General features: G+C 67.7%; 159 protein-coding genes, 3 tRNA genes and 6 pseudogenes. 88 read left to right on the top strand and 80 right to left on the bottom strand.

Features of this window, described 5'->3' with window-relative positions:
* Positions 1-78 precede the first annotated feature (78 nt).
* The 10 genes and pseudogenes from ACFFJB_RS15000 to ACFFJB_RS14935 all read left to right on the top strand — a co-directional run.
* Positions 79-464: pseudogene (locus ACFFJB_RS15000) on the top strand (portal protein); the annotation flags it as partial.
* Between the two features lie 106 nt (positions 465-570).
* On the top strand, positions 571-1,125 hold the full coding sequence (locus ACFFJB_RS14975) for a hypothetical protein (protein ID WP_446680585.1): 555 nt from the start codon (positions 571-573) through the stop codon (positions 1,123-1,125).
* An 81-nt stretch (positions 1,126-1,206) separates the two neighbouring features.
* Positions 1,207-2,037 (top strand): hypothetical protein, encoded by an 831-nt coding sequence (locus tag ACFFJB_RS14970; protein ID WP_376829204.1) that lies wholly within the window; start codon positions 1,207-1,209, stop codon positions 2,035-2,037.
* A 17-nt stretch (positions 2,038-2,054) separates the two neighbouring features.
* Positions 2,055-3,317 carry a P22 phage major capsid protein family protein gene (locus ACFFJB_RS14965; protein ID WP_376829152.1) on the top strand — a complete coding sequence of 421 codons (1,263 nt, stop codon included), beginning with the start codon at positions 2,055-2,057 and terminating at the stop codon, positions 3,315-3,317.
* 69 nt (positions 3,318-3,386) lie between these two features.
* A complete protein-coding gene (locus tag ACFFJB_RS14960) occupies positions 3,387-3,761 on the top strand; it encodes a hypothetical protein (RefSeq protein WP_376829150.1) in 375 nt (124 codons plus the stop codon).
* Positions 3,761-5,140 carry a packaged DNA stabilization protein gene (locus ACFFJB_RS14955; protein WP_376829202.1) on the top strand — a complete coding sequence of 460 codons (1,380 nt, stop codon included), beginning with the start codon at positions 3,761-3,763 and terminating at the stop codon, positions 5,138-5,140. The genes ACFFJB_RS14960 and ACFFJB_RS14955 overlap by 1 nt, the downstream gene beginning before the upstream one ends.
* Entirely contained in the window at positions 5,140-6,237 is a 1,098-nt protein-coding gene (locus tag ACFFJB_RS14950; RefSeq protein ID WP_376832483.1) for a hypothetical protein, read from the top strand. The genes ACFFJB_RS14955 and ACFFJB_RS14950 overlap by 1 nt, the downstream gene beginning before the upstream one ends.
* 9 nt (positions 6,238-6,246) lie before the next feature.
* A complete protein-coding gene (locus ACFFJB_RS14945; protein ID WP_376832481.1) occupies positions 6,247-7,089 on the top strand; it encodes a hypothetical protein in 843 nt (280 codons plus the stop codon).
* Complete coding sequence (locus ACFFJB_RS14940; RefSeq protein ID WP_376832479.1) at positions 7,089-8,897, top strand: phage tail tip lysozyme; 1,809 nt, start codon at positions 7,089-7,091, stop codon at positions 8,895-8,897. The genes ACFFJB_RS14945 and ACFFJB_RS14940 overlap by 1 nt, the downstream gene beginning before the upstream one ends.
* A 12-nt stretch (positions 8,898-8,909) precedes the next feature.
* The gene (locus ACFFJB_RS14935; RefSeq protein ID WP_376832477.1) at positions 8,910-11,108 is read left to right on the top strand and encodes a hypothetical protein; all 2,199 of its coding nucleotides are present in this window, start codon (positions 8,910-8,912) and stop codon (positions 11,106-11,108) included.
* Here the strand turns inward: ACFFJB_RS14935 and ACFFJB_RS14930 are convergent.
* The 4 genes from ACFFJB_RS14930 to ACFFJB_RS14915 form a co-directional block, all read right to left on the bottom strand.
* Positions 11,094-11,300 (bottom strand): hypothetical protein, encoded by a 207-nt coding sequence (locus ACFFJB_RS14930; protein WP_376832475.1) that lies wholly within the window; start codon positions 11,298-11,300, stop codon positions 11,094-11,096. The two genes, ACFFJB_RS14935 and ACFFJB_RS14930, sit on opposite strands and share 15 nt — an antisense overlap.
* Positions 11,297-11,509 carry a hypothetical protein gene (locus ACFFJB_RS14925; protein ID WP_376832473.1) on the bottom strand — a complete coding sequence of 71 codons (213 nt, stop codon included), beginning with the start codon at positions 11,507-11,509 and terminating at the stop codon, positions 11,297-11,299. Before ACFFJB_RS14925 ends, ACFFJB_RS14930 begins: the two co-directional genes overlap by 4 nt.
* Positions 11,510-11,646: 137 nt before the next feature.
* Positions 11,647-11,856: a hypothetical protein gene (locus ACFFJB_RS14920; RefSeq protein ID WP_376829137.1), complete on the bottom strand. Its 210-nt coding sequence runs from the start codon at positions 11,854-11,856 to the stop codon at positions 11,647-11,649.
* A gap of 58 nt (positions 11,857-11,914) precedes the next feature.
* Positions 11,915-12,193 (bottom strand): hypothetical protein, encoded by a 279-nt coding sequence (locus ACFFJB_RS14915; RefSeq protein ID WP_376829135.1) that lies wholly within the window; start codon positions 12,191-12,193, stop codon positions 11,915-11,917.
* 273 nt (positions 12,194-12,466) lie between these two features.
* Between ACFFJB_RS14915 and ACFFJB_RS14910 the strand changes: the two genes are divergently transcribed.
* The 7 genes from ACFFJB_RS14910 (at position 12,467) to ACFFJB_RS14880 (ending at position 16,639) form a co-directional block, all read left to right on the top strand.
* On the top strand, positions 12,467-12,808 hold the full coding sequence (locus ACFFJB_RS14910) for a hypothetical protein (protein ID WP_376829133.1): 342 nt from the start codon (positions 12,467-12,469) through the stop codon (positions 12,806-12,808).
* Between the two features lie 473 nt (positions 12,809-13,281).
* Positions 13,282-14,049, top strand: a complete 768-nt coding sequence (locus tag ACFFJB_RS14905; protein ID WP_376832472.1) for a hypothetical protein — start codon at positions 13,282-13,284, stop codon at positions 14,047-14,049.
* A complete protein-coding gene (locus ACFFJB_RS14900) occupies positions 14,046-14,462 on the top strand; it encodes a hypothetical protein (protein WP_376832470.1) in 417 nt (138 codons plus the stop codon). The genes ACFFJB_RS14905 and ACFFJB_RS14900 overlap by 4 nt, the downstream gene beginning before the upstream one ends.
* A gap of 177 nt (positions 14,463-14,639) precedes the next feature.
* Positions 14,640-15,152, top strand: coding sequence for a hypothetical protein (locus ACFFJB_RS14895; RefSeq protein WP_376832468.1), 513 nt, complete (start codon positions 14,640-14,642; stop codon positions 15,150-15,152).
* A 34-nt stretch (positions 15,153-15,186) separates the two neighbouring features.
* Positions 15,187-16,032, top strand: coding sequence for a glycoside hydrolase family 108 protein (locus ACFFJB_RS14890; RefSeq protein WP_376832466.1), 846 nt, complete (start codon positions 15,187-15,189; stop codon positions 16,030-16,032).
* Entirely contained in the window at positions 16,029-16,274 is a 246-nt protein-coding gene (locus tag ACFFJB_RS14885) for a hypothetical protein (protein ID WP_376832465.1), read from the top strand. The genes ACFFJB_RS14890 and ACFFJB_RS14885 overlap by 4 nt, the downstream gene beginning before the upstream one ends.
* A 119-nt stretch (positions 16,275-16,393) precedes the next feature.
* Complete coding sequence (locus tag ACFFJB_RS14880; RefSeq protein ID WP_376832463.1) at positions 16,394-16,639, top strand: hypothetical protein; 246 nt, start codon at positions 16,394-16,396, stop codon at positions 16,637-16,639.
* Positions 16,640-16,885: 246 nt separating this feature from the next.
* Here ACFFJB_RS14880 and ACFFJB_RS14875 read toward each other — a convergent pair whose 3' ends face one another.
* The 13 genes and pseudogenes from ACFFJB_RS14875 to ACFFJB_RS14815 form a co-directional block, all read right to left on the bottom strand.
* The gene (locus tag ACFFJB_RS14875; protein WP_376828572.1) at positions 16,886-17,878 is read right to left on the bottom strand and encodes a tyrosine-type recombinase/integrase; all 993 of its coding nucleotides are present in this window, start codon (positions 17,876-17,878) and stop codon (positions 16,886-16,888) included.
* 14 nt (positions 17,879-17,892) lie between these two features.
* Positions 17,893-18,048 (bottom strand): annotated as a pseudogene (locus tag ACFFJB_RS14870) (helix-turn-helix domain-containing protein); the annotation flags it as partial.
* Entirely contained in the window at positions 18,045-18,503 is a 459-nt protein-coding gene (locus tag ACFFJB_RS14865) for a dCTP deaminase (protein ID WP_376828571.1), read from the bottom strand. The pseudogene ACFFJB_RS14870 and the gene ACFFJB_RS14865, both read right to left, overlap by 4 nt.
* Positions 18,500-19,186: an FAD-dependent thymidylate synthase gene (thyX, locus tag ACFFJB_RS14860; RefSeq protein WP_376829190.1), complete on the bottom strand. Its 687-nt coding sequence runs from the start codon at positions 19,184-19,186 to the stop codon at positions 18,500-18,502. Before thyX ends, ACFFJB_RS14865 begins: the two co-directional genes overlap by 4 nt.
* Positions 19,183-19,740, bottom strand: a complete 558-nt coding sequence (locus tag ACFFJB_RS14855) for a hypothetical protein (protein ID WP_376828565.1) — start codon at positions 19,738-19,740, stop codon at positions 19,183-19,185. The genes thyX and ACFFJB_RS14855 overlap by 4 nt, the downstream gene beginning before the upstream one ends.
* Positions 19,721-19,942, bottom strand: coding sequence for a hypothetical protein (locus ACFFJB_RS14850; protein WP_376828563.1), 222 nt, complete (start codon positions 19,940-19,942; stop codon positions 19,721-19,723). The genes ACFFJB_RS14855 and ACFFJB_RS14850 overlap by 20 nt, the downstream gene beginning before the upstream one ends.
* On the bottom strand, positions 19,935-20,216 hold the full coding sequence (locus ACFFJB_RS14845; protein WP_376828561.1) for a hypothetical protein: 282 nt from the start codon (positions 20,214-20,216) through the stop codon (positions 19,935-19,937). The genes ACFFJB_RS14850 and ACFFJB_RS14845 overlap by 8 nt, the downstream gene beginning before the upstream one ends.
* Complete coding sequence (locus tag ACFFJB_RS14840; protein ID WP_376828560.1) at positions 20,209-20,535, bottom strand: hypothetical protein; 327 nt, start codon at positions 20,533-20,535, stop codon at positions 20,209-20,211. The genes ACFFJB_RS14845 and ACFFJB_RS14840 overlap by 8 nt, the downstream gene beginning before the upstream one ends.
* A gap of 228 nt (positions 20,536-20,763) precedes the next feature.
* The gene (locus ACFFJB_RS14835; RefSeq protein WP_376828558.1) at positions 20,764-21,081 is read right to left on the bottom strand and encodes a thioredoxin family protein; all 318 of its coding nucleotides are present in this window, start codon (positions 21,079-21,081) and stop codon (positions 20,764-20,766) included.
* Complete coding sequence (locus ACFFJB_RS14830; RefSeq protein WP_376829189.1) at positions 21,078-21,575, bottom strand: hypothetical protein; 498 nt, start codon at positions 21,573-21,575, stop codon at positions 21,078-21,080. Before ACFFJB_RS14830 ends, ACFFJB_RS14835 begins: the two co-directional genes overlap by 4 nt.
* Before the next feature lie 96 nt (positions 21,576-21,671).
* Entirely contained in the window at positions 21,672-21,953 is a 282-nt protein-coding gene (locus ACFFJB_RS14825) for a hypothetical protein (RefSeq protein ID WP_376829187.1), read from the bottom strand.
* A gap of 5 nt (positions 21,954-21,958) precedes the next feature.
* Complete coding sequence (locus tag ACFFJB_RS14820) at positions 21,959-22,321, bottom strand: hypothetical protein (protein WP_376829185.1); 363 nt, start codon at positions 22,319-22,321, stop codon at positions 21,959-21,961.
* A gap of 175 nt (positions 22,322-22,496) precedes the next feature.
* A complete protein-coding gene (locus tag ACFFJB_RS14815; protein WP_376829198.1) occupies positions 22,497-23,378 on the bottom strand; it encodes a LexA family transcriptional regulator in 882 nt (293 codons plus the stop codon).
* Positions 23,379-23,678: 300 nt separating this feature from the next.
* Here ACFFJB_RS14815 and ACFFJB_RS14810 point away from each other — a divergent pair, with 300 nt between their 5' ends.
* The 25 genes from ACFFJB_RS14810 to ACFFJB_RS14690 all read left to right on the top strand — a co-directional run bounded on the left by ACFFJB_RS14810 (position 23,679) and on the right by ACFFJB_RS14690 (position 44,761).
* Positions 23,679-24,101 carry a hypothetical protein gene (locus ACFFJB_RS14810; RefSeq protein WP_376829183.1) on the top strand — a complete coding sequence of 141 codons (423 nt, stop codon included), beginning with the start codon at positions 23,679-23,681 and terminating at the stop codon, positions 24,099-24,101.
* The gene (locus tag ACFFJB_RS14805; RefSeq protein ID WP_376829181.1) at positions 24,094-24,345 is read left to right on the top strand and encodes a DUF2312 domain-containing protein; all 252 of its coding nucleotides are present in this window, start codon (positions 24,094-24,096) and stop codon (positions 24,343-24,345) included. Before ACFFJB_RS14810 ends, ACFFJB_RS14805 begins: the two co-directional genes overlap by 8 nt.
* A 36-nt stretch (positions 24,346-24,381) precedes the next feature.
* On the top strand, positions 24,382-24,561 hold the full coding sequence (locus tag ACFFJB_RS14800) for a hypothetical protein (RefSeq protein WP_376829179.1): 180 nt from the start codon (positions 24,382-24,384) through the stop codon (positions 24,559-24,561).
* Positions 24,533-25,159: a lambda exonuclease family protein gene (locus tag ACFFJB_RS14795; protein ID WP_376829177.1), complete on the top strand. Its 627-nt coding sequence runs from the start codon at positions 24,533-24,535 to the stop codon at positions 25,157-25,159. The genes ACFFJB_RS14800 and ACFFJB_RS14795 overlap by 29 nt, the downstream gene beginning before the upstream one ends.
* Complete coding sequence (locus ACFFJB_RS14790) at positions 25,159-25,809, top strand: ERF family protein (RefSeq protein WP_376829175.1); 651 nt, start codon at positions 25,159-25,161, stop codon at positions 25,807-25,809. The genes ACFFJB_RS14795 and ACFFJB_RS14790 overlap by 1 nt, the downstream gene beginning before the upstream one ends.
* A gap of 2 nt (positions 25,810-25,811) precedes the next feature.
* The gene (locus ACFFJB_RS14785) at positions 25,812-26,183 is read left to right on the top strand and encodes a single-stranded DNA-binding protein (protein WP_376829173.1); all 372 of its coding nucleotides are present in this window, start codon (positions 25,812-25,814) and stop codon (positions 26,181-26,183) included.
* A gap of 10 nt (positions 26,184-26,193) precedes the next feature.
* The gene (locus tag ACFFJB_RS14780) at positions 26,194-26,583 is read left to right on the top strand and encodes a recombination protein NinB (protein WP_376829172.1); all 390 of its coding nucleotides are present in this window, start codon (positions 26,194-26,196) and stop codon (positions 26,581-26,583) included.
* Complete coding sequence (locus ACFFJB_RS14775) at positions 26,580-26,975, top strand: VRR-NUC domain-containing protein (RefSeq protein ID WP_376829170.1); 396 nt, start codon at positions 26,580-26,582, stop codon at positions 26,973-26,975. The genes ACFFJB_RS14780 and ACFFJB_RS14775 overlap by 4 nt, the downstream gene beginning before the upstream one ends.
* On the top strand, positions 26,972-27,322 hold the full coding sequence (locus tag ACFFJB_RS14770) for an HNH endonuclease (protein WP_376829168.1): 351 nt from the start codon (positions 26,972-26,974) through the stop codon (positions 27,320-27,322). Before ACFFJB_RS14775 ends, ACFFJB_RS14770 begins: the two co-directional genes overlap by 4 nt.
* Positions 27,319-28,092, top strand: coding sequence for a helix-turn-helix domain-containing protein (locus tag ACFFJB_RS14765; protein ID WP_376829166.1), 774 nt, complete (start codon positions 27,319-27,321; stop codon positions 28,090-28,092). Before ACFFJB_RS14770 ends, ACFFJB_RS14765 begins: the two co-directional genes overlap by 4 nt.
* On the top strand, positions 28,089-28,937 hold the full coding sequence (locus ACFFJB_RS14760; RefSeq protein ID WP_376829208.1) for a hypothetical protein: 849 nt from the start codon (positions 28,089-28,091) through the stop codon (positions 28,935-28,937). Before ACFFJB_RS14765 ends, ACFFJB_RS14760 begins: the two co-directional genes overlap by 4 nt.
* Positions 28,938-28,986: 49 nt before the next feature.
* Positions 28,987-29,313: a hypothetical protein gene (locus tag ACFFJB_RS14755; protein WP_376829206.1), complete on the top strand. Its 327-nt coding sequence runs from the start codon at positions 28,987-28,989 to the stop codon at positions 29,311-29,313.
* Positions 29,310-29,627, top strand: coding sequence for a DUF6378 domain-containing protein (locus ACFFJB_RS14750; RefSeq protein ID WP_376829161.1), 318 nt, complete (start codon positions 29,310-29,312; stop codon positions 29,625-29,627). Before ACFFJB_RS14755 ends, ACFFJB_RS14750 begins: the two co-directional genes overlap by 4 nt.
* 42 nt (positions 29,628-29,669) lie before the next feature.
* Positions 29,670-30,266 carry a hypothetical protein gene (locus ACFFJB_RS14745; protein WP_376829159.1) on the top strand — a complete coding sequence of 199 codons (597 nt, stop codon included), beginning with the start codon at positions 29,670-29,672 and terminating at the stop codon, positions 30,264-30,266.
* A gap of 573 nt (positions 30,267-30,839) precedes the next feature.
* Positions 30,840-31,253 (top strand): hypothetical protein, encoded by a 414-nt coding sequence (locus tag ACFFJB_RS14740; protein ID WP_376829158.1) that lies wholly within the window; start codon positions 30,840-30,842, stop codon positions 31,251-31,253.
* 13 nt (positions 31,254-31,266) lie between these two features.
* On the top strand, positions 31,267-32,538 hold the full coding sequence (locus ACFFJB_RS14735) for a phage terminase large subunit (RefSeq protein WP_376829156.1): 1,272 nt from the start codon (positions 31,267-31,269) through the stop codon (positions 32,536-32,538).
* Complete coding sequence (locus ACFFJB_RS14730; RefSeq protein ID WP_376829154.1) at positions 32,535-34,778, top strand: portal protein; 2,244 nt, start codon at positions 32,535-32,537, stop codon at positions 34,776-34,778. The genes ACFFJB_RS14735 and ACFFJB_RS14730 overlap by 4 nt, the downstream gene beginning before the upstream one ends.
* 81 nt (positions 34,779-34,859) lie before the next feature.
* Entirely contained in the window at positions 34,860-35,690 is an 831-nt protein-coding gene (locus ACFFJB_RS14725) for a hypothetical protein (protein WP_376829204.1), read from the top strand.
* 17 nt (positions 35,691-35,707) lie between these two features.
* Positions 35,708-36,970: a P22 phage major capsid protein family protein gene (locus ACFFJB_RS14720; protein ID WP_376829152.1), complete on the top strand. Its 1,263-nt coding sequence runs from the start codon at positions 35,708-35,710 to the stop codon at positions 36,968-36,970.
* Between the two features lie 69 nt (positions 36,971-37,039).
* Positions 37,040-37,414: a hypothetical protein gene (locus tag ACFFJB_RS14715; RefSeq protein ID WP_376829150.1), complete on the top strand. Its 375-nt coding sequence runs from the start codon at positions 37,040-37,042 to the stop codon at positions 37,412-37,414.
* The gene (locus ACFFJB_RS14710; protein ID WP_376829202.1) at positions 37,414-38,793 is read left to right on the top strand and encodes a packaged DNA stabilization protein; all 1,380 of its coding nucleotides are present in this window, start codon (positions 37,414-37,416) and stop codon (positions 38,791-38,793) included. Before ACFFJB_RS14715 ends, ACFFJB_RS14710 begins: the two co-directional genes overlap by 1 nt.
* Complete coding sequence (locus ACFFJB_RS14705; protein WP_376832483.1) at positions 38,793-39,890, top strand: hypothetical protein; 1,098 nt, start codon at positions 38,793-38,795, stop codon at positions 39,888-39,890. Before ACFFJB_RS14710 ends, ACFFJB_RS14705 begins: the two co-directional genes overlap by 1 nt.
* A gap of 9 nt (positions 39,891-39,899) precedes the next feature.
* The gene (locus ACFFJB_RS14700; protein ID WP_376832481.1) at positions 39,900-40,742 is read left to right on the top strand and encodes a hypothetical protein; all 843 of its coding nucleotides are present in this window, start codon (positions 39,900-39,902) and stop codon (positions 40,740-40,742) included.
* The gene (locus tag ACFFJB_RS14695; protein ID WP_376832479.1) at positions 40,742-42,550 is read left to right on the top strand and encodes a phage tail tip lysozyme; all 1,809 of its coding nucleotides are present in this window, start codon (positions 40,742-40,744) and stop codon (positions 42,548-42,550) included. The genes ACFFJB_RS14700 and ACFFJB_RS14695 overlap by 1 nt, the downstream gene beginning before the upstream one ends.
* 12 nt (positions 42,551-42,562) lie before the next feature.
* Entirely contained in the window at positions 42,563-44,761 is a 2,199-nt protein-coding gene (locus ACFFJB_RS14690) for a hypothetical protein (RefSeq protein ID WP_376832477.1), read from the top strand.
* Here ACFFJB_RS14690 and ACFFJB_RS14685 read toward each other — a convergent pair.
* The 4 genes from ACFFJB_RS14685 to ACFFJB_RS14670 form a co-directional block, all read right to left on the bottom strand.
* Positions 44,747-44,953 (bottom strand): hypothetical protein, encoded by a 207-nt coding sequence (locus ACFFJB_RS14685; RefSeq protein ID WP_376832475.1) that lies wholly within the window; start codon positions 44,951-44,953, stop codon positions 44,747-44,749. The genes ACFFJB_RS14690 and ACFFJB_RS14685 overlap by 15 nt on opposite strands.
* Positions 44,950-45,162, bottom strand: a complete 213-nt coding sequence (locus ACFFJB_RS14680) for a hypothetical protein (protein ID WP_376832473.1) — start codon at positions 45,160-45,162, stop codon at positions 44,950-44,952. The genes ACFFJB_RS14685 and ACFFJB_RS14680 overlap by 4 nt, the downstream gene beginning before the upstream one ends.
* 137 nt (positions 45,163-45,299) lie before the next feature.
* Entirely contained in the window at positions 45,300-45,509 is a 210-nt protein-coding gene (locus ACFFJB_RS14675) for a hypothetical protein (RefSeq protein WP_376829137.1), read from the bottom strand.
* 58 nt (positions 45,510-45,567) lie between these two features.
* Positions 45,568-45,846 (bottom strand): hypothetical protein, encoded by a 279-nt coding sequence (locus ACFFJB_RS14670; protein WP_376829135.1) that lies wholly within the window; start codon positions 45,844-45,846, stop codon positions 45,568-45,570.
* Positions 45,847-46,119: 273 nt separating this feature from the next.
* On the opposite strand from ACFFJB_RS14670, the gene ACFFJB_RS14665 reads away from it, so the two are divergent.
* The 7 genes from ACFFJB_RS14665 to ACFFJB_RS14635 all read left to right on the top strand — a co-directional run bounded on the left by ACFFJB_RS14665 (position 46,120) and on the right by ACFFJB_RS14635 (position 50,292).
* The gene (locus ACFFJB_RS14665) at positions 46,120-46,461 is read left to right on the top strand and encodes a hypothetical protein (protein WP_376829133.1); all 342 of its coding nucleotides are present in this window, start codon (positions 46,120-46,122) and stop codon (positions 46,459-46,461) included.
* 473 nt (positions 46,462-46,934) lie between these two features.
* Positions 46,935-47,702 (top strand): hypothetical protein, encoded by a 768-nt coding sequence (locus ACFFJB_RS14660; protein ID WP_376832472.1) that lies wholly within the window; start codon positions 46,935-46,937, stop codon positions 47,700-47,702.
* Positions 47,699-48,115 (top strand): hypothetical protein, encoded by a 417-nt coding sequence (locus tag ACFFJB_RS14655; RefSeq protein WP_376832470.1) that lies wholly within the window; start codon positions 47,699-47,701, stop codon positions 48,113-48,115. Before ACFFJB_RS14660 ends, ACFFJB_RS14655 begins: the two co-directional genes overlap by 4 nt.
* Before the next feature lie 177 nt (positions 48,116-48,292).
* Positions 48,293-48,805 (top strand): hypothetical protein, encoded by a 513-nt coding sequence (locus ACFFJB_RS14650; RefSeq protein WP_376832468.1) that lies wholly within the window; start codon positions 48,293-48,295, stop codon positions 48,803-48,805.
* Positions 48,806-48,839: 34 nt separating this feature from the next.
* A complete protein-coding gene (locus ACFFJB_RS14645; RefSeq protein WP_376832466.1) occupies positions 48,840-49,685 on the top strand; it encodes a glycoside hydrolase family 108 protein in 846 nt (281 codons plus the stop codon).
* Positions 49,682-49,927: a hypothetical protein gene (locus tag ACFFJB_RS14640; RefSeq protein ID WP_376832465.1), complete on the top strand. Its 246-nt coding sequence runs from the start codon at positions 49,682-49,684 to the stop codon at positions 49,925-49,927. The genes ACFFJB_RS14645 and ACFFJB_RS14640 overlap by 4 nt, the downstream gene beginning before the upstream one ends.
* 119 nt (positions 49,928-50,046) lie before the next feature.
* On the top strand, positions 50,047-50,292 hold the full coding sequence (locus tag ACFFJB_RS14635; RefSeq protein ID WP_376832463.1) for a hypothetical protein: 246 nt from the start codon (positions 50,047-50,049) through the stop codon (positions 50,290-50,292).
* A gap of 62 nt (positions 50,293-50,354) precedes the next feature.
* Here the strand turns inward: ACFFJB_RS14635 and ACFFJB_RS14630 are convergent.
* Positions 50,355-50,430 (bottom strand) — tRNA-Ile (locus tag ACFFJB_RS14630).
* A 268-nt stretch (positions 50,431-50,698) separates the two neighbouring features.
* Positions 50,699-51,919: an MFS transporter gene (locus tag ACFFJB_RS14625; protein ID WP_376832461.1), complete on the bottom strand. Its 1,221-nt coding sequence runs from the start codon at positions 51,917-51,919 to the stop codon at positions 50,699-50,701.
* Positions 51,920-52,131: 212 nt separating this feature from the next.
* On the opposite strand from ACFFJB_RS14625, the gene ACFFJB_RS14620 reads away from it, so the two are divergent.
* The 6 genes from ACFFJB_RS14620 (at position 52,132) to ACFFJB_RS14595 (ending at position 57,174) form a co-directional block, all read left to right on the top strand.
* Positions 52,132-52,380 carry a hypothetical protein gene (locus ACFFJB_RS14620; RefSeq protein WP_376832459.1) on the top strand — a complete coding sequence of 83 codons (249 nt, stop codon included), beginning with the start codon at positions 52,132-52,134 and terminating at the stop codon, positions 52,378-52,380.
* A 95-nt stretch (positions 52,381-52,475) separates the two neighbouring features.
* Complete coding sequence (gene budC, locus ACFFJB_RS14615; protein ID WP_376832457.1) at positions 52,476-53,333, top strand: meso-2,3-butanediol dehydrogenase; 858 nt, start codon at positions 52,476-52,478, stop codon at positions 53,331-53,333.
* Positions 53,330-53,653 (top strand): XRE family transcriptional regulator, encoded by a 324-nt coding sequence (locus tag ACFFJB_RS14610; protein WP_376832455.1) that lies wholly within the window; start codon positions 53,330-53,332, stop codon positions 53,651-53,653. Before budC ends, ACFFJB_RS14610 begins: the two co-directional genes overlap by 4 nt.
* 230 nt (positions 53,654-53,883) lie before the next feature.
* Positions 53,884-54,600, top strand: a complete 717-nt coding sequence (locus ACFFJB_RS14605; protein WP_376832453.1) for a hypothetical protein — start codon at positions 53,884-53,886, stop codon at positions 54,598-54,600.
* A gap of 673 nt (positions 54,601-55,273) precedes the next feature.
* On the top strand, positions 55,274-55,915 hold the full coding sequence (gene msrA, locus ACFFJB_RS14600; RefSeq protein ID WP_376832451.1) for a peptide-methionine (S)-S-oxide reductase MsrA: 642 nt from the start codon (positions 55,274-55,276) through the stop codon (positions 55,913-55,915).
* 419 nt (positions 55,916-56,334) lie between these two features.
* Entirely contained in the window at positions 56,335-57,174 is an 840-nt protein-coding gene (locus ACFFJB_RS14595) for an outer membrane protein (protein ID WP_376832449.1), read from the top strand.
* Positions 57,175-57,326: 152 nt separating this feature from the next.
* On the opposite strand, the gene ACFFJB_RS14590 is transcribed toward ACFFJB_RS14595, so the two are convergent.
* The 3 genes from ACFFJB_RS14590 to ACFFJB_RS14580 form a co-directional block, all read right to left on the bottom strand.
* Complete coding sequence (locus tag ACFFJB_RS14590) at positions 57,327-58,259, bottom strand: metal ABC transporter substrate-binding protein (RefSeq protein ID WP_376832724.1); 933 nt, start codon at positions 58,257-58,259, stop codon at positions 57,327-57,329.
* Positions 58,260-58,444: 185 nt separating this feature from the next.
* Complete coding sequence (locus ACFFJB_RS14585) at positions 58,445-59,746, bottom strand: carbohydrate porin (protein WP_376832447.1); 1,302 nt, start codon at positions 59,744-59,746, stop codon at positions 58,445-58,447.
* 1,056 nt (positions 59,747-60,802) lie between these two features.
* Positions 60,803-61,006, bottom strand: a complete 204-nt coding sequence (locus ACFFJB_RS14580) for a hypothetical protein (protein WP_376832445.1) — start codon at positions 61,004-61,006, stop codon at positions 60,803-60,805.
* A gap of 162 nt (positions 61,007-61,168) precedes the next feature.
* Between ACFFJB_RS14580 and ACFFJB_RS14575 the strand changes: the two genes are divergently transcribed.
* Positions 61,169-61,795, top strand: a complete 627-nt coding sequence (locus tag ACFFJB_RS14575) for a TIGR02466 family protein (protein ID WP_376832443.1) — start codon at positions 61,169-61,171, stop codon at positions 61,793-61,795.
* A gap of 71 nt (positions 61,796-61,866) precedes the next feature.
* On the opposite strand, the gene ACFFJB_RS14570 is transcribed toward ACFFJB_RS14575, so the two are convergent.
* From ACFFJB_RS14570 to ACFFJB_RS14555, 4 genes are all read right to left on the bottom strand, one after another.
* The gene (locus ACFFJB_RS14570) at positions 61,867-62,784 is read right to left on the bottom strand and encodes an aldose 1-epimerase family protein (protein WP_376832441.1); all 918 of its coding nucleotides are present in this window, start codon (positions 62,782-62,784) and stop codon (positions 61,867-61,869) included.
* 217 nt (positions 62,785-63,001) lie between these two features.
* Positions 63,002-64,954 (bottom strand): RNA polymerase sigma factor RpoD, encoded by a 1,953-nt coding sequence (gene rpoD / locus ACFFJB_RS14565; RefSeq protein ID WP_376832440.1) that lies wholly within the window; start codon positions 64,952-64,954, stop codon positions 63,002-63,004.
* 919 nt (positions 64,955-65,873) lie between these two features.
* Complete coding sequence (gene dnaG / locus ACFFJB_RS14560) at positions 65,874-67,784, bottom strand: DNA primase (protein WP_376832430.1); 1,911 nt, start codon at positions 67,782-67,784, stop codon at positions 65,874-65,876.
* A 145-nt stretch (positions 67,785-67,929) separates the two neighbouring features.
* Positions 67,930-68,385, bottom strand: coding sequence for a GatB/YqeY domain-containing protein (locus ACFFJB_RS14555; RefSeq protein ID WP_376832427.1), 456 nt, complete (start codon positions 68,383-68,385; stop codon positions 67,930-67,932).
* Positions 68,386-68,566: 181 nt separating this feature from the next.
* Here ACFFJB_RS14555 and carA point away from each other — a divergent pair, with 181 nt between their 5' ends.
* The gene (gene carA / locus ACFFJB_RS14550; RefSeq protein ID WP_376832425.1) at positions 68,567-69,772 is read left to right on the top strand and encodes a glutamine-hydrolyzing carbamoyl-phosphate synthase small subunit; all 1,206 of its coding nucleotides are present in this window, start codon (positions 68,567-68,569) and stop codon (positions 69,770-69,772) included.
* A 99-nt stretch (positions 69,773-69,871) separates the two neighbouring features.
* Here the strand turns inward: carA and ACFFJB_RS14545 are convergent, their stop codons facing one another.
* On the bottom strand, positions 69,872-70,453 hold the full coding sequence (locus ACFFJB_RS14545) for an HdeD family acid-resistance protein (RefSeq protein WP_376832423.1): 582 nt from the start codon (positions 70,451-70,453) through the stop codon (positions 69,872-69,874).
* 489 nt (positions 70,454-70,942) lie between these two features.
* Between ACFFJB_RS14545 and carB the strand changes: the two genes are divergently transcribed.
* The 6 genes from carB to ACFFJB_RS14515 all read left to right on the top strand — a co-directional run bounded on the left by carB (position 70,943) and on the right by ACFFJB_RS14515 (position 79,371).
* Positions 70,943-74,266 carry a carbamoyl-phosphate synthase large subunit gene (carB, locus tag ACFFJB_RS14540; protein ID WP_376832421.1) on the top strand — a complete coding sequence of 1,108 codons (3,324 nt, stop codon included), beginning with the start codon at positions 70,943-70,945 and terminating at the stop codon, positions 74,264-74,266.
* 458 nt (positions 74,267-74,724) lie between these two features.
* Complete coding sequence (gene greA / locus ACFFJB_RS14535) at positions 74,725-75,198, top strand: transcription elongation factor GreA (RefSeq protein WP_376832419.1); 474 nt, start codon at positions 74,725-74,727, stop codon at positions 75,196-75,198.
* 239 nt (positions 75,199-75,437) lie between these two features.
* Positions 75,438-75,998 carry a hypothetical protein gene (locus tag ACFFJB_RS14530; RefSeq protein WP_376832418.1) on the top strand — a complete coding sequence of 187 codons (561 nt, stop codon included), beginning with the start codon at positions 75,438-75,440 and terminating at the stop codon, positions 75,996-75,998.
* A 150-nt stretch (positions 75,999-76,148) separates the two neighbouring features.
* Positions 76,149-77,114 (top strand): mitochondrial fission ELM1 family protein, encoded by a 966-nt coding sequence (locus ACFFJB_RS14525; protein WP_376832416.1) that lies wholly within the window; start codon positions 76,149-76,151, stop codon positions 77,112-77,114.
* A gap of 196 nt (positions 77,115-77,310) precedes the next feature.
* Positions 77,311-78,288, top strand: a complete 978-nt coding sequence (gene trxB / locus ACFFJB_RS14520; RefSeq protein ID WP_376832414.1) for a thioredoxin-disulfide reductase — start codon at positions 77,311-77,313, stop codon at positions 78,286-78,288.
* Positions 78,289-78,480: 192 nt separating this feature from the next.
* Positions 78,481-79,371 carry a LysR substrate-binding domain-containing protein gene (locus tag ACFFJB_RS14515; protein ID WP_376832412.1) on the top strand — a complete coding sequence of 297 codons (891 nt, stop codon included), beginning with the start codon at positions 78,481-78,483 and terminating at the stop codon, positions 79,369-79,371.
* A 723-nt stretch (positions 79,372-80,094) separates the two neighbouring features.
* Here the strand turns inward: ACFFJB_RS14515 and ACFFJB_RS14510 are convergent.
* On the bottom strand, positions 80,095-81,783 hold the full coding sequence (locus tag ACFFJB_RS14510; protein WP_376832410.1) for an AMP-binding protein: 1,689 nt from the start codon (positions 81,781-81,783) through the stop codon (positions 80,095-80,097).
* 269 nt (positions 81,784-82,052) lie between these two features.
* On the bottom strand, positions 82,053-83,255 hold the full coding sequence (locus tag ACFFJB_RS14505) for a pyridoxal phosphate-dependent aminotransferase (protein ID WP_376832408.1): 1,203 nt from the start codon (positions 83,253-83,255) through the stop codon (positions 82,053-82,055).
* 365 nt (positions 83,256-83,620) lie between these two features.
* On the opposite strand from ACFFJB_RS14505, the gene ACFFJB_RS14500 reads away from it, so the two are divergent.
* Positions 83,621-83,860: a hypothetical protein gene (locus tag ACFFJB_RS14500; RefSeq protein ID WP_376832406.1), complete on the top strand. Its 240-nt coding sequence runs from the start codon at positions 83,621-83,623 to the stop codon at positions 83,858-83,860.
* A gap of 173 nt (positions 83,861-84,033) precedes the next feature.
* Here ACFFJB_RS14500 and ACFFJB_RS14495 read toward each other — a convergent pair whose 3' ends face one another.
* Positions 84,034-84,741: a methyltransferase domain-containing protein gene (locus ACFFJB_RS14495; protein ID WP_376832404.1), complete on the bottom strand. Its 708-nt coding sequence runs from the start codon at positions 84,739-84,741 to the stop codon at positions 84,034-84,036.
* 276 nt (positions 84,742-85,017) lie between these two features.
* Here ACFFJB_RS14495 and ACFFJB_RS14490 point away from each other — a divergent pair, with 276 nt between their 5' ends.
* Both ACFFJB_RS14490 and uvrB read left to right on the top strand, forming a co-directional pair.
* Positions 85,018-85,659, top strand: a complete 642-nt coding sequence (locus tag ACFFJB_RS14490) for a type ISP restriction/modification enzyme C-terminal domain-containing protein (RefSeq protein WP_376832402.1) — start codon at positions 85,018-85,020, stop codon at positions 85,657-85,659.
* Between the two features lie 83 nt (positions 85,660-85,742).
* Positions 85,743-88,517: an excinuclease ABC subunit UvrB gene (uvrB, locus tag ACFFJB_RS14485; RefSeq protein WP_376832400.1), complete on the top strand. Its 2,775-nt coding sequence runs from the start codon at positions 85,743-85,745 to the stop codon at positions 88,515-88,517.
* Positions 88,518-88,645: 128 nt separating this feature from the next.
* Here uvrB and ACFFJB_RS14480 read toward each other — a convergent pair whose 3' ends face one another.
* The 7 genes from ACFFJB_RS14480 to ACFFJB_RS14450 form a co-directional block, all read right to left on the bottom strand.
* The gene (locus tag ACFFJB_RS14480; RefSeq protein ID WP_376832398.1) at positions 88,646-89,308 is read right to left on the bottom strand and encodes an outer membrane protein; all 663 of its coding nucleotides are present in this window, start codon (positions 89,306-89,308) and stop codon (positions 88,646-88,648) included.
* Between the two features lie 300 nt (positions 89,309-89,608).
* Complete coding sequence (locus ACFFJB_RS14475) at positions 89,609-90,460, bottom strand: outer membrane protein (protein WP_376832396.1); 852 nt, start codon at positions 90,458-90,460, stop codon at positions 89,609-89,611.
* Between the two features lie 209 nt (positions 90,461-90,669).
* Complete coding sequence (locus tag ACFFJB_RS14470) at positions 90,670-91,425, bottom strand: enoyl-CoA hydratase/isomerase family protein (RefSeq protein WP_376832394.1); 756 nt, start codon at positions 91,423-91,425, stop codon at positions 90,670-90,672.
* A 206-nt stretch (positions 91,426-91,631) separates the two neighbouring features.
* The gene (locus tag ACFFJB_RS14465; protein WP_376832392.1) at positions 91,632-92,603 is read right to left on the bottom strand and encodes an NAD(P)H-dependent flavin oxidoreductase; all 972 of its coding nucleotides are present in this window, start codon (positions 92,601-92,603) and stop codon (positions 91,632-91,634) included.
* A gap of 84 nt (positions 92,604-92,687) precedes the next feature.
* A complete protein-coding gene (locus ACFFJB_RS14460; RefSeq protein WP_376832390.1) occupies positions 92,688-93,929 on the bottom strand; it encodes an acyl-CoA dehydrogenase family protein in 1,242 nt (413 codons plus the stop codon).
* A gap of 111 nt (positions 93,930-94,040) precedes the next feature.
* Positions 94,041-95,279 (bottom strand): acyl-CoA dehydrogenase, encoded by a 1,239-nt coding sequence (locus ACFFJB_RS14455; RefSeq protein WP_376832389.1) that lies wholly within the window; start codon positions 95,277-95,279, stop codon positions 94,041-94,043.
* Positions 95,280-95,458: 179 nt separating this feature from the next.
* Complete coding sequence (locus tag ACFFJB_RS14450; RefSeq protein ID WP_376832386.1) at positions 95,459-96,580, bottom strand: acyl-CoA dehydrogenase family protein; 1,122 nt, start codon at positions 96,578-96,580, stop codon at positions 95,459-95,461.
* Between the two features lie 289 nt (positions 96,581-96,869).
* On the opposite strand from ACFFJB_RS14450, the gene ACFFJB_RS14445 reads away from it, so the two are divergent.
* On the top strand, positions 96,870-97,667 hold the full coding sequence (locus ACFFJB_RS14445; RefSeq protein WP_376832384.1) for an enoyl-CoA hydratase/isomerase family protein: 798 nt from the start codon (positions 96,870-96,872) through the stop codon (positions 97,665-97,667).
* A gap of 193 nt (positions 97,668-97,860) precedes the next feature.
* Here the strand turns inward: ACFFJB_RS14445 and ACFFJB_RS14440 are convergent, their stop codons facing one another.
* The 4 genes from ACFFJB_RS14440 to ACFFJB_RS14425 form a co-directional block, all read right to left on the bottom strand.
* Positions 97,861-99,447 (bottom strand): fatty acid--CoA ligase, encoded by a 1,587-nt coding sequence (locus ACFFJB_RS14440; RefSeq protein WP_376832382.1) that lies wholly within the window; start codon positions 99,445-99,447, stop codon positions 97,861-97,863.
* Between the two features lie 424 nt (positions 99,448-99,871).
* Entirely contained in the window at positions 99,872-100,108 is a 237-nt protein-coding gene (locus ACFFJB_RS14435; protein ID WP_376832380.1) for a hypothetical protein, read from the bottom strand.
* A 142-nt stretch (positions 100,109-100,250) separates the two neighbouring features.
* Positions 100,251-100,748, bottom strand: a complete 498-nt coding sequence (locus ACFFJB_RS14430; protein ID WP_376832378.1) for a GNAT family N-acetyltransferase — start codon at positions 100,746-100,748, stop codon at positions 100,251-100,253.
* Between the two features lie 83 nt (positions 100,749-100,831).
* Positions 100,832-101,299: an NUDIX domain-containing protein gene (locus ACFFJB_RS14425; protein ID WP_376832376.1), complete on the bottom strand. Its 468-nt coding sequence runs from the start codon at positions 101,297-101,299 to the stop codon at positions 100,832-100,834.
* Between the two features lie 153 nt (positions 101,300-101,452).
* Between ACFFJB_RS14425 and ACFFJB_RS14420 the strand changes: the two genes are divergently transcribed.
* The gene (locus ACFFJB_RS14420) at positions 101,453-102,355 is read left to right on the top strand and encodes a metallophosphoesterase family protein (RefSeq protein ID WP_376832374.1); all 903 of its coding nucleotides are present in this window, start codon (positions 101,453-101,455) and stop codon (positions 102,353-102,355) included.
* A 132-nt stretch (positions 102,356-102,487) separates the two neighbouring features.
* A complete protein-coding gene (locus ACFFJB_RS14415) occupies positions 102,488-102,934 on the top strand; it encodes a PaaI family thioesterase (protein WP_376832372.1) in 447 nt (148 codons plus the stop codon).
* Positions 102,935-103,051: 117 nt separating this feature from the next.
* On the opposite strand, the gene ACFFJB_RS14410 is transcribed toward ACFFJB_RS14415, so the two are convergent.
* Positions 103,052-104,062 carry a Tim44 domain-containing protein gene (locus tag ACFFJB_RS14410; protein ID WP_376832371.1) on the bottom strand — a complete coding sequence of 337 codons (1,011 nt, stop codon included), beginning with the start codon at positions 104,060-104,062 and terminating at the stop codon, positions 103,052-103,054.
* 528 nt (positions 104,063-104,590) lie between these two features.
* Between ACFFJB_RS14410 and ACFFJB_RS14405 the strand changes: the two genes are divergently transcribed.
* Both ACFFJB_RS14405 and ACFFJB_RS14400 read left to right on the top strand, forming a co-directional pair.
* A tRNA-Arg gene (locus ACFFJB_RS14405) sits at positions 104,591-104,667 on the top strand.
* A gap of 565 nt (positions 104,668-105,232) precedes the next feature.
* Positions 105,233-105,466 (top strand): annotated as a pseudogene (locus tag ACFFJB_RS14400) (transposase); the annotation flags it as partial.
* 21 nt (positions 105,467-105,487) lie between these two features.
* On the opposite strand, the pseudogene ACFFJB_RS14395 reads toward ACFFJB_RS14400, so the two are convergent.
* Positions 105,488-105,663: pseudogene (locus ACFFJB_RS14395) on the bottom strand (IS3 family transposase); the annotation flags it as partial.
* A 63-nt stretch (positions 105,664-105,726) separates the two neighbouring features.
* Here ACFFJB_RS14395 and ACFFJB_RS14390 point away from each other — a divergent pair.
* A protein-coding gene (locus ACFFJB_RS14390; RefSeq protein ID WP_376828900.1) for an IS3 family transposase occupies positions 105,727-106,916 on the top strand; the annotation gives its coding sequence in 2 pieces (ribosomal slippage) (positions 105,727-105,976 and positions 105,976-106,916; 1,191 coding nt in all).
* Between the two features lie 314 nt (positions 106,917-107,230).
* Here ACFFJB_RS14390 and ACFFJB_RS14385 read toward each other — a convergent pair.
* The 5 genes and pseudogenes from ACFFJB_RS14385 to ACFFJB_RS14365 form a co-directional block, all read right to left on the bottom strand.
* Positions 107,231-108,331 (bottom strand): acyltransferase family protein, encoded by a 1,101-nt coding sequence (locus ACFFJB_RS14385; RefSeq protein WP_376832369.1) that lies wholly within the window; start codon positions 108,329-108,331, stop codon positions 107,231-107,233.
* 15 nt (positions 108,332-108,346) lie between these two features.
* The gene (locus tag ACFFJB_RS14380) at positions 108,347-110,221 is read right to left on the bottom strand and encodes a methyltransferase domain-containing protein (protein ID WP_376832367.1); all 1,875 of its coding nucleotides are present in this window, start codon (positions 110,219-110,221) and stop codon (positions 108,347-108,349) included.
* Complete coding sequence (locus ACFFJB_RS14375; protein ID WP_376832365.1) at positions 110,221-111,144, bottom strand: glycosyltransferase; 924 nt, start codon at positions 111,142-111,144, stop codon at positions 110,221-110,223. The genes ACFFJB_RS14380 and ACFFJB_RS14375 overlap by 1 nt, the downstream gene beginning before the upstream one ends.
* Before the next feature lie 72 nt (positions 111,145-111,216).
* Positions 111,217-112,287: an NAD-dependent epimerase/dehydratase family protein gene (locus ACFFJB_RS14370; protein WP_376832364.1), complete on the bottom strand. Its 1,071-nt coding sequence runs from the start codon at positions 112,285-112,287 to the stop codon at positions 111,217-111,219.
* 277 nt (positions 112,288-112,564) lie between these two features.
* Positions 112,565-113,318 (bottom strand): annotated as a pseudogene (locus ACFFJB_RS14365) (IS5 family transposase).
* Between the two features lie 605 nt (positions 113,319-113,923).
* On the opposite strand from ACFFJB_RS14365, the gene ACFFJB_RS14360 reads away from it, so the two are divergent.
* A complete protein-coding gene (locus tag ACFFJB_RS14360; RefSeq protein WP_376832362.1) occupies positions 113,924-114,457 on the top strand; it encodes a hypothetical protein in 534 nt (177 codons plus the stop codon).
* Between the two features lie 993 nt (positions 114,458-115,450).
* Here the strand turns inward: ACFFJB_RS14360 and glsA are convergent.
* The 8 genes from glsA to ACFFJB_RS14320 all read right to left on the bottom strand — a co-directional run bounded on the left by glsA (position 115,451) and on the right by ACFFJB_RS14320 (position 124,677).
* Positions 115,451-116,380, bottom strand: a complete 930-nt coding sequence (gene glsA / locus ACFFJB_RS14355) for a glutaminase A (RefSeq protein ID WP_376832360.1) — start codon at positions 116,378-116,380, stop codon at positions 115,451-115,453.
* Positions 116,381-116,459: 79 nt separating this feature from the next.
* Positions 116,460-118,007 carry a glutamate/gamma-aminobutyrate antiporter gene (gene gadC, locus ACFFJB_RS14350; protein ID WP_376832358.1) on the bottom strand — a complete coding sequence of 516 codons (1,548 nt, stop codon included), beginning with the start codon at positions 118,005-118,007 and terminating at the stop codon, positions 116,460-116,462.
* A 63-nt stretch (positions 118,008-118,070) separates the two neighbouring features.
* Complete coding sequence (gene gad, locus ACFFJB_RS14345) at positions 118,071-119,474, bottom strand: glutamate decarboxylase (RefSeq protein WP_376832356.1); 1,404 nt, start codon at positions 119,472-119,474, stop codon at positions 118,071-118,073.
* Positions 119,475-119,518: 44 nt separating this feature from the next.
* Positions 119,519-120,805 carry a porin gene (locus ACFFJB_RS14340; protein WP_376832354.1) on the bottom strand — a complete coding sequence of 429 codons (1,287 nt, stop codon included), beginning with the start codon at positions 120,803-120,805 and terminating at the stop codon, positions 119,519-119,521.
* Positions 120,806-121,801: 996 nt separating this feature from the next.
* On the bottom strand, positions 121,802-122,125 hold the full coding sequence (locus ACFFJB_RS14335; protein WP_376832353.1) for a GCG_CRPN prefix-to-repeats domain-containing protein: 324 nt from the start codon (positions 122,123-122,125) through the stop codon (positions 121,802-121,804).
* Positions 122,126-122,291: 166 nt separating this feature from the next.
* Positions 122,292-122,534, bottom strand: a complete 243-nt coding sequence (locus ACFFJB_RS14330; protein ID WP_376832352.1) for a hypothetical protein — start codon at positions 122,532-122,534, stop codon at positions 122,292-122,294.
* Positions 122,535-122,805: 271 nt separating this feature from the next.
* Positions 122,806-124,002, bottom strand: coding sequence for an IS256 family transposase (locus tag ACFFJB_RS14325; RefSeq protein ID WP_376828581.1), 1,197 nt, complete (start codon positions 124,000-124,002; stop codon positions 122,806-122,808).
* Between the two features lie 195 nt (positions 124,003-124,197).
* Entirely contained in the window at positions 124,198-124,677 is a 480-nt protein-coding gene (locus ACFFJB_RS14320) for a DUF6998 domain-containing protein (protein ID WP_376832350.1), read from the bottom strand.
* A 142-nt stretch (positions 124,678-124,819) separates the two neighbouring features.
* On the opposite strand from ACFFJB_RS14320, the pseudogene ACFFJB_RS14315 reads away from it, so the two are divergent.
* Positions 124,820-125,993 (top strand): annotated as a pseudogene (locus tag ACFFJB_RS14315) (IS3 family transposase).
* Between the two features lie 26 nt (positions 125,994-126,019).
* Here ACFFJB_RS14315 and ACFFJB_RS14310 read toward each other — a convergent pair.
* Together ACFFJB_RS14310 and ACFFJB_RS14305 are read right to left on the bottom strand one after the other, a co-directional pair.
* Positions 126,020-127,318 carry a site-specific integrase gene (locus ACFFJB_RS14310; protein WP_376832348.1) on the bottom strand — a complete coding sequence of 433 codons (1,299 nt, stop codon included), beginning with the start codon at positions 127,316-127,318 and terminating at the stop codon, positions 126,020-126,022.
* Positions 127,319-127,392: 74 nt separating this feature from the next.
* Positions 127,393-127,468, bottom strand: a tRNA-Glu gene (locus ACFFJB_RS14305).
* A 346-nt stretch (positions 127,469-127,814) separates the two neighbouring features.
* Here ACFFJB_RS14305 and ACFFJB_RS14300 point away from each other — a divergent pair.
* Together ACFFJB_RS14300 and rpoH are read left to right on the top strand one after the other, a co-directional pair.
* Positions 127,815-129,053, top strand: coding sequence for an RluA family pseudouridine synthase (locus tag ACFFJB_RS14300; protein WP_376832346.1), 1,239 nt, complete (start codon positions 127,815-127,817; stop codon positions 129,051-129,053).
* Between the two features lie 502 nt (positions 129,054-129,555).
* Entirely contained in the window at positions 129,556-130,464 is a 909-nt protein-coding gene (gene rpoH, locus ACFFJB_RS14295; RefSeq protein ID WP_376832344.1) for an RNA polymerase sigma factor RpoH, read from the top strand.
* A 222-nt stretch (positions 130,465-130,686) separates the two neighbouring features.
* Here rpoH and ACFFJB_RS14290 read toward each other — a convergent pair whose 3' ends face one another.
* Positions 130,687-132,042 carry a hypothetical protein gene (locus ACFFJB_RS14290; RefSeq protein ID WP_376832342.1) on the bottom strand — a complete coding sequence of 452 codons (1,356 nt, stop codon included), beginning with the start codon at positions 132,040-132,042 and terminating at the stop codon, positions 130,687-130,689.
* Between the two features lie 32 nt (positions 132,043-132,074).
* On the bottom strand, positions 132,075-133,367 hold the full coding sequence (locus ACFFJB_RS14285) for an adenylosuccinate synthase (protein WP_376832340.1): 1,293 nt from the start codon (positions 133,365-133,367) through the stop codon (positions 132,075-132,077).
* A 286-nt stretch (positions 133,368-133,653) separates the two neighbouring features.
* Between ACFFJB_RS14285 and ACFFJB_RS14280 the strand changes: the two genes are divergently transcribed.
* A complete protein-coding gene (locus ACFFJB_RS14280) occupies positions 133,654-134,580 on the top strand; it encodes a DMT family transporter (protein WP_376832338.1) in 927 nt (308 codons plus the stop codon).
* Positions 134,581-134,670: 90 nt separating this feature from the next.
* Here ACFFJB_RS14280 and ACFFJB_RS14275 read toward each other — a convergent pair whose 3' ends face one another.
* From ACFFJB_RS14275 to ACFFJB_RS14265, 3 genes are all read right to left on the bottom strand, one after another.
* Positions 134,671-135,165 (bottom strand): PaaI family thioesterase, encoded by a 495-nt coding sequence (locus ACFFJB_RS14275; RefSeq protein WP_376832336.1) that lies wholly within the window; start codon positions 135,163-135,165, stop codon positions 134,671-134,673.
* A 146-nt stretch (positions 135,166-135,311) separates the two neighbouring features.
* Entirely contained in the window at positions 135,312-136,040 is a 729-nt protein-coding gene (locus ACFFJB_RS14270) for a L,D-transpeptidase (protein WP_376832334.1), read from the bottom strand.
* A gap of 467 nt (positions 136,041-136,507) precedes the next feature.
* Complete coding sequence (locus tag ACFFJB_RS14265) at positions 136,508-138,502, bottom strand: S8 family peptidase (RefSeq protein ID WP_376832332.1); 1,995 nt, start codon at positions 138,500-138,502, stop codon at positions 136,508-136,510.
* 276 nt (positions 138,503-138,778) lie between these two features.
* Here ACFFJB_RS14265 and ACFFJB_RS14260 point away from each other — a divergent pair, with 276 nt between their 5' ends.
* The 4 genes from ACFFJB_RS14260 to ACFFJB_RS14245 all read left to right on the top strand — a co-directional run bounded on the left by ACFFJB_RS14260 (position 138,779) and on the right by ACFFJB_RS14245 (position 141,509).
* Complete coding sequence (locus ACFFJB_RS14260) at positions 138,779-139,105, top strand: hypothetical protein (RefSeq protein ID WP_376832330.1); 327 nt, start codon at positions 138,779-138,781, stop codon at positions 139,103-139,105.
* 262 nt (positions 139,106-139,367) lie between these two features.
* The gene (locus ACFFJB_RS14255) at positions 139,368-139,928 is read left to right on the top strand and encodes a sigma-70 family RNA polymerase sigma factor (RefSeq protein WP_376832328.1); all 561 of its coding nucleotides are present in this window, start codon (positions 139,368-139,370) and stop codon (positions 139,926-139,928) included.
* Positions 139,925-140,659 carry a hypothetical protein gene (locus tag ACFFJB_RS14250; RefSeq protein WP_376832326.1) on the top strand — a complete coding sequence of 245 codons (735 nt, stop codon included), beginning with the start codon at positions 139,925-139,927 and terminating at the stop codon, positions 140,657-140,659. Before ACFFJB_RS14255 ends, ACFFJB_RS14250 begins: the two co-directional genes overlap by 4 nt.
* Before the next feature lie 133 nt (positions 140,660-140,792).
* Complete coding sequence (locus ACFFJB_RS14245; protein ID WP_376832324.1) at positions 140,793-141,509, top strand: MgtC/SapB family protein; 717 nt, start codon at positions 140,793-140,795, stop codon at positions 141,507-141,509.
* 36 nt (positions 141,510-141,545) lie between these two features.
* Here ACFFJB_RS14245 and ACFFJB_RS14240 read toward each other — a convergent pair whose 3' ends face one another.
* Positions 141,546-142,127 carry a PaaI family thioesterase gene (locus ACFFJB_RS14240; protein ID WP_376832322.1) on the bottom strand — a complete coding sequence of 194 codons (582 nt, stop codon included), beginning with the start codon at positions 142,125-142,127 and terminating at the stop codon, positions 141,546-141,548.
* Positions 142,128-142,383: 256 nt separating this feature from the next.
* On the opposite strand from ACFFJB_RS14240, the gene ACFFJB_RS14235 reads away from it, so the two are divergent.
* From ACFFJB_RS14235 to ACFFJB_RS14225, 3 genes are all read left to right on the top strand, one after another.
* The gene (locus ACFFJB_RS14235; protein WP_376832320.1) at positions 142,384-143,439 is read left to right on the top strand and encodes an acyl-CoA dehydrogenase family protein; all 1,056 of its coding nucleotides are present in this window, start codon (positions 142,384-142,386) and stop codon (positions 143,437-143,439) included.
* Positions 143,440-143,469: 30 nt separating this feature from the next.
* Complete coding sequence (locus ACFFJB_RS14230) at positions 143,470-144,621, top strand: acyl-CoA dehydrogenase family protein (protein ID WP_376832318.1); 1,152 nt, start codon at positions 143,470-143,472, stop codon at positions 144,619-144,621.
* A 133-nt stretch (positions 144,622-144,754) separates the two neighbouring features.
* Positions 144,755-145,555 carry a crotonase/enoyl-CoA hydratase family protein gene (locus ACFFJB_RS14225; RefSeq protein ID WP_376832316.1) on the top strand — a complete coding sequence of 267 codons (801 nt, stop codon included), beginning with the start codon at positions 144,755-144,757 and terminating at the stop codon, positions 145,553-145,555.
* A gap of 96 nt (positions 145,556-145,651) precedes the next feature.
* On the opposite strand, the gene ACFFJB_RS14220 is transcribed toward ACFFJB_RS14225, so the two are convergent.
* Positions 145,652-147,217, bottom strand: a complete 1,566-nt coding sequence (locus ACFFJB_RS14220; RefSeq protein WP_376832314.1) for an acyl-CoA carboxylase subunit beta — start codon at positions 147,215-147,217, stop codon at positions 145,652-145,654.
* A gap of 394 nt (positions 147,218-147,611) precedes the next feature.
* Between ACFFJB_RS14220 and ACFFJB_RS14215 the strand changes: the two genes are divergently transcribed.
* From ACFFJB_RS14215 to ACFFJB_RS14205, 3 genes are all read left to right on the top strand, one after another.
* Positions 147,612-150,086 (top strand): CaiB/BaiF CoA transferase family protein, encoded by a 2,475-nt coding sequence (locus tag ACFFJB_RS14215; protein WP_376832312.1) that lies wholly within the window; start codon positions 147,612-147,614, stop codon positions 150,084-150,086.
* Between the two features lie 118 nt (positions 150,087-150,204).
* Positions 150,205-151,233, top strand: a complete 1,029-nt coding sequence (locus tag ACFFJB_RS14210) for an NADP-dependent oxidoreductase (protein ID WP_376832310.1) — start codon at positions 150,205-150,207, stop codon at positions 151,231-151,233.
* Positions 151,234-151,389: 156 nt separating this feature from the next.
* Entirely contained in the window at positions 151,390-152,163 is a 774-nt protein-coding gene (locus ACFFJB_RS14205) for an SDR family NAD(P)-dependent oxidoreductase (RefSeq protein WP_376832308.1), read from the top strand.
* A 234-nt stretch (positions 152,164-152,397) separates the two neighbouring features.
* Here ACFFJB_RS14205 and ACFFJB_RS14200 read toward each other — a convergent pair whose 3' ends face one another.
* The 10 genes from ACFFJB_RS14200 to ACFFJB_RS14155 all read right to left on the bottom strand — a co-directional run bounded on the left by ACFFJB_RS14200 (position 152,398) and on the right by ACFFJB_RS14155 (position 163,824).
* On the bottom strand, positions 152,398-153,222 hold the full coding sequence (locus ACFFJB_RS14200) for an SDR family NAD(P)-dependent oxidoreductase (protein WP_376832306.1): 825 nt from the start codon (positions 153,220-153,222) through the stop codon (positions 152,398-152,400).
* A gap of 131 nt (positions 153,223-153,353) precedes the next feature.
* Positions 153,354-154,568: an ABC transporter substrate-binding protein gene (locus tag ACFFJB_RS14195; protein ID WP_376832304.1), complete on the bottom strand. Its 1,215-nt coding sequence runs from the start codon at positions 154,566-154,568 to the stop codon at positions 153,354-153,356.
* A gap of 81 nt (positions 154,569-154,649) precedes the next feature.
* Entirely contained in the window at positions 154,650-155,864 is a 1,215-nt protein-coding gene (locus ACFFJB_RS14190; RefSeq protein ID WP_376832302.1) for an ABC transporter substrate-binding protein, read from the bottom strand.
* Between the two features lie 80 nt (positions 155,865-155,944).
* Positions 155,945-157,147: an ABC transporter substrate-binding protein gene (locus tag ACFFJB_RS14185; protein ID WP_376832300.1), complete on the bottom strand. Its 1,203-nt coding sequence runs from the start codon at positions 157,145-157,147 to the stop codon at positions 155,945-155,947.
* A 339-nt stretch (positions 157,148-157,486) separates the two neighbouring features.
* A complete protein-coding gene (locus ACFFJB_RS14180; protein ID WP_376832298.1) occupies positions 157,487-157,858 on the bottom strand; it encodes a DUF6285 domain-containing protein in 372 nt (123 codons plus the stop codon).
* 15 nt (positions 157,859-157,873) lie between these two features.
* A complete protein-coding gene (locus tag ACFFJB_RS14175; RefSeq protein ID WP_376832722.1) occupies positions 157,874-158,803 on the bottom strand; it encodes a phosphotransferase family protein in 930 nt (309 codons plus the stop codon).
* A gap of 119 nt (positions 158,804-158,922) precedes the next feature.
* Positions 158,923-159,804, bottom strand: coding sequence for an enoyl-CoA hydratase-related protein (locus ACFFJB_RS14170; protein WP_376832296.1), 882 nt, complete (start codon positions 159,802-159,804; stop codon positions 158,923-158,925).
* A 257-nt stretch (positions 159,805-160,061) separates the two neighbouring features.
* Positions 160,062-161,642, bottom strand: a complete 1,581-nt coding sequence (locus tag ACFFJB_RS14165; RefSeq protein ID WP_376832294.1) for an acyl-CoA synthetase — start codon at positions 161,640-161,642, stop codon at positions 160,062-160,064.
* A gap of 53 nt (positions 161,643-161,695) precedes the next feature.
* On the bottom strand, positions 161,696-162,514 hold the full coding sequence (locus ACFFJB_RS14160) for an enoyl-CoA hydratase/isomerase family protein (RefSeq protein WP_376832292.1): 819 nt from the start codon (positions 162,512-162,514) through the stop codon (positions 161,696-161,698).
* 65 nt (positions 162,515-162,579) lie between these two features.
* Positions 162,580-163,824, bottom strand: a complete 1,245-nt coding sequence (locus tag ACFFJB_RS14155; RefSeq protein ID WP_376832290.1) for an ABC transporter substrate-binding protein — start codon at positions 163,822-163,824, stop codon at positions 162,580-162,582.
* A 266-nt stretch (positions 163,825-164,090) separates the two neighbouring features.
* On the opposite strand from ACFFJB_RS14155, the gene ACFFJB_RS14150 reads away from it, so the two are divergent.
* A complete protein-coding gene (locus tag ACFFJB_RS14150; RefSeq protein WP_376832288.1) occupies positions 164,091-164,900 on the top strand; it encodes a TetR/AcrR family transcriptional regulator in 810 nt (269 codons plus the stop codon).
* A gap of 64 nt (positions 164,901-164,964) precedes the next feature.
* On the opposite strand, the gene ACFFJB_RS14145 is transcribed toward ACFFJB_RS14150, so the two are convergent.
* Positions 164,965-165,786: an enoyl-CoA hydratase gene (locus tag ACFFJB_RS14145; RefSeq protein ID WP_376832286.1), complete on the bottom strand. Its 822-nt coding sequence runs from the start codon at positions 165,784-165,786 to the stop codon at positions 164,965-164,967.
* Positions 165,787-165,864 lie beyond the last annotated feature (78 nt).

Genomic DNA, 165,864 nt, shown 5'->3' with positions numbered 1-165,864 from the left:
GCAGATCGCCAACAGCGCGAGCCTGCCATATCTGCGCTACACGCCTGACCCGGCAATGGTGGTTCAGCGCCCGTCGCTGTGAGCAGCCGCCTGTCCCGTCGCCTGCGCTTTTGCAGGAGATCAGCCTTGCCGCAGAAGACATTAAGCGCGACCATCGGCATTTACGATGCTTCGCTCGGCGCTCAGTCTAACGAAACGTCTGGCAAGGCCATTCTCGCTCGCCAGCGTGAGGCGACGTAGGCGCGTTTGTGTACGTGGATCATTTCACCTATGCGATCCAGCGCACGGGCGAGATTCTCGTTGACCTGATCCCGCGCATTTACGACACGGCGCGCACGCTGCGCATTGCCGGCGAAGACGGGACCATTGAAGAACTGGCGATCAACCAGCCGAACGGCATCGCTGTTGAAGGCGCTGCGCCGATCCTGAATGACCTGACCGTTGGCAGCTATGACGTAACGCTGTCTATGGGTCCGAGCTACACCACGCGGCGCGAGGAAGCCCGCGAGGGTATGCGGGAAACTGGTTCAGTCGGCTCCGCAACTGTTCCCGGCTATTGGCGATCTGTACGTGCAGGCGCAGGACTGGCCGATGGCCGACAAGATGGCCGAACGCCTGAAGGCGATTGCCCCGCCGCAAATCCAGCAACTGATTGCGCAGGACAGCAAAGAGCAGCCAGCCCCGCCGCCTGAGCCATCGCCGGCTGAACAGCAGGCCATGCAGATGGAGATGGCCGCCAAGGACGCTGAGACGCGCCAGAAACTGGCTCTGGCTGCGAAAGCAGAGGCTGACGCGCAGAAGGCGCAGATTGAACTGGAGCGGCTTGCAATGGAGGCGCAGCTTGCCGCGAGCATGCCGGCAGAGCCAGTCGCGCCGCAGCCAGCCGCTGATCCTCGCGTGGACGAAATCGCCGGGGCTGTTCAGGAATTGCAGGCTGTCGTGGGCGACCTGTTCGCCATGCTGCAACAGCCGCCAGAGCCGCCGCAGGACATGCCACAGGAATTGCCGCCCGATACGATGGGCGCGCCGCCTGAGATGGCGATTGATCCAGAGATGATGCCGACAGAGCCGCCGCAGGGCGGCTCTTTGGTTGGCCCTGACGATCCCGGCCAAGCGCCGGTCTGACCTTCACGCAGGCAGGCGCATGACGCGCCAGTCGCGATGACGGGCGCCGCCCTTTGAGGCGGCTTTTTTGTGAGCACAGCAATGCAGGATGACGACCAGGTAGACGTGCCAGTGGCCGATGAGCCGCAGGCCGAAGCCGAACAGTCTGAGGTCACGACCGAAACGACGGACGAGGCCAAAACAGGACAGGAGGCTGAAGCAGACGCCGAAGGCGCAGACGCCGCAGGCGATGATGGCGACGAGCAAGAGGATGGCGAGAAGCGCAAGAGGCGGTCAGGCGTTGACCGGCTCAAGCGCAAAATCGCTGAGTTGACTGCTGAACTGGAATTGCAGCGCAGTCGCGGGCCTGTTCCCGCTGACAGTGAGGCGATCAGGCGAGCGGTTGAAGCGGAAGTGGGCGAGCCGCCAAAGATCGAGGATTTCGAGGATTATTTCGCGTATGAGCGCGCGATGACGGCCTACGAAATTGATCGACGGCTGGCAGAAAAGGAAGCGAAGCGCAACGCAGCCGCGCGTCAGGCGCAGATGACGGCTGCACAGCAGATCGCTTTGGAAGACTTCCGCGAGCGCGAGGCTGAGGTGGCGAAGGCCATCCCGGACTACGTGCAGACGATGGCGCAGGCTGGCGCAATGCCCGCATCTGATGCCGTTACCCGGCTTGTTATCGAGTCCGATAAGGGGCCACTGCTCAAGTACCATCTCGCGAAAAATCCGGCGGACCTCCAACGGCTTAACGCCATGGACCCGCTGTCTGCCGCGCGCGCTATCGGGCGACTGGAGGCCAAGCTGAGCCTGCCCACCGCAAACCGCACTTCTAAAGCCCCTCCGCCGACCGCCCCGATCAAGGGCGGCGCTGGCCCTGCATCCGATGAAGCAAAGTTGGAAGCGTGGCTGAAAGCGAAATACGGCTGACGGGCGGAGACTGACCAATGGCAAACCGCACTCTCCAGACTTCCCTCATCGCCAAGGCTGCCGTTCGCATCCTTGAAAACGAACTCGGCGCGGCCAAGGCCGTCTATCGCGGATACGAGGATGAATTTTCCAAGTCCGTGAATGGCTATGAGGTTGGCGACACCATCACCATTCGCCGCCCGGCCGACTTCACCGTTCGCGATGGCGCTGTGGCGTCCAATCAGGACGTGAGCGAGGGCAAGACCTCGCTTGTGATCGACAAGCAGAAGGGTATCGACTTCAGTTTCACGTCGAAGGAACTGACGCTCGACATCACCGAGCTGTCGGAGCGCGTCATTCGCCCGGCGATGATCCAGCTTGCCAACCAGGTGGACAAAGACCTGCTCAGCCTCGCCACGTCCGTTCCGAATTGGGTCGGCACTCCCGGCGAGAGCATCAAGGGCTTCAAGGATTTCGCCGCCGCCGTCGAGCGCCTGGACGAGCTCGGCGTCCCGAAGGGCGACCGCTCTGCCTTCCTTGCCCCGTCTGACTTCTGGGGCCTGCTCGGCTCGCAGACGAACCTTTACGTGCAGGACGCCGCTCGCGGTGCCTACCGTGAAGGCGCGCTTGGCAACATTGCTGGCGTGAACACCTTCATGAGCCAGAACGTCGCCACGTTCACCACTGGTTCGCGCTCTGGCTCGTCCATTGCGGTCAACGGCTCGATCACCGCAGCCACTGTGACGTGGGAAGCGGTGCGTGACACCAACGTCCAGACCATCAGCATTGACGGCCTTGGCGGTGCCACGCAGACGCTGGCGGCTGGTGACGTATTCACCATTGCCGACGTGTATGACGTCAACCCGGTGACGAAGCAGCCGCTGCCTTTCCTGAAGCAGTTCACCGTCGTTGAAGGTGCAACTGGCTCCGGCAGCGCCATCGCCTCGCTGAAGATCACGCCTGCGATGATCTGGAGCGGCGCGCACCAGACTGTCGCCGTGAAGGCTGGCGTAACCGATCTGGACAACAAGGCCATCACGCTCGTTGGCGCGGCCTCCACCGGCTACCGCCAGTCGATGATCTTCCACAAGAACGCCTTCGCTCTTGTGATGGCTCCGCTGGTCGCGCCGCCCGGCGCTGTCGATGTGGCCCGCGAGTCCTACAAGGGCATCTCGGCCCGTCTGGTCCCGTACTATGACGGCTCCAACGACGTGTCGCGGTACCGCCTGGACATTCTCTACGGCATCAAGGCCGTCGATCCGCGCCTTGCGATCCGCGTCAGCGGCAGCGCTGCGTCCTGACGCCTTCCGATACCATCACGACAAAAGGAGCGGCCTACGGGCCGCCCTATCCATTTCTGAGGGCATCACATGGCAAGCAAGGCCGAACTGATTGACGCGGTGCTGCAAGACCTTGGCGTGCTCTATGCCGGCCAGACTGCCGGTGCTTCTGACGCGGCGCTTGTTGAGCGGCGGCTAGAGAGCGTGCTGGCCGATCTGGCCCAGCGCAATGTCATCTATGTGCCGCCGGCTGACGATATTGACGATCAGGTTTTCCAGCTGCTGACAGACATTCTGGTTGAAACCTGCGCGCCGGCGTTTGGCCGTGGTCGCGAATATCAGGTGATCGAGCGGGCTGAATCCCGGTTGCGCACCATCGCCCGCATCGGCAAGGGCGTGCCTGGCGCTCGCCTCAAGGTTGATCGCTCGTTGCTCGGCGCGTCACGTCGGCAGGGTCGCCTCTGATGGTGGCAGTTCCCTTCCCCAAAAATTCCACGCCTGGATCGCGCCCCGGTGAGGGCGACGGTCGGCGGATCAACGCATGGGTTGACAAGGACGGCGACCGTGACGTGGTGCGCCGTTCGCCCGGCCTCGTGCATGTACTGTCCACCGGCAAGAGCGGCGTTCGCGGCGCGCTCAAGGTCAATGACGAGTGGGTGATTGTCTATGATGGCGCGGTGGTTCGCATCAGCGGGTCGACCGTAACCACGCTGACAGGCTCAATTCCCGGCACCGACGGCGTGACGCTGGCGCGCAACAACCGCACGACTGATGGTGTGTCCACGCCCGACATTGTGGCTGTGCGGGCGTCTGGCGGGGCTTACGTCATCGGGTCAAGCGCCGTCTCGGCCTACCCAGACGCTGATCTGCCGGCGACGGTCAACAGCGTCGAGTTTCTGGGTGGGTATTTTCACTTCACCGTGCCGGATGGCCGGCTGTTTGCCAGCGAGCTGAACAGCACGGACGTTAACGCGCTCAGCTTCACCACGGCAGAGAGCCGGGCCGATGGCCTGCGACGTGTGATTGCCGCCGGGTCGCTGCTGTACGCCATGGGCGAGTCCACGATTGAGCCGTACCAGAACGCGGGCACGATGCCCTACCCGATGCAGCGCGCTGCGACGGTGCTACCTGTAGGCGTCATCGCTCCGATGGCCGCAATCGGCAATGACGAGGCGTGGAATAACCCCATCTTTTTCGTGGGGTCCGACTTCACCGTGCGCGCTCTGAGCGGCTACGAAACGGCGCGGATTTCCACCCCGGACGTGGAGCGCTTCATCCAGGCGTCTGACCGGGCGTCAATCCGCATGTCGGCCTATGTCTGGCGCGGCGTGGGATTCGTCATCATCACGTCGGATCAGGGGTCGTGGGAATATGACACGACGGGCCGCGTGTGGAATGAGCGCACCAGCACTGGCGCAACCGGCTGGCGTGGTGGCCCGACGTGGTTCGACACTGACCGCTGGCTGGTCGCGGATCGCCTCACAGGCGACATTCTGACGTTCTCTGGATCCGTCTTTACCGAGAACGGCGCGGCCATGCCGGTGCATCTGGAGTCCGGCCCGGTGAAGGAATACCCGGCGCGCGTATCCATCCCGTCGCTGTTCATGGATTTCACCGAGACAGACGCCGACGTGGCTGTGTCGTGGTCGCATGACGGCGGAAAAACATGGTCCACGCCCGTTACTCGCTCACTGAAAGATGCTGAGACGTGGCCGGTGCGCGTCAATCGCCTTGGCATGAGCACGCATCACGGGCTTCGCGTGCGGATCACAACCGACACGGCGAAGGATTTCGCTTTTCTTGGCGCTAGCATCCCTGACCCTGACGCGAGGCCATCAGGCTAATGGCTGACGATCCAGACTATACAACCGGAACTGTTCCGCTTGAGGTCGATCCGCTCACCGCGCCTTACGTCATGCCACGCGAGGTGCGGCGGATTGATGGCGGTGGATTCCCGACTACAGCAATGCTGGATTGGGAACAGGCGTCGCGCAGTTGGATGGTCAAAACGACCGTGGACCTGCAACGCAAGGTGACGACAGTTGAGCAGGAGACTGCTGACGCATTCGCCCGCGTTCAGGATGACATGAGTGCTGTCGTCGGCGCTGGCGAGGCTCTGGCGTCGCGTGTGACTGCTGTTGAGGCTGGTGTTGGCGCAAACGCAGCGGCCATCATCAGTGAACAGACTGCGCGCGCGAACGGTGACAGTGCGCTGGCAAGTAGCATCAGCAGCTTGACGGCGACTGTCAGCAGTAACACCGCCGCGATAACAGCGGAGCAGACTGCGCGCGCGAACGGCGATAGTGCTCTGGCGAGTTCGATCAGCAGTCTATCCACGACGGTCGGCGGTCACACCGCGTCCATTTCCAGCCTGATGACGTCCGTGAATGGCCTTGGCGTCCAGTATGCGGTGCAGGGCTACGTCGGGGGATCATATGGCGGCTTTGTCTTCACCGGCGTGAAGCGTGCTGATGGTGCTGGCGCAACCTATCTCCTGGAAATCACGTCAAACGTCGTAATCAATGGCGATCTGCTAGTCACGGGCACGGTCTTCAACGATAAGCTAAGCGACAGCGCCGTCTCCCGTGCCTGGGCCGCCGAAGGAGGGACCTCGGCATCAATTACCCCGACATTCAGGGGTACCGGATTTCTCGAAATTTACGCCCAATTCAAGGGCGATGCGAACGCTTACGCAGCCATTGACCAGTTCGTTCTGCGTGTCCGCGAGGATGGAAACATCATCTCCGACACCCCGATTAACCACGCCCAAAACGGCACGGGGTCTAGTGCGGCGAGCCGCTACGGTGCGACCAGCATAATTCACGTCCGCACACCATCCGCCGGATCCCACACGTACAGCGTCGAACTCGTCAAGACTGTCGCCGCGACCGGGATCCATATCAGCGGCTGCCTGATCATCGCCAAAGAGTTCTCGAAATAGGATAGCGCCATGGCACTTTTCTCTGGATCATCCCAACGCCGCTTGGCGATGTGGCAGATTGGCGAGGCTCAGAAGGAACGTGAGCGCAATGATGCTCTGATCGCTGAAGCTCGTGGGCAGGCGCTTAACGAGATCGGTTCTGGCGTCGATCAGGCGGTGCCCTATTACACGGGCGCAATCGACCGCTTCCAGCCGTGGGTGCAGTCTGGGCTGGATGCTGTCGGCCAGTACAACACCACGCTAGGCGATATCGGCGCAGCCAATGACCAGTATCGCGCGCGGCAGGATGACATTTACGGCTATGGCGGCGCAGAAGGCACTGCGCGCGCCCGCGCAGCATTCAATTCATCGCCGGGCTATGAATACCAGCGTGACCAGGCCATTGACGCTGTGGCCCGCAAACAGTCAGCAATGGGCATGCTTGGCAGCGGCAACACCGCCACGGCCATTCAGGACCGTGCGACGCAGCTTGCCAATCAGGACTACTGGAATTGGGTGAACGGCCAGAACACCAGCCAGAATACCTGGCTGCAAGGCGCTCAGACGCGACTGGCTGGCTATGGCAACCTTGCGCAGCTCGGCGCTAACGCCACCAGTCAGCAGGCTCAGCTTGAGCGCGGCATCGGTGATCTGTACGCGGGCGCAGGCGCTCAGAAGGGCAACGTCTGGATGCAGGGCGCTGGCCTGAACGTCGGCAGCAACAACAACTACCTGAACAGCATTTCGCAGTCTGCGCAGACGGCTGGCCGGGCGGGACAGGATGCGCTCGCCAGCAACCTCAACTTCGGCATCAACGCGCTGGGCACCGTTCTTGGCGGCGCGTCGTCGCTCAAAAAGGCGGGGTTCTTCTGATGGCAGCGTATTCCTTCGATGGCGCGTTCAGGAACCTCAACAGCGCGGTCACGGGCTTTGGCGACGCTTACGAGGAAGAGCGGAAGCGCAACGCCTTGGCTGGGCTGGGCCAGCGTCTAGCTGCGGGGGATTACGCCGGAGCGGCCCAAGGCCTGATGGCTGCCGGTGACGTCACCAATGGCCTGAAGGCGCTTGAACTCGGGCGCACGCTGGAGCAGCAGAAGGCGGCGAGCGCAGCCGTGGCTGGCGCTCTTGGCGGTGGCATGACCGACCTGAACGCGCCCGGTGGCGGCATTGCCGTCGGCGGGGCTCCTGCGCCTGCGGTCAACCTCGGCACACCGAACCAGATCGAAACGCGCTTCATGTCGGCCCTGCGAGAGTCCGGGCTGAACAATCCGTTCGGCCTCGCGACCGTCGCGGCTTATGGCAAGCGTGAATCTGGCTGGTCGCCACAGAACGCCAATCGCACGTGGTCTGATCCGTCGCAGAGCGGCAAAGCTGGCACGTCTGGCGGTCTGTTCTCATGGCGCAATGAACGGCTGCGGAACCTTTACAAATTCGCCCAGCAGCGAGGCGAGAAAATCGGGGCTATCAGCCCTGAGACGCAGGCGGCTTTCCTTGCCAGCGAAGACCCGACATTGATTCCGCGCCTGAACGCGGCCAAGTCGGTCGATGAGGCCAATCGCATCATGGCCAACGCCTGGCGGTTTGCTGGGTATCAGGGGAATTCGCCTGAGTACAATGCCCGGCTCAAGACAGCGATGGCCTACCTGCCTCGTTTCCAAGGGCAGCCAAACACCATTCAAGCTGCAACTGGACAGCAGCAGACGCAGGTGGCGCAGGCTGACGCTCCAGCCGAAGGAGCGCGGCCAGCGCAGGGCTTCGCGGTGCCGGGGCAGGGTCAGTCATCTGTCCGCGCGCCCATGACGCCACAGCAGGCGCAGGCCGGCATGCGTCGTATCCAACAGGTCATCGCCGCTACGCCGGGGCTTAACCCCGCTCAGATCAAGGTGCTGGAGCAGCGTTACAACGAACTGGCCAAGTGGGCTGATCCGACGACCGCGCAGACGATGGCGCTCAACGATCTGAAGATCCGACAGGCAGAACAGGGTCTGTCTGGGGACAAGATGCAGCGTGAGGCCGCAGATCGAGCAGTGGTCGCGGAACAACTCGGCCTTACCCCAGGATCGCCGGCGTATCAGTCATATGTGCTTACCGGCAAAATGCCCCGCGAGGATCAGCAACCGCTTACCGCCACGGACAAGAAGGCCATCCTCGAAGCAGACGAGATGGTTGAGGCCAATCAGGGCGCGATCAACAGCCTGAAAACCGCGCTCAAACTGAGCGACAAGGCGCTCGAAGGCTTTGGAGCCAGTGGCCGGGCATGGGTGGCCAATAACCTGCCTGACTGGATGGTCCCTGATGGCGTCGCCTCAAAGGAACAGGGGCAGGCGACGGCTGAACTCGAAAATGTTGTTGTCGGCAATGCGCTCAACTCGCTCAAGACGATCTTTGGCGGCAATCCGACGGAAGGTGAACGCGCGATCCTGTTACAGATGCAGGGATCTGCAAGCCAGCCAAAGGCTGTTCGCGAACAGATTTACAAGCGCGCCATCGCGGCTGCTGAACGGCGGCTGAAGTTCAACGAGCGTCGGGCGCAGGAGATGCGCGGCGGGACATATTTCAAAGCAGGCAACAGCCCGCAATCTGGAAACATCCCTGTCGTGTCGTCACCGCAGGAGCTGGAGGCGCTGCCATCGGGCACGACGTTCCAAGCCCCCAATGGCGCAATCAAAATCAAGCCCTGAGTGGGGGTGCGAATGGCTAACTGGTGGGATTCCTATCCTGACGCGCCGTCACCAGGCGGCAACGTGAGTGCACCGGCAACTGGCGGCAACTGGTGGGATGCGTACCCTGACGCGCCATCGCAGCAAAGCGCATCGCCGGCACCCGCGCAGCAGTTCGACACGGGGCGCTTTGACCTCGGCAGCGTGAAGAATGACCCGTCGCTGGCCGCCGGCCTCAACGCGAAGAAAGCCGGGATCGAGGCGCAGGCTGCAACGCCCGACCCGGCAATGGAGGCGTGGCAGGCGGCGCAGCGGGCCAGTCTGGTCACCAAAAGCGGACCGAACGTTAGCCGCCATACCATTCCGAAGTACTCATCGGCGGCGGACCGCGTGGGCGTAGCCGCCGGCGGGTTTGTCGAAGGTATCCCGATTGTCGGGCCGATCCTGACTGGTGCGGCTGAACGTGCGGCTGTGCTTGTCGGTCAGCCATTCGTCAGCGAAAGCTACAGCAACCGGCTTGCTGCGTTGCAGGCGGATCGCGAGCGAGCAAAGGAAGCGCATCCATACATCAACGCCGGCACTCAGTTGGCTGGCGGGCTTGTGTCTACGGGTGCTGTCGCCAACACGCCGATGGGCGCGAAGCTGCTGGGCGATGTGGGGGGCAACATTGGCCGAAGGATGGCCGCCGGCGGCATTTCTGGCGGCGCAATTGGCGGGCTGGACGCGCTGACACGCAGCGGGGGCGATTTGGAAAGCGCCGCACGAGGCGCGGCCCTCGGTGGCGGGATCGGGTTCGTTGCTCCTGCCGTGATTTCTGGCGTGAGCAAGGTCGCAGACGCAGCGGCGAAGAAGGCCAGCGCTGGCTATCGGGTCAAAGAAGCCCTATCCCGCGATGCTGCTGCTGGGAACCAGATGCTGACCCGGCAGGAGCTTGCGGCGTTGCAAGCCGAAGGCGTTCCAGTTGTCGTGGCCGACATGGGCGGCGAGACGACACGCGCTCTTGCCCGTAGCGCGGCTAACACGTCACCCGAGGCGCGCGACGCGCTCAACAAGGTGGTGTCGGAACGCTTCGCCACGCAGTCTACCCGGATTGCCGATGACGTAGCTGGCCTGTCTCCGCTCGGAGCCAATGCCACTGAATCGCTCGACAAGCTGCGGGCGGCTGCTCGCGCAGCAAACCGTCCACGCTATGCTGCGGCGTATGCCAAGGGCGCAACTGGAGTATGGGATGATGAACTGGCCGCCCTGACCCGCGCGCCAGACGTTGCAGACGCTATCCGTAAGGCTACGCGCACCGGCAACAACAAGGCTGTGGCTGACGGTTTCAAGCCAGTCACCAATCCGTTTGTTGTTACGGATGCCGGCGACGTTGTGTTGCGGCAGGCGGCAGATGGCTCAACCGCCATCCCGTCGCTTCAGTTCTGGGATTACGTCAAGCGGAACCTGGACGATACCATTGAAGCCGCAAAACGAGCCGGCAACAGGAACGCCGCTGCCGACGCAACGGCGCTAAAGCAGAAACTTGTCGCCAAACTCGATGCAATTGTGCCGGAGTATGCTGCGGCCAGGTCCGGTGCAGCGGCGTTTTTCGGTGCGGAGGATGCGCTGGAGGCCGGCCAGAAGTTCCTGACGGCCAAGGGGCAAAACGAAGCATACAGGAAAGCGTGGGGGCAGTTCTCTGCGCCAGAGAAAGCCCTGTTCAGAGAAGGCTATGCGTCTGCTCTGGCATCGAAGCTGCGCGAGACGCCTGACCGCCTGAATGCCGTCAATCAGTTGATGCGCAGCCCTGCCGAGCGTGAGCGCATCCGCATGGTGTTCGGGCCGCAGGGCGCTGCCAAGCTGGAAGCTCGCCTGCGCGTTGAGAACATCATGGATGGCCTGCGCACAGCCGTTCAGGGCAACAGCACGACGACGCGGCAACTTATGGAGATGGGCATGGCCGGCGGTGTCGGTAGTGCCATCACCGGCTGGCAGAGCGGTATGGACCCTAGTTCAATGAGCATCGGGTTTGTACTTGGTGCTGCTGCGCGTTACGGCGGCGGCAAAATTGACGCCCGAGTGGCGCAACAGGTCGGGAAACTGCTTTCCAGCAGCGACCCCGCCATGATTGATCGCGCCTTCCAGATGGCAGCGGCAAGGCCGGCAATCATGCGGCTTCTGGAAAATGCAGAGCGGATTCTCGTTTCTGGCAGCGGAGCTATCGGTGGTCAGTCGGCATCACCGCGCCGTTAGCACAGCGTGAAGTCCTGCGATCAGCAGAACAAGCGGGAGCAGGATGCTGCCATAGACGACATGCCAAGGCGTGTCGTCTTCCCCTTTCTCCCGCTTGGAATGCAGGTAGAGGCCGTAGACCAGCGCCACCGTCAGCATATTAGCCATCATGACGGCGGCGAACACGGACCAGAATTCGGTAGGGAACTTCAAAGCTGGCCTCGCTGGCGTTCGACGTTGTCCAATCGGTCTTTCAGCTTCCGGATCTCATCTTCCTGTTCGTTCACAGCTAGCTGCGCGTTGTACACGAACGTCACTGTGAACATAGTCAGTAGCATTACAGCCCCCGGCGCAGACTGATCCGCGACCCACCAGAGAACCAAGCCGGCAGCAAGCCCGTACATGGCATACCGGAATTTCATTCGGCGTCCTTTGGGTTGGCAGTGATGAGTCGTTTTGGGCGGATGGCTCGCACCAGCCCCCAGAGTGATCCCGCGACGCTAGCACGGCCAGTTCAAACGGAAAACGTAACGCTGGCGTGGCGGGCGGCCAGGCAGGCTCACTTGGGCGTTGAAATGAGTAACAGCCCAATCACCAAAAAGGCCCCAGGCATAATGATGCTGCCATAGATGACATGCCACGGCGTGTCATCCTCGCCCTTCTCACGCTTCGAGTGCAGGTAAACGCCGTATAGGAAGCCGACCGTAAGCAGGTTAGCGGCAATAACTGCCGAGAACGTGAGCCAGAAGTCGAGCGGGAGGATCTTCATACTCAGCCTTTACCATCGTTAGCGGGAACGTCTCCATAACGCTCCCGCCGCCATCGCCTTATCGTGTCGCCTTTCGGAACTCGATTCCGCATTTTTTCATGCGGGACGCCTGCTCAATGGCTTCCATCTCGCCTTTGAGGCGCGCTACCTCAGCACTGGTCGCACCATCGCCCTTGATAAAGAACAGGGCGGGCCAGAACAGGACAATGCCGACGCCTGTAGCAACAGCGTCATTGGTCGATTTCTGATCTTGAACGCCAATAGCTTGCGCTGCCCTTTGCGACAGACGTTGCGCCTCATAGGAGATTTCGTCGCAAGTGAAGTCTTTGTAGATCATGGGCGAGACATATGCCGCGCCGATGTTCTCCGATTTAGACGCACACGCTGCCAGCACCAGACACGCTAGCCCAACAATCCCAAGTCTCATGCTTAGCCCCCATAGCGATTCCGCGACGCTAGCACGGCCAGTTCAAACGGAAAACGTAACGCAGCGTCAGCCACCCTACCCGCTCATCAAGCGCCATCTCATCCAGCGGCGGTGGATAGATCAACCATCGCCCCCCCCTGTTCAGCAAGCCGCCTCCGGGCGGCGTTTTCTATGGAGCCGCCAATGGCCGGTGCTGGCTATTCCGTCGACTTGTCATTCACCGACGATGAGGCGTTTGAATTCGCCGTCGCGCTGTCGTCTGCCACCGATGAGCCTATTGAGTGGGACGATTACCGTGCCGAGTATTCAGTCCGGCGCGAGGATCAGCAGCTGGCGCTCCTGACCAGTGACAACGGCATCGACGCTGACGTGATCGATGGCGAGTTTTTGTTGACCATTTCATCGCCGTCGCTGGCGCTGGAGCCGGGTTGCTATCGCCACGGCCTGCGGCTTGTCGAAATCGAGACGGGCAAAGCGGCGCAGCTGTTCGACGGCATCATCACCATCACCGAAGGGAATTTCTGATGAGCGTTGCTCTTCTTAACCGGCAGCGCGTGCGCCTGCGCGTGCTGCCCGGCCTCGTTGGCCCTCAGGGTCCCAAGGGTGATCCGGGGCCTCAGGGCGAGCCCGGCCCCCCCGGAGAGACTGGTCCGCAGGGTCCGACTGGGCCTAAGGGAGACCAGGGTGTGCCTGGTCCCCAGGGCTCGGTAGGTCCTATGGGGCCTCAGGGACCTAAGGGAGACAAAGGCGATCAAGGCGCCAGCTTTACTGTTAACGCTACAGGGCCACTAGCAGACAGAAGCCTTTACGACAGCGAGCCTGTTGGGTTTTCGTTCCTGTCTACGGATGAAGGGCTGCTGTATATTCGTGAGGGAGCCTCGGGGTGGTCTCCCGGTATTCCGTTCGGTAAGGGCGACACCGGTCCTGGCGTTGCGCCTGGGGGCTCCTCCGGGCAGGTGTTATCCAAGACGTCTTCAACCGATTATGACACAGGGTGGGTGACGCTGACCAAGGCCGACGTTGGCCTCGGCAACGTTGACAACACGTCTGACCTCGCCAAGCCGGTCAGCAGCGCCACGCAGGCCGCGCTGAATGGCAAGGCTAACGCCAGCGTCACCATCTCTGCCGGAACGGGTCTGACAGGCGGCGGCGACCTCACTTCCAACAGGACGATTTCGCTCGACGCCGCATCTGTCGCTAGTTTGGCGATGGCCGACGCCGCTGTTCGCTACGACACCGACTCTCAGGGCCTGAACAGTACGCAACGCACCAACGCCCTGACGAACCTTGGCGTTACGAGTACCGGCAGGAGTGTGCTCACAGCAGCAAGCCAGTCAGGTGCGCGCACAGCCATTGAGGCACAGCAGTCGCATGCAAACCTGACGGCGCTGTCCGGCGTATCGGCTGCCGCAGACCGTTTGCCGTATTTCAACGGCGCGTCGTCAATGACGTATACGACGCTGTCGGCATTCGCCCGCACGCTTCTGGACGATGCGGATGCTGCGGCGGCCCGCACGACACTCGGAGCCGCTCCGCTCCCGAAATCCACGATCGGCACTGGCATCTGGCTCCCATTCCAGTCCAGTGCGCCGGGACAGCCCGCAATCCTTCCGGCAGGCGGCACATACGCATATTTTTTGATCACCTATAATGCGTCTGGTGTGATCTCGGGCCCGGTTAGCGCAGGCATAGCGGCAGGGGGGGCGACGGTTGGCGTCCCCATGTCGAACATCTACCACAGCGGTCTCGCATGGAGCATCGCATGACGATCCTACTCATCTATCGGCGACCGGACGGAACCTTTGTGGCCGACCTGAACGGGCTTCCGTACCACGTCATCCCATCTGATCCCTATTGGGATGAAGCCGTGGCTGAAGCGGCCCGTCTCGGCGACGCGCTGCCCTTTGAGCCTGAGCCAGAGCCACAGCCGCAAGCCATCCCGCCACTGACGCGCCGCCAGCTGCGCCTCGGACTGCTGTATGCTGGCATCTCCACGTCGCAGGTGGAGGACGCGATTGCGGCGATCCCGGACCCGACAGATCGGGAGGTCGCTTTGATCGAGTGGCAGGACGCCACGATCTACGAGCGCAGCCACCCGCTGATTGACCAGATCGGGTCGGCGCTCGGCCTGACGCCGGAGCAGATCGACGCGATGTGGGCAGACGCCGCAGCGCTGTGACCAGCAGCACACCCCGGACAACAGCCCGCCTTCTGGCGGGCTTTTTTTGTCGGAGGATACTATGTGGCTCCGAATGACGATGGCGGCCCTTGCGCTGGCCGCCCTGACCGCGTGCGCGGGCCGGGATAGTGCTTCCCGCCTGCACGACGTGGTGCGCTACCACTATGAGGGCGGGCGATGACGGCGGTGCTGGTCGTCCTGCTGTGCGCAGTCCTGAACCGGATGCGTGGTGACGACCGCTGGCGGCCCCGCTGGCTCCCTGGGCGGGCGCTCTGGTACGTAACGCCGCTGGTTGCCGGTGCTGCCGTCATGCAGACTGGATCGGCGCTGCTCGGCGCTATCTGGGCGCTTGGCTATCTGCTCTGGGCCACCCCGTCATGGGGCCATCTGATCGGCATGGGGCGATTCATGCCGGATCGCTCGCCGGGCTGGTTCGAGGCGATGTTGCTGGACTGGTCGCGCGGGCGCATCCCGCTGGCCTTCTGGGCGCGAAATTTGCTCGCCTTGCCTGCGTTCGCCGGCATCGCTCTTGTCTATGGCAGCGCGTGGCCTGCCCTGCTCGCCTTTCCGTTCGCGGCGTTGATTGTGGTCGCATACGAGGCAGCATGGCGGCTCCGACCGCACAACCCGATATGGCTCGCAGAGGCGCTAACCGGCGCGCTCTGGGGGCTCGCAATCCTGACCATCTGACCCGCTTCGGCGGGCTTTTTTATGGGTGCTCCACATGGCTGCATCAACGTACAAAGAGGCTCTTTCCGCCGTGCTGAAGCACGAAGGCGGCTACGTGAACCATCCGGCAGACCCTGGCGGCGCTACCAACCGTGGCGTCACCCAGCGGGTCTATGATGCCGAGCGCAAGCGGCGTGGTCTGCCTACTCGGTCCGTCCGGCAGATCACTGACGCCGAATTGCAGGCGATCTATCGTCAGCAGTATTGGGAGAAAATCCGCGGAGACGACCTGCCGCCTGGTGTGGATTACGTCGTCTTTGACGGCGCGGTGAATAGCGGCGTCGCTCAGTCGGCAAAGTGGCTTCAGCGAGCGCTGGGTGTCCGCGTGGACGGCATCATCGGCAATGCGACCATCGCCGCGTGCTGGGACGTGAAAGACCATGACGCGCTGATTGCCGACATTTGCGCGCGTCGCATGGCTTTCCTTCAGGCACTCAAAACCTGGCCGACGTTCGGAAAGGGCTGGTCGCGGCGCGTCTCTGACGTGCTCAGAACGGGCCAGCAGTGGGCGCGTGGCAAGGTAGGTCCGGCTGTCACCGTCGTCGAGCCAGGCATGTCCGCCAAAGCGAATGTCGAGGATGCACGCCCGTTGCCATCCAGCGGCATGGCTGACGCGGCTATCGGCGGCGGGTCTGTGCTCGGCGTGATCGGCGGGGCGCTTGAAGGTGCTCGTGATGCGCTGACGCCTCTTGCCGGCGGGTCTGCCACTGTCAATGGCATCGTCGCCGTGCTGGTTGTCGCTGGCGTGGCGCTTGCTGTCGGCGGCGCTATCTGGCGGGCGCAGCAGCAGCGCAAGGCGGCGCAGGTGGCTGACGCGCTAGGCTATGCGGTGGCGGCATGATTGCATTCATTCTCACTCACTGGCGCACTGTGGCCGCGATTGGCGCTGTCGCGGTGCTCGCGCTGCTCGCGTGGCGCATCAATGATCTGGCCTATGAGCGCGGCAAGGCCGACGCCACCGCCCGGCAAATCCACATTGAAAGAGGGCTTACCGATGAAGCGAATCGCGCTGATGCTGACGCTCGCCGCTGTGCTGCCGATCCTGACTGCCTGCGCCGCGACGACGGGTGGCGTAGGGACTGAAGCGACGTGCGCTCAATGGCGCGCGATTAGCTGGAGCCAGCACGACACTGCCGAGACGATTGGCGAAGTGAAAGCATCGAATGCACGCCGCAAGGCCTGGTGCGAGTGAGGTGGCACGCATGGAGCTAGCAGCTTGGCAGGAGATTGCCGCCGTCGTCGCCATTATGTCTGTGCTCAGCGGAGTTGTGTGGAAGCTTCAATCCCAGATCAACCAGCAGTCGCGTGAGTTGGACGCGTTCAGGGTCGAGGTTGCCCAAACCTACGTCACCGCAAAGGCCATGCGCGAGATGGAGGATCGCATCAGCCAGGCGATTGGCCGGCTGGCTGACAGGCTCGACAGGCTGTTTGAGATAGGGCCGAGATGACGGGCGTTAGGTTCAATGAACCTGCGAGCACTCCGCAATTTTAGCCTAAGTCATTGATTTTATGGTGGGCCCGGCAGGACTCGAACCTGCAACCAGACCGTTATGAGCAGGCGGCGGATCGTTGAATCTCTTGCGTTCTGGCGAAAAGAGCAGACTTTACAATGCGCTTTTCCGAACCTGATTCAGCCATTCGCCGCCTGTCCAGGTTCAATGAACCTGCGAGCACTCCGTAAAATATGGCTAGCGTCATGCAATACGCTTGATGCTCGTGAAATCCAGTATTTCAGCCTCATCACGCAGATGGTCTGGCGAAAAGCGCGCATAGACCCGTTCTGTTACTGCCGTGCTGCTGTGGCCCAGGTACTGACTAATGCGCGCCATCGGCACTCCTGCCGCCGCCAGATGAACGGCGGCTGTATGGCGCAGGACGTGGGGCGTCACGTTTTCAAGTCCAGCGGCAGCAACGGCGGCGTTAAACCCCGTCTTGATGCTTTTGACCGGCCGGCCCGCCCATTCGATGACATGATCCGTCAGCGCACCAGATCGGGCATGTTCTAGCGCAGCGCGAAGCCCGGCGTTCATCGGGACAATTGCCCGGCCCTTGCGCGGCCCTGTCGCATCCGTGCGCAAGTTTATCTGGCCGCGTTCCATGTCCACGCGATCCCACGTCAATTCGAGCACAGCGCCGACGCGCCCGGCGGTGGACAGCATGAGCAGGATCGACAACCTGATGTGATGCGCCATCGGCGCGTCAAGCAGCCGCGCGATTTCAGCCGTCGTAAGGTATCGCTCTTTTGGGGCTGGCTTCGCAGGCCGGTCAATGCGTGGGGCTTTGTCCCGGCCAAGCGCCCACACCAGCGCCGTGCGCAGGTGGCCTAATTCAGTCCATATCGTGCCATCATGCTTGCCTGCCTTGCGCCGGGCTGCTGTGTAATCCCGGCACTTGGCCGTCGTGACCTGCTCTGGGCGAAGGTGGCCGAAGAAAGGCCCTATGGCCTTCCATTCATGGCGCATGGCCTCTGCCACACGCCGTCCTTCCTTTTCTGCACGGTAGGCATCCCATATATCGGCAATGGTTCCCGTGTCGGGATTGCCAGCATCCCTGCGGATCGTGTCTAGCGCCTCGCGCTCCGCGTCCTTCGCGTTGAGTGCTTTAAGACGATAACGCTTTCGCTTCCCGTCAATCCACCATGAGACGACGTATCGCCCGTTGAGGCGTCCGATGCTGTAATCTGGCATGCCTGATACTCTGCGATGGCGTCAGCCGGGATTCTAATCAGTTTGGAGCCTAACCGGAAAGCGCGGAGTTCGCCGCGCTTTATCAGGTTGCGGACGTGGTTGCCCGTGCAGCCCCATATTTCTGCAACCTGCTCAGGCGTGAAAACGCGCGCGACTTTTGCTGTGGTCATTCCGCGCTCCTTTCAAGGATGGCCTCAACGGGTCGGTCAGGCTGTGATTGATATTTACCGGCGTATGGAACCGTCGGCATGTCGAGCCGCTGGAACACAACCTGCGCAATCGGATCGCCTGCCGCGATCCTGATGTGGTTGGTGTGGTGCTGGTTTTTCAGCTCAAGGGTCAGCCAGCCGTGCCATCCTGGCTCGATCACCGTATTAAACACAGACAACCCCTGCCGTGCCCATGTGCTCTTGTCGTGGACGATAGCCAGCACGTCGTCGGGCATCTCGAAGTGCTCGACGGTTGACGCCAGCGAGAACTCGCCGGCGCGCAGGAAAACGTCCTGTTTGATGCGCACGTCATAGCCTGCGTGCGATAGGCCGTAGGAGCGGCCATTGTGAATGGTGTGCTCGCAGAACGGGCGGACCGGCTGGATGGCGCGGATGGTGGCGGCAGAAAGGATCATGCCTCGCCTCCCGTGAGCGCCCCCCAAGCCACAGGAAACAGCGGCCTGATGATCGCATCCCATTGTTTCGCAAGGTCCTGGATTTCGCGCTGTGCGGTTTCATGGGTGCGTAGGGTGTACGCGCGAGCGAAGGCTGCCAGGGAGCCGGTCACATAATAACTCGTCAACATACTCTGAGGCAGGACCATGCGGGCTTGTTCAGGAGCAGTACCAAGGCGCAGCAATTCATTATAAAGCGTCACGGCTTCCTTGGCGTAGCAGGCCACAGCCTCACGGGTCCTATGGCCCATCTCCACAGGCTCATCGCTACTCCCCTGCTTCACGTGGTCCGCGCGTTTCCGCCAGACTTCCGGCTCATAGAACTCCGGCTCGTCGTCTACGTAGCGGCGGCTCACCTCGTTGTATGAGAAACCTACTACGTGTTTGAAACGCTGCCGGGCCACAAAGATCGGTACGGTTTCACGCATGGTAATCATGCAGTGCGTGAAGGGCGTGAAGTGGTTGTGACGGGCCAGGTAGGCGATAAGCTTGGCGTCGCGGGCGGACAGCCGCTCTAGGTACACATCATCCTCGCCGGAGAAGTGCTCCTTGTCCCACTCACTCTCCTTGTCGAATGAAACCCTGGCCGCATTGGCCACCACCAGGTCACTACCCATGTGCTGGATGTATTCTGCTGTAATCATTCGCTCCCCCTTGCCCTGATGGCGGCTTCCATCAGCGCGGCGACAGCTGCCTCGCGAGTTGCGAAGACACGACCGTCCTGGAGACGCCTTTGATCCGTGGCCCGGCCGTCCCACTCGCTCCACCAGAGATCGTCGAAGTCATCACTCACGCACCAATATGCGGTCCCCTTTTCCGGCGGCTCTTTCAGCGGCTCCGGCACGGGCAGCATGACAAAAAAATTGGTGGCCGATTTCGCAACGGGGCGCAGGCATGACAGCAGAACGGTGCTGTGCGATCCGTCGCGCTCGCGCACCCATGCCACATCTCCGTTGCGAGCCAGCACCGTCACTTGCCGCGCTGGATTATCCCCATCGACGGTGGCTTGCGCCGGCAGCGGGCACGTCGCCAGATCGACCGGGGCTGGGCGGAGCACTTTGAGCCTCGACGTATCTACCGATGCACCGCAAATCCTGCCGTCGTGCGCCTCATAGGTGATGATGGCCGATCCCTTCAGGTCATCGACAGACATCACCTCCACTTCCAGCGCGCACACATCACCTTTGCTCATGTTCATCAGACATACCTCCGGCGTTCGCGCTCTCTGCGCGCAGCGCGTCCCACTCTGCCCGCAGCGCCTCGATCTCGGCCTGTAGCGTGGCGGTGTGGTGCAGGACGTTGGCGCGGGCGTAGGCTTGCATCTGGTCGTAGCTCCACGCTTGATACATCCCAACGGCCTCGCCCTTCGGCATCGGCAGCAGCTTGATGTCGTCAGTCATTGCTCGCCTCCCGCGCCTGGAGCATGGCGTCTGCCAAGCGGTACGCGATGGTCGCAACACGTTCTGCAACGGTTGGGCCACCAGCATCTCGCTGGTAGTCGATGTTGGGGTAGTCGCTATCCGCGCTCGTCGCAGTCATCATTGCGGCGGCGATGTGCCCGGCGAACCAGTCGCGGAGCGACATGCCGGGATTGCCGTGGTAATGCGATCCATCGCTGTGCTTCTCATTCCAGGGAAATGCCGGCCCGCCGTCGTTGATTTTCTGGTCAGTCATTGTCGCCTCCGCCATCCAGATCCTTGTTCACGATCTTGCCCACTAGGCACGCGCGGACGCGGCGCTCGAAGTCGGCCTGGGCGGCGGCTTTGGCAGCCTCCAAGGAAGGGTATGTCCGGTTGTGATCCATGCCCTTCATGAAGTGCACACGGCGCGCAATCCGTGTGTCGATGATGTATGCCTCGCCGATCCCGCCGGCGCTCGCGACCAGCCCGGCGGGATGCTCCTCCCACACCAGCGGCTTGACCTTCACCTGCGGGCTGGCGGCTGGAGGCCAGTAATCCAAATCAACGTCTAATTGCGTCCCGTCGTCGCTCATCCGAACCGCGCTTACCGGAACGGATTGAAAGCCTTGGATGCACCCGGAGGACGTAACAAATCGGGCTGTTACATCGGGCGTCACCGGCTCCTGCGCAGGCGCGGCAGGGGCGGCGGCGAGCATATCGCGGGCATCCTCTAGCCCTGCCTTGATCTTCTGAAACGCTTTCTCTGTCATCAGACAAACTCCAGGCATTCGCGCTCCTGCGCAGGCACGTCGCGCGGCGCGTCAGTCATGGCTGGCCTCCCGCTTCGTCAGCGCGATCAGGGCCTCTGCGTGGGCGCGGGCGGCGGCTGCCTCCTTCAGAGCAGCCGGAAGGCGGATGCGGATCTGCGCGGCAGTAATCAGGTCAACCTGCTTGTCCGCGTCATCGACAATCGAGATTGCCGGGATTCCGCGAACGCCGTGCGCGTCAGCAACGTCGGGCTGTTCGCCCATGTCGATGTATTCCAGCGTAACGCCATGGTTGGTCGTCTCGCGCTCGACAAATGGCTTCAGCTGCTGGCATGCCTGACACCAGGGGCCGGTGAAGTACAAAACCTTCATGCTGCGATCCTTTTGGCGAAGTGCTCACGGTAGAAGCCGTGCTGGTCGCGGAGCATATCGAGCAGCTTTCGCGCGGACTTTTGCGCGGCGGCGTCCAGCTTTTCCTTGGCGAAGTGCTCCTGAACGCCGGTCAGCAGAACTTCCAGCGCGTCTCCGAACGCGGAGCCTGCGCACAGTTCAATCGTTCCTGACGACAGCAGTTCTTCAATCAGGTAGTAATGCGTCATGCCGATGCGAGCGCCGGGCCGGTTGTTCAATTCGACGGCGATCTGCCGGCAGACACGCATTGCTCGGTTCAGAAGTTTTTCGGCCCGCTTGTGGTCAAGATGCTCAATCAGTTCCCACACGGCGAAATAGCAGCCATTGAGTACGCCGCGCGTGTAGTGGCGTTCTTCATCGGTGCGCTGGATCGGGTACTGCGACTGCGCGAAGTCATAGACCATGATCGGCAGTATCAGCAGTTCGCAGCAGAGCCTGTCGTTGTGCCAGTTCATGCTGACCTCACAGCCAGACAGAGCAGGCGTAGTCAGCCACGCCGCCGATGATGCAAGAGGCTGCGAACAGCCAGAGGAATTCGGTGGCGGTCATGGTCACTCCGCAGGCTTGGCGGTGGCAGGCCAATCGATGGGCGACAGGCCAGCGGCCTCGCGCAGTTCATCAATGGCGGCCTTGGCGCTTTCGATGTGCCGGCGAGCATCCAGCCCGCACGACGCTGCGATTTCGTGGCAGATCATGTGCCCGGTCAGCGCCCCGATGGCGCTGGCGACCGCTATAGACGGCAGAGAAGCCATGCCGTTGAGGTAAATGCCGCGCATATCAACGACGCTACCGGAAGCAGTTGCAGGCTCATGATTGATTCCGATGTGCTTCATGGCGCTCACTCCGCAGCCATGCGCATGTCGTTGCGATAGTCGGCGTAGCCATCCGAACGCCTGGACTGGTAGTGGCCGTAGTAAGCGAGGCCGTAGCTGTCGATCAGATCGACGGCAGCGAAGCTGGGGGTCTCGGAGTCGCGGTAGCTGTTCAACGCCAGCTCTGTCGCAACGTCTTCTGTCACGTCGCGCATCTGTCCGTCGGAGTGCGAATACTCCCAGACGCGGAATATCGTCTCGACGTCCGCTCCATTGATCTGGCGAGCCAGTTCGGCCAGCGACTGCGCGTCGTCAAACTCAATGGTGGGATCAAGCCCGTCGCATGATCCGTGGATCAGGAAATAGCGGGGCGGAATCTCGTTGCCCATGTCGGTCTCCATGCCGTGTGGCGATGGAGTGATGATTGCAAAACGCAGACCTCATGTCAATTGCGAAATGCAGAATAAATTGCGTGACGCAATCAGGCGCACTTGCCGGGTGCATAACAGGCAATAAAAAACCCCGCTCGAAGGCGGGGCTAGGAAGCGCAGCGAGTGTCTGTGGCTACTTGGTTCGCCACTGTCCCGAGCGGATGACGGTGTGAACCTCTGCCGCCCACTCTACGACCACATCCTCAATGAGTGGCGCATTGACGCTTTCGAGGTTGAACAGACCCTGGGCGCGTCCTCTCCGCAGCCGTTTCACGAAGTAGCGCCCGTCTGCCAGCTTCACGATGCACTCTTTGCCGATCAGGTCCAATGGGTCGCGCCCATCCCGGAAATACCCGATCACGTCACCGTCATCGTACCTGGGGTACATAGAATCCCCCCGGACAATGACGCCGATTGTTCCGTCTGCCACAGGGAGGGCTGTATCAAAGACCTCCATAGGCTCCCCTGGCGCATGATCATCAATTCCGTACACTTCGGCTCCTGCCCCCACATGACCGTACACCTCTAGCCTAAAGCTAGGCGGTAGCTCATGTGGATCGCCCTCGCCGAATGCCAGCCATGCAGCTGAGACACGGAATGCGTCGGCATATGCCTTCAGTTCCTCCATGCGAATGCCGCGTGTTCCGGCCTCATGGCCAGAGTATGTGCCATAGGGGACGCCCAGCCGCTCAGCGGCAGCCCTGGCTGTTTTGATGCCGCGCGCGATGCGCGCCTGCTTGAGTCTGTCATGCACTTCCATGTCGGCAGTATGCAGAGCCGCTGATTGCAAATCTGATAATTCAGGCTTGACGTGGATGATTGCGTAATGCAGATTAGTTTGCGTCATGCAGAATTTTTCATCCGTTATCGATGCCCTTGGCGGTTCGGTCCAGTTCGCAAAAGCGATCGGATGCAGCGTGGGCACAACCAGTGCATGGAAAAGCCGCGACTCCATCCCGCCCCGGCACTGGCGGCGGGTGGTCGAGGTTGCACGCCGCAAGCGGGTGCGAGGCATCACGTTTGAGGTCCTCGCCGACCTCGCAGCCCAAAAAGAACGGAGGGCGTCATGAACGCCCCCCGCCTGTCTCACCGGATCCGGGCGCGCTCACGTGCGCCCGCACGAGGCCCCCACGGGGCGCGTCCTCCCTGAAACTGGCCGGGGGCTTTGACGGCTCCCGGCACCTTTTCAGACGCGACGAGACGCTGCCGCTCCAGCCTGCCAAGGATTAAAGCGGCAACGTCTCCTACAGATCGCCAGTTTTCCGTCTCTTTCGCCAAGTCGCCTCCTTTCTGAACACCAGTGGAGCACAGGCGAATGGGACGGGGCATCCAGCAACAGCGGATAAATCATCCGCAAACGGGGGCGCGAATGACAGACGCCGCCATCACTGATCTTGACCGGCTGCGCGACATGGAACGCGCCGCTGTTCGCCGGGAGCAAATGCGCTCCGGCGGATCAATAGACGACGCTCGCAGGCGAGTTGCTTCGCGGGCCGGGATCGCTCCTGGCACGCTCTACAACATCGCCCGCGACCGCCTGAAACGCCTTGATGCGCGCGTGCGCGATGCGCTCACCGCCTACGCCATCAAGGACATGGAGCGCGAAATGCGGGGGCTAGCGCATGAACTGGAAGTGGCTCGCCAAGTGGGCGGCTCTGCGCGTTCGGTGGATCTGGACCAAGTGGAAGCTCTGCTGGCGGAAGCCAAGGCGCTATTAGCGGAGGCTATACGTGAATGATGTAGCGAGCACCGGCATAGCAGCCGATGAACTGCGACAGATTGTGGAGCGCATTGAGCGCTTCGACGCAGAGATTGCGGACCTGAACGCAGGCAAGAAGGACGTTTACGCCGAAGCCCGTGGCCGTGGCTTCGAAGTGAAGATCATCAAGCAGGTCATCGCTTTGCGCCGCAAGGATGCTGCCGAGCGCCAGGAGCACGAAGCCGTCCTGGAATTGTACCTGCAAGCACTCGGCATGGCGTGACGCCCTCACGTGTAGGCGCACGCGTAGGAGGCAGCAATGCAACGCCTCAACGAAATCTACGTAGCCAGCCAGAAGGCCGAAAAGACCCGGCGGCTGGTGATCGAACAGCAAGCCAAGGCCAACGGTCTGCGCGTCATCGGATGGCGCAACGGCAAGCCGGTGGTCAGGAAATATCAGGGAGCAGGACATGCAACAGGGGAGCGTCGAATGGCTTAACGCCCGCGTCGGCAAGGTGACTGCCTCGCGCGTCGCTGACGTGATCGCCCGCACGAAATCCGGGTATTCCGCCAGCCGTGACGCCTACATGTCGCAATTGCTGGTCGAGCGACTGACCGGGATTCCGGCGCAGCAATACACCAGCCCTGCGATGCAATGGGGCACCGATACGGAGCCGCAGGCGCGTGACGCATACAGCTTCCTGCACAACGTCCGCGTCGAGCAGGTCGGCTTGATCGAGCATCCAGTGATCGGCATGTCGGCTGCTTCGCCCGACGGCCTGGTGGGCGCAGATGGCCTGGTCGAAATCAAGTGCCCGAATACCCACACGCACATTGATACGCTTCTGTCGGAGCGCATCCCGGCTCAATACGAGGCGCAGATGCTCTGGCAGATGGCCTGCACCGGCCGCGACTGGTGCGATTTCGTCAGCTTCGATCCGCGTGTGCCGGCAGAGTTGCAGATTTTCGTGAAGCGGTTCCACCGCGACGCCGAACGCATCGCCAGCATTGAGGCCGAAGTCATCAAGTTTCTTGCAGAACTGGACGACAAGCTGTCCGCTCTGCGCGCCCGCTATTACCGGCAGGAGGCCGCGTGATGACCGATCAGATCATCTCCGAAGTGATGGAAATGTCCGCCGACATTTCAGCATGGGCGCCAGCTTTCGTGGAAGCACAGAAGGCTATGGGCGACGTGATCAAGACCAAGCGCAATGACCACTTCAAGTCGAAGTATGCCGAACTGGCCGACGTGATTGACGCGGTGCAGGGCGCTCTGAACGCCAACGGGTTCAGCATCATTCAGCCCGTCTCGACGGAGGCGGGAGGGTCGGTTGTCCGCATCACGACCATGCTGATGCACAAGAGCGGCCAGTGGGTGCGATCCACGCTCTCTCTGCGCCCGGTGAAGCCTGATCCGCAGGGTGTTGGCTCTGCCATCACCTATGGTCGCCGCTATGGCCTGATGGCGATGACAGGCGTTGCTCCCGAGGATGACGACGGCAACGCCGCCAGTGGCCGCGATGGCCGCTCGCAGCCCATGCAGACGCCGCCCGCTCCGAACGCCGCCGCGACAGCCGCTGAAATCGAGCGCGAGATTGACCAGGCTGAGACTGAGGCAGCGCTGAAAGAAGTGCTCGCCCGCAATAGCCAGCGCCTCGCCGCTCTGCCTGACGCCACCAAAGAGCACCTGCGCAAGGTCTACGCGCTCAAGCAAGCCGCGATCCGTGAATTCAGCAAGGCAGCCTGACCATGAAAAACATCACCATTGCCGGCAACATTGGCCGTGACGCAGTAACCCGCACGACTGGCAGCGGCGACAAGGTGACGGGCTGGCCCGTTGCTGTCGAGGAACGTGGACCTGATGGCAAGCGCACGCTCTGGTTTGACGTGGCGCTGTGGGGTAAGCGCGGCGAAAGCCTGTCGCAATACCTGACCAAGGGGTCGCGCGTCGCTGTGTCCGGTGATCTGTCCACCCGCGAGCATGATGGGAAGACCTATCTCACCGTTCGCGCGGATCAGGTCACGCTTTTGGGCGGTGGATCCGATCGGGCAATCGCACCGGGCAATGACAACGCTGGCGGCAACTATGCCGACCAACTGTCAGACGACATCCCATTCTGATGGGCGATCCATGGCGCAGACAGTGATCCTACGCGGCGCATCGCAACGGGCCTTCGCAAAGACCCTGATTGATCGCGCACCAGTTGACGCCGTGGTGACTGTAAAAGCCGCCACGCGCACCAACGAGCAGAACGCGCTTCTCTGGTCACTTCTCAGCGAAATCAGTCGCGCAAAGCCGGAAGGCCGGCACTGGACGCCTGAGACCTGGAAATGCGCGTTCATGCACGCGCTAGGCCACCAGGTGCAGTTCGCAGATGGGCTGGATGGATCGGGGCCGTTCCCACTCGGCTTCCGGTCTTCCCGCCTCACGGTCCGGCAAATGTCTGACCTGATCGAAGCAATTCACGAATACGGCGCCCGGCACGGCGTCCGATTCCACGACTCTACGGAGGCCGTATGATTATCGCAAAGCCTCAGAGGCGCAAGAGGGTTCAGCGGGAGCTTGGCCCGCACAAGGCCATCGCCGCCTTTCTCGACTGCGCATTGCCGGAGGAATACCGCTACACGCACGTTCCGAACGGCGGCGCGCGCGATGCCCGCACTGGTGCGATGCTCAAGGCAATGGGCGTCAAGGCTGGCGTGCCGGACATGGTGGTGTTCGGTCCCGGCTCCTGGTGTGGCCTGTTGGAAATCAAGCCAGCCAATGGCGGCGCGTTGTCGCCAAGCCAGAAGGCATGGGCGGAATGGGCTGGCCAGAATAGCGTCTGCTACGCCGTTGTGCGGTCTGTCGGAGACGTTCAGGTCGCGCTGAATGACTGGCGCATCCCTCTGCGAGCGGAGGTGGCGGCATGAAGCGCAAGAGCCTCACCGCTGCCCAGCGTGTCCGCGTGTTCGATGCGGCTGGTGGCGTCTGCCATATTTGCTCACTGCGCATACAGGTGGGCGAGCCGTGGGACGTTGAGCATTGCAAGCCTCTCTGGCTCGGCGGTGCTGACGAGCCGTCCAACATGCGGCCAGCGCATATCCGTTGCCATGCGGTCAAGACGGCTGGCGAGGCGAAGACCCGCGCCAAAACCGACCGCGTGCGCGCCATTCACCTCGGCATCAAACCGAAATCCCGCAATCCGATCCCAGGCAGCAAGGCGTCCGGCTGGAAGCGCCGCATGGATGGGACAGTCGTTCGGAGGGATGCGCGATGAACGCCCCGATCCGGTTCTACACAACAGCGGAATTGATGCAGCTCTATGGGCTTGTGCCGACGTCTGTCAGGGCTGATTCCGCCCGCGCGTCAGACCGGGCCTATAAGGCACGCAAGAAGGCAGAGCGCAAGGCGGCGGAAGAGCGCAAGGAGCGCAAGCGCGCGTCAGACCGGGCCTATAAGGCGCGCAAGAAGGCAGAGCGCGAGGCGGCTCTAGCCGCAGAGGCCCAACGCAAGGCGGCGGAAGAGCGCGCCGTGCGTATGGCCGAAGAGCGCGCCCAACGCGAAGCCCACCGCAAAGCCAGAGAGCGCGAGCGAAGGCGTATCAAGCGAGCGCAGGCGCTGGCGGAACGCCAGCGCCGCGAGATGGCTGAAAAGCTTGCCCGCACCAACGCCATGCTCTCTGACCTGCGTGCGAGGGGAGAGCGTGACATCCTCCTGGTCGGCAGCGCCAAGTGGTCGCTGCTCGATGTTGAGAAGGCTGTGTGTGAGCACGCAGGAGCCACAAGGGCCAGCCTTCAGGCAGTCGCCGGGCGATCTCCCCCCTTGGTTAACGCCCGGCACGCTATCTGGTTCGTCGCCCGTCATGGGCTGCTGATGAGTCTGACAGGCATCGGCATGCGGATGAACCGCGATCATTCGAGCATCTTGTACGGCATCCGCCGCGCGGCCAAGGCTGTCGAGCGCTCCGGCATCTCCCTGACGCAACACGCACCGAACGACGCGATCCGCGTCTATGAGGCGCTGCAATCACAGGATGGCAGGCCATGAGCAAGCCGTGGCTCAAATTTTACCCGGCTGACTGGCAGTCGGAAGTCACGCTCAAGCGCGTTTCTCGCGCCGCTCGCTCGCTCTGGATCGACATTATTTGCCTGATCCATCAGGGCGGTGACGGTCGCCTGCACTTCAACGGTCAAAACCCGACTGAGCGCGACCTTGCGGCTGTGCTCGGAGATGATCCGCGCACCATCCGCAGGCTGATGCGCGAGCTGGAAGACGCAGGCGTGTTTACGAGGAACGACGAAAACTTCGTCACATCTCGACGCATACTTCGCGATAACTTTAAGGCCGAACGAGACAAGAATAACGGCAAACTTGGCGGCAACCCCGCCTTAAAAAACAATGGGTTAGCGGAAAAGGGGGTTAACCCCCGGGTTAAAGCCCAGAAGCCAGAAGCCAGAAGCCAGAGGCTAGAAGAAGAAAATAGGAGGGATGCGCGCACTGCTTCGCAGCCCGCGCCACGCGCCGCCAATTCGCGCGGCTCTACCATCCCTGACGACTGGTCGCCCAAGGCATCCCACTACGACCTCGCCCGCCAGTACGGACTGGACGCAGCGTGGGTGGATCGCCGGGCAGACGCCATGCGGGATTGGGCCATTGGCAACCGCAATCGTGCCGTCGCCCGAAAAGCAGACTGGGACCGGACATTCACCGGCTGGCTTCGCCGTGATGCAGAGCAGGCCGCCAGCCGCAAAACCCAGATCATCCCCTTCGCCAAGCATCAGGAGCGCCGCAATGGCCACGCAATCTCTGACGCACTCGCAGAACTCCATGCCATCGCAGAGGCCGCAGAGCACGGTGGGTTTCCGCCGACCGGACGCGGTTTCGGTCACTGAGGCAACCAGCTACGCCCGCATGCTGATGGGATGTTTCCCGCAGAAGGACGTGGGCGACGTGAAGTTGTTCGCCGCCGCCATGGTTCAGCTCATGAGCGACTACCCGGCCTACGTGCTGGCCGATGTGGTTAGCCCGCGATCCGGCCTGCCTGTCCAGTGCAAATGGATGCCGTCCATGGCCGAAGTGAAAGCCGCCTGCGAGGAATCCGCCGCCAGGCACGCGATGGCCCGGCGTGAGGCGGAACAGCGCCGACAGGCAGCGTCTGATCGCTGCGCCAGGCCCTGCGATCCAGAGCGCGCCGCAGCGATCCTGCGCGCAGTGTCCGACGAGTTGCGCCGCAAGGCCGCTGAGGCTGGCTTGGGAGACGCAGAATGACGCATCCAGTCCGTTCTATCCTCGACCACTGCGCCGCCATCGTTGACCAGCGCGGCCAGCCCTACGGCGGCATCGAAGACAGCTTCGCCAGAGCCGCCACGATTGCCGGCGCACTGATCGGCAAGGCGCTGGACCCCGCCGACGTGGCTCTGGTGCTTCACGCGGTCAAGCTGGCCCGCCTCGCTGGCAATCCCGGCCACGCCGACAGCTACGACGACGGGATCAACTACCTGGCTTTCGCCCGCCACCTGCGCGGCGTCCCCGCGCCGACTGTCAAAACGTATGACCCGATCAGGACACCCATCCCGATCTGAAGCCAGCCGACGCCAAGCCCATCACTGCCCAAGGACGCCCGAATGTCGAAGCTCAAGCTCAAGCTCAAGCGCAAGTCTGGTCGCAAGCCCGTGGCGGGTGTGATCCGCTCCGCATCGGGTCGCATCGCAAAAGCCCACAGGAAGCCCGTGGAGACGCAAGAACAGATTCTGGCTGTCGCCATAGCCCAGCCCCATCGAAGGGGCTTCAGCGACCCTAAGAATCCATTTTTGGGCTATTCTGTAGGCCGACTGTTCGCCGCAGGGCAGATCAGCCAGATCCAGCACGACGCAGCAGAGTGGTACGGCAAGCTCTGGCTGTCCTATCACCGGCACATCACCGGCATCACGCCGCCTCGCGTGAGCGCGCACCTGAGCGAGTTCGTCGCCGCCAGCAATTTCCGCCTTCCCCACGGCAACGACAACGAGAACTGGCACGCGATTGACCTGCTGCGCGCCCGCATGGATGGATTGCAGGAGGCTTTCGCTGAGCGCGGCCAGCACTTCACCGCAAACAAGCTACTGCCTGCGGTATGCGTGTTCGACATACCCCCAGCGGCTTGTGACGTGGTGGCGCTGCGCGAGACGCTGAACACTGTGTGGCGTTTTATGCAGAGGGGCTTGACAACCGCGCGCGCGTGACGCATTATCGGGGCCGAAATTTCTGGTGGGAGTCCGCCATTGAGCCGGGTCAAGCGCCCCGCTTGTTGATTCTGAGATTGCGACCGCCTTGGCAGAGCGCAGCGGGGATCAGGTGAGCCCAGCGGGTTCTGCCCCAGCGCACGTTCACAGACCACGGCGGCGCAAGCTAATCCACCCCAGCCGAGACGCATAGTCTGGCTTCGCTTGAGTACAAGCGTGCATCGTACCACTAGCCGCGATGTGGGGTGTAGTAATTGCGCGGTCGGTCTCTCTCTGCCCTCCCCCCTGGTGGCTATGATTGATCGCGCAAACCGTGTCTGCGCCTAGCGCTCCCCGTAACCGGGAGCACTGACGACCTGGGCATGTCGCAGAACTGCCCATACACTCCCTCGCTGGCGACGGCGACGTTCGGATCCGGAAATAACCGCCACTTGCATGAACCTGCGCTCTTAACTGCGTCCTTATGAGCACAGCTTCAGCACAAGGCACTGTCACGACAAGGCGGCCTTCGCCGGAGGCTTACGTCTCACTCAGCATCGAGTGGCTTCTCCAGATAACAGCACAGGTCGCGCAATGAGTGACAAGCCGAAAGGCGGACGGCCTACAGAATACCGCCCTGAGTATTGCGAGCGCGTAATCCAGCTTGGCCGCGAGGGAGCAAGCAAGGCGGAAATGGCGCATGCACTTGGTGTGAGCCGCAACACCCTCGACAATTGGGCAGAAGCAAACCCCGAGTTTTTGAGCGCCGTAAAGGAGGCTGTCTCGCTAGCTCAGGGCTGGTGGGAAAGTGAAGGACGCAAGGCGACGTTCGGGCTTGTTCCTGGCTTCAACGCAACAGCCTTCATCTTCAACATGAAGAACCGTTTCCCCGACGACTGGCGCGAGAAAACGCAGCAGGAAATCAGCGGACCAAACGGCGGCGCTATTCCGATTACAGCGGTGGAGAGAGTCGTTGTCAGGCCGAAGGATACAGATTCCAACGGCTGAGGTTTTCCTGCCATTGCTGGAGCCTGCGCGAGACAAGGGGGCGTTCGGCGGTCGCGGCTCAGGAAAGAGCCATTTCTTCGCTGGCCTGATGATCGAGGATTGCCTGGCTGCCCCCGGTGAGATTGGCGAGGGGATGCGAGCGCTCTGCATCCGTGAGGTGCAGAAGGATCTGACGCAATCAGCAAAGGCGCTCATTGAGGCGAAGCTGGTGGCGTTCGGGCTTGGCGAGGCGGATGGCTTCAAAGTGTTCCGCGACGTGATCCAGACGCCAGGCGACGGCATCATCATCTTCAAGGGCATGAACGATTACAGCGCCGACAGCGTGAAGTCGCTGGAAGGCTTCCGTCGCGCATGGTGGGAAGAGGCTCACACGGCCACGGCTCGCTCAATCAGCCTGCTGCGCCCGACGATGCGCGCGGCTGGAGCGCAGATGTGGTGGTCATGGAATCCGAAGCGGCGCGTTGATCCGGTTGATGTGATGCTGCGCGGGCCAGAGCGGCCCACTGGAGCCGTCGTGGTGCAGGCCAACTGGCGCGACAATCCATGGTTCACGCCGGAACTGGAGCAGGAACGGCAGGACTGTCTGCGCATGTCGCCTGACCAGTACGACCACATCTGGGAGGGCGATTACGCTACGGTGAGCGTCGGCGCTTACTACGCCGCCAGTCTGACGCAGGCGAGGAGCGAGGGCCGCATCTGCCGCGTGGTCGCTGATCCGCTGATGCAGGTTCGCGCCGTCTGGGACATTGGCGGCACCGGCGCAAAGGCCGACGCCTGCTCGATCTGGATATGCCAGTTTGTCGGGCGCGAAATCCGCGTGCTCGACTACTACGAGGCGCAGGGGCAGCCGCTCGCCACGCACGTCAACTGGCTTCGCGACAATGGCTATGGCAAGGCGCTGTGCATCCTGCCGCATGACGGCGCGACGCAGGATCGCGTTTTCGACGTGTCATATGAGAGCGCGCTGCGGCAGGCAGGCTTTGAGGTCGTCGTTGTACCGAACCAAGGGCGCGGCGCTGCAATGGCTCGCATTGAAGCTGCCCGGCGCATGTTCCCCGCCATCTGGTTCGATGAAGCGAAGACGGAAGCCGGTCGCGAGGCGCTGGGCGCTTATCACGCGCGCCGGGATGAGGCACGCGGCATCGACCTTGGGCCTGAACACGACTGGTCATCGCACGCGGCCGATGCCTTTGGCCTGATGTGCGTGGCCTACGAAGAGCCCAAGGTTAAGCGCGAAAAGAAACGTCCCGCTGGTTATGCGCGCGGCGGCTGGATGGGTGCATGAGCATGGCGGAAAGCGACAAGAAGCCAGAGAGCACGACCGCTGACGACGGTGAGTTCCTGCGTCTTGCGCATGAGCGTTACAACTCCGGCTATGAGCGCGAGCGCGAGAATATCCGCGAGGCGTATTATGACCTGGAATTCCACGCTGGCCTGAACCAGTGGGAAGATGAGGCGAGGCGTGTCCGCGAGGGCCGTCCATGCGTGACCATCAATGCCCTGCCGACGTACACGCGCCAGATCACGGGCGACATGCGCCAGATGCGTCCGGCCATCAAATGCGTCGGCGTTGACGACAACGCTGACCCGGAGACTGCCGAAGCGCTGTCGGCTGTGATCCGCTACATCGAAAACCGCAGCAAGGCGCAGTCTGCTGTCTATTCGATGGCCGCTGATAGCCAGGTTGTCTGTGGCATCGCTCACTGGCGCGTCATGACGGAATACGCCTCCGACACGACGTTTGACCAGGATATTCGGCTGGCGCTGATTGACGACGGCGTGTCCGTGATCTGGGACCCGGACAGCACGGACCTCGCCCGCTCTGACGCCCGCTGGTGCTTCGTGCCGGTTGATATGAGCCATGCGGCTTTCAAGGACCGCTACCCAGGCAAGACAGTTCAGGACTGGACGACGAATTATGCCATAGACGGTGGCTTGTGGGCGTCTGACGACCACATTCGCGTGGCTGAGTACTGGTATAAGAAGACCGTCAAGCACCGCCTCGTGCTGCTCAAGAATGGCAGCGTCTATGACCTGGACGACCCGAACGAGCGCCGCGCTGAGCAGAACGCTGAGATTGTCGAGGCGGCCCGCGCTGCCGATATGGTCGCTCGTGAAGACGCTCGCACGGTCGATGAAGTCTGGCGCGCTGTTATCTCATGCGGTGAAGTGCTTGAGGCGCCCACGCGCCACGTCGGGCGTCATATCCCGATTGTGCCGGTGATCGGCAATGAGCAGACAATCGGTCGCCGGCGCATCCGATATGGTGCGATCCGCTTCGCCCGTGATCCGCAGCGGCTGTACAATTACGGGCGTTCAGCGCAGATTGAGTTGACCGCGCTCCAGCCGAAAGTGCCGTACGTTGGCACTGAGAAGAATTTCGAGGAATACGAGGATGAATGGCAGATCGCCAACAGCGCGAGCCTGCCATATCTGCGCTACACGCCTGACCCGGCCAATGGTGGTCAGCGCCCGTCGCGTGAGCAGCCGCCTGTCCCGTCGCCTGCGCTTTTGCAGGAGATCAGCCTTGCCGCAGAAGACATTAAGCGGACCATCGGCATTTACGATGCTTCGCTCGGCGCTCAGTCTAACGAAACGTCTGGCAAGGCCATTCTCGCTCGCCAGCGTGAGGGCGACGTAGGCGCGTTTGTGTACGTGGATCATTTCACCTATGCGATCCAGCGCACGGGCGAGATTCTCGTTGACCTGATCCCGCGCATTTACGACACGGCGCGCACGCTGCGCATTGCCGGCGAAGACGGGACCATTGAAGAACTGGCGATCAACCAGCCGAACGGCATCGCTGTTGAAGGCGCTGCGCCGATCCTGAATGACCTGACCGTTGGCAGCTATGACGTAACGCTGTCTATGGGTCCGAGCTACACCACGCGGCGCGAGGAAGCCCGCGAGGGTATGCGGGAACTGGTTCAGTCGGCTCCGCAACTGTTCCCGGCTATTGGCGATCTGTACGTGCAGGCGCAGGACTGGCCGATGGCCGACAAGATGGCCGAACGCCTGAAGGCGATTGCCCCGCCGCAAATCCAGCAACTGATTGCGCAGGACAGCAAAGAGCAGCCTGCCCCGCCGCCTGAGCCATCGCCGGCTGAACAGCAGGCCATGCAGATGGAGATGGCCGCCAAGGACGCTGAGACGCGCCAGAAACTGGCTCTGGCTGCGAAAGCAGAGGCTGACGCGCAGAAGGCGCAGATTGAACTGGAGCGGCTTGCAATGGAGGCGCAGCTTGCCGCGAGCATGCCGGCAGAGCCAGTCGCGCCGCAGCCAGCCGCTGATCCTCGCGTGGACGAAATCGCCGGGGCTGTTCAGGAATTGCAGGCTGTCGTGGGCGACCTGTTCGCCATGCTGCAACAGCCGCCAGAGCCGCCGCAGGACATGCCACAGGAATTGCCGCCCGATACGATGGGCGCGCCGCCTGAGATGGCGATTGATCCAGAGATGATGCCGACAGAGCCGCCGCAGGGCGGCTCTTTGGTTGGCCCTGACGATCCCGGCCAAGCGCCGGTCTGACCTTCACGCAGGCAGGCGCATGACGCGCCAGTCGCGATGACGGGCGCCGCCCTTTGAGGCGGCTTTTTTGTGAGCACAGCAATGCAGGATGACGACCAGGTAGACGTGCCAGTGGCCGATGAGCCGCAGGCCGAAGCCGAACAGTCTGAGGTCACGACCGAAACGACGGACGAGGCCAAAACAGGACAGGAGGCTGAAGCAGACGCCGAAGGCGCAGACGCCGCAGGCGATGATGGCGACGAGCAAGAGGATGGCGAGAAGCGCAAGAGGCGGTCAGGCGTTGACCGGCTCAAGCGCAAAATCGCTGAGTTGACTGCTGAACTGGAATTGCAGCGCAGTCGCGGGCCTGTTCCCGCTGACAGTGAGGCGATCAGGCGAGCGGTTGAAGCGGAAGTGGGCGAGCCGCCAAAGATCGAGGATTTCGAGGATTATTTCGCGTATGAGCGCGCGATGACGGCCTACGAAATTGATCGACGGCTGGCAGAAAAGGAAGCGAAGCGCAACGCAGCCGCGCGTCAGGCGCAGATGACGGCTGCACAGCAGATCGCTTTGGAAGACTTCCGCGAGCGCGAGGCTGAGGTGGCGAAGGCCATCCCGGACTACGTGCAGACGATGGCGCAGGCTGGCGCAATGCCCGCATCTGATGCCGTTACCCGGCTTGTTATCGAGTCCGATAAGGGGCCACTGCTCAAGTACCATCTCGCGAAAAATCCGGCGGACCTCCAACGGCTTAACGCCATGGACCCGCTGTCTGCCGCGCGCGCTATCGGGCGACTGGAGGCCAAGCTGAGCCTGCCCACCGCAAACCGCACTTCTAAAGCCCCTCCGCCGACCGCCCCGATCAAGGGCGGCGCTGGCCCTGCATCCGATGAAGCAAAGTTGGAAGCGTGGCTGAAAGCGAAATACGGCTGACGGGCGGAGACTGACCAATGGCAAACCGCACTCTCCAGACTTCCCTCATCGCCAAGGCTGCCGTTCGCATCCTTGAAAACGAACTCGGCGCGGCCAAGGCCGTCTATCGCGGATACGAGGATGAATTTTCCAAGTCCGTGAATGGCTATGAGGTTGGCGACACCATCACCATTCGCCGCCCGGCCGACTTCACCGTTCGCGATGGCGCTGTGGCGTCCAATCAGGACGTGAGCGAGGGCAAGACCTCGCTTGTGATCGACAAGCAGAAGGGTATCGACTTCAGTTTCACGTCGAAGGAACTGACGCTCGACATCACCGAGCTGTCGGAGCGCGTCATTCGCCCGGCGATGATCCAGCTTGCCAACCAGGTGGACAAAGACCTGCTCAGCCTCGCCACGTCCGTTCCGAATTGGGTCGGCACTCCCGGCGAGAGCATCAAGGGCTTCAAGGATTTCGCCGCCGCCGTCGAGCGCCTGGACGAGCTCGGCGTCCCGAAGGGCGACCGCTCTGCCTTCCTTGCCCCGTCTGACTTCTGGGGCCTGCTCGGCTCGCAGACGAACCTTTACGTGCAGGACGCCGCTCGCGGTGCCTACCGTGAAGGCGCGCTTGGCAACATTGCTGGCGTGAACACCTTCATGAGCCAGAACGTCGCCACGTTCACCACTGGTTCGCGCTCTGGCTCGTCCATTGCGGTCAACGGCTCGATCACCGCAGCCACTGTGACGTGGGAAGCGGTGCGTGACACCAACGTCCAGACCATCAGCATTGACGGCCTTGGCGGTGCCACGCAGACGCTGGCGGCTGGTGACGTATTCACCATTGCCGACGTGTATGACGTCAACCCGGTGACGAAGCAGCCGCTGCCTTTCCTGAAGCAGTTCACCGTCGTTGAAGGTGCAACTGGCTCCGGCAGCGCCATCGCCTCGCTGAAGATCACGCCTGCGATGATCTGGAGCGGCGCGCACCAGACTGTCGCCGTGAAGGCTGGCGTAACCGATCTGGACAACAAGGCCATCACGCTCGTTGGCGCGGCCTCCACCGGCTACCGCCAGTCGATGATCTTCCACAAGAACGCCTTCGCTCTTGTGATGGCTCCGCTGGTCGCGCCGCCCGGCGCTGTCGATGTGGCCCGCGAGTCCTACAAGGGCATCTCGGCCCGTCTGGTCCCGTACTATGACGGCTCCAACGACGTGTCGCGGTACCGCCTGGACATTCTCTACGGCATCAAGGCCGTCGATCCGCGCCTTGCGATCCGCGTCAGCGGCAGCGCTGCGTCCTGACGCCTTCCGATACCATCACGACAAAAGGAGCGGCCTACGGGCCGCCCTATCCATTTCTGAGGGCATCACATGGCAAGCAAGGCCGAACTGATTGACGCGGTGCTGCAAGACCTTGGCGTGCTCTATGCCGGCCAGACTGCCGGTGCTTCTGACGCGGCGCTTGTTGAGCGGCGGCTAGAGAGCGTGCTGGCCGATCTGGCCCAGCGCAATGTCATCTATGTGCCGCCGGCTGACGATATTGACGATCAGGTTTTCCAGCTGCTGACAGACATTCTGGTTGAAACCTGCGCGCCGGCGTTTGGCCGTGGTCGCGAATATCAGGTGATCGAGCGGGCTGAATCCCGGTTGCGCACCATCGCCCGCATCGGCAAGGGCGTGCCTGGCGCTCGCCTCAAGGTTGATCGCTCGTTGCTCGGCGCGTCACGTCGGCAGGGTCGCCTCTGATGGTGGCAGTTCCCTTCCCCAAAAATTCCACGCCTGGATCGCGCCCCGGTGAGGGCGACGGTCGGCGGATCAACGCATGGGTTGACAAGGACGGCGACCGTGACGTGGTGCGCCGTTCGCCCGGCCTCGTGCATGTACTGTCCACCGGCAAGAGCGGCGTTCGCGGCGCGCTCAAGGTCAATGACGAGTGGGTGATTGTCTATGATGGCGCGGTGGTTCGCATCAGCGGGTCGACCGTAACCACGCTGACAGGCTCAATTCCCGGCACCGACGGCGTGACGCTGGCGCGCAACAACCGCACGACTGATGGTGTGTCCACGCCCGACATTGTGGCTGTGCGGGCGTCTGGCGGGGCTTACGTCATCGGGTCAAGCGCCGTCTCGGCCTACCCAGACGCTGATCTGCCGGCGACGGTCAACAGCGTCGAGTTTCTGGGTGGGTATTTTCACTTCACCGTGCCGGATGGCCGGCTGTTTGCCAGCGAGCTGAACAGCACGGACGTTAACGCGCTCAGCTTCACCACGGCAGAGAGCCGGGCCGATGGCCTGCGACGTGTGATTGCCGCCGGGTCGCTGCTGTACGCCATGGGCGAGTCCACGATTGAGCCGTACCAGAACGCGGGCACGATGCCCTACCCGATGCAGCGCGCTGCGACGGTGCTACCTGTAGGCGTCATCGCTCCGATGGCCGCAATCGGCAATGACGAGGCGTGGAATAACCCCATCTTTTTCGTGGGGTCCGACTTCACCGTGCGCGCTCTGAGCGGCTACGAAACGGCGCGGATTTCCACCCCGGACGTGGAGCGCTTCATCCAGGCGTCTGACCGGGCGTCAATCCGCATGTCGGCCTATGTCTGGCGCGGCGTGGGATTCGTCATCATCACGTCGGATCAGGGGTCGTGGGAATATGACACGACGGGCCGCGTGTGGAATGAGCGCACCAGCACTGGCGCAACCGGCTGGCGTGGTGGCCCGACGTGGTTCGACACTGACCGCTGGCTGGTCGCGGATCGCCTCACAGGCGACATTCTGACGTTCTCTGGATCCGTCTTTACCGAGAACGGCGCGGCCATGCCGGTGCATCTGGAGTCCGGCCCGGTGAAGGAATACCCGGCGCGCGTATCCATCCCGTCGCTGTTCATGGATTTCACCGAGACAGACGCCGACGTGGCTGTGTCGTGGTCGCATGACGGCGGAAAAACATGGTCCACGCCCGTTACTCGCTCACTGAAAGATGCTGAGACGTGGCCGGTGCGCGTCAATCGCCTTGGCATGAGCACGCATCACGGGCTTCGCGTGCGGATCACAACCGACACGGCGAAGGATTTCGCTTTTCTTGGCGCTAGCATCCCTGACCCTGACGCGAGGCCATCAGGCTAATGGCTGACGATCCAGACTATACAACCGGAACTGTTCCGCTTGAGGTCGATCCGCTCACCGCGCCTTACGTCATGCCACGCGAGGTGCGGCGGATTGATGGCGGTGGATTCCCGACTACAGCAATGCTGGATTGGGAACAGGCGTCGCGCAGTTGGATGGTCAAAACGACCGTGGACCTGCAACGCAAGGTGACGACAGTTGAGCAGGAGACTGCTGACGCATTCGCCCGCGTTCAGGATGACATGAGTGCTGTCGTCGGCGCTGGCGAGGCTCTGGCGTCGCGTGTGACTGCTGTTGAGGCTGGTGTTGGCGCAAACGCAGCGGCCATCATCAGTGAACAGACTGCGCGCGCGAACGGTGACAGTGCGCTGGCAAGTAGCATCAGCAGCTTGACGGCGACTGTCAGCAGTAACACCGCCGCGATAACAGCGGAGCAGACTGCGCGCGCGAACGGCGATAGTGCTCTGGCGAGTTCGATCAGCAGTCTATCCACGACGGTCGGCGGTCACACCGCGTCCATTTCCAGCCTGATGACGTCCGTGAATGGCCTTGGCGTCCAGTATGCGGTGCAGGGCTACGTCGGGGGATCATATGGCGGCTTTGTCTTCACCGGCGTGAAGCGTGCTGATGGTGCTGGCGCAACCTATCTCCTGGAAATCACGTCAAACGTCGTAATCAATGGCGATCTGCTAGTCACGGGCACGGTCTTCAACGATAAGCTAAGCGACAGCGCCGTCTCCCGTGCCTGGGCCGCCGAAGGAGGGACCTCGGCATCAATTACCCCGACATTCAGGGGTACCGGATTTCTCGAAATTTACGCCCAATTCAAGGGCGATGCGAACGCTTACGCAGCCATTGACCAGTTCGTTCTGCGTGTCCGCGAGGATGGAAACATCATCTCCGACACCCCGATTAACCACGCCCAAAACGGCACGGGGTCTAGTGCGGCGAGCCGCTACGGTGCGACCAGCATAATTCACGTCCGCACACCATCCGCCGGATCCCACACGTACAGCGTCGAACTCGTCAAGACTGTCGCCGCGACCGGGATCCATATCAGCGGCTGCCTGATCATCGCCAAAGAGTTCTCGAAATAGGATAGCGCCATGGCACTTTTCTCTGGATCATCCCAACGCCGCTTGGCGATGTGGCAGATTGGCGAGGCTCAGAAGGAACGTGAGCGCAATGATGCTCTGATCGCTGAAGCTCGTGGGCAGGCGCTTAACGAGATCGGTTCTGGCGTCGATCAGGCGGTGCCCTATTACACGGGCGCAATCGACCGCTTCCAGCCGTGGGTGCAGTCTGGGCTGGATGCTGTCGGCCAGTACAACACCACGCTAGGCGATATCGGCGCAGCCAATGACCAGTATCGCGCGCGGCAGGATGACATTTACGGCTATGGCGGCGCAGAAGGCACTGCGCGCGCCCGCGCAGCATTCAATTCATCGCCGGGCTATGAATACCAGCGTGACCAGGCCATTGACGCTGTGGCCCGCAAACAGTCAGCAATGGGCATGCTTGGCAGCGGCAACACCGCCACGGCCATTCAGGACCGTGCGACGCAGCTTGCCAATCAGGACTACTGGAATTGGGTGAACGGCCAGAACACCAGCCAGAATACCTGGCTGCAAGGCGCTCAGACGCGACTGGCTGGCTATGGCAACCTTGCGCAGCTCGGCGCTAACGCCACCAGTCAGCAGGCTCAGCTTGAGCGCGGCATCGGTGATCTGTACGCGGGCGCAGGCGCTCAGAAGGGCAACGTCTGGATGCAGGGCGCTGGCCTGAACGTCGGCAGCAACAACAACTACCTGAACAGCATTTCGCAGTCTGCGCAGACGGCTGGCCGGGCGGGACAGGATGCGCTCGCCAGCAACCTCAACTTCGGCATCAACGCGCTGGGCACCGTTCTTGGCGGCGCGTCGTCGCTCAAAAAGGCGGGGTTCTTCTGATGGCAGCGTATTCCTTCGATGGCGCGTTCAGGAACCTCAACAGCGCGGTCACGGGCTTTGGCGACGCTTACGAGGAAGAGCGGAAGCGCAACGCCTTGGCTGGGCTGGGCCAGCGTCTAGCTGCGGGGGATTACGCCGGAGCGGCCCAAGGCCTGATGGCTGCCGGTGACGTCACCAATGGCCTGAAGGCGCTTGAACTCGGGCGCACGCTGGAGCAGCAGAAGGCGGCGAGCGCAGCCGTGGCTGGCGCTCTTGGCGGTGGCATGACCGACCTGAACGCGCCCGGTGGCGGCATTGCCGTCGGCGGGGCTCCTGCGCCTGCGGTCAACCTCGGCACACCGAACCAGATCGAAACGCGCTTCATGTCGGCCCTGCGAGAGTCCGGGCTGAACAATCCGTTCGGCCTCGCGACCGTCGCGGCTTATGGCAAGCGTGAATCTGGCTGGTCGCCACAGAACGCCAATCGCACGTGGTCTGATCCGTCGCAGAGCGGCAAAGCTGGCACGTCTGGCGGTCTGTTCTCATGGCGCAATGAACGGCTGCGGAACCTTTACAAATTCGCCCAGCAGCGAGGCGAGAAAATCGGGGCTATCAGCCCTGAGACGCAGGCGGCTTTCCTTGCCAGCGAAGACCCGACATTGATTCCGCGCCTGAACGCGGCCAAGTCGGTCGATGAGGCCAATCGCATCATGGCCAACGCCTGGCGGTTTGCTGGGTATCAGGGGAATTCGCCTGAGTACAATGCCCGGCTCAAGACAGCGATGGCCTACCTGCCTCGTTTCCAAGGGCAGCCAAACACCATTCAAGCTGCAACTGGACAGCAGCAGACGCAGGTGGCGCAGGCTGACGCTCCAGCCGAAGGAGCGCGGCCAGCGCAGGGCTTCGCGGTGCCGGGGCAGGGTCAGTCATCTGTCCGCGCGCCCATGACGCCACAGCAGGCGCAGGCCGGCATGCGTCGTATCCAACAGGTCATCGCCGCTACGCCGGGGCTTAACCCCGCTCAGATCAAGGTGCTGGAGCAGCGTTACAACGAACTGGCCAAGTGGGCTGATCCGACGACCGCGCAGACGATGGCGCTCAACGATCTGAAGATCCGACAGGCAGAACAGGGTCTGTCTGGGGACAAGATGCAGCGTGAGGCCGCAGATCGAGCAGTGGTCGCGGAACAACTCGGCCTTACCCCAGGATCGCCGGCGTATCAGTCATATGTGCTTACCGGCAAAATGCCCCGCGAGGATCAGCAACCGCTTACCGCCACGGACAAGAAGGCCATCCTCGAAGCAGACGAGATGGTTGAGGCCAATCAGGGCGCGATCAACAGCCTGAAAACCGCGCTCAAACTGAGCGACAAGGCGCTCGAAGGCTTTGGAGCCAGTGGCCGGGCATGGGTGGCCAATAACCTGCCTGACTGGATGGTCCCTGATGGCGTCGCCTCAAAGGAACAGGGGCAGGCGACGGCTGAACTCGAAAATGTTGTTGTCGGCAATGCGCTCAACTCGCTCAAGACGATCTTTGGCGGCAATCCGACGGAAGGTGAACGCGCGATCCTGTTACAGATGCAGGGATCTGCAAGCCAGCCAAAGGCTGTTCGCGAACAGATTTACAAGCGCGCCATCGCGGCTGCTGAACGGCGGCTGAAGTTCAACGAGCGTCGGGCGCAGGAGATGCGCGGCGGGACATATTTCAAAGCAGGCAACAGCCCGCAATCTGGAAACATCCCTGTCGTGTCGTCACCGCAGGAGCTGGAGGCGCTGCCATCGGGCACGACGTTCCAAGCCCCCAATGGCGCAATCAAAATCAAGCCCTGAGTGGGGGTGCGAATGGCTAACTGGTGGGATTCCTATCCTGACGCGCCGTCACCAGGCGGCAACGTGAGTGCACCGGCAACTGGCGGCAACTGGTGGGATGCGTACCCTGACGCGCCATCGCAGCAAAGCGCATCGCCGGCACCCGCGCAGCAGTTCGACACGGGGCGCTTTGACCTCGGCAGCGTGAAGAATGACCCGTCGCTGGCCGCCGGCCTCAACGCGAAGAAAGCCGGGATCGAGGCGCAGGCTGCAACGCCCGACCCGGCAATGGAGGCGTGGCAGGCGGCGCAGCGGGCCAGTCTGGTCACCAAAAGCGGACCGAACGTTAGCCGCCATACCATTCCGAAGTACTCATCGGCGGCGGACCGCGTGGGCGTAGCCGCCGGCGGGTTTGTCGAAGGTATCCCGATTGTCGGGCCGATCCTGACTGGTGCGGCTGAACGTGCGGCTGTGCTTGTCGGTCAGCCATTCGTCAGCGAAAGCTACAGCAACCGGCTTGCTGCGTTGCAGGCGGATCGCGAGCGAGCAAAGGAAGCGCATCCATACATCAACGCCGGCACTCAGTTGGCTGGCGGGCTTGTGTCTACGGGTGCTGTCGCCAACACGCCGATGGGCGCGAAGCTGCTGGGCGATGTGGGGGGCAACATTGGCCGAAGGATGGCCGCCGGCGGCATTTCTGGCGGCGCAATTGGCGGGCTGGACGCGCTGACACGCAGCGGGGGCGATTTGGAAAGCGCCGCACGAGGCGCGGCCCTCGGTGGCGGGATCGGGTTCGTTGCTCCTGCCGTGATTTCTGGCGTGAGCAAGGTCGCAGACGCAGCGGCGAAGAAGGCCAGCGCTGGCTATCGGGTCAAAGAAGCCCTATCCCGCGATGCTGCTGCTGGGAACCAGATGCTGACCCGGCAGGAGCTTGCGGCGTTGCAAGCCGAAGGCGTTCCAGTTGTCGTGGCCGACATGGGCGGCGAGACGACACGCGCTCTTGCCCGTAGCGCGGCTAACACGTCACCCGAGGCGCGCGACGCGCTCAACAAGGTGGTGTCGGAACGCTTCGCCACGCAGTCTACCCGGATTGCCGATGACGTAGCTGGCCTGTCTCCGCTCGGAGCCAATGCCACTGAATCGCTCGACAAGCTGCGGGCGGCTGCTCGCGCAGCAAACCGTCCACGCTATGCTGCGGCGTATGCCAAGGGCGCAACTGGAGTATGGGATGATGAACTGGCCGCCCTGACCCGCGCGCCAGACGTTGCAGACGCTATCCGTAAGGCTACGCGCACCGGCAACAACAAGGCTGTGGCTGACGGTTTCAAGCCAGTCACCAATCCGTTTGTTGTTACGGATGCCGGCGACGTTGTGTTGCGGCAGGCGGCAGATGGCTCAACCGCCATCCCGTCGCTTCAGTTCTGGGATTACGTCAAGCGGAACCTGGACGATACCATTGAAGCCGCAAAACGAGCCGGCAACAGGAACGCCGCTGCCGACGCAACGGCGCTAAAGCAGAAACTTGTCGCCAAACTCGATGCAATTGTGCCGGAGTATGCTGCGGCCAGGTCCGGTGCAGCGGCGTTTTTCGGTGCGGAGGATGCGCTGGAGGCCGGCCAGAAGTTCCTGACGGCCAAGGGGCAAAACGAAGCATACAGGAAAGCGTGGGGGCAGTTCTCTGCGCCAGAGAAAGCCCTGTTCAGAGAAGGCTATGCGTCTGCTCTGGCATCGAAGCTGCGCGAGACGCCTGACCGCCTGAATGCCGTCAATCAGTTGATGCGCAGCCCTGCCGAGCGTGAGCGCATCCGCATGGTGTTCGGGCCGCAGGGCGCTGCCAAGCTGGAAGCTCGCCTGCGCGTTGAGAACATCATGGATGGCCTGCGCACAGCCGTTCAGGGCAACAGCACGACGACGCGGCAACTTATGGAGATGGGCATGGCCGGCGGTGTCGGTAGTGCCATCACCGGCTGGCAGAGCGGTATGGACCCTAGTTCAATGAGCATCGGGTTTGTACTTGGTGCTGCTGCGCGTTACGGCGGCGGCAAAATTGACGCCCGAGTGGCGCAACAGGTCGGGAAACTGCTTTCCAGCAGCGACCCCGCCATGATTGATCGCGCCTTCCAGATGGCAGCGGCAAGGCCGGCAATCATGCGGCTTCTGGAAAATGCAGAGCGGATTCTCGTTTCTGGCAGCGGAGCTATCGGTGGTCAGTCGGCATCACCGCGCCGTTAGCACAGCGTGAAGTCCTGCGATCAGCAGAACAAGCGGGAGCAGGATGCTGCCATAGACGACATGCCAAGGCGTGTCGTCTTCCCCTTTCTCCCGCTTGGAATGCAGGTAGAGGCCGTAGACCAGCGCCACCGTCAGCATATTAGCCATCATGACGGCGGCGAACACGGACCAGAATTCGGTAGGGAACTTCAAAGCTGGCCTCGCTGGCGTTCGACGTTGTCCAATCGGTCTTTCAGCTTCCGGATCTCATCTTCCTGTTCGTTCACAGCTAGCTGCGCGTTGTACACGAACGTCACTGTGAACATAGTCAGTAGCATTACAGCCCCCGGCGCAGACTGATCCGCGACCCACCAGAGAACCAAGCCGGCAGCAAGCCCGTACATGGCATACCGGAATTTCATTCGGCGTCCTTTGGGTTGGCAGTGATGAGTCGTTTTGGGCGGATGGCTCGCACCAGCCCCCAGAGTGATCCCGCGACGCTAGCACGGCCAGTTCAAACGGAAAACGTAACGCTGGCGTGGCGGGCGGCCAGGCAGGCTCACTTGGGCGTTGAAATGAGTAACAGCCCAATCACCAAAAAGGCCCCAGGCATAATGATGCTGCCATAGATGACATGCCACGGCGTGTCATCCTCGCCCTTCTCACGCTTCGAGTGCAGGTAAACGCCGTATAGGAAGCCGACCGTAAGCAGGTTAGCGGCAATAACTGCCGAGAACGTGAGCCAGAAGTCGAGCGGGAGGATCTTCATACTCAGCCTTTACCATCGTTAGCGGGAACGTCTCCATAACGCTCCCGCCGCCATCGCCTTATCGTGTCGCCTTTCGGAACTCGATTCCGCATTTTTTCATGCGGGACGCCTGCTCAATGGCTTCCATCTCGCCTTTGAGGCGCGCTACCTCAGCACTGGTCGCACCATCGCCCTTGATAAAGAACAGGGCGGGCCAGAACAGGACAATGCCGACGCCTGTAGCAACAGCGTCATTGGTCGATTTCTGATCTTGAACGCCAATAGCTTGCGCTGCCCTTTGCGACAGACGTTGCGCCTCATAGGAGATTTCGTCGCAAGTGAAGTCTTTGTAGATCATGGGCGAGACATATGCCGCGCCGATGTTCTCCGATTTAGACGCACACGCTGCCAGCACCAGACACGCTAGCCCAACAATCCCAAGTCTCATGCTTAGCCCCCATAGCGATTCCGCGACGCTAGCACGGCCAGTTCAAACGGAAAACGTAACGCAGCGTCAGCCACCCTACCCGCTCATCAAGCGCCATCTCATCCAGCGGCGGTGGATAGATCAACCATCGCCCCCCCCTGTTCAGCAAGCCGCCTCCGGGCGGCGTTTTCTATGGAGCCGCCAATGGCCGGTGCTGGCTATTCCGTCGACTTGTCATTCACCGACGATGAGGCGTTTGAATTCGCCGTCGCGCTGTCGTCTGCCACCGATGAGCCTATTGAGTGGGACGATTACCGTGCCGAGTATTCAGTCCGGCGCGAGGATCAGCAGCTGGCGCTCCTGACCAGTGACAACGGCATCGACGCTGACGTGATCGATGGCGAGTTTTTGTTGACCATTTCATCGCCGTCGCTGGCGCTGGAGCCGGGTTGCTATCGCCACGGCCTGCGGCTTGTCGAAATCGAGACGGGCAAAGCGGCGCAGCTGTTCGACGGCATCATCACCATCACCGAAGGGAATTTCTGATGAGCGTTGCTCTTCTTAACCGGCAGCGCGTGCGCCTGCGCGTGCTGCCCGGCCTCGTTGGCCCTCAGGGTCCCAAGGGTGATCCGGGGCCTCAGGGCGAGCCCGGCCCCCCCGGAGAGACTGGTCCGCAGGGTCCGACTGGGCCTAAGGGAGACCAGGGTGTGCCTGGTCCCCAGGGCTCGGTAGGTCCTATGGGGCCTCAGGGACCTAAGGGAGACAAAGGCGATCAAGGCGCCAGCTTTACTGTTAACGCTACAGGGCCACTAGCAGACAGAAGCCTTTACGACAGCGAGCCTGTTGGGTTTTCGTTCCTGTCTACGGATGAAGGGCTGCTGTATATTCGTGAGGGAGCCTCGGGGTGGTCTCCCGGTATTCCGTTCGGTAAGGGCGACACCGGTCCTGGCGTTGCGCCTGGGGGCTCCTCCGGGCAGGTGTTATCCAAGACGTCTTCAACCGATTATGACACAGGGTGGGTGACGCTGACCAAGGCCGACGTTGGCCTCGGCAACGTTGACAACACGTCTGACCTCGCCAAGCCGGTCAGCAGCGCCACGCAGGCCGCGCTGAATGGCAAGGCTAACGCCAGCGTCACCATCTCTGCCGGAACGGGTCTGACAGGCGGCGGCGACCTCACTTCCAACAGGACGATTTCGCTCGACGCCGCATCTGTCGCTAGTTTGGCGATGGCCGACGCCGCTGTTCGCTACGACACCGACTCTCAGGGCCTGAACAGTACGCAACGCACCAACGCCCTGACGAACCTTGGCGTTACGAGTACCGGCAGGAGTGTGCTCACAGCAGCAAGCCAGTCAGGTGCGCGCACAGCCATTGAGGCACAGCAGTCGCATGCAAACCTGACGGCGCTGTCCGGCGTATCGGCTGCCGCAGACCGTTTGCCGTATTTCAACGGCGCGTCGTCAATGACGTATACGACGCTGTCGGCATTCGCCCGCACGCTTCTGGACGATGCGGATGCTGCGGCGGCCCGCACGACACTCGGAGCCGCTCCGCTCCCGAAATCCACGATCGGCACTGGCATCTGGCTCCCATTCCAGTCCAGTGCGCCGGGACAGCCCGCAATCCTTCCGGCAGGCGGCACATACGCATATTTTTTGATCACCTATAATGCGTCTGGTGTGATCTCGGGCCCGGTTAGCGCAGGCATAGCGGCAGGGGGGGCGACGGTTGGCGTCCCCATGTCGAACATCTACCACAGCGGTCTCGCATGGAGCATCGCATGACGATCCTACTCATCTATCGGCGACCGGACGGAACCTTTGTGGCCGACCTGAACGGGCTTCCGTACCACGTCATCCCATCTGATCCCTATTGGGATGAAGCCGTGGCTGAAGCGGCCCGTCTCGGCGACGCGCTGCCCTTTGAGCCTGAGCCAGAGCCACAGCCGCAAGCCATCCCGCCACTGACGCGCCGCCAGCTGCGCCTCGGACTGCTGTATGCTGGCATCTCCACGTCGCAGGTGGAGGACGCGATTGCGGCGATCCCGGACCCGACAGATCGGGAGGTCGCTTTGATCGAGTGGCAGGACGCCACGATCTACGAGCGCAGCCACCCGCTGATTGACCAGATCGGGTCGGCGCTCGGCCTGACGCCGGAGCAGATCGACGCGATGTGGGCAGACGCCGCAGCGCTGTGACCAGCAGCACACCCCGGACAACAGCCCGCCTTCTGGCGGGCTTTTTTTGTCGGAGGATACTATGTGGCTCCGAATGACGATGGCGGCCCTTGCGCTGGCCGCCCTGACCGCGTGCGCGGGCCGGGATAGTGCTTCCCGCCTGCACGACGTGGTGCGCTACCACTATGAGGGCGGGCGATGACGGCGGTGCTGGTCGTCCTGCTGTGCGCAGTCCTGAACCGGATGCGTGGTGACGACCGCTGGCGGCCCCGCTGGCTCCCTGGGCGGGCGCTCTGGTACGTAACGCCGCTGGTTGCCGGTGCTGCCGTCATGCAGACTGGATCGGCGCTGCTCGGCGCTATCTGGGCGCTTGGCTATCTGCTCTGGGCCACCCCGTCATGGGGCCATCTGATCGGCATGGGGCGATTCATGCCGGATCGCTCGCCGGGCTGGTTCGAGGCGATGTTGCTGGACTGGTCGCGCGGGCGCATCCCGCTGGCCTTCTGGGCGCGAAATTTGCTCGCCTTGCCTGCGTTCGCCGGCATCGCTCTTGTCTATGGCAGCGCGTGGCCTGCCCTGCTCGCCTTTCCGTTCGCGGCGTTGATTGTGGTCGCATACGAGGCAGCATGGCGGCTCCGACCGCACAACCCGATATGGCTCGCAGAGGCGCTAACCGGCGCGCTCTGGGGGCTCGCAATCCTGACCATCTGACCCGCTTCGGCGGGCTTTTTTATGGGTGCTCCACATGGCTGCATCAACGTACAAAGAGGCTCTTTCCGCCGTGCTGAAGCACGAAGGCGGCTACGTGAACCATCCGGCAGACCCTGGCGGCGCTACCAACCGTGGCGTCACCCAGCGGGTCTATGATGCCGAGCGCAAGCGGCGTGGTCTGCCTACTCGGTCCGTCCGGCAGATCACTGACGCCGAATTGCAGGCGATCTATCGTCAGCAGTATTGGGAGAAAATCCGCGGAGACGACCTGCCGCCTGGTGTGGATTACGTCGTCTTTGACGGCGCGGTGAATAGCGGCGTCGCTCAGTCGGCAAAGTGGCTTCAGCGAGCGCTGGGTGTCCGCGTGGACGGCATCATCGGCAATGCGACCATCGCCGCGTGCTGGGACGTGAAAGACCATGACGCGCTGATTGCCGACATTTGCGCGCGTCGCATGGCTTTCCTTCAGGCACTCAAAACCTGGCCGACGTTCGGAAAGGGCTGGTCGCGGCGCGTCTCTGACGTGCTCAGAACGGGCCAGCAGTGGGCGCGTGGCAAGGTAGGTCCGGCTGTCACCGTCGTCGAGCCAGGCATGTCCGCCAAAGCGAATGTCGAGGATGCACGCCCGTTGCCATCCAGCGGCATGGCTGACGCGGCTATCGGCGGCGGGTCTGTGCTCGGCGTGATCGGCGGGGCGCTTGAAGGTGCTCGTGATGCGCTGACGCCTCTTGCCGGCGGGTCTGCCACTGTCAATGGCATCGTCGCCGTGCTGGTTGTCGCTGGCGTGGCGCTTGCTGTCGGCGGCGCTATCTGGCGGGCGCAGCAGCAGCGCAAGGCGGCGCAGGTGGCTGACGCGCTAGGCTATGCGGTGGCGGCATGATTGCATTCATTCTCACTCACTGGCGCACTGTGGCCGCGATTGGCGCTGTCGCGGTGCTCGCGCTGCTCGCGTGGCGCATCAATGATCTGGCCTATGAGCGCGGCAAGGCCGACGCCACCGCCCGGCAAATCCACATTGAAAGAGGGCTTACCGATGAAGCGAATCGCGCTGATGCTGACGCTCGCCGCTGTGCTGCCGATCCTGACTGCCTGCGCCGCGACGACGGGTGGCGTAGGGACTGAAGCGACGTGCGCTCAATGGCGCGCGATTAGCTGGAGCCAGCACGACACTGCCGAGACGATTGGCGAAGTGAAAGCATCGAATGCACGCCGCAAGGCCTGGTGCGAGTGAGGTGGCACGCATGGAGCTAGCAGCTTGGCAGGAGATTGCCGCCGTCGTCGCCATTATGTCTGTGCTCAGCGGAGTTGTGTGGAAGCTTCAATCCCAGATCAACCAGCAGTCGCGTGAGTTGGACGCGTTCAGGGTCGAGGTTGCCCAAACCTACGTCACCGCAAAGGCCATGCGCGAGATGGAGGATCGCATCAGCCAGGCGATTGGCCGGCTGGCTGACAGGCTCGACAGGCTGTTTGAGATAGGGCCGAGATGACGGGCGTTAGGTTCAATGAACCTGCGAGCACTCCGCAATTTTAGCCTAAGTCATTGATTTTATGGTGGGCCCGGCAGGACTCGAACCTGCAACCAGACCGTTATGAGCGGCCGGCTCTAACCATTGAGCTACAGGCCCGTCGCTTCCCGGCGGCGCTCCCGCGCCTTCTCCGCGCGCCGCGACGCCGCGCGCCCGACGCTGCGAACCTCGGCCGGAAAGGCCGGAGACAGTCACCGTCCCTAAATGCCATGGCGACGCCGGCGCAGCAAGGCCGCCGGCGCGCGGCGGGCGCGTCAGCCACAGCCCGCCGTGCGACGCACGACCTGGACCCTGCATGAACCCCGCATGAAGCCGGCCCTGGCCCGGGCCCGAACCGGCTCCGGCGCGCCCGCGCGCGGGCCGCCGCTCACGCGGCCGCCATCGCCGGCCGGTGCAGCCCCCGCTGGCGCAGCAGCAGGAACAGCACGACGCCGCCGTTCATCAGGTTGAACATCAGCCCGTTGAGGAACGCGGCCTGGTAGGAGCCGGTGACGTCAAAGATCAGCCCCGACATCCAGCCGCCCAGCGCCATGCCGATCACGGTGGCGAACACCAGCACGCCGACGCGGCCGCCTGCCTCGCCAGCCGGGAAATATTCGCGCACGATGATGGCGTAGCTGGGCACCAGACCGCCCTGGAACAGGCCGAACAGCGCCGAGATCACGTAAAGCGACGGCAGGCTGTCGAACATCAGGTAGAGCGCAAGCGCCACGCCCTGGGCCACGGAGCTGAGAAACAGCGCCCCCAGACCGCCGATGCGGTCGGCGATGAAGCCGCAGCCGATGCGGCTGATGATGCCGCAGGCAAGCATCAGCGACAGCATCTCCGCGCCGCGCGCCGCGCCATAGCCCAAGTCGCCGCAATAGGAGACGATGTGCGCCTGCGGCATGGCCATGGCGACGCAGCAGGCCACCCCCGCCAGCGCCAGCAGCGTCTGCAGCCGCGCCGGGCTGATGCGCAGCGCCCGGACCGGATCGGCGAACGCCTGCACGGCTCCCGCCGCCCCGGAGGGAACCGCCGGCGCGCGCCGGCGCAGCAGCAGCGCCAGCGGAATCATCGTCGCCACGCAAAACAGCGCCACGCCCACATGCGTCGCGCGCCAGCCCCACAGCGCCACCGAGCGCTCGACCACCGGCGGCCAGAACGCGCCGGCGAGGTAATTGCCGGAGGCGCAGATCGCCACCGCAAGGCCGCGACGTTTCAGGAACCAGCAGGAGATGTCCGCCACCAGCGGCCCGAAACAGGCCGATGAACCGGCGCCGATGAAGAAAAACAGCAGCGCGAAGGCAGGAATGCCCGGCGCCGCGGCGCTGGCGGCGTAGCCGGCCGCCATCAGCAGCGTTCCCAGCGCCATGGGCGCGGCCACGCCCGTGCGGTCGGCCAGCCGGCCGAAGGCCACGCCGCCGACGCCAAAGCCCAGCATCACCATGGTGAAGGGGAGCGAGGTGGCGGCGCGGTCCACGCCGAACTCCGCCTGCACCGCAGGCATCACCACCACCACCGACCACATGCCGACGCCGCCGATGGTGCTCAGCAGCACGGCCGCCACCAGGCGCCGCCACGCGACGCCGCCGTCAATCTCACCCATTCGCCCTGCTCCCCTGGCCGCCTGCGCGGCGGCGACGTTTCCTCCGGTTCTGTGAAAAAATATCCTGCGCCAGCCAGAAAGCACGCATGTTTTGTTTCACGCCGTCCGGCCGCGCGGGCCCTGCAGCCGCCCGCCCCGGCGGCGGTGATTGCGCAGGCGGGCGCAAGGGCGCATCTGACAGGGGCGCGAACCCGCGCGAACGGGGTGGCGACATGCTGCGACTGTGGGGAATCTGGGTGATCGCCAGCGTCATCGCCGGCCTTGTTCTGGGCTGGCACGGGCGCGCCGGCGCGGCGACCGCCGCGGGCCTCGCCTGCGGCGCCTGCGCCTTCGGGCTCAATGTCGGCATGGGCGACGCCGCTGGCTCCGCCCTGTGGTCGATGGCGGCTGGGGGAAGCGGCTTCATCGCCGGCGGCCTCGCCGGCCAGGGCCTCGCCGCCCTGTGGCGCCGGCGGCGCTGACGGCGCCCCGAGGGGCGCCTTGACCCGGATCGCCGCCGGGGCCGATCATGCCCTCCTGACAGCGGGAAAACCCGCGCACGCACGGGGAGGAGGGCATGCAGGACGGTCCCAGGGTCGTGGTGATAACCGGCGCGGGCTCCGGCATCGGCGCCGCGACGGCGGCGCGCTTTCTGGCGGCTGGCGACCGGGCGGCGCTGGTTGACCGCGACGCGCAGGCGCTGGCGCGCCAGCTGGCGGCGCTGCCGCCTTCCCATGCGGCGCGCGCCCTCGCCCTCACCGCCGACGTGGCGTCGCCGCAGGAGGTGGACGCGGCCGTCGCCGAGGCGGCCGCCTGGGGCGGCGGCGTCGACGTGCTGGTCAACAACGCCGGCATCGGCGGTTTCGGCCATGTGGACCGGCTGCGTGACGAAAAATGGCGGCAGGTGTTCGCGGTGAACGTGGACGGCGTGTTTTACGCCAGCCGCGCGGCGTTGCCGCACCTCATCCGCCGGCGCGGCAATATCGTGAACGTGGCCTCCATTTCCGGGCTTGGCGGCGATCACGGCTTCGCCGCCTACAACGCCTCCAAGGCGGCGGTGATCAATCTCACCCGCGCCATGGCGCTGGATCATGGCGGGGAGGGGGTGCGGGTCAACGCCGTCTGCCCCGGGCTGGTGGAGACGGCGCTTTCGGCGCAGCTGCGCGAGACGCCGGAAATCGCGCGGCGCTACGGGGAGGCCATCGCCCTCGGGCGGCCGGCGCAGCCGCACGAAATCGCCGAAGTGATTTTCTTCCTGGCATCGCCGGCGGCATCCTACGTGACGGGCGCGGCCATCGTCGTCGACGGCGGGCTGACGGCGGCGACCGGGCAGCCCAATTTCACCCGCTTCCTCACCGGCGAGACGCGCACGGGCGCGCCGCCACAGGCGCCCCGCAGCGCGGCCTCCCATGCAGGCGAAGGAGCGACGACATGACCCAGCCCATCACCGGAGCCCAGTGCGCGGCCGCGCGGGCCCTCACCGGCGTTTCCGTCGCGACGCTGGCGCAGCGCAGCGGCGTGAACGCGGCGCTCATCGAAACGTTCGAAGCAGGCGCCGACCTGCCGGACGCGCGGCAGGCGCAGGCCATCCGCGCCGCGCTGGAGTCATTCGGCGCGGTGTTCATCGCAGAGGACCGCAAGGGCGGCGACATGGGCGCAGGCGTGCGCCTGCGCTTCACCGCCGCCACCGCGCGCCACGTCAACGCTTGGGAGAACGAAGGCGGCGCCGCCGGCGACGACGACGTGCCGGCGTGAGGCGAAAGGGGGCGCGCCGCGCCCTTTCGCGGCGCCCGGACGACACGCGCGCCGGACGAAGACGCCGGCCGCCCCCGCTCCCCCTCCGGCGCGGCGGCGCGCGTCCGCGGGCGTTGACAGCGCCGCCAAACGAACAAATAGTGAACATACATGCGCGCGTCCGGGCCCGGGCTGAGGCCCGGCGCATACGCAAACCGTTGCGCGGTCTGTCATTAGCGGAGAATCGGCGGGTGGTTCCGACAGGCGAGGCCTCCAGCGCGCAGGCGCGGATCCGCCCCCGGCTGTTCGGGGTGGCGGAGCTGGACAATGTGCTGGCCGACGGCGGCGTGGCGCCCGGCCAGACGCATGTGATCGAGCCCGCCGCGCGCGAGGGCGCCGCCGGCGCGGACGCCGCGGCGGTGCGGCGGGACGGGCTGGCGGCGGAGGCCTTCGCGCTGGGGTTCTGCCTGCGCTCGGGCCGGCCGGCCGCCTGGCTGGCGCCGCCGGCGGACCTGCTGGCGCCAAGCCTGTGGGACACGCAGGCGCCGGCCGTGGCTGCGGCGACGCTGGTGCGGCGCATCGAAACGGCGTGGACGGGGCGCGCGCCTGTGGCCCCGCAGGCGCTCGCCGGAGCCGGCTGCCTTGTGGCGGTGCTCGACATGCGCCGGGCGGCGCGGCTGGAGCCGGCGCTGCGGCTGGCGCGCGCCCTGGCCCGGCGCGGCATGACCGCGGCGCTGCTGGCGGCGGACGCCGAGGCCACGGCGGCGCGCCTGCGCCTCGCCGCCGCGGTCTGGCGGGTGGGCGCGGCGGATGAGCCGGGGGAGACCTGGCTGGTGGAGCTGGCGCGGGAAGACCGGGTGCGACGGGTGTGCGTCCGCGCCTGCGACGCCTCCGGCCGTCTGGCTCCTGCGCCGCGACTGCAGGCGCCGGTGGCGAAGGAGCTGACCCGCCGTCTGGCGCGCCGTTGAAGCCGGGCTCCCGCCGGGGCCGGCCAGCCGGCGCACGGGCGGCCGCAAGCCGGGCCTCCGGCGCCGCGCGTCCGGAGGCGGGAGCGGAGCAGGCGACGCTGCGGCCGGACGCCCGGGGCCCGGCGCGGGGCGGGGGCGATGTCGGCGGCGGCGTCCCGTGGAACGCCGCGGCCGCCATGCGCCCGGCGGACGCCCAACCGCATCGGGACGCGACGCGCGGGCGCAGGGCGCCAGAAGCGGACGCGCAGGCGGCGGCCGGGCGCCCTGGGCCTGAGCCCCTGGACGGCGAACGCTGACAGGCGCCCCGGCGGAACAGCCGCGGAGAACCGGCGCCGGGGCGTCGACGCGGCGACGGAGCGGCGGAGCGGCGGAGGCGCGGACTGACGCCGGCGCCGCCAGGACCGGGGCGTCGACGGACTGGGGCGTCGACGGACCGGAAGCGGTCCGGCGGGCGACCGCCGCCTGACGCGCGCCGGTTCGCCTGCAACGGCAGGGCTGGCGCAGGGCCGCCGGGCGGCCCATATTGTGACGTGCGGCGTGCAGGCGCGCGGCTTTCCCCCGGGCGACGCCCGGCGAACCGGGGGCTGGCGTTTCCTGGCGCGCGGCGGGACGCCCCCAGACGCGCCGCGCCGTCACGACGGGCGGCGGCAGGGCGCCGTGAAGGGAGGACGTCATGTTCCTGATGCGCAAGAAGCTGGAGCTGCCGACGCCGGAGGAGGCGCTGCCGGGGCGCGCGGAGCCCATCCCCACCGCCAGCCGGCACTTCGTCACCGGCGCGCCGCTGCATGGCCCCTGGCCCGGCCTGGCCGCCATCCAGCTCGGCATGGGGTGTTTCTGGGGCGCGGAGCGGCTGATGTGGAATCTGCCGGGCGTGGCGGTGACCGCCGTGGGCTACGCCGGCGGTCTCACGCCCAATCCTACTTATGAAGAAGTTTGTTCCGGCCTCACCGGCCACGCGGAGGTGGTGCTGGTGGTCCATGACCCTGCGCGCCTGCCGCTGGAGGAGCTGCTGGCCGTGTTCTTCGAGAACCACGACCCGACCCAGGGCATGCGCCAGGGCAATGACGTCGGCACGCAGTACCGCTCGGTGATTTACGCTCCGGAAGAGCAGCTCGCCACGGCGCGCAAGATGCGCGACGCTTACCAGCAGCAGCTGCGCGCCGCCGGTTACGGCGCCATCACCACGGAAATCGCGCCGGCGCCGCCGTTCTATTACGCCGAGGAATACCACCAGCAGTATCTGGCCAAAAATCCCGGCGGCTACTGCGGCCTCGGCGGCGTCGGCGTCGCCTGCCAGCGCGGCCTGAACGTCTGACCCCCCTGCAGCGGCGCTTGGCCGCGGTCACGGCCGCTGGCCATCCCCTCTCCCGCCCGGCCGCGCCTGTTCCCGCCCTCTTTCGGCCGCTGCCCGCGCGGGCGCGGAAAGATCCGCCGCGATCACGGCTGTCACGCCATCCGCCTCATAAACCCGCCTGGCGGCTGACGCTCCGGGCCCGGCGCCCAGATTCACCAGATACCTTGATGGATAATAGATATACTTTCCTTGTTTATTTAAACACCCCTCCCAAATTTCAGATTGCTTCAAGTAAAAGTCAAGAATGTTCTCCAGAACATCGCGGAGTGACCGTGCGCCCAATACGCCGGAAGCGTCCAGACAATACTGACGCATGACTGGCCGCGCCAGTCATGGAAGCTGCAGCGCACGTACTACTCCAGAAACAGAGGGGACAATTCATGAACAACAGACTCGTCTGCGCCGCATCCATTCTCGCGATGTCGGCGTCCGCCGCGTTCGCCGCCGATTTGCCAGCGTCGTATCATTCGCCGGCGCCGGTCGCGCCGGCCGCCGCGCCCCGGGGCCCGAACTGGACTGGTTTCCATATCGGCGTAACCGCCGGAGCCGCCACCCTGTACGGAGATCCGCGTGGCAGCATCCCGGACGCCAGGTATTTTCGCAGGGGCGGTGAGACCATCCCGCTCAGCCCAATCGGCAACAAAACCGCGGTCTTCACCACCGGGATCAACGCTGGTTACTCGTTGCAGGCGGGCCCGCTGGTGCTGGGCGTCACCGGCGAATACAACCTGCTCCTGAGCGGGCAGCACACCACCCTGAGCGGCGCCTTCACCCCTGGTGACCAGCCGGACTTAGATACCAGGCAGACCTACATCGCAAGCGGCAGGGCCGATACACGCCTGGCGGCGTTTGGCGCCGTGCGCGGACGCGTCGGCGTTCTCGCCTCGCCCGACCTGCTCCTGTACGCGACCGGCGGCGCCGCCTACGGCAAGCTCAGACAGTCCTTGAGCCGGTCCGGCAAACTGACCGTTCCTCGCGCGACCTGGAGGACGGATACGTTTGACTCCGCAAGCGTACAACGCAACGCGTGGGGATGGACTGCGGGCGCTGGCGTGGAATACGCCGTCAGCCGCAACTGGTCGGTGAACGCGGAGTATCTTTATCTCAGCTTCCGTCCAACCATCATGCAGCTGACCGCAGACGACGGGGTCACCGTAGCGCGCGTCAGGCAGCCGGGCGCCTTCCATATCGTCCGCGCCGGGCTGAATTACCGGTTCTGATCTGGCGTGATCCTTCCGCAACTGCGATTTGCCCGGCCTTTGCGCCGGGCTTTTCGCATCGGGGGGAGCCGCGGTCATCCCGCCCCCCGGGACCACCCTTCCGGAACGCCGGGCGCCGGTAACCGGCCGCCGCCGGCGCCGGCTTCAGCGCGTCATTTGCCCGTCTCCCCTTTCAGGCCCCTGGCGATCGTGGCGGCGGTGACGCGCAGCAGGTCGAGATAGGTCGGCGCCGGACCGTCCGGGCCGGTGAGCGAATCCACATACAGCACGCCGCCGTAGCGGGCGCCGGTTTCGCGCGCCACCTGCTTCGCCGGCCGGTCGGAGACGGTGCTCTCCGAGAAAATCACCGGCGCATGGATGGCGCGCATCGCGTCGATCACCTTGCGCACCTGCTGCGGCGTGCCCTGCTGGTCGGCGTTGATCGGCCACAGATACAGTTCCTTCAGCCCGAAATCCCGGGCCAGATAGGAGAACGCCCCTTCGCTGGTCACCAGCCAGCGGGCGCTCTCGGGCACGGACTCAATTTCGGCGCGGACCGGCGCCACGACGGCGCGGATCTGCTCCTTGTAACGCTCGGCGTTGCGGCGGTAGGTCTCCGCATTGGCCGGGTCGTGCTTCGCCAGCGCGTCGCGGATGTTGTCGACGTAGATGAGCGCCGCCGAGGGCGACAGCCAGGCGTGCGGATTCGGCTTGCCGCTGTACGGCCCCTCGCCGATGCCGATGGGCGCGACGCCGGCCGAGACCACCGCCTCCGGCACGTCGCCAAGCTTGCGCAGGAACTTCTCGAACCACAGCTCAAGCCCAAGGCCGTTGCGCAGGATGAGCCCGGCCCCCAGGGCCCGCTCGATGTCGCCGGGCGTGGGCTGGTAGTTATGGATCTCCGCTCCCGGCCGGGTGATCGACTCCACCACCGCCGCATCGCCGGCCACGTTGCGGGCCATGTCGGCGATCACGGTGAATGTGGTCACCACCTTGAACTTTTTCTCCGGCGCGGACTGCGCCGCGGCCGGCGCGCCCGCAAACAGCGCCGCCAGCGCCAGCAGGGCGAGGGCGACGAGCGCCCCGCGCCGCCCCCCGCCCGCCATCGCCGCGGCGCGGGCGCGCCGCGTCGTCATGGCGGCGCCTTCCGTCGCCCCGTTCCGCATTTCCCTCATTGCTTCACCGTCCCTTTCACGCGACGTCGCCGCACTCTGGCGCTCGCCGCCCTGATGTGCAAGTGAAAACCAGTTGCAAACATGCGGCGCGCGGCCGCCTGCCTGTCCCGCCCCGTTCATTGCGCAGGCAGCTCGGTCGAGGTCCGCAGGCCCACCACCACCGCATCGGGCGTACGCCGCCATGGCCGCAGCGCGTCGGGCCCGCCCCCGCCGGGGCGGCGCACGTACTGCACGAAAGGCTGGAGCGACAGCCCGCCGGTCACGGCGGCGCGCCACGACGCCTCAAGCGTCAGTTCCGGAACCGGAAGCCGCTCCCTCTCCAGGTCCGCGCAGGCGGAGCGGACGGGGCGGGCGTAAACGGCGCCGACGGCGAGCACGTCGTCCGGCCGCGCCGCGAGCAGGCCGGTGACGGTGACGCCGGCGTCAATGGCGAGATCCACCGGCGCGCGCCGGGCGAGCGGCGTCCATGACAGGCGCCCGAACGCCGTGACCTCGCCGCCGCCGGCGCCGCGCCACAGCGTCTGCTCCACCGCCACGTGGAAGCCGTGCAGGCCATGGCCGCGCTGCGCGGGCGGGGCGGCGTCCGGCGCGGGGAACCGCTGCGTGGCCCGCCAGGCGCCGAACTTCAGCGCGCCGGGAAGGTCGCCAGGCCCCGCGCCCTCGCCCGCCAGCTCGGCGATCATGAAGGCGCCATGGCGCCACGCCCGGCCAGGACCGCGACGGTTCCAGCGCCCGCTCCGCCACGGCGCGCCGGCGTAAACGCCGGCCCGGAAGGTCCAGGCCGGCGCGAGCCGCGCCTGCGCCTCGACGCCGGGAGCGGCCGCCGGCCATGCCGGCCCCCCGCCGGGCAGCGCCGCGGCGGCGGGCAGAGGCCAGCCAAAGCCGGCGTTGACGAACGCACCGGCGGCCGTGAGCGCGGCGAAGGCGGAATCGGCGAGCAGATGGCCGGCGCGCAGCGTGAGCGCGCCCCCGGCAAGGCTCTGGCGCAGCCAGATCCCGGCCGGCCGCAACGTCGGCGCGGTCTCGGCGCCGGAGGGCGGCGCAAAGGCGCCGGTCACGACCGCGAGCCCCCGGCCGCCTGCCAGCTGGATACCGGCGTGCAGGCTGGCGCCGCGCCAGCCGGCGAGCGCCTCGAGGTCGGCGTCCACATGGGGCCGGGCCGCGAGCGCGGCCCCGCCGGCGCGGCGCCGGCCGCCGCGCGCGTTCGCCATCAGGTCGGCGGAGGCCTCCATCCCCCATGAAAGGCCCGCCAGGGCGTCCCCGGCCGGCGCCTCCGCTTCAGGCGGCCGTCGCCGGCGCGCCCCCTCCTGTTCCGCGGCGCCAGCCGCTGCGTCCGCGCCCGCCAGCGCCAGCAGGGCGAGGCCGCCGGCGCGGGCCAGCGCCGCGCCCCTGTTCCGGATCGTGACTGTCCGGCTCATCTCTCCTCCACCGATTCGCTTATGCAAAGCAGTTGCAATAAATGCCGGCCGCAGCCATCTTTGCAATTGCAAACTGTTTGCATGTTTTGAGGGGCGACGGATCGCGGCGGATCGGGCGGGCGGCGCAGACCACGGCGGCGGCGTCCCTGACCGGGGAATGGCGTGCGGTGTCATGAGGGTCGGGCCGTGGCCCCGCCTCCGGCGGTTCCAATGCGAAACGTCGGGCGCCCGCCGGCGCGCGGCGTCACCGTCAGCGTCAGCGTCAGCGGCAGCGGCAGCCGTGGGGGCGAATGGGGAATGCGGGCCGCCTGCCCGGCCGCCGCCGTTGCTCCGTCCGCCCGCAAAACGCGCCTGCGGCCGCCGGCGCCCTCCCCCATGGCGACCCCGCCTCCGGGGACCGTCAGGGCGGCGCAGCCGCCGCGCGTCGGGCGCGGCGGAAACGCTGGCGAACCGCGAGCGGGAGCCGCAGCATTGCGCCGTAACCGGCGCGCGCTCCCTGCGCGGACCGTGCCAATACGCGCCAGAAACAGGAGCCAGAATGCAATATATCAGACCGTGAAGATAATATTGCCGGATTTTCCAAAGACAACGCCAAATCAGCGCATGTATACTATTTTCATATACTTATAAATCTTTCATGGGAACGAGACAATGACCCCATGCGCCCACGGGCGTCGTGGGCGCATGGGGTCACGGAGGCTGGAGTTCAGGGATGGCGTAACTGCCGGATACGGCCAGACCCGCCGGGGTCGGAGCGGCGCAAGCCGCAGGCAGGAGCGCGGCCGCCAGGCCCCCCTGCCGGGCCAGCCTCACCCCAACCGACGCCGCAAAGGACGCCGGCGCGGCGCGCGGCGAAACCCGCCGCCGGGAAGCCGGCGACCAGGCGGCGCCCGCCCGCAGGACGGCGGGGGCGGGCCTGCGCCGGACAGGCGCGCCAAGGCAGCGACAGGCGGATCACGCCGCCTGTCTCACCTCCTCCGCCGGGACCTGTCGCGCGCCCTCGCCGGCGACGCCCGGCTTCGCCCTGGGGGAGCCTGGCGCGCGGAAGTCACCGGCTCAGTTCGGGCGCGCCGCGTTCTGGCGGGACGCCTCCGCGTCCTCCCCGTCCTGGCGGCGCAGCGGCAGGTGCTCGAGCGGCGGCTGCGCGCCGCTGGCGAGATAGGCCTGGGCCCGCACCCGGCGCAGCTCCTCGCCCGCGACCACCTGAACCCAGCCGTCGCCAGTCTTGTAAAGGCCACGTTCCATCACGTTCGAAGTCATTGGCTTTCCTCCTGAAATCGGGGTCGCCCTGGACGTGAGGATGGGCGCCGGGGCCGGCGATTGCAACCCTCAGGCGCGGTTTTTCCGCCGCGGGGCGGCCGCGCCGCCCCCTGCGGTGACACGGCGCTTTGACCTCGCCGCGCCGGCGCGCAATACAGGGGCATGAGCAGCGACGATCATTCCATTTCCCTGCATTTCGCCACCCCCATCTACCGCGCCCGCATCGCCGCCGGCGCGGACGATCCGCTGGTGCGCGAGCTGGACGGCGCCTGCCGCAGCCTCGCCGAAGACGACGAGGCCGGCCTCGCCTGGTGCGAGGCCAACGGCTATCCGGGCTACACCTCCTACGCCTCGCTGGACGACCTGCCGTGGCGTTTCCCCGTCTTCGGCCAGCTGCAGAAAGAGCTGGACCGGCACGTGGAGCGCTTCGCCGCCGCCCTGGACTTCGACCTGAAAGGCGGCCGGCTTGAATGCGATTCGCTGTGGGTGAACGTGCTGCCGCCGGGCGGCATGCACTCCTCGCACCTGCACCCGCATTCGGTGATCAGCGGCACCTTCTACGTGGCGCTGCCGCCGGGCTCTGCGGCCATCCGCTTCGAAGACCCGCGCCTCGCCTTCATGATGGCGGCGCCGCTGCGCCGCGGCGAGACCGGCCGGCCGTTCGTCCGCCTCACGCCCGAGCCCGGCGAAGTCCTGCTGTGGGAGAGCTGGCTGCGCCACGAGGTGCCGATGAATGAATCGGAGGAGGAGGCGCGCATCTCCGTCAGCTTCAACTACGCCTGGAAGTGAGGGCGGGGCGGCGGCTTCGCCCGTCGCGCGCCCGCCGCCCGAGGCGCGGCTCCGCCGCGGAGCCCTGGCCTTCACCCCTCCACCAGCGCGATGCGCATGGCGAAGGCGCGCGAAGCGCCTGGCGGCAGCTCGACCATGCCCGGCTTCTCGTAGAGATCGCCCGGCCGGGCCGGATCGCCCGGCAGCGGCGCGGCGTCGGCGTAGCCGTGCCATGGCTCGATGCACACGAACGGCGCCTGCGCCCGCGGCTTGCTCCACACGCCGAGGTCCGGCATCTCCGGAAACGTCACGGCGATGTGCGGCCGGCCCGGCGCGCCATAGAGCACCCGGCGGCTGCGCGCCGCGCAGAACACCAGCGCGCCCTCGTCGAACAGGCTGTCGGAAAGCGGCAGGCGCCCGTCCGGCCCCACCGGGCTGCGGCGCAGCGGCGGCAGCAGCAGGCCGCTGGCGTCCGGCCGGCGCAGCGGACCGGGCTCCGGAAACTCGAAGACGAGCGCGTGCTCCTCGCGCGCGCCGCCATAGGGCAGCGGCCAGCGGAAGGCCGGGTGGAAACCGAACGCCGCCGGCATCGGCCGCCGGCCGCGATTGGTCACGAGCGCCTCCACCTCCAGCGCGTCGCCGGCGACGCGGTAGACGACGTCCAGCTGGAAGGGAAAGGGATACATCTCGCGCGAGAGGGCGTTCTCGCGCAGGCGCAGCCCGACGCTGTCCGCCTCGCGGAAAGTGACGGAGAAGCGGCAGCGCCGGGCGAAACCGTGCTGCGGCATGCGCCATTCCTGCCGGCCCAGCCGGTAGGCGCCGCCCGCCAGCGCGCCGACGACAGGAAACAGCAGCGGCGCCCGGCCGGTCCAGTAACGCGGGTCGCCGTCATAAAGCAGGTCGCGGCCGTCACGGTCGCGCAGGATGGCGAGCTCGGCCCCGAACGGCTCGATCTCCGCCACCATGCCGCCGGCGCTGATGCGCACCCGGTCGTCGTTGGCTGCCTGCATCCTCTTCCCGCCTGTCGCTCTCCGTCGCGGAGCGCCCGGCCGCCGCCGCGCCTCCCTGTCGCGGAGGATTTCACCACCATGACGCAAGCACAAGCGTCGCGCCAAATGTGGCCGCAGGCCGCCACAGGAAAAAGCGCCAGTTGGGAGAAAAAGCGCGCCGGGGCCGGCGCGGCTGGCGCCGGCCCCGGCGCGCGGGGCGGACAGTGCGGACGCAGGCTCAGTTGTCGAGGAAGCTGCGCAGCTTGCGCGAGCGGCTCGGGTGCTTGAGCTTGCGCAGCGCCTTGGCCTCGATCTGGCGGATGCGCTCGCGGGTCACCGAGAACTGCTGGCCGACCTCCTCCAGGGTGTGGTCGGTGTTCATGCCGATGCCGAAGCGCATGCGCAGCACGCGCTCCTCGCGCGGCGTCAGCGAGGCCAGCACCCGCGTGGTGGTTTCGCGCAGGTTGGACTGGATGGCCGCGTCGATCGGCAGGATGGCGTTCTTGTCCTCGATGAAGTCGCCGAGGTGGCTGTCCTCCTCGTCGCCGATCGGCGTCTCGAGGGAGATCGGCTCCTTGGCGATCTTTAGCACCTTGCGCACCTTTTCCAGCGGCATGGCCAGCTTTTCGGCCAGCTCCTCCGGAGTCGGCTCGCGGCCGATCTCGTGCAGCATCTGGCGCGAGGTGCGGACGATCTTGTTGATCGTCTCGATCATGTGCACCGGGATGCGGATGGTGCGGGCCTGGTCGGCGATCGAACGGGTGATCGCCTGCCGGATCCACCAGGTGGCGTAGGTGGAGAACTTGTAGCCGCGGCGGTACTCGAACTTGTCGACCGCCTTCATCAGGCCGATGTTGCCCTCCTGGATCAGGTCGAGGAACTGCAGGCCGCGATTGGTGTATTTCTTGGCGATGGAGATCACGAGGCGCAGGTTGGCCTCGATCATCTCCTTCTTCGCCTGGCGTGCCTCGCGCTCGCCCTTCTGCACCATCATCACGATCTTGCGGAACTCGGAGATCTCCAGCCCGGTCTCCGCCGCGAGATTCTGGATCTCCTGGCGGATGGCGCGGATCTGCTCCTTCTCCGCCGCCACGAAGTTCTTCCAGCCCCTGGTGCCCAGCTTGGAGACGCGCAGGATCCACTTGGGATCAAGCTCCGCCCCCTGGTACTGCTTCAGGAAGTCCTCGCGCGACACGCCATGGCTCTCGGCCAGGCGCATCAGGCGGCTCTCCATGCCGATCAGGCGCTTGTTGATGTCGTAGAGCTGCTCGACCAGCGCCTCGATGCGGTTGGGGTTGAGCGAGAGGGACTTCACGTCAGCGACGATCTCGTCCTTCAGCTTGCGGTACTTGCGCTCCTGGGCCGGGGTCAGGCGCAGGCTCTGCAGGCGGTTCTCGATGTCCTGGTCCTGCAGGCGGCGCAGGCGCTTGTAATTGTCGGCGATGCGGTCGAAGGTCTCGAGCACCTTCGGCTTGATCTCGGCCTCCATGGCGGACAGGGAGAGGTTGTTCTCCATGTCGTCGTCATCGTCGCCGGGCTCGGCGGCCTCGTCGTCGGACGCCTCGCCCACGGCGGCGCCGCGGCCGCCGTCGGGACCGGCGTAGGTGGCCTCAAGATCAATGATGTCGCGCAGGAGAACCTTGCCCTCCACCAGCTCGTCGCGCCAGATGATGATGGCCTGGAAGGTGAGCGGGCTCTCGCACAGGCCTGCGATCATCGCCTCGCGGCCGGCCTCGATGCGCTTGGCGATGGCGATTTCGCCCTCGCGCGACAGCAGCTCCACCGAGCCCATCTCGCGCAGGTACATGCGCACCGGATCGTCGGTGCGCTCGCCCGGCTCGCGCGTGGAGGCGGAGCTCACCGCCACGGCGCGCGGCGCCGCCTCGGCCAGCTCGCCGCCCTCCGCCTCCTCGTCATCGGCCTCGGCCTCGGCGGCCTCGTCGGTCTCCTCGGAGTCGATGACGTTGATGCCCATTTCGGAGAGCTGCGAGAGTACGTCCTCGATCTGCTCGGAGCTGAACTCCTCGGACGGCAGCACCTCGTTGAGCTCTTCATAGGTGACGTAGCCGCGCTTCCTGGCGAGCTTGATCATCCGGCGCACGCCGGCGTCCGTCAGGTCGAGGAGAGGGCCGTCGGTCTGGGTTTCGGCCGCGTCCGGGGCGTCTTCCCGTTCCGTCGCTTTTGTCGCCATTCGCTCAAGCTCCACTGTGATCCGTCCGGCGCGCGGCGCCAGACGCAGCTCCGGCGCTCCCGGGAGGCGGGAACGCCGGACATTTCCCTGACGGGACGGCGGCGACGCCGTCCCCCGGCCGGGCCCGACGGGCCGGCCGCCGTCATTCGCTCCACGGGAGGCCCGCCGCGGCGGCGCCTCCGTCCGGTTCCGGAACGGCCCGACGCACGTTCCGGCGGCTCGTCTTCCACAGGCGCGGCGTCGCCCTGCCCGCAGGGCGCCCGCCGCCATCCTCCCGCGCCGCCGGGCCGTACGCGCCATGCCGCACGGCAGGACAACAGCGGACGGCGCCGGCCGCCGCCCCCCCTTTCCGCCATTCTTGCGATCACGCCCCGTTCGGGACACAATCGCGAGCGATTCATGCTTCGCCCGCAGCGCCGCCCGAAGGTCCGGCCGCGCGCCGCTTCGCCGGAGCCGGCAGCCGGTCTCCTGGAGCCGGCCGCAGGTCCTGCCCCGGACAGCCCCGCCCCCCGGACAGCGAAAAAATCCGCGCCGGCCCGACCGTCGCGAACCAGCCCGCTTTCCCCGCTCCCCGCCAGTCCTTCCGCCCGCGCGACGCGCGACGCCACCCGCGTTCCGCAACGGACGACGGACGTTCATGCGCCGGCCGGCGGCAAATGTCGAATCAGGCGCTGGCTGCTATCCGGCAATTTTACCAGATGGCGACGTATGACGCACAATCGCCAGCGGCGGACCACGCCCGCGCGCGGCGCCCGCAGCATGGCGCGAACGCCTTCCCGGATGGTTAATCCGGCCCGGGATGGTTAATCCGGCGCGCCCGCGCGTCGCGCGGCTCCTGCTGCCTGGGCCGCCTTGCGCCCGGGGGGGGCGGCGCCCGCATGGGGCGCGCGGTCCGCCGTCGCCAGGGCGCCGTCATGGCTCAGTTCCGGTCCCAGTCGTCGGACCGGGCTTCGGCTCCCTCCAGACTGTCCAGCCTCATTTTCACGTCGCACAGCCAGCTGAAGTTCGCTTCGGTCTGCTCTTCGGCGAAGGCCTGCTGCGCGGCGGCCAGCTCGTTATGTAGGGCGCCGGCGCGGCTTTGCAAGGTCATGGCCTGGCGCAGCATTTCGGTTACGGCGGGCATGGCGGCGTCCTCCGCCAGCGCCCATGCGGCGCCCGCCGCCATGCGCCGGCTGAGGGCGGGCAGACGCTCCGCCAGGCCGGCGGCGCGCACCGCCGCGCGCAGCGCCGCCGGATCGGCCGGGTCGACGTCCGGCCGCGCCAGGCAGTCGAGCAGCGCCCGGGCGGCGCGGCGCGCCTCCGGGCCGCGGAACTCCACGCCGGCGAGCTGCTCGCCGAAATCCGCCAGCAGGGCCGGATGGGCGACGAGCAGCGCCACGATCAGCATCTCGCGCGGATATTCGGCTGCGCCGGCCAGGGCGGCGCCGGCGGGCAGCGCCGCGCCGGGCGCCGCGGCCCCGCGCCCGCCGGCGCGCGACGGCCCGCCCCGTCCCGCTCCGCGCCCGGCCTGCGCCGGCCAGCCCTCGCGTCGGCCGCCACGGGGGGCGGAGGGCGTCAGCGCCGCCACCCGCGCCCCGATCTCGGCGCGATAGTGCCGGCGCAGGGTTTCGTCGCGGATGCGCGCCGCCGCCTCGCGCAGGCGGTGCTCCAGCGTGGCGCGGCCCTCGGGGGTGTCGAGGGCCAGCCCCGCGGTCTCGCGCGCCCACAGCATGTCGATCATCGGCATGGCGGCGCCGAGGGCGGTCCGCACCGCCTCCGGCCCGCCATGGCGCAGCAGGTCGTCCGGGTCCTGCCCTTCCGGCAGCAGCACGAAGCTGACGCTCTTGCCCGGAACCAGCAGCGGCAGGGCCACGTCGAGGGCGCGGAAGGCGGCGCGCCGCCCGGCGCCGTCGCCGTCAAAGCACAGCGACACCGTGTCGGCCGAGCGCCACAGCAGGGCCAGCTGGTCGGCGGTGAGCGCCGTGCCCAGCGGGGCCACCGCCTGGGGCAGGCCGGCCATGTCGAGGGCGATGACGTCGACATAACCCTCCACCACGTAAATGGCGGCGGGGCCCCGGGCGGCGGCGCCGTGCAGCGCCTTGCGGGCGTGATGCAGGTTGTAGAGCAGCGCGCCCTTGTGAAACAGCGGCGTCTCGGGCGAGTTCAGATATTTGGGCTGCACGTCCGGCGCCATGGCCCGCCCGCCGAACGCCACCGGCCGGCCGCGCGGGTCGCAGATGGGAAAGATCACCCGGTCGCGGAAACGGTCGTAGGGCGCGGGGATGTCGGCGCCGGCGACCAGCAGCCCGGCCTCGACCATCAGCTCGACGGAGACGCCCTTCGCGGCGAGGGCGTTCTGCAGCTCGTGGCGGCCGGCGGGGGCGTAGCCGATGCGGAAGCGGCGGCGCGCCTCCGGCCCCACGCCGCGCCCGTCCAGATAGGCGCGCGCCCGGGCGCCGCGCGGCGAAGCCAGCTCCTCCTCGAACCAGCGGGCGGCCAGCTCCACCACCTCATGCAGGCCCTGGCGGCGGCGCTCGCGGCGCGCCTCCCCGGGCGTTTCGCGCGGCAGCGTCACCCCGGCCTCGGCGGCGAGGCGCTCCACCGCCTCGGCGAAGGTGAGGCCCTCCGTCTCCATGACGAAGGTGAAGATGTCGCCGTTGCGCCCGGAGGAGAAATCGAAATAGCGCTGCTTGTCGTCGTTGACGAAGAAGGACGGGGTCTTTTCGGCGTTGAAGGGCGACAGCCCCTTCCATTCGCGCCCGGCCCGCGTGAGGCGCACGCGCCGGCCCACCACCGCCGAGACCGGCAGGCGCGCCCTGATTTCATCCAGAACGGACGGTGGAAAACGCATCGGCCTGTCGCGAAAGCAGCGTCCGCGCCATGGCGGCGCGGACTCGGTCGTTCCCGTCGCATTATAGGCGCCGCCCGCGCCCACGCCACGGGCCGGGTCCGGGCGGCCGCCGGCGACGCGGGCCAGGCCCGCGCGCCGGCGCTGCTCAGCCGCCGAGGGCGGCCTTCACCACGGCGCTGGCCTCGGCGAAGTTCATCTGGCCGGCGTATCGGGCCTTCAGGGCGGCCACCACCTTGCCCATGTCCTTCATGGAGGCGGCGCCGACCTCGGCGATGGCGGCCTTCACCGCCTGCTCGATGGCGGCGGCGTCCATCTGCGCCGGCATGAAGCTCTCCAGCACGGCGATTTCGGCGCGCTCGGCGGCGGCCAGATCGTCGCGGCCGGCCTTCGCGTAGATGTCGGCGGATTCGCGCCGCTGCTTCACCATCTTTTGCAGCAGGGCGAGAATCTCCTGGTCCTGGAGCTGGTCGCGCCCCTCGCCGCGCGCGGCGATGTCCTGGTCCTTCACCGCTGCGATAATGAGGCGCACGGCCGCCAGCCTGGCCTTGTCGCCGGCGCGCATGGCCTCTTTCTGGGCGGTGGCGAAAGCCTCGCGCAACATGTTCGTCTCTCCGCTGGTTGAGCCGTGATCGTTGACGGCCGCGGACGCTCACCCTAAGTGTCCGCGTAATGTGATGACGCCGCCGGCGCGCCCCGGGCCGCGCCGGGCCCGCCACGGCCGGCGGCGACGGATGCGGCCGGCGCGCGCCGCAGGAAACCCCGGACTTAGGACAATGGCGACCATGCTTCAAGACAGCACGCAGCAGCCGGCAGGCTGGAGCGAACCCACGGCCACCGCGCTGCTGGTTCTCGCGGACGGAACCGTCATCGAAGGTTCTGGCATCGGCGCCGAAGGCAAGCGCGCGGGCGAGGTCTGCTTCAACACCGCCATGACCGGTTATGAGGAGATCATCACCGATCCTTCCTACGCCGGCCAGATCATCACCTTCACATTTCCGCACATCGGCAATGTCGGCGTCAACGACGAGGACATCGAGGCGCTGAACGCCGCCTCGGGCGCCGGCGCGGTGGGCGTGGTGGTGCACGCCGACATCACCGGGCCGGCCAACTGGCGCGCCTCGCGCCACCTCAACGACTGGCTGAAGGCGCGCGGCGTGGTGGGCATCGCCGGCGTGGACACCCGCGCCCTCGCCGCCATGACGCGCGAGCGCGGCATGCAGAACGCCATCCTCGTCCACGCGCCGGACGGCCGGTTCGACGTGGAGGCGCTGAAGCGCGAGGCCGCGGCCCTGCCCTCCATGGCCGGCCTTGACCTCACCGGCGAGGTCAGCGCCGCCCAGCGCATGGAATGGACCGAGGGCGTGTGGACCCTCGGCTCCGGCTACGGCCGGCCCGAACAGCACAAATATCACATCGTCGCCATGGACTTCGGCGTGAAGCGCAACATCCTGCGCCTGTTCGCCGACCGCGGCTGCAAGGTGACGGTGGTTCCGGGCCGCGCCTCGCTGGAGGAGATCCTCGCCCTGAAGCCCGACGGCGTGTTCATCTCCAACGGCCCGGGCGACCCGGCCGCCACCTGCGAGTGGGCGGCGCCGGTCATCGCCGGCCTCGTCGAGCGGCGCGTGCCCACCTTCGGCATCTGCCTCGGCCACCAGATGCTGGCCATCGCCCTCGGCGGCAGGACGGTGAAGATGACCCAGGGTCATCACGGCGCCAACCATCCGGTGCAGGATCTGGAGACGAAGAAGGTCGAGATCGTCTCCATGAACCACGGCTTCGCCGTCGATCCGGCCTCGCTGCCGCCGAACGTAAAGGAAACCCACCGCTCGCTGTTCGACGGCTCCAACTGCGGCATCGCCGTCACCGACCGGCCGGCCTTCTCGGTGCAGCACCATCCGGAGGCGTCGCCCGGCCCGCAGGACAGCCACTACCTGTTCGACCGCTTCCTCGCCATGATCGACGGCGAGCGCGCCCGCAGGCAGGGGTGAGGCGCCGGCCGCGACGGGCAGCGAACGCTACGCAACAGAACGCCGCCGGCGCGGGGCCCGCGCCGGCGGCGTCGTTTTGGGGATGACGGCCAGGCGCCGTCAGGCCTTGCGGGCGGCCAGCGCCAGGGCGATGAAGGCCACCCCCTGCGACACCAGCTCGATGGCCACGAACAGGCCCAGCACCCACACGCCCGAGGCCGGCCACTCGGCGAAGATCATCACGCCGAGGATGATAGACAGCACGCCGGACACCGCCGCCAGCGCCCAGCCGGGCGCCGGCCGCGCCTGGAAGCCCATGATGATGCGCAGCACGCCCACCGCCACCAGCGCCGCGGCGATGACCAGCGTGATCGACAGCGCCCCCAGCGCCGGATTGATGACCAGCACGCCGCCGGCGATGATGTAGAGCACGGCGATGAGCAGGTGCAGGGCGAAGGAGCCCCAGGTCTTTTCGCTGAACGCGTCGACGATCTGGGCGCCGCCGCCGATCATCAGCAGCGCGCCGAACCACCACACCGTCACCAGGGTGAGGCCCGGCAGCATCACGAAGCCGATCACGCCCAGCACGGTGAGCAGAATTCCCAGGGCCAGCAGCCAGCCCCACCTGTCGCGCAGCCGCCTGCGCAGCCCGTCAAAATCCGGAACGCCCGCTCCGCCCGCCGGCTTCTGTGTTTCGGTCATGCTCTCCGCCCTCCACGTGAGACGCGCCCGCCGCCCCGGCGGCCCCACGCTGCGACATGGTGAAGCCGCCGCGTCGCAAAGGCGCGTCATCCAGGCACTTTTCGCAGCAATTTCGGCGGATGCAACCGTATGCGCCTGAAAAATTTCAGAGGAAACGTCGCGCAGGGCCGCACGGCCCGGCGAAAGGGCGCCGCGCGGGCGGCGCGTCGGGCCTTCCCTACCACGCGGATATCGTTTAAACGAACTCGATCCCGGGCCCGGCGCTTGCAGCAGCCGCCATCCAGCCCTGCGGCGCACCAGCAAGGACGCATCACACGGCGGCTGTCGACGTAGCGGCCTTTTTTTGTGCGCGAGGCCAGGGATCAGACGCACGACCGCCACGCCGCGCGCGCCGGTTTCCCCGGCCGGCGCGCACGCAGGCGGTCGCCTCCACGTATGGCGACGCGGCGCCGTCCGGCGGCCGCCCGCCAGGCTGACAAAGCGGACCCGATGCCCAAACGCACTGACATCTCCACGATCCTGATCATCGGCGCCGGCCCCATCGTCATCGGGCAGGCCTGCGAGTTCGACTATTCGGGAACGCAGGCATGCAAGGCGCTGAAGGAAGAGGGCTACCGCATCGTTCTGGTGAACTCCAATCCGGCGACCATCATGACGGACCCGGATCTGGCGCACGCCACCTACATCGAGCCGATCACGCCCGAGGTCGTGGCGAAGATCATCGAGAAGGAGCGCCACGTGGTTCCGGGCGGCTTCGCCCTGCTGCCCACCATGGGCGGCCAGACGGCGCTGAACTGCGCCCTCTCGCTGCAGCGCATGGGCGTGCTGGAGAAGTTCGACGTGGAGATGATCGGCGCCACCGCCGACGCCATCGACAAGGCCGAGGACCGCGAGCGCTTCCGCGAGGCGATGAAGAAAATCGGCCTCGAGACGCCCAAGTCCCACCACGTCAAGTCGCTGGCCGCGGCGCTGGAGGCGCTGGAGGACATCGGCCTGCCGGCCATCATCCGCCCCTCCTTCACCCTGGGCGGCACCGGAGGCGGCATCGCCTACAACAAGGCCGAGTTCATCGACATCGTGGAGCGCGGCCTCGACGCCTCGCCCACCAGCGAGGTGCTGGTGGAGGAGAGCGTGCTCGGCTGGAAGGAGTACGAGATGGAGGTGGTCCGCGACCGTGCGGACAACTGCATCATCGTCTGCTCCATCGAGAACATCGACCCGATGGGCGTGCACACCGGCGATTCGATCACCGTCGCCCCGGCGCTGACGCTCACCGACAAGGAATACCAGATCATGCGCGACGCCTCGATCGCGGTGCTGCGCGAGATCGGCGTCGAGACCGGCGGCTCCAACGTGCAGTTCGCCGTGAACCCGGCCAACGGCCGCATGATCGTCATCGAGATGAACCCGCGCGTGTCGCGCTCCTCGGCGCTGGCGTCGAAGGCCACCGGCTTCCCCATCGCCAAGGTCGCCGCGCGCCTGGCCGTGGGCTACACCCTCGACGAGATCGCCAACGACATCACCGGCGGCGCAACCCCGGCCTCGTTCGAGCCGGCCATCGACTACGTGGTCACCAAGATCCCGCGTTTCGCCTTCGAGAAGTTCCCGGGCGCCGACAACACCCTCACCACCGCCATGAAGTCGGTGGGCGAGGCCATGGCCATCGGCCGCACCTTCCAGGAAAGCCTGCAGAAAGCGCTGCGCTCGCTGGAGACGGGCCTCAGCGGCCTCAACGAGATCCAGATCCCCGGCCTTGGCGAAGGCGACGACAAGAACGCGGTGCGCGCCGCCCTCGGCACGCCGACGCCGGACCGCCTGCTGGTGGTGGCCCAGGCGCTGCGCCTCGGCTTCGACGAGAAGACCATCCACGACGCCTGCAAGATCGATCCGTGGTTCATCGCCCAGATCAGGGGCATCGTCGACATGGAGGCGCGGGTGCGCGCCCACGGCCTGCCCGCCACGCCGGGTGCCTTCCGCAAGCTCAAGGCCATGGGCTTCTCCGACGCCCGCCTCGCCATCCTCGCCGGCCTCACCGAGGCCGAGGTGACGAAGCGGCGCCGCGAGCTGGGCGTGCGGCCGGTGTACAAGCGCATCGACACCTGCGCCGCCGAGTTCGCCTCTCCCACCGCCTACATGTACTCCACCTACGCCGCCCCGTTCGGCGGCGCGCCGGTGTGCGAGGCCGCCCCGAGCGACCGCAGGAAGGTGGCGATTCTGGGCGGCGGCCCCAACCGAATCGGCCAGGGCATCGAGTTCGACTACTGCTGCTGCCACGCCGCCTTCGCGCTGGAGGAGGCCGGGTACGAGACCATCATGGTCAACTGCAACCCGGAGACCGTCTCCACCGACTATGACACCTCGGACCGCCTCTATTTCGAGCCGCTGACCGCCGAGGACGTGACCGAGATCCTCGAGCTGGAGCGCAGCAGGGGCGCGCTGCACGGCGTCATCGTGCAGTTCGGCGGCCAGACGCCGCTGAAGCTGGCCAACGCCCTGGAGCAGGCCGGCGTCCCGATCCTCGGCACCTCGCCGGACATGATCGACCTCGCCGAGGACCGCGACCGCTTCAAGCGCCTGCTCGACAGGCTCGGCCTGAAGCAGCCGGACAACGGCATCGCCTATTCGGTGGAGCAGGCGCGGCTGGTGGCCTCCGAGCTCGGCTTCCCGCTGGTGGTGCGCCCCTCCTACGTGCTGGGCGGCCGCGCCATGGCCATCCTGCGCGACGAGTCGCAGCTGGACGACTACCTGTTCGGCACCCTGCCCGAGCTGGTGCCGCAGGAGATCCGCGCCCGCTACCCCAACGACAAGACCGGCCAGATCAACACCCTGCTCGGCAAGAACGCCCTGCTGTTCGACAGCTACCTCTCCGACGCGGTGGAGGTGGACGTCGACGCCCTCGCCGACGGCGAGGACGTGTTCGTGTGCGGCATCATGGAGCACATCGAGGAGGCGGGCATCCACTCCGGCGACAGCGCCTGCTCGCTGCCGCCGCGCTCGCTGTCGCCGGCGACCATCGCCGAGCTGGAGCGCCAGACGGCGCTGCTGGCGAAGAACCTCCATGTCGGCGGACTCATGAACGTGCAGTTCGCCATCAAGGACGGCGTGATCTACCTGCTCGAGGTCAACCCGCGCGCCTCGCGCACGGTGCCGTTCGTGGCCAAGGTGATCGGCACGCCGATCGCCAAGATCGCGGCGCGGGTGATGGCCGGCGAGAAGCTCGCCGACTTCGGCCTGAAGAAGCGCGAGCTGAAGCACATCGGCGTGAAGGAGTCGGTGTTCCCCTTCGCCCGCTTCCCGGGCGTGGACATCGTGCTCGGTCCGGAGATGCGCTCCACCGGCGAGGTGATGGGCCTCGACACCGACTTCGGCGTTGCCTTCGCCAAGAGCCAGCTCGGCGGCGGCACCTCGGTGCCCACCTCCGGCACGGTGTTCGTCTCGGTGCGCGACGACGACAAGGAGCGCATCCTGCCCACCATGCGCCTGCTGGTGGAGATGGGCTTCAAGGTCACCGCCACCTCCGGCACCCAGCGGTTCCTCGCCGCCCACGGCGTGCCGTGCTCCCGCATCAACAAGGTGCTGGAGGGGCGCCCGCACGTGGTGGACGCCATCAAGAACGGCGAGATCCAGCTGGTGTTCAACACCACGGAAGGCGCCCAGGCGCTGCGCGACTCGCGCTCGCTGCGCCGCGCCGCCCTGCTGGCCAAGGTGCCCTATTACACCACCCTCGCCGGCGCCATCGCCTCGGCGGAGGGCATCAAGGCCTACCGCAGCGGCGACCTGAAGGTGCGCTCGCTGCAGGAGTACTTCAGCTGAAGCTCCGCCGCGGCTGACGGGCCGGGCAGGCCGCCGCCGGCGCGCTCCGGCGGCGCCCCTCCCTGGGGAAAGCGGGGAAGCCCCGGCGCCCCGCGCCTGCGACCTGCTGACGCCCTCGCCGGCGTTTGGGCCGGCTCCGCCTGCGTCCGGACAGCGGCGGCGCTGCGGCGAAGCCGGCCGTCCGGACCAGGGGCTTGAAGCGCGGGCCGGTCCGGGGCACTCTGTCCGCAGGATTCCTGAGCAATGGTTCTGCGCCCCGCCCGGCATGGTCGGGGCGTATGCTTGTCGCCTGCCCCCGGCGCTCCTCCGTCGCCCGGGGCGGGGGCTGGCGCTGACGCCCAGGCCAGCAGCGGCGTCACACGGCGCCAGGACAGTCACGATTCATGGCCGCGGCGCCCGCCGGGCCACGCAAAGGGCCCGCCGCGTCGCGGGCCCGACCGCTACCAACGGGTGGATTGATGGAAAAGGTTCCAATCACGACCAGAGGCTATGCCGCGCTCGAACAGGAGCTGAAGCATCGCCAGCAGGTGGAACGCCAGCGGATCATCACGGCGATCGCCGAGGCGCGCGCGCTCGGCGACCTGTCGGAGAACGCCGAATACCACGCCGCCAAGGAAGCGCAGAGCCTCAACGAGGGCCGCATCCTCGAACTCGAGGGCCTGATCTCGCGCGCGGAGGTGATCGACCCGTCCCGGATGAGCGGCGACCGGGTGAAGTTCGGCGCCACGGTGACGCTGGTCGACGAGGAGACCGAGGAGGAGAAGACCTACCAGATCGTCGGCGAGCCCGAGGCGGACGTCTCCCAGGGCCGGGTGTCGATCAAGTCGCCCATCGCCCGGGCGCTGATCGGCAAGGGCGTCGGCGACACCATCGAGGTCAACGCCCCCGGCGGCGGCCGCACCTACGAGATCGTCGAGATCGTCTACCGCTGACGGCGCCGCCCGCCGCGCTCCGCGACACGGCCCGCCCGGCGCCGCCCGGGCGGGCTTTTGTTTGCAGGCGCAGGTCGCGCCGCACATGCCGTCACGGCGGCGCGTCCCCGGCCGCCTGTCCCCTCCCGCCGCCGGCGCGCCTGACGTGCGCTGGCGCACGCGACGGCCGCCGGCCGCTACCTATCTCCGGGGCAGATGGTGCGCCGCCCGACGCGGGCGCAGATTTCCCAGGGAACACCATGTCCATTCCGCCAGCCTTCCGTCTGCGGACGTCCGCGCTCGCCGGCGTCGCAGGCGCTCTCGCCATTGGCGCGCTGACCTCCGGCGCGCTGCTTCCCGCCTCCCGGGCGCAGGACGCGTCCGCAGCCGGCGCGGACGGCGCGCCGCGCTTCGCCGCCATCCGCGTCGACACCTCCCCCCTCGGCCCCGAGCTCTATCCGCCCACGGGCGAGCGCCTGCGCGCGATCGTCGCCGGCGAACTGGCCAGACGGGTGACGGTGACCCCGGACGCCCCTGGCGCGCCGGCGCTGGTGGTGCGCGTCACCCGGGTGAACATCTCCCCGGAGGCGCCGCGCGACGCCGCGCCCACCGCCACCACCGGCGTGCTGGAAGACCATATGGACGGCGAGACCCTGGTGGTCGCGCCGGATGGCGCCGTGCGCCAGCGCTTTCCGGTGACGGTGTCGGTTCCGGCGCAGCCCTACCAGGGCGAGCCGGGGGTGGAGGCGGATTTCGCGCGTCTCACCCGGCTGGCGGAATCCTACGCCGCCTGGAGCGCCCGCTTTCTCGGGGGGAAGTGACCCGGCGGCGTCCGGATCCGCGCCCGCCGGCGGCCGTGGCGGCCGGTTGACACCCCCCGGCGCCGCCTGTACCCCCGGGCAGGCGCGACAACAGGCATGGGCGACGGCATGGGCGTTGCGAATGCGGCTGGCCTCCGCTCGGCATGGGCGTTGAGCGACGGCAAGGCCGGAGACGAGCTGCAGTGCGTCGCGGTGATCGAGGCCCTTGGCCTGACGCCGGAGATCCGCCGCGTCAGCCCCCGGCCGCCGTTCGTGTGGTTCATGCCGTGGGGGCCCATCAGCCCGGCCGAGGCGCCGGGGCGGCCCGGCAGCCCCATCGCCGGCCCGTTTCCTGATCTCGTGGTGGCCTCCGGCCGGCGGTCCGTGGCCTATCTGCGCGCCATCCGCCGCCATTCCGGCGGGCGCGTCTTCACGGTGTTCCTGAAGGATCCGCGCACCGGCCCAGGCGCGGCCGACTTCATCTGGGCGCCCGAACATGACCGCCTGCGCGGCCCCAACGTGCTGGTCACGCTGACGCCGCCGCACCGGCTCTCGGCGGAGCGCCTCGCCGCGGCGCGGGCCATGCCGCCGCCGGAGCTCGCCGCGCTGCCGGCGCCGCGCGTGGCGGTGCTGCTCGGCGGCGACAGCCGCCGCCACCATTTCCCGCCGGAGGCGATCGCGACGCTGGCGGCGCGGCTGGATCGGCTCGCCGCGGAGGGCGCCGCGCTGATGATCACCCCCTCGCGCCGCACGCCGCCGGCGCTGGCCGGGGCGGCGCGGGACATCGTCCGCCGGCGCGGCGGCTATTTCTGGGACGGCGCCGGCGAAAATCCCTACGTGGCCATGATGGCGCTGGCCGACGCGGTGGTGGTGACCACCGATTCCATGAACATGACCGGCGAGGCGGCGGCGACCGGCCGGCCGGTGCTGACCTTCTCCCCCTCGCCGGACGACGCCCGCACCCGCCATCTGCTGGACGGGCTGAAAGCGCTGGGGATAGCGCACGAATTCACCGGAACGCTTGCAGGGAGCGCATACCCCCCCCTAAACTCGACGCCGCTGATCGCTGACGCAATCATGCAGGCGATTCTGCAGCGGCGTCGCGCGCGCGGCGACGGCCCTGGCGACCCGCAGTGACGTCGCGTCGCGGCGCGGCGCCGGTCCGGCGGAGCCTCGCGGGCGCGGCCGCCGGCGGTTTCACCGGTTATCCCGGCGGTCATCTTGCGCGCGGCGGCGTTCGCCGCCAGAACACCTGAGCGGCGGCCGCGCCGCAGCGCCGCCCTGCGGCCTGCGGCAAGGGCCCGGCGGACATGAGGACACGTCAGACGCAGCCATGGCGACACGACACACCAGACTTCTGATCATCGGCTCGGGACCGGCGGGCTACACCACGGCCATCTACGCCGCCCGCGCCATGATGAAGCCTGTGCTGATCACCGGCTACCAGCAGGGCGGCCAGCTCACCATCACCACCGACGTGGAGAACTACCCCGGCTTCGCCGAACCGGTGCAGGGGCCGTGGCTGATGGAGCAGATGCGCTCCCAGGCGGAGCACGTGGGCGCCGCGCTGGTCTCCGATTACGTCACCGCCGTGGACCTGTCGCGGCGGCCGTTCACGGTGACCTGCGACAGCGGCGACGTCTACTCCTGCGACGCGCTGGTGATCGCCACCGGCGCCCAGGCGCAGTGGCTGGGCCTGCCTTCGGAGCAGGCCTTCCAGGGCTTTGGCGTCTCCGCCTGCGCCACCTGCGACGGCTTCTTCTTCCGCGACCGCAAGGTGATCGTGGTGGGCGGCGGCAACACCGCGGTCGAGGAGGCGCTGTATCTGGCGGGCATCGCCGCCCATGTGACGCTGGCGCACCGCCGCGACAGCCTGCGCGCCGAGCGCATCCTGCAGGAGCGGCTGTTCGCCCATCCGAAGATCAGCGTGATGTGGGACACGGTGGTGGAGGAGATCTGCGGCGGCCAGAACCCGCCGGCCGTCACCCATGTGAGGCTGCGCAACGTCCGCACGGGCGCGGTCAGCGAGGAGCCGGCGGACGGCGTGTTCATCGCCATCGGCCACAAGCCGGCGAGCGGGCTGTTTGAGGGCCAGCTGCGGATGAAGCCCGGCGGCTATATCTGGACCGCGCCGGATTCCACCGCCACCAGCGTGCCCGGCGTGTTCGCGGCCGGCGACGTCGCCGACGACGTGTTCCGCCAGGCGGTGACGGCCGCGGGCATGGGCTGCATGGCCGCGCTGGAGGCGGAGCGCTGGCTGGCCGCGCAGGAGGCCGCCGGGACGACCCCGGCCCCGGCCGCGGCGCCGTGAACGCCCCCGCGGCGCGCTCGCGCGCGGCGGGACCCTGGCGCGACGCAGGACGCGCCATCACATTCATGCGCAGCGTTTCGCGTCGCGCATGGCCATGTCGCGCCGCGGCGCGCCATGCAGGCCGGAACGCGCAGCCGCCTCGGCGGACATAATGACGGCGCGCCGGCGTCTTGAGGGAACGGGAACGCCATCATGGACTGGGACAAGATCAGGATCTTCTATACCGTGGCCGAAGCCGGCAGCTTCACCCGCGCCGGCGACGAGCTGGGGCTGAGCCAGTCGGCGGTGAGCCGCCAGGTCAGCGCCCTGGAGCGGGAGCTGAAGGCACCGCTGTTTCACCGCCACGCGCGCGGCCTCATCCTCACCGAGCAGGGCGAGCTGCTGTTCCGCACCGCGCGCGAGATGACCATGCGCCTCGACGCCACGCGGGCGCGGCTCACCGACTCGCGCGAGCGCCCCTCCGGCGAGCTCAAGGTCACGACCACCCTCGGTCTCGGCTCCGCCTGGCTGACGCCGCGGCTCGGCGAGTTCCTCGACCTCTATCCGGACATCCGCATCGAGCTCATCCTCACCGACGAGGAGCTCGACCTCTCCATGCGCGAGGCGGACATCGCCCTGCGCCTGCGCCAGCCGGTGCAGGCCGACCTGATCCAGCGCCGGCTGTTCACCGTGCACTTCCACATTTACGCCTCGCAGGAATACGCCAAGCGGCACGGCCTGCCCGAGACCGTGGAGGACATTGACCGCCACCGCATCCTCTGTTACGGCGGCTCGGTGCCGCCCTTCCTCGTCTCGGCCCACTATCTGGCCACCGCCGGGCGCGACCCCAAGGACCCGCGCCCCTATCACATGGTGATCAACAACATCACCGCCCTGAAGCGCGCCGTTGACATGGGCATCGGCATCGCCGTGCTGCCGGACTATCTGGTGGAGCCAACTTCGGGCCTCGTGCAGGTGCTGCCCGCCAACGAGCTGCCTGCCCTCGACTCCTATCTGGTCTATCCGGAGGAGATGAAGTCGGTGGCGCGCGTGCAGGTGTTCCGCGACTTCCTCATCAGCAAGGCGCAGCGCTGGGCCTACTGAAGCGGCCCGGCGCGGCCCGCGCCCCGCCGGCGCCCCGCCGGCCGCGGCCGCTCACGCCGCTGCGGGATTACATGCGCGCCTCGCATGTCCTGCGCACGCAACTGGCCGCGCCATGAATGTAATTCCTGGACTAAACGGACGTTTTTCTGCAGGGACGCTCGCGATTCCGTGATTACATGCCAGTCACGCATGGCAGACATGACGCCCGCCGCCCTTGCCAAATGCGGGCCAGGCGCCAGAATGGCATGTGGATGAAAGCAGTGCTCCGCACCGCCTCCCGGCGTTGAGCACAGTTTTCACCGTTCCCCTCTGGAAGTGTTCCGCCGCTAGCGGAACAACTCTTGGTCGGGTTTCCAGGTGAAACCCGACCTTTTTTGTGCGTCGCGCCGTTCCGTTACGGCGTTAAGGCGGCGCCGCCTCCGGAGGATCGGCCTGATACGGGACATGATACGGGAAATGTCGCAGGAATCGCCGCCGCTCCGCCGGCACCGGGCGCGCCGGCCGCAGCGCGTGCGCCTGAAGTATTAAACGCGGACAGGACCGTTCCTGACGGCAAAAATACTTTCGCGCCTCCCCGCAAGGCAGCGTCGCGGGCGGACGCGCGGCGCGGACCGCAGGTTCCGAGGACCCGGGGCGACGGACAGGCCGGCGAACAAAGGGCGGCGCGGTCGCCCGCTCCGCCCCCCTGCTCCCCCCGCGCCGGCCCCGGGCGGCGCGCACGCGTCAGCCGCCCTCGCGCAGGGCGCGGCGCAGCACCTTGCCGACGTTGGTCTTGGGCAGCTCGTCGCGGAACACGATCTGCTTCGGCGCCTTGTAGGCGGTGAGGTTCTCGCGGGCGAAGGCCTTCAGCGCCTCTTCGGTCAGGGAGGGATCGCGGCGCACCACATGGGCCACCACCCGCTCGCCCGTGACCGGATCCGGCGCGCCGATCACCGCCGCCTCCAGCACGCCGGGGTGCGAGGCCAGCACGTCCTCGATTTCGTTGGGATAGACGTTGAAGCCGGAGACCAGGATCATGTCCTTGGCCCTGTCGACGATGCGGAACTGGCCGTCGGGCAGCATCACGGCGATGTCGCCGGTGCGGAAATAGCCGTCGGGCGTCATCACCTTCGCCGTCTCGTCCGGGCGCTTCCAGTAACCCTGCATCACCTGCGGGCCCTTCACGCACAGCTCGCCGGGCTCGCCAGGCGGCAGCTCCTGGTTGTTGGCGTCGCGGATCGAGACCCAGGTGGACGGCGCCGGAAATCCGATGGAGCCGGAGAATTCGGCGAGCGTCGGCGGATTGGCGGTGACGATGGGCGAGGTTTCGGACAGGCCGTAGCCTTCCAGGATGGGCGAGCCGGTGATCTCCTTCCAGCGCTTCGCCACCGCGGCCTGGGTGGCCATGCCGCCGGAGACCGAATAGGCGAGGCGCGAGAAGTCCACCTCGCGGATGGCCGGGTGGTTGACCAGGGCGTTGTACAGCGTGTTGACGCCGGACATGCGTGTGAAGCGCGCGCCCTTGAGAATTTTCACGAAGCCGTCGATATCGCGCGGATTTGTGACCAGCAGGGCGCAGCCGCCGGTCCTGAGCATGAACAGGCAGCACACCGTGAGCGCGAAGATGTGGTAGAGCGGCAGCGCCGTCACCATCACCGGATCGGGCTCCGGCGGGCCGCCGGAGTTGAACCAGGCCTCGGCCTGGACGACGTTGCAGGCGACGTTGTGGTGGCTGAGCATGGCGCCCTTGGAGACGCCGGTCGTGCCGCCGGTGTATTGCAGGAAGGCGAGATCGCCGGGGCTCACCGCCACCGGCGCCGGCGGGCGGGCCCGGCCCTTCGCCAGGGCCGCGGCGAAACGGACGGCGCCGGGGATGCTCCACGCCGGAACCGCCTTGCGCAGGTGGCGCGAGACGAGGTTCACCACCACGCCCTTCAGCCCCATAAGGTCGCCGGGACTGGCCACCACGACGTGGTCCAGCTGGATCCGCGGCAGGGCCTGCTGCACGGTGGCGGCGAAATTCTCCAGCACCACCAGCACGCGCGCGCCGGAGTCGTTCAGCTGGTGCTCCAGCTCGCGCGGCGTGTACAGCGGATTGACGTTGACCACCACGGCGCCGGCCAGCAGCGCGCCGAACATGGCCGGCGGATAGGCGAGCACGTTGGGCAGCATCAGGGCGACGCGGTCGCCCTTGCGCACGCCGGCCTGCTGCAGCCAGCTGGCGAAGGCTTCAGCCTCGCGCTTCAGGTCCGCGAAGGTGATGCGGCTGCCGAAGCACTCATAGGCGGGGCGTTGCGCGAAGGTCGCGACGCTGTCGTGGAACAGGTCGACGAGCGTGCCGACAGCGGCCGCGTCGATGTCCGCCGGCGCCCCGGGCGGATAGTGAGCCAGCCATGGACGCTCCCGCAATGAAGCAACCGTCGCCTCCGCCATCTCCGCCCTCTCCCGATGTCACGCCGCCGTCCGCAGTTCTGTTCTGGCGCCGGAGCGGCCCCCTCGGGGCGTCGCGCCGGCCATTCCGGAGAAGCAGCCTAGCTCCGGGCGCCGGCAGGGTCGATCAGACCAAAGCATAACGGCGGCCCCGCCTCCGGGGGGCGGCGCGGGAAAACGGCGACAAGAAAAAAGGCCGCCCCGGAGGGGGCGGCCTCTGGCATGGACAGGCGACGGCCGGGCGGGCGACGGCGCGCCGCCGCCGCGGGGCCTCAGCGCAGCGAGGCGCAGAATCGCTGGATGCGCGTGCAGGCCTCCTCCAGCACCGCGCTGGAAGCTGCGTAGGAGACGCGGAAGTTGGGGCCGAGACCGAAGGCCGAGCCATGCACCACAGCCACGCCTTCCGCCTCGAGCAGGGCGGTGACGAAGTCCTCGTCGGTGTTGATCACCTTGCCGTCCGGCGTCTTGCGGCCAATGGCGCCGGCGCAGGACGGATAGACGTAGAACGCGCCCTCCGGCGTCGGGCACTGCAGGTGCGGCGCCTGGTTGAGCATCGACACCACGAGGTCGCGCCGCTCCTGGAACGCCTTGCGGAAAGTGGCCAGATGGTCCTGAGGACCGTCCAGCGCCTCGACGGCCGCCCACTGGGCGATGGTGCACGCGCCCGAGGTCTGCTGGCCCTGCAGCGTGTCCATGGCCTTGATGAGCTTCTCCGGGCCGGCGGCGTAGCCAATGCGCCAGCCGGTCATGGCGTAGGCCTTGGAGACGCCGTTCACCGTGAGGGTGCGGTCGTAGAGCTGCGGCTCCACCTGGGCCGGAGTGACGAACCGGAAGTCGCCGTAGACCAGGTGCTCGTACATGTCGTCGGTCATCACCCAGACATGCGGATGGCGAAGCAGCACGTCGGTGAGCTTCTTCATCTCGTCATGGCTGTAGGCGGCGCCCGACGGGTTGGACGGCGAGTTCAGGATCACCCACTTGGTCTTCGGGGTGATGGCGCGCTCCAGCTCCTCCGGCTGCAGCTTGAAGCTGTTCTCCAGGGTCGTCTCGGCGAACACCGGCGCGCCGCCGCACAGCGCCACCATCTCCGGATAGGACACCCAGTACGGGGTGGGGATGATCACCTCGTCGCCAGGGTTGATGGTGGCCATCAGCGCGTTGAACAGGATCTGCTTGCCGCCGGTGCCGACGATGGTCTGGGACACCTTGTACTCAAGGCCGTTCTCGCGGCGGAACTTGCGCACGATCGCCTCGCGCAGCGGCATGATGCCCGGCACCGGCGGATAACGGGTCTCGTTGCGCCCGATGGCGGCGACGGCGGCGCGCTTGATGTGCTCGGGCGTGTCGAAGTCCGGCTCGCCCACCGACAGCGAGATCACGTCGCGACCCTGCGCTTTCAGGTCGCGCGCTTTTTGCGTCACCACGATCGTGGCGGAAGGCTTCATGCGGCCGAGAGCGTCGGAAAGGAAAGCCACGACTGATCTCCTTAAACAGTCAGCTGGAACGGCGCCCGCGAAGGGCGGGAGCAGGCGGCCTGATCTACGCCCGCTGACCGCCGCATGCAAGCGCCGCCCGCGTCCACGGGCCCTGCGCCCGGCGCAGGCGCGGAACAACTTCGCCGCCCCCGCCGTTTACCCTGCGAACGACATCACCCGCGGCGCCGGCACGGCGCCGCACGGGCGAGGCGCCCCGCCGGAAAAAATCGCCGCACGGCGTGAACCGGATCGCGCCCCCAGACCACTCATGTGCGCAACCGCACCGATTCTCCGCCCGGCCCCGGCAAGATGGCCAGTACGCGGGAACGGAACGATGCATCCGCGCCGCAACCGGAGTCATCGCCATGAACGCCAGTGACCCCATCCGTATCGAGGAATTTCGCGCCGCCCGCGACGCCGGCGGCTTCAGCGTCAGCGAAGTGAGCCGCGCCGAGGCGCGCCGCCAGTTCCGCTTTTCGCTGGCGCTGGTGACCACCCTGGTCGCCGCCACCGTTCTGGCCGCGGCCGTCGCCCCTTACGGGGTGGCCACCAAGGGGCCGCAGGTGGCCCGCAACGACGGCGCCGCCGTCACCGTGGTGCGCTGAGCGCGCGTGCGCCCGCGCGACCGCAAACGCCGGAGCGGCGCGCACGGGGCGGGGGACGCGCGCCCGGCGACTGCGCCGCGTTCATTGCGCCGCGTTCATGAGGGCGGCGGACCAGCAGGCGGCGCGCCCGACGGGCCGTCTCCGCCCGTTACCCCCTCCTTACACCCCCCTCTTCACACCCGCGCGTCGGCCTTGCGCACCGCGAACACCGTGGCGCCGGTGATCTTGCGCCAGTGATGCGGCCGGATGGCCGCCTCCACCAGCTTCTCCTCCGGCACATGACGGGTCAGGTCGTAGCGCTCCGGCAGGCGGAACAGCATGCCGAGAGTCTCGGCGATGAAGGCGCGGCCGAAATTGCGGTAGTGACGGAAGGCGCCGAAGCGGGCGGCCTTCTCCTCCAGCGTGCCCAGGGCGATGGCGTCGCGGAACTCCTCCCCCTCCACCGGCACGGAGAACAGCATCACCCCGTCATCGGTGAGCGAACGGGCCAGCCGCAACAGCACCGCCGAATAATTGCATTCAATATGCTCAAGCACGTGATTGAGCACGATCACGTCATAGGCGGATTCCGGCAGGTCAAAGACGTCGCGGCACAGGTCGAATTTCTCGACGCCAAGGCCCGGATAGTTCTCCGGGGCGATGTCGACGGCGCGATAGGCGCCGGAAATCCGTCGCAGGAGCTGCGACAGTCCCCGCTCCGGGGCGAAATGCAGCACGCTGGCCCCGGGCCGCGGCTTCAGGTCGCCCTGCAGGCGCAGGGCGCACACGCGCGTGCGCTCCAGCGAGCCGCAGCCGGCGCAGCGCACCTTCGGCCGCCCCGGCATGTCGGTGAACTCCTCGCCGCCGCAGATGTTGCAGCGCAGCCGGGTGGCCTGCTCCATGTGCTGTCGTCCCGTGTTTGCGGCGCGCCGCGGCGGCGTTTCCACCGCGGCGGGGGGTCCGCGCGGCCGCGCCCGCTTCGCCCGCCGCGCCAGGCGCCTTATGGTGCCACAGGCGTAACGGACATCCGCCGCCGGGCGCAAGGGCCGCGTCCGTCCGCGTGGCGGCCGGCCCGGCGCCGTCCGGGACCCGGGCGGAGCCGCCGGTCCGCCGCGACAGCCTCCGGCAGGGCTCCCGGAGCAAGGAACCAGAAGGCAGGCAGCCCAGGGGAAGGACCCATGAGCGCGAGCGTCGCAGATCCCGCCACTCCGCCAGCCGGCGCCGCCGCCCCCGCGGCGCTGGCCCGCGCCGCCCTCACCGCCTTCGCGGCCCGCGGCCTCGCGCCGCAGCAGCGGCCTGACGTCATCCGCCGCGCCCTGGCGGCGACCTCGCCGCTGGCTGCGGAGGATCCGGCCGGCGTCTATGGCGCGCTGCACGCGCTGGCCGGCGCGCTGGACGCCCTGCGCGACATGGAGGACCTGCACGCCGCCATCGCCAGCCGGGCGGAGCGCCTGCGCGACGCCGGCGCGCGGCTGCTGGCGCTGCATGGCGGCGAGCCCAGGCCATGGCCGGTGGTGCGCGTTGACATGGATCCGGCCGTCGCCGGGCTGCGGGGCGCGCCGCGGCTGCTGCTGCGGCCGCAGCGCGACTACGGCGTCATCCGCCTCGACGCGGTGGTCACCCTGTGCAACGTGCCGCCGGCGGCGTGGCGGCATGCGGTGGGCGGGACGGCGCTGCTGGACATGGAGTTCGCCGGCTGGAAGGCCGAAGCCGCCGCGGCCGGCTCCGACGCCGCCGTGGACCGGCGGGAGGTGACCCGCCGCATCGCCTGGCTGTGCCGCGTCGGCGTGGAGACCGTGCGCATTCTCGACGGGCGCTGAACGCCGGCGCGGCGGCGCCCCAGGCAGGCGGTTCGGCGGCGGCGCGGTTTGGCGGCGGCGCGGTTTCGCCCCATATTGTGGTCATGCCGAGAAAGCCCCCCAAGCCGCCCGGAGATCACGGGCCCGAACAGGCCGCGCCCGCCGGCGGACGCCGCGCGCCGCGCGCGCCCCGTTCACGCGCGGCGCGGCCCGAGCTGCTGCCGCTGGACGAACATCTGGCCGAGCTGCTGAACCCGGCGCTCAACCGCGGCCGGGCCGGCCCCGGCCCGGCGGCCAGCGACCGCGCCGGCCTGAAGCAGGCGCGCGCCGCGAAGGAGCGCGGCGCGGCGGCGGACGGCGGCTTCGGCGAGGCGCCGCAGGCGCCGTTTGACGCTGCGGGCGCCGCGCCGGCGAAGGGACGGCGCGCCCGCAAATGGGGCGAGGCCGACGGCGCCCTCACCCGCGACGAGATCCTGGGCGCCGCCCCGCGCCGCGTGCGCCAGGGCAATGTCGCCGCCGATCCTGACGACAGCGCCGGCGAGGCGGCCACCCCCGGCGCGTCGGCGACGCGCCAGGCGCTGGAAGACCTGCTGGCCCATGGCGATCCGCACCTGGGCGACCGGCCGTGGACGCCGCACCGGCCGCCGCGGCCGGAAAAGTCGGAAGGCGGCGTGCCCTTCCGCCTGCAGTCGCAGTTCGAGCCCGCCGGCGACCAGCCGGAGGCCATCGAGGCGCTGGTGGAGGGCCTCAGCCGCGGCGAGCGCGACCAGGTGCTGCTGGGCGTCACCGGCTCGGGCAAGACCTTCACCATGGCCCAGGTGATCCAGCGCACCCAGCGCCCGGCGCTGATCCTGGCCCACAACAAGACCCTGGCGGCGCAGCTTTACGGGGAGTTCAAGGCGTTCTTTCCCGACAACGCGGTCGAATATTTCGTATCGTACTACGATTATTACCAGCCTGAAGCCTATGTGCCGCGCTCCGACACCTATATCGAAAAAGAAAGCTCGGTGAACGAGCAGATCGACCGGATGCGCCACGCCGCCACCCGCGCCCTGCTGGAGCGCGACGACGTGATCATCGTCGCCTCGGTGTCGTGCATCTACGGCATTGGCTCGGTTGAGACCTACACCGCCATGACCTTCTCGCTGAAGGTGGGCGAGCGTATCGAGCAGCGCCAGCTGCTGGCCGATCTGGTGGCGCTGCAGTACCGGCGGGTGCAGGCGGATTTCGTGCGCGGCGCGTTCCGGGTGCGCGGCGACGTCATCGAGCTGTTCCCGGCCCACATGGAGGACCGCGCCTGGCGCATCAGCCTGTTCGGCGACGAGATCGACTCCATCTCCGAATTCGATCCGCTCACCGGCGCGAAGACCGCCGACCTCTCCTTCGTGAAGGTCTACGCCAATTCGCACTATGTGACGCCGAAGCCGACGCTCAGCCAGGCCATCAAGGGCATCCGGGAGGAGCTGAAGCAGCGCCTCGACCAGCTGAACCGCGCCGGGCGCTATCTGGAGGCGCAGCGGCTGGAGCAGCGCACCATGTTTGACATGGAGATGCTGGAGGCCACCGGCTCCTGCGCCGGCATCGAGAACTATTCGCGTTACCTGACCGGGCGCAGGCCAGGCGAGCCGCCGCCGACGCTCTTTGAATATTTGCCGGATAACGCCATCGTTTTCGTCGACGAAAGTCACGTCACCATCCCGCAGATCGGCGCCATGTACCGGGGCGACTTCCGCCGCAAGGCGACGCTTGCCGAATATGGTTTCCGCCTGCCGTCCTGCCTCGACAACCGGCCGCTGCGCTTTGAGGAATGGGACGCCATGCGGCCGCAGACCATCCATGTTTCGGCCACGCCCGGCGCCTGGGAGCTTGAGCGGAGCGGCGGCGTCTTCGTGGAGCAGGTGATCCGGCCCACCGGCCTGGTCGACCCGCCGGTGGAGGTGCGCCCGGCCCGCGCCCAGGTGGACGACGTGCTCGGCGAGATCCGCGCCACGGCGGCGCAGGGCCACCGCACGCTGCTCACCGTGCTCACCAAGCGCATGGCGGAGGACCTCACCGAATACCTGCACGAGAACGGCGTGCGCGTGCGCTACATGCACTCGGACATCGACACGCTGGAGCGCATCGAGATCATCCGCGACCTGCGTCTCGGCGCCTTTGACGCGCTGGTGGGCATCAACCTGCTGCGCGAAGGCCTCGACATTCCCGAATGCGGCCTCGTGGCCATTCTCGACGCCGACAAGGAGGGCTTCCTGCGCTCGGAAACCTCGCTGATCCAGACCATCGGCCGCGCCGCCCGCAATGTGGACGGGCGGGTGATCCTCTACGCCGACCAGATCACCGGCTCCATGCAGCGGGCGCTCGACGAGACGCGCCGCCGCCGCGAGAAGCAGCTGGCGTGGAACGCCGCCAACGGCATCACGCCGCAGAGCGTGCGCCGGAACATCGCCGACATTCTGGAGAGCGTTTACGAACGCGACCGGGTGACGGTGGACGCCGGCCTGACGCAGGAGGCGGCGCAGGTGGGCCACAACCTGCAGGCTGTGATCGCCGATCTGGAGAAGCGCATGCGCGCCGCGGCCGCCGACCTCGACTTCGAAACCGCCGCGCGCCTGCGCGACGAGATCCGCCGGCTGCAGGCGACGGAGCTGGCGGTCGCCGGCGATCCGCTCGCGCGCCAGGCCGACATCGCGGCGGAGGCGGGATCCTTTGCCGGCGAAGGACGTTACGGTCCGGCGGCGAACCTGCCGCCCGGCCGGGCGCGCAAGCCCACCCTGGACGAGATGGGCCCCCACAACCGCGAGCTGCCGCTGGGCGCGGAGACGTTCACGCCCCCGCCGCGGCCGCAGCCACGCCCGCGCGGCAGGCCGCGACGCCGATGACGGCGCCGTCGGGCGTCGTCACGGCCCGGGCGGCGGAAAAGGCAGGGGGCGGGATGATCGCTCATCCCGCCCCCGTTCCGTGCGGAGACCGGCGCGGCGCAGCCACGCCTCCGGCCCCGGCGCGAGAGTCAGAACCTGTAGTTCAGGCCGACGCGGAAGGTGTGAAGGTTGTCGCGGTCCGACCACGCCTTCCTGGACGTCAGCTTGCCGAAGCCGTCGGTGCGGTTGAACGACACCAGGTCGTATTCGCCGCGCAGCGTGACGTTGTCGGCGATGGCGTACTCAAGGCCGGCGCCGAGCACCACGCCCGAGCGGATCTTGCCCCTGGCGTACCACGAGTCGTTGCGGCCGGAGCTCACCTCGCCCCAGGCCAGACCGGCGGTGCCGTAGACCAGGGCGCGCTCGCCAAGCGCCAGACCGACGCGCGGACGCACCGTGCCGAACCAGCTCAGCTGGCGGGCGTGCAGCGGCTGGCGATGGATCACCGCCCGGGTGTAGTTGATGTCGGCTTCGAGGCCGAGCACGACGGAGCCGATCTGGTAGTTGTAACCGGCCTGGACGCCGCCGATGAAGGAGCCCCTGTCACGCTTGCCCTGCCCGCCGGCCTTGCCGGCGCCCCGCAGCCCCCAGCCGCCGTTCACGCCGGCGTAGAAGCCGGTGAAGGTAAACGGCTGCACGGTCTGGGTCATCACCGGCGCGACCGGAGCGGCGTGACGGGCCGGCAGGTCAGCGGCCGCGGCGCCCGACGCGGAAAGAACGGCGGCGATCGACAGGAGAAAAAAGCGCTTCATCAAAATAACCTCTCGAGTACGATTTGGCGTGGCGGATGGATACTTGAGATCACCAAACTCAAATAACCACAAATTGGGACACTTTCGCGTGAACGGCCAGGCTGTTACATAAAAACAACATAACGCTCCAGCACAACTCCTGCATCATTACCCGCGATCTCTGAAAAATACCTGATCCCCCAACGCCCCCGGTGAACCGCCGGCGGTCATCGCCCGGGGGGACTCCCGCCCGGCGCCCCCCCGGAACGCGACAGGGTCGCCCTGCCGGCGGCCGGGCGACCCTCAGGAAAGGCGCAGGAATCAGAACCTGTAGTTCAGGCCGGCGCGGAAGACCTGGAACGCCGGCCGGCTCCTGACGGCGAGGCGCCCGTCATTGCCGTCGCTGCGGATGGTCCGGACCGCCGGCGACAGGACGAGATAGTTGTATTCCGCCTTCACGGACAGCGAATCGGTGAGCGCGTATTCAGCGCCCGCCCCGACGACCCAGCCCGTTGAATAGCCGCTGGCCGACGCGCCGCCGATGCGCTCGACGCTGGAGCCGTCCGTGGCCGAGACATAGGAGGCGCTGGTCGTGACCTTGCCGAAGGCGAAGCCGCCCGTGCCGTAGACGAGCAGGCGCTCCGCCGGCGTGAAACCGATGCGCGCGCGCGCCGTGCCGTACCAGTCGAGCGTGGAGCGGGCCGAAGCCTCACGCTCCTGGAACCGCCGGGTGTGGACCGTCGGCCACGGCAGGAAGCCCACGAGCCGCTGCCTCTCCGACATCCACCACTGCTGTCCGCCGTCGGCGCGCGATTGCAGTCCCGCATAGGTCAGATCGCCCTCAACGCCCAGCACCAGCGCGCCGATCTGGTAGTTGTAGCCGGCCTGGGCGCCGCCAACGAGGCCGCCCTTGCCCTCGCGACGCCAGGTATCAAGCGCGCTGTCCAGCGGAACCGGCGTCCGGGAGCCGTCCGGCGTCAGCGAAAACGCCTCAATCTGCGGCGGCCGCGTCGCGTAGCCGCCGTGCACGCCGGCATAAAAGCCTGTCCAGCTGAACAGGGGCGCCACAGGCGCCGGAGCGACGGGCGCCTCCTTCCGGGACGGCAGGTCGGCCGCAAGGGCGGCGTTGACGGCAAGACCAAAAGTCGCAACCGAAAACAGAAAATGTTTCATACAAATCACTCCAGACAACGCAAAATGCGCGCTGTGTGATAGTAAAAATAAGTTCCAGCAAATAATCCCGTTCAGGGACACGCCGCGCCGGCGTCATGTACGGGACGGCGGAAAACAGTGAACAAGCAACTCACGACAAATTCATGCAATCATCGGCCGCCGCTACGGGCGCCTGCGCCCGCAACGACGGCCGCATGCGCAGACGGCGGTCAGGAAACCTTCGCCGTCTTGTTCTGGAAGGCCGCGATGCGCGCCGCCATGTCCGGGCCGACGCCGCGCGAGCGGGCGATCTCGTAGCTGAGCCCCGCCGCCAGCGGCAGGCCGTCGGTCTCGTTGAGCAGCGCCTTGTTGGCCCGGTGGCTGAACCAGGAATTGGCCAGAATGGTCCGCGCCAGGGCCTCCAGCTCGCGGTCAAAGTCCGCGTCCGGCCAGCAGATGTTGGCGAGGCCCATGGCCTCGGCCTCGCGGCCGCCATAGGTGCGGGCGGTGAACATCATCTCCCGCGCCTTCGGCAGGCCGACGCGCCGCGGCAGGCGCTGGCTCATGCCCCACACCGGGGTCAGCGCCCAGCGGGCGTGGGTGTCGGCGAACCGGGCGCCCTCGGCGCACACGATCAGGTCGCCGGCCAGCGCCAGCTCCAGCGCGCCGGTGTAGCAGTGGCCGTGAACGGCGGTGATCACCGGCGGCGGCAGGCTGGCCAGCTTTTCGATGACGCTGGCCTGGAAATGCGGCCGCGGCGGTTTCTCGCCGGCGGCGATGTCGTTCAGGTCGTGGCCGGCCGAGAAGCAGCGGCCGGCGCCGCGCACGATGACCAGGCCCACCTCCCCGGTCTGGCCGGCGATGGCGTCCACATGCCGCTCGAGCGCCTCGAACAGCTCCACGTTGAGCGCATTCAGCTTGTCAGGACGGTTGAGCGTCAGCGTGGCGCAGCCATCCCTGTCTTCCCTCAGCACGAGCGCGGTCATGGCGTATCTCCCTGAATCAGTGTCGTGGAAGGCGGACCGGCTTTCCGCCGTGGCGATGCGGCGGGCCGCCCTGCCGGGCGGCCCGCCGGAACGGGGCCCTGCAGGAGCGCCCCTGCCGGAAAGCGCGGACGAAAAAAGCCGGCCGGGGTCCGGCCGGCCGCGCCGCGCGGCGGCGCGCGGCGCCGCCGCTGGCCGCAAGGGGCGGCTTACTGCACCAGCTGCGCCAGACGGCCGCGGATGATCTCCTCGGCCTCGGCGACAATGCGCGAGATCAGCTCCTGGCAGGTGGGGATGTCCCTGATCAGGCCCTGCACCATGCCGGCGGTCCAGATGCCGTAGTCCGGATCGCCGGTCTCGTAGACCATCTTGCCGCGGGCGCCGGCCACGAGATGGCGGATGTCCTCGAACTTCGCGCCTTCCTTCTCCTTCGCCACCACCTCGTCGGAGACGGCGTTCTTGGCCACGCGGGCGGTGTTGCGCATGGTGCGGAAGATCAGCTGGGTGGCGCGCTCGTCGCGGGCCACGAGCTGCTCCTTGATCTTCTCGTGAATGGGCGCCTCCTTCGTGGCCATGAAGCGGGTGCCCATGTTGATGCCGTCGGCGCCCAGCGCCAGCGCGGCGGCGAGGCCGCGGCCGTCGGCGAAGCCGCCGGAGGCGATCATCGGCACGGTGATCTTCTCGGCCGCGGCCGGAATCAGCACCAGGCCCGGAATGTCGTCCTCGCCCGGATGGCCGGCGCACTCAAAACCGTCGATCGAGATGGCGTCGGCGCCCATGCGCTGGGCCGACACGGCGTGACGGACGGCGGTGCACTTGTGAATGACCTTCACGCCATGCTTCTTGAAGTCGTTGATGTGCTCCTCCGGCTTGTAACCGGCGGTCTCGACGGCCTTCACGCCCGACTCGATGATGGCGGCGCGGTATTCGGCGTAGGGCGGCGGCTTGATCGCCGGCAGGATGGTGAGGTTCACGCCGAACGGCCTGTCGGTCATCTCGCGGGTGCGCCTGATCTCCTTGTAAAGATCTTCAGGCGTCGGCTGGGTCAGGGCGGTGATGAAGCCCAGGCCGCCGGCGTTGGCCACGGCCGCCACCAGCTCGGCCCGGCCTACCCACTGCATGCCGCCCTGCGCGACCGGATGCTCGACGCCGAACAGCTCGGTGAAACGTGTCTTGATCATGCTGGATTCCCCAAAAATCTCCCTGTCGCCGCGGCGCGGCGCGTGCAAAAGGGGCGGCGGACCGCCGCCCCTGCGGATCGCCGCTTACTTGCGGCCGCTGGTGGGAATGGCGTTGAACGGCACGTCCTTGTCGACGCGCACGTCCGCCGGCAGACCCAGCACGCGCTCGGCGATGATGTTGCGCAGGATCTCGTCCGAGCCCCCCTCGATGCGGGTGGCCGGCGAGCGCAGCGCCATGGCCTGGAAACGGGCGTGCCCGGCGGCCACGTCAGGATCGGTGATGAGGCCCGCCTGGCCCTGCAGGTCCATGGCGTAACGGGCGATGTCCTGCATCATGGAGCCGGCCACCAGCTTGCCGATGGAATTCTCCGGGCCGGGGGTCTCGCCCTTCGACAGGGCGGAGATGGCGCGGAAGGCGGTGTACCTGAGGCCCGACGCCTTCACCGCCCAGTCGGCGAGCTTCGCGCACACGGCGGGGTTGTCCACGTCGCCGGTGGCGATGGCGTATTCAAGCAGCTCCGGGAAACCGGTGGGCATGCCGGCGCCGATCGACAGGCGCTCGTTCATCAGCGTGGTGAGCGAGACGTTCCAGCCGCCGCCGACCGGGCCGAGGCGCTGGCTGTCCGGAATGCGCACGTTGGTGAAGAACACCTCGTTGAACGTGCGCTGGTCGTTCATCTGCCGGATCGGCACCACCTCGACGCCGGGCGAGCGCATGTCCAGGTAGAACATGGTCAGGCCCTTGTGCTTCGGCACGGTCGGGTCGGTGCGGGCGAGCAGCAGGCCCCACTGGGAGTGCTGGGCGCCGGAGGTCCAGATCTTCTGGCCGTTGATGATCCAGTCGCCGGAGCCGTCGCTGGCGCGCTCGGCGCGTGTGCGCAGGCCGGCGAGGTCGGAGCCGGCCGCCGGCTCGGAGAACAGCTGGCACCAGATCTCCTCGCCCGACGCCAGCTTCGGCAGGCGCTCGCGCTTCGCCTCCTCCGAACCCCAGGCCATCACCGTGGGGCCGCACATGCCGTGGCCGATGGAGAACGGGGCGGAGAGCTTGGCGTAGACGCCCTCCTCCTGGGTCCAGATCACGCGCTCGATCGGCGAGGTGCCGCGGCCGCCGTATTCCTTCGGCCAGTGCAGGCAGGCCCAGCCGGCGTCATATTTTTTCTTCTGCCAGGCCTTGGCGGCGACCATGGGGTCTTCGCTCTTCAGGTACAGGCCGCCGAAGCCGGAGAGGCGCAGCTCCTCCTCCAGGTGTTTCGGCGCATTGGCCTGGATCCAGGCGCGCGCCTCCGCACGGAATGCGGCTTCTTCTGGGGTGTCGTCGAAGTTCATGGGTCAGTCCCCCCGGGGGTTCCCGGTCATTCTTGCCGTTATGGCGCGCCGCAGCGCGGACGCGCCCTGTTTCCCTTGGGGACGGCGCGGCGCGCCGCCCCCGTGACCGTTTCAGCGCAGCTGGCTGAACGGCGCGTCCTTGTCGACGCGCACGTCGCCAGGCAGGCCGAGCACGCGCTCGGCGATGATGTTGCGCAGGATCTCGTCGGTGCCGCCGGCGATGCGCATGCCGGGCGAGCGCAGCGCCAGGTTCTGGAACAGCGCCGCCGCCTCCGCCACGTCAGGATCGGTGATGATCCCGCCCTGGTCCTGCAGCTCCATGGCGTAGCGGGCGATGTCCTGGGTCATGACGCCGGCCACCAGCTTGCCGATGGAGTTCTCCGGCCCCGGCCGCTCGCCCTTCGACAGGCTGGAGATGGCGCGGAACGCCGTGTACTTGAGGCCCGACGCCTTCACCGCCCAGTCCGCCAGCTTCGCGCGCACCGCCGGATTGTCGATGGCGGGGCCGTCCGGCAGCATGAAGCCTTGGACAAAGGCGAACAGCTCGGGGAAGCCGGTGGCCAGCCGCGAGCCGATCGACATGCGCTCGTTCATCAGCGTGGTGAGCGCCACGTTCCAGCCGTCGTTGACCGCGCCAAGGCGGTGGCTGTCGTGGATGCGCACGTTCTCGAAGAACACTTCGTTGAACTCGCGCCCGCCGCTCATCTGGTGGATCGGCCGCACCTCGACGCCCGGGGCCTTCATGTCCACGATGAACATGGTGAGGCCCCTGTGCTTGGGCACGGAGGGATCGGTGCGGGTGAGCAGGATGCCGTAGTCCGAGAACTGGGCGCCCGAGGTCCAGATTTTCTGGCCGTTGATCACCCACTCGTCGGTCCCCTCCGCCTTCTCGGCGCGGGTGCGCAGGGCGGCCACGTCCGAGCCGCCCGCCGGCTCCGAGAACAGCTGGCACCAGATCTCCTCGCCCGAGGCCAGCTTCGGCAGGTATTTGCGCTTCAGCTCCTCGGAGGCGTAGGCCATCACGGTGGGGCCGCACATGCCCTGGCCGATGGCGAAGGGCTGGGCCAGCTGGCCGTAAATACCCTCCTCCTGCTGCCAGATCACGCGCTGGATCGGCGTGGCGTCGCGGCCGCCGTATTCCTTCGGCCAGTGCAGGCAGGCCCAGCCGGCGTCGGCCTTTTTCTTCTGCCAGGCCTTCGCCTCCGCCAGCACGTCGCGGCCGGGCAGGCGCAGGCCGCCGAGACCGGATTTCTTCAGGTCCTCATCCAGGCAGTGCGGCGCGTTGGCGTCGATCCAGGCGCGCACCTCCGCGCGGAACGCGGCTTCTTCCGGAGTATCGTCAAAATTCATCGCCCTGTTCCTCCTGTTGGCGGAGACCGTCCCGCGCGGGACGGCGCCCCGTCGCCTCATGCTGCGGCCGCCCCGCCCCGGCGCGCGGATGCGGGAAGGCCGCGGAACAGGCTGCGCGAGTGTCTGCGCAACCGGAGCCGGCCGGAGCCGGCGGGGCCAGGCAAGCGGGCGGGCCGCCGTCAGGCGGCGTCACGCACGGCGTTGCGCTCGCGCAGGCGGGCGACCAGACGGTTCTCCCAGACGTTCAGGCCGCCCAGGGTGAGCGCCAGAAGGTTGGAGCGCTTGTAGTAGAGGTGGCAGTCGAACTGCCAGGTGAAGCCCATGCCGCCATGCACCTGGATGTTGTTGGCGGAGCAGTGCTGGTAGGCCTTGGTGGCGCTCACGCGGCAGGTGGCGGCGGCCTCCGGCAGCTCGGCCGAGCCGGTGGAGAGCGCGTAGGCGCCCCAGTAGCAGTTGGAGCGGGCCAGGGTGGCCGAAACATACATGTCGGCCAGCATGTGCTTGATGGCCTGGAACGAGCCGATCGGCCGGCCGAAGGCGATGCGCTCGAGAGCGTAGTCGCGGGCCATCTCCAGGGCGCGGTCAGCGCCGCCCACCTGCTCGAAGGCGATGAGCACGGCGGCGCGGTCGTACACCGCGTCGATCACCGCCTGGGCGTCGGCGGCGGCGAGCGGCTCGGCCGGGGCGCCGTCAAAGGCGACGCGGGCGTGCTTGCGGGACGGGTCGATGGTGGCCACCACCTCGCGCGAGACGCCGGGGCCGGCCAGCTCCACCAGATACAGGCCGAGGCCGGAGCCGGAGCGGGCCGAAACGATGGCGAAGTCCGCAACGGCGCCGTCGGCGACCGGAATCTTCACGCCGGAGAGACGGCCGTCCTTCACCTCGGCGCGGATGCGCTCCGCCGTCACCTCGCCGGGGACCTCGGCGTGGGCGAACGTGCCGATGGCCTCGCCGGCGGCGATCTTCGGCAGCCACTTCTGCTTCTGCGCGTCCGTGCCGGCGGCGAGCAGGAACTCGGCGGCGAGATAGACCGTGGAGGAGAACGGCGCCGGAGCCAGCGAGCGGCCCAGCTCCTCGGCGATCACGCACAGCTCGAGATAGCCGAGGCCGGCGCCGCCGAACTCCTCCGGAATCGCCGCGCCGGTGAAGCCCATTTCGGCGAGACCCTTCCACAGCCCGACGTCATAGCCCTCGTCGCCCTCGAGAACGCGGCGAACCACGGAGACCGGGCTCTGCTTCTCCAGGAACTTGCGCGCCGAATCACGCAGCTGCTTCTGTTCGTCAGAGAAATCGAAATTCATCTGTCCCTCCCACGGGAACGGCCGGCGTTCCCCGCGCCTCGTTTGCGACGATCATCGCCAGTCGCCGCCGCTTCGCGCATTCTTCCGCGTCTGGCGGCTTGCATGATGCAGTTGCACCACCTAACGATCGTTTGGTCAAACAAAATAGAGCCGCGTCCGCGACGACTCAAGCGCCCTGTGCGCGGCGGAAGGAGCGGGCGCGCCGGATCAGCGCCGGCCCGCCGGCGCCCTGCGGGCGCCGGACGCGGGCCACTGTCGGGACAGCCCAGGGCAAGACACGAGGAAACCCATGGAATACCAGCATCTTCTGATCGAGCAGAACGGCCCGGTGATCCGCGCCACCATGAACCGGCCGGACCGGCTGAACGCCCTTAACCGCCAGCTTGTCGAGGAGCTGCGCCACTTTTTCACCGACCTTTACTGGCGCGACGACGTGCGGGTGGTGGTGCTGACCGGCGCCGGCCGCGGCTTCTGCGCCGGCCTCGACCTCAAGGACCGCAGCAACGAGAACGCCGAGACCACCACCTGGCAGTCGCTGCGCTTCCAGCGCCGCATCGCCGACATCGTGGTGGCCATGCGCCGCTGCCCGCAGCCGATCGTGGCGCTGGTGAACGGCCCGGCCTCGGGCGGCGGCTTCGCCCTGGCGCTGGCCTCGGACATCCGCATCGTCACGCCGGAAGTGAAGATGAACGCCGCCTTCATCCGCATCGGCCTCTCGGCCTGCGACATCGGCGTCAGCTATTTCCTGCCGCGCCTGACCAACGCCTCGGTGGCGTCGCAGTACATGCTGACCGGCCGCTTCATCGACGCGGAGACGGCGCTGCGCCTCGGCCTCGCCGCGGAAATCGCCACCCGCGAGAACCTGGACGCGGTGGGCCAGAGCTATGTGGACGACCTGCTGCACGCCACCCCGCTTGGCCTGCGCCTGACCAAGGAGGCGCTCAATCACGCCATCGACGCCGGCGGCCTCGAGGCGGTGATCGCCATGGAGGACCGCAACCAGATCCTGTCGTCGCGCTCGAAGGACTTCCGCGAGGGCGTGGCCGCCTTCCTCGAGAAGCGCAAGCCGGTCTACAGCGACGCCTGAGCGCGCGCCGGGGCGCGCCGGCCGCCGGCGCGCCCGCTCCTGCTTCCGCCCCCGGCCCGCGCCGGGGGCTTTTTCCTGCCGGCAATGCCCCGCCGGCGGGCGCGCCAGCGAAGCCCGCAAGACAAGGCGCCGCAAGACAGGGCGGGCGGAAGTGGCCTTCCGCCCGCCCGGAGCCTGCGGCGCGCGCCGCAGGTCAGTTCACGTTGCGGGTATAGCCGGCCCAGTAAGGCTCGCGCAGGGTGCGGCGCAGGATCTTGCCGGAGGCGTTGCGCGGCAGCATGTCGATGAAGTCGATCGACTTGGGCGCCTTGAACGCGGCGATGCGCGTGCGCACGAAGGCGATCAGCTCCTCCTCCGTCACGTTCTGGCCAGGACGCAGCGCCACGACGCCCTTCACCTCCTCGCCCCATTTCTCCGACGGAACGCCGATCACCGCCGCCTCCGCCACCGCCGGGTGACTGCACAGCGCGTTCTCAACCTCCGCCGGATACACGTTCTCGCCGCCGGAGATGATCATGTCCTTCATGCGGTCATGGACGTAGACGTAGCCGTCCTCATCCATGTAGCCGACGTCGCCGGAGCGGAACCAGCCGTCGGAGGTGAAGGCCGCGGCCGTCGCCTCGGGCAGGTTGTAGTAACCGATCATGTTGGACGGCGACCTGATGGCGATCTCGCCGATTTCGCCCGGCGGCAGGCGGGCGCCCTGCTCGTCGAGGATGGCGATCTCCACGCCCGGCAGCGGCTTGCCGGCGGAGCGCATGCGCGGCGTCTCCTCCACGGTGTGGTCTTCCGGCGGCAGCGCCACCACCGTGCCGGTGGTCTCGGTGAGGCCGTACATCTGCACGAAGCCGCACCTGAACACCTCCATGCACTCCCTGAGCAGGGCGTGCGGGATGGGGCTGGCGCCGTAGGAGATGGTGCGCAGGCGGCTGTAGTCCACCTCGCGGGCGCGCGGCTGGCGCACCACGAACTGCAGCGCCGCCGGCACCATGAAGAACTTGTTGACGCCCTCGTGCTCGATCAGGTCGAGCACCTGCATGGGATCGAACTCGCGGGTGATCACCGACTTCACGCCATAGTACATGGACCAGACGCCGAAACCGGTGCCGCCGATGTGGCCGTTGGGCATGGCCACGAGGGCGACGTCGTCATCGTACCAGTGCAGCCATTCGAGGTCGGAGCCGTCCTGCAGGCGGCGCATGGACAGGAAGTTGTCGTGGGTGAGCATCGCGCCCTTCGGGCGGCCCGTGGTGCCGGAGGTGTAGAGCTGCAGCCAGCACTCGTTGGGCTTGCACTCGAGGCGCGGGTCGATGTCCGGCTGCGCGTCGCGCCAGGAGACGAAGTCCGGCCACTCCGGATTGCCGCCCTCCATGGCGATCACCTGCTTCAGGCCGGGGCACTGCGCCTGCACCTGCCGGCCGAGATCGATGAACTCGGGGCCGATGAACAGCAGCTTCGCGCCGGAATCCTGCACGATGTAGGACACTTCCGGCGGCGCCAGGCGCCACACCACCGGCACGATGATGACGCCCGCCTTCATGCAGGCGAACAGCAGCTCGAAGTAATAGTCGGTGTTCTTGCCGACATGGGCCACGCGGTCGCCCGGCTTCACGCCGGCGGCGAGAATGGCGTTGGCGATCTGGTTGGTGTGCCGGTTGAATTCCGCGTGGGTGGTGATGCGGTCTTCAAATTTGTTGTTGATGCGGTCGCCCCTGGTGGCCGCGTGAATGCGCGGCACTTCGGCGAGCGTGGCGATGTTGGCGTCAAGGCTTAACTTCATGGACGTCCATTCCCCTGGGGCGTGTTCCTCTGACGGCTGCGTCGCGCAGCTCTTGTGGCGACGGAACAGGCCCGTCCGTGCTGCAATGCCCGGTTGCGGAAGCCCGCCGGACCGCGGCCGCGGTCCGCCGGAGCCTTCCTGCTCCCGGCGCCGGCCCTGCGGCCGGCCGGTCATGCGCGTGAAAGCCGCCAGGCAGGCGGCGGACAAACGCCGGGAGCCTGGCCGGCCGGGGCCGGCCCCATGCTGGCCGCGGCGCGAGGGGAGCCGTCGCTCCCCGCGCCCGCCAGCGCTCCCGCAGTCCGGCCGTCGTTCTGTTGTTGTGCCGTCCCGGCGCGCGTGACTTCGGCGGCAGCCTAACAGGGCGGGCGCAGAGAATGTCAAGGGGTGGACGAAAAGCCGGCGGGGACGACGCCGGCCGCGCCGGTCAGCGCGCGGGAACGGAGAGGCCGCCGCTGCGGGACTGCGGCTGCTGGTAGACCGGCGGTTCGGCCAGTTCGCCCTGTTTCGGGCGGATGCCGAGATTGCGCTCCTCCGGCGGCGGCGGCACCGCCTCGCGCGGCAGAACGCCCTGCGGCCGCACCCTGGCGTTGCAGGCCGCCAGGCTTGCGGCGGTCACGGCCGCGAGCACGGCGAGCATCACGGTACGGAATTGAGCTCTCATCGCCTGATCCTGTTCTCAATGAGCCCGCCGGCGCATGGACGGCGGCCGCGCGGGCCCGGGGCAATGCCATACGGCGCCGGCCGGGCGCCGGCGTCGCCGTGAGGTAACGGAGCCGCCCGCGCCCCGGGCGCGCAGGCGGCCTTCAGAGCGGTCTCACCTCGCCCTTCGCCCGCTCGAACGCCCCCTCGGCGAGCTCCACATACAGGATGCGCGCCGGATCAACCGGCCCCGGAAACACGAACGAGCCAGGCGGCGCCGGCCGGAAGCCGAAGCGCGTATAGTATGACGGATCGCCCACCAGCATCACAAGCTGTTCGCCGGCGGCGCGGCAGGCGGCCAGCGCCTCCTGGATCAGCGCGCCGGCGATGCCGCGCCGCTCGAACGCCGGCTCCACCGCCAGCGGCCCCAGCATCACCACGTCGATGGAGCCCGAGCGCACGCTGCTGAGCCGCACCGAGCCCACCAGCAGCGTGCCCACCAGCGTGGTGAACGACAGGTCCTGACGGTGCGGCCGCCCCTCGCGCAGGCGGTAGGCGGTGCGGGCGTAACGGCCGGGGCCAAAGGCGCGGTCATGCAGACGCTCGATCTGGGCGGCGTCTTCGGGGCGTTCGGGACGCGTCGTCAGTTCCAGCTCGGCCATCGGCTACTCCGCAACGGACGCGCCGCAGTCGCGGCGCGCAGCCGGCCTTATCACGGCGCCGGCGGCCTCGTCCACGGCGCGGCTCACCACAGCGGCGACACGGGCGCGCCGCGCAGGATCTCGTCGAGCCGGGCGCGGGTGGCCGGCGTCGTCGCCGCCGGCAGGTCGTCGGGGGCGAAAAAGCCGGTTTCGGCGATCTCCCGGTCCGGGCCGCGCGGCGCGCCCTGGCGAAAGGCGCGCGCCACGTACAGGAGCACGTGGTCGCGCGGCGACGCCGTGCGGTTCCAGTAGACGCCGTGCAGGACGGGCGGCGCGGTGAGCTCGATGTTGCCCTCCTCCGCCAGTTCGCGCGCCAGCGCCGTCAGCGCGTCCTCGCCGGCCTCCACGCCGCCGCCCGGCAGGTACCAGCCGCGCACATAGGTGTGTCGCACCAGGAACACGCGCCCTTCGCGGTCGAACACCGCCGCGCGCACCCCAAGGGTGAGACCGCGGGAGACGCGGAAATACGCGTGCAGCGCCCGGCGCAGCAACCGTTCGGAGAGTGTGGCCATGTCCGCTCCCGTGGGCCCGGCCGGGCGGGCCGGCCCGGCATTTCACGAATCCCGCCGCAGGACGTATGACATGCGTCCGCCGACGTTATGCGACGCGCCGGCGACCGTCCACGGGGCGGCCGCCGTCTCCCTCCCGTCAACCCGGTCGCCGCCATGCTGCTCGCCCATCTCTCGGACGCCCATATCGGTCCCCTGCCCGCCCCGCGCCTGCGTGAGCTGCTGGGCAAACGCGTCACCGGCTGGGTGAACTGGCGCCGCGGCCGCCGGCTGGCGCACGACATGGACGCGCTGGCGGCGGTGTGCGCCGACATCGACGCCCACGCCCCGGACCATGTCGCCTTCACCGGCGACGTGGTCAACATCGGCCTGCCGGCAGAATTTCCCGCCGCCCGCGCCTTTCTGGAGCGCCTTGGCCCGCCTGAGCGCGTCAGCTTCACGCCCGGCAATCACGACGTCTATGTGCGCAGTTCGCTGCGGCCGCTGTTCGACAGCCTGGCCCCGTGGATGACCGGCGACGACGGCGTCGCGCCGGCCCCTGGGCGCGGCTTTCCCTATGTGCGCCGCCGCAGCGCCGTGGCGCTGGTGGGGCTGTGCTCCGGCGCGCCCACCATGCCGTTTCTGGCCAGCGGCCGGCTCGGGCGGGCGCAGATCGCCGCCACGCGGCGGTTGCTGGCGCAGCTGCGCGAGGAGGGCCTGACGCGGGTGATCATGATCCACCATCCGCCCCATCCGGGCGGGGCGCGCCCGGGCCGGGGCCTCACCGACGCCGCCGCCTTCGCCCGGATGATCGCCGGCGTGGGGGCCGAGCTGGTACTGCACGGGCACAATCACGTGGCGTCGCTGGCGCGGCTGCCGGGTCCGGACGGGCCGGTGCCGGTGCTCGGCGCGCCATCCGCCTCGGCCCGGCCGGGCTCCGGCGGGCCCCGGGCCGGCTATCACCTCATCCGCATCGCGCCTGCGGGCGGCGGGCGGCCGCGCATCACCGTGGAGACGCGCGGCTTCGGCCCGCAGGACGAAGGCGTGACCACCCTTGCGCGGCTGACGCCCGCGGAATGACCGCCGCCCCCTTGCCGGCGCCGGCGCAATCATCGAAGACGTGCGGGACGACGGCGCGCCGCGGCGCGTCCGCACGGAAGAAAGCGGCCGCCGGACGGCCGGCCACAGGGAAACGACAGGCAGGACACCAGAATGACCGACAATATCCCGGAAGGATTCCGCTTGCTGCGCGACGCCGGCGGCCAGTTCATCGCCGTCAACGGCCCCCTTTACTTCAAAAAGACCCCTGAGGGCCTGCTGGTGGGCATGCGAATCGAGGAGCGGCACTGCAACCCCACGGGCGTGTGCCACGGCGGCATGCTGATGACCTTCTGCGACATGGCCATGCCCATGGCTGCCAATTACGCCCACCGTCTGGGCCAGTTCCTGCCCACCATCTCCATGACCACCGACTTCGTCGGCCCGGCGAAGCTGGGCGCCTGGCTGCAGGCGCGCACCGACGTGCTGAAGGTGACCCGCAACCTGGTGTTCACCCAGGGGCTGATCACCGCCGACGGCGAGCCGGTGGTGCGCGCCAGCGGCGTGTTCAAGCGCGGGCAGGACATCCGCCAGATGGCCGCGGCCCGGGAAAAGGCCTGACCTGCCGCACCGGCCGGCCGCGCCCGCCGGAATGACGGCTCCTGACGCAAAAAGGCCCGCGTGACCGCGGGCCTTCTCCGTCCGTACGCCGCGACGCGACGGCGCGCCCAGAGCCGGTCAGTTCACGTCCTGGATGGCCGAGAGCAGCCACGGGCCGCGGCTGTCGCGACGGAAGGTCCACACTTCGGTCACCTCCACCGGACGCTGCGGATCGCCCTCGACGATGCGGCCGCTGGCGCGCTCGCGCGTCACGTCGATCATGGCGTAGCGCATCGCGACGGTGGCGTAGTCGGTCGCGCCCTCGCGCCAGGCCTCGGCGAGATCGCCCTGCAGCAGGCGCACGTCCGAGGCGGTGTTGACGACGCCGCGCCGTTCATTGTCCGCCAGCTCGCCCTCCAGATACGCCGCAACCTCCGGCGTGCAGACCTGGCGCAGGGCGCCCACGTCGCCGCGGCTGAACGCCGCCTGCACCTCGGCGAGGCGCTGCTCGAACGCGTCATAATCCTGCTGCGTCAGGCCGACGCCGTCGCTGCCGGCCGGCGCGGCGGGCGGCGCGTAACGGGGCTGGGCCGGCGACGGGCGGGCCATGCCGGCGGCGCCAGCCATGGGACCGGGGCGCGGACCGGCGCCCGGGCCCGGCTGCGGCGCGCCGGTGAACAGCGACGCCCCCTCCCGGCCCGCCGGCGCCGGCTGCTGGCGCGAACGGAAGAACCGCACCGCCAGCCACACCAGGGCGCCGACCAGCGCCAGCTGCAGCAGCAGGCCGATGAAGCCGCCGAGCCCGGCGAGACCGCCGAAGAAGCCCGAGCCCATCAGCATGCCGATGAGACCGGCGCCGAGCAGGCCGCCGAGCAGACCCGCGCCGAAGCCGCCGAACCGCCGCTGCGGCGCCGTCCGGGGCGTCTGCATGCCCGGGGCGCGCTGCTGCATGCCCGGCTGGGTGACGCTGCGCTGCAGCGGCGCGGCGGTGGACGGAGCCGTGCTGGTGGACGGAGGCGCGGACCAGGTGCGCGAGCCGCGGCTGCCGAATCCGCCGCCTTTGCGGGCTTCCGCGTCGCCCAGCCCCATGCCGAGCGCCGCGACCAGCGCAAGCGCAAGAATTCCGCTACGGCGCAAGACCTGTTTCATTCATCTCCCCCTGAGGCAAATCATTCGCGCCCAATGTGGCGACGATGGCCGCGGTTTTGAAGCGTCAGCCAGGACATTTTTCGCAAAATTCCGGTCATTTTCGCGCCCTAGAGCCGTCTGCCCCGGCCGCGCGGCCGGTCATGCCCGCTTTCAGCGCATCCGCCCGCACAAAATCACTGCATGCCGGCGAATTCTGCATGGCTGGCGCCCCGCGGGCCGCCAGGATCCGCCTGTGCGCCGCCCCTGGGACGCTTTCCCCAGCGACGACGTCGGGTAATCCACAAGCGTCGCGCGAACCGGGGCCGCCGCGCGGGCGGAGCATTGTCGTTAGATTTCAGCGCCATGCCGGGCGCCTCCGGGGGAAGCGGCCGGCGCCGCCTGCTGTCCGGCCGCCGCGACCACGCCCGGTTACCCACCGCCGGAGACGGTTTTTTGCGTTTTCCGGACGGGGGTCACTTGCCAAGCCGGAAGCGTCCGGCTAAATCAGCGCCATCGAACGCGAGCGGCGCACTGGAAGCCGCGGCGTCGGCGCCCGTAGCTCAGCTGGATAGAGCACCAGACTACGAATCTGGGGGTCAGAGGTTCGAATCCTTTCGGGCGCGCCACTCTCCTTCCCCTAAGTCATTGAAATACCTCACATCGCGATGCTCAAAATGGGCACCGTTTTGCAGACTGAGCAAAACTGTGCCACGAATTGTGCCACAAACTGTGCACGGCGGGGGGTCATGACAGGCAGGCGGCGGGGGACACACGACCCTGACAGGTTTCTGAAGCTGAGAGGTGGGCGGTACCACTACCACCGCCGCGTTCCGGCCGAGCTGGCGGCTCTCGACAGCCGGTGACGCGCCAACTGTGATACAGATTGAGCTACAAACCGTGCTACAAACTGCGCCACAATCACGGCCCCGGCGCCTGAAATTTTCCTTATAAATCAACGATCGGACGCCCTGATTCGACGCATTTCGGGCCGCCAATTGTTTCAATAGACTGGCGGCGCAGTTTAGCGTCATAGTTTCCCGAGATTCCGGTTTGGGAAGCGCATGGGAAGCAGCGCCGCCTGTGTGGAGGAGCAACCTCCACGTCCAGCCTTCCGCCAGTCTGGACCCGGACCTGCAGGAACGATCTCCCCACAGCCTTTCCTGATTCAAGGTTCCCGACGGGAGCCACTGGATGCGCAGTCACGTTTTCTGGCTGGCGGACGGGCAGTTCGCGCGGCCTGAGCGTCATCTCCCGGCAGATACCCGTGGCAAGCCCCCCGCGGACGACCCGCGAGTGACCGGCGGGATTGTGCATGTCCTGAAATCCGGTCGCCGCTGGGTGGATGCTCCATCGATCTGCGACCCGCGCAAGACGCCCTACAACAGGTCTCCCCGCCGGGCGGACAAGGACGTCTGGCAGGACATCCCCTGACCGGCCAAGGGTCTTTCATCCAGCCGCGACCGGAGCCCGGTTTGTGTTTACGCCGGTCGGAGCGGGGTGAGCAATCGCCCGACGCGCGGAGTTTTTCATCTCGCGCAGCGGGGCGGAGCGATTGCGGTGGTCAGGGACCGCGCATAGTCAGCAGGGGTCGGGGAGTCCAGGGCCGAGCGCGCGCGTTCGGTGACGTTGCCCCCTGCGCCTATTCCGGTTTGAAGTTTGATCTGGCCCCGCTGAGAGGACCAGACATGAAGCGCACGCGGTTTTCAGAAGAACAGATCATCGCCATCCTGAAGGAACACGAGGCGGGCATTCCGGTGGCGGAGCTCTGCCGGAAGCACGGCGTCAGTGACGCCAGCATCTACAAGTGGAAGGCGCGGTTTGGCGGCATGGAAGTGTCCGAGGCCAAACGGCTGCGGGCCCTTGAGGACGAGAACAGTCGCCTGAAGCGCATGCTGGCCGACGCAATGCTCGACAATGCGGCGCTGAAGGATCTTTTGGGAAAGAAGTGGTGACGCCCGCCACGAGGCGACAGGCCGTTCGCCATCTCATGCAGCAGCACGGGATGAGCGAACGTCGGGCGTGTAAAGCCACCGGCTTCAGCCGCATGAGCATGCGTTACCAGGCGCAGCGCCGGGACGATGGCGTCCTGCGCACACGGATGAAGGAACTGGCCCATGAACGCCGGCGCTTTGGCTACCGGCGTTTGCATGTGCTGCTGCGTCGTGAAGGCTTTGAGGTCAACCACAAGCGGCTCTTCCGGATATACAGGGAAGAGCGGCTCGGGGTGCGCCGTCGGGGCGGTCGCAAGCGGGCCATCGGAACACGGGCGCCAATTGAGCCGCCGCTGTCGCCAAACGAACGGTGGTCGCTGGACTTCGTGTCCGACCAACTGACGGATGGCAGGCGGTTCCGCGTGCTGACAGTCGTGGACGACTGTACCCGCGAGTGCCTCGCGCTTGTAGCGGATACGTCCCTCTCGGGGGCGAGGGTCGCGCGTGAACTGGATGCCCTGATTGTCGCCCGGGGCAAGCCAGCCATGATTGTCAGCGACAATGGCAGCGAATTCACGTCGAACGCCATTTTGACGTGGGCAGACAGGTCCAGGGTGCGCTGGCACTATATCGCGCCTGGCAAGCCCATGCAGAATGCGTTCATCGAGAGCTTCAATGGACGTCTGAGAGACGAGTTCCTGAATGAGACGCTCTTCTCCACGCTGACCCAGACGCGCTCCCAACTGGCCAGATGGCGAGCCGATTATAACGGCTCTCGCCCACATTCTGCACTGGCGTGGCAGACGCCAGCCGCCTTTTCGGCAACGTTTGCGCAGCGGCGGGATCTGCCGTTGCGCCAGGTCGCGGGCTCCACGACAGATCCCGCTTCAACCACCCGTTCCAAGGCAACCCAAAACCGTCAGGTCGAACTCAGGGCTGGATAGAACTTGGGGGCAACGTCAGGAGAAAAATCCCGTGGCAGGTCATTGGGCAGAAGCGGCGCAATGATGAACCACCCCCGGCCTGTGAGTTCGTATCGGCGACGCGTCATCATCGGTGGCCTTGAATCACGTCGCGGGAGGGGAACGCCAACAGATTTATGAGTGCGCGGCGTAAATGTATCATGGGCGCTACCGCCGGGGCTGCCGCCCGCGCGGGAGCCAAATTCCGGCGACAAGTTCAGATGGTTGCAGGGGCCCTGCCCTCGCCCCGACCAAACGGGCGGCCTGTCCGGCCCCGCCCGCAGGACGCCGTGTCCTCACGGAGCGCGGGTGCCCGTGACCACTCTGGCCGGGGCCGCCATGCCTCCAGTGGGACGTGACGGCTTGCGCCGCGGTTTCAGCCGAAGCGCAGGCTCCTCCACCAGCTTCCATGACAGCATCCCCAGCACCAGTGCGGGGACAAGCGAAAAAATAAAATTGAGCATCGGCGCGTCACGCATTGGCGAAAGCGCCGCAACCACCTGCTGACACAAAAAACCGTAAAGGTAGGTTCCATAAGACGGGTCACCCAGTCGCTCGACCCATGAAAATGCCGGCGGCTGCGCGTAGCCAAAAGCAAGCGTCAGGTATGGCACCAGGAGCAGCGATGTGAATTCAACTCCGACTGCGCCTTTGGCGAACGGAACCAACACGACCATCGCCAGGAAACCGGCTTGCAGATTCAGCGCCTCCCTGGGCGCCCACGCACGATAAACCGCGCCCCAAAAGAAGTACGGAGCCATTTCCAGCGCATGCACCAGACTTGTGCCCCAGAAGACAGGTGAGGTCTGCAGAGGAAAAGCCCGTCCAAACCAGAGGGATCCCGCCGACAGCACAATCGCCGAGACCAATAGCATGTACTTCCGCGCCGGCATAAGCATGACTAACGGAAGCAGCAGGTACATGGCGAATTCAACCGGCAGCGTCCACAGAGATCCGTTTACCGCGTTGGGATATACATTGGCTGCAAACACCCCGGGCAATGCATAGACCGGGTTGAGCAGAACGTTATTAAAATACCTCCATGTATTGACATTCAGGAAATATTCTGACAGCGAAAGAGTGGTAAAGACCGGGCCGACCACCAGCACCGTCAACAGGCACAGCGCCGCCAAGCCTGGAAAAATGCGTAGCGCGCGTCGCGCAAGGTACCGGCCCAGATTTGAATCCTGCAACCAGCTGCCTGCTATCAGGTAGCCGCTGATTACAAAAAACACTTTCACCGCTACCGTTGAAACCGGGCTGCCGAGATAGCCTGGGCCGGAAGCTCCGGTAAGCGGAAAAGCATGGCCGAAAATCACCATTACGGCCGCCACCAGGCGTATCGCGGCAAAATTGTCCCGGTGATCCCGCATGTGCGCTGTCTGCGAACCCGGCATCCACGCGTGCTCCCCTCACGTCCCACTGTCGCGGTGAATAAACCGCGTGATTTTCCAGGACGCCGAACGCCGCAATTCGCGCAGAACGGCTTCCAGCTGGTCTGCGTTCATGCCGTCAAGATCGTGAATAGCAATGGGGGCGGGACGCCCCAGGCGCCGCGACGCCCAACGCAGAGGCGCCGTCGTCTTCCAGCAGGTTGACGCAAGAATGCTCAAGCACTGGCGGTAGAGCGCGTCACGCCGCGGATCCTTCGCTTCTGCAACAGGAACGGGAGCGTACGGCGCGGGTGGCGGCGGCGATTCGAGCAGCCGCCTTATCTGGCTGGCGGAGCCGGGCGGAAGAATGATCGGCAACTGGTTGAATTTGCCTAGAATAGCCTCATGATTCCGACGCCACTCTGCTTCATCATGATCGGTCCGGGACGATTGATGATTGCCTTCCCACCATCTGTAGACCGCGGTTATTTCGTCACAGCTCACCACGCCAACGACAAAGGCGGCGCGCATCAGAAAATCCCAATCCTCAGTCGTGGTCAGCGTCTCGTCAAACCGGAGTTTGAGATCGTGAAATACGCCGCGGGGAAAGGCCAGCGTCGTATTAGGCGAATTGTTGCTGACAATGTGGGCCAGCATGTCAAAACGTGATGGATATGGCGAAAACGCGCTGACGGCCCTCACCCCTTTTGCGCCACAAATTTCCACGCCGACTGCAGACTGCCGCGCCGTGACCGCCCGCAAGATCGCGCCGGGAGCCTTCTCCGCCAGCTGGCGGAACGTTTCCACCCAGTGAGCAAACGGCAAATCATCATCGTCAAGGATCACGATGTATTCGCCCCGGGCTTCTGCAAAACCGCGGTTAAGGGGGACCGTCCGGTTACCTTCGTATTCCCGGACGAAACGAATGGCGCTTCTCAGCCATTCAGGGCAATCCTCAATGACGCGCTCGACCGCCTTCTGGCGTTCCAGCGAAAGTTTGTGACCGACAATGATGACCTCGAAGTCCCGGTCGGTCTGGCTTGCCAGAGCGGTAAGCACCTCCACCAGGCAATAGAGCCTTAGCCCCTGTGTTCGCGTGACGACCGAAAGAAACGGCCTTTTTGTGTCCAGCTCGTCGTCTTCAAGATACGGCTTGAGCCCGGATGCGGGTCCGGCAAGCACCATCACCACAAACTGGTTCACGTCGGCCGTATCATCGACGCCATTTCGAAGCTGGCCAAGCAGTCTGTGCAGCGTCGTTCCTGCTGCGAGCGACGGCAGCGTGTCTGGAAAATGCTGGTCGCTGCGAGACAGGCGCACGTCATTGCTGTCAATGACATGAAGGCCAGCGGCGTTCAAAGTCCGGACGAAGGACTTTCGCGTAAACAGCCGCGTATGCGTGTGGTCAAGCAGGCCGGCGCGCGTATAATCCCACTGTCCCAGAGCAAGCCGGAACCCGATGTCGCGGTGCGCCACGTTGGGCACGCTTATAATTGCAGGCGCATTATCGCGAGATATGATTTCCCGGATGACTTGCAGGACCGTATCGCCTTCCGGCAAATGCTCCAGCGTGTCCAGCATGGTCAGAGACCTGACCTGCCGACCCGCCAGGATGCGGTCTAACTCTTCAAGCGTTCGTTCTTTGTCGCCGAATAACAGCTGGTGCGCCTCCAAACCGCGGGCACGCAGCGCATCGACGCTTTTCGCATCGCCGTCGATGCCAATGTAGTGAACGCCCAGCGCAGCTGTCAGATGCTCGGCGATCCTGCCGTAGCCGCATCCAAGATCGATGTGAACGGCCGCTCGGTCGTGCTCAGCGGCCCGTCCGATATGACGGACCAGCAACTCAAGCGTATGGCCGTAAACGTTATCGATCTCGAAACTGTTATCGTAGTCAGCGTCCGGATTCAGCATCAGAGCGGGTACCTGTGGCGGGTGTACATGCCATCGACGAACTCACCGATCTTGTGATCGGGGTCGCGTGGTTCGGGCAATTCGCCGGCCTTGCGCCGTTCTTCGAATTTTCGCAGAGCCTTGCGTTGGTCTTCCGAACCGTCACGGAAATAGCAGGTGAGCAGCTCGACGAGATCCGGCCGCGACCACTTGTGCGCCATGAACAGCGCCGCTTCGGCGGAATAATATCTCTCCGCGCCTGTCGAAAGCCAATTGCCGGTGACAGAAAGGCGCTTGTCATGAAATACGACCGCCGCAGGCATGAAGATGACTTTATATCCGGCCTCGCGCACGCGCCAAGAATAGTCAACGTCGTCACAATAAAGAAAGAACGAATCCGCGTCGAAGCCGTCCAGTTCATGAAACAGTGTGGCCGGCGTCAGCGCGCACGCGGTCGTCGCCCAACCGGTTTCGCCCGTCAGAGGATTGTAGTCTTTCGGATGCTCTACCGGGATTTGCTTGGCCTCGACCATGCCAACGCCAGGCTGGTCAAATGGCGACAGCATGTGACCAAGCAGCCGCGGGGAGACCACGACATCAGGATTAAGGATCAGCAGATAGTCCGCCGTGGCGTTTTCGGCCAGCCGGTTATGGCCCCGCGCCGACCCCAGATTCGCATTGAAGAACTGATAGTCGATGTCCAACGCCGGAAAACGCTGACGCAGCTCCTCCAGCTGCGCCTCGTCCAGACATGGCGACGCGGACGTATCCCCATAACTGACGTGGACACTGGCGCATTCCCCTTCATAGATGGCCAGTTCAGCTGCACGCGCAAGACTTTCCAGCGATCGTTCAATGGATGCGGGATTCATATGAAAGAGGATCGACTGCACCTGAACCGATACATGCCGCCTCGTTTTGCCCGTTTTTGCGTCGTCTTTCATCTGATCCGCCGCTTCATCTGTTCGCCGGACGCGCGCCCTGTCTCGAACAGGGGCGCAAAACGGAGGTCATGACTAGATATAACCGCGTTCCTGCAGCCATGCTCCCACGCGCGCTGCGCCCTCGTCAAAACTGACGGTAGCGCTTACGCCAGAGAGGGTCTGCATTGCAGCGACATTGGCGACTGCGGCGCGCACGTCGCCTTCCCGGAATTTTCCGCACACTACAGGTTCGGGCGCATGGTGCAAGCGGGCGATAACCCGCGCCGCCTCATGAATGGTGACCGGAATCCCGGAGCCCACGTCGAATTTGTGATTTGTCATGTCCGTCCTGGCCAGGATACGCGACATCACCTCCACAACATCGCTCACATGTATAAAGTCCCGGATGATGCGCCCGTCCTCATAAACCGGAATTGCTTCTCCGGCTTTCGCCAGGCGATGAAATATGTTGATGATCCCGGTATAGGAATTATATGGAGATTGCCCTTCGCCGTAGACATTCTGCAGGCGCAATATGCTGAGCGGCACCCCGAACGCTGCGCACCAGGCGGCGAGCACGTGCTCCTGAGCCAGTTTCGTCGCGCCATAAATGTTTGTCGGTTGCGGCGCGACTGTCGCGGCGTCATGCGGAAGCGGAAACGCCTCTCCTCCAGGCGCACGGGGAGACCACTGTCCGGCGGACAACATGGCGTGAGTGCGCGGTCCGGGATAGAACGCGTTGCCCACTTCATCACGCCACATGCCCTCGCCATAAACGGCGCGGCTGGAGGCAAGCAGAATCCGCGCGGGACGGATATTCGCCCGCGCCAGCGCTTCAAGCATGCGCGTCAGGCCCACGACGTTCACGGACGCATGGCGGGTCGCTTCAGTCAGCGACTGCGCCGTTCCGGTTTCGGCCGCGAGATGTACTATTTTTACAGGGAGATATGTCTCCAGAAAGGTCGTCCACGTTTCTTCCGCCCGAATATCAGCCTTGAGCAAAATAACGCGCGGATCCAAAAACTCCGAGCGCGCTCCGGTAGGATGGACCTGCTCAAGAAGCGAATCTATCGCCACGACATCAAGACCGCCGTCGCAAATTTTTCTGCTTAAAGCTGACCCAATAAAACCGGCTCCCCCTGTCAGTAATATGCACTCACGCATAGGCCAGTTCCTGTCCGCACTTCGATATCGACACGTCGACGTGTGTCTCAAATATTCAACGGAATAGCAATATATCACATGGGATCGATAACCAAAATCAAGCCATTCCGCCGCCTTCCGCCACTTCGATCGCCTGTATGTCTGAACATTTCCGGCGAACGAGCCCCTGCCCCCTTTCGCCTTTCCCATCCGGGCGGCCCAGAGATAATCCTGCGCGTTAGTTACGTCACCTCGGCTGCCCGATCATTATACACAACTGCGGCCCTAGGCTGCAGACTCATAACGTCTGGCACCAGATCCATGTGGCGGTAAGTTTGTCGCGGCGACGTAGTTTTCGGGTCGTTCGTCATGGCGGGTGGTCATGTTTCTGAACTGTTTGATCTTGTCGAAGACCCTTTCCACAAGGTTGCGTTGCCGGCGGACCCGGCGTGAAAAAACGAAAGCGCCCGTGCGGTTGGATTTGGGCGGTATGTTAGTCCATGCCTTGCGCTCCGCCGCCCTGGCCCGGTTAGCATTGCGTCATTGCCCGATTGGCCGGCAGAATGTGTGCCTTCGCCCAGATCCCCCGTCAGTGCATCTGCGTCGGCGCAATCCGAGATCTGCCCGCCGGCCAGACGGAATCTGACGGTGAGGCCTTCGGCGTCGACAGGCGCGCGGATTTTGCTGGTGAGGCCGCTACGGGAACGTCCCATGCCGCCATCGTCTTGAGCCCCTTTTTCCCGTGGCCGCATGCGGGTGGAGGCTGACACAGGCTGGATCGACCATAACGATGTCGGCGTCGTAACCATCTGAAACAGATTCTGGAATCCGCTCCCGGACACCGGCCTTTCGCCCGCGTACGCTGCGACAGGTCGTATAAGGGCCGTGGCGCTCAGGAATTTCTGCCCATGGCGAGCCAGTGCGAAAACGCCAGAGAATGCCTTTCAGGACGCGCCGGCCGTCAACCCTAGGAACGCCGCGCGGTTTACTGGGCGAAGCGGCGCAATGGTGAACCGCTCCCGGTCCGCAAGTTCGTATCGGCGACGCGTCATCATGACTTCCCTCAACCGGTGGCCTTGAATCACGTCGCGCGGCGAACGCCAACAGATTGATTTATGAGCGCACGGCGCAGTCCGCTCCACGCCTTTCCGTCCCCGCAGGCAGACCGGGTCAGGGACGGGCGACGGCCCGGCCGGGGTGACGGCGACGCGGTCTTGTGACCGCCGGGTCAGGCCCGGGCATGACGGCGGAAGGACGGAGGAATGACCGGGGAAGCGGGAAGAACGGGCCCGGCGGCGACGGACGGGGATCGCCCGGGAGCCACGGAACGCGCCGCGGCCACGCCCATGGCCAGGGCCGACGGATGCGCCACGGGAGCGCAACGGACGCGAAACCGGCCTTCCCGCAAGGCCAGGGCGCGTCGCCGCCGCCCGGTGACGGCGGACGGTGACGGGCGCGGCGCGGAACCATGCGCGCGGAAGGCCCCGTCATGAGCGCCCCGGCCAGCGCCGCCCCCGCCGCCCCCCGCCTGCCGGCGAATCTGGAGCAAGGCCATAACGCTGCGACGACGCAACGGCGACGTTACAATGCGCACGGCAACCGTCGGCATTGCGCCGTAAGGTCACCGGCGATGAAGCGTCATGTGTATGGAGGAAACATGTGCTGGCGACGTTTCGTCATGCTTGTCCTGCCGCTGATGCTGTCAGGCGGCGTGTTCGCGGGAGCGGCGATCGCCCGCGAAGTGTCGGCCGGGCCGATCTGGAACAACGAGGACGCCCGGCGCAAATGTCCGCAGGCGTGCGGCCTGGCCGGCTGGGACGGCAACTGGCGCACCACCGAATGGGGGCGCAACTCGGTATGCAGCTGTCGCGACGGCGGCTGGGGCCACGACCGGGGCTGGGGGCGCGACCATGGTTACGCGCCGCCGCCGCAGCCGGACGTCTGCCGGGGCGGCCGCTCATGCATGATGCCCTTCAGCGGCCGAGACCAGGCGTTCTGCCGGGCGTATGTGGAGGGCCGTTCATGCTTCATGGCGTTTTCGCACGGCCGTGACCGCGGCTGGTGCGAGCACCTGCGCGAAGGCAGGTCCTGCTTCATGGCCCTGAGCGGCCGCGACCGCGCCGACTGCGAGGCGGGCCGTTATCCGCCCGAGCACCTGCACTGGCGGCGGCTGTGCAGCCGGCGCTGGTGAAGCGCAGGCAACGGCATGACGCCGGCGCCGGGCCAGCGGTCCGGCGTCATTGCGCGCCGCGGCGCAGGCCGGCCGCCGGACGGGAGCCCGCCCGGGCCCATCACGCGCGGCGGCTGGCGACAGCCTCGCGCGCATGCGTCGGGCCGCCGCCCCCCACGCCCGGCGCACGGGAGGGCCAGCGCCTTCCCCATTCGCAAGGCGGGCGGCCGGCGTGGATCGCTTCGCGGACATGGCGCCGGCTGCTATCCGGCGCCGGACCAGACGCTCCGGAACGGGCGGCCGGCGGCCAGGACCCCGGCGCGCGTCACGACATGACCCGGCTCACGGCAGGCCGGCCGTTACCGGGCGGGCGCCACCTGCGCCGCGCCCGGGGGCGTCGCGCCTGTCCGGTCTGCCTGGGGAACCCGTTCCCGGGCGTCCTGGCTGCGCCCTGCGCCGCCTCGCGCCTGCACGCCGGCCGCATCGCCCGGCGTTCATCCGCCGCGCAAGGCGGGCGTGACGGCAGGCCCCGCCCGCGCTCCCCAGGAAAAAGGCCGCCCGCAGGCGGCCAGTCCGGAACCCCGGTTCAGGACAGGAAGCGGGATCAGCCGGCGGCGGCCAGGCGCTGCGCCGCGATCAGGGCGGCGGCCGTAAACGCCCAGCCGACAGGCGTGGCGAACATGATCGAACCAACGGACTTCACAAAGGCCATGCGCTGATCTCCCCGCCGGAAGCGCCGTTGCTTCCGTTCCTGGAGATCCTGTAGCCCGCCCGTGCGTGCGCGCAGGTGCGCGCGCGCACGGGAAAACACAGCCGCCGCAGGGGAAAATGGGAGGGGATTACGTCAGGGCGGACGGCCGGCGCCCGCCGTCCGCCGTGAAGGGAGCCGCGCGGCGCATGCCGGCGCGAAGCCGGCGGCGGCCTTGCCCGGCAAGGCCCTCCGCCAGGGCGCGCCGCCAGAACGGCCGGGGGACGGCGCGCAGGGGACGCGGCGGCGCGCCGCCTTCCGCGCTCCTAGACGGCGAAAAGATTGAGGCCGAGCTCCCGGGCCACGGTCTTCACCGCCACCTGCCCCGCCACGCTGTTGCCCGCCGCGTCAAGCGGCGGCGCGAAGGCGGCGATGGCGAGCCGGCCCGGCGCCACGGCGACCAGACCGCCGCCGACGCCGCTCTTGCCGGGCAGCCCCACCGTGTAGGCCCACTCGCCCGAGGCTTCGTACAGCCCCTCCATCATCATCTCGGCGAGGATGGGCGGCACATGCTCGCGCGCCACCACCCGCTCACCGGTCACGGGATTGACGCCGCCGGCCGCCAGCGTCGCCCCCATCACCGCCAGGTCGCGGCAGGTCACCAGGGTGGAGCACTGGCGGGTGTAGATGTCGACCGCCTCCATCGGGTCGCAGTAGCAGTAGCCGCGGTCATACAGCAGCCATGCGATCGCCCGGTTGTGGAAGTTGGTTCCCTGTTCGGAGGCGTTGACCTCGTCGCTGAGCGGCACGGGATGGCCGGCGAACTTGCCCTGCATGGCGAGAATGCTGGCCCAGCGGCTTTCGGCGTCGGCGCCCGGCGCCAGGCTGGCGGCGGCGATGGCGCCGGCGTTCACCAGCGGCGACAGCGGCCTGTCGCCGTGCAGCTCCAGCGCCATCACCGAGTTGAACGGCATGCCCGTGGCGCTGGCGCCGATTTTCTCGCGCACCGCGTCGACGCCGTGCGTCTCCAGGGCGAGCGCCAGGGTGAACACCTTCGAGATGGACTCGATGGCGAAAGCGTAGCCGTCATCGCCGCGCGACCAGTAGCGACCGTCGACGGTCATCGCCGCCACGCCGAACAGGTCCGGCGGAACCGACGCCAGACAGGGGATGTAGCTGGCGTTTTCTCCGCCGCGCGCGGCCTTTCCGGCCGCATGGGCCGCCGCCACGGCGGCTTCGATTGCGGTTGCGTCCATCGTCTCTCTCCGGGAACGTCACGGGACCGGCGTCCTGCGGCCGCCACGGCGGCCGCAGGACGCGACGGCGGGAAGGCGGCTAGCGGTGCGACCCCCTGGCGTCCGGCGCGGCGGCGGCGTTGGGCACCAGATGGTGGGTCGGCCGCGCCCGCGGGTGCATGAAGAAATGGCCGGCGGGGGCGTTGTGGACCTTGATGTGCTCGAGGTCGTGGTCGGCCACCTTGCCGCGCTTGTCATGGAACGCGTAGATCGCGAAGGGAATGATGAACACCACCAGGAAGCTGACGGCGAGCAGCGTCACATAGGTCTCGTCCGCCGCCACATTGGGCAGGCCCGACGGCGGGAAGAACGAGATCACGAAGGCGAACGCCGACACCACGAAGCCGACGGACGCAAGCAGGATCTTGAAGCCGTCGCCGCCCGGAACCTGGTACGCCCGCTTCCTGTCCTTGTGCTTCACCACCAGCACGATGTAGGCGATGAACAGCAGGAAGTAGGTGATCAGGTACAGCACGACGGTCAGCGCCATGGCGATGAGGAACGACATGTTCCCGCCGCTGCCGGTGTTGGTGAAGACGATGAGCGCCACCGTCGTGATCAGCAGCTGGAACACCACCATGGAGACCGGAACGCCGTTCCGGTTCACTTTGGCGGCGATCTGCGGAAGGATGCCCCGCTGGGCCGTCACATACATGCCGCGCGAGGGGCCCACGATCCAGGAGGCGATCTCGGCCAGCACGCCCAGGGTCAGCAGCGCCGCGACGATGCGCACCGCCCATTCCAGACCCGGGCCATAGTGCAGGATCAGCCGCTGGAAGGTCTGCACCACGCCGGCGCTGAGGTTGATGTCCTTGAGCGGCACCACCGCGGCGACGGCGAGACCGCCCATCGAGCTGAGGCCGATCGCCGTCGCCATGAGCAGGAACATCGCCAGCGGATAGTCACGCCCCGGGTTCTTCATCTCGTTGACGTGGGTGGCCGAGGCCTCCACGCCCATGTAGCTCAGGATGAAGGCGACGAAGACGACCAGCGTGCCGACCTTCGTGAAATCCGGGAAGAAGGTCGCGGCGGTCATCTCGATCTGCAGCGGCTCGCCGCCCGCCAGATACAGGATGGCGAGCGCCACCAGGATGAGCGCCGGCAGCAGGATGCCGCCGAAGAAGCCGAGCTTGGCGATCTGGGCCGTGTATTTGGTGCCGCCGAACTGGGTGAGCGCCAGCGCCCACAGGATGATGAGGCCGGCGATGGTCCGCACCACGGGGTCATGGTTCAGCGCCGGCCAGGCGAGGATGTAGGACAGCGCCCCGAGCACGAAGTAGATCATCGGCAGGAAGCCGATGGCGATCTCCAGATAGGTGAAGGAGATGGCCGCGAAGCCCCAGCGTTCGCCGAGCGTGTTCGACACCCAGGCGAACACGCCGCCCTCCTCCCAGCCTTCCACCGTGGCCATTTCCGCCGCGCACAGCGCCACCGGAATGAACCACAGCAGTCCGCCGAGAAGCAGGAAGAAAACCAAGCTGAATCCTGATGTCGCGAAGGTCGGATATTCGTAGACGGCCATTACCATCGAGGCGGTAATGGCGAAGAACCCTGGCAGGGAAAGCTGACGGGCAGGCGCTGTCGCCATGGACGGATCCTCCGGTGCTGGGAGAGGCGCGGCCGGCGCGGCCGCGCCCCATATGCGCGGACGTCAGTTGTGGCTGAACCCGGACGCCTCGGCCGCGGTCATGGGCTTCGAGACGGGATGCTTCTCGAACCAGTCGATGGCGCGGCGCATGTCGTCGAGCAGCAGCTCGGCAAGGTCACGGCTCACGCCGTGGCGCACGAGGATGCGCTGCACCACCAGGTCCTGCCGGTTGGCGGGCATGGAATAGGCCGGCACCTGCCAGCCGCGGCTGCGCAGCCGGTCCGCCAGATCGTAGAGGGTGTAGCCGCCGATGGCGGCACCGTCCTTCAGCTTCCACGCCAGGGCCGGAATGCCGGCCTTGCGGTCGCCGCCAAACAGGATCTCGAACGGCCCGAGCCTGGCGATCTGCGCCGCCAGATATTCCGCGGTGTCGTAACAGGCGTTGTGGATGTGGGCGTAACCCTCACGGCCAAGGCGCACGAAGTTGTAGTACTGCGAGATGATCTGGCCGCCGGGGCGGGAGAAGTTCAGCGCGAAGGTAGGCATGTTTCCGCCCAGATAGTTCACGTTGAACACCAGTTCTTCCGGCAGGTCGGTCTTCTCGCGCCACACCACCCAGCCCACGCCCAGCGGCGCGAGGCCGAACTTGTGGCCGGAGGTGTTGATGGACTTCACCCGCGGCAGGCGGAAGTCCCACTCCAGCTCGGGGGCGCAGAACGGCGCGAGGAAACCGCCGGAGGCGCCGTCCACGTGGATCGGGACGTCGAGGCCGGTCTCCTGCTGCAGGCGGTCCAGCGCGTCGGCCACCGCCTTCACCGGCTCATACTGGCAGGTGAAGGTGACGCCCAGGGTGGGCACCACGCCGATGGTGTTCTCGTCGACGCGCTTCAGCACCTCCTCCACGTTCATGATGAGGCGGTCGCCCTCGAGCGGGATCTCGCGCAGCTCCACGTCGAAATAGCGGGCGAACTTGTGCCAGCAGATCTGCACCGGACCACAGATCATGTTGGGCCGGTCCGTGCTCTTGCCCTCGGCCTGACGCTTCTTGCGCCAGCGCCATTTGATGGCGAGGCCGCCGAGCATGGCCGCCTCGGAGGAGCCGGTGGTGGAGCAGCCCATGGTGGTTTCGGGCGACGGCGCATGCCACAGGTCCGCCAGCATCCGCACGCAGCGCGCCTCGATTTCCGCGGTCTGCGGATATTCGTCCTTGTCGATCATGTTCTTGTCGATCGACAGGTCCATGAGGCGGCGGATCTCGTCGTCGACCCATGTCTGGCAGAAGGTGGCGAGGTTCTGGCGTGAGTTGCCGTCGAGCATCAGCTCGTCGCGCACGGCGGCGAAGACGTTCTCCGGCAGGCTTGGCGCGGCGGGAAAGCCGCTTTTCGGCAGGCTCTGACGCAGCAGGGTCGACGCATAGATGTCGTCAAGGACGTCTGCAGGCAGTTTCCCTGTGGTTTTCTCCGGCATTGCGGTCTCCTTTCGCTGGCCAGTTTCCGGCGTCCGGTGGCTCATCAGAAGCGTTGCTGGGCCATCAGCAGGATCTGGTGCGCCTCCTGCGACGCGCGCGGCAGTCCCATGCCCGTGTTGCGGTATTGCGTGGCCCGGTAGACGTTGAAATCGTACTGGACGGCTACAGAAAAACCGGAAACCGGCGTCCAGACGACGTTTGCGCCCAGATTGAGGTTCTGGCCGCCCGAGGCGCCCCAGGTGAAACGGGCCAGGGGGTCGTTGATGTAAAACTGGGCGAAACCGCCGAAAAATGCGGACGACCACTGGTGCGTCCAGTTGTGCAGGTACTGCGCCGTGACGTTCCAGCCGGTCACCGGCGAGAATCCGCCGTCGGCGCGGATGTAGGCGTCCGGCGGAGAAAAGTCGCCGCTGGCGTTGACCAGCCCCAGATAGCTGGTGGCGCCGCGGGTGACCGCCGTCTGCAGGAAGAGCGAGTCTCCCGGGGCGACTTGCGGCAGGTCGAACACCACGCCGACCTGCAGCGCGTAGCCCCACATGGCCGGGGTGGAGGCGCCGTAATACCCCTGGGCGGGGCCTGCGAAGGTCTTCGCCCGCACCTCGTGCAGCGCGCCGGAGAGCTGGAGCTCGCCCCAGGCGGCGCGGTGGGCGATGGCGACCACCATGTCCGGCTTCGCCGCCCGCTGGTTGAAAGCGGCCAGCGCCGTGGCGCGGGCGGGGTTCACGCCTGCCTGGCGCCCCCAGGGCGCCTCCAGCGAGAAGGTCGCGCTCCAGCCGCCGCCGAAGCGCAGCGTATAGGCGAGCAGGAGCAGCTGCTGGCTGTCGCCGACGGTGGCGGGATCCGTGCCGATCACATTGGCGTTCGAATAGAAATCGAACCTTGAGCCCTGGTGGCCGAAGGTGAAGCCGGCGAAATCAATGAAGGCGTCCCAGGGCGAGAAGGTGAAGCTCTGGGGACCATCGGACCAGGGATTGGCGCTGCGGCCGCGAAAACGCACGTTCACATAGGCGCGCAACGGCCCGAGTTCGGTCTGGGTTATGGTGTGGGCCTTGAGACCAAGCGTGCCGACGCCATACGTGCGGTCATTGCCGGACGGATAGTCGGAATAGGTGTTGAAATAGCTTTCAGCCCACAGATAGGCGCCGAACCGGAAGCAGATCGCCGTCTGCGGCGACCATTCCGCCAGGGCGGCGCCGGCCTTGCAGCGCTCCGCCTCGGTCCGGGCTGGCGGATCTGCTTCCGTGGCGGCAGCCGCCGCCGGCGACGGCGCGCCGGACGCGCACAGCATGGCGACGACAAGCGCAGCTCTGAAGGGTGACAGCGCGGCCACGTCCTTCCCCCGATGATTTTTGAAACATAAATCGCAGCATTTCCATAACACTGATATAAATTTTAGTATTTCAAGCACAAAACTATCCACATACCGCTCACGTTTTTGTTACAAATAAATTTGCATGAATAAATAAAAACAAATATTTCCGCAGGGAATCGTCCGGAACCCATCTGAGATACGCCGGCGCGCGCCGCAGATGACGCCAGGCGACGCGCGCGGGACGGACAAATCTTCAGCTTGGGCGCATCACCGCAACGTGCGATTATTCTGGCGCCGGCGCGCGACCAGTGCTTCCGCCGCCGTGCGAAAACCATCGTCCGCCGGCAGGAAGCTGACCGGTCGGGCGCATGCGTCCGCATGTGCGGCGCGGCGGGCGGGATTCCGGCGCCGCCGCCTCCCCGTGGCCGGCGGCGGCCGCCCACGGCGGTCTCTGGACGGAAAGCCGCGCCGTCACGCGCCCTGCCGCTGCAATCCTGGCGGCGCGCGGGGCCGGGCCGCGCCGCATCCGCAAAGTCGCGGGCGACGGCGCGCAGCGCAGCCGGCGCCGCGTGTCAGCGGCGGGCGAACGACGCAGGCGCCAGGACCACCTGCGCCCCGCACGGGCGCGCGGACGGGCTGGCCTGGCCACGCGCGGCCAGGCGCCGTCCCGGCGTGGCGCGGGCCCTGCTGGCCCGGAAAGATCCGGGCGGCGGACGCAGGACGCCAGCCGGCGGGCATTCCATGGCGGGCGGAAAGAAAGACAGGAAGGCGAACACAGCGCGATGGCGGGCCGGCGGCGTCGCGCAGGCCGCCATGCTGGCGCCAGGCGGCGCGCAGCCGCCTCACGGACCGCCGCGTCTGAACGCTGGCGGAGCGCGCCGGCGCGGCGGCACGGTCCAGGGCGGCGGCCGGACCGCCGCCGCAAGGAAGCCCCACAGGAGCGGAACGCCGCGCGCGCCGGACGGCCGCGGGACCGGGATCCCCCGGACGTCGCCGCCCGGAGGAGAGACTGTCTTAACGGCAGACGCGCACGGGGCCGCGCGGCGTGCGGGTCACGTAGCAGCGCGGCGGACGCGGCGCGTAGCGATACCGCGGCGGCGGCGGATAACGGTAACGCGGCGGCGGCGGCGCATAGCGGTACGGCGCGCCGCGGTAGCAGCGCCCGCCCGGTCCGCGGAACCAGCCGGGCCCGCAGCCGCCGGCGACCTCCGTGACCAGCGGCGCGGCGGCGCCGGCGACCGGAGCGGCGATGGCCCCCGCCGGCGCGGCGCCGGCTGACGAGGCCATCAACAGCGCGCCTGCGACGGCGCCCAGACACGCAAGACCCCTGATGTTCATGACGATATTTCCCCTGCCGTGCATGCGCCCGTCCGGCGCAGGCCTGACAGGCGAAGGCTTCATGACGGGCGCGCCGGAAGACGCGGCGCAAGCTGAAGCGGACCTTGCGCATCTGCCCTGGGTGACGTGGCGGCGTCCCGCCCGCCCGGCGGACCGGGCCTGTCAACTATTGCAGAGCGGCGCCGGCGCTGGCAACGACGCTTCCGTTCAACTTGCAGCGGCGGCGCGACGCCACGCCGTTCTCCTCCACGCATGCCCCCAGCGCCAGCAGCACGTGGACGCATCTGAAACCGGCGGGAAAGTTCTTCAGGAACATTTCCCCGGTCGAGCCGGGGTTCCCGGAAATGCTGGTGACGCCCGGCTCGCGCAGCAGCTGGAAAGTCACGTCACGAACTGGTGCTGCGGCCACGCCGCCCTCCCTGCAAGCCCCCGGCGTCGCCGCTCCCCATGAACGCCGCCACCGGCGCGCGCCCGACGGACCGACGCCTGCTCACGCCGCTGAACTGCCGATGATCCGGGCTGCTGGAGGTAAATCTGCAATGCAGGGAAATGCGCGGAAAGCCTGAAAGTATGGCGCTCCCAAGGGGACTCGAACCCCTGTTTTCGCCGTGAGAGGATGATGTCCCAGGACGTGGTGTAGCTTAGACGGCCACGGCTCATCCCAGAGGGTCGGATGAGTGTCAGCTTGTTGCTGGCAGGCTGATGAGTGGATCATCGCTCATCGTAGCGATTGTCTCAAGGGTCATATAGCGGGATCGCTGGACGGCCCATTCATCGTTCTGTTCGAGCAGCAGTGCACCGACCAGGCGCACGATAGCGTCGTCGTTGGGGAAGATGCCGACGACCTCTGTCCGCCGCTTGATCTCGCCGTTCAATCGCTCAATCGGGTTGGTCGAGTGAAGTTTGGCCCAATGCTGCTTGGGAAAGGTCATGTAGGCGAGCACGTCTTGCTCGGCGCTGTCCATGAGACTGGCGAGCTTCGGCACCTTTGGCCTGATCTGGTCGGCGACGTTGCGCCACTGGGTGCTTGCCGCCTCCGACGTGTCCTGAGCGAAGGCCGTGGCAATGAAGGCGGAGACGACACGCCGTCCGCTCTTTCCAGCATGGGCCAAAGCATTGCGCATGAAGTGCACCCGGCACCTCTGCCAGGTAGCGCAGAGCACCTTCGATACTGCGGCTTTGATGCCCTCATGCGCATCTGAGACGGCGAGCTTGACGCCACGCAGACCCCGCCTGGTCAGCTTTCGAAGAAACTCGGTCCAGATCGCCTCGGCCTCGGACGTGCCGATCTCCATGCCGAGCACTTCGCGTCGGCCGTCGGTGTTGACGCCGACGGCAATGATGACTGCAACAGAGACGATGCGCCCGCCACGCCGGACCTTCAAATAGGTCGCGTCAATCCAGAGGTAGGGCCATTCGCCTTCGATGGGCCGGTCGAGAAAAGCCTTCACCTTCTCGTCGATCTCCTCGCACAGCCGGGAGACCTGGCTCTTGGAAATGCCCGACATGCCCATGGCCTTAACGAGGTCGTCAACCGAGCGGGTCGAAACGCCCTGGATGTAGGCTTCCTGGATCACCGCGGTCAGGGCTTTCTCGGCCATGCGACGCGGCTCCAGGAAGCTCGGAAAGTAGCTGCCGGTGCGGAGTTTCGGAATGCGAAGTTCTACTGTTCCGGCCCGCGTCTCCCAGTCTCTGTCGCGGTAGCCGTTGCGCTGGGCCAGCCGAAAGGCATTCTTCTCGCCATAGGCCGCGCCTGTTTTCGCGCCGACCTCCAATTCCATCAGCTTCTCGGCGGCAAAGCCGATCATCTCGCGCAGCAAATCGGCGTCAGCACTCTTCTCAACGAGCGAGCGCAGGTTCATCATATCGTCGGTCATCGGTGGTGTCCTTCAGGTTGGTTCTAAGCAACCCGACCCTATCGGAAATCACCGATGGCTATGAAATCCAACTACACCACGGCACGGGACACGATCCGTGAGAGGGCGAGCCAACAGAGAATTCTTGTTGAAATATAACGGTTATTTTGATCGGCTGTAGGCAAGCCCTGTAGGCAAACGCCAAGTGGGCGCAAGCTAGGAAATATCCACACGCTTCAACCGATCTTCAATGGGTACTAGCTGATCCGCTGCCCTTATCTGCACCTTAGTTACAGGTCTCTGGCCGACCCATGCGGACGGCATTTTGGCAATCGCAATAGACTCTGGGCCGTTGAAGACGATTTCTCCGCTCAGTGCCTCAAAATCAAATTCGAAGAACAGCAGATGATCGGCCCTTGGATTCACGCACCTAAAAACTGGCCCGCGTCCAGTACCTGTGGCTTTGATCTGGACCGTGCGACCATCAGGATGTTGAGCATCTACCCCTGTTCCATTGCCAGACAGAATCCTCAGGCCGAACAGTTCACAAGCAACAGCCTCCCCTATGTCCCCGACTAGGTTTCCGTCCAGAGTGAACCGCAAGCCCACGGCCGCATAATGGCTACGCAGCTTATTCCGCGCGCTGACCAATTCGGCTACAATCGGCGGAAGACGGAAGTGGCGTCTGTAAGGCAATGCTGTATCTCCCAACTATGGATTCTAGGCCGCGAATGCACATCACATCAGGTGAGCGTTTCGCATACACTAACGCCATGGTCTGCCCCCTGAAAAGTGGTCCTCCCTGAAGTAGGCTATTGAGCCGTAGGAGGACGTTTGAATGCCCCAGAAGAAGCATAGACCTGAAGAGATCGTGGCGAAGCTGCGCCAGGTTGATGTTCTGTTGTCACAAGGCCGGTCAGTTGGCGAAGCGGTTCGTTCGATCGGCGTGACACAGTTCACGTATTACCGATGGCGCAAGGAGTTCGGCGGCCTGAAGGGCGATCAGGTGAAGCGCCTGAAAGAGCTTGAGAAAGAGAACGACCGGTTGCGCAAGGCGGTGTCGGACCTGACGCTCGAGAAGCTGATCCTGAAGGAGGCTGCCTCGGGAAACTATTGAGCCCCGCTCGCCGCCGTCGCTGCGTCGATCATGTCATGGCGAAGTTCTCCGTCTCGGAGCGCTTTGCCTGCAAGGTTCTCGGCCAGCACCGTTCGACCCACCGCAAAAAGCCCAAAGGCCGGCCGGATGAAGAGGCATTGACCGCCGACATCATCCGCCTGGCCTCACGCTACGGCCGCTATGGCTATCGCCGGATCACGGCAATGCTGCGATCCGAAGGCTGGACGGTGAATGCCAAGCGTGTCGAGCGCATCTGGCGGCGGGAGGGGCTGAAGGTTCCCCAGAAGCAACCGAAGAGAGGACGTCTCTGGCTGAATGACGGATCATGCGTTCGGCTTCGGCCGGAGCACCCCAATCATGTCTGGTCCTATGACTTCGTCGAGGGCCGGACCCACGATGGCAGGAAGTTCCGCATGCTCAACATCATCGACGAGTTCACCCGGGAGTGCCTGGCGATCCGCATTGATCGCAAGCTCAACTCGACCGACGTCATCGACACCCTGTCGGACCTGTTCATCCTGCGCGGCGTGCCGGGCCATGTCCGTTCCGACAACGGCCCGGAGTTCATCGCCAAGGCTGTACGGGAGTGGATCGTAGCCGTCGGCGCAAAGACAGCGCAGCGTTCATCGAACCAGGAAGCCCTTGGGAGAACGGCTACTGCGAGAGCTTCAACTCGAAGCTCCGCGACGAACTGCTTGACGGTGAGATCTTCTACAGCCTCGCCGAGGCCAAGATCATCATCGAAGCCTGGCGGCGATACTACAACACCAAGAGGCCACACTCGTCGCTTGGATACAAGCCACTGGCACCCGAGGCCATCATCTGGCCTGCGCCAGCAAGCGGAGCAGCACCGTCATCTGCCCAGGCAATAGCCCCAAGGCCGATCATGAACTAAGATTGAAACCGGACCACCCTATGGGGTCAGGCCACTAGCAGGTAGCGGCCGACCAGGCCGGCTTCTCCGACAGGGTGCTTCACCTTCAGCACCCACTCCCGCAACTCCTGAACATCCCGCCCCTTGGAATACACCCCGTAACTCAGACCCAGCGGCCTATGGCCCAGCAGGCGGGCTGCGACAGCCTCGGGACAGCCAGCCCTTTCCAGCGCTGTGGCAAATGCCTTTCGCAGACTATGGAAGGTCTTGCCCTCGGGCATCCCCAGCGAGCGCATGTAGCGGCCATAGCGGACGGACAGGGCTGACGCCTTCAACCCGGCAGGAAGACTGACACCCTCCAAGGCCGGATGGACCGGAACCACCCGCGCAGCGTTCGCCGTCTTGCCGCCCTTCAGGACAAAGCAGGGGACACCGGACACCTCTTCACGTTCAGCCCGGATACATTCCTCCAAGCGGAACCCAGTGTAGATGGACACCAAGAAGGCGGGCCCGAGCGCGGGATCGTCTTTCACCGCCTGATAGGCCCTTAGAAGTTCATCGTCAGAATAGAAGCCGAAGGACTCCGCTTCCTTCGCCTTCACCCCGGAAGCCCTGACAGCACCCTCAAACGGATTGCGCGGCTTCTGGTCTTCCTTTCGCCAGACCCACTCCCACAGGTGGCTCATAACGGTGGCGTATCGCTTCGCCGTATCCTTGGCCTTCCCCTCACCGACCTTCTCCAGCCAATCCAGAGCCTGTTTGCGAGTTACCCGATGCAAAGGCCGGTCGCCATTGACCTTGATCCACAGCTTCACAGTCGTCTGGTAATTGGCCGTCGTCGTGGCGCTCCGCTTGGGATTGGCCTCCAGATAGGCTGAGAGCGTCTCTGAGACGACCTCCAAGCCTTGGATATGATCCCGCACCGCCTCCACTGCAGGCCCTTCCTCGACCTCGCGCAGGCTGTCCTTGATAGGATCAAGGGCCGGATTGTCCATTTCCTCGCCATCGAATTCATTGACGAACGTGGCAGGCCCAACCTCTTCCCGCAACTTCGCCCGCCAAGCCTCATAGCTCAGGGCGTCAACATTAGACGCGGAAGCAGAACGCTTCTTCTCATACGCTTCAATGCGGGCTTTCAGCAGCGGCAGCACATCCCAGCGCCGCTTGCGAGCTTCGCCCAAGTCCCCAGTGCCGAGAGCCTTGCGCAGGTACGGTCCCAATTCCTTCCGCAGGTGAGCGGGCACAGGAACGCGAACGTACCATCTCTGGCCTAGGCGCTGGAGATACAGAGTGTCTTGATTCGGGGAGGAAGAGGACTTGCCGCTTTCAGATCGCTTCGCCACCATGCCTGTAACCTGCCAAGCTCAGGGGCTGTAGGCAAGTCCTGTAGGCAAGTCAGGCACCGTAAAGCCTGAAAGTGTGGCGCTCCCAAGGGGACTCGAACCCCTGTTTTCGCCGTGAGAGGGCGACGTCCTAGACCGCTAGACGATGGGAGCCCGCTGCGGTGAGGAGGCGTATAGATGGCCCCGGCGGCGCTTTCAAGCGCTTTTCGCAATCTGCCTGTGCAAAGTTGCGTTTCCGGACTCCCGTCTGGGGATATCTCGGCGTGAGGCCGCACGTCCCGGCGCGCCCTGGCGGGACGGTCCGGCCGGTCCGCGCGCCCGCGCTCGCGGTGCCGGCACCCTGACGGACAAGGCTTTTCTTCCGCCGGCCGGCGGGAACGCAGGCTGGCGGGCGGGGGCGGAAGACAACGTCGGCGCCCTGCGGCCATCTGTGATAAACGGACGCCGGTGACCGCCATTTTCCGGCGGCGGGCGCGGCCGCCGGCAAGGAGACCTTTCCGTGAACAGACGGCGTGACGCGCGCGCAGACCGGGCCGGCCAGACCGTCCCCGACATGCAGGCGGATCCGGCGCCCCGCGGCGGCGTGGCCGGCCACGCCGCGTGCGCAGGCGACGATCCCGGCGGGGACAACGCCGCGCCCGCCGGCGACGCAGCGGCCGGAGCAGGCGCGCCGGCGCGCGCCCGCGCCCCGGACGCCGGCCGGCTCGACCGTCTGCTGGCCGGGCTGTTTCCGCAACTGTCGCGCAGCCGCCTGCAGCAGGTGATCCGCTCCGGCGGCGTCACCGTGAACGGCCTCGCCGTCGTCGCGCCGTCGGCGAAAATTCCGGCGGGCGCGGACATCGTCCTCACCCTGCCCGGAGCGGAGCCGGCGCGACCGCAGCCGCGCGCCATGCCGCTCGACATTCTCCATGAGGATGAGCACGTCATCGTGGTGAACAAGCCCGCCGGCATGGTGGTGCATCCGGCGGCCGGCCATCACGACGACACCCTCGTCAACGCCCTGCTCGCCCATTGCGGCGACAGTCTCTCCGGCATTGGCGGCGTGCGCCGGCCGGGCGTCGTGCACCGGCTGGACAAGGACACCAGCGGCGTCATGGTGGCGGCCAAGAATGACCGCGCCCATCAGGCGCTGTCGGCGCAGTTCGCCGACCACGGCCGCACCGGTCCGCTGCGGCGCCAGTATGTCGCCCTGGTCTGGGGCGCGCCGGCGCGGCCGCGCATGACCATCAGCCGGCCGCTGGCGCGCAGCGCCCACAATCGCGAAAAAATCGCCGTCGTTCCCGAGGGGCAGGGACGCGAGGCCATCACCCACGTCACGCTGGAGAAGGTCTGGGGGCCGTTCGACGCCCCCGCCAGCGGCCGCAAGGCCGGGGAACCGGTGGCCGCGCTGGTGCGTTGTGAGCTGGAGACCGGGCGCACCCACCAGATCCGCGTCCATATGGCCGCCGCCGGACATCCGCTGCTGGGCGATGCGCTCTATGGCGCCGGTTTCGCCACCCGCGCCAGCCGCCTGCCGCAGGCGGCGCGGGACGCGCTGGCGGCGCTCGGACGGCAGGCGCTGCACGCGCGCAGCCTCGCCTTCGCCCATCCGGCGACCGGCGAGACGCTGGCGTTCGAGGCGCCCCCTCCAGCGGACATGCAGCGCCTGATCGACGCGCTGGACGCCGCCGCCGCGGCCGCGGACTTCCCTCCACGCCTCCCGCCCGCCCGTGGCGGCGGGACGCAGGACATGGAATGAAGCATGGAATGACGCGGGCGACGGCGCAGCACGAGCGTCCTGGCGGCGCTTGACGTTTCGCCGGACAGTTCCGACATCATCCGACGTCGCAGGGTTTCCGGGTCCCAAGGCCAGAACGGGGCCGCCTGCCTTTCCGGCTTTCGTCCCCGGGGGGCGCGCTGGCGCCGTCACGGACCGTGCGCGCCGCGGCGTGCGCGTCAGGTGCGGCGGCGCACGTCGTCGCCTCCCGGGAGCAGGCAGGATGGGCGTGTCCGGCGAATGGGCGAAGACCCACCCGGACTGCAGGAGATCCGGGCTGTGCTGGCGGCGCGTCGCGCCGCTCCGTACAGCTCAGATAGGCCCCGGCGGCCGTGGTTCAAGGGGGACCTCCCTTGCAGGGGGCTTCCTCCGGCCCGGCCGCCTGGTTTTGGCCATCATGACCGGAGACCATGCGCTTTTACGGTCGGCCATTGTGGCGACCGTGACCGCGCCGCCCTGGGTGGGGCGCAAAAGGAGAGTCCAAATGGCTACGACATCGATGCCGGTTCTTTCGAACGAAGGCGGACTTTCGCGCTATCTGGACGAAATCCGCAAGTTTCCGATGCTGCAGCCCCAGGAAGAGTATGAGCTTGCCAAGAGATGGCGGGAGAAAGGGGATCGCGAGGCTGCCCACAAGCTCGTGACCTCCCACCTGCGCCTCGTCGCCAAGATCGCCATGGGCTATCGCGGCTACGGCCTGCCGATCGCGGAGGTCGTTTCCGAGGGCAACGTCGGACTGATGCAGGCGGTGAAGCGTTTCGAGCCGGAAAAGGGCTTCCGTCTCGCCACCTACGCCATGTGGTGGATCAAGGCGGCCATCCAGGAATACATCCTGCGCTCGTGGTCGCTGGTGAAGATGGGCACCACCGCCAACCAGAAAAAGCTGTTCTTCAACCTGCGCAAGGCGAAGAGCCGCATCGCAGCCCTTGAGGACGGCGACCTCTCGCCCGAGAACCTGAAGTCCATCTCCACGCAGCTCGGCGTGCCGGAGAAGGACGTCATCGAGATGAACCGCCGCCTCAGCGGCGACGCCTCGCTCAACGCGCCGCTGCGCGCCAACGGCGAGGGCGAAGGCGAATGGCAGGACTGGCTGGTCGACGAGACCGCAAGCCAGGAAGCCCGCCTGCTCGATGAGGAGGAGAAGACCAACCGCCACAAGGCGCTGGAACAGGCGCTGGACGTGCTCAACCCGCGCGAGCGCCGCATCTTCGAGGCGCGCCGCCTCTCCGACGATCCGGTGACGCTCGAGGAGCTCTCCGGCGAGTTCGGCGTGTCGCGCGAGCGGGTGCGCCAGATCGAGGTGCGCGCCTTCGAGAAGGTGCAGGAGGCGGTGAAGCGCTCCATGGCCCAGATTGAGGCGCCGCGCGCGCCCGCGGCGCTGGCGGCCCACTGACGGTCCGGCGCAGGCAGGGGACGGCGCGCGCCGCCCCCGCCCCCCCAGAAGCGCCCTTCAGGAACGCCCTCCAGGACGCCGGTGAAAGACGCCGGTGAAAACCGCAGACGGGAAGGGCGGAAGAAAGAAACGCCGGAAAAGCCCTGCACATGAAAAATCCCGCGGCGCCTGCGCTCCGCGGGACAGTTTTCTTGAGCCCCCTGAACCGGCGGGCGGACGCGGTCAGCCGCCGTTTTTCCAGCTGTCGAAGGCCTCGCGGATAACCCGCTCCCCCTCCGCGCCCTTCTCCAGGGCGATGACGGCGCGGCGGCCGTTGTCGTAACGGATTGGCACGTCGATCCACGGCTGGTTGAGGATCAGGTTGACGTTGCGCTCCACGTCATTGGGCAGGTTGGAGAGGCCGACGAGGAACACCGAGCTGGAGACCGCCACCGGCAGGCCGGCCAGCGGCGCGCCGCGGGCGTTTTCCTCGGCCTTGAACTGGGGCACGCCGACATCGCGCACCACCCGGCCCTCGCCCTCCGCCATGGGGCGGAACACCAGCTCCATCAGGTGGGAGGCCGGCAGCGCCGGATCGGTGTTCTTGCGCAGGGTGATCAGCATGTTGAGGCCCGCCTCGGGAAAGGAGGCCTCGGCGCGGATGACGTTCTCGATCGGCTGGTTCGGGCCGGGGTTCTCGGAATCAAGCCGCCACTTCACCGAGCCGTTGATCACGCGCGGCGTCTGGGGATTGTCCGGGGTTTCCTCGTAGAGGATGGCGCGCTGCGCCTCCACGGCCGGCGCGGGCCTCGCCGCCTGCGGCCGCTCGACCCGCTGGCTGAATTTCTGGTCGCCCTGCGCGGACCCGGCGGGCGCTTCGGCCTGCTCCGCGGACACGGCCGGGGCGGAGGGCTCCTGCACCTTGTTGGCCCAGTAGGCGACGCCGGCCACCATGGCCAGCGCCACGGCGAGCGCGCCGCCGAGCATCATGCTGCGGCGGCGCACGCGCGGATCCTGCGGCGCCGGGGCGGCGGCCGCGTCAGCGTCCGCCGCGCCGGCGGCGCCCGTCGCCGCAGAGGGCGCGGCGGCCTCCGCCCCGGCCGGCGGCGGACGGTTCGCGGCCGGGCGCAGGGTGGGCGCGGCGAGCGGCGCGGCCTTCGGCGCCGCGGCCTCCCCTGCGGCGGCAGGCTGGCCGGCCGCCGGCGTGGGTTTTGCGGCGGCGGCTTCCGGAGCGGGCGCGGCGCCCGCCGGCGTCTCCCGGACGGGAGCGGCGGGCTGCGGCTGCGCAGGAGCGGCGGGACGGACCGGCGCGTCGGGCGCGGACCGGGCGTCGGAGCCGCCCGGCGCCGGCTGCGCCGGCGCCTGCGGCGGGGCGGCGGGAGCGGCGGCGGCGGTCTGCTCGGCCTCGATGCGGGCGATGACGTCGTTGAGGGCCGCCATCTGGCTGGCGATCGCCTCCTCCGGCATCGGCGGATCCATGGCGCGGAGCTGGGCGTTCAGCACGTCCCGCGCGCGGTCATAAAGCGCCTTGCGCGTTTCGGGGGAGTTGTCCGGCAGGCCGCGGATGGCCCGATCCAACAAAGGATAAAAGTCCGCCATGGCAGCTGGAATCGCTCCCGCATGTCAGGATGTCAACCCTCGAAGGGATTGTGCACCAGAATGGTATCGTCACGCTCCGGGCTCGTCGACAGCACGGCGACGGGGGCGCCGACCAGCTCTTCGATCCGGCGAACGTATTTGATGGCCTGGGCCGGCAGTTCGGCCCAGCTGCGCGCCCCCGCGGTGGACGCGGACCAGCCTTCGATCTCCTCGTACACCGGCTTCACCCGGGCCTGCTCCGCCTGTCCGGCGGGCAGGTGGTCGATGCGGCGACCGTCCAGCTCATAGCCGACACAGACCTTGATTGTCTCAAAACCGTCCAGAATGTCCAGCTTGGTCAGGGCGAGACCATGGATGCCGGAGGTGCGCACGGTCTGGCGCACCAGGGCGGCGTCGAACCAGCCGCAGCGGCGCTTGCGGCCGGTGTTGACGCCGAACTCGCGCCCGCGCGCGCCGATCAGCTCGCCGGTCTCGTCGGTGAGCTCGGTCGGGAACGGACCGCCGCCGACGCGGGTGGTGTAGGCCTTGGCGATGCCCAGCACATAGCCGATGGCCGAGGGGCCAAGGCCGGAGCCGGTGGCCGCCTGGGCGGCGACGATGTTGGAGGAGGTGACGAACGGATAGGTGCCGTGATCGATGTCGAGCAGCGCCCCCTGGGCGCCCTCGAACAGGATGCGGCGCCCCTCGCGGCGCATGGCGTCGAGACGGGCCCAGACGGTGTCGACGAAGGGCAGTATCTTCGGGGCGATTTCGGCGAGGGCGGCGATCAGCGCGCGCCCGTCCACCTCCGGCACGCCGAGGCCGCGGCGCAGGGCGTTGTGGTGGGCCAGGAGGCGCTCCACCTTGGCCGGCAGCGCGTCCACGTCGGCCAGATCGACCACGCGGATGGCGCGGCGGCCCACCTTGTCCTCATAGGCCGGGCCGATGCCGCGGCGGGTGGTGCCGATCTTCAGCCCCTCGCTGGCGTTCTCGCGCAGCTCGTCCAGCTCGCGGTGCAGCGGCAGGATGAGGGTGGCGTTGTCGGCGATTTTCAGGTTGTCCGGCGAGATCCCGACGCCCTGGGCGGACAGGCGGGCGATTTCGTCCACCAGATGCCACGGATCGACGACCACGCCGTTGCCGATGACCGAGAGCTTGCCCTTGCGCACGATGCCGGAGGGCAGCAGGGCCAGCTTGTAGGTCACGCCATCGATGACCAGGGTGTGGCCGGCGTTGTGCCCGCCCTGGAAACGCACGACGACGTCGGCCTGCTCGGAGAGCCAGTCAACGATCTTGCCCTTTCCCTCGTCGCCCCACTGGGCGCCCACCACCACGACATTGGTCATCGCGAACTCTCTGATTGTCCGAACGTCCGGGAGGACCACGTCCCGCTGGCCCCTCCACAACAAGAAACCCCGGCGCAAGGCCAGGGTCTTGCACCTTCGTTTCCTTCATTCCGGCGCCGAGGTCAAGGGCGCGCCGCATGCCCGGACGTCGCGCCTCCCCCGGCCGGGGACGATAGCGCGAAGGCGCGCGTTGTGCGACGGTCCCTGCGCCCCGCCCGCGTCGCGATTCCCGCGGCCGGGCCTTTCGGCGCGCCCCCGCCGCCCGCCTGATCCGGACCCTGACGCCATGAACGCCCTGCGCCGCGCCGGCGCCGCCTTTTACGCCAACGGCCCCGCCCTGCTCGTGGCCACCACCCTGCTGTGGGCGGGCAATGCGGTGGCGAGTCGCCTCGCCCCCGGCCACATCTCGCCGCTGCTGCTCACCTGCCTGCGCTGGACCATGGTGCTGGCCATCGTCGGCGTGATGTTCCGTCACGCCATCGCCGCCGAATGGCGCCAGCTGGCGCGGGCCTGGCGCAGGGTGCTGTTTCTGGGGGCGATCGGCTACACCCTTTTCAACGCGCTTTTCTATGCCGCCGGCGCCTATACCAGCGCCCTCAACCTGACGCTGTTCCAGAGCTGCCTGCCGGCGCTGATCCTGGCCGGCGGGGCGCTCAGCGGCCAGGCGCGGGTGACGCCGCTGCAGATTCTCGGCATGCTGCTCACCATGGCCGGCGTGGCGGTGGCCTCCAGCCATGGCGACCTCTCCAGCCTGCGCAATCTCGACCTCAACCGCGGCGACGTGCTGATCATGATCGCCTGCGTGCTTTACGCCGTTTACACCATCGGCCTGGGCCGGCGCCCGCAGGTGAGCGGCGCCACGCTGTTCGCCGGCATGGCGCTGGCGGCGCTGCTCACCTCCATTCCGCTGGCGGCCGGGGAGATCGTCGCCGGGCGCGCCATCTGGCCCACCGACGTCACGGGCGCCGGCGTGCTGCTCTATGTGGCGGTCTTTCCGTCGCTGATGTCGCAGATGTTTTACATGCGGGCGGTGGAGATCGGCGGTCCGGACCGGGCGGCGATGTTCCTCAACCTCACCCCGGTGTTCGGGGCGTTCATGGGCGTGGCCATGCTGGGGGAGCGCTTCGGCCTGTATGAGGCGGCGGCGCTGGCGCTGGTGCTCGGCGGCATTTTCATCGCCGAGCGGCCGGGCCGGCGCGGGCGCGCTGTTTGAGCCGCGCCCCTCGCGGCGGACGCGCAGCAACAGCGCGAAAGGAGGGCGCGGCCGCCCTTTTGCCTCCGGCGCCGGCGGTGCGGCGCGCCCCTAGCGGATGCGCATTTTCTCGATCATCTCCGGCGTGGCCTTGCCTTCGCGGAACACGGCGTTGCCGCGCAGCACCGGCTCGCCGTCGCAGGTGACGATGCACTGGGCGTAGAGCAGGCGGTCGACGTTGCGCACCACCTCGGTGCGGCCCTCGACCCAGCCGCCCAGCCGCCCGGCGCCCAGGAAGTCACAGGCCAGCGACACGGTCATGTGAAAGCCCTGCAGGTTTTCCTGGTATTTGCCGGCCACCGCCATCTGGATGTCGGCGAAGGTCAGCATCATGCCGCCGTGACAGATGCCGGCGATGTTGCAGTGGCGCTGCTCGACATGGAAGCCGAGCTTCAGCAGCCCGTCCTCCTCCTTCATGGCGAAGGGACCGGTCAGGCCGAGGAAGTCGTTGTGCGAGCCGATGCGCAGCGGCCGGAAGCCGGGCGGCAGCGGCCGGGAGGCGTCGGAAGCGTTGTCCGGAACAGGCGCGAGCGTAACCATCGTCATGGCGCCGCGGTTACCCGCGCGCGGCCGCCGGGTCAACCGGGATTCTGCCATGCGCGTCATGCATGGCCCTGCGCCCGCGGCTTGCGGCCGGGAGCGCGGCCAAAGCGCGTGGCCAGGGGCGCGGCGCGCCCCGTCCGGTCCGCGCCTCAGCGCAGGACGGCGCCCGCCGCCGCGGCGCGGCGCCCGTCCGGCTCCGCCTCGTCGACGATTTCGCCGTCGAGCGTCGGCCCGGCGTATTTCAGCACCACCACCTTCGTGCCCACCGGCGTCTGGTTATAGAGGTGGATGATGTCGTGGTTGAACAGGCGGATGCAGCCGGACGACAGCGACAGGCCGATGGTGGAGGGATCGTTGGTGCCGTGGATGCGGTAGAGCGTGTCGCGGCCGCCCTGGTAGAGATAGAGCGCGCGGGCGCCGAGGGGATTGTCCGGACCGCCCGGCATGCCTTTGGCCCAGGGCCGCGCCTGCGGGTCACGCTTCAGCATGGCGGCGGGCGGCGTCCAGGTAGGCCACGCGGCCTTGCGCCCCACGGTGGCGACGCCGTTCCAGCGGAAGCCCTCGCGGCCGACGCCGACGCCGTAGCGTATGGCCCGGCCGCCCTCGCGCACGAGATAGAGATAATGATTGGTGGGATCGACGACGATCGTGCCCGGCGCCTCGCGGGTGTCGTAAGCGACCTCCCGTCGCAGGAAGCGCGGATCGACGACGCTCATGTCCAGCGCCTCGATGTAGAAGCGGCCGTCGTCAATGGGCCCGTAGAGACTCGCGTAATAGGGATCCACGGGCGGAGGCGCGGCGAGCTCCGGGCGCGGACGTTCGGCGCAGGCGGCCAGGACAACGGGCGCGGCGAGCAGGAAGCGGCGACGGTCAATCATTCTCTCGCAATCCGGATTACGGGGCGGCCGCGCGGGGCGCGGACAGCCGGAACGGGCGGCGCCGCGGCGCGGCGGCGTGGACTCAGGCGGCGTTTCATGTCCCGGGAACAGGGGCGCCTCCGCCGGCCAGAGGCCCGGGGTCCCGGATGGGGCCCCTGATGCGGCGCGCCCTGCATGACGGGGCGCCGCTCCAGCGGCGGCGTCCGCCAGGACGGAATGGCGACATGCCGGCGGTTGTTCCCGCCCATTGAGGCGAGATTGCGTTAGGGAAAGCGCGGCGCCGCTCGTCGCACGCCACCGTGACCAAACCGCAACACCCTCTTCCATCACGACAATTTGACATGCGACGCGGACGGCCGCCATGTGACGGCGTAATGGCCGAAAGTGAAAAATATGTGGGCCTGGGCCGGGGGCATGGGGAGCCATGGCGTCCGGGCGCGCCCGCCGGCCCGCGCCCGGACGGCGCGTCATTCCGGGGCGGCGGTTCCGGCGGCGCGCGGCGACTGCGTTGCGGAAGCCCCGGACGGCGCCGGCGCATCCGGCGTCGCCGCCGCCGGACCGGCCGTCGCGCCGGCCGGCGCGGGGGCCGGCGCCGTGGCGGCCGCCTGCGCCGCCGCCACCGCCGCGGCGGCGTCAACGAGGCCGGCCCCGAAATCGGGGTCGCGGCCGGGCGGCCCCAGATCGCGCGCCGTCTCCATCAGGATGCGCCGCACGTCAGCCCCGCGCAGGGCCGGATTGGCGGCGAGCGCCAGGGCGGCGACGCCGGAGACATGCGCCGCCGCCAGCGAGGTGCCGGAGGCGAACTGGTAGGCGTCGCCCGGGCGCGGACCGATGATGTCGACGCCAGGAGCGGCCACGGCGACGTGCTCGCCCCGCGCCGACATGGGGGCGCGGGCGTCGCGGGCGTCGGTGGCCGCCACGGCGATGACGTTGGGGTCGGCCGCCGGCCATGCGGGCGGCGCCTGCGGCCCGCCGTTGCCGGCGGCGGCCACCAGCGTCACGCCCCGCGCGGCTGCGGCGGCCAGCGCCCGCTGCAGCAGCGGATCGCGCGGCCCTTCGAAACTCATGTTGATCACCCGCGCGCCCGCGGCCAGCGCCTCGTCCAGCGCCAGGACGACGGCGAAGGTGGAGCCCGCGGCGCCGTCGCGGCCGGAGCCGCCGCCGAAGGCGCGCAGCGCCAGGATGCGGGACGCAGGCGCCACGCCGCGCATCTGGTCGCGGGCGGCGATGACGCCGGCCATGGCGGTGCCGTGGGCGTCGGCGTCGCCGGCGCGGGCGGCAGTTTTCTGCGGCGCCGGCCGGCCGGCGGCCGCCGCGGCCACGTCGACGCTGCCCGCGACGGCGCCGCGCAGCTCGCGGTGGCCGGCGTCGACCCCTGAGTCGATCACCGCCGCCAGCACGCCCTCGCCTTTCGTCCGCACATGAGCGACGCCGGCGCGCAGCCGCTCCAGCCCGTACTGGGCGGCGGCCAGCGCCCCGCCGGCCCCGGCCGCGGGCGGGGCGTCGCCGGTCAGGGCGTAGAGATAGTTCGGCTGGGCCGAGAGCACGCGGCTGTCGCGCTCCAGGGCGGCGATGACGTCGCGCACCGGCCGGCCGCCGGAGATGCGGAAGCGCGCCAGGGTGACGTCCAGGGCGCCGGGGCGGCGCGCCTGCAGCAACTGCAGGCGATGCGCCCTGGCCAGGGCGCCGGCCAGCGACTGGCCCTGCTGGCCGGTGGCCGCCACCGTGACCAGCACCTCGTCAGGAACCAGCCGGTTCTCGCCGGCGGGCGGAACGCCGCTGTCGGCCCGGGCGGGCGCGGCCGGAGGCGGCGCCGGCGGCGGGGCGGCGGGCGGCCGGGCGCCGGCGCCGCGGCTGGCGGCCTTCGCCGGCTTCGCCTGTTTCGCCTGCTTTTCCTGCCGCGCCGGCCGGGTCTGGCGCGGCCGCGACGGCCGCGGCGGCGCCCCGTCATAAGCGTCGACATGGACCGGGACCGGCGGCGGATAGGGCGCCGGCCACACGGGATACGGATAGGGGTAGGGATAAGGATAGGGCGCGGCGCCGGGGTAGACCGGATAGGGCCGCGGCCCCGGGGGGCGCGGCGGGCGCGGCCGCCAGTCCGGGCGCCCCTCCGGCCGCCGGCCAGGCCGGCCTTCCTGACCTGTCTGCGGCGGCGGCCCGCCTTCGGGCCCGCGCGGCGCCCGCTGGCCCGCCAGCGGGCCCGCGCCGCCGCTCCGCTCCCGCCAGCCGGACTGGCCGGAGAGCTGCAGGCGCGAGCCGCTTTCGCCGCGCCAGCCCCTGTCCGGCGTCGCCGGCAGGGACGGACGGAGCGTCCCGACGGCGCCGGACTGCCCGCGGCCGGGCGCCGCTCCCTGGGCCAGCGCCGCCAGCGGCGGCAGGAACAGCGCCAGCGCCAGAACGGCGCCGGCGCCGGCGCGCGCGCGCCGGCGCGCCGGCGACCTCCCGGAACTGAACAGGACCATCGCGACCTCCCGTCATGGCGACGCGCCGCAAGGGCGCGCGCGGCCTTCCGGGCCTTTGTCGCGTCAACGCCGGAACCGGTTCACGGATCCCGGGCGGGATGCGCAGCCGCCCCCGCCCGTCGCCGCGAAAAATGCGCGCCGGCGTGAACCCCGCAGGCGTGACGCGCGACACAGCATCATGGGCGGCGGCGAGGCCGGCGCGCAACCGCAAACCGCAGGCGGCGGCGCTCCCGCGACGGCCCATGACGGCAATGTGAGATTTTGGGGAGACCCGTCATGTTCAGCAATATGATCCGCGCCGCCAGCGCCGGCGCAGCCCGTTTCAGCCCCCTGCGCGCCCTGGCGCTGGCCGCCGGCCTGACGGTCGCCGCCGCCGGCGCGCTGGCCCTGGCGCCCGCGACGGCGGAGGCGAAGCCCGGTCATGGTCACGGCCACGGCTACCATCACCACCATGGCCACAGGCACTGGGGCCATCACGGCCACCGCTTCCGCGGCCATTACCGGCCCCATTACGTCCGCTACTGGCATGGCCCGCGCTGCGTGTGGCGCAAGCAGCTGACGCCGTGGGGCGAGGTGGTGTGGCGCTGCTGGCGCCGTTACTGAAACGCCGCCGGAGCGCCGCCATGCGCCGCCCTGACGCATCGCCGCGGACGGCCCGCGAGGGCGCCGGCGTCCGGCCGCGCCCCGCCGGCGCGGCCGGACGCTTGACCGGAGCCGCCCGCGGCGGAAACACTCGTCGCAGACGCCAGGACGCCGGCGTCCGGCGCCCGCCCGGCCCGGGGGGCCCGCGCCGCCGGCGCCCTGTCTGCGACGCGCCCGGAACGGCGGCCCGCGCCGGCTCCGCGGCCACAGGGCGGGGGACGCAGTGGACGGCCTTTCGGACGAGAGCCTCATCCAGCGCATCGCTGGCGGCGACCGGGCGGCGATGGCGGCGCTTTACCAGCGCCACAGCCTGCGCGTTCACCGCTTTCTCGTGCGCATGGTGCGCGATGCGGCCACGGCCGAGGAGCTGGCGTCCGACGTGTTCCTCGACGTGTGGCGCCAGGCCGGCGCCTTCGAGGGCCGCTCGGGCGTCGCCACATGGCTGCTGGGCATCGCGCGTTTCAAGGCGCTGTCGCACCTGCGCCGGCGCGCCCCGGACGCGCTCGACGACGCCGCCGCCCTCGCCATGGCTGACGACGCCGACGATCCGGAGGTCGTCGCCCAGAAATCAGACAAGGCGGCCGTGATGCGCGCCTGCCTGCAGCGCCTCGGCCCGGAGCACCGGGAAGTCATCGACCTGGTCTATTACCACGAGCAGGGCGTGCAGGAGGTGGCGGAGATCCTCGGGATTCCCGCCAACACCGTGAAAACCCGCCTGTTTCACGCGCGCAGGCGTCTGGCGGAGCTGCTCGCGCAGGCGGGCGTCGACAGGGGATGGCCATGACCAGCGACAACGGCCGCAACCGGCAGGACGCGGCGGCGCAAGACGCGGCCGCCGGCGACGGGCTGGATCTCGACCTGCCGTTTTTCGTCACCGGCCGCCTGCCGGCCGGCGAGACCGAAGCGCTGCGGGCGCGCCTCGCCAGCGATCCGGAGGCCCGCCGGCGCCTTGCCCTCGTCCAGGAGGAGCGCGCCGCCGCGGTGATGGCGAACGAGGCCATCGCCCCGCCCTCCCTCGCCGCCATGGAGGCGCTGTTCGCGAAGATTGACGCGGAGGAGGCGGCTGCGCCCGTCCGCCGGCCGCAGCCGGCGGCGGCCGCGCCGCAGGCGCGCGGCTGGCTGGGGCGGACCTTCGCGGCCCTGTTCGCCGGCGCCGGCGCGCCGCGCTGGCCTGGCTTCGCCGTGGCGGGGCTGGCGGCGCTGGCGGTGATCGAGTCCGGCGCGCTGCTGCACCTGCTCGGGCGCCAGGCCGTCCAGGACGGGGGACGTTACGTCGCCGCCTCGGCGCCGGAGAAGGCGGCCGGCCCCACCGCGCTGGTGCGCTTCGCCCCCGGCGTCAGCATGGCGGACGCGGGCGCCTGGCTTGCGGCCAACGGCATGCGCGTCGCCGACGGGCCGCTGCCCGGCGACATGTGGCGGCTGCAGGCGCCGGGCGCCGGCGCGCAGGATATGCTGCGCCGGCTCGGCGCGGCCGACGCGCCCTTCGCCGCCGTGGTTCCGGAAAACGGCGGCTGAGGGCGGCCGCGCCATTGACAGCGCGCCCGCCCTCGGCCCTCTGTGAGGCTGGCGCGGCGCGCCCTCCCTGATCCGGGCCGGCCGCTTTCGCGCCCGGCGCCACAGTTGCGGGCCAGGCACGGAGGGGCCCCGAATGCGTTTCCTGGACACACTGCAGCTCATGCCCTTCCTGGATTCGGTCGTCAGCCTGCTGACGGCCTTCACCTGCGGCATGATCATCGGCGCGGAGCGGCAGTTCCGCCTGCGCTCGGCGGGGCTGCGCACCAACGTGCTGGTGGCGGTGGGAGCGGCGGCCTTCGTCGACGTGGCGGCGCGCATCGCCGGAGACCGCGAGTCGCTGCGCGTCATCGCCTACGTCGTCTCGGGCGTCGGCTTTCTCGGCGCCGGCGTGATCATGAAGGAGGGCATGAACGTGCGCGGCCTCAACACGGCCGCCACGCTGTGGTGCTCGGCGGCGGTGGGCGCGGCGGCGGGCGTCGACCTCGTGCTGGAGGCGCTGCTGGTCACCGTGTTCGTGGTCAGCGGCAACACGCTGCTGCGGCCGCTGGTCAACGCCATCAACCGCATCCCGGTGAACGAGCGCAGCGCCGAGATGACCATTGCGGTGACGCTCACCACGCGGCGCGAGGACGTGGGCCCGCTGCGCGAGCTGCTGGGCGAGCGCCTGCGCCAGGCGCACTACCCGCTCGCCGACGTGCGCGAGGTGCGCCATGAAAACGGCCTCGTCGACATCGTCGCGGTGCTGGCGGTCAATTCGGTGGACCGGAACGAGATGGAGGCCATCGCCGACGCCCTGGCGGCGGAGCCGGGCGTGCTCCACGCCGCCTGGGAGGCGAGCGCCAGCGACTGAGCGCGGCGCGTCCCGTCCCCGTCGGCCGCAGAGGCGTCACCCTTCGCGCAGCTTCCACATGCCCTGCGCCTTCGCCACGATGCGCTCGCCCACATAAACGGTGGCGGTGGCGAAGGCCACGGCGCGCGTGGCCCGCGTCAGCGCGCAGCGCGCCTCCACGAATTCGCCGACCCTGGCGCCGCTGACGAAATGGGTGTCGAGCTGGATGGTGGCCTGGGGCTGCACGTGCGGCGCCTCCTCCACGATGGCGACGCCGAGGATGCGGTCGATGAAGGTCATGATCATGCCGCCGTGGATCACGCCGTTGCTGTTGCGGTGCTTGGGCAGGGCGCGGAAGCCGAAGACGAGGCCCCTGTCGTCGCGGCGGAACCAGATGGGGCCGGCGTGACGGGTGAAGCCGCGGCTGCGGATCATCTCCCAGCCGTCGCCGGGCGGCGGCATCCCGGCCTGCATGCGCGCCGACTCCAGCGCGTCGGCGCAGGCCTCGGCCAGCGCCTCGCTGGCGAAGCGGGCGATCACCGCGTCGCCGGCGCGCACCGCCCACGGCGTGGCGGCGACGGACGGGTCATGCGCGATCTCATACGCCTCGACTTCCGGCGGCCGGCTCTGCAGGCCCATGACGTTTCTCCCTTCCTTCCGTTTTTCCGGCGACTGCCGCCCGCCATGCCGTTAGAGCATGCGCGGGGAAAAGGGAATCGGCGCCTCCGCCGCCGTCCCATGCGCTGCGCACAGGCCCGGGCCTGCGGCGCAACGGCGGCGCCGGCATGGCAGGAATGCCTGAAAAGGCTGGATTTTGCGCGGACGAGCCGTGATAGAGAACGTAACCTGCGGGCGACCCCCGCACAAAATGGACGTAGCAGGAAGAGGAAGCCCGATGAGCGACATGCGCGACATGTTCGTCGACACGGCGACGCGGCTGTTCAGGGACCACTGCACGCCGGAGCTGTTGCGGGCCGCCGCTGGCGGCGCGTTCCAGGCCGGCCTGTGGGACGCCATGACCGAGGCCGGCCTGACCAGGGCCGCGGCGGCCGAGGACTTCGGCGGCAGCGGCGCCGATCTCGCCGACGCGCTGGCGCTGCTGGTTCCGGCTGGCGCCTGGTCCGTGCCGGCGCCGCTGGCCGAGACGCTCATCGCCGCCCACCTGCTGGGCGAGGCGGGCGTCGCCGCCCCTGACGCGCCGCTCACCATCGCCGTTCCGCGCGAGGGCGAAACGCTCACCGCCCGCATGGACGACGGCGGCTGGCGCATTGACGGCGCCGTGGCGCGCGTGCCTTACGCCCGCAACGCCGCCGGGGGCGTGGTCGCCGTGGCCCGGGGGCCGGAGGGGCCGGTGGCGGCGCTGGTGCCGCTCGCCCATGTCAGCCTTTCGCACGCCGCCAACCTGGCCCGCGAGCCGCGCGACGACGTGCGCTTCGACGGCGCGCTGGCCGAGGCGGCGGGCGCCATTCCGCACGACGCCGCCGACGTGTGGGCCATGGGCGCCGCCGCCCGCAGCGCCCAGATGGCGGGCGCCATGCAGACCATCCTGAAGCTTTCGGTGCAGTACGCCCAGGAGCGCAGCCAGTTCGGCAAGCCGCTGGGCAAGTTCCAGGCCATCCAGCACAGCCTCGCCACCCTCGCCTCCCAGGCGGCGGCGGCGACCGCCGCCGCGGACGCCGCCATCGAGAGCGCCCACCAGGGCGCGGGCGCCCTCGCCGTGGCCGCGGCCAAGGCGCGCGTCGGCGAGGCGGCCTCCATCGGCTGCGGCATCGCCCACCAGGTGCACGGCGCCATCGGCTTCACCGCCGAGCATCCGCTGCACTTCAGCACCCAGCGGCTGTGGTCGTGGCGCGACGAGTTCGGCAACGACGTCTACTGGCAGACGAAACTGGGCGACCGGGCGGTCGCCGCCGGCGCCGACGGCCTGTGGGCCATGCTGACCGCCGCCTGACAGAACAGCGAAAGACAGAGGGAGTTGGCCATGGACGCGCTGAGTTTCGCCCCGCCGCCCGTTTCCGGAGAAGCCGAGAAGGTTCGCGCCGAAGTCCGTGAGTTCCTGAAAGTCGAGCTGGCCGGCCGCCCGCCGCTCAGGAAAGCGGATTCGTGGAGCGGCGCCGATCCGCAGTTCAGCCGCAAGATGGGCGCGCGGGGCTGGATCGCCATGACCTGGCCCAGACAGTACGGCGGCCACGAGCGCAGCGCCCTGGAGCGCTATGTGGTGCTGGAGGAGATGCTCGCCGCCGGCGCGCCGGTGGGCGCCCACTGGATCGCCGACCGCCAGAGCGGCCCGCTGATCCTGAAGGTGGGCACGGAGGAGCAGAAGCAGTCGATCCTGCCGCGCATCGCCGCCGGCGAGTGCTATTTCTGCATCGGCATGAGCGAGCCGGACACGGGCTCGGACCTCGCCTCGGTGCGCACCCGCGCGGTGAAGGTGGACGGCGGCTGGGTGGTGAACGGCGCCAAGGTGTGGACCACCGGCGCCCATATCGCCCACTACATGATCCTGCTGTGCCGCACCGCCGAGCAGACCGCCAGCCGGCATGAGGGCCTCACCCAGATGCTGGTGGACCTGAAAAACACCCCCGGCGTCACCATCAGCCCGATCATCGACCTCGCCGGCCAGCACCACTTCAACGAGGTGGTGTTCCGCGACGCCTTCATTCCGGACAGCGCCGTGCTGGGCCGGCCGGGCGACGGCTGGAAGCAGGTGACCAGCGAGCTGGCGCTGGAGCGCAGCGGCCCGGAGCGCTTCCTGTCCTCCTTCACCCTGCTGGTGGAGCTGGTGCGGGCGCTGGGGCCGGACCCCTCGCCGGCGGCGCGGGCGGCCATCGGCCGGCTGGCGGCGCACATCTACACGCTGCGGCGCCTGTCGCGCTCGGTGGCCGGCATGCTGCAGCGCGGCGACGACCCGGCCATCCAGGCGGCGCTGGTGAAGGATCTCGGCGCGCTGGTCGAACAGGAGATCCCGGAGATCGCCCGCAACCTCATCGCCGCCGAGCCGGACGCCAGCTCCACCAGCGATTTCGTCGCGGTGCTGGCCCATACGGTGCTGAACGCCCCGTCGTTCTCGCTGCGCGGCGGCACGCGCGAGATCCTGCGCGGCATGATCGCCCGCGGCCTCGGCCTGCGCTGAGCCACGCCTGCGGCGCGGGCGCCGCGGCGCGCCCGCCCGTCACCCCCTGTTCTCCATCCCCGCCGGCCATGGCGCCGGCCCCCACTGCGCCGGCCTGACCGACGGCGCGCAACGACATCTGGAGTGAATGCCCATGCAGTCGCCGCTCGACTACCGCCAGGAAGGCCCGATCGCCATCCTCACCATGAACGTTCCGGAGACGCGCAACGCCATCTCCTCGGAGGACATGATCGCCGCTTTCGAGGACGCCTGCGCGCGCATGAACGCCGACATGAGCGTGCGGGTCGCCATCGTCACCGGCGCCGGCCCCTCCTTCTCCTCCGGCGGCAACGTCAAGAAGATGAGCGGCGAGGGCGGCCTCTCGGACAGGCTGCCCGCCCAGACCCGCCGCAACTACAAGCTCGGCATCCAGCGCATTCCGCTGGCCTTTGACGGGCTGGAGGTGCCGGTGATCGCCGCGGTGAACGGCCACGCCATCGGCGCCGGCTGCGACCTCGCCTGCATGTGCGACATCCGCATCGCCGGCGAGAGCGCGAAGTTCGCCGAGAGTTTCGTCAAGCTGGGCATCATCCCCGGCGACGGCGGCGCCTGGCTGCTGCCGCGCGTGGTGGGCTATTCGAAGGCCTGCGAAATGGCCCTCACCGGCGACATGATCGACGCCCAGGAGGCGCTGAAGATCGGCCTCGTGTCGCGCGTGGTGCCGGACGCGCAGCTGATGGACGAGGCGAAGGCCCTGGCGCTGCGCATCGCCGCCAACCCGCCCCATGCCGTGCGCATGACCAAGACGCTGATCCGCAAGGGCCAGGAGACCTCGCTGCAGGCGCTGCTGGACCTCTCCTCCGCCTACCAGGCGCTGGCCCACGCCACCGCCGACCACACCGAGGCGGTCGCCGCCTTCCTGGAAAAGCGCAAGCCCACCTTCACCGGACAGTAAGCCGGCGAAGGATCCGGACAGGAGTGACGGCGGGCCGCGCGGGCGTCGCCGTCACGCAAGGGGACGCGCCGTCCGGCGCGTCCCCTTGCGTCCGGCTCAGGGCCGGATGGCGAAGCGGCTCGGGCCGGGCTGCAGCGTCGGCCAGGCGAGATTGACGAAATCCACCAGCAGCGGCCTGGTGTCGCGCGGGTCGATGATATCCTCCACCCAGAAGGTTTCGGCGCTGCGGAAGGGCGAGCGCAGCTTGTTCAGCCGCTCCTCGATCTCCGCCATTTTGGCGGCGCGGTCTCCGGCGGCGTCCAGCTCGGCCCGGTAGGCGGCCTCGATGCCGCCTTCCAGCGGCAGCGAGCCCCAGCGGCCGGACACCCAGGCGTAACGGAATCCGAAGCGCCCGGCCGGCTTGTGCACCGCCCCGGCCACGCCGAAGGCGTTGCGCACGATCATGGTGCACCACGGCACGGTGGTCTGGTTCATGGCCGCCAGCGCCCGCACGCCCCAGCGAATGGTGGCCGCCTTCTCCGCCTCAAGGCCGATGAGGAAGCCGGGGCAGTCGAGCAGATACGCCACCGGCAGGTGGAAGGTCTGGGCGAGGTCGATGAAGCGGATGGCCTTTTCGCAGGAATCGGCCGTCCAGGCGCCGCCGTAGAAATAGGGGTCGGAGGCCATCACCGCCACCGGCTTGCCGTCGATGCGGGCGAGACCGGTGATGAGCGAGCGGCCGAACATTTTGCCGATCTCAAAGAAGCTGCCGCGGTCCACCACCGCCTCGATGACCGGGCGCATCCGGTAAACCTTGCGCACGTCGCGCGGCACGGCGGAGAGCAGGCTTTCCTCGCGCCGCTGCGGATCATCCGTGGGTTCGGTCACCGGCGGCAGCTCGTACACCGAGTTCGGCAGGTAGGAGAGGAAGCGCCTGGCCGCCTCGAACGCCTCCTCCTCGGTGTCCACCGCCATGTCGATGGCGCCGGAGCGGGTCTGGATCTCCCAGCCGCCCAGCTCCTGCTTGCCCGGCGGCTCGGCGTTGGGGTTGAGGCGCGCCACCACCGGCGGACCGGCCACGAACATGGCCGAGGTTTTGGTCATCACCGAAAAATGCGTGGAGGCGAGGCGCGCCGCGCCGAGACCGGCCACCGAGCCCAGCCCCACCCCCACCACCGGCACCTCGGCGAGATTGCTGGTCATCAGCTCGAAGCTCTCGCCGCCGCCGACGCCGCCCGGCAGGTTGGCGCGGCCCTTGGTCTCGATGGTCTTCACCGAGCCACCGCCGCCCGAGCCTTCGATGATGCGGATGATGGGCATGCGGCATGCGGCGGCCATCTCCTCGGCCATGCGCGGCTTGGCGGCGATTGAGGCGTCCGCGGAGCCGCCGCGCACGGTGAAGTCGTCGCCGACCACCACCACCGGGCGGCCGTTGATGCGGGCGCGGCCGAACACGCAGTTGGCGGGCGTGAAGTCCTTCAGGTTGTTGTTTTCATCATATTCGGCCATGCCGGCGATGGCGCCGGTTTCGTGGAACGAGCCGCCGTCCACCAGCCGGTCGATGCGCTCGCGCACCGTGAGGCGGCCGGCGTCGTGCTGGCGCTTCACCTTGTCGGGACCGCCCATCCGCCGGGCGAGGGCCTCGCGCCGCCGCAACTCTTCGATTTCCGCCTGCCACACCATGAAACGCTCCTCCAGCCTTCACGCCCGCAGGCGGCGACCGGGCGGAGAAGCCCGCCTCCCCGGAGCGTGGTCCGGAAAAAGCCCGGCCGTGGGCCGGGCGTGGCGTCGTCCTCTTCCGCCCGCGCGCCGCGGGCCCCGTCGCGCAGGCTGTCCGCGCCTGCCCGTTATCAAATCCGTTATACAAAATTTCATTTTCCTTGCCAGAGCAACCGGCGCGCGCCATCGTCCCCATCCGGGGACGGCGAAACGCCGCCGCCGCGCGCCGCCGCGCCGGCGCGCAACAACAGTGAGACAGGGAGGAAGCGCCTCCGCCGCACTGGCGGAACGCTTCCACGGACGCGGCGCCGCGCCCTGGCGCGGCGCGGCTCTTCATGGAAACGTGAAAGGACAGCCAATGCCGCTGGACGGAGTGCGGGTGCTGGAAGCGGGCTTCCTGCCGGCCGGGGCCTATCTGGCGCGCCTGATGGCGGACCTGGGCGCCGAGGTGGTGAAGATCGGGCCGCCGGACGGCGACCCCATGGAGCGGCAGGCGCCGCTGGCCGGCGCCGCGCCGGACGCGCCGGGGGCCGCCTGGGCGTTTCTCGCCGCCGGCAAGCGCCGCGTGACGCTGCGCGACGGCGACCCGGACGACATGGCGACGCTGGAGCGGCTGGTCGCCGGCGCCGACGTGCTGGTGACCTCGGACGGCGCGCCCGGCCCCGCCGCCGACGTGACGGCGCTGGCGAAAAAATATCCCGGCCTCGTCATCTGCGACGTCTCCTGGTTCGGCCGCTCCGGCCCCTACGCCGGCTGGCGCGGCTCGGACGCGGTGTGCCGCGCCCTCGCGGGCGTGGTGGAGAACGTGGGGCCGGTGGAGGGGCCGCCGCTGGCCGGCCCCGAATTTCAGGCGCTGGTCACCGCCGGCGTCTCCGGCTTCATCGGCGTGATGGCGGCGCTCTGCGGCCGCGCCCGCCATGGCGGCGGCCAGGCGCTGGAGCTGAGCGTGTTCGAGGCCTGCATCGCCCACGCCGAGTTCCAGTGCGCCGACGGCTGGCTGCGCGGCGCCGGCTTTCCCCGCGGCGGCGTCAACCGTTTCGCCCCCACCTATCCGCTCGGCGTCTATACGGCGGCGGACGGGTGGGTCGGCGTCACCATCGTCACCCCGGCGCAATGGCAGGCGTTCTGCGACATGCTGGACATCAGCCATTACGCCGCCCGCGCCGACCTGGCGACCGGCGAGGCGCGCCTCGCCATCGCCGGCGAGCTCGACGCCATTTTCAACGAACGCTTCGCGCAGCGGACGAAGGAAGCGTGGTTCGCCGAGGCGCTGAAACGCCGGCTGCCGGTCACGCCGGTGTGGACCATGGACGAGCTCGCAGCCATGGAGCACCTGCGCGACAGCGGCGCGATCGCCGGGCTGGAGATCGGCGGCCGCGTCGCCCTCGCCCCCGGCTGCCCGCTCAGGCTGACGAAAACGCCGCCGCGCCGGCGCGCGCGGCTGGAGGCGCCCGGCCCGGCGCCAGCGTGGGAGCCGCGCCCGGCCGGACGGGCCGCCAGCCGGCCGCCGCTGGAGGGCGTCACCGTGGTGGACCTCTCCATGGGCTGGGCCGGGCCGCTGTGCGGGCGTTTTCTCGCCGATCTCGGCGCCGTGGTGATCAAGGTGGAGGCCTGCCGCTATCCGGACTGGTGGCGCGGCGTCGATTATGGCGAGGAGGCGCTGCGCGAGCGGCTGTACGAGAAATCCGCCCGCTTCTGCGCGATGAACCGCAACAAGCGGGGCGTCACCCTCGACCTCACCCATCCGGACGGGGTGGCGGCGCTGAAGCGGCTGGTGGCCCGGGCGGACGTGGTGGTGGAGAATTACGCCGCCGACGTGCTGCCGCGGCTCGGGCTCGATTACGCCGCCCTGTCGGCGGTGAATCCGCGGCTGGTGATGACCTCCATGAGCGCCTTCGGCGCCGCCAGCCCGTGGCGCGAGGCGCGCGCCTACGGATCGACGCTGGAGCAGGCCTCGGGCCTGCCCACCATCACCGGCGCGCCGGACGGGCCGCCGGTGATGAGCCACATCGCCTATGGCGACGCCACCGGCGGCCTAAACGGCGCCGCCGCGACCCTGGCGGCGCTGTTCCACCAGCTGCGCGCCGGCGAGGGCCAGCACGTGGACATCTCCCAGACCCTCTGCATGATGCCGATGACCGCGCCGGCGATGGTCGCCCGCTCGCTGGGCGGCGAGGTGCCGCGCACCGGCAACCGCCACCCCGCGCATGCGCCGCACGGCTGCTACGCGTGCCAGCCGGACCGCGAGCCCAGGGCGTGGACCGTGGAGGGCGCGCCCATGCCCGCCGCCGCCGCGCCGCAACCGGAGCCCGGGGAAGGCTGGCTGGTGATTTCGGTGACCGACGACGCCATGTGGCGCGCCCTCGCCCGCTGCATCGGCCGCGACGATCTCGCCGCCGATCCGCAGCTCGCCTCCGCCGCCGGCCGCAAGGCGCGCGAGGACGAGCTGGACGCCGCGGTCGCCGCCTGGTGCGCCGCGCGGCCGGCCGGCGAGGCCATGCGCCTGTTGCAGCAGGCCGGCGTCGCCGCGGGCGTCGCCCGTCCGGCGCTCGACCTGTTCAACGATCCCCACCTTGCGGCGCGGCGCTACTGGCGCATCGCCCGGCGCGACTGGACCGGAGACCTGCCCCACGCCGCCACGCCCTTCCGCCCCGCCGGCGGAGCCGGAGCGCCGCCGGTGCGCTTCCCCGCCCCCACGCTCGGCCAGCACACGCGGGAGGCCCTGCGCGACGTGGCGGGGATGCCGGAGGCGGAGATCGACGCCCTGTTCGCCAGCGGCGTCAGCGGCCATGAGGCGCTGCCGCCGCGTCCGCGCCGCATGGCGGCCGAGTGAACGGCAGCGCGCCGCGCGCGCCCGCCCCGCGCCAGGAGGCTTGCCTTGCGGCGCGGCGGCGGCGAAAACCGGCGCACGCATCCGTTCCAGAGATGACTGCCCGGGGAGTGAAACGATCATGAGCGTCAACCGACAGTGGGTTTTGCGCCGCAGGCCGCAGGGCGCGGTGGCCAGAGGGGATCTTGAACTGGTGGAGAGGCCCCTGCCCGCCCTCGCCGACGGCGAGGTGCTGTGCCGGACGGTCTATCTCTCGCTCGATCCCACCCACCGCATCTGGATGAGCGAGCGCGACCAGTACATGCCGCCTGTGGAGATCGGCCAGCCGATGCGCGGCGGCGTCATCGCCGTGGTGGAGGACAGCCGCTCCGCCGCCTTCCGGCCCGGCGACATCGTGCGTCCCCACGCCGGCGCGTGGGCCGACTACACGGTCGCGCCCGAAAACATGCTGCGCCGGCTGGAGAACCTGGACGGCGCGCCGCTCACCGCCTGGATGAGCGTGCTGGGCAACACCGGCGTCACCGCCTGGTTCGGCATGATGGACATCGGCCAGCCGAAGCCCGGCGAAATCGTGGTGGTTTCCGCCGCGGCCGGCGCGGTGGGCTCGGTGGCGGCGCAGCTGGCGAAACTGCAGGGCGCGCGCGTCGTCGGCATCGCCGGCGGCCCGGCCAAATGCGCCTGGCTGCGCGACGGGCTGAAGCTCGACGGCGCCATCGACTACCGCAACGAGGACGTCGGCGCCGCCCTCGACCGGCTGTGTCCAGACGGCGTGGACGTCAATTTCGAGAATGTCGGCGGCGCCATCATGGAGGCCGTGTTCAGCCGCATGAACAGTTTCGGCCGCATGCCGCTGTGCGGGCTGATTTCAGCCTACAACCAGGACGGCCCCGTTCCCGGCCCCTCGGACTTCAGCCGCATCCTGATGCGCCGCCTGACGGTGAAAGGTTTCATCGTGCTCGACTATTTCCCGCGCCTGCGCGAGGCCATGGACGGGCTCATTCCGCTGGTGCGCGAGGGCCGGCTGAAGTGGAAGACCCATGTCGTGCCGGGGCTCGAGAACGCCGCCGACAGCCTCAACCTGCTGTTCTCCGGCGGCAATGACGGCAAGCTGCTGGTGCAGGTGAGCCCGGAGCCGCAGGCGAAGACGTAAGCGAAGACGCGCGCCCGCCCCGCCGGCGGGCGACGCGCAGGAAAGGGCGCGACCGGCGCGGGGCTTTCCGGAGCGCCGGCGACGCCAGGCCAGACGCGTTTCCCTGACGCCGGACGGAGCGTCCGCCTCAGGGAAACGCTCCAGGGAGAACGCAACGTGGATCTGCAGCTGAAAGACAGGGTCATCTTCATCGCCGGCGCCAGCCGCGGCATTGGCCGGGGCATTGTCGACACGCTGCTGGCGGAAGGGGCGAAGGTGGCGATCACCGCCCGCGGCGCGCAGGCGCTGGAGGCGACCCGCGCGGAGCTGGCGGCGCGATATGGCGCCGACCGGGTGTGGGCCATGGCCGGCGACATGCGCCAGACGGAGACGGTCGAGGAGGCGCTGGCCCGCACGGAGGCGGAGCTGGGGCCGCTCTGGGGCGCGGTGGCCAATGTCGGCCTGCATCCCTGTCCGCCCGGCTTTGAGGTGGACGACGCGACCTGGGACGCGGGCTTCATGCAGAATCTCGATTCCGCCTTTCGTCTCGCCCGCGGGGCGTTGCGGCGCATGACGCCGCGCCAGGAGGGGGCGGTGCTGATGATCTCCTCCATCGCCGGCCTCGCCGCGCTTGGCACGGCGCTCACCTACGGCACGTCCAAGGCGGCGATGAACCACCTGACCAGGGAGCTGGCCCGCATCGCCGGCCCCTCCAACGTGCGGGTGAACGCCATTGCGCCGGGCAACATCATCTTCCCCGGCGGCGAGTGGGAAGAGCGCGCCAGCGGCGAGCGCGCCGAGGCGTGGAACCGCTGGATCCGCCGCGAGGTGCCGCTGCGCCGCTTCGGCCGGCCGGAGGAGATCGGCGTGATGGCGGCGTGGCTGCTGAGCCCGCTGGCCAGCTTCGTCACCGGCGCGGTGGTGCCGGTGGACGGCGGCCAGACGAAGTAGGACGGGGCTGGAAACGGCGCCTCGCCCGGGCGTCCATGCGACACTGTCGCGCCGCGGGGCGGCGGGGCCAGCGGACGCCCGTCAGGCCCGGGCGTGACGCGGCGGAACGGAACCGGAGGCGGCGCGGGCGTAAACGGACGCCGCCGCAATATCTTTCCCCTGGCGACGCCGCCCTGTCCCCGCGCCCCGGCCGCACGGCGCCCCGCCCGGCCGCGCCGCCCGGCCAGCACCCGCTCACATGTTGGCGCCGCCGTCGGCCTCGATGACCTGGCCGGTGATGTAGTCGGACTCCGGCAGGCAGAACAGCAGGACCGCGCCGGCCCCGTCCTCGGGACGGCCGCCGCGGCGCAGCGGCGTCTGGGCGTAAATGCCCTCCAGCAGCTCCTTCGTCAGGCCGACGCGGTGGCGCCGGCCGGCCACCTCAATGGTGGTCTCGCCCGCGATCGGCTGGGTGAGCCGGGTTTCGATCAGGCCAAAGGCCACGGCGTTCACCGTGACGTTCAGCGGTCCCCACTCCCGCGCCAGACTCTTGGTGAGCCCCACCAGCCCCGCCTTGGCCGCCGAGTAGCCGATCTGCTTCCAGGCGCCGTGCGTGCCGGAGACCGACGAGACGTTCACCATCTTGCGGGTGAAGCCCCGCCCGGCGGCGCGCTCCTTCGCCGCCTGCTCCGCCAGCCACGGGGCCCATGCGCGGGCGATGCGGAACGCCGCCTTCAGGTGCACCTCCTGCATGGCGTCCCACTGTTCGTCGGTCGTGCTGGCGATGCCGGCGTTCCAGATGTAGCCGGCGTTGTTGACGATGATGTCGGCCCCGCCCAGCCCGTCAATGGCCGCCTGCAGGAATCCCCCGGCGAAACCGGGACTGGCGACGTCGCCGGGAAAAGCCAGCGCCCGGCCGCCCGCGGCGCGGATGGCGGCCACGGTTTCCTCCGCCGGGCCGCTGTCCAGGTCATTGACCAGGACGGCCGCGCCTTCCCCCGCCAGCATGCGCGCCAGCGCCGCGCCCACGCCCCGGCCCGCGCCGGTGACCAGCGCCGTCCTGCCTTCCAGCCGCTTCATGCCGTTTCCTCCCTTCGCCGCGCGCCCGGTCGCGCCCCCCTGCGGCGGGCCTGCCAGACCTGTGACGCACGGACCCGCCATGCAAAGACCGGCCCCCGCCCCGCGCCGCCGCAGCCGGCGGCCGCGGCGCGTCAGTCGATGTAATCCCAGGACGCGCCGTTGAACTTCTGCAGCTTCATGTAGGTGATGACCGCGTAGTCATCGGGAGAGGTGTTGATGCGCCCCTCCGGCAGCAGGAACGGGTTCTGGTAATCCCGGATGTTCGCCGCCTGCTTCATGATGTTTTCGCGGGTGAGGTCGTCGCCGGCCTGCTTCAGCACGTGCTCCAGGGTCATGGCGTAGGCCACGCCGGCCATGTAGAGCGTGTCGTTGATGTCGGCGCCCGGCATGTTCTCCTTCATCCACGCCCGGTACCACTTGATGGTCTCGTCGTCCTGCCAGCGCGGATCTGTGGGATCCTTGGAGAAGCCGGCGGTCATCACGCCCTTCGCGTTCTCGAGGCCCGCTGGCTTGAGCGTGGCGCCGATGGAGGCCGAGCCAAGGTGCAGGTAGGTGGCCGGCTTCCAGTTCAGGTCGGCCAGCTTGGCGATGGCCTGGGCGGTCTGCTTGGAATAGGCGAACAGAAACAGCGTATCGACGCCGGCGTTCTTGAGGATCACCAGCTGGCTGTCGATGGTCGGGTCGGTCGCCTGGAAGCTCTGGGTGCTGACGATGAGCCTGTCGGCCTGGTCGCCGAGGCCCTCGCGCAGGCCGCCCAGCATGTCCTTGCCGAAGTCGTCATGCTGGTAGAGCACGCCGATCTTCGCGTTGGGATTGGTCTTCAGCACGTGCCGGGCGTAGAAGGCCGCCTCCTTGTTGAGGGACGGCTGCCAGCCCATCACCCAGGGATAGTTTTTCGGATCGTTAAAGGCGGAGGAGCCGGCGGCGATGAACAGCAGCGGCACCTTCTTCACGTTCAGATAGGGCCGGATGGCCATGTTGATCGGCGTGCCGAGGTTGCCGAAGATCAGCGCCACCTCGTCTTTCTCCACCAAGGCGCGCACGTTCTCCACCGCCTTGGAGGGCTGGTAGGCGTCGTCGCGGCTGATGAAGGTGATCTTGCGCCCGTTGACGCCGCCCTTCGTCTCGTTGAGCCACCTGAAATAGGCGGCTTCGGCCTGGCCGAGGCGGCCATAGGCGGACGCGGGACCGCTGTGGGCGATGGTCTGTCCGACCCGGATCTCCTTGTCGGACGTGCCGGGCCCGTATTTGGGTCCGGCCGCCGCCGGCCCGGAAACAAGACCCGCGGCGGCGAACAGGACGGCCGCGCCCAGCCACGCGCGGGCGCGCGTGCGAAAGTCTGCCATGATTTCCTCCCTCCAGCCGGCGGAGCCGTTCTGCTCCGCCGTTTCTTTGTCGGGACAATCACAGCAGACCCGTTCGCGTTGTCAATCTACGAAATCCCAGCTGTTGCCGTTGAAACGCTGCAATTTCATGTAGGTCACGATCGCATAATTGTCGGGCGAGGTGTTGATGGCGCTGCCCGGCAACAGCAGATCGAGCTTGAAGTCCTTCAGGTTGCCCACCTGCTTCATGATGTTTTCGCGGGTGAGGTCGTCGCCGGCCTGCTTCAGCACCTGCTCCAGGGTCTGGGCGGCGGCGAAGCCGAGCACGTAGAGCGCGTCATTGGTGTCGGCGCCCGGCATGTTCTCCTTCATCCACGCCAGCCATTCCTTGATGGCCGGATCGTCCTTCCACTTGGGGTCGCTGGGATCCTTGTAGAAGCCGGCGGTCATCACGCCCACGGACTTGTCGAGACCGGCGGGCTTGAGCGTGGCGCCCACCGAGGCCGAGCCAAGATGCAGGTACATGGCCGGCTTCCAGTTGAGATCCGCCGCCTTGCTGATCGCCTGCGCCGCCTGCTTGGCGTAGGTGAACAGCATCAGCGTGTCGGCCCCCGCGTTCTTCATGATCACCATGGGACTGTCCACGGTGGGATCGGTGGGCTGGAAGCTCTGGGCGCTGACGATCATGCTGTCGGCCCTGTCGCCGAGACCGTCGCGCAGGCCGTTAAGCATGTCCTTGCCGAAGTCGTCGTTCTGGTAGAGCACGGCGATCTTCGCGTCGGGATTGGTCTTCAGCACGTGCTGGGCGTAGAACTTCGCCTCGTCGTGCAGGTTCGGCTGCCAGCCGGTGGTCCAGGGGTAGCGTTTGGGATCGTTGAACGCCGACGAGCCGGCCGCGTTGAACAGGTGCGGCACCTTCTTGGCGTTCAGATAGGGCCGGATGGCCATGTTGATCGGAGTGCCCAGCACGCCGAAGATCAGCGCCACCTCGTCGCCCTCCACCAGGGCGCGCACGTTCTCGATGGCCTTGGGCGGCTGGTAGGCGTCATCGCGGCTGATGAAGGTGATCTTGCGGCCGTTGACGCCGCCCTTCTTCTCGTTCAGCCACTTGAAATAGGCGGCCTCGACCTTGCCAAGGTTGCCGTAGGCGGACGCAGGGCCGCTGTAGGCGATGGTCTGGCCGATCTTGATCTCCCTGTCGGACGTGCCTGGCCCGTATTTGGGCTCCGCCATGGCGCCGCCAGAAACAAACGAAGCGGCCGCCATGGCGGCTGCCGCTCCGAGCCGGACGCAGGCGCGCCAGCCACGGTTCATCATGTCTTCCTCCCGGATTCGGGCGCTACGTGGCGCCCAGCGTTATGTCGCCGTCCGAGGATCAGAGCAGATGAACCCTCCTGTCAATCCACGAAATCCCAGCTCCTGCCATTGAACCGCTGCAGGCGCATGTAGGTGATGATGGCGTAATTGTCGGGCGTGGTGTTGACGTAACTGCCCGGCAGCAACACGCCGGAGCGGAAATTCCGGATGTTGGCGACCTGGCGCATGATGTTCTCGCGGGTGAGGTCGTCGCCGGCCTGGCGCAGCACGTGCTCCAGCGTCTGGGCGGTGGCGTAGCCGGAGATGTAGAGCGAATCATTCAGGTCCGCGCCCGGCATGTTCTCGGCCATCCACGCCTTCCACGCGACGATGTCCGGATCGTCCGCCCATTTGGGATCGCTGGGGTCCTTGATGAAGCCGGCGGTCAGAACGCCGACGGAGTTCTCAAGGCCGGCCGGCTTCAGCGTCGCCCCCACCGAGGCGGAGCCGAGGTGCAGGTAGGTGGCCGGCTTCCAGTTCATCTCGGCGACGCGGGAGATCGCCTGGGCCGACTGCTTCGGATAGGTGAACAGGAACAGGGTGTCGGCGCCGGAATTCTTCAGGATCACCAGCTGGCTGTCCACGGTGGGATCGGTGGGCTGGAAGCTCTGGGCGCTGACGATCATCTCCCCGGCCCTGTCGCCGAGGCCCGCGCGCAGGCCGCCCAGCATGTCCTTGCCGAAGTCGTCGTTCTGGTAGAGCACGGCGATCTTCGCGCCGGGATTGGTCTTCAGCACGTGCTGGCCGTAGAACTTCGCCTCGTCATGCAGGTTCGGCTGCCAGCCGGTGGTCCAGGGGTAGCGTTTGGGATCGTTGAACGTCGACGAGCCGGCGGCGTTGAACAGGTGCGGCACCTTCTTCGCGTTCAGGTAGGGCCGGATGGCGGTGTTCAGCGGCGTGCCCAGCACGCCGAACACCAGCGCCACCTCGTCGCCCTCCACCAGGGCGCGCACGTTTTCGATGGCCTTGGGCGGCTGGTAGGCGTCGTCGCGGCTGATGAAGGTGATCCTGCGGCCGTTGACGCCGCCCTTCTTCTCGTTCAGCCACCTGAAATAGGCGGCCTGGGTGCGGCCCATGGCGCCGAAGGCGGAGGCCGGACCGCTGTAGGCGATGGTCTGGCCAATCCTGATCTCGGTGTCGGACGTGCCCGGCCCGTATTTGGGCTCGGCCCTGGCGACCCCGCACAGCGCGAGGGCGAAAGCGACGCCGGCGGCCAGCGCCGGCGCGCGCATGAACATTGACATCACATACTCCCCGCAGGCCGCAGCCGGCCTGCGCCGTTTCCGGCGCGCCCGCTCGGGGCGCGCAATGGCGCGCGAGGGCCCGCCGCTTCCGCCGGGAAACGGGCGACCCCTTTCACGCTGACATGGGTGATCCATGCCCTCCGGAGCACGGCCCGCGGCGCGCGGGCAGCCGGAACGGCTGCAGGCCCGCCAGACCCGTCTCCTCCCCTGTCCGGCCCGGGCGGCGATGCGCCGGAGCCGGCGGGCGGCCTTCCCTCTTGCGGGGCATGGTCCGCCCGGTTCCCTCCTGTCCGGCGGGCCGCGCAGGCGCGGACGCCGGAGCGGCGCCTCCCTCCGCGGCTACAGGCCGGCGGCGCGGCGGTAGGCGGCGTAGCCGGGCTGGTCCACCGCCAGCTTCTCCAGCGTCGTGGCGTAGAGATGGTCCATGACGCGCGGGTCTTCGCGGTCCACGGCGCCGGAGGCGATGGCCTCGGCCAGCGCCGCGTTCAGCTCCGCCAGGGTGCCGTCGCGCCCGAGCAGCGCCTTCAGCCGCGCCAGCTCGGCGGCGTTCGCCCCGCCTTCCAGCTCCAGCTGGCGCAGGGCGAGATCAATGGCGTTGGCCGCCACGCGCACGTGAAAAGCCATGTGCGCGGGCACGGCCGGCAACAGCTCGCGGCGCATCCAGCCGGACACGGCGGCCAGCAGCTCGCGCGGGGTGGGTTCGTCCTGCATGGCGTCTCCGGAACGTCAGTCGCCATAACGGCGGGAAATCAGGTCGAGCAGGTCGATCTCGGTCTCGGAGGAGCGGCGGGCGATCATCGCCCGCTCCACGCTGGCGTCGAGGCCGGAACGGAAGGTTTCGGTCATTGCGGCGCAACTCACGCCCCAGCGCAGCGAGCCCAGCGCCTCCCAGAAGCGCACCCGCTCAGGATCCACCTTCGCGCCGCCGGCCGCCTCATAGCCGGCGAACAGCTCCTCGCGGCTGCCGAAGCCGCCGGCCGGCCGGTCCAGCGCGCCGAAACGCCAGGAATTGACGCAGATCCAGCCCAGATCCTCCATGGGATCGCCCAGATGCGCGATCTCCCAGTCGAGCACGGCGCGCACGCCGTCCGGACCGATGACCAGATTGCCGTTGCGGAAATCGCCATGGACCAGCGCCGGCCTCTCCGGATCCGGCGGGCAGCGTGCGTCGAGCCAGCGGAAGGCCAGCTCGAACACCGGCTTGTGCAGGCCCATCGCCCGCCAGCGCCGCAGCAGCCCGTCCAGCTGGCGGCGCGCCGGCGCGAGGCGCAGCGGCGGCAGCAGGGCGGCGTCCACCGCGGCGATGCGGGCGAGGATGCCGCCGCACTGGCGCGCCAGGATCTTGCGGGCGCCGGCGAACGGCGCGTCGCGCAGGATCTTGCGGGCGATGGTCTCGCCGGCGACGCGGCGGGTGATGAAGCCGCGGCCGACGCCGTCCGCCTCCGACAGCACGTGCACCACCTCCGGCGCCGGCACGCCGCAGCGGCCCGCGGCCTGGATCACCGCCGCCTCGGTTTCGAGGCCCGCCGCGCCCTCGGCCTGGCGCCAGCCGCCGGGTGCGCGCCGCAGGACCAGCTCCGCCAGCACGGCCCCGTCCGGGCCGACGGCGCTGAACGCCCAGGTCTCCTGGCTCGCGCCGCCGGAAAGACGCGTCATGCCGGCCACGCCCGTCGCCCCCGGCGCCAGGCGGCCGGCGAGGCGCGCGAGGGCTCCGGTAAGAAACGCCTGTTCTTCATGGGTGGAGCGCGCCGGCGCCGGCGCGGGTTCCGGCGCGCTCATTCCGCGGCGTCCTCCCGCCACCAGGGATACTGGCTGGGCATGTCGGCCGAGACCTTGCCGGGAAACTGCGGCCTGCGCTTCTCCAGGAAGGCCTGCACGCCCTCGGCCACGTCCGGATGGGCGCCTCGCTCCATGGACATGGGCCCGTCCACCTGCAGCGCGCCGAACGGATCGGGCTGGGAGGCGAAGCGCCACAGCATCTGCCGCGTCAGCGCCACCGACACGGGCGCCGATTCCGCCGTCATCTCGATGGCGATCTCCTTCGCCCGGGCCAGCAGGTTCTCCGGCTCCGTCACCTCGCTGACGAGGCCGCCGCGCAGCGCCTCCCCGGCGTCGAAGATGGCGCCCGAGATGGCCCAGCGCAGCGCCTGCGGCAGCCCCACGATCTGCGGCAGGAACCAGGCGCTGCCCGCCTCCGGCACCAGGCCGCGCCGGGCGAAGATGAAGCCGATCTTCGCGGCGGTTGAGCAGATGCGCACGTCCATGGGCAGCGTCATGGTGGCGCCCACGCCGACGCAGCCGCCGTTGATGGCGGCGATGGAAGGCTTGCGGCAGTTGAAGATGGCGTGAACGAAGCTGACGCCGTCGCCGCGGCCCTGGCCGCGCCCCTCCAGCCGCTGGCCGAAATTGGCGGCGCCGTGCGGACCGGAGGCGTCAAAGCTCTTTGCGCCGGCGGAGACGTCCGCCCCGGCGCAGAAGGCGCGGCCGGCGCCGGTGACCACCACGGCGCGCACGCTGTCGTCCGCGTCCGCCTGGCGGAACGCGCCGGCCAGCTCGGCGCCCATGACGCCGGTGTAGGCGTTGAGCTTCTCCGGACGGTTCAGGGTGATCACCATCACCGGCCCGTCCTGCTCGCACAGGATCTGCGTGTACTGCATGCGCCCTCTCCCGCCAGGCCATGGCCTGACCGGGGGCGCCCGCAGCCCGCCGCCGCGCCGCCCCCGCTGTTCCCGAGACCCCGCCATGCCCGGCGCGAACGCGCGTTCCGCCAGGCCATGCGCGGCGGCGAAGCCGGCGCTTCGCCCGTTTCCTCCCGGCCGGTTTATCCAGCCGTATTATGCCGGCGCCCGTTATATGGTCCGGGGCGCCGGAGTCAAATGTCGCGCCGAGCAGGGTCGGACGCGCCGCCGCGCGTTCAGATGGCGCGGCCCGCGTCCGCCCAGAACGGCTCGCGCAGCTTGCGCTTGAAGATCTTGCCGGTGTCCTCGCGCGGCAGCGCGTCGCGGAACTCGATGCGGCGCGGAATCTTGTAGCTGGCGAGGCGGTCGCGCAGCGCCGCCTTCACCCCCTCGGCGTCAAGATCGGCGCCTTCGGCCGGCTGGATGAAGGCGCACACCTGCTCGCCGAACTCGGGGTCGGGAATGCCGAACACCGCGCAGTCGGCCACGCCGGGCACGCGCATCAGCTCCGCCTCGATCTCGGCCGGATAGATGTTGGTGCCGCCGAAGATGATCATGTCGCTGGCGCGGCCGGAGAGATAGAGGAAGCCGTCCTCATCGAAATAGCCGACGTCGCCGGTGGCGATCAGGCCGTTGCGGTCGCTCTTGCGGCGCTTGGCGTCATCGCCGTGATAGGTGAAGTCCGGATAGTCCGGCCGGCCGCAGACGATCTCGCCGGACCGGCCGGGCGGCAGGACATTGCCGGCCTCGTCCATGATCACCACGGTGGTGCCGGGCACGACCTTGCCGACGGTTCCGGGGTGATCGAGCCACTCCTGCGCCGTGCACATGGTGACCGCGCCCACCTCGGTGGAGCCGTAATGCTCGGTGATCACCGGCCCCCACCAGTCGATCATGGCGCGCTTCACGTGCGGCGGACACGGCGCGCCCACGTGCATGACGTGGAACACGCTGGAGAGGTCGTAGCGGCGCTTCACCTCCTCCGGCAGCGCCAGCATGCGCACGAACATGGTGGGCACCGCCAGCACATGGGTGATGCGGTGCTCGTGGATGAGGCGCAGCATGCGCCCGGGATCGAATTTCGGCTCGACGATCAGGTTCACGCCCATGTTGAGGCAGGCGTAGAGCCAGCCGTTGGGGCTGGAGTGATAGGCCGGGCCGGGGATCAGCATGACCGCCTCGTTCAGCGGCTTCGGCCATGTGGCGAAGCCGCCGACGATGGACAGCACCCCGGCGATGGACTCCTGCTCCTCCGGCGTGGGCGGCTTGCGGCGCACGCCCTTGGGCTTGCCGGTGGTGCCCGAGGTGTAGATCATCGAGCCGGGCGAAGTCTCATAGGGCGGCTCCAGCGGCCTGAGGCCGGCCAGCCACTGCGACCATTCCGTCAGCCCCTCCGGGGCGGCGGCGTCCGCGTCGCTGACGCCATAGGCGGCGCGCAGGTCGCGCGGCGTTTCGGCGACGATGACCGTGACGCCCTCCGGGACCGCTTCCTTCACCTTCCGGTAGAGGTCGGCGTGGATGAAGATCACCCGCGCGCCGGAATCGGTGAACACATGGCGCGCCTCCTCGGCGGTGTTGTGCCAGTTCACCGGGGTGACGTAGGCGCCGACGAGACCGGCGCCCACCGTCGCCTCGATCATGGCGAAGCTGTTGCGCATGTAGACGGCGACCACGTCGCCGCGCCCCACGCCCAGCGCGCGCAGGCCGCGCGCCACGCGCCGCGCCGCGTCCTCTATCTGGCTTCGCGCGCGCGTCTCCTCGCCGATGCGCACCCAGGAGGGCGCCTGTTCCGTCGTCTGCTGCCCCTGCGTCGCCATCCCTGTCTCCATTATGGTTGTTATGTTCCGTCCGTTGCTGCCCGTGGGGCGCCTCAGCGCCCGGTGAACACGGGCTCGCGTTTCTCGAGGAAGCTGCGCACGCCTTCGCGGTGATCCTCGGTCGCGAACAGGCGGTAGATGACGTCGATGGCCCAGCCGCCGATCTCGCGCACGTCGGCGCCATGGGCGCGGCGCAGCCCCTCCTTCATGTAGCGCAGAGCCAGCGGCGGATTGGCGGCGATGCGCCGGGCGAGATCCATGGCGCGCAGCATCAGCTCCGCATGGGGCGTCACCTCGCTGACCAGGCGGATGCGCAGCGCCTCGGCGGCGTCAATCACGTCCCCGGTGTAGAGCAGCCGCGCCGCCATCTCCGGACCGACGATGGCCGGCAGGCGGGTGAGGCCGCCCACGTCGCAGATGAGGCCGCGGCGGATGAACAGCTCCGCGAATTTCGCCTTTTCCGAGGCGATGCGGATGTCGGCGTAGAGCGCCAGCTCCATGCCCCAGCCCACCGCCGCGCCATTGACGGCGGCGATCACCGGCACGGCGCACTCCAGGGCGGAGAGCGCCGCCGGCGTCGGCGGCCGGCGCGCCTGCACGCTCAGCGGCGGGGCGGCCGGCTTTTCGCCGGTCATCATCTCCTTGACGTCCTCGCCCGAGCAGAAGGCCGGATCGGCGCCGGTCACCACCACGCAGCGCACGCCGTCATCGGCGGAGGCGGCGGCGAAGGCGGACTGCACCTCGTCATAGGCGCGCCGGTTCAGCGCGTTGTGCCGCTCCGGCCGGTTGAGCGTGACCACGGCGATGTGGTCGCGGACCTCATAGCGCAGGTGGATGAAGTCGGCGGGCTGCACGAGGGGCGCAATGCTCATGGAACGGTGTTTCCTTTTTGTTGTCACGTCGTCTGCGGGCCGCCGGCGCCAGGGGGCGCGCGGGCTCAGTCGTAGGGCGACACGTCGTATTTGCGGATCTCGCCGATGGGATCGAAGCTGGCGCCGTTGAAGCGCATCAGTTGCATCTGGGTGATGGGGAAGTAGTTGGTGGGGCTGGTGTTGACGGTGATCCCGTCCAGCAGCAGGCCCGGCTTCACGTCCTTCAGGCTGGTGGCCTGGCGCATGATGTTCTCGCGCGAGAGGTCGTCGCCGGCCATCTCCAGCACCCGGTGCACCAGCTTGATGCACATGTAGCCGTAAGCGTTCTGGTTGTTGCCCGGGTCGCCCTCCGGATACCACTCCTTCATGAAGGCGAGGTACTCCTGCACGTCCGGGTCGCTGGCGTAACGCGGATCATTGGGCTCCTTCATGGAGGTGGCGGTCACCACGCCCTTCGCGTTCTCGATGCCCGCCGGACGGAACACCAGCGAGATGGAGGCGCCGGTGGTGTTCACGATCTGCAGGTCGGGCTTCCAGCCCAGCTCGGCGACCTTGCGGATGGCCTGGGCGGCGAAGCGCGGCGTGGAGAAATTGACGAAGACGTTGGCCCCGGAGGCCTTCAGCTTCGTCATCTGCGAATCGATGGTGGGCTCGGAATTGTCATAGGTGGCGGTGGACACGACGAAACGGTCGTAGTCCCTGCCAAGCGCCTTGCGGAAGCCGGCGAAGATGTCCTTGCCGTAATCATCGTTTGGATAGAGCACCGCGACCCTGGCGTTGGGGAACTCCGTGCGGATGTAGTCCGCATAGAGCGCCGCCTCCACGTGATACACCGAGGTGGAGAGCCCCATGGTCCACGGGTAATTCCTGTAATCGCCGAATTTGGTGGCGCCGGTGGCGGCGAACAGCTGCGGCGTCTTGCGGGCGTTCATATATTTCATGATCGCCGCGTTGGGCGGCGTGCCCACGGCCTGGACGATCGCCAGCACCCCGTCCTGCTCCACCAGCTTGCGCGCCTGCTCCACCGCCTTGGGCGGGCTGTAGGCGTCGTCATAGGAGATGAACTCCACCTTGCGCCCGTTGACGCCGCCCCTGGCGTTCACCATGCGGAAATAGGCGGCCTGGGTCTTGGCGAAGGCGCTGTAGGACGACGCCGGCCCGCTGTACGGCGCAAGATTGCCGATCCTGATGGGCGGCTTTTCGTCAGCGGCGGCGGACGCCGCCGCCAGCGCCAGCCCCGCGCCCAGCAACGCCAGCGCCGCGCGGCGCGTGGCCGGCGCGCCGCGCCGTCCCTCCCGGACGTTCCTCATGCCCTGTCCTCCCCGTAACGCCGCGTCTCGCCTGGCCTCTGCGCCCGGGACCGCGCGCCGCCGGCGCGGGACCCTTGCCGGACGGCCGCGCCGTCCTGTAGTCCGCCCTCCGGAAGCGCGCCGGCGCAGACAGCGGCGCGTGCGTATTTTTTTTATAACGTGATATAAGTTGTTCCGACCGTCAATCGGCTTCGGGCCGGAGCGCCCTGGCGGAAACGGCGGGACGCGGTCTCGCGGCCCCGCCGCGCGATGAGAGGAGCCAGCGCATGGACCGGTCGAGCAAACGGACGGCGGGACGGCGGGCCCTGCCGGACCAGCAGGCGGCTGAGCCGCCGTCCCCGCCGCCAGGCGATGGCGGAGCCGCCGCGCCGGAGGAGACCGTGGTCCAGGGCCGCCGCCGGGCCGGTGGCGGGCGGCGCGAGGCCGCCAAGGCGGAGCGGCGCCAGCGCATCATCGCCGCGGCCCGCGGACTGATCCGCGAAACCGGGGACGCCGGCCTGTCGATGCGCGCCCTCGCCGCCCGCGCGGGCGTGAGCCTCGCCACGCCCTACAACCTGTTCGGCTCCAAGGGCGCCATCCTGCTGGCCGTTCTGGAGGACATCCGCGGCTTCGGCCAGCAGTTCTCGCGCCACGCCCATCTGTCGCCGCTGGAGCGGGTGCTGAAGGCGGCCGAGATCGCCGTGAGCTATTACGAGCAGGATCCGGAGTTTTACCGCGTGCTGTGGGGAAGCATCCTGCGCGCCGCCGGGGCGGAGGAGCGGCGGGCCATTTTCAATCCCAAGCGGGCGGCGTTCTGGGTGGGGCTGCTGGACGCGGCGCGCGACGACGGCTGGCTGCTGGCGGACATCGACACCGGCGTGCTGATGAACAGCCTCGACTACATCTTCCGCGCGGTGATGCTGCACTGGATCAACGGCGAGCTGGAGCTGGCCGGCCTGCAGCCGGGGGTGGGCTACGGCTTCGCCCTCACGCTGCGAGGAGCGGCCACGGCGCGCGGCGAGGCGCTGATGCTGGCGCGCGCCCTCGCCTTCCAGCAGCAGCTGCAGGCGCTTGGCGCAACGACCCGGGCCGGGTGACGCCCCCCCGGCGCCCCGGCCCGGCCTGACGCGGCGCCCGCACGGGCCCGCGCCGGGCGGCGCCTCACCGGCCGGTGAAGTTCGGCGGCCGCTTTTCGACGAAGTGGGCGACGCCCTCGCGGAAGTCCTCGCTGTCGAAGGAGCGGATCATCTCCGCGTCGGCCACCTCCCAGGCCTCGTCGAGGCTCTGGAACATGGCCTCATAGACCTGGCGCTTCATCACGCCGATGGACCGGGGCGAGGCGTTGGTGGTGAGGTCGCGGGCGACGCCCTTCACCGTCTCGAGGAAGCCCTCCAGCGGCAGCTTGCGGGCGAAGCCGAGCCGCTCCAGCTCGTCCGCCTCCACGGTTCGCGCCGACATCAGCAGGTCGAGGGCGTTGGTGAGGCCGACGATGCGCGGCAGCATCCACGACACGCCGTGCTCGGCGATCAGGCCGCGGCGGGCGAAGGCGGTGGTGAATTTCGCGCCCTCGGCGACGTAGCGGAAATCGCAGAAGCAGGAGAAGCACACGCCCATGCCGGCGACGGGGCCGTTGATGGCGGCGAAGATGGGCTTGGCCACGCGCAGCATCCACGAGAAGCGGCGGGTGAAGTTGGCGTCGACGCCTTCGGCCGGCCTGCGGGCCGGATCAGCGTCCGCGTCCTGGCCGGACTGTCCGCCTGAGCTGATGCCCGAGAGCAGGTTCATGTCGGCGCCGGCGCAGAAACCGCGGCCCGCGCCGGTGATGACGATGGCGCGCACGCCCTCGTCCGCGGCGGCGGCCTCGATGGCGTGGCGCAGCTCGCCCTCCATGGTCCGCGTCCACGCGTTCAGGCGGTCGGGACGGTTCAGCGTGATGACGGCGACGCGCGCGTCGACCTCATACAGGATTTCGCTGTAGCTCACGGTTTCTCTCCCTGGGCCGCCGGGCCGGGCGCGCCGGCCGGCGTTATCATTTGCGACGGGCTCCGTTATCGCCCGCCG

It is taken from the genome of Camelimonas abortus, from assembly GCF_042432745.1.
Lineage (GTDB): Bacteria > Pseudomonadota > Alphaproteobacteria > Rhizobiales > Beijerinckiaceae > Camelimonas > Camelimonas abortus.
This window is presented reverse-complemented; position numbering and strand designations above follow the sequence as displayed.

Bases quoted from the DNA above. Each gene is read 5' to 3' on its own strand.
- ACFFJB_RS14970 (WP_376829204.1), top strand. From the start codon at position 1,207: ATGCAGGATGACGACCAGGTAGACGTGCCAGTGGCCGATGAGCCGCAG.
- ACFFJB_RS14965 (WP_376829152.1), top strand. From the start codon at position 2,055: ATGGCAAACCGCACTCTCCAGACTTCCCTCATCGCCAAGGCTGCCGTT.
- ACFFJB_RS14960 (WP_376829150.1), top strand. From the start codon at position 3,387: ATGGCAAGCAAGGCCGAACTGATTGACGCGGTGCTGCAAGACCTTGGC.
- ACFFJB_RS14955 (WP_376829202.1), top strand. From the start codon at position 3,761: ATGGTGGCAGTTCCCTTCCCCAAAAATTCCACGCCTGGATCGCGCCCC.
- ACFFJB_RS14950 (WP_376832483.1), top strand. From the start codon at position 5,140: ATGGCTGACGATCCAGACTATACAACCGGAACTGTTCCGCTTGAGGTC.
- ACFFJB_RS14945 (WP_376832481.1), top strand. From the start codon at position 6,247: ATGGCACTTTTCTCTGGATCATCCCAACGCCGCTTGGCGATGTGGCAG.
- ACFFJB_RS14940 (WP_376832479.1), top strand. From the start codon at position 7,089: ATGGCAGCGTATTCCTTCGATGGCGCGTTCAGGAACCTCAACAGCGCG.
- ACFFJB_RS14935 (WP_376832477.1), top strand. From the start codon at position 8,910: ATGGCTAACTGGTGGGATTCCTATCCTGACGCGCCGTCACCAGGCGGC.
- ACFFJB_RS14925 (WP_376832473.1), bottom strand. From the start codon at position 11,509: ATGAAATTCCGGTATGCCATGTACGGGCTTGCTGCCGGCTTGGTTCTC.
- ACFFJB_RS14920 (WP_376829137.1), bottom strand. From the start codon at position 11,856: ATGAAGATCCTCCCGCTCGACTTCTGGCTCACGTTCTCGGCAGTTATT.
- ACFFJB_RS14915 (WP_376829135.1), bottom strand. From the start codon at position 12,193: ATGATCTACAAAGACTTCACTTGCGACGAAATCTCCTATGAGGCGCAA.
- ACFFJB_RS14910 (WP_376829133.1), top strand. From the start codon at position 12,467: ATGGCCGGTGCTGGCTATTCCGTCGACTTGTCATTCACCGACGATGAG.
- ACFFJB_RS14900 (WP_376832470.1), top strand. From the start codon at position 14,046: ATGACGATCCTACTCATCTATCGGCGACCGGACGGAACCTTTGTGGCC.
- ACFFJB_RS14895 (WP_376832468.1), top strand. From the start codon at position 14,640: ATGACGGCGGTGCTGGTCGTCCTGCTGTGCGCAGTCCTGAACCGGATG.
- ACFFJB_RS14890 (WP_376832466.1), top strand. From the start codon at position 15,187: ATGGCTGCATCAACGTACAAAGAGGCTCTTTCCGCCGTGCTGAAGCAC.
- ACFFJB_RS14885 (WP_376832465.1), top strand. From the start codon at position 16,029: ATGATTGCATTCATTCTCACTCACTGGCGCACTGTGGCCGCGATTGGC.
- ACFFJB_RS14880 (WP_376832463.1), top strand. From the start codon at position 16,394: ATGGAGCTAGCAGCTTGGCAGGAGATTGCCGCCGTCGTCGCCATTATG.
- ACFFJB_RS14875 (WP_376828572.1), bottom strand. From the start codon at position 17,878: ATGCCAGATTACAGCATCGGACGCCTCAACGGGCGATACGTCGTCTCA.
- ACFFJB_RS14865 (WP_376828571.1), bottom strand. From the start codon at position 18,503: ATGATCCTTTCTGCCGCCACCATCCGCGCCATCCAGCCGGTCCGCCCG.
- thyX (WP_376829190.1), bottom strand. From the start codon at position 19,186: ATGATTACAGCAGAATACATCCAGCACATGGGTAGTGACCTGGTGGTG.
- ACFFJB_RS14855 (WP_376828565.1), bottom strand. From the start codon at position 19,740: ATGAACATGAGCAAAGGTGATGTGTGCGCGCTGGAAGTGGAGGTGATG.
- ACFFJB_RS14850 (WP_376828563.1), bottom strand. From the start codon at position 19,942: ATGACTGACGACATCAAGCTGCTGCCGATGCCGAAGGGCGAGGCCGTT.
- ACFFJB_RS14845 (WP_376828561.1), bottom strand. From the start codon at position 20,216: ATGACTGACCAGAAAATCAACGACGGCGGGCCGGCATTTCCCTGGAAT.
- ACFFJB_RS14840 (WP_376828560.1), bottom strand. From the start codon at position 20,535: ATGAGCGACGACGGGACGCAATTAGACGTTGATTTGGATTACTGGCCT.
- ACFFJB_RS14835 (WP_376828558.1), bottom strand. From the start codon at position 21,081: ATGAAGGTTTTGTACTTCACCGGCCCCTGGTGTCAGGCATGCCAGCAG.
- ACFFJB_RS14830 (WP_376829189.1), bottom strand. From the start codon at position 21,575: ATGAACTGGCACAACGACAGGCTCTGCTGCGAACTGCTGATACTGCCG.
- ACFFJB_RS14825 (WP_376829187.1), bottom strand. From the start codon at position 21,953: ATGAAGCACATCGGAATCAATCATGAGCCTGCAACTGCTTCCGGTAGC.
- ACFFJB_RS14820 (WP_376829185.1), bottom strand. From the start codon at position 22,321: ATGGGCAACGAGATTCCGCCCCGCTATTTCCTGATCCACGGATCATGC.
- ACFFJB_RS14815 (WP_376829198.1), bottom strand. From the start codon at position 23,378: ATGCCTCGCACCCGCTTGCGGCGTGCAACCTCGACCACCCGCCGCCAG.
- ACFFJB_RS14810 (WP_376829183.1), top strand. From the start codon at position 23,679: ATGGGACGGGGCATCCAGCAACAGCGGATAAATCATCCGCAAACGGGG.
- ACFFJB_RS14800 (WP_376829179.1), top strand. From the start codon at position 24,382: ATGCAACGCCTCAACGAAATCTACGTAGCCAGCCAGAAGGCCGAAAAG.
- ACFFJB_RS14795 (WP_376829177.1), top strand. From the start codon at position 24,533: ATGCAACAGGGGAGCGTCGAATGGCTTAACGCCCGCGTCGGCAAGGTG.
- ACFFJB_RS14790 (WP_376829175.1), top strand. From the start codon at position 25,159: ATGACCGATCAGATCATCTCCGAAGTGATGGAAATGTCCGCCGACATT.
- ACFFJB_RS14785 (WP_376829173.1), top strand. From the start codon at position 25,812: ATGAAAAACATCACCATTGCCGGCAACATTGGCCGTGACGCAGTAACC.
- ACFFJB_RS14780 (WP_376829172.1), top strand. From the start codon at position 26,194: ATGGCGCAGACAGTGATCCTACGCGGCGCATCGCAACGGGCCTTCGCA.
- ACFFJB_RS14775 (WP_376829170.1), top strand. From the start codon at position 26,580: ATGATTATCGCAAAGCCTCAGAGGCGCAAGAGGGTTCAGCGGGAGCTT.
- ACFFJB_RS14770 (WP_376829168.1), top strand. From the start codon at position 26,972: ATGAAGCGCAAGAGCCTCACCGCTGCCCAGCGTGTCCGCGTGTTCGAT.
- ACFFJB_RS14765 (WP_376829166.1), top strand. From the start codon at position 27,319: ATGAACGCCCCGATCCGGTTCTACACAACAGCGGAATTGATGCAGCTC.
- ACFFJB_RS14760 (WP_376829208.1), top strand. From the start codon at position 28,089: ATGAGCAAGCCGTGGCTCAAATTTTACCCGGCTGACTGGCAGTCGGAA.
- ACFFJB_RS14750 (WP_376829161.1), top strand. From the start codon at position 29,310: ATGACGCATCCAGTCCGTTCTATCCTCGACCACTGCGCCGCCATCGTT.
- ACFFJB_RS14745 (WP_376829159.1), top strand. From the start codon at position 29,670: ATGTCGAAGCTCAAGCTCAAGCTCAAGCGCAAGTCTGGTCGCAAGCCC.
- ACFFJB_RS14740 (WP_376829158.1), top strand. From the start codon at position 30,840: ATGAGTGACAAGCCGAAAGGCGGACGGCCTACAGAATACCGCCCTGAG.
- ACFFJB_RS14730 (WP_376829154.1), top strand. From the start codon at position 32,535: ATGAGCATGGCGGAAAGCGACAAGAAGCCAGAGAGCACGACCGCTGAC.
- ACFFJB_RS14725 (WP_376829204.1), top strand. From the start codon at position 34,860: ATGCAGGATGACGACCAGGTAGACGTGCCAGTGGCCGATGAGCCGCAG.
- ACFFJB_RS14720 (WP_376829152.1), top strand. From the start codon at position 35,708: ATGGCAAACCGCACTCTCCAGACTTCCCTCATCGCCAAGGCTGCCGTT.
- ACFFJB_RS14715 (WP_376829150.1), top strand. From the start codon at position 37,040: ATGGCAAGCAAGGCCGAACTGATTGACGCGGTGCTGCAAGACCTTGGC.
- ACFFJB_RS14710 (WP_376829202.1), top strand. From the start codon at position 37,414: ATGGTGGCAGTTCCCTTCCCCAAAAATTCCACGCCTGGATCGCGCCCC.
- ACFFJB_RS14705 (WP_376832483.1), top strand. From the start codon at position 38,793: ATGGCTGACGATCCAGACTATACAACCGGAACTGTTCCGCTTGAGGTC.
- ACFFJB_RS14700 (WP_376832481.1), top strand. From the start codon at position 39,900: ATGGCACTTTTCTCTGGATCATCCCAACGCCGCTTGGCGATGTGGCAG.
- ACFFJB_RS14695 (WP_376832479.1), top strand. From the start codon at position 40,742: ATGGCAGCGTATTCCTTCGATGGCGCGTTCAGGAACCTCAACAGCGCG.
- ACFFJB_RS14690 (WP_376832477.1), top strand. From the start codon at position 42,563: ATGGCTAACTGGTGGGATTCCTATCCTGACGCGCCGTCACCAGGCGGC.
- ACFFJB_RS14680 (WP_376832473.1), bottom strand. From the start codon at position 45,162: ATGAAATTCCGGTATGCCATGTACGGGCTTGCTGCCGGCTTGGTTCTC.
- ACFFJB_RS14675 (WP_376829137.1), bottom strand. From the start codon at position 45,509: ATGAAGATCCTCCCGCTCGACTTCTGGCTCACGTTCTCGGCAGTTATT.
- ACFFJB_RS14670 (WP_376829135.1), bottom strand. From the start codon at position 45,846: ATGATCTACAAAGACTTCACTTGCGACGAAATCTCCTATGAGGCGCAA.
- ACFFJB_RS14665 (WP_376829133.1), top strand. From the start codon at position 46,120: ATGGCCGGTGCTGGCTATTCCGTCGACTTGTCATTCACCGACGATGAG.
- ACFFJB_RS14655 (WP_376832470.1), top strand. From the start codon at position 47,699: ATGACGATCCTACTCATCTATCGGCGACCGGACGGAACCTTTGTGGCC.
- ACFFJB_RS14650 (WP_376832468.1), top strand. From the start codon at position 48,293: ATGACGGCGGTGCTGGTCGTCCTGCTGTGCGCAGTCCTGAACCGGATG.
- ACFFJB_RS14645 (WP_376832466.1), top strand. From the start codon at position 48,840: ATGGCTGCATCAACGTACAAAGAGGCTCTTTCCGCCGTGCTGAAGCAC.
- ACFFJB_RS14640 (WP_376832465.1), top strand. From the start codon at position 49,682: ATGATTGCATTCATTCTCACTCACTGGCGCACTGTGGCCGCGATTGGC.
- ACFFJB_RS14635 (WP_376832463.1), top strand. From the start codon at position 50,047: ATGGAGCTAGCAGCTTGGCAGGAGATTGCCGCCGTCGTCGCCATTATG.
- ACFFJB_RS14625 (WP_376832461.1), bottom strand. From the start codon at position 51,919: ATGGGTGAGATTGACGGCGGCGTCGCGTGGCGGCGCCTGGTGGCGGCC.
- ACFFJB_RS14620 (WP_376832459.1), top strand. From the start codon at position 52,132: ATGCTGCGACTGTGGGGAATCTGGGTGATCGCCAGCGTCATCGCCGGC.
- budC (WP_376832457.1), top strand. From the start codon at position 52,476: ATGCAGGACGGTCCCAGGGTCGTGGTGATAACCGGCGCGGGCTCCGGC.
- ACFFJB_RS14610 (WP_376832455.1), top strand. From the start codon at position 53,330: ATGACCCAGCCCATCACCGGAGCCCAGTGCGCGGCCGCGCGGGCCCTC.
- msrA (WP_376832451.1), top strand. From the start codon at position 55,274: ATGTTCCTGATGCGCAAGAAGCTGGAGCTGCCGACGCCGGAGGAGGCG.
- ACFFJB_RS14595 (WP_376832449.1), top strand. From the start codon at position 56,335: ATGAACAACAGACTCGTCTGCGCCGCATCCATTCTCGCGATGTCGGCG.
- ACFFJB_RS14590 (WP_376832724.1), bottom strand. From the start codon at position 58,259: ATGGCGGGCGGGGGGCGGCGCGGGGCGCTCGTCGCCCTCGCCCTGCTG.
- ACFFJB_RS14585 (WP_376832447.1), bottom strand. From the start codon at position 59,746: ATGAGCCGGACAGTCACGATCCGGAACAGGGGCGCGGCGCTGGCCCGC.
- ACFFJB_RS14580 (WP_376832445.1), bottom strand. From the start codon at position 61,006: ATGACTTCGAACGTGATGGAACGTGGCCTTTACAAGACTGGCGACGGC.
- ACFFJB_RS14575 (WP_376832443.1), top strand. From the start codon at position 61,169: ATGAGCAGCGACGATCATTCCATTTCCCTGCATTTCGCCACCCCCATC.
- ACFFJB_RS14570 (WP_376832441.1), bottom strand. From the start codon at position 62,784: ATGCAGGCAGCCAACGACGACCGGGTGCGCATCAGCGCCGGCGGCATG.
- rpoD (WP_376832440.1), bottom strand. From the start codon at position 64,954: ATGGCGACAAAAGCGACGGAACGGGAAGACGCCCCGGACGCGGCCGAA.
- dnaG (WP_376832430.1), bottom strand. From the start codon at position 67,784: ATGCGTTTTCCACCGTCCGTTCTGGATGAAATCAGGGCGCGCCTGCCG.
- ACFFJB_RS14555 (WP_376832427.1), bottom strand. From the start codon at position 68,385: ATGTTGCGCGAGGCTTTCGCCACCGCCCAGAAAGAGGCCATGCGCGCC.
- carA (WP_376832425.1), top strand. From the start codon at position 68,567: ATGCTTCAAGACAGCACGCAGCAGCCGGCAGGCTGGAGCGAACCCACG.
- ACFFJB_RS14545 (WP_376832423.1), bottom strand. From the start codon at position 70,453: ATGACCGAAACACAGAAGCCGGCGGGCGGAGCGGGCGTTCCGGATTTT.
- carB (WP_376832421.1), top strand. From the start codon at position 70,943: ATGCCCAAACGCACTGACATCTCCACGATCCTGATCATCGGCGCCGGC.
- greA (WP_376832419.1), top strand. From the start codon at position 74,725: ATGGAAAAGGTTCCAATCACGACCAGAGGCTATGCCGCGCTCGAACAG.
- ACFFJB_RS14530 (WP_376832418.1), top strand. From the start codon at position 75,438: ATGTCCATTCCGCCAGCCTTCCGTCTGCGGACGTCCGCGCTCGCCGGC.
- trxB (WP_376832414.1), top strand. From the start codon at position 77,311: ATGGCGACACGACACACCAGACTTCTGATCATCGGCTCGGGACCGGCG.
- ACFFJB_RS14515 (WP_376832412.1), top strand. From the start codon at position 78,481: ATGGACTGGGACAAGATCAGGATCTTCTATACCGTGGCCGAAGCCGGC.
- ACFFJB_RS14510 (WP_376832410.1), bottom strand. From the start codon at position 81,783: ATGGCGGAGGCGACGGTTGCTTCATTGCGGGAGCGTCCATGGCTGGCT.
- ACFFJB_RS14500 (WP_376832406.1), top strand. From the start codon at position 83,621: ATGAACGCCAGTGACCCCATCCGTATCGAGGAATTTCGCGCCGCCCGC.
- ACFFJB_RS14495 (WP_376832404.1), bottom strand. From the start codon at position 84,741: ATGGAGCAGGCCACCCGGCTGCGCTGCAACATCTGCGGCGGCGAGGAG.
- ACFFJB_RS14490 (WP_376832402.1), top strand. From the start codon at position 85,018: ATGAGCGCGAGCGTCGCAGATCCCGCCACTCCGCCAGCCGGCGCCGCC.
- uvrB (WP_376832400.1), top strand. From the start codon at position 85,743: ATGCCGAGAAAGCCCCCCAAGCCGCCCGGAGATCACGGGCCCGAACAG.
- ACFFJB_RS14480 (WP_376832398.1), bottom strand. From the start codon at position 89,308: ATGAAGCGCTTTTTTCTCCTGTCGATCGCCGCCGTTCTTTCCGCGTCG.
- ACFFJB_RS14475 (WP_376832396.1), bottom strand. From the start codon at position 90,460: ATGAAACATTTTCTGTTTTCGGTTGCGACTTTTGGTCTTGCCGTCAAC.
- ACFFJB_RS14470 (WP_376832394.1), bottom strand. From the start codon at position 91,425: ATGACCGCGCTCGTGCTGAGGGAAGACAGGGATGGCTGCGCCACGCTG.
- ACFFJB_RS14465 (WP_376832392.1), bottom strand. From the start codon at position 92,603: ATGATCAAGACACGTTTCACCGAGCTGTTCGGCGTCGAGCATCCGGTC.
- ACFFJB_RS14460 (WP_376832390.1), bottom strand. From the start codon at position 93,929: ATGAACTTCGACGACACCCCAGAAGAAGCCGCATTCCGTGCGGAGGCG.
- ACFFJB_RS14455 (WP_376832389.1), bottom strand. From the start codon at position 95,279: ATGAATTTTGACGATACTCCGGAAGAAGCCGCGTTCCGCGCGGAGGTG.
- ACFFJB_RS14450 (WP_376832386.1), bottom strand. From the start codon at position 96,580: ATGAATTTCGATTTCTCTGACGAACAGAAGCAGCTGCGTGATTCGGCG.
- ACFFJB_RS14445 (WP_376832384.1), top strand. From the start codon at position 96,870: ATGGAATACCAGCATCTTCTGATCGAGCAGAACGGCCCGGTGATCCGC.
- ACFFJB_RS14440 (WP_376832382.1), bottom strand. From the start codon at position 99,447: ATGAAGTTAAGCCTTGACGCCAACATCGCCACGCTCGCCGAAGTGCCG.
- ACFFJB_RS14435 (WP_376832380.1), bottom strand. From the start codon at position 100,108: ATGAGAGCTCAATTCCGTACCGTGATGCTCGCCGTGCTCGCGGCCGTG.
- ACFFJB_RS14430 (WP_376832378.1), bottom strand. From the start codon at position 100,748: ATGGCCGAGCTGGAACTGACGACGCGTCCCGAACGCCCCGAAGACGCC.
- ACFFJB_RS14425 (WP_376832376.1), bottom strand. From the start codon at position 101,299: ATGGCCACACTCTCCGAACGGTTGCTGCGCCGGGCGCTGCACGCGTAT.
- ACFFJB_RS14420 (WP_376832374.1), top strand. From the start codon at position 101,453: ATGCTGCTCGCCCATCTCTCGGACGCCCATATCGGTCCCCTGCCCGCC.
- ACFFJB_RS14415 (WP_376832372.1), top strand. From the start codon at position 102,488: ATGACCGACAATATCCCGGAAGGATTCCGCTTGCTGCGCGACGCCGGC.
- ACFFJB_RS14410 (WP_376832371.1), bottom strand. From the start codon at position 104,062: ATGAAACAGGTCTTGCGCCGTAGCGGAATTCTTGCGCTTGCGCTGGTC.
- ACFFJB_RS14385 (WP_376832369.1), bottom strand. From the start codon at position 108,331: ATGCCGGGTTCGCAGACAGCGCACATGCGGGATCACCGGGACAATTTT.
- ACFFJB_RS14380 (WP_376832367.1), bottom strand. From the start codon at position 110,221: ATGCTGAATCCGGACGCTGACTACGATAACAGTTTCGAGATCGATAAC.
- ACFFJB_RS14375 (WP_376832365.1), bottom strand. From the start codon at position 111,144: ATGAAAGACGACGCAAAAACGGGCAAAACGAGGCGGCATGTATCGGTT.
- ACFFJB_RS14370 (WP_376832364.1), bottom strand. From the start codon at position 112,287: ATGCGTGAGTGCATATTACTGACAGGGGGAGCCGGTTTTATTGGGTCA.
- ACFFJB_RS14360 (WP_376832362.1), top strand. From the start codon at position 113,924: ATGTGCTGGCGACGTTTCGTCATGCTTGTCCTGCCGCTGATGCTGTCA.
- glsA (WP_376832360.1), bottom strand. From the start codon at position 116,380: ATGGACGCAACCGCAATCGAAGCCGCCGTGGCGGCGGCCCATGCGGCC.
- gadC (WP_376832358.1), bottom strand. From the start codon at position 118,007: ATGGCGACAGCGCCTGCCCGTCAGCTTTCCCTGCCAGGGTTCTTCGCC.
- gad (WP_376832356.1), bottom strand. From the start codon at position 119,474: ATGCCGGAGAAAACCACAGGGAAACTGCCTGCAGACGTCCTTGACGAC.
- ACFFJB_RS14335 (WP_376832353.1), bottom strand. From the start codon at position 122,125: ATGAACATCAGGGGTCTTGCGTGTCTGGGCGCCGTCGCAGGCGCGCTG.
- ACFFJB_RS14325 (WP_376828581.1), bottom strand. From the start codon at position 124,002: ATGACCGACGATATGATGAACCTGCGCTCGCTCGTTGAGAAGAGTGCT.
- ACFFJB_RS14310 (WP_376832348.1), bottom strand. From the start codon at position 127,318: ATGGTGGCGAAGCGATCTGAAAGCGGCAAGTCCTCTTCCTCCCCGAAT.
- rpoH (WP_376832344.1), top strand. From the start codon at position 129,556: ATGGCTACGACATCGATGCCGGTTCTTTCGAACGAAGGCGGACTTTCG.
- ACFFJB_RS14290 (WP_376832342.1), bottom strand. From the start codon at position 132,042: ATGGCGGACTTTTATCCTTTGTTGGATCGGGCCATCCGCGGCCTGCCG.
- ACFFJB_RS14285 (WP_376832340.1), bottom strand. From the start codon at position 133,367: ATGACCAATGTCGTGGTGGTGGGCGCCCAGTGGGGCGACGAGGGAAAG.
- ACFFJB_RS14280 (WP_376832338.1), top strand. From the start codon at position 133,654: ATGAACGCCCTGCGCCGCGCCGGCGCCGCCTTTTACGCCAACGGCCCC.
- ACFFJB_RS14275 (WP_376832336.1), bottom strand. From the start codon at position 135,165: ATGACGATGGTTACGCTCGCGCCTGTTCCGGACAACGCTTCCGACGCC.
- ACFFJB_RS14270 (WP_376832334.1), bottom strand. From the start codon at position 136,040: ATGATTGACCGTCGCCGCTTCCTGCTCGCCGCGCCCGTTGTCCTGGCC.
- ACFFJB_RS14265 (WP_376832332.1), bottom strand. From the start codon at position 138,502: ATGGTCCTGTTCAGTTCCGGGAGGTCGCCGGCGCGCCGGCGCGCGCGC.
- ACFFJB_RS14260 (WP_376832330.1), top strand. From the start codon at position 138,779: ATGTTCAGCAATATGATCCGCGCCGCCAGCGCCGGCGCAGCCCGTTTC.
- ACFFJB_RS14250 (WP_376832326.1), top strand. From the start codon at position 139,925: ATGACCAGCGACAACGGCCGCAACCGGCAGGACGCGGCGGCGCAAGAC.
- ACFFJB_RS14245 (WP_376832324.1), top strand. From the start codon at position 140,793: ATGCGTTTCCTGGACACACTGCAGCTCATGCCCTTCCTGGATTCGGTC.
- ACFFJB_RS14240 (WP_376832322.1), bottom strand. From the start codon at position 142,127: ATGGGCCTGCAGAGCCGGCCGCCGGAAGTCGAGGCGTATGAGATCGCG.
- ACFFJB_RS14235 (WP_376832320.1), top strand. From the start codon at position 142,384: ATGAGCGACATGCGCGACATGTTCGTCGACACGGCGACGCGGCTGTTC.
- ACFFJB_RS14230 (WP_376832318.1), top strand. From the start codon at position 143,470: ATGGACGCGCTGAGTTTCGCCCCGCCGCCCGTTTCCGGAGAAGCCGAG.
- ACFFJB_RS14225 (WP_376832316.1), top strand. From the start codon at position 144,755: ATGCAGTCGCCGCTCGACTACCGCCAGGAAGGCCCGATCGCCATCCTC.
- ACFFJB_RS14220 (WP_376832314.1), bottom strand. From the start codon at position 147,217: ATGGTGTGGCAGGCGGAAATCGAAGAGTTGCGGCGGCGCGAGGCCCTC.
- ACFFJB_RS14215 (WP_376832312.1), top strand. From the start codon at position 147,612: ATGCCGCTGGACGGAGTGCGGGTGCTGGAAGCGGGCTTCCTGCCGGCC.
- ACFFJB_RS14210 (WP_376832310.1), top strand. From the start codon at position 150,205: ATGAGCGTCAACCGACAGTGGGTTTTGCGCCGCAGGCCGCAGGGCGCG.
- ACFFJB_RS14200 (WP_376832306.1), bottom strand. From the start codon at position 153,222: ATGAAGCGGCTGGAAGGCAGGACGGCGCTGGTCACCGGCGCGGGCCGG.
- ACFFJB_RS14195 (WP_376832304.1), bottom strand. From the start codon at position 154,568: ATGGCAGACTTTCGCACGCGCGCCCGCGCGTGGCTGGGCGCGGCCGTC.
- ACFFJB_RS14190 (WP_376832302.1), bottom strand. From the start codon at position 155,864: ATGATGAACCGTGGCTGGCGCGCCTGCGTCCGGCTCGGAGCGGCAGCC.
- ACFFJB_RS14185 (WP_376832300.1), bottom strand. From the start codon at position 157,147: ATGTCAATGTTCATGCGCGCGCCGGCGCTGGCCGCCGGCGTCGCTTTC.
- ACFFJB_RS14180 (WP_376832298.1), bottom strand. From the start codon at position 157,858: ATGCAGGACGAACCCACCCCGCGCGAGCTGCTGGCCGCCGTGTCCGGC.
- ACFFJB_RS14175 (WP_376832722.1), bottom strand. From the start codon at position 158,803: ATGACGCGTCTTTCCGGCGGCGCGAGCCAGGAGACCTGGGCGTTCAGC.
- ACFFJB_RS14170 (WP_376832296.1), bottom strand. From the start codon at position 159,804: ATGCAGTACACGCAGATCCTGTGCGAGCAGGACGGGCCGGTGATGGTG.
- ACFFJB_RS14165 (WP_376832294.1), bottom strand. From the start codon at position 161,642: ATGGCGACGCAGGGGCAGCAGACGACGGAACAGGCGCCCTCCTGGGTG.
- ACFFJB_RS14160 (WP_376832292.1), bottom strand. From the start codon at position 162,514: ATGAGCATTGCGCCCCTCGTGCAGCCCGCCGACTTCATCCACCTGCGC.
- ACFFJB_RS14155 (WP_376832290.1), bottom strand. From the start codon at position 163,824: ATGAGGAACGTCCGGGAGGGACGGCGCGGCGCGCCGGCCACGCGCCGC.
- ACFFJB_RS14150 (WP_376832288.1), top strand. From the start codon at position 164,091: ATGGACCGGTCGAGCAAACGGACGGCGGGACGGCGGGCCCTGCCGGAC.